Here is a 223431-nt window from a genome sequence, read left to right on the forward strand (position 1 = left end):
GGTCTCGCGCTCGGTGTCGCACTCGACCAGGTTCTCGGTGATCCGCGCAGTTCGGCCCACCCCGTCGCCCTGTTCGGACGGGCGGCGGCGAAGCTGGAGGAGTCGTCGTACGGCGACACGAGGTGGCGTGGGGTGGTCCATGTCGGGATCTGCGTCGGGGGCGCGGCCGCCCTGGGCGTGCTGACCCAGAGGAGCGGCGACCGGGCCGTCCGCACGGCGGTGACGGCGTTCGCCACGTGGGCCGTGCTCGGCGGCACGACGCTCGCCCGCGAAGGCGTGCACATGGCCGAGGCCCTGGAGCAGGACGATCTCCGGCGGGCCCGGGCCAGGCTCCCCCACCTGTGCGGCCGCGATCCCGCGGAGCTGGAGGCGCCCGAGCTGGCCAGGGCGACGGTGGAGTCGCTGGCGGAGAACACCTCCGACGCCGTGGTCGCCCCGCTGTTCTGGGGCGCGGTGGCGGGCGTGCCGGGGCTGCTGGCCTACCGGGCGGTCAACACGCTGGACGCCATGATCGGCCACCGCTCCCCCCGCTACGAACGGTTCGGCTGGGCCGCGGCCCGGCTCGACGACGTGGCTAACTACGTGCCGGCCCGCGTGACGGGACTGCTGACGGCGGCGCTGGCCGACGACCCCGTCCGGGCGCTGCGGACGCTGCGGCGGGACGGCCACCGCCACCCCAGCCCGAACGCGGGCAGGTGCGAGGCCGCCTTCGCCGGCGCGCTCGGCGTCACCCTCGGCGGCACGAACGTGTACGGCGGCAGGACGGAACACCGCCCCACGATGGGCGACGGCCCCAAGCCGGGCGTCAAGGACATCCGGCGCGCCGCCCGGCTCACCCGCGCGGTCGGAATGGCGGCGGCTGGGCTGGCCGTGCTCACCGCATGGGGCCTGCGCCGCCGCCGTTCCGGATAATCGCGGTAATCAGCTAAATGGCGGTTAACTCATTATCCGGTTGAGATTGATCGCCAGCCAGATGACGAATGCGGCGACGGCGGTGACGGCGACCAGGCCCTTCACCGCGTTGTGCGCGGTCTCCCGCCGCACCGTCACCTGCCGCTGCGTCTGCTTCCAGACCTGCCTGAGCATGATCATGTTCTGGAAGCGGCGTCCGAGCGCGAACAGGGCCAGCCCGATGAGGACGAACAGAATGACACGACCATCGGCAGGTTCCACGACACGGCCCCCTTTTCGGTCTTGAAGAAGAAGCGTGCCCCCGCACATTTGGTTACTCACGATACTCGTCTGGCAGCTGTTTGTTGATTAATTTATCAGGTCGAGATCCACCACGATGGGAGCGTGATCCGAGGGGCCTTTCCCCTTGCGCGCCTCGCGGTCGACGTACGCCGCCCGCACGCGTTCCGCGACGTCGGCGCTGGCGTAGACCAGGTCGATCCGCATGCCCTTGTTCTGGTGGAACATCCCGGCCCGGTAGTCCCAGTACGTGTACGGGTGCGGCCCCTTCATCGGCGTCGGCACCACGTCGCGCAGGCCGAGGTCGAGCAGCTCGGCGAGCGCGCGGCGTTCGGCGGGGGTGACGTGCGTGGAACCGGCGAACAGCGCGGGATCCCAGACGTCGGCGTCGGTCGGCGCCACGTTGTAGTCGCCGCAGGCCACCAGCGGCGAGCCGGCCTCCTCGGCCAGCGCGTCCCGCAGCGCGGCGAACCACTCCAGCTTGTAGGCGTAGTGCGGCGAGCCGACCGCGCGGCCGTTCGGGGCGTACAGGGACCAGACCCGCAGGCCGCCGCAGGTCGCGCCGAGCGCGCGGGCCTCGGGACGGGCGGCGCCCACCCCGTCGAGCTCGGCGAAGCCCGGTTCGCCGGGGAAACTCGGCGTCACCTCCTCCAGCCCGACCCTCGACAAGACCGCGACGCCGTTCCACCGGCCGTCGCCGTGGGCGGCGGCGGCGTAGCCGAGCTCGCCCACCTCCGCCACGGGGAACGACTCCGCGGGACACTTCGTCTCCTGCAGGCAGACGATGTCGGGCTCGGTCGCGGCCAGCCAGTCGAGCAGGCGCGGCAGCCGTGCCTTGACCGAGTTCACGTTCCAGGTCGCCAGGCGCATCCTCCCAGCCTGCCACGGCCGGTCCCGGCGTCCGGAGTCAGACCGCCTTCATCAGGACGGCCGAGACGTCCCGCAGGAAGCCGCCCGTGCCCGCGTCGAGCGCGGCCTTGGCCTGGCGCACGGCGTCGAGGACGTTCCCCGCCGCGCTCGGCGAGTCCTCCACCACCATCCGCAGCTCGACCTCCAGCGGGGAGCCGCCGAACCCCTCGCCCTCCAGCCGGATGAAGGCGATCTTGCGGTCGTCGAGGAAGGGCAGGTACTGGGCGCCGACGTGGGTGGCGGTGCCGGCGCCGGACGCCTTGGTGGCCCGCTTGCCGGCCATCCTGGCCGGGTCCTGGAGGTTGACGAAGTCCATGTTGCCCCCGGCCAGGAGCTGGTGTCCGTCGCGCAGCCGCACCCCGCTCGCGGTCAGGGCGTCGACCAGCGCCCGGTGCACGAGCGTGGCGCCGAAGGAGCTCTTCAGGTCGTCGCCGAGCAGCGGCAGCCCGGCCGCGGCGAAGCGGTCGCGCCAGCGTTCGGAGCGGGCGAGCACGGCGGGCATGCAGTTGACGAACGCGCAGCCGGCCTCGATCGCGGCCTCGGCGTACAGCTCGGCGGCGCGCTGGGCGCCGGTGGGCAGGAAGTTCACCACCACCTGGGAGCCGGTCGCGCGCAGGTGGGCGGCCACGTCGGCGACGGTCGCGGCGCCGCTCGGCTCGACCAGCCCGGCCGAGCCCGCGCCCACGCCGTCGGCCAGGATGCCCTCGCGCACCGGCACGTCCAGGCAGGGCACGTCGGCGAAGCGGCGGGAGTTGTTCGGCCGCGCCCAGATCGCCTGCGACAGGTCCAGGCCGAGCTTGGCCCGGCCGACGTCGAAGGCGGCGGTGAATCGCACGTCGGAGACGGCGTATCCGGCGCACACGGGGTTGAGCAGGCCGGGCGCCTCGCCGTCGCGGTAGTACTCGACGCCCTGCACGAGGGACGACACGCAGTTGCCCACGCCGACGAGGGCGACGTTCACGGTTGTCATGCCGGAGTTCATATCAGCCCGGTCCGGCGGGCGACGGCGGCGGCCTCCACGCGCGAGGCGGCGCCCAGCTTGGCCATGATGTTCGACACGTGCACGCCGGAGGTCCTGGCCGAGATGAACAGCCGCTCGGCGATCTGCCGGTTGCTCAGGCCCTCGGCGACCAGGCCGAGCACCTCCAGCTCGCGGGCCGACAGCCCCGGCGTCGCCGACAGCGTCACCCGGGCGGTGGCCGCCGCCGCCTCCGCCTGCCGCCGCAGCGGCTCCGCGCCGAGCGCGGCGGCGATGGCCAGGGCCTCGCGCAGCGGCTCGCGGGCCCGCGCCGGGTCCCGCTCGGCCGCGCCGACCAGCGCCCGCCCCAGCCCGTACGGCTGCCCCACGGCCCGCCAGGCGGCCACCGCGTCCGCCCACGAGCCGCCGAGCTCGGCCTCGAACGTGGCCCGGTACGCCTCCTGCAGCCGCCCGACGGTGGGCAGGCCCGGCGGCGCGGCGCGGACCCGTCCGATGCGGGCCGCGAGGGCCAGCAGCGGCCAGGCGTAGCGGCGGCTGCGGGTCAGGTCGTGCTCGGCCAGCACGTGGTCGACCAGCCGGCGCGCCCGGTCCAGGTCTCCCCCGGCCTCGGCCAGGCGGCCTTCGAGCAGGTCGGGCTCCAGGCAGGAGTCGTAGCCGCGGGAGCGTCCGCGCATGAGCGGCCTGGCCTGCGCGAGCAGCGCGCCGGCCGTGGACAGCGAGCCCTCCTGCACCGCGACCGTGCCGAGCACAAGCAGGATCCAGGCGCGGTAGATCGGCGGCGGGTCGAGCGCGAGCGCGGGGGCGGCGACCTCGCGGGCCTCCTTCCAGCGGCCCAGCGAGGCGAGCGGCTCGGCCAGGTTGGCGGCCAGGTGGGCGCCGCGCGAGCGGGCCAGGCCCAGCCGGGCGGCCTCGGCGATGCCGCGCCGCGCGACCGCCTCGGCCCTGGCGTGCTCGCCGGCGGCCTCCAGCGCGTCGGCCTCGCCGGCGTAGGAGACGAGCAGCGTGTCGTCGTCGGGCGCGCTGATCCGGGCGCGGGCGTACAGGGCGGAGGCGGTGGCGAGGTCGTCGTCGAGCGCGGCGAGCGCGGCCAGGGTGACCAGGGATCTGGCGTCGCCCAGCGCGTACGCCTCCTCGGCGCGGGCGCGGGCCTCCTCGTCCTGGCCGTGCCAGGCCAGCGTGCAGGCCAGGGCGCCGAGCAGCCGGGACTCGCGGGGGGCCAGCCGGACGGCCTCGCGCAGGTCGTCCAGGCCCTCCTCGCCGTGCAGGTCGCGGATGGCGACGCGCAGCTCCAGCAGGTGGGCCGCGCGCAGCGGGTCGGCGACCTCGGCGAGCGCCCGGCCGGCCAGGTCGTCGGCGCGGTGGGCGTCGCCGGCGCGCAGGGCGTCCCTGGCGGCGTCTTCGAGCACCTGGGCGTGGTCCTGGCCGTCCGCGTGCGCCCACAGCTCCAGCACCAGGTCCCATCTGCGGGCCCGCCAGGCGGCCTCGAAGGCGCGCGGCCCGTCGCCCGCGGCGAGCCAGTGGTCGGCGGCCAGCTCGGGCTGGGCGGGGGCGCAGCGGGCGTGCAGGCGGCGGCGTTCGCCGGGGAGCAGGTCGTCGTAGACGGCCTCGCGGATGAGCGCGTGCCTGAAGACGTAGGCGTCGCCGTCCACGAGCAGCAGGCGGGCCCGGACGACCGGCCGCAGCGCCTCGTCGAGCGCGAGGTCGTCGAGCCCGGCGACCTGGCGCAGCACCTCGTGGGGCGTCCTGCGCCCGGCCACGGCGGCGATCCGCAGCACGTCGAGACCGGGCCCCGGCAGCTTCTCGGCCCCGGCGAGCAGCAGCTCGCGCAGCGAGGCGGGGGTCGTGTCGCCCGCCTCGGCCAGCGCCTCGGCGAACAGCGGGTTGCCCTCGCTGCGCGCCACGATCGCGTCGACGTCGTCGCGGCCGAGCAGGCGGGCCACCTCGTCGCGGCCGAGCGGCGGCACCCTGACCACCTCGGCGCCGGGCAGCCGCAGCGGCTCGCGCGAGGTCGCGACGACCATCGCGCCCGGCCGCGTCAGGTTGCGCAGCAGGTACGCCAGCAGGTCGCGGGCGGCCTGGTCGGCCCAGTGCAGATCCTCCAGCACGATCACCAGCGGACGGCGCTCGGCGGCCCGCTCGACCAGCAGCAGCACCTCCTCGAACAGCCGGGCGCGGCCCAGGTCGGGCGTGTCGTCCAGCTCCCCCAGCTCGGGCAGCAGGCAGGCCAGGCCCTTGCGCCCGCCGCCCGGCACGAGCCCGGCGCCGTACTCCCTGACCAGGCGGCGCAGCACGGGCACGAACGGCGCGTACGCCGGCCCGCCCGGATCGGCCCCGCCCTCGGCCACCAGCGCGTCCGCCCCGCCGGCGAACCGCGCGACCAGCCTGGACTTGCCGATCCCGGCCTCGCCCACGACCAGCACCGCACTCGGGGTACGGGCCCACGCGGCGGCCAGCCGGCCCAGTTCGGCCTCACGTCCCACGAACACACCCCTCATTATGAAGAGGCGGCTACGCATCATGCCCGATCCCGCCCAGAACGGGATTTGTCATCGTCGATGGCGTGATGACGCGTTCGTTAAGCCTGATGATGGCCGCCTCGGTGACCGGGATGCTCGGTTTCTTCCTGTTGTTCTCCACGGTCCCCCTGTACGCGGCGACCGGCGGCTCCGGCGCGTCCGGCGCGGGCCTGGCCACCGGCGCGATGATGCTGTCCACGGTGCTCGCCGAGCTGGCCGTCCCCTGGCTGCTGTCGCGGCACGGCTACCGCGCGGCGATGGCGCTCGGCCTGGTCCTGCTCGGCCTGCCCGCCCTGCTGCTGCCGCTGTCGGCGGAGCTGCCCTTGGTGCTGGCCGTGTCCCTGCTGCGCGGCGCGGGCCTCGGCGTGCTCGTGGTCGCCGGCACCGCGCTCACCGCCGACCTGGTGCCCGCCGAGCGCCGCGGCGAGGGGCTCGGCCTGTACGGCCTGGCCGTCGGCGTGCCCTCGGTCGCCGGCCTGCCGCTTGGCCTGTGGGCGGCCGACGTGCTCGGGTTCGCGCCCGTACTCGTGGTCGCCGGGCTGCTGCCCCTGGCCGGGCTCGTGGCGGTGACCGGCCTGCCCGCCGGCCGGCCCGTCACGGCCGGCGCGGGCGGGCGGACGGGCGGGCTGGCCGCGCCGATGCTGGTCTTCGCCTCGGTCACGGTCTCCGTCGGCGTGCTGGTGACGTTCCTGCCGCTGGCGGGCTCGCCGGGACTGGCCTCGGCGGCCCTGCTCGCCCAGTCGCTCGCCACGCCGGCGGCCCGCTGGTGGGCGGGCCGGTTCGGCGACCGCCACGGCCCGGCCAGGCTGCTCGTGCCGGGCCTGCTCGCCGCCGCCGCGGGCACCGCGCTGCAGGCGTGGACGACCACTCCCGTGCCGGTCGTGGCCGGGATGGCGCTGTTCGGGGCGGGGTTCGGGGTGCTGCAGAACGCGACGCTGACGGTGATGCTCCAGCGCGGCGAGCCGGCCCGTTTCAGCGCCCTGTGGAACCTGGCCTACGACGCCGGGATGGGCGTGGGCGCGACGGGGTTCGGGCTGGTGCTCGGGCACACCGGCTACCGGCTGGGGTTCGTGCTGGTGGCCGCGCTCGTCGTGGTGACGATCCCGCTGGCCAGGGTCAGGCCCGCGTACGCGGCACTCCCACGGTGATCTCGCGGCCGAGACGGCGGCCCATCAGCAGCTCCAGGTCGTCGCCGCTCCAGAACCTGCCCGGGTCGTACCAGTTGGGACGCCGCCCGCCGGGCAGCAGGCCCATCTCCTCGTAGGTGACGGCCACGACCTCCGCGCAGTACGCGCTCTCCAGCGTGGCCTCCTTCCTGGCCCGCCGCGGGACCCGGCCCCTGGCCCAGCGGGCGGCCAGCCGGGCGGTGGACGGGAACGGGGTGCCGTCGAGCCGGGCGACCACGCGCAGCGCGGCGTCCTCCATCTCGGGGGTGGCCTGCGGTTCGAGCTGGCGCAGCCAGGGACGCTGGCCGTAGCGGTCGGCCCAGACGGTGACCGCGTCGCGCAGGTCGTGCAGCTGGACGCCGCGCTGGTGGCTGCCCGCCCACAGGTCGAGCAGCGACCTGCCCAGCTCGGCGTGCCACATCATGGGCGGCAGGTCCTCGATCACGATCGCCATGCCCACGTGGTTGACCGGGCTGTTGGTCATCGTCTGGATGGCCCGGTCGGGCACGGACCTGCCGCGGAAGATCCACAGATCGCCGGTCCTGGTCACCTTGACGGCCTCGTCGAGAGTCAGCACATCGCTAGCCTAGGCACATGCGCTGGTGGAAGATGCTCGGTCTGGCGGGAATCGCGGGAGTCGCGGCCACGGGGGTGGTGATCGCGCGCGCCGAACGCAGGCGGCGGGCGTACACGCCCGAGGAGATCAGGACGCGGCTGCGTGCGCGCGTCGAGGCGGCGGCGGAGGCGGAGGCGGCTCAGCCGGACGGGCGCAGTTCGTAGGCGAAGACCACGTCGGGGTAGGCCGGGTTGTCGTCGTACCCCTGGACGCCGCCCAGGTAGGCCCTCTGGTACCGCACCACCCAGGGCAGCGCCGCGGCGGCCCGCACGTCGAGCACGCGTCCGGTGGCCTGCTCGTACGCCGCCTGCGCGGCCTCCTTGTCGGTCACGCTCAGCTCGGGAAGCCCTTCGAGCAGCTCGTCCAGGGTCCTGTCGCGCAGGTAGGCCAGGTTGAACACCGGCGGCTCGCCGCCGCGGAAAACGTTGCCGAACCACGAGTAGCCGTCGGCGTAGTCGGGCCACCAGTACATGACCAAGATGTCCTGGCCGCGTTTCCTGCCCTGCTGCCACTGGGCGTTCCAGGGCATGGCGCGGGCGTCGAGCGTGACGTTCAGCGGCTTCAGCTCCGCCGCCAGGCTGGTGGCCAGCAGCCGCTGGTCGTGGTCGCCCTGCGCGTAGGTGAGCCGCAGCCGCAGCGGCCGGCCCGCGGGTCCGTACCCGGCGCGGCCCAGCAGGGCCGCCGCGCCGGGCAGGTCCTGCCGGGGCGCGCGGCCGGCGACGTGGCCGGTCAGCCCTTCGGGGACGATGCCGCTGGCCGGCGCGACCGCGCCCCTGAGCGCCCTGACCAGGCCGCGGTAGTCGACGGCCTTCTGCACCGCGCGGCGCACCCGCACGTCCTTCATCGGGCCGCTCGCGGTGTTGAACAGCAGCAGGGCCGTCTGGTACGAGTCCCGCTCGCTGGTGCGCACCCCGGGCGTGACCGCGGCCCTGGCGAACAGCCGGGGGCTGAGCCGGTCCACGAAGCTCACCTCGCCGCGGGCCAGCATCCGCCACGCGCGGTCGGGGTCGGGCACGACGCGGTACTTGACCGTGCTGTAGTGCGGCTTGTCCCATCCGCCCCAGTACTTGGGGTACGCCTTGAGCGTCAGCTCCTCCTCCTGGCCCGGACGCCAGGCCGCCACCGTGTACGGCCCCGACCCGGCGTCCCGGCCCGCGCCGAGCCATGAGCGCAGGTCGGGCGCCGCCTGCGTGTCGTAGATGTAGGCCGCGTACCCGGAGGAGGCCACCAGATCGAGCGGCACGGCGTACTTCAGGGCGAAGGTGACCGTGCTCGCGTCCTCGGCCTTGACGGAGGAGACGGCGTCCCAGATGTAGGACGCGCCCGCGCCGGTCTTCATCGTGCGCTCGATCGACGCCTTGACCGCCGCGGCGTCCACCGGCCGGCCGGTGTGGAAGGTCGCGCCCTGGCGCAGCGTGAACGTCCAGGTGCGGCCGTCGGGCGTCGAGCGCCAGGAGGTGGCCAGGCGGGGGGCCGACTTCTTGGTGAAGGGGTTCCAGAGGGTCAGGGTCTCGTAGACGTTCTGGAAGGCGATGAGCTCGTTGGAGTAGGAGCTCGCGGGGTCCCAGTCGGAGATGACGTCCAGGTTCTGCGCGTACACGAAGACCGACTCGGCGGCGGGGGGCCGGGGGACCTCCGTGGGCCCGGAACAGGCCGACAGAAGCGCCAGCGCGGCGGCCGCTGCGAGACGACGGCGCAACGCATCTCCCTCTGTAACCGATTTGGGGGAAACCTACTGCAAGATCACGGACAGATGTCCAAAAGTCCCGAAAAATTGGGCAATTGGGTGATCGAATTGCTATCCTCTGGGCTTGTCCCGTCCGGGGTTGCCAGCAGGGGACCGACCGGAGTGAGGTGCCATGGGTCGCAGCCGGACGATCCGCATGAAGATCATCGGACTACTACTCGTGCCCCTGACCTCCATGGTCGTGTTGTGGGGCGTGATCACCGCCGTCACCGTCGGCGAGAGCCTGGAGCTGCGTCAGTACAAGACACTCTGGACGAACCTCCGCCATCCGGCGTACAAGTTGATCAGCGAGCTCCAGCACGAGCGTCTCTCCTCGGCCAAGCTGCTGCGCCGGGCCGCCTCCCCGAAGGACGTGGCCGACCAGCGCACCCGCACCGACGCCGCCAGGGACGAGTTCAGAAAGCTCTCCAGCAACTCCAAGGACCGATCGGAAGAGATCCGTACGCAGGTGGACGCGGTGTACACGCAGCTCGGCAGGCTCGACGCGATCCGGGGTGAGATCGACGACGGCCTGTCCGACCGTCTGCTCGCCGGCGAGGCGTACAACACCGTGATCGACTCCCTCTACGGCCTGCACCGGCGCGTCGCGCTCATCGACGACATCCCGATCTACGAGCAGTCCCGCGTGATCATCGAGCTGGGCTACGCCAAGGAGCTGCTGACCAGGGAGCAGGCCATCGCGCTCGGCCCGGTCACGCCGTCGGAACGCCGGCAGTTCACCCAGATCGTCGGCAACCGGCGCTTCCTCATCGACCAGGGGCTCGGCGAGCTGGACCCGAGCCTGCGCGACACCCAGGTCTCCCTCGTCACCTCCCCCGTCTACCAGCGCATGCGGCTGATGGAGGACCGGATCATCGCCGGCGCCATGCCGCCGCGCGGCTGGCTGAGCACCACCGAGTCGATCTCCAAGACGTACGCGGAGTCGCTCATGCGGGCCAGCACGCTGCTCAACTCGCGCGCCGACCCCGTGGCCGACCAGGTGCTGTCGCGGGCGTTCATCCTGGCCGGCACGTGTTTCCTGCTGGTCATCGTGTCGATCGTGTTCTCGCTGCGGATGGGCAACCGGCTGTCGAAGGAGCTGGGCGCGCTCCGGCTCGCCGCGCTGGAGGTGGCCCAGGAGCGGCTGCCGCACGTGGTGGCCAAGCTGCGCAAGGGCGAGAGGGTGGAGATGCCGGAGTTGTCGGTGGCCACCAGCACGGTCGAGATCGGCGACGTCGGTCAGGCCTTCTCCACCGTCCAGCAGACCGCCGTCGAGGCCGCGATCGGCCAGGCCCAGCTCAGCGAGGGCGTCGGGCACGTCTTCCGCAACCTCGCCAGGCGTTCCCAGGCCCTGCTGCACCGCCAGCGCATCCAGCTGGAGGACATGCAGCACCGCGCCACCGACCCCGAGGCCCTGGACGACCTGTTCCGCCTCGACCACCTGACCACCCGCATGCGCCGTCACGCCGAGGGCCTGATCATCCTGTCCGGCGCCACCCCGGGCCGCGGCTGGAGCAAGCCGGTGCCGCTGCTCGACGTGGCCCGCGGCGCGACGGCCGAGGTGGAGGACTACCGCCGGGTCACCGTCGAGCCGATGTCCGGCCAGCGCCTGGCCGGGCCGGTGGTCGGCGACGTGATCCACCTGGTCGCCGAGCTCATCGAGAACGCGACCGTCTACTCGCCGCCGCACACGCAGGTCATCGTGCGCGGCGAGGAGACCGCCCGCGGCTTCGCCTTCGAGGTCGAGGACCGCGGGCTCGGGCTGAGCGCCCAGGAGCTGGCCGAACTCAACGAGCGGCTGGCCAGCCCACCCGAGTTCGACCTGGCCGACAGCGACAAGCTGGGGCTTTTCGTCGTCTCCCGCCTGGCCGCCAGGCACGACATCCGCGTGACGCTACGCGGTTCACCATATGGAGGGACCACCGCGATCGTGTTGATCCCGGCTGAGCACGTCGCCGATCCGGAACCGGAGGCCGACGTGAAGGAGCCCGCCCGTCCTGTGATGCGGGTGGTGCCAAGTGAGTGACGAGCGCTGGCTGGACGAGGACGCCGGTCCGATCGTCCCGGCCTACCTGCTGACCAGGGGCCGTACGGTGCCCGCGAGCGAGGCCATCGACCTCATCGCGGTCATCGTCACCGCCGGCGGGCTGACGCCCCCGGTGGGGCTCGGGCCCGAGCACCTGATCATCATGCAGAAGTGCACCAAGCCGACCCGGCTGGTGGACGTGGCCGCCGAGCTGAACCTGCCCATCGGCGTGGTCCGGGTGCTGGTCGGCGACCTGCACGCGCGGCAGCTCGTCCAGGTCGAGCTGCCGCCCCCCGCGCCGGACGCCAAGGTGCTGCTGGAAGTGATCAGTGGGCTGAAGGCGCTGTGACGGCCCGGCTGTTCAGCATTCCGTAGACGGTGGCGAACACCGCCGCGACCAGCCCGGCCGCCGCGGCGGTGCCGAACACCCACTGGAAGCCCAGGACGCCGGGCCGCGCGGCCAGGATCGCGGCGATGGCCGCGCCCGCCACGCTGCCCCCCACGATGCGCACCAGCGCGTTGACGCCCGCGGCCAGCGCGGTCCTGGACGGCTCGACGTGCTCGACGGCCATCGTGCCCAGCGCGGCGTAGCCGATGCCGAGGCCGATGCCCATGAGGGACGAGGCCACGTACAGGGTGGCCGGGCTGCCGTGCTCGAACGCCAGCCACGCCCCCGCGAGCCCGGTCACGCCCGCGCCCGTCGCCACCATGAACGAGGCGGCGAACCGGCGCATGATCCGCCCCGCGAACAGCGAGATGACCAGCATGAACAGGGTGCTCGGCAGCAGGAACAGCCCGACCTGGAGGGTGGAGGCGCCGAAGCCGAAGCCGGTCGCCTTCGGAACCTGGGCGAACTGCGACATGCCGGTCAGCATCGTGAAGAACGAGAAGCCGAGCAGCATCGAGGAGACCGTCGCACCGATCGTGCCCCTGTGCACCAGCATCGACATCTCGACCAGCGGCTCGGCCACCCTGCGCTCGACCAGCACCCACACCACGGCCAGCACGGCGGCCGCGGCGAACAGGCCGAGCACGCCGGGCGACGTCCAGCCCCACGAGCCGCCCTCGCTGATCGCCAGCAGCAGCGCGACCAGCCAGGCGGTCAGCAGCGCGGCCCCGGCGAGGTCGGGACGGCCCTTGCCGGCCGGCGCCACGTCCCGCACGAGGAAGGCCAGGATCACGACGGCCACCGCCGAGATCCCGCCGGTGATCCAGAACACCAGGTGGTAGTCACCGGCGGCCAGCCCGGCCAGGATCATGCCGCCGCCGCTGCCGAACCCCATCGTCGCGCTCAGCACGCCGATGCCGGTCGCGAGCTGCTGCCTGGGCAGCAGGTCGCGGACCACGCCGATCGACAACGGGACCAGCGCGGACACCGCCCCTTGCAGGATCCGGGCGATGATCAACCAGGTCAGCGACGTGGCCATCGCCGCCATGACCGAGCCCACCACCAGCAGGCCCAGCGCGCCGAGGATCATCGGGCGCCGGCCGTACATGTCGCCGAAGCGCGACAGCAGCGGCGTGGAGACCGCGGCGACCAGCAGGCTGATGGTGAGCGTCCAGCTCACGGCCGAGAGCGAGGCGTGCAGCTCCCGCTGCAGCACGGGAAGCAACGGGACCACCGCGGTGTTCTGGAGGGCGGCGATGGAGGCCGCGAACGCCAGGGAGACCACCGTGGGCCAGGGATTGCGCATCGACGTCTCACGCGCCGCGGGTGCGACGGCTGTCGCCATGTCGGCTCCTTTAGATAACTTGGGTAAGTAACCGAGCAACGATGATACATACGTAAGTTAGGTAAGCAAACAGATGGGCGAAGATCTCAACAGGACGGTGTCGGCCTTCCGGCGGCTGGTCGTCACGCTCAACCGCGCCAAGACCCACGAATGGCTCACCGAGGCGGCCGGCATCCGGCTCGACCGGCCCGACGTGCAGATCATCGTCTACCTGCTCGACGCGGGCGAGCCCCGCAGGATCGGCATGATCGCCGAGGGGCTGCAGGTCGAGAGCCCGCACGTGACCAGGCACGTCGCGGCCCTTGAGCAGCGCGGGCTGGTCGAGCGCGTACGCGACCCCGACGACCGGCGGGCCTGGCGCATCGCGCTCACCGAGGAGGGGGCCGAGGTGGCGAGCAGGTGCCGCCGGGTCACCACCGAGTGGTTCGAGGAGGTGCTGTCCGACTGGCCGGAGACCGAGCGGGCCGAGCTGTCCAGGCTGATGACCAAGCTGTCGGACGACTTCTGCGAGCGCATGCGCGCCCGGTACACCTGAGAAAACGCGTTGCGGGGCCGGGGGCGCGGGCGGCATGCTCGTGCCCATGGTCATCCAGCTGGTCATCCAGCTCGTCATCCGGCGAACGCGCATGCCGCACCCGTCCGGGGGCTCCCGCCGTTGAACCGGCGGCCCCCGGCCCGTTCCAGACGGGTGGGGGCGCTGGTGTGCCCGGCGGTTTCATAAGCCGCGCCAGGCGGGTTCGATCCCCGCACCCGTCACCACCTTGCTGGTAGAGATGGGCCATGCGGATTTCGGTGGCGGCGGACAGCACTGACGGGGTGGCCGGGCGCATCGTGGCCGAGCTGCGCGGGCGGGGTCACGAGGTGCTGACCCACGGCGCACTCGACGACGGCGAGCGCGACGACTGGGCCTGGGCCTGCGAACTGGCCGCCAGAGACGTCGCGGAGGGCCGGGCCGACCAGGCGGTGGTCTGCTGCTGGACGGGCACGGGCGCCTCCATCGCGGCCAACAAGGTGCCCGGCGTGCGGGCCGCGCTCTGCGCCGACGCCTACACCGCCGACGGGGCGCGCAGGTGGAACGACGCCAACGTGCTGGCCCTCAGCCTCCGCCTGACCTCCGACGTCGTGCTCGGCGAGATCCTCGACGCCTGGTTCGGCGGGCGGGCCAGCACCGATCCGGCCGACGTGGCCAACGTGGCGCACCTCGCGGAGATCTAGGCTCTGCGGCATGGACAACTTACGGTGCACGCATTGCGGCGCGGAGGGGCTCGAACCCGGGTTCGTCGCGGACCAGGGTGAGCACTCTCGGGGGTACGCCCGCTGGGTCGAAGGGGCGCTGTCACGCGGGATCTTCGGCGGCGCGCGGCTGATGGGCCGTCCCAAGTGGGAGATCGACGCCTACCGCTGCCGCTCCTGCCACCACCTCGAACTGTTCGCCACCCGCCCCGATTAGCATGTTGCGCCGCCGCGGGCGGCTCACGACCCTCACGTCCGAGGCACGGAAAACGTCGGTGCCGCCCTCTAGGGTGCTGGGCATGACCGACGTGCTGATCCGCGGCGGCCGGCCCTGGGGGCTCGCGTCCCCCGCCGACCTGCTCGTCCGCGACGGCCGCATCTACCGGGTGAGCCCGTCCCTCGACGCGCCCGGCGCCCTCGTCCTCGACGTGTCCGGCCAGCTCGTCCTGCCCGGTCTCGTCGACGCCCACTGCCACCTCGACAAGACGCTCTACGGCGGCCCCTGGGTCCCCCACTCGGCCGACGACTCGCTGGCCGGCCGCATCGCCAACGACCTGGGCCGCCGCGCCGAGCTGGGGGTGCCGAGCGCCGAGCGCGCCGCCGCGCTGCTGGCCCGGATGAGCGAGGCGGGCACCACCCACGTGCGCACCCACACCGACATCGACCCGTCCGTGGGCCTGCGGGGCGTGGAGGCCGTGCGCGAGGCCGCCGCCCGCTCCCCCGTCCACGTGCAGCAGGTCGCCTTCCCGCAACACGGCGTGCTCACCAACCCCGGCACCGCCGACCTGCTGGCCGAGGCGCTCCGAGGTGGCGTCGAGGCGATCGGCGGCCTCGACCCGGCCGGCGTCGACCGCGATCCCGTGCGCCACCTCGACCTGATCTTCGGCCTGGCCGACCGGTTCGGCGCGCGCATCGACATCCACCTCCACGACGGCGGCTCGCTGGGCGGCTGGGAGCTGGAGCTGATCACCGAGCGCACCAAGGCGCTGGGGCTCGGCGGCCGGGTCACGGTCAGCCACGCGTACGCGCTGGGCGAGCTCGGCGAGGCCGTCCAGGACCGCCTGATCCAGGGCTTCGTCGACGCGGGCGTGGCCATCGCCACCGCCGCCGTCTACAGCTACCCGGTGCCGCCGGTGAAGAAGCTGCGCGCCGCGGGCGTCACCGTCGCCTGCGGCCACGACGGCGTCCGCGACCTGTGGGGCCCCTACGGCTCTGGCGACATGCTGGAGCGCGCGATGCACCTCGCCTACCGCAGCGCGTTCCGCCGCGACGAGGACATCGAGCTCGCCCTGGAGGCCGCGACCGTGGGCGGCGCTCTGGCCCTCGGGCTGCCCGGTTACGGCCTGGCTCCGGGCGACCGGGCCGACCTCGTCGTGGTGCCCGCGAGCGGCCCCGGAGAGGCCGTGGTCGTTCACCCTCGGCGCACTCTGGTCATGAAAGACGGCGTCGTCCTGCACAATTGACCGGCGGGACCATCGAAAGGCAGGCAAGTGCTCTCTATTCACCAGCGGATCGCGGCAGAGCTCGGCGTGCGCGACGGGCAGGTGCAGGCGGCGGTCGATCTGCTCGACGGCGGCGCCACCGTGCCGTTCATCGCGCGCTACCGCAAGGAGGTCACCGGCGCCCTCGACGACGCGCAGCTCCGCACGCTCGAGGAACGGCTGCGCTACCTCCGCGAGCTCGACGAGCGCAGGGCGGCGATCCTGGAGTCGATCGAGTCTCAGGGCAAGCTCGACGACGAGCTGCGCGCGCAGATCATGGCGGCCGAGACCAAGGCCAGGCTCGAAGACATCTACCTGCCCTACAAGCCCAAGCGGCGCACCAAGGCGCAGATCGCCCGCGAGCTCGGCCTGGAGCCGCTGGCCGACAAGCTGCTCGGCGACCCGACGCTCCACCCGGCCACGGTCGCCGCGGAGTTCGTCACCGAGGGCGTGGCCGACGCCGGCGCGGCCCTCGAAGGGGCCAGGGCGATCCTGATCGAGCGGTTCGCCGAAGACGCCGACCTCATCGGCGACCTGCGCGAGCGGCTGTGGAGCCGCGGCCGGCTCGTGTCGAAGGTGCGCGAGGGCAAGCAGGAGGCGGGGGCCAAGTTCTCCGACTACTTCGACTTCACCGAGCCGTTCACCAAGCTGCCCTCCCACCGCGTCCTGGCGATGTTCAGGGGCGAGAAGGAGGAAGTGCTCAACGTCGCGCTGGAGCCCGACGAGACCGCCGACTACGAGCTGCGCATCGGCGCCCGGTTCGGCATCTCCGACAAGGGGCGTCCGGCCGACACGTGGCTGGCCGAGACCGTGCGCTGGGCCTGGCGCACCCGCATCCTCGTGCATCTCGGCATCGACCTGCGCATGCGCCTGTGGCAGGCCGCCGAGGACGAAGCGGTGCGCGTGTTCGCCGCCAACCTGCGCGACCTGCTGCTGGCCGCCCCGGCCGGCACCCGCGCGACCATGGGCCTCGACCCCGGCCTGCGCACCGGCGTGAAGGTGGCCGTGGTCGACGCCACGGGCAAGGTCGTCGAGACCGCCACCATCTACCCCCACGAGCCCAAGCGCCAGTGGGACCAGTCGCTGGCCGTGCTCGGCGCGCTGGCCCAGAAGCACGGCGTCGAGCTCATCGCCATCGGCAACGGCACCGCCTCGCGCGAGACCGACAAGCTGGCCGGCGACCTGGTCAAGCTCATGCCGTCGATCACCAAGATCGTGGTGTCGGAGGCGGGCGCCTCGGTCTACTCGGCCTCGGCCTACGCCTCCCAGGAGCTGCCCGACCTCGACGTGTCGCTGCGCGGCGCGGTCTCCATCGCGCGCCGGCTGCAGGACCCGCTCGCCGAGCTGGTCAAGATCGACCCCAAGTCGATCGGCGTCGGCCAGTACCAGCATGACCTGGCCGAGTCCAAGCTCTCCCGCTCGCTCGACGCCGTCGTCGAAGACTGCGTCAACGCGGTCGGGGTCGACGTCAACACGGCGTCCGCGCCGCTGCTCACGCGGGTGTCGGGCATCGGCGCGACGCTGGCCGAGGGCATCGTGCGCCACCGCGACGCCAACGGCCCGTTCCGCACCCGCACGGCGCTGAAGGACGTCTCGCGGCTCGGGCCCAAGGCGTTCGAGCAGTGCGCCGGCTTCCTGCGCATCCCGGGCGGCGACGACCCGCTCGACGCCTCCAGCGTGCACCCGGAGGCCTACCCGGTGGTCCGGCGCATCCTGAGCTCGGTCCAGACCGACCTCAAGTCGCTGATCGGCAACACCTCGGCCCTGCACACCATCCGGCCGCAGGACTTCACCGACGACACCTTCGGCCTGCCGACCGTCACCGACATCCTGCGCGAGCTGGAGAAGCCGGGGCGCGACCCGCGTCCTGCGTTCAAGACGGCGGCCTTCAAGGAGGGCGTGGAGAAGATCTCCGACCTGGTGGCCGGGATGATCCTGGAGGGCGTGGTCACCAACGTGGCCGCCTTCGGCGCGTTCGTCGACATCGGCGTCCACCAGGACGGCCTGGTCCACGTGTCGGCCATGTCCCGCACCTTCGTCAAAGACCCGCGCGACGTGGTCAAGCCGGGCGACATCGTGCGCGTCAAGGTCCTTGAGGTGGACATCCCGCGCAAGCGCATCTCCCTGACCCTCCGCCTGGAGGACGACGTCACCCAGCCGTCCTCGGAGGGCCGCCCGCCCCGCAAGTCGGGCGCCCGCTCGGACGGCTCCCGCACCGAGCCCCGCCGCGACGGCTCCGCTCGCGACGGCTCCGCCCCCCGTGGCGAGGGCGGCCGCGACGGCGGCTCCCGCGGCGACGGCCGCGACGGCGGCCGGGGTGACGGTGCTCGCGGCGGTGGCGGTCGTGACGGCGGCCGTGGTCAGGGCGGTCGTGGTGACGGCGGTCGTGGCCAGGGCCGCGGCGACGGTCAGCGCGGCGGACAGCGCCGCCAGGACCGTCCGGCTCCCATGGGCGCGATGGCCGAAGCCCTCCGCAAGGCCGGCCTCGGCGGCGACAACCGCTGACCCCACCCCCTGACGGCGGGCCGGCCCACAACCGGCCCACCGTCAGGGGCACCCCTTGCCGCCAGCCCACTGTCCAAGCCGGCCCAGCCAACGCCCCCTCCGGCCGCCTCGGGCAGCAGCCCACCGAGCCCCCGAATCACCGGCCCACTGATCAGGCCGCCCTCACGAGGCCGACCGTTCAGGCCGATTCAGCCGCCGCCCCATGGTTCAAGCCGGCCCAGTCACCGGCCCTCCGAGCAGGCCGCCTCGGGCAGCAGCCCACCACAGCCCCACCCGAGCCACCAGCCCACCGATCAGGCCGCCTCGGGCAGCAGCTCACCACCAGCCCACCGCTGAGACTGCCCCGAGGGGCCAGGGGTGCCGCCACCAGCCGCCGAGCGTTCAGGCTGGCCCGGGCGCCGATTCGCCGTTCAAGCCGGCTCAGCCACCCACTGGGCGGGGGGTTCTCGGTGGGGGCGATACCGTCGGAGGGTGAGGACAACTGTGTTTTCCATGGCGGTCGGCCAAGCCCGCGACCTGCTTCGCTGGCGCTCGCCGCTGCGGACCGAGCTCTGGGCGGCCCGGCTCACCGCCGCTCTGGAGCCCGATGAGGTGGGGCCGTTCCTGCGCGAGCTGGCCGAGGACGGCAGCGCTGAGTCGCGTCTCACCCTCGCCGCCCTGGCCGCGGTCGACAGGACCGGATGGCCTTGGACGGAATCCTCTCCGGAATCCAAGGAGGGAGCGGAAGCGGGGTCCGAGGCGCGGTCGGGGGCGGGGGTGATGCGGGTCCTGGGGGTGGAGGTTCCCGGGACGACGGAGGCCGACCTCGGGCTGCCCGGCTGGGTGCGCCGCATGGGGCAGGTGACCTGCGAAGGAGCCTGGTACGGCAAGGCCGACCCGTACGGCGAGCAGACCCTGGCCGTCCTGTCCTTCAGGTACGCGAACGGCAAGGAGCCGCACATCCTCGTCGTCGGCATCGACCAGCCCAACGGCGGCCTCGCGGTGGACGCCGTCGTCGAGGAGGTCACGTTCCTCGACGACCTGGGCCTGAGCCCGGCCGAGCCGGGGGTGGTGGCCGGGCGGGTGCTGGACGCGTTCGAGCTGGGCGACCGGATCATGGGGGCCCAGGTGGCCGACACGCTGCCCGCCGTCCGTCCGCTGGCCATCGCGCGGGCCCTGGCCGTCCCCGGGCTCGTACGGCAGGCGCCCGACGGCACGATGGCCGACTTCCACGATCTGCCCGACGTGCCCGGGGCGCGGGAGGCGTTCGAGAAGTTGGCGGAGTTCGTGGGCGAGCGTCCGCTTTGGTGGAGTCCGGCGCGGGTGAGCCAGTTCCTGACGTCGTGGCTGCCGAGGGAGGCCATCCTGTCGGACCCGGCGGTGGCGGCGATGCCGGAGGTGGTCCGGGCGTGGAGCCGTTTCAACGGCGCCCACCCCGCCGTACTGCACCAGATCGACGTGGACGCCCCGCGCCTGCCCGCCCTGATGGCCGACGAGTCCCTGGCAGGGCTCGGCAAACGCATCGCCCGCCAGCAGCTGTGAGCTCCTCCTAGGGGCGTGGGGGCGGGATGTGGGTGGATCGAGGTGGGGGTGGGGGCGGCTATGCTGCGCAGTGACGTTTAGCGGTGCCCCACTTGGGCGTTTCGAGGGAGACTTGCGCGATGTACAAGGAGTTCGCTGTCGAGGCCGTCATGTGGCTCGTCCCGGTTGCGGTGCTGATCGGGGTCGCGCTCCTCGTCACCGCCTGACCCAAGACCCGAGGAGAACGGGGGCCGAGCACGCGCTCGGCCCCCGTCCGCCGTCCGCCGTCCGGGGCCGACCGGGTGACCGCGCCACGACGCCCGCTGTCCGGGGGCGGCGAATGAAGAGGCGAGCCAAGAGTGGCGGGGGCCGGAACGTCATGAGGCCCAGGCCAGGAGGGATCTGGACTGGCGGAGGCGTTTCAGTGCCTGCTTCTCCAGCTGCCTGATGCGTTCCCTGGTGAGCCCGAGGCGGTCCGCGATCTCGCCGTAGCTCTCCGCCTTCTGCCCGCTGAGGCCGTACCGGAGTTTGATGACGACCGCCTCGCGCGGCGGCAGCGACGTGACCACGTCCCGGACGTCGGCGCTCATGGCGCGGCTTTCGGCGATCTCCTGCACCCCGGCCCCGTCCTCGTCGGCGATCATGTCGGCGACGCGGCTCTCGCCGGACTCGCCGACCGGCAGGTCCAGGCTGACCACCTCCTGGCCGAGCCTGCGTAACGCGGCGACCTGGCCGGCGGTGAGCGCCGCCGATGCGGCGAGCTCGCCGTCCGTCGGCTCGCGGCCCAGGTCGGCGGCGAGCCGCCGCTCGGCCCTGAGCAGCCGCGACAGGTCCTCGGCCACGTGGATGGGCAGCCGTACGGTGCGGCTCCTGTCGTGGATGCCGCGTTCGATCGCCTGACGGATCCACCACGTCCCGTACGTCGAGAACTTGTACCCGCGGGTGTAGTCGAACTTCTCCACGGCCCTGATCAGCCCGAGGTTGCCCTCCTGGATGACGTCGAGCAGCGGCAGCCCGCGGAAGGCGTACCGCCTGGCGGCGGCGACGACCAGGCGGAGGTTGGACCTGATCAGCGTGTCCTTGGCCCGCCGCCCGTCGCGGGCGACGGCTTCGAGCTCCGGGGTCGCGGCGCCGCGCTCGATCAGGTGGCTCGCGTACAGTCCTGCCTCGATCCGCCGGGCGAGGTCGACTTCGTCCGCGGCGGAGAGCAGGGGGTTCTTTCCGATCTGCGCCAGGTACATGCCGAGCAGATCGGGCTCTGCGGCCGACATGCACCGGCAACTACCCGGTGAACGGCGGCGAATTCCCGGCTTCGTTGAGTTCGGCGATGGCCAGCTCGGCCGTGCTGCGGATGTCGAAGAACTTGTCCAGCGCGGTGATCGCGAACAGGTGCTTGCACCGGCCGTTCAGACCGGACAGCAGCAGCTTGCCGCCGGAGGCGGTGACGGCCTTGTGCAGGTAGACCAGCACGGACAGGCCGGAGGAGTCGCAGACGCTGACGGCCTGCATGTCGATGACGAGGAGCGGCGGCTGGGTGAGGTCGAGCGCCTTGGTGACCCGGTCGCGCACCTCGGCCGCGGACCCGAAGTCGAAATCCCCGGTCAGCCGTGCGATGACGCAGGGGCCCTGGAGTCCGAGGCTGATCGACAAAGCCTGCTCCGAAGTCACCCAGCTCCACCTACCCGCGTTGTTTCCCACTTGTCGTCACTTCTCGACCACTTTACGAGAAGTAGCGCCTCGGGTTGAACACCAGCATCTGTTCGATCTGGTCGTCGGTGACACCAGAGCCGAGCAGTGCGGCCAGAACGTCATCGTGAATGTGATCGTAGCGCCAGTTCGGCGCGAGCGTGTTTCTGGCCTCGTCCCATGCGCCGCCGAAGTAGTCCATGAAGCAGGCGGTGTCGTGGCTGAGGACCATGCGGTCGGCGTATCCGCGCCGGCACAGGGCCGCGATCGTGGCCACGCGCTGCTCGGTCGAGTTGTAGACGTCGAGCCCGAACCGGTCCATGCCCAGCGTCGCGCCGGTGTCGGCCAGGCGCATCAGGTAGTCGAGGTCGTTGCTGTCACCCGCGTGCCCGACGACCACTTTCTCCAGGTTCACCCCTTCCTTGGCGAACAGGTCCAGCGCGAGCAGCCCGCTCTGGGTGAAGGCGTTCGTGTGGACGGTGATCGGCGCCCCGGTCAGGACGTGGGCCCGCGCGACGGCCCGGCAGATGCGCTCGACGCCGGGCGTCAGCCCCTTGTGCTCCACCACGCACTTCAGCAGCGCGGCCTTCACCCCGGTGTCGGCGATGCCCTCGGTGAGGTCGCGGACGAAGTCGTCGACCATCGGGTCGGGCATGTCGAGGAACAGGCCGGGCCCGCGGTGCTCGTACTGGTGGGGCAGTTCCTCGAAGACGTACAGGCCGGTGGCGACGACGATGTTCAGGCCGGGCACCTCGGCGGCCACCCGCTGGATGCGCGGGATGTGGCGGCCGAGGCCCCACACCGTCGGGTCGACGATCGTCCGCACGCCCTTGGCCGCCACCGCGCCGAGTTTGGCGACGGCGTCGGCGACCCGGAACTCCTCGTCCCACCAGGCGCCCTTGCCGTAGTTGTCCACGTGCTCGGCGGCCACGACGAACACGTGCTCGTGCATCAGCGTCTGGCCGAGCCGTTCGACGTCGATCGGGCCCCGGACGGTCTCGACGGCGGGCATGGGACCTCCATACCAACTGGTCAGCAAGTGCGCCCAACGTAGGCCGCCCCTGCCGCACCGTCAATCGTCCACGGCGAAGCCCGATCGGCGCGTCGGCACATGTCCGGATTCACCGGGCCAGGCGCGGGAACAGGGGCTCCGGCCGCGGCAGCCGCTCCCCCGACACCGCCGCCGCCACCCGCGCCGCCGCCGTCGGCAGGAACGGCTCCAGCTCGACGGCCAGCGTCCGGCACGCCCCCACCAGCACGCCCAGCGACGCCTCCCGCTCGCCGGCGGCCTGCTGCCACGGCCGGACGCGTTCGACGTACCTGTTCGCCTCCTCCACCAGCCGCCACACCGCTCCGGCGGCCCGGCGGAAGTCGAAGTCCCGCAGCGCGCCGTGCACGTCGCCCGGCCCGAACTCCTCGCGCACCTCCGGCACGTTGCCGTCCAGGAACCGGTGGACCATCGTGGACACCCGGTTGACCAGGTTGCCCACGCCGTTGGCCAGGTCCTCGTCGGCCCTGGCGATCAGGCGTTCCTCGGTGAAGTCGGCGTCGCCCACGCGCGGCATCTCGCGCAGCAGCCACCACCGCACCGCGTCCACGCCGTACGCGTCCACCAGGGCCACCGGATCGACGGCGGTCCCGGACGACTTGCTGATCTTGCGGCCGTGCACGGTGAGGTAGTCGTGCACGAAGATCTGCGACGGCGGCGGCTCGCCCGCGGCCAGCAGCATCGCCGGCCAGTAGACGGCGTGGAAGCGGATCACCCCCTTCCCGACCAGGTGCACCTTGTCCGGCTCGCGCACCCACCAGCGCTCGTGCTCCTCCCCCTCCAGGGCGGTGACGTAGTTGGCGAGGGCGTCCCACCACACGTACACGACCTGGCTGGGATCCCCCGGCACGGGGATGCCCCAGCCGCGGGCGCGCGCCGCCGACCGCGAGACGCTGATGTCGGCCAGCCCCGCCTCGACGGACGCCAGCACCTCGTTGCGCCGGGCGGCCGGCTCGATGCGCAGGCCGCCGCCGCGGATGAGGTCGAGCAGGGCGTCCTGGTAGCGGGAGAGCCGGAAGAACCAGTTCCGCTCCGAGACCGTCTGCAGGGGCGCCTCGTGACCTTCCGCGCAGGGCCCCTCGGGGTAGAACTGCTCGCAGCCGACGCAGTAGAGCCCCTCGTAGTGCCGCTGGTAGAGGTCGCCTTCGACGGCCTTCCAGATGCGTTCGACCCCGGCGCGGTGTGCGGGGTGGCTGCTCGTCCTGACGAACGCGTCGAAGGACAGGTCGAGCGGTTCGCGCAGCCCTTCGAACGCGGCCGCGTTGCGGTCCACGAACTCCCGCACCGGCAGTCCTTCGGCCTCGGCCGCAAGCACGTTCTTCAGCGAGTTGTCGTCGGTCCCGGTCTGGAACCGCACGGGTTCGCCGCGCCGCCGGTGGTGCCTGGCCAGCACGTCCGCCTGGACGAGCTCCAGCGCGTGCCCGAGGTGCGGGCGGGCGTTGACGTAGGGGATGGTCGTCGTGACGTACATCGGTCGCCTCCCGGAAAGGGGCCCCGACACGACGAGAGGCCCCGGGTCGCAGGGCCTCAACAGGACGTCGTCGGTGAAACCCCCTACGGGGTCATCATCACCGCGCTGATCGTCATGTTCGGCATCGTACCCGGCGTCAGGCCAGCCCGGCCAGCTTGTAGAGCACCAGCGACCCGGCCACCGCCACGTTGAGGCTGGCCCCGGTGCCGATCATCGGGATCTCGACCACGGCGTCGAGCAGGTCGAGCGCCTCGCCGGGGATGCCGGTGGCCTCGTGGCCGAGCACGACGACGGTCGGCTCGCGGGCCATGGGCAGGTCGGCCAGCCTGATGGCGTTCTCGGCCAGCTCGACGCCCAGCACGCGCTCGGGCCGGGAGGCCAGCCAGGGCAGCGGATCGACCCAGTGGACGCATGCTCCGAACCGGAGGGTGTTCCCCCTGGCCAGCGCCTCGGGCACCCAGGGCAGGCGGGGCACGGCCAGGCACGCGCCGGCCGCGTCGCAGGTGCGCAGCAGGGTGCCGAGGTTGACGCCGTGCATGGGCCACAAAGGGGCGACGGTGAGGTGGCCGAGGCATCGGGGCCGCCTGCGCCGCCGCTGGGCCTGGAGCTCTCTGCGGGTGCGCACCCGGATGCCGCTCATGCGGCCGGGCGGAGGTTCCTTACGCGGACGTTCACGGGGAAGGGCGCTTTCGTCGGCACGCCCGGGCCATCGTCGAGAGGAATCACGCCCAGTCTACGCCCGGAAGCCGCTCGCGCGGCGGCGTACGGCCCAGGCGGCCAGCCCCACGGCGAAGACGGCCACCCCCGCGAGCACGGAGGCGAGCGGCAGCGTGAACGCCAGCACCAGGCACAGCACCAGCCCGAGCACCGGCACGGCCTTGACCGGCGCGCCCTCGGCCCGCGTGAGGGTCAGCGCGCTGGCGTTGGCGATCGCGTAGTAGACCAGCACCCCGAACGAGGAGAAACCGATCGCGCCGCGCAGGTCGGCCACCAGCAGCAGCACGACCACCGCGGCCCCGACCGCCGCCTCGGCCCGGCGCGGGACCCGCCGCTCCGGGTCGACCGCGGCCAGCACGCCCGGCAAATCACGCTCCCTGGCCATCGCGAGCACGGTACGGGAGACGCCGAGCAGCAGCGCGAGCAGCGCCCCGAGCGAGGCCACCGCCGCCCCCGCCCCCACGACCGGCACCAGCCACTGCGCCCCCGCCCGGCGCACGACGTCGGCCAGCGGCGCGGCGGACCCGGCCAGCCCGGACGCCCCGAGCGTGCGCAGGGCGGCCACCGCCACCAGCGTGTAGACGACGAGCGTGACGCCGAGGGCGATGCCGATCGCCCGCGGGATGGCACGGGCCGGATCGCGCACCTCCTCCCCCAGCGTGGCGATCCTGGCGTATCCGGCGAACGCGAAGAACAGCAGCCCGGCTCCCTGGAGCACGCCCCACGGGCCCGAACCGGGCAGCTCCGCGCCCGGCATTCCGGGCGGCCGCTCCCCCGCCAGCCCGGCGACGATCACCGCGGCCAGCACGGCGAGCACGAGCACGACGATCACCCGGGCGACCGCGGCCGAACGCTGGACGCCGAACAGGTTGAGCAGCGTGAGCGCGACGACCGCCGCGACGGCCAGCGGCCGGGCCGCGCCCGGGGCGACGTACGAGCCGAAGGTGAGCGCCATCGCGGCGCACGAGGCCGTCTTGCCGACGGTGAAGCCCCAGCCCGCCAGGTAGCCCCACAGCGGGCCGAGCCGCCGCCGGCCGTAGACGTAGGTGCCGCCGGACTCGGGATGGAGGGCGGCCAGGCGGGCCGAGGAGGTGGCGTTGCAGTAGGCCACGACGGCGGCGAGCGCGAGGGCGGCGAGCAGTGAGCCGCCCGCCGCGGCGGCGGCCGGGGCGAAGGCGGCGAACACGCCCGCGCCGATCATCGCGCTCAGCCCGACGACGACCGCGTCGCCGGTGCCCAGCCGCCGCGCCAGGCCCTCGGCCATGCCGCCCCCTCTTCCGGCCCGCACCTTGATCGGGTCACCGGTCAGGAGATCCCGCGGCCCCCACTCTGCCGCACGCCACCGACATTCTCGCCGCCGGGTCGGTCAGGAGGTCGCCTCGGGGCCCGGGACCACCAGCACGGGACGCCGGGCGTGGTGCAGGACGCGGTCCGAGGTGCTGCCGAGCAGCAGCGATCGCACGCCGCCCAGTCCCCGCGTGCCGGTGACGATGAGGGTGGCGTCGATCTCGTCGGCGACGTCCACGATGGTCGACCACACCGCCACCGAGTCCAGGTCGCACCGCGGCGTCGCGTCGAGGCCGGCCTCGCGGGCCAGTTCGGCGCCGTGCCCGGCCAGCTCGGTCATCGCCTGGCCGATCGCCTCGTCCTCGGCCGCGGTGTTGTCGAGGGTCATCATGAGCCCGGCCGAGGCGCGGGCGGAGGTCATCGCCAGCCGCTCCCAGACGGTCAGCACGACGGCGGACCTGTCCTGCACGGCCCGTCCGGCGAACTCGATGGCGGCCTTGGAGTCGTCCGAACCGTCGTAGGCGATCAAAATGGTCATCTTCACAGCTCCTTGGGCGAGGTCAGAGCCCTCCCTCTTTCCAGGAGCGGACCGTTCTCACGCGAAAAGGGGCGGGAAGATCATCCCGCCCCTCGCGAACCGGTCAGGCGTCACGCCAGCACGGCCGACACCCGCCGCGCCGCCGGCCTGAGCATCGACAGTCCCGCCAGCGCCAGCACCCCGATCTCGGTCACGACCACCACGCGCTGGGTCAGGCCCGCCGGGATGTCGTCGTTGCTCAAGGGGATGCCGAACATGCGCACCACGTACGGGACCACGACCAGCAACAGCGCCCCGAGGGCCACGCCGCTCAGCACGCGCATCGCTCTGGCGTACCGGATCCTGGCCTTGGCCAGGAGGAACCCCGCGGCGGGCATCACCAGGAAGGCGGCGAAGGCGGCGTAGCGGTGGATGCCTCCGGACAACGAGAGCGGCACCCCCGGACGGTCGGTCGGGAAGGCCCCGATCAGGAACATGCTCGCCCCCCACGCCACCAGCAGCGCGACGACCCAGCGGTTGGCGCCGGAGCGGCGCAGCGCCTCGGCGATCAGCCCGGACCCCACGGCGAACAGCGTCAGCGAGGCCGGCAGCAGCCATCCGGACGCCTGGAAGGCGTACTCGCTGATGACGCTGTGCAACGGGTCGAGGCCCGCCTCGGCGTGCAAGGTGAGCATCGCGCCGGCTCCGGTGCCGATGGCCGTGAATCCGCTGACAAGCAATCCCCTCATGGCTTAAAGCTCGCGTAAGGCGGCCTTGACCGACATCGGAGATAAGCCCCCAGCGGGCCCTGATCCGTCCCCTAATACCTTGGTCGGCAGAGTCCGGGGGCGGGCCCGTGACCTGCGGAGAGACGACCCTGGGTAGGGCCTGCCTCCTCAGGGTGGGTGCAGTCGGCGGCACCCCCGATTTGACTTGGAGTGCACTCTAAGGGTGACCCTGGAGACATGACGATCCAAGAGGCCGCCCAGCGTTCGGGTCTCAGCGCCCACACCTTGCGCTACTACGAGCGCATCGGGCTCATCCACTCGGTCGGCCGCAACGTCAGCGGGCATCGGGACTACGTGGAGGCGGATCTCCGGTGGCTGGACTTCCTCACCAAGCTGCGGACCACCGGCATGCCCATCGCCGACATGTGCCGCTACGCGGAGCTGCGCCGGATGGGCGAGCACACCTCCGCCGAGCGGCTGGCCATGCTGGAGCTGCACCGTGAGCGCGTCCGGGCCAGGATCGCCGAGCTGGGCGCGGACATGGTCGTCCTCGACCACAAGATCGACAACTATCGGGAGCGGATGTGAAGACGCGCGTTCTGGGGACCGGCGGCCCGCAGGTGTCGGCCCTCGGCCTGGGCTGCATGGGCATGTCGGAGTTCTACGGCCAAGGCGACGAGAAGGAGTCGATCGCCGTCATCCACCGCGCCCTCGACCTTGGCATGAATTTTCTGGACACAGCCGACATGTATGGACGCGGCCACAACGAGGAGCTGGTCGGCCGCGCCGTCAAGGGCCACCGCGACGAGGTCGTCCTGGCGACCAAGTTCGGCATCAACCGCCACGACGGCGCCCGCACGGTCGAGAACAGCCCCGAGTACATCAGGGCGGCCTGCGACGCCTCGCTCCGGGGGCTCGGCGTCGACCACATCGACGTCTACTACATGCACCGCCGCAACCCCGACGTGCCGATCGAGGAGTCGGTCGGCGCCATGGCCGAGCTGGTCCAGCAGGGCAAGGTGGGCCATCTCGGGCTGTCGGAGGTGAGCGCGGACACGCTGCGCAGGGCCGCCGCCGTGCACCCGATCGCCGCGCTGCAGAGCGAGTACTCGCTGTTCACCCGGGGTCTGGAGGCCGAGATCCGGCCCGCGGCCAGGGAACTGGGCACCGCGCTGGTGGCGTACTCGCCGATCAGCCGCGGCCTGCTCGGCGGCGCGCTGCCGAGCGCCGACCAGCTCCCCGACGACGACTTCCGCAAGCACCTGCCCCGCATGTCCGGCGAGCACGCCGAGCACAACGCCCGCCTGGTCGAGCGGGTGCGCGAGATCGCCAGGGCGGCCGGGATCACCCCCGCCCAGCTCGCGCTGGCCTGGCTGCTGGCCCAGGGCGACGACGTGGTGCCGATCCCCGGCACGAAACGCCTGGCGTACCTGGAGGAGAACGCCGCCGCGGCCGACGTCACGCTGACCGCCGAGCAGCTCGACGCCCTGGCCAGGGCGGTGCCCGCGGACGCCGTCCGGGGCGCCCGCTACCCGAACATGTCGGAGGTCGAGCGCTAGGCCGCCCGCCTGGTCGCGCCGGTCACGACCACCAGCGCGACCAGGACGATCGCCGTCAGCGGGATCGGCGCCGGCGTCAGCGCCGACAGCAGCACGAGCACGGCCGCGCCCAGGAAGGCCGCGCTGTCGGCGGGGCCGTAGCGGTGGGGTCGCACGTGCAGCAGCCAGACCATCGACAGGAACACCGCGACGGGCACCGACACGGCCAGCGCCGCGCCCGTGGCGGACAGGTGCGACGTGCCCGACGCGTGGTCGATGCTCACCTCGACCCCGGCGCTGAACGCCCCGACCGCCGCGAAGATCGCGTAGTGGCCGTACCCCCAGAGGAGGGCGTGCCTGGTGGAGTCGAGGATCTCGGCGGTCGGCGGGTCGAAGTAGAGCCACCACATGGCGAAGGCGATCACCAGCGCGCCCAGGGCCAGCACGATCAGCTCGGGCCGCAGGCCCGCGGTGCGCGCCTCGGCCTGGAAGGCGACCGTGGCGGCCAGCACGTTCTCGCCCATCATGATGATCGTGAACAGGCCGTACCGCTCGGCGATGTGGTGCGGGTGCCAGGCGGTCGGGCTGCCCCGCTCGGCCCACACGGGCACCGCGAGCTCCAGCAGCACGCCGAACGCGAACGCCGCCAGGTACCACTCCCCCGGCACGACCAGCAGCGGGATCCAGCCGACCTGCGCGACGCAGATGCCGGCGGCGTACCGCACGGCCGTCCGCCGGCCCGGACGGTCGCCGCAGGCCGCCCGCAGCCAGTGGGCGGCCATGGCCAGGCGCATGATGACGTACCCGGCGTAGACCACGCGGAAGTCGTGCTCCTGGAACGCCCTGGGCACCCCGGCGGCCAGCACCAGCACGCCCGCCATCTGGGCGAGCGTGGTCACCCGGAACAGCCAGTCGTCGTTGTCGTAGGCGGAGGCGAACCAGGTGTAGTTCATCCACGCCCACCAGATGGCGAAGAACGTCGTCAGGTAGCCGAGGACGCCCTCGGCCAGGTGGCCTTCGCTGAGCGCGTGGTGGAGCTGGGAGCCGGCGAACGAGACCGCGACGACGAAGCACAGGTCGAAGAAGAGTTCCAGGTTGGTGGCGACGCGATGGGACTCGCCCGCGTCGCGCGCCCGCATGGGCCGTAGCCGGATCATCCTCCGATGTCTACACCAGGGAGGCCGGCAGGTCGAAGTAGGCCCGGACCGCGGTCGCGCCGGGGCGGCTGTGGACGCGTACGAGGTCGGCGAGCAGGTTGACGATGAGCAGGCCGCGCGAGCCGGAGCGGCGTGCCTCGACGGGCAGGCGCCCGGCCAGCGGATCGGTGATGTGACCGCCGTCGGCGACCTCGCAGACCAGCCGCGCGTCCTCGATCCAGACCCTGATCAGGCCGGCGCCGCCGCCGTAGTCGAGGCTGTTGGCGCCGAGTTCGGCCACCACGAGCCGGATGTCGTCGAGCCGGTCGTCCGCGAAGCCCGCCGCCGCGGCCTGGCCGGCCGCCAGGGTGCGGGCCGAGGCCAGGTTGGTGTGGTCGAAGCGCAGCGAGACGCACGCGGCCGGCTCGGCGAGCGGCTGGTTGTGCCGGGCGACGACCTCGTCGGGCGCGTAGCTGGAGCTGGCCCGCTCGCCGGAGGCGTCGCGCAGCACCGGGTGGGTGCGCTCGGCCTCGCGCAGCACCTCGGGCGTCAGCCCCGCCAGGTCGTACGGGCACAGGATCGTGACGCGCCGCCCCGCGAACGACAGGTTGATCAGCGCCTCGTGCTGGGCGCAGGCCGGGTACTCGGTCGCCGAGCGGCCGGGCCAGATCGGCTCGCCGATGATCCGCACGTGCTCGCCGGGATGCCGGTCGGCGACGGCCCGCAGCACGGCCGGGATGATCCGCCCCGGGTTGCGGCCCGCCACGCCCATGTCGAGCATGGTCACCCGGGACGCGTCGGCGCCCAGCCCGGCCTCGATCTTGGCCAGGTTCGCGGCGGGCACGGCCACCGCCACGGGCTCCCCGGCGGCCAGCCCCTCGCGCACGAAAGCCGTGGTGGCAGCCACATATTCCGGGTCACCTCGGTAGAAGAGGGCCGGATGCACGAAAGGGTCCGCCGACATCAGGCACACGGTACCTCCGCATGAGGACTCTTAGACAATCAAATGGGTATTTACAGGGCGTGAAGCGACTTCAGCTCGTGCGCAGGCCCCCGCGGGGGCGCCGGTACTCCCACCTCGATCTGCGAACCCCTTCCGGGCGACGCCTCCCGTTCTGACCGCCGCGAACCTATGCTCGGGACATGTCGGAAATGCACATGCGGGTCTCCGACGAGGACCGGGAGCGCGCGGCGGAGCGGCTCCAGCACGCCTTCGCCGAGGGCCGCCTGACGCGTCCCGAGCTGGAGGACCGGCTCGGGCTGGCGCTCACCGCCAGGACCTACGGCGACCTGCTCGGCCTGATCACCGATCTGCCCGCCCCGGCGCCCCCGGCCGACGACGTGGTCGAGCTGGAGTCCAAGAGCGGGCACGTGCGCCGTTCGGGTGACTGGGCCGTCCCGCGGCGGCTGCGGATCTCCTCCAAGTACGGCGGCGTCGACCTCGACCTGTCCCGGGCCGTCATCCCCCACCCCGTCGTCGACCTCGAACTCGACCTCACGTACGGCTCCGCCAGGATCACCGTGCCCGAGGGCGCCGTGGTGAACGTGGACGCCTTCCGTACCGACTGGGGTCAGACCGTCGTCGGCGACGTGCCGGGCAGGCGGCGGCCCGGCGTCCTCTACCTGGTGGTCGGCGGCCGGGCCAACTACGGCGGCCTGCGGGTGCGCTATCCGCGCAGGCGCTGGTTCACCCACTGATGGAAGGCCGAGATGTGGTGCTCGCTCGGCACCAGCACGCCGCCCGCCCGGTAGGCGCGTGACCCCATGCCGGGCTGGGTCCGCTCGCAGGCGTCGAAGTCCTGCTCGTTGACCCGGTGGAACAGCTCCACCGACGGCGTCAGGTCGGCCCCGGAGGCCACCACGTCGGGGTGGTAGAGCCAGTCGCACTCGACCACCGTGCGGTCGGCGGCCATGGGGAACATCCGGTGCAGGATCACGTGGTCGGGCACCAGGTTGACGAACACCTGCGGCTTGACGGTGATCGCGTAGTAGCGGCGGTCCTGCTCCGGCGTCACGTCGGGGAGCCGGCCGAAGCCCGCGCCGCCGTCCACGGTGAAGCCCTCGACGCGCTCGGCGAACTCGGCGCCGTGGCCCACGTAGTACTGGGCGGCGTACCCGCCGGCGAACTCGGGCAGCACGGCCACCAGCTCGGGGTGGATCGTGGCGCAGTGGTAGCACTCCATGAAGTTCTCGACGACCAGCTTCCAGTTGGCCTTGACGTCGTAGACCACGCGGCGGCCCAGGGCCAGCCGGTCGACGTGGTAGTTCTCGATGGCGGCCGGGTCGCCCAGGCGTTCGGTGGCCGCGGAGGTGACGGTGTCCTCGAAGGACGGCGGCTCGTCGGCCAGGCAGACCCAGGCGTAGCCGAGCCATTCGCGCAGGCTCACCGGGACCAGGCCGTACTCGACGCGGTCGATGTCGGGCATCTTCGCCAGGTTGGGGGCGGCGGCCAGCCTGCCGTCCAGGTCGTAGGACCAGGCGTGGTAGGCGCACCTGATCGTCCTTCTGACCTCGCCCCGCTCCTCCACGCACAGCCGCGCGCCGCGGTGGCGGCAGACGTTGAGGAAGGCGCGCAGCAGCCCGTCGCGCCCGCGCACCACGAGCACGCTCTCCGTGCCCACCTGGACGGTCCGGAACGCGCCCGGTTTCGGCAGGTCGCCGGCGCGCACGGCGCAGAACCACATGCTCTCGAAGATCTTGGCCTGTTCCTCGGCGAACAGGTCGGGGTCGGTGTAGGAGCGGCCGGGAAGCGTGGAGATCAAGCTCGACGTGGTGGTCAACCGACACCCCTTGTTGCGTATTACGCACCGAGTTGCTCTATATGCGACATCGTCCGGCGGCCTTCACGAGGCTGTCAAGAGGTAGGTGCTGAACCTGCGCAGCGACGCCGTGTGCATCCGGGTCGCCATCCAGTCGGGGACCAGGCCCGCGAACGAGCGCTGCCGGTTGGTCACCTCCGTACCGGCGATCACGGCGGGACGCCGCGCGATCCGCGCCCTGGCCCGCTCGTACGCGCGCAGGTCGCCGCCGGCCGAGCGGGTCAGCAGCCAGGCGTCCTCCAGGGCCTGGTTGGCGCCCTGGGCCATGGTGGGCGGCATGGTGTGGGCCGCGTCCCCGGCCAGCGTGGTCGGGCCCCTGCCCCAGACCCGGGGGATCACCTGCCGGTGGTGCGGGAAGAAGCCGACGTCCTCCATCGTCTCCAGCACCGCGGGCACCGGGTCGGCCCAGCCGCCGAACCGTTCGCGCAGCCGCGGCACGACGTCGGGGTCGTCCTGCCAGAACGGCCCCCCGGGCGACGCCTGGACGTCGAACCACCACAACAACCGGCCCGCGCCCGCCGGGATCAGCCCGCACAGCTCCCGCCGTCCGGCGATCATCACGGCCCGGCGGGAGCGCGTCAACGAGGTCGGCGCGGTGGTGAAGCCCTGCCAGGTGACCCAGCCGCTCAACGCGGCCGGATCCGTGCCCCACAGGGCGCGGCGCACCGCCGACCTGCGGCCGTCGGCCCCTACCAGCAGGTCGCCGCGCACGGTGCGGCCGCCGGCCAGCCGCGCCTGCGCCCGTTCCGGCTCGGCGTGCTCGACGCCCGCGCCGTAGACGACGGGCAGGCCCGCCGACAGCGCCTCGACCAGCTCGCGCCGGCCCACGTGCACGCACGGACGCCCGTAGCGCCGCTCGGCCGCGGTGAGATCGACGGTGACCAGCCGGCGGCCGTCGTCGGCCCACGACTCCATGGTCTCCAGCCGCCATCCCAGGCCCGCGTACCCGACGCCGAGCTCGTCGAGGATGGCCGTGCTGCCGGGCCAGAGCGTCACCGACCCGCCCGCCGTGCGCAGCTCGGGCGCCTGCTCGTACACCTCGACGTCGTGACCCGCGTTGAGCAGCCCGCGCGCCGCCGCGAGCCCCGCCACCCCGGCGCCCGCCACGATTACCCTCATAGAAGCCCCACTTTAAGAGACTGCAAGTATCAGATACTGGGAGTATCACAATGTCCGCGCGCGGCCGCAAGCCCGATCCCACGGTCGACCACCGCATCAGGCAGGCCGCCACCGAGCTGCTGCTCTCCCACGGCCTCGACTTCACCATGGACGACGTCGCCAATGCGGCAGGCGTGGGAAGGGCGAGCGTGTTCCGGCGCTACGCCACCAAACGCGACATGCTGCTCGAATCCATCGGCGGGCTCATGGACACGCACGTCGCCGTCCCAGACACCGGCTCACTCGAAGGCGACCTGCGCGTGGTGGTCTCCGACACCCTCGCCCTGTGGCGGCACCCCGGCGTCGCCCGCCTGACCAGGCAGATGTACGGCGAGGCCGGCCGCGACCCCGCCGTGGCCGAGATCGTCCGCACCGGCATGCGCACCCGGATGCGGCGCTCGCGGGTCGTCTACGAGCGCGCGATCGAGCGCGGCGAGCTGTCCCCGGACGCCGATTTGGAGCTCCTCACGGACCTGTTCGCCGGCCTGGTGACCTACCGCGGGCTGCTCGACCTGCCCATCCCCGACGCCGAAGAGGTCGTCCACGTGCTGTTGCGCGGTTTTACGCCCACCTGACGGCCGGAATGTTAGCGGCGTGCAAGCGGAGATCAACCGGAGATCGCTAATGTCCTCCTCGTACGGAAAACCAACGAAGGGCACCAAAAATGACTCCCCCTCGCCGACTCGCCCTCGCAGTCGCGACGATCTCCCTTGCCGCTCTGTCCACCGCCTGCGGTGTCGGCCAGGCCGTTGACTGCAACACCGCCGTCAACGAGCTCTCGAAGATCACCACCGAGTGGAGCGGCGCCATCACGAAGAACGCCACGGACGCCGCGGCGGTCGGGGACGCCTCCAAGGCCGCCGCCGCCAAGACCAAGGAGCTCGCCGGCAAGTACGACGGCGACGTCGCGGCCGCCCTGAACGACTTCGCCGCCGGTTTCGAGAGCCTGCAGAGCGGCGACATCAGCAAGACGACCGAGTTCAGCGGCAAGATGAGCGGCTTCACCTCGAAGATCACCGCCGCCTGCTCCTGACCGGTCCGCGGTCGCCGCACCGCCTGCGGGGGGCAGGCCGGCGCGGTGACCGCCTCATCCGATCCCCCGGCACGGGGTACGGACAGGACCGGATGATCCCCTTACGCTTGCTGCCGTGACCGACGAAACGGTGATCGCACGGCCTCCGGCAAGCACCGCACTCCCCGCCAGAGTGCTCTTCCGCCACCGCGTGCGGGTCGGCGCGATCGCGCTGCTCGCCGCGGTGGCGTACGCCGTTCTCGGGCTGGTCAAGCTGGCCACCTTCCGGGCGACCACGTTCGACCTGGTGATCGTGGACCAGGCGGTGCGCAACTACGCCCGCTTCCGGCCGCCGTACGTGCCGGTGCTCGGCGTCTTCCACGAGCGCGGCACGGAGTACCTCCAGCTCGCCGACCACTTCTCCCCGATCTACGCGCTGCTCGCGCCCTTCTACTGGGTGCACGACGGGCCCGAGTCGCTGATCGTGGCCCAGGCGCTGCTGTTCGCGGGGGCGATCCCGTTCCTGTGGCTGTTCACCCGCCGCGTGCTGGGCGTCGGGCCCGCCTATCTGGTCGCCGTGGCGTACGCGCTGTCGTGGCCGATCGCCCAGGCCGTCGCCTTCGACGCGCACGAGGTGATGTTCGTCCCGCTGCTCACCGCGATCATGATCGAGCGCTACCACGCCGGACGCGTGCTGCCGGCGTTCCTGGCGACGCTCGGGCTGCTGCTCGTCAAGGAGGACATGGGGCTCCTGGTGATCGGGGCGGGGCTGTACCTGTTCGTCGTCGGCGACCGCCTGCGCGGCGTCGTGTGCGCGCTGGTCGGCGCGGGGGCCGTCGTGCTCATCCGGGGCCTGCTGATCACCTCGTTCGGCGGCGACAGCAAAGACTTCTGGGCCTACGGCCACCTCGGCCCCGACGCGCCCGCCGCGCTGCTGGCCATGCTGCGCGACCCGCTCGCCGCCCTGCTGCTGCCCTTCAGCGACGAGGCCAAGGTCGACACCCTGTTCCTGCTGGCCTGGCCGACGTTGCTGCTGTGCCTGCTGTCGCCGCTGTCGCTGGCGGCGCTGCCGCACGTGCTCGAACGCCTGCTGTCCGACCGTCCCCAGTGGTGGCAGGCCGACTTCCAGTACAGCGCGTTCACCGTGGTGATCCTCTTCTGCGCCGGCGTGGACGGCCTGGCCAGGCTGCTGCGCTGGACCGGCCGCGCCGACCGGCAGGGGCTCAAGCTGGCCTGGGCGGCCGCGGCCTGCGCCGTCGCCCTCACCCTGGTGCCCAGGTTCGCGCTCGACCAGCTCTACCATCCCGCCTTCTACAAGGAGGACAAGGCCGCCGCGGCGGCCGAGGCGGTGAGCAGGGTGCCCTCGGGGGTGACGGTCGAGGCGGTCAACTCCGTGGGCCCGGCGCTGTCCTCGCGCACCACCGTCCTGCTGTGGAGCGCGGCCCCGCGCGGCGCGCCGTGGATCGTGGCCGACACCGCCCGCTGGGAGTTCCCCTTCGGCTCCGCCGACGACCAGCGCAACCGGGTCGAGCAGCTCCAGACCGAGGGGTACACGAAGGTATTCGAACGCGACGGGTACGTCGTTCTCCGACGGAACTGACCGCATCGGCCCGATGCCGCACAATGTCGGCATGAAGATGATCGTGCTCACCGGCGCAGCCGGCATGGTGGGCGGTGCCGTACGCGAGCGGCTCCGCCGGTCCGCCACCAGGCTCGTCCTGGCCGACCGGGCGCCCATGGAGGCCGGGCCGGGCGAGGAGGCCGTCCGCACCGACCTGTCGGACCTGGCCGGGACCGTGGCGCTGGTCAAGGGCGCCGACGCGATCGTGCACCTGGCCGGGGTGCCCGACGAGGCGCCCCTGCCGGACCTGCTCGACGGCAACGTGCTGACCACCCACCGCGTGCTGGAGGCGGCCCGGGTGGCCGGCGTGCCGCGCGTGGTGCTGGCCAGCAGCAACCGCCTGACCGGCATGTACCCGGCCACCGCCACGATCTCCCCCGACCTGCCGCCGCGCCCCGACGGCCTGTACGGCGTCAGCAAGGCCGCCGTCGAGGCCCTCGGCCACCTGTACGCCGACAAGTTCGGCCTCGAAGTGGTCTGCCTGCGCATCGGCAGCCTGGAGCCCGAGCCCAAGGACGTCCGCCACCTGGCGACCTGGCTGAGCCCGCGCGACTGCGCCGGGTTCGTGCACGCCGCCGTCACCACGCCCGGCCTGCGCTTCCTGGCCGCCTACGCCGTCTCGGCCAACACCCGCCGCTTCTGGCAGCTCTCCCCCGAGCTCGGCTACGAGCCCGAGGACGACGCCGAGTCGTACGCCAACCGCGTCACCGGCACGCCGGGCGCCTTCTTCACCGACGGCGTCCCGCAGGGCGGCGACTTCGCCGCGCCGGAGTACACGCTGCGCAGGGGCGGCCTGGCCTAACGCGCGATCGCCTGCTCGTAGGCCCGGTCGAACCCCTCCAGCACCCCGGCCCACGAGCCCGCGACGGGCGGCGTCGAGCGGTTGTGGGCGGCGATCTCCCGGCGCAGCCCCGCGTCGGAGCACAGCCGCGCCACCGCCCCGGCCAGGTCGCCCAGGGTGCGGCCGAGCAGCCCCTCGGTGCCGTCCTTGACGAAGTCGGCGACGCCGCTCTGGGCCCTGGCCACCACCGGCACGCCGGCCGCCCGCGCCTCCAGCGCCGCGAGGCCGAACGACTCCCTGGGCGCCGGGGCCACGAAGACGTCGGCCGACTCCAGCAGCTTGGCGATCTGCTCCCGCGAGTAGCGGCCCGGCAGCGACACCCAGCCGGTCATGCCGTGCTCGGCCAGGAAACGTTCCATGCGGACGCGCGCGGGGCCGTCGCCGACGATCGTGGCGCGCATCGGGATCGAGGCGGGCACCCGCGCCCGCGCGGCCCGCAGCAGCCTGAGCAGCCGTACGGGCTGCTTGCGCGGCGCCAGCCGGCCGACGGCCACCACGTGCACCTCCGCCCGCCCGGCCGGCATGCCGGGGGCGGGCGCCCAGCCCGACAGGTCGAGGCCGTTGGAGACCACCCGCACCGGCACGCCGGGCCCGGCCACCGCCCTGATCGGCGCCGCCGCCGCGGTGCTCACCGTGGTGGCCACCAGCCCCCAGCGCTGCCAGCCGAACGCCAGCCTCAGCAGCCGGTAGAGCCCCCGCGTGACCGGGTCCCACATGCTGTGCACGGTGACCACGCACGGCACCCCCGCCCGCCGCGCCGCCCGCACCCCCATCCAGGCGAACGGCGAGACCGCGCCGGTGTGCACGTGCACCACGTCGGGCCGGACGACGGAGATGCCCCGAGTGAGATGCCCCACTCCGAACGGATGGACCGGCAGGTCGAACGGCATCCTGGCGACGACCCTGCGCACGCCCGGCAGCGCCTCGCCCCTGGTCGCCGTGGCCACGACCACGTCGTGCCCGGCCTCGCGCTGCGCCCGCACCAGGTCGGCCACCTGGACCTCGATCCCCCCGAGTCGCGGCAGGTAACAGTCACTCACGTGAAAGATCCGCACCCCTCCCAGACTAATCTGGGCGTGTGCCTCCACGTACCGCGGTCTTCTTCCACGCCCATCCCGACGACGAGGCTCTGCTCACGGCGGGCACCATGGCGATGCTCGCGGCCGAGGGCCACCGCGTGGTGCTCGTGGTCGCGACCGCCGGCGAGCGCGGCCTGGCCGAGATCGGCCCCGGCGAGGAGCTGCGCGAGACCAGGCTCAAGGAACTCTACGAGTCGGCCGCGCTGCTCGGCTGCGCCCGCGTCGAGTGCCTGGGCTACGGCGACTCCGGGCTCAGCCCCAAGGGCGGCGTCGCCGAGGAGCGGCCCGACAACGCCTTCATCGACGCCGACACCGAGGCGGCGGCCAGGGCCCTCGCGGCGATCCTGGAGGAGGAGAAGGCCGACCTGCTGTCGATCTACGACCCGGCCGGCGGCTACGGGCACCCCGACCACGTGCAGGTCCACCGGGTGGGCAAGCGGGCGGCGCAGATCGCGGGCACGCCGATCGTCCTGGAGGCGACGGTCAACCGCGACCCGCTGGTGCGGCTGCTGCGCATGGCGGGCCGGGTGTACAAGTTCCCGCCGGAGTTCGACGTGCGCACGTTCGAGAGCGCGTACTCGGCGAGCGACACGATCACCCACCGGGTCAACGTCCGCCGCTACGCCCGGCAGAAGCGCGCCTCCATGGAGGCGCACGCCTCCCAGGCCAGCGGCGGCGACAGCGACCGCACCCTCGCCGTCATGCTGAAGGTCCCCGGCCCGCTCTACCGCCTGGTCTTCGGCACCGAGTGGTTCGTACGCCGCGACCTGCCGCCCGGCACTCGCCTCACTCACCCTTTCGACCCATGGCCGAAGTAGCACCTGAGGGTGACGTGCCGGCTCCGGCGACCCGTCAGACTGGTGGGCGATGAAGAACAAGCCGCTCCAGATCGCCCTGTCCGTCCTGTCGCTCGGGCTGGCCGTGCTGCTCGTGGTCTACCTGCCGCAGATCGTGCGCGCGCTCACCGGCAAGCCGGTCTCCTGGCGTGAGATCGGCGCGGTCTTCGGGGCGCTCAGCTTCGGCCAGATCGCGCTGATGACGGCCCTGTGGCTGCTGAGCCTGCTGGCGTACACGTTCGTGCTGACCAACTCGCTGCCGGGGCTGAACAACCTCCAGGGCCTGACGCTCAACGCGGCCGGCAGCGCGGTCAGCAACCTGCTGCCGTTCGGCGGCGCGGTCGGGGTGGCGCTGTCGTTCGCCATGACCAGGGGCTGGGGCTTCGCCAACCGGCCCATCGTGGTGATGACGCTGGTCAGCGGCATCTGGAACACGTTGTTCAGGTTCATCCTGCCGGCCGTGGGCATCATCGCGCTGCTCATGGCGGGCGAGGTGCTCGACCCGACGTTCGTCAAGGCGGGCTGGACGGGCGCGATCTCCATCCTGGTGCTCTGCCTGGTCGTGGCCGTCGCCCTCTACTGGGACCGCGCCGCCGCCGTACTCGGCCGGGCGCTCGACGGGCTCACCCGGCTGCTGCGCCTGAAGGTGCACGCCTCCGAGGCCTTCCACCGGCTGCGCGCCGACACCGCGGAGATCGTCCGCACGCGCGCGCTCGGCCTGTCGCTCGGCATGGTGTTCTTCCTGGGCTTCCAGTGGGCGATCATGGCGGCCTGCATGACGGCCACCGGCGCCTGGCCGGGCCTGGCCCAGTCGATCGCGGTCTTCGCGCTGTCCCGCGTGCTCACCAGCGCCGTGGTCACGCCCAGCGGGGCCGGGATCATGGAGAGCGGGGTCGCCGCGCTGCTGATCACGTTCGGCGTGCCGGGCACTCCGGCCGTCGCGACAGCACTACTTTTCGGCTTCTGGACTTACACTATCGAGATCCCGTTCGGCGGTCTCGCGCTCGGCGCGTGGGCGCTCCTGCGCAGGCGCAACGGCCGGAACGCCGCCGCGGAACCCCCGTCCGCGATCTCGAAGGCCCCGCAGTGACAATCCCAAAGCCATCAAAGACCTTGTGCGCCCTTCGGAAGCCCGCATAGCGTGGCGGCTGACATGGTGGCGTTCCGGGTTCTGGGGCCAGTCGAGGCGTACGAACACGACGACGAACTCGACCTCGGCGGGTTGCGGCAGCGGGCCGTCCTCGCCCGACTTCTCGTGGCCAGAGGTCAGGTCGTGCCGGTTGACACGCTTCTTTACGACCTGTGGGACGACGACGCCGCCAAGGGCGCCCAGTCGGGCCTGCAGGTCTACATCTCCCGCCTGCGCAGGGTGCTCGAACCGGGCCGGCCGCGCGGCGGCCCCAACCGCCTGCTGGTGACCGTCGCCTCCGGCTACGCGCTGCGCGTGGCCGCCGAGCAGGTCGACGCGCTGCGCTTCGAGCAGCTGGTCAGGGCGGCGGGCGAGCACCTCGAAGAGGGCGACCCGCAGTCCGCCCGCGGCCGCCTGGAGAAGGCGCTCGGGCTGTGGCGCGGCACTCCCTACTCCGACTTCGCCGACCAGCCCTGGGCCGAGGCCGAGGTCAACCGGCTGGCCGAGCTGCGCCTGGTGGCCCGCGAACGGCACGCCGACACCGGCCTGCGGCTGGCCCTGCACGCCGAGACCGTCCCCGACCTGGAGGCGCTGACCACCGAGCACCCGCTGCGCGAGGAGGGCTGGCGGCTGCTGGCGCTGGGCCTCTACCGCTGCGGCAGGCAGGGCGACGCGCTGGCCGCGCTGCGCAGGGCCAGGAACATGCTGGCCGACGAGCTGGGCATCGACCCCGGGCCCGCGCTGCGCAAGCTGGAGTCCGACATCCTGGCCCAGGCCCCCGAGCTGGAGCTGGCCGCGCCGCCGCGTCCCGCCCGGCCCGCCCCGGTCACCGACACCTGGCCGCCCCGGCCGGCCGCCGCGCACGTCGAGCCGCCGCCGCTGGAGCCCGAGCCGTTCGTCGGCCGCGACGCCGAGCTGGCCAGGCTGACCACGGCCGCCTCGCGCACCGGCCGCTTCCAGGTCGCGATCGTGACCGGCGTGGCGGGCGCGGGCAAGACCACGCTGCTGCGCCAGCTCGACGGCAGGCTAGGCGCCGACGGCTGGATCACCGCCTCCGGCGCCTGCCCCGACTCCAGCGCCACCCCGCCGGGCTGGGCCTGGGTCGAGATCCTGCGCTCGCTGATCGGCACGACCGGCGCCGGCGAGTACGCCCAGCTCCTGGCCCCCCTGCTCGACGACACCGCCCCCGACCCCGACGAGGACGAGGTCTCGGGCGGCTTCCGCCTGCACCGCGCGGTCGGCGGCTACCTCGCCGGCGTGGCCCGCCGGGCGCCGGTGCTGCTCACGCTGGAGGACCTCCACTGGGCCGACGACCAGACGCTGGCCCTGCTGCGCGCGCTGCCGAGCCTGCTGGCCACCAGCCGCGTCCTGCTGGTCGTGACGTGCCGGGAGAGCGAGCTGGACGACCGCCAGTCCGACGTGCTGGCCGCCCTGGCCCGGCTTGAGCCGCTGCGCGTGGGCCTGTCCGGCCTCGACCCCAAGGCCGTGGCCGAGCTGGTCAAGGCCACCTGCGTGCGCGAGATCGACGAGGACGCGGTCGAGTCCATCGTCGAGCGCACCGGCGGCAACCCGTTCTTCGTGCGCGAGACCGTCCGGCTGCTCGACGCCGAGGGCGCGGCCGACCGGGCCAGCGCCACGCAGGTGCTCTCGCGCGTGCCCTCGGGCGTGCGCGACGTGCTGCGGCGGCGCATCTCGCGGCTGCCCGCCGGCGCCCAGCAGATCCTGCTCCAGGCCGCGGTGATCGGCCGCGACGTCGACCTCGACGTGCTGGTCACGGTCGCCGGCGACGAAGACGCGGTGATCGAGGCGGTCGAGGCCGCGCTGCTGGCCGGGCTGGTGACCGAGCCGGGCCCGGGGCTGCTGCGCTTCGACCACGACCTGGTGCGCGACACGATCTACTCCGACGCCTCCCGCCTGCGCCGCACCCGTCTCCATGCCGCGGTCGCCGCGGTGATCGAGCAGCGCACGTCCTCCGACGTGGCGGCGCTGGCCCACCACTACTTCCTGGCCGACGCGGCCGAGAAGGCCGTCCACTACGCGGGGCTGGCGGCCGAGCAGGCCGAGCGGCGCTTCGCCCACCGCGAGGCGGCCACCCTGTGGGAGCAGGCCATCGCGGCCTTCGACCGCGGCGGCCCGCGCAAGGACGACAAGGGCCGCGAGTCCGAGCCGGAGCGTGCCAAGGAGCGGCTGCGGCTGATGCTCAGGCAGATCAAGGCGCTGGCGTTGTGCGGCGACATGACGGCGGCCAGGCTGCTGCGCCGCCAGGCCATGGACGCCGCGCTGCCGCTCGGCGACCTGGAGATCACCGCGAAGGTGGCCGCGTCGCTGGCGGTGCCGCACAAGGGCATGGCCCGCGACTTCACCCGTACCGCGTGGGAGATCGTCGACGTCACCGAGAAGGCGCTCATCGAGCTGCCCGCGGGCGAGCAGCGCCTGCGGGCGAGCCTGCTCACCACGCTGGCGCTGGAGCTGGAGGGCTCCTCCGCGCCCGAGCGCGGGCGGCAGGCGTCGCTGGAGGCGCTGGAGCTGGCCCGGCAGAGCGGCGACCCGACGCTGATCGCGGCGGCGCTGAGCGGCCGGCTGCGCCAGTCCTACGACATCCCGGCGGTCGACACCCGCGAGGGCATCGGCAGGGAGCTGCTGGAGGTCGCCCAGCGCTCGGGCCAGATGGCCACGCAGGCCCTGGCCCACCTGGTGCTGCTGGAGTGCGCGGCGGCCAGGGGCGAGTTCGCGGTCGCCGACGAGCACGCCGCCGCCGCCGACCGCCTGGCCAAGCAGTACGACCTGTCGGCCCCCGCCGCCGTCGTCGTCTGGTACGCCGGCCAGCGCCTGATGATCGCCGGCGACTACGCGGGCGCCGAACGCACCTACCGCGAGGCCGCCCGGATGACCGCGCGGGCCGGCATGCTCGAAGGCCGCCAGGACCTCCCGCTGATCACCGCGTTCTGCCTGCACCTGGTCGACGGCCGGGCGGCCGAGACCGTCGAGCTGCTGGCCCCGGCCCACCAGCGCGGCGCCAAGTGGACGCTCGACGCCTACGCCCTCGCCCTGGCCTCGGCGGGGCACCTCAACGACGCCAGGGCCGTGGCCGCCACCCGCCCGCCCGTCCGGCCCGACTTCCTCTACGAGCTGGTGATGACCTGGCGGGCCCTGGCGGGCATGCTGCTCGACGACCGCGAGCGCATGGTCGACTGCTACGACAAGCTCAAGCCGTTCGCCGACCGGGTGGCCGGCGCGGGCACGGGCGTCGTGGCGTTGTGGCCGGTGGCGCTGACCCTGGGCGACCTGGCCATCCGGCTGGGCCAGCCCGACGCGGCCCGCGAGCACTACGAGAAGGCTCTTGAGGTGGCCCAGCGGGTGGGCGTGCCGCGCTGGGTGGAGGCGGCGCGCCGCTCGGTCAGCAGCTCACCTGGAAACGCTCGCTCCTGACGGTCCCGCCGGGCCGGGCGATCAGCTCGACCCGGTACCACCCGGCGTTGCCGGAGATCTGCGGCTGCCACTCCACGTTCCGGCTGCCGCCGGCGAACCCGGAGTGGTCCGCCAGGTAGGTGCGCCACGTCCCGGTCGCCGGGCTCCAGCGCGACAGCCGCCAGCGGTACAGGACCGTCGTGCCGGGCCGCGGGTTGACCAGCAGGCCGCGGGCCAGGAACGACTTGCCGCAGCCGGGGGCGCCGTCGGTCAGGGCGCTGAGGGCGATCTCGCCCGTCCGGGCGGGGGCGCTCTGCCGGGCCGGGGCGGTGATGGGCAGCTCGCGGGCCGAGAGGGTGACGGTCCGCACCGGCTCGGCGGCCGATCCGGCGCTGCTGTAGGCGGAGAAGCCGACGTAGGCGCTGGTGAAGGCGAGCGCGGCCACGAAGAGCTTGACCGCGTTGGCGGTACCGCCGGCCAGGACCACCGCACTTCTCGACGACATGATCAACACCCCTTTTGCTCAGTTCAGGTATAGGGCGAGATGGTTGAGGGGTGGTTGTCGGCTACTTGCAGCCGGTGGCCCGGCCTTGCAAGCTGATGTGGCGGAACGCCTCTTCCTTGACTAAGGTAAGGCTGACCTAAGGCGTTGGAGTGGGGGTGAGCGGGCTCATGTGGCATGCGGCTGCCGCCCTCCCCGATCCCACCCGGCCGTTCTGGTTGGGGCTGCCGTACTGGCTGGTGGGGGCCGTCCTCATCCTCGCGCTGTTCGGCGCGTTCCAGGTCTACTACTGGGTCGGCCGCAAGCTCGGCGAGAAGCTCTACGAGTCCAAGGTCGGCGTGCGGCTCGGCCGCGAGCGCATCGCGCGGATCGAGGGCGTCGTCGAGAAGTGGGGCGCGCTGGCCGTCTACGGCTGCTTCTGGGTGCCCATGCTGCGGCACACGCTGCCATGGGTGGCGGGCGCGCTGCGGGTGTCCTATCCCTGGTACGTGGTGGCGAGCGCGCTCGGCTGCCTGACCTGGGCGCCCATCTGGTGGTTCGGGCTCACGGCGCTGGTGTGGGGCTGGCTGCAGCTGGCCGCCCGCTCGCCCGTCAGCGCGCTGGTCCTGCTGCTCGCGGTCGCGGCCGGCGTGGCCTGGTTCTTCGTCCGCCGCCGGCGCAAGGCCCTGGCCTCGTCCTAGATCGCGGCTCTGGTCTGGTCGTCGATGGCCGCCTCGGGAGCGTTCCTGCGCACGGTCTCGATGCCGTTGACGCAGGCGGCCTTGCTCGGATAGCCCTCGCCCACGGCCAGCGTCTGGCCGTTGTTCGCGACGAGCGCGAAACGGAACGCGCCCCGCTCGTCCTGACTGATGATGAACCTGCCTGCCACGGCCTCGTCTCCCCGCAGATGTCGGATCTATCAAGCATTTACCCCCAACTGAGGGCCACTTACGGCCGAGTTTCGCAAACCAACCCTTGATCTCCTGCGAACATGTCTGGCATGCGTATTGGGGGTTTCATCGGCTCTGCCGTACTCGCGTTGGTTGTGGGGATCTCTTACCCGGCGTCCGCCGCACGGGCCGCCGACGTCCCGACCGTGAAGGCGGGGGCGGCATATGTAGTGGACTCGGACGGAACGATCCACTTCGCGAAGCGGGAGACCCGGCGGGTGCCGGTCGCCAGCCTGGTCAAGGTGATGACGGCCTACGTCGTCCTGCGCGAGGGACGACTGAACGAGCCGATCACCGTCACCGCCGCCGACACGAAGCACGCGACCAGCAACGGCGCGACCACGGCCGGCCTGCGGAAGGGCGAGCGCCTCACGGCCAGGGACCTGCTGTACGGCCTCATGCTCCCCTCGGGCGCCGACGCCGCCAACGCCCTGGCCAGGAAGTACGGGCCGGGCAAGACCGCGTTCGTGGCCAAGATGAACCGGGCCGCCCGCTCGCTCGGCCTCGGCGACACCCGCTACACCAACCCCGACGGACTGCCCACGCCGGGCAACGGCGGCTACTCGACCGCCGTGGACCAGGTCACGCTGGCGCAGCGGGCGATGGCCGACCCGGTTTTCCGCACGGTGGTGGGCAGCAAGGTGTACAAGGTCGCCAAGTCGGCCCTGCACGGGGCGCACACCTGGCGCAACTCCAACAAGCTGCTCGGCCGCTCGGCGGACGTCGTGGGCGTGAAGACCGGCTACACCAACGCGGCGCAGTACTGCCTGCTGTTCGCGGGCGACCGCGGCGGCAGGCGGGTGTTCGGCGTCCTGCTGCACGACGGGGACGAGCGCCGCTTCAGCACCGCCGAGCAACTGCTGGACTTCGCGGGCGAGCAGATCGCCGGCGGCTGACCGCCGTAGGCGGGCCGGAGGTGAGCCGGCGGCTGACCCGCGGGAGCCGGACGGAGGTCAGCCGAAGGTGAGCCGGCCCGCCGCGGACAGCGTGCCCAGGCCGCCGGTCGCGCAGGCCAGGAGGCCCATGGCGGGCGTGATCGTGCCGCGGACGCGCTCGCGGTCCAGCGGCCCCGACACGACCGTGCCGGTCAGGAAGCTGTCGGCCGGGCTCTGGGTGGCCGGCCGGTCGGCCCGCGTACGCACCTCCGAGGTGCCGACCGGCCGCCCGTCGAGGCCGAACCAGGTGATGCGGGCGGTGCCGTGGACCTGCCGGGCGCTCGCGCACGAGGCCCGGCCGACGCTCTTCAGGGTGACCCAGCCCGAGCGCAGGTAGGGGGCCGAGCCGTCGCCCGACAGGCAGCCGGTGAGCTGGAGGTTGCCGCGGGCCGACACCGGCTTCGCGGTCAGGCCGATGCGCGGGCTGAAGGTCAGCGGCCGGCCGGCCGGGGAGCTGACGGCACAGGTCAGAGCACTGCGGTCGGCGGCGGCCGCCCGCGGATGCGCGGTCGCCGCCGGACGGACGGCCGTTCCCGCACGCGGGATCGGCCGTGCGGGCGGGGTGGTGAATGCGTGCGGGGTCGTGAATGCGGGGGCCGCGACCGCGGCCGCGATGATCCAGGTCGGCTTCACAGGACCTCCGTCGGTCGCTCTCGGTGATCGGCGGATCACATCTTGCCGCATCCCCTCATGATTGAGGCCGCCGATCTCGGGTACCGGCTCGTCGCAACCGACGCCACCCAGGCCGATTTCGGCCGCCGGAAGCCGACCCACGGTCGATTCACGCAGATAGGGTGGTGAATGTACCCCTCCGCAATAAGGAAGATCATGGCGGAATTCATCGAAGTCCGCACGACGATCGAAGGCCATGAGCAGGCCGCCGCGCTCGCGCACACGATCCTGCTCGCGGGGCTGGCCACCTCGATCGACATCGCGGAAGTCCCGGCCGCGGAGGCCGGGGTCTCCTGGCAGCTCACCCTCATCACACCACGCGAACAGGCCGCCGAACTGGCGGCGCACATCGGCGCGAACGGCGGTACCGGCACCGTCGAGGCCCAGCCGGTGCTGCACGACGTCGACGCCTACCCCGACTGGCTCACCGAGGACACCGACCGCCCCTGACCGGCTACTCCGGCGGCCGCTCCCAGTCCCAGCGCGGCACCTCGCGCAACGGGTGGAGCTGGTCGTCGGTCTCGGCATGGGAGTTCTGCAACGCCACCTGCGTGCCGAACTCCACGTGCGAGCGGAGCGAGGCCCGGAACGGCTCGTCGCCGGGCAGCCCGGCCGCGTCGGCGGCCTCCATGTACAGCTCGACGAACCGCCGCCGCTGGGCCTCCTCGATGCCCAGCCCGCGGTGCGCCTCGATGAGCAGCGGGAAGCCGCCCATCTCCGCCGAGAACGTGTCGGGGCCGCCGAACGTCTCGACGGTGAAGGCGGTCAGGTTGTCCACGTGGCTCGCCTTGCCCTCGCCGAAGAGCGGCTGGAGCAGCGGGTCGGCCAGCAGGCTGCGGTAGAAGATCTCGATGAAGCGGCGTAAGCCTTCTTCGCCGCCGGCGTGCTCGAACAGGGTCTGCATGATTACAGGGTTACCCGCCTGCTCGAAGCGCCACCAGACCCATTCGCGCGCCAATACGGTCAGCGCGCGGCGGCCGAGCGCATCAGCCCGTGGCAGGCGATCGCCGCCGCGGCCACCACGTTGAGCGAGTCGACGCCGGCGTCCATCGCGGCCGGGCTCATGGGGATGCACACCGCGTGGTCGGCCTCGTGCAGCCAGTGGGAGGACAGGCCGTCGCCCTCGGCGCCGAGCAGCAGCGCCACCCGGTCGCCCATCGGGACCCGGTCGAGGGGGACCGCGCTCTGGTCGGGGGTCAGCGCCAGGGTCTGGAACCCGGCCGCCCGCAGTTCGCCGAGGCCGGTGTACCAGTCGTCGAGCCGCGCGTACGGGATCGAGAAGACCGCGCCCATGGAGACCTTCACCGCCCGGCGGTAGAGCGGGTCGGCGCAGCGCGGCGAGAGCAGGACGCCGTCGACGCCGAGCGCGGCCGCGCAGCGGAAGATCGCGCCGACGTTGGAGTGGTCGACCAGGTCCTCCAGGACCAGCAGCCGGCGGGCGCCGCCCTTGATCAGGTTCTCGGCCGTGGGCAGCGGCAGGCGTCGCATGGAGGCCAGCGCGCCGCGGTGGATCTGGAAGCCCGCGATGCCGGCCATCAGCTCGTCGCTCACCTCGTAGACGGTGGCGTCGCCGATGACGTCGGACAGCGACTCGTACCAGCGCCGGGTGGTCAGGACCGAGCGGATGGGGTAGCCGGCGGCGATGGCCCGCCTGATCACCTTCTCCCCCTCGGCGAGGAACAGGCCGCGCTCCGCCTCCAGGCTCTTGCGCAGCTCGACGTCCCGCAGCCGGGTGTAGTCGGCGATTCGGGGGTCGTCGGCGTCGAACACGTAGTCAGGCACCTTCCGATACTGCCATGCGCCGCCTGACCTGCCAGACGATCGCGTAGCAGGCCAGGACGGCCGAGAGCCCGATCACGGTGCCCGCGCCCGTCTTGGTGAGCACGCTCCGGAAGCCGAACGCGGGGTTGGGCTCGTCCACCAGCGGCCACACGAGGGCGCCGGCGACCGTGCCGAGCGCGCAGGCGGCCAGCACGGCCCACCGCACGGCGGGCGCGAGCCGCAGACGGCCCGGCACGCCGGCCGCCTCGGTGCGGGACAACGCGCGCCAGGCCCACCACACGACCACGGCCAGCCCGACGGCCGACGAGGTGTACTGCAGCACGCTGAAGAGCCTGGTCGTGCCGAAGACGGGGGTGTCGGGCCAGGCGCCCCAGCGGGCGGAGGCGTAGGAGTGGGTGAAGGAGTCCCAGAACAGGTGGGTGGCCGAGCCGATCACGCCGCCGGCCACCACCGGCAGGATCCTGAGCCGGCCCGGCCGCAGGAGCGCCGCCGCCGGGCCGGCCAGGGACGGCGGCAGCAGCGAGATCAGCGGATCGCGCAGCACGAGGTGGAACAGCGGCAGGAGCAGCAGCACCGCGGCCAGGTCGAGGGTGAGCACGCCCTGCCAGGAGTGCCAGTCGCCGTAGACCGGCAGGAACGGCAGGAAGATCGGCAGGTCGGGGACCATCGCCCCGAGCGCGAGCGCCCCCGGATCGGCGAACCGCCGCGCCCGCCTGGAGGCCACCAGAGGCAGCACGGCGGCGATGTGACTGGGCGTGAACGGCACGATCCCTCCCCCGGACGCGATCACCGCCATTATCCGGTGAATCTTGAACATCCTTTGCCGCACAGGGCTTAAGGTCGCTCTGAGTCATGGGTACGTTACGTAACGCTGTCGACGGCCGGATAGCCGGAGTTCGGGGGTTCATGGTGTCTGACCAGCGGATTCATGAGCATCCGGCCGCGACGGCCGACTGGCTGCGGGCCGCCCGCGCCGCGCGGGCGCTGTCGGTGGCCACGCTCGCCTGGCTGGCCGTGGAGAGCACGCTGGGCCTGGCCGCCGGGCTGTCGGCGCACTCCGTCGCGCTGATCGGGTGGGGGCTGTCGGCCTTCGCCGAGGCCGGGGCGAGCCTGATCGTGGTGTGGCGCTTCACCGGCGCCCGCACGCTCTCGCCGCACGCCGAGACCACCGCCAGGCGGGCGGTGGCGGTGAGCTTCTGGCTGCTCGCGCCCTACCTCGTCGGGCACGTCGCGCACGACCTCGACGCCGGCCACCGGGCCGCGCCGACCGTGCTCGGCATCGTGGTCACGACGGTCAGCCTGGTCAGCATGCCCGCGCTGGGGCTGGTCAAGCGGCGGCTGGGGGCGCGGCTGGCGTCGGCGGCGACGTCCGGCGAGGGCACCCAGAACCTGATCTGCGCCGGCATGGCGGCCGGCGTGCTGGCCGGTCTGTGGCTGAACACGCTGGGCTGGTGGTGGGCGGATCCGGCCATGGCGGTGGCTCTCGCGGCGGTCGCGGTGCGTGAGGGAGCGCGCGCCTGGCGCGGTCACGCCTGCTGCCATTGACCGCGACTCTCCGTAATAGGCGCACCAAAAGAGCGGTTTTGCCACACAGAGCCCACCGAGTAGTGTTCCCGGAGTATTGCGGAGCAACTCCCGCTAGGGTCTCCGGAAGGTCTCAACACACCTAAGAGGACATCGTGGGGCGACACCGGACAGACGAGCTTGACGACGGCTACCGAGCCCAGGAACCACCCTCCCGCAGACGGTCGGTCAGCGGGCGTGGCAGGGTGCTCGTACCGCTGGCCGGGGCCGTCGCGCTGGCCGTGCTCCTCGGTGTCGCGGCGTTCGTGATCTTCAATCGGGAGCACGACTGCTCGGCCGGCAAGCTGCCGCTGCGCGTCGTGGCCACCCCCGACATCCATCCCGCGCTCAACAAGATCGCCGCCAACTACACCAAGGCCCTGCACTCGATCGACAGCAAGTGCGTCGAGGTCACCGTGACCAGGGAGGCGGCGGCCAAGACCGCGAACGGGCTGGCCGCCGGCAAGTCCGGCGCGGACGTGTGGGTGGCCGACTCCAGCCTGCTGGTGGGCAACCTCCGCAACTCCCCCGCGGGCTCGGCGCTGCCGGAGCCGGCCGGCTCGGTCGCCCTGTCGCCCGTCGTGCTGGCCGCGGCCAAGTCCGCCGCGGCGAAGCTGTCCGGCAGCCTGACGCCGAGCTGGGCGGGCATGATCGCGGCGGCCAACGTGGCCAACCCCGACGGCCCCGGCAGGAAGGTCCGGGTGCTGGCGCTCGACCCGCAGAAGAACTCCGCCGGACTGGCCGCGCTGCTGGCCGCCGCCACCTCGGCCAAGGAGGCCGGGCAGAACAAGGCGCTGGTCGGCGCGCTGAAGGAGATCTCCGGTCAGCTCGCCTCCGACCCGGCGGCGCTGCTGGCCAGCCTGACGGTGAAGTCGGGCAGCAAGGTGCCGGTCGGCGTCGCCTCCGAGCAGGCCGTCTACGCCCACAACGCCAAGAAGCCCGAGGCCCCGGTGGTCGCCCTCTATCCCAAGGAGGGCACGCTCAGCCTCGACTACCCGATCACGATCGTCACCAAGGACCCGGCGGTCCAGAAGGCGGCCGCGGACTTCAGGCAGGACCTCGGCACGGACGCGGCCAAGAAGATCCTGCGCGACGCGGGCTTCCGCAGCCCCGACGGCAAGGCCGGCGAGGGACTGACGAAGGAGAAGGGGTTCGTCCCCGACAAGCCGGAGGCGCTGCCGAAGCCCGACGCCAAGAGCGTGGCCTCGATGGTGCAGACCTGGTCGCGGCTGAACCTCGGCACCCGACTGCTCACCCTGCTCGACGTCTCCGGCACGATGGCGCTGCCCGTCCCCGGCACGAACATGACCCGCATGCAGGCCATCAACAAGATCGCCATGGAGGGGCTGGGGCTGTTCCCGGCCGACTCCGAGCTGGGCCTGTGGACGTTCTCCACGCACATGGACGGACAGGGCAAGGACTGGCAGGAACTCGTCTCCGTCGGCCCGCTCGCCGAGTCCACCAACGGCGTGCTCCGCAAGCAGGCGCTGGTCCGGCAGTTCGGGCAGATCCAGGCCAAGGCCACCGGCGACACCGGCCTGAACGACACCATCAAGGCCGCCTACGGCGAGCTGACGAAGACGTACCAGGAAGACAAGATCAACACCCTGCTGATCCTCACGGACGGCGCGGGCAACGACGACCCCGACGGCGGCGTCTCGAACGCCCAGATCCTGCAGTACCTCAAGAAGACCTACAACCCGAAGCGGCCGATCAGCATCCTGCTCATCGCCTTCGGGCCGGAGGCCGAGGCGGGCAGGAAGCAGATGGACACGCTGGCCAAGACGACCGGCGGCGAGGCCTACATCGCCAAGGACGTGCTCCAGGTCCGCGACTTCTTCCTCCAGGGCATGGAACGCCGCCTCTGCGCCCCCGACTGCGACGGCTGAGCCACTCCCGTCACACGGATCACGACGTCATGCCGGTTGGGCATGACCGCGGCCGCGCCGGTCAACCTGGCCGATCGAGGCGGCGTCCTCTCCCGCGTGGGGGCCTGAGCGCCCGTTCCACCCGCGGGGAGGGGAATCCGTGCCTGGATGGCCGACGGTCGGCCGCGCCGACGATCAGGAACTGGTCGCCGCTCTGCGGCGGGCCGACACCGACGCTCCCGCCGCCCTGTACGACTCCTACGGCGAACGGCTCTACGACTACGCCCTCTCGCTGATCGGCGACCGGGACTCGGCCGCCGACGCCGCGCACGACGCCCTGGTGACCGCGCAGGGCTGCGTGGACCGGCTGAAGGAGGCCGGCCGCCTGCGCGCCTGGGTGTACGCGCTGGCCAGGTTCCAGGTCCGGGCCAGGATGGCCCACCGCGGCACGCCCGCCGGGGGCCTGCCACAGGCGCCTGGGGAGCCCGACTCCGAGCTGGCCGGGCTGGTCCGCGAGACGCTGGGCGAGCTGAGCGGGAACGAGCGCGAGATCGTCCTGCTGTCGCTGCGGCACGGCCTGACGCCGGTCGAGGTCGCCTCGGTGCTGGGGCTGACCTCCCGCCAGGCGGCCACCCGGCTGGGCCGGGCCCGCGACCAGCTGGAGAACGCGGCCGCGGCGGTCGTCCTGGCGAAGACGGGCCGGGCGCACTGCCCGGACCTGTCGGCGATGGTGGACTCCTGGGAGGGGCCGCTCACGCCGTTGCTGCGGCGGCGGCTGTCGGGGCACATCGCCGGGTGCGAGGTGTGCACCGAGGGCAAGCACCGGCAGGTTGCGGCGTCGCGCCTGCTTGACCTCGTGCCGGTCGAGTTCCCGCCGCTCTCGCTGCGCCGCCGGGTGGTGGACACCTGCGTCGATCCCGGGCGCGACCAGACCAGGACGCTGATCACCGACCGCGGCGACAACTTCGACCGGACCGGCTTCCCGGTGGCCGCCGAACGGCGCTCGCGCCGCCGCCGTCCGCGCCGTCTGGGGCCGGTGGTGCTGGCCGGGGCGTGCGTGCTGGCCGCGACCGGGGCGGTGGTCGTGATGAACGGCGGCGACGCCGCGCAGACCGCGCTCACCGTGACGCCCACGCCTGCGCTCTCCCCCTCCTCCGAGCTCACGCCGGAGCCGGCGCCGGAGGAGGAGGACGTGACGCCCGAGCCCGCGCCGAGCGCCGACGCGCCGGAGGCGTCCCCGTCCGCCACGCCGACGGTCCGGCGGCCCGCCCGGCGGCCCAGCGGCGGGCCGGCCGCGCCCACGGTGAGCCGCCGCAGGCCCGCGCCGGTCGCCCGGCTCGGCACGACGTGCCCCGCCTCGATCGCGGGCGCCGCCAAGATCGGGCTGCGCGCCCGCAACGCCGCGGTCTCCTGGGTGGCGACCGCGTCACAGGGCCTCGACGTCTTCCCCGCCAGCGGTTCGGTCAAGGCGGGCGGCTCGGTGTCGATCTGGGTGACCGTCGTGGACCCGAGCGCCGGCGGCCGCGGCCGCGTCTCGTTCACCTCGAACGGCGGCGCCGCCAGTTGCTCGCTGGCCTGGAACGCCGACCGCACACCGGAGTCCGATCCTCCCTCGGATCCGCCCACGCCCACCGCCGAGCCGTCCGAGGCGCCGAGCGAGGGACAGACCTCGAATGTGGACGCCGCGCCACAAGGGTGACGAACAGCTCCCCTGGAAGAGTGGACATAACGGGATAAACAGGACCCTGGCTCGAACATCATAGGCCACATAGGGCATTCTGGTTAGCTTGGGGAACACGTCCGGAAACCCGGAGTCACCACGTCCTGTGGCGGAAGTCACAGAGAAACTTCGCCATGCCGGTGAACCTCGACGGCTCACCAAGCGTCGGCATTGACGTGCCCGGACCAGGATTGGTCCCATGAAAATCGATCAACCATGTCTTGACCGGAAAGAGCAGGAGAGAAACAGGAGATGTTCAAGCACCGCAGAGCGCTGGCATGGCTGCTGGCGCTCGCCTGCATAGCGGGGGCCGTGGTCGCGCTGTTCGACCTCGACACCCCGCTGCGCCCGTTCTTGATCTCCCTGTTCCTCATGGTGGTGCCGGGGGCGGCGGTGGTGGGACTGTTGCGCGATCGTGACCCCCTTGCCGCACTATCAGTAGGAGCCGCGGCCAGCCTCGTCCTGAACGTGCTCCTCGCCGAAGCCATGCTGCTGTTCAACGCATGGTCGCCCAGAGCCGGCGTGGCGACGGTCGCCGTGCTCGGCGGGTTCATGTACGTGCTTCGCGTGTTGTACCGGGGGAAGAACATGCAGACCGAACAGGGGGCCAGGGCAAGGTGAACATCCAGGTAGTGCGCCCGAGAGACCTCGGCGACTCCGAACGCGCCCGATGGCGCGAGCTCCAGAAGGCCGACCCGAGCCTGGACAACCCGTTCCTCTCCGTCGAGTTCGCCGTGGCGATGGACCGCTTGCGTGACTACGTGAGGGTGGCGGTCATCTCCGACGGCAACCGCATCGCCGGGTTCTTCCCGTACGAGCGGCACAGCTTCGGCATCGGCAAGCCGCTCGGCGGCTTCCTCACCACCTGCCACGGCCTGATCGCCGTCCCCGACCTGCACCTCGACGCCAAGCAGCTGCTGCGCGCCTGCAAGCTCAGCGTGTTCGACTTCGACCACCTGGTCGCCGGCCAGCCGACGTTCGCCCCGTACGAGGCCGACGTGCGCCCGGCCCCCGTGATGGATTTCACCTCCGGCTTCGACTCCTGGCTGGAGCAGGTCAAGGCCAACTCCCCGAAGAACCTCAAGACCGTCCGCTACAAGGAGCGCAAGTTCGGCCGGGAGCAGGGCGGGCTGCGCTTCGAGTGGAACGCCACCGACCCCGAGGTCCTGCGCACGCTGCTGGCCTGGAAGTCCGACCAGTACCGGCGCACCGGCCGGGTCGACCGGTTCGCCCAGCCCTGGATCGTCGAACTCATCGACATGATGCATGCCGAGAAGTCATCGGACTTCTCCGGCATCCTCACCATGCTTTATGCCGGGGACGTGCCTGTTGCCGGGCATTTCGGTCTCCGTACGGCCACGACGCTTGTAGGGTGGTTCCCCGCCTACGACACCGAGTACGCCCGTTACTCGCCCGGCATCGTTCACCATCTGCAGATGGCCGAGGCCGCCGCGAACGACGGGATGCACATGGTCGACATGGGCAAGGGCGGCAAAGAGTACAAAGACTGGCTCAAGAGCGGGGTCCTGTACGTTGCCGAGGGCCGCATCTCACGACCGTCCGCGACAGCGGCCGTCCACTGGATGGGCCGAACTCCTTTCAACAAAGCTCGAACAATCGTGTTGGATCGACCGTCTCTTTATAAGGCGGCCGACCGCGTCCTCAAGGGCTTTGGTCGGGTGCGCACCTCGATGCAGCAGCAGCAGGAGTCACCCAATGTAGTCAAGGAACCAACGGGAGCCGGCTGAACGCTCCCGGCACCACCCCCTGGCACCACCCCCCGGCACCAGCACACACCCTCACTCCACAGGACCCAACAATGCACCGCTCGTCGGCTCCGTCATTCCCGCAGCACCCGGGGATGACTCCGTGCGGTGAGCAGGGCCGGGTCCCGGAAGGATATCCCTCGCCATGAGTCCCGAGATCACCAAGCACAACGGCAAGGTCCAGAAGTCGCCCTTGCGTTCCATGCCGCCCCCGTCGAGCTTCACGCCCGTCACCCCTCACCTGGCCATTTCCCCCACGGTGAGCGTGGTCGTCCCGGCGATGAACGAGGCCGAGAACCTGCCGCACGTCTTCGCGACGATCCCCCAGTGGGTCGACGAGATCGTGCTCGTCGACGGCAACTCCGTCGACGACACGGTCGAGGTCGCCAAGCGCCTGCGGCCCAACGTGAAGATCGTCACGCAGACCGGCAAGGGCAAGGGCGACGCCCTGTCCGCCGGCTTCGCCGCGTGCACCAGCGACATCATCGTCATGATCGACGCCGACGGCTCGACGGACGGCCGCGAGATCATCTCGTTCGTGGGCGCCCTCGTGACCGGGGCCGACTTCGTCAAGGGCTCGCGCTACGCGGCCGGCGGCGGCAGCGACGACCTGACGCTCAACCGGCGCCTGGGCAACAAGGTCCTCACCGGCATCGTCAACGTGATGTACAAGACGAACTACACCGACCTGTGCTACGGCTACAACGCGTTCTGGGCGCGTCACCTCGACGTGCTCGACCTCGACTGCGACGGCTTCGAGGTCGAGACCCTGATGAACGTGCGGGCGGCCAAGGCCGGGCTGAAGGTGCACGAGGTGCCCAGCCACGAGCGCAACCGCATTCACGGCGAGAGCAACCTGCGTGCCGTACGAGATGGCTTCCGTGTGCTCAAGACGATCCTGAAGGAGTGGCGCCGCCAGCCCTCCGCCCCTCAGCCTGAGCCCACCGCCACTCCCGCCGCTGACCGAGGCGTCGCGTAAGAGGAACCGTTGTGAACACGTCTGTTGTCATCTGCGTCTACACAGAAGAGCGCTGGGAGGACATCAGGCAGGCAGTCGAGTCGGTCGAGAACCAGAGCCGCCCGGCACACGAGCTGATCCTGGTGGTCGACCACAATCCGGACCTGCACCTGAAGCTCAAGCGCGCCTATCCACAGGCCATCGTGGTGGAGAACACGCACGAGCAGGGGCTGTCCGGCGGCAAGAACACCGGCGTGGCCACGGCCACCGGTGAGATCGTCGCGTTTCTCGACGACGACGCGGTCGCCGACGCGGGGTGGCTGGAGGCTTTGGAGGAGGGCTTCCAGGAATCCGGTGTGGTGGGCGTGGGCGGGCGTACCGACCCCTTGTGGGCGTCGAAGCGCCGGCCCCGCTGGTTCCCGTACGAGTTCGACTGGACGGTCGGGTGCACGTACCGCGGCATGCCCGCGGTACGCGCGCCGATCCGCAACGTCATGGGCGGCAACGCCGCCTTCCTGCGCGAGGTCGTCGCCGAGGTCGGCGGCTTCCACAGCGGCATCGGCCGCAGCGTGCAGGGCCGCAAGTCGCGCCCGCTGGGCTGCGAGGAGACCGAGTTCTGCATCAGGCTGAGCCAGCGCAAGCCGGGCTCGGTCATGCTGTTCGAGCCCCGCGCGGTCATCGGGCACAAGGTGTCCAGACAGCGCGAGGGCTTCGCCTACTTCAGGTCCAGGTGCTACGCGGAGGGCCTGTCGAAGGCCCTGGTCACGCGGGAGGTCGGCACTCAGGACGGCCTGGCCAGCGAGCGCGCCCACGCCATGAAGACGCTGCCGCTCGGCGCGCTGCGCGGCGTGGGCGACGCCCTGCGCGGCGACCTGTCCGGGCTCGGCCGGGCCGCCGCGATCGTCGTCGGCCTGGCCTGGACGACCTGGGGTTACGTGGTTGGCACGGCACGGCTGAAGGTGGCACGCTCATGATCCGCATTCCGATCCTGATGTACCACTCGGTCAGCGACAGCCCCAACGACGAGACGCGGCCGCACGCCGTGCGGCCCTCCGACCTGGCCGAGCAGCTCGCCTACCTGTCGGAGAGCGGGTTCACCCCGCTCACGCTGGGCGACCTGGTGGCCGCGCTGAACAAGATCGACGGCCGTACGGTGCCGGCGAAGCCGATCGTCCTGACCTTCGACGACGGCTACGCCGACTTCCACAGCCAGGCGCTGCCCCTGCTCGACCGCTACAACTTCCCGGCCACGGTCTTCCTGACCAGCGGCTGGGTGGCCGACGCCGGCAAGGACGCCGCGGGCCGTCCGCTCGACGACATGCTGTCGTGGGGCCAGGCCCGCGAGGCCGCCCAGAACGGCATCGAGATCGGCGGCCACAGCCACAGCCACCCGCAGCTCGACCAGCTCCGCACCGACGACCTGCGGCAGGAGCTGCGCAGGAACAAGGGCCTGCTGGAGGAGAAGATCGGCGCGCCGGTCGCCACCATGGCCTACCCCTATGGCTACTCCAGCGCCCGGGTCCGCCACGAGGTGCGCAAGGCCGGCTACTTCGCCGCCTGCGCCGTGAGCAACACCATCGCGGCCGACCGCCACGACATGCTCGCCATCCCCCGGCTGACGGTCGGCAAGCCGACGACCATCAGCATGTTCAAGCGCGCCGTCGAAGGCAACGCCGTACCTCTCATCTACCTGCGCGAACGCATCCTCACCAAGGGGTACGCGGTCGTCCGGCGGACGAGGTACGGGCTGCAGCGGGTGCGCGGAAATGTCTAGCCTGCGGGAAAAGATCGTCCGCGACCTCAGCAATCCGCTCTTCCGCCAGGGTTACGCCCTGATGGCCAACACGGTCGTCACGGGCACCCTCGGCATGGGCTACTGGCTGCTCGCGGCGCACTTCTACACCCCCGAGGAGTTCGGTCGCGGCCAGGCGGTGATCACCGCGATGCGGCTGTTCGCGTCGCTGACCGCGCTCGGCTTCGTGGGCGCGCTGGCCCGCTTCCTGCCGGTGGCCGGGCGGCGCACGCCCGAGCTCATCCTGCGCGGCTACGGCCTGGCCGCCGCCACCGGCGGGGTCGCGGCGCTCGGCTTCCTGCTGACGCTGCCGCTGTGGGGGAAGACGTACTCGGTGCTGGCCGGGTTCGGGCCGGGGCTGTTCTTCCTGGCCTCGGTGCTGGTGTGGGCCGTCTTCACGCTCCAGGACGTCGTGCTCACCGGGTTGCGCAAGGCCACCTGGGTGCCGGTCAACAACCTGGTGTTCGGCCTGGTCAAGATGGGCCTGCTGGTCGCGCTGGCCGGCGCGCTGCCCGACGGCGGGATCTTCGTCTCGTGGATGATCCCCACCGCCCTCGCGCTGATCCCGGTCAACTGGCTGATCTTCGGCGTCGTCGTGCCCCGGCACGTCAAGAGCCTCGGCACCGCCCACGAGCCGCCCGGCCTGCGGCAGATCGGCCGGTTCCTGGCCGGTGACTTCCCCGGCACCCTGTCGATCCTGGCGATCGTCTACCTGGTGCCCGTGGTGGTGGCGACCAAGGTGGGCGAGGCCACGTTCGGGCGCTTCTCGATGGCCCACACGCTGGCCAGCATGATCGAGCTGCTGGCCATGAACATGGCGGTGTCGCTGACGGTCGAGGGGTCGTTCGACCGTTCCAAACTGGCCCTGAACTGCCGGCGGGCGCTGCGGCGCGGCTTCATGATCGTGACTCCGATCATCGCGGTGGCGATCATCGGGGCGCCGCTGATCCTGACGGTCTTCGGCGCCGAGTTCGCCGACGAGGGGTCCACGCTGCTGCGGCTGATGGCGCTGGCCGTGCTGCCGCGGGTGCTGATCGAGGTGTACCTGAGCGCGTTGCGGGCGCAGAGCCAGGCGCGCACGCTGGCGATCGTGCAGATCGGGCTGGCGGTGCTGGTGCTGGTGTCCACGGTGGCCCTTTTCCCGCACTTCGGGGTGAACGCGGTGGGTTACGGGCTGCTCTTCAGCGAGCTGCTGGTGGCACTTCTGATCATCGGAAATCTACGCAAAATACTCAATTTTGGTGAAACTGGGCAGCCGACTGTCACTCAGGGGTCGTCCGGGGCCGCATGATGGTCAACGTGAGGCAACGGGACGGCGATGGCATGACTAAGGGGAAGACCGGCTCCTCCGACGTTCGCAAGGACGCCGGGGAGGAGACAGAGACGCCCTTCGATCCGGAGGCCACGGGCGTGATCCCGCGGCTGACGTTCGACGACGGCCAAGGGGGCTCTCCGGCGTCCCCGCCGGCGTCCGACGAGGATGAGCCGGCGGCGTCCGACTCCCCCGCGGAGGTGAACGCCGAGACGACGACGGCCTTCCGCATCCCCGGAACCCTGCACATCGGCCACCCTCCCACGACTGACGAGCCCGCTCCCGGGCCTGCGCAGGCGTTCGCGGAGCGTGACGGCGCGGCCCAGCCCAAGACGGCGGGGCCCAACGCGTTCACCGCCAGGGCGCCCCACGCCCCGGCCGAGCCGTCCGGCGCCGAGGGGGCCGCGACTTCGGACGCGAAGAGCTCACCGACCGCCGGGACCATGCCGATGCCCACGGCGGAGCCTCCCCCGGCTCCCGCCGCCGACGCCGCCAAGGGCGGCTCCGCCACGACTGCCGACAACGGCGACAGCTCCTCGAAGAGCTCCGCGACACCCCAAGGTGCGGGAAGCGGCCCGAAGGGCTCCGGCTCGGCCGGATCGGGCGCCGCGGGCTCGGCCGGGTCGCCCGCGCCGGGGGCCGCTCGTTCCGGGGCCTCCTCCGACGCGGGCGGCGCCTCGCCGGACGGGGAGGCGGGCGCCGGCCGTACCGGGGTCGCCGACGCGGGGAACGCGGGCGCACCCGGCGGCGCGGACGCCGCCCGTGCTGCCGGTGCCGGCGCTGTCGTTGACGGCGAGGGTGACGCTGACGGCAGGACCGTTGCCTTCAGGGCGCCTGCTGCCCGGACGGCCGATGCCGGTGCCGTTGCGGCCTCCGGGGTCGGGGCTCCGGTGGTCGAGCGGCCCCCGGCGGCTCCCGGTGACGGGCAGGTCGTGGGCGGCCCGCGAGGCGGCGAAGGCGCGCCCGTGGCCGCGGGGCAGAAGGGCCGCACCGCCGGCGGGCGGGTCGGGGCGCTGATCGCCAGCGCGCCCAAGTGGCTGCCCGTCGTCCTCGTGCTTGAGGGCCTGCTCATGTACATCCTCGCCCTGCGCGTGCCCCCGGGCCCGCTGCGGGGTGTGGACCCGGACAACATCAACGGCCTGGGCCTGATCTCGGCGCTGCCGGCGACCGCGTTCATCGCCATCCTGATCATGATCGTGTCGTTCTTCGTCACGGTCGCCCAGAGCACCGACCGCAAGTTCCTGCTGCTGTTCCAGATCGCCGCCATCACGTTCGCCCTGCACGGCGCGGGCGCCCTGGTGGCCACCGAGCCGCGCTTCCCCACGGCGTACATCCACGCCGGTTTCGTGGAGTTCATCTCCAGGACGGGCGAGACGGCGATCAGCATCGACGCCCGCATGGGCTGGCCGGGCTTCTTCGCGTTGTTCGCCTTCGTCACCAAGGCCGCCGGCATCACCGACATGACGACGATCCTGCAGTGGACGCCGCTCCTGTCGAACCTGCTCTACCTGCTCCCGTTCGTCCTGATCCTGCGCCAGGTGGTGGCGACGACGCGGGCCCGCTGGTTCGCGGCGCTGCTGTTCATCCTCGTGCAGTGGATCGGACAGGACTACTTCTCGCCGCAGGGGTTCACCTTCGCCCTGTATCTGGCGTTCGTGGCGATCCTGTTGCGCTGGTTCGGACGGGTGGAGCCGCGCACCAAGCCGATCCCGCCCAAGGGGCTGCGCAAGCTGCTGGGCAAGCTCGACGCGATGACGCCCGGCGAGATCGTGAACACCGGCACCTACCGGGCCGACAAGCTGCTGATGCTGCTGATGTTGCTGGCGTTGTTCTTCGCGTCGGTGGCCTCGCACCAGATCACGCCGTTCATGATGATGGGCGTGGTGACGGCCTTCCTGATCTTCAAGCGGACCTCGCTGACGTGGGCGCTGCCGTTCTTCCTCGGTCTCGTGACGCTGGCGTGGATCAGCTACATGACGGTCGGGTTCTGGGCGGGCCAGATCGACGCGATCTTCGGCGGCCTGGGCAAGATCCTGCAGAACATCGGCAGCGCCACCTCCGACCGCGTCGAGGGCAGCGACCCGGCGCACGCGCTGGTGTTGCAGGCGCGGCTCGGCATCCTCGGGGTGATCCTGTCGCTGGCGGCGGCCGGGCTGTTCCGGCGGCTGCGCCGCGGGGTGTTCGACCGGTCCGCGCTGATCCTGCTGTGCGTGCCGGTGCTGGCGCTGGGGCTGCAGAGCTACGGCGGCGAGATCGGGCTGCGCATCTACATGTTCGCGCTGCCCGGCTCCTGCCTGCTGGCCGCCTACGCCTTCTTCCCGAACCTGCCGGCCGACAGCGCGGACGTGCGCGAGGAGACCGTGCCGCTGCGCAGGCGGAACGTGCGCTTCAACCCCGAGCTGACCAGGAAGATCTCGGTTGTGCTCGCGGCCTGCTTCGCGGTGCTGTTCGCCTTCGCGTTCCTGCTGGCCCGCTACGGCAACGAGAAGTTCGAACGGGTCACCACCGGCGAGGTCGCCGCCCTGCACTACGTCTACGACCACGACAAGCCGAGCGCCAAGGTGCTCTACCTGGTGCCCAAGGAGGGCCCGGAGGTCACGCCGACCCTGCCGTGGGGCGAGCGGGACGTCGAGCTGGTCAACTTCGGCGTCCAGGCGCTGGTGCACAAGGACCCGACGCAGATCGCCGACGCGGTGGCCAAGCTGAAGGAGCAGCCGCGCAACTCGTACCTGATGGTGAGCCGCGGGCAGGTCAGCTACCTGCAGCTCAACGAGGGCTTCCCGGAGGACTGGGGGCAGCGGTTCCGGGCCGCCCTGGACGCCTCGCCCGACCTGAAGAAGGTCTTCTCCAACGACGACGCCGCGCTCTACACCTGGAAGAAGTTCGTGAAGGGCACGGAGATCCCCGATCCCAACCCCTACAAGGGACGTGGCGACCCCACCTCGCCGTGGACGCCCGTCGGCATCGGGGCGCTGGTCGTGACGTGGGTGGCGCTGTTCGGCTACGAGGTCCTCGGGCTGAACGGGCCGAACCGGGCACGACGGGCGCGCAGAGGGCTGATGTTCCTGGCCATCCCGTCGTTCTTGATCTCAATAGCAGTGATCGTGGAGAGATTTATCCACATCGCACTAAATAACTGAATTCACAGGAAACGCTAAGGTTTTGCGGGATGATGTAGGCCTGATGAGGACACAGGAGACACTTCCCGCCATGCCCGATGCACGACTCGCGGCCGCGAGGATCACTTCTGTGGACGCCCTGCGCGGCTTCTCGCTGCTGGGGATCCTCGTCGTCAACATCGCCTTCCTGGCCTCCGGTTACCGGATGGCCGGGATGGCGGAACCCGGCTTCGACTCCTCCCTCGACTGGGTCGTGCGCTGGCTCGTGACGCTGTTCATGGAGAACAAGTTCTACCTGCTGTTCTCCTTCCTGTTCGGCTACAGCTTCACGCTCCAGCTCGACTCGGCCGTCCGGCAGGGGCGGGCGTTCGTGCCGATGTTCCTGCGCCGCCTGGGCGGGCTGCTGCTGATCGGCCTGGCCCACGCGGTGCTGCTGTTCCCCGGCGACATCCTGACCACGTACGCGTTCGTCGGGATCGCGCTGCTGGTGCTGCGCCGGGTCGGCCCCAAGACCGCGATCGTGCTGGCCGGGCTGCTGACCCTGGTGCTCGCGTTCGGGTTCCTGATGCTGGCCCTGCTGGCGATGGTCGGCCTGGACGCGTCCGGCACGGTCGCCGAGGGCACCGCCGAGGCCGCCAGGTCCGACACCGCCCTCGGCGGGGTGTTCTGGCAGATCATCTCCGAGCACATGCGCAAGCTGTCGCTGATCGTCCTGCTGCGGGTGCTGTTCCAGGGGCCGGCGGTGCTGGCCGCGTGCCTGATCGGGCTGGCGGTCGGCAAGCTGGGCGTGCTGCGGAACCTGTCGGCGCACAAGGTGGCGCTGCGCAGGCTCCAGTGGACCGGGTTCACGGTCGGGCTGGCCGGCGCCTTCGTCTACACGCAGTCGGCGTGGAACGGCACGGTGAACAAGTTCCTGGGCGAGGCGATCGACCTGGTGACCGCGCCGCTGCTGGCCGCCGCGTACGCGGCCACGTTCCTGCGGGTGCTGCCGTACCTGCCGCGGGTGGGCCGGGCCCTGGCCGCCCCCGGCCGGATGGCCCTGTCGAACTACCTGGGCCAGTCGCTGATCTGTTCGCTGATCTTCACCGGTTACGGCCTGGCCCTGGTGGACCGGGTCAGCCCCGCCGTCGAGGTGCTGATGGCGCTGGCCATCTTCACCGTCCAGGTGCTCTACAGCCATTGGTGGCTCAAGGGACACCGGTACGGGCCGGTGGAGTGGGTGCTGCGCTTCCTGACGTACTGGCGCAGGCCCACGGGCCAGCGGCGCAAGGCTCCTGACTCCGCGCAGACCGTCTGAAATCTTCTGCCCAAAGACCTCTCGGGCGAGGTACGCTCTCATGTGTAAGGAAAATCTTTCACGTGACGGGAAATCATGACCGATGCCGGGCCGACCGGTGACGAGCTGGTCGAGATGCTGGCGGCGCTGGGCAACCCCCTGCGGGTGCGCATCGTCGCGACCCTGGCCGCCGGCCGCGACTATGTGAGCCACCTGGCCCGCGAGATCGGCGTCAGCCGTCCGCTCCTCCACATGCACCTGCGGCGGCTGGAAGCGGCCGGCCTGATCGTCGGCACGCTGGAGCTCTCCGAGGACGGCAAGGCCATGAAGTACTACGAAGTCACCGACTTCGACGTCCACCTCACCGCAGCGGCGCTGGCCGAGGCGGCCAAGACCCTCACCGCGCCCGACCCGGAGCCCAAGGAGCGCCCCTGATGCCCACCGCCTGGCCCGAGGTGATCTTCATCCTCGGCGTGCTGCTCGTGACCGGCTTCCTGATCTGCCTGGTCATCGTCGGCCTCTTCGACTTCCGCAAGGCGAAGCTGGAGGCCCTGCAGAAGGACGACCTGCGCCGGCTCGTGCAGAGATTCGAGCAGCTCGCCGAGAACACCCTTGACGCCCAGCAGCGCTCGGCCGCCGACCTGGCCGAGCTGCGCGCCCGCACGGCGTCGATCGAGCAGATCCTCAGAACCGTCGAGTAGGAGCGTGCCATGAAGGCCATCCGTTACGCCGCCTACGGGCCGCCCGAGGCCGTCGTCGAACTGCGTGAGGTCGATCCGCCGCCGGTCGGCGACGACGACGTGCTGGTCCGGGTGCGGGCCGCGGCCGTCAACCCGGGCGACTGGCACTTCGTGCGCGGTCTGCCGTACGTGATGCGGGCCGTCTCCGGGCTGCGCCGCCCCACGTTCGACGGGCTCGGCATGGACCTGGCCGGGCAGGTCGAGGCGACCGGCCGCAACGTCACCCGGCTGAAGCCCGGCGACGAGGTGTTCGGCCACTTCCGGGGCGCCTTCGCCGAGTACGTCGCCGTCCCCCAGGACAAGGTGCTGCTGGAGAAGCCGGCCGGTTCGACGTACCAGCAGGCGGCGGCCGTGCCGCTGGCGGCGCTGACCGCCTACGAGGCGCTGGCCACCAGAGGCGAGGTCAAACCGGGGCAGAAGGTCCTGGTCGTCGGCGCGGCGGGCGGGGTGGGGACGTTCGCGGTGCAGATCGCCAAGGCGCTGGGCGCCGAGGTGACCGGCGTGTGCAGCGGCGGGAAGGCCGAGCTCGTCGCGTCCCTGGGGGCCGACGAGGTCATCGACTACACCCGGCAGGACTTCGCCCGGCATCCCGGCCGGTACGACGTCATCCTCGACAACGTCGGCGACCGGCGTCTCGCGGACTACCGGCGGGCCCTCACCCCCACCGGCGCCTACGTCCCCAACGGGGGCTCCGGCGGCGGGTCGCTGCTCGGGCCGGCCGGGCGCATTCTGCGCGTGCTCGTGACCAAGCCGTTCGTCCGGCAGCGCCTGGTCAACTTCGTCACGGCCGCGGACCGGGACACGCTGGCCGCCGTGCGCGGGCTCATCGAGGCGGGCCAGGTCGTCCCGGTCGTCAGCCGGACGTACCGGCTGGACCAGGTGCCCGAGGCCATCGCCCACGTCGAGCAGGGTCACGCCACGGGCAAGGTCGTCGTCACCCTCTAGGCGCCCCCAGGCGGCGCTGGGCGGAGCGGAGCATGGCCCGGACGACGATCGGGTGCACGAGACGCACCGGCCAGAAGTAGAGCCGGCCGCGCCGGCCCTTCAGCCGGACGGTGGTCGTGACCCGCACGAGCCGGGCCTCGCGATCGACCCCCACCCCGCAGCGGAAGTCCAGGTGCCGGTCGTCGGCCACGATCAGCGCCTCCTCCCCCTCGACCCGGGCGACCCGGAAGACGTCGCGCGGCGCGCGCGGGATGCCAACCAGCGGCACGACCGCCTGGCGCAACCACAGGGCCGCGGCGATCCAGCGGGGCATCGACGCGACCGAGAAGACGGCCTTGGCCCAGGCCCGCGGATCGGCGGTCGCGCGCGGCGGCAGCACGCCGACGACCACGTCGGCGTAGTCGGGCGCGGGCATGTCGTCCAGGGCGGACGACCAGTAGACGGGTGATCTCATGACGCCTCCATACGGTGCCGTATGGTGAGGACTATACGGTACCGTATGGCGAATGGCGCAAGGGGGCCGGATCACGGCGGAACAGTGGGTGGACGCGGCGTACGCGCGGTTCACCAAGATCGGGCTGGACTCGGTGCGGGTCGAGGCCGTCGCCCGCGACCTCGGCACCACCAAGGGCTCCTTCTACTGGCACCACGCCGACCGCGGCGCGCTCGTCCGGGCGGTCATGGAACGCTGGGAGGCCGAGGAGACCGAGCACATCATCGCGGCCGCCTCCGCCGAGGCCGAGCCACGCGCCCGGCTGCGCGCCCTGTTCGGCACGGTCGCGGCCCGCGCGGGCCGGCGCGGCGGCGAGAGCCGCCTCTACCTCGACGCCGAACGCGAGGGCGTCGCCGACATCGTCACCCGGGTCACCCGCCGCCGCGTCGACTTCGTCGCCGGGCTCCTGGCGGGGCTGGGCTTCGACGAGGAGGAGGCGGAACGGCGGGCGCTGCTCGCGCTGGCGGTGGTGCTCGGCCTCCAGCAGCTCGAACGCGGCACGCGGCCACACATCCCGCTCGACCAGGCGCTCCTCACCGAGACCGCCTTCACGATGGCCGTCACGCCGCCACCCGCCCAGGGCGGGTGAGGGCCGATCGCGGACGCCAGTCAGGGCCGCCGCTGGGCGGTCCGGGCGGGTTGCCTGTTGTCAGGCGTCTGGGCCGTTGCGCTGGAGTTCCAGGAAGTCCTGGTCGCAGCTCAGGCGGTAGCCGTCGGGGGTGCGGAAGTGTTCCTGGAGGTAGGCGGCGACCTCGTCCATGGCGGGCGGCTGCGACAACGGGACGACGTTCAGCATGAACTGCGCGACCGCCAGGGCGGTTTCCAGGTCGGGCATGGTCACCGAGGCCGGGTCGGTGCTGATGCCGATCTCCCACTCGGTGCCCGCGGTGGCGGCGAAGGCGCGCCCGAGGGCGTCCAGGTCGTAGCGGTGGCCGGTGAAGCGGCGCAGCAGGCGCATGCAGTCGCTGTCGGGGTTCTGCATGACGACCACGGTGAAGCCGCCCTCGGCCGTCCAGGAGGCCAGCCTCTGGAGCTGGCGCAGCCAGGACTGCTGCGGCAGGTAGTACAGGACGTGCGCGCACAACACCAGGTCGGCGGTCTCCTCCGGGTCGGCGGTGGCGATGTCCTGACCGAGGATCGTGGCCTCGGGACACCGGCGGGCCAGCTCCGCCCGCAGGTGCTCGTTCGGCTCGATGGCGATCGTCCGGTCGAACCTGGGGGCCAGCCACGCGGTGGTCTCGCCCGTCCCCGCACCGGCGTCGATGAACGTACGGCGGTGGGGCAGCCGTCCCACGACCCGGGCCAGCTCTTCGCGGGCCCGGATCTTCTGGTCGGTGTGGGCCAGGAAGGTGGCGAAGGCGGCGTCGTAGGCCGCGCTCATCGGGTCGAGGATGTGCACGATGGGCGGCTCGGCGTTGCTGTCGGTCATCACGGTCCCCGGCGTCACAAGTCGGTCACTTTCAGCTTATGGAGCACCACTCTACGTTCATGGGCGTCCGGATCGGTGAAGCGGTGGACCGTGCCGGGCGGCTGCCCCGGGGACGGGTCCTGGAGGCGTTGAGCCGGGGGTGGTTGGGAGGGCGGGCCTGGGTGCGGGATCGGGTGTCGGGAGTCGCCGGGGGGGGGCGGGGCAGGCTTGGGGGAGGTCGGTGGAGGTGGGTGAGGCGGATGCCAGGGGCTCGTGTGGGTGTTCGACGGGGAGGTGGCGGTGCTGCGGTGTCGGTGCGGGAGGCCGGCGGCGAGCTTCAGGAGCCGGGGCGCGGGCGGCACGCGGTCCTTCGCCGGTGACCGAGCAGCGACGCAGCAACCGGGGGTTCTGGAGGCGTCCTTCCAGGGACGCCGAAGGCGCCTTTCAGGGGATGCCGAAGACGCCTTCCAGAGGTGGCAACCATCAGCGCCGGAGGCGCCCCCACCAGGGCGGGCTCCAGCAGGCCCACCCGGTAACCAGGCAACGGGCTGGGTGGGCCATGGGCGCCGAAGGCGCCGGGCTTGCTAACCCCAAGCGCCGGAGGCGCCCCCACCTGGGTGGGCTCCAGCAGGCCCACCCGGTAACCAGGCAACGGGCTGGGCGGGCTAGGGGCGCCGAAGGCGCCGGGCTTGCAAACCCCAAGCGCCGCAGGCGCCGGTGCCGTCAGGCGCCGCCTCTTCCCGCCCACTTGATCTCGTACGCCCCCAGCGTCACCGCCTTGCCGTCCACCGTGGCCGTCACCTCCCGGTCGGACGTGTTCACCATGACGACCTGCTGCTCCTGCGCCAGCACCTGCACCTTCGGGTCGGACGACGTCACCGCGCTGTCGAGCCGCGCCCCCGCCGGGAACCACCGGGTGAACCCGCTCAGCAGCCCCGCCATCGGCATCTCGTCCCCCCGCCCGGGCGCCCAGAGGCAGCCGTCGCACTGGCCCGTCCCCTTCACCTGCGGGTTCCAGTACAGGGCGGTGGTGACGCCGCTCCTGGCGAACTCCATCATCGCCGCCGCCTGCACGGCCGTGCGCCGCTCCTCGCTCCAGCCCGAGTTCTCCGGCTCGACGTACCATTCGGCCCACCAGACGGGCAGGTCGTCGCTCTTCTCCCGCAGCCACTTCGTGATCGCGCCGAACTTGCCGAGCGCGCCGAAGTCGTCGGGGACGTTCCCCTTGTCGGTCGTCATCGAGGCGCCGTCCACGACGATGAAGTCGGCGCCCTTCTTGTGCTCGATCCAGTACTCGATGGCGTCGAGCGCCCGCTGGTCGACGGTCCCCCACGGGCCCTTCAGCTCGGACGGCCCGCCGCCCGAGCCGCTCTCGATCGGCATGTACGGCCCGCCCACCTTGATCTGCGGGTCGACCTTCTTCAACGCCGTGTAGACCTTGTTGTAGAGCTGGGTGTACCCCTCGGCGTCCCAGCGGTTGGTGGAGGGGTCCCAGAAGCCCTTGAACTCGTTCCACACCATGTAGTACTTGACGGTCGGGTACTGCCGGGCCACCCGCGCGGCCAGCTTGGCGTAGTCGTCGAAGTGCTCCGGCTTGGGGGCGACGGTGTGGTTCTTGCTCCAGTCGGTACGTCCGGGCTGCCCGCCCTTCATCCAGTCGGGCGCGCAGCACAGGGTGATCACCGGCACCGCCCGCGACGACGCCATGAACGTCAGCCGCCGGTCGAGGTCGCGGAAGCTGAACTGGCCGGGGCTCGGCTCGGGGTTGCCCACGCCCCAGCCCATGATGTGCTGGTTCTGCAGCATCGGCACCCGTCCGAGCAGGCCCCTGGCCTGTTCGACGACCGGGCGCGGCTCGGTCTCGGTGCTGTATTGCGTGTGCGTGACGCCCCACCGGGGCCAGTCGTGGAGCACGGGCGGCTGTTCGAGCCGCGGCGGCGCCTGGGTGGGCCCGACCTCGGCCACCTCGCCGCCCCTGAAGCCCTCACGGGAGCTCGACCGCGTGCCGGCGTAGACCATGATGCCGACGACGAGCACGACCGCGAGGACGCCGGCCCCCAGGGCGATCGGCCATGGCGACCGTTTGCGCGCGTGTCTGCCCTCGGTGGGAATCACGGAACGCTCCTTACCATCACGCAACGTACAAGGGCCAGGCAGTGCCCGGCCCTTATGACGGTAATCGTTCCGCTTGCAGCAGACTTGCTGTCAATCGGAAGCGGGTGGGCGCTGACCGCCCGCGGGCCCGGGAACCCCCGAGTAACGGTACGGCACCGGCTGCCTGCCCGGCTGCACGACGAGCAGGGTGCCCGGCGTCTCGGTGTAGAAGGCGGACTCGACGGCGGCGGCGACGTCCTCGGCCGTGAGCAGCGGGAATCCGGCGTCGACGAACATCTCCCGCGCGGCGGCCACCAGCGGAGTGTCGGTGAATCCGGGGCAGACGGCGTTGATCCGGATGTTCTGCTGGGACAGCGGCTCGGCCAGCGCCCGGACCAGGCCGACGACGGCGTGCTTGGTCATGGTGTAGATCGGGTCGCCGGAGAAGGCCACCAGCCCGGCCAGCGAGGACGTGGCCACGATCGCGCCGCCGCCCGACCTGGCCAGCAGCGGCACACTGGCGCGCACGCCGAAGACGACGCCGTCCACGTTCACGCCGACGATCGCGCGGTATCGCTCCAGGTCGAAGTTCGCCAGGTCGACGCCTCCGGAGATGCCGGCGTTGAGGTGCACCAGGTCGAGGCGGCCGTACCGCTGCTCGGCGAGCGCGACGGCCTCCAGGGAGGCTTCCTCGGTGCTGACGTCGGCGGCCAGCCACGCGCCCTCGACCTCCTTGGCCACCCGCTCGACGCCCTCGCCGTCGCGGTCGACGAGTACGCACTTCGCGCCGCCCGACGACAGCCGCCGGGCCACCGCGGCGCCGATGCCGCTGGCCGCTCCGGTGATGAGTGCAACTGTGCTCATGGGGCTCCTTGCGGGGTCAGGGGCGGGGTCAGGGCTGGTCGAGCATGCGATGGGCGCGGGAGATCAGCGTCGGCACGGCCGCGCCGATGCGGTCGAACCCCTCCCCCACGGTCTTACCCTGCTTGAAGCGGGCGTGGATGCCCTCCACGATCACCGCCAGCTTGAAGTTGCCGAAGGCCACGTAGAACCCGAGGTCCGAGATGTCGCGGCCGGAGACCTTCCCGTAGTGGGCGGCGAACTCGGCGGCGTTCATGAACCCCGGCGCCACCGTCACGTCGCCGGACACGGGGATGCGGGCCCGTTCGTCGTCCCCGCGGTCGTGCCAGTACGTCAGCGTGAGCCCCAGGTCGGCCAGCGGGTCGCCGAGCGTGGACATCTCCCAGTCGACCACGGCCATGATCTCGATCTCGGCCGGCGGCGGCGCCAGGCGCACCAGGGTGTTGTCCAGCCGGTAGTCGCCGTGCACCAGGGTGCTGTCGGACGCGGCGGGCAGCCGCTCGCGCAGCCGCCGTACGAGGCTGTCGTAGTCGGGCAGGTCGGCGGTCTTCGACCGTTCCCACTGCTGGCACCACCGGTCGAGCTGCCGGGCCAGGTACCCCTCCGGACGGCCGAAGTCGCCGAGCCCCACCTCGCGGTAGTCCACGGCGTGGATGGCGGCCAGCACCTCGGCCAGCCGCTCCGACAGCCGCCGCGTCTGGGCGGGCGTCGGCTGCCCCAGCTCGTCCTTGGTCTGGACGGCGGCGCCGGGCACGTACCCCATGACATAGAACGGCGCCCCGACCACCTCCTCGTCGGCGCAGAAGGCGACGGGCTCGGGCACCGGGACGGGCGTCGGCGCCAGCGCCGAGATGACCCGCCACTCCCGCCGCATGTCGTGGGCGGTGGGCAGCACGTGACCCAGCGGCGGCCTGCGCAGCACCAGCCGGCGCTCGCGCGCCTCCACCAGGTAGGTCAGGTTCGACCTGCCTCCGGAGATCAGCGAGACGGACAGCGGCTCCCCGGCGTCCGGCACGTTCCTGCCCAGCCACGAGACCAGCCGCGGCCAGTCGATCCCTGGTACGGTCATGGACACACATTAGAACGCCACTCGGTCCTGAATGCCAGCTGAGAGTTGCATAACAGTAGGCCCGGCACATCCCAGGCATGGACGCCCATCCTTTAACCTGGCCCTACACCTCTGACCGCATGCTGGTCAGGTTGTGGTAAGCCGACAGTAGGAGCCCATGCGCGTCACCGTTGCCCACCCTCGCGATCTGGGACAGCCCGAGCTCAGCCGATGGCGCGCCCTGCAGGAGTCCGACGCCGCCTTCGACAACCCCTTCCTGTCCCCGGAGTTCACGGTCACGGTGGGCGAACTCCGCGACCTGGTCCGGGTGGCCGTCCTGTACGACGGGCCGGACATCGTCGGCTTCTTCCCCTTCGAACGCCATCCGCTGGGCATCGGCAAGCCGGTCGCCGCGGGGCTGACCGACGCGCAGGGCCTGGTTCACGCCAAGGGCCTCGACCTCGACCCGCGCCGGTTGATCAAGGACTGCGGGCTGTCGGTCTACGAGTACGACCACCTGGTCTCCGGCCAGCCGCTGCTCGACGGGCGGTACACCACGCACCCCTCGCCGATCATCGACCTGCGCGACGGCTGGGGCCCCTACACCGAGACGTTGCGCGCCCGGTCCGGCAAGACGTACAAGTCGACCCTGGCCAAGTCCCGCAAGCTGCAGCGCGAGTCGGGGCCGCTGCGCCACGACTACGCGATCACCGAAACCGGGCCGCTGCACACGCTGCTCGGCTGGAAGACCGACCAGTACCGGCGTACCGGGCGCACCGACCGGTTCTCCCAGCGGTGGATCGTCGAGCTGGTCGAGCGGCTGCTCGCCACCCGGTCCGACAGCTTCGCCGGCGTCCTCGACATGGTCTACGTCGACGACGTGCCGGTGGCCGGGCACTTCGGGGTGCGCACCCGCACGACGCTGGCCGGCTGGTTCCCGGCCTACGACACCGCCTACGCCAAGTACTCCCCCGGGCTCATCCACCACCTGGCGATGGCCGAGGCGGCCGCCGCGTCGGGCGTCCAGGTGATCGACATGGGCCGGGGCGAGAAGGAGTACAAGGAGAAGCTCAAGAACGGCGAGCTGGAGGTGGCCGAGGGCCGCGTGGCCAGGGCCGGAGTGGCGGCCGGGGTCCACTGGATGATGCGGGTGCCGGTGCGCAAGACGCGCGCCACGGTGATGGCCAATCCGCTGCTGCTCAAGACCGCGGACAAAGCGTTGAAAACTTTCGGGCGACTGCGTACCGTCCTACAAGGGTGAGACTCATCGCGGAGCGCACCGGGCGGCACTGCCTGTGGCTCCCATCCAACCGCCTCGGCCTCTACCTCGCGCTGCGCCACTGGTGCCTGCCGGGTCAGCGGCTGCTCATGTCGCCGGTCTCGGCCGACGAGATCCTCTTCCTCGTGCTGGCGGCCGGTCTGCGCCCGGTGATCGCGCCGCTGTCCCCGCGTGACGGCAACATCGACGTCTCCCGGGTCGACCTGTCCACGGTGGACGCCGTCCTGACGACGAACCTGTACGGCCTGCCCGACCAGGTGTCCGCCTTCACGGGAAAGATCCTGATCGAGGACGTGGCGCACGCCCTGGAGACCACTTCCGGCGGACGCCCGCTGGGCACGTTCGGGCAGGCGGGGGTCTTCAGCCTGTCCAAACATCCGGGCGCGGGCTCGGGCGGCGTGCTCGCGGTGAGCGACCGCGCCGACCTCGAAGCGCTCGAACGCGCCCGTGACGAGCTGCTCGTCCCCGGCGCGCTGCGCACCGACCTGTTCAGCGTGGCCACCTCCATGGCCCGGCAGGCGGCGCTCAGGCTCGACCTCGTCCGTCCGGCGCTCGCGCTCATGCGGGCCCTCGGCATGCAGGAGGAGCGCGAGGGCTACCGCATCGCCCTGGAGCCCGACGCGCTGGAGCTGGCGCTCAAGCAGGTGCCCGCGCTGCCGCCGTTCGACCCGTGGGTACGCGCCGACCTGGCGGCCTACCGCGCCCGGCGGGGCCGGCTGGTCCGCTGGTACCAGTCCAGGCGCCTGGCCAAGGTGCCCGGCGAGCGGGCGCGGCGGCTGGCCGGGATCGCCCGGCTGGCCGAGCTGCCCACGGTGGCGCCCGCCGTGCCGGCCAACCTGGACCAGCCGCTGTTCCGCGTCCCGCTGCTGGTGCGCGACAGGGACGCGGCCGTCGCCGAGCTGGAGCGCCGCGGGGTGGCCACCGGCTACCTGTACGACCCGCCGTACGACGAGTACGCCCTCGGCTTCACCGACGCCTCGCCGGACCCGGGCCCGGCGCGCTGGTGGGCCCGGCACGTGCTGCCCGTGGACCCGCTGTACGCGGCCCGCTCGCTGCCCGTCCTGCGCGGTCTGGAGCCGCCTACGCGGGGTCCGCGCGAAGCAGTCTGAGGAACGCGCGCAGCCCGGTGATGATCTCCTGGTTGTCGTTGAGGCCGTCCACGGTCTCCTCGAAGCGGCGGGCCATCAGCGTGATCCGGCGGTCCAGGTCGTGGTCGGCCCGTTCCAGGCCGGCCCTGGTGGCCGCGAGCTCGCCGCCGATCTCCCCGGCCTGCCGGGTGAGCCGCTCGGCGGCGGCGGACAGCGCCTCGACCTGGTCGCGCAGCGCGATCACGTCGAGGCGCGGGTAGCGGACCTCGCGTCCCAGCGTCCTGACCCGCTCGCGCAGGTGCCCGACGTAGGCCCCGGCCGGGCGGAACGCGGTGGCCAGCAGGTAGAACCCGGCGAAGTAGTAGCCGATCTGCCGCCCGGAGAAGAACGTGACCACCGCGACCACGACGGCCGAGACCACGTGCCCGGCGACCGCGAGGACGAGCATGCGGCGGGCGATCGTCCTGGCCTCCTCCTCGCCGCGGGCCGGGACGTCGATGCCGGCCTCGCGGGAGACCGCGATGTCGCGCACCACCTGCCGGGCGGCGAAGGACAGGTTCCACGGGAAGGTCAGCAGGACGACCAGCCAGACCAGGCAGATCGCGCCCAGGCCCAGCGACAGGAGGGTGGACAGGGGCACGCCCGCGTACAGGACGAGCCACGCGGTGACCGCCGTGACGATCAGCGAGGCCGGCAGGAGCCAGGGTTTCATGACCGTCACCCTGCGGGCGGCGGCCCGGCGGGCGCCAGCGCTCAGATACTCAATCCGGTCTGAGCATCCCGGATCAGCCCGGCCAGCACCGCGCAGCCGCGCCGGACGTCCCTGAGCGAGGCCGAGCCGTAGCCGAGGACCAGGCCGTGCAGGCGGGCGCGGTCGTGGTGGTGCCGGTCGGCGGGGTCGAGCAGCACGCCGCGTTCCCTGGCCCGCTCCACGACCTCCTGGACGTCGCCCGCCGGCAGCTCGGCCAGCACGTGCAGCCCGGCGGTGTCGCCGCGCAGGCGGCAGACCGGGCCGAGGATCTCCACGACGGCGGCCCGGCGGCGGGCGTACTCCAGGCGCATCCTGCGCAGATGGCGGTCGAGGTCGCCGCGTTCCAGCAGGGTGGCGACGGCCTGCTGGACCGGTCCGCTGGTGCGGTCGGAGACCGCGCCCCGGAGGGCGGCGATCCGGCTCACCAGGTCGGGCGTGCCGACCAGCCAGCCGACGCCGACGTCGGGGGCCAGGGTCTTGGACAGCGAGCCCAGCAGCACCACGCGGGTGGGGTCGAGGCCGTAGAGGGCGGGCAGGGGGGCGACGTCGTAGCGGAACTCGGCGTCGTAGTCGTCCTCGACGATCGTGGCGCCGGTGCTCCTGGCCCAGGACAGCAGGCGTTCCCGGCGCGGGATCGGCAGCCGGCCGCCCAGCGGGTACTGGTGGGCCGGGGTGGTGTAGAGGACGCGCAGGTCGCGGGGCAGGTCGTCGACGATCACGCCGTCCTCGTCCACCGGGCAGGGCACGACCTCGGCGCCCCTGGCCGCGAACACCGTGCGGGCCACGTGGTAGCCCGGGTCCTCGACGCCCGCCCGTCCGCCGCCGGCCAGCAGGGCCAGCGCGCACAGGTCGAGCCCGTTGCCGGTGCCCCTGGTGACCAGCACGTTCTCGGGGCCGACGGCCATGCCCCTGGCCCTGCGCAGGTGGTCGGCGAGCAGCTCGCGCAGGCGCGGCAGGCCGTGCAGGTCGGGCGAGTCGCCGGGCGGCAGCTCGCCGGCCCTGCGCCAGGCCCGCTTCCAGGCGGCCCGGTCGTAGTCGCGCACCCAGGGGTCCCCGGGGCGCAGGTCGATCCACTCGCCCTCGGGACGGCGGGCGGGCGGCGCCGGCTCGTACGGGCTCTCGCGCGGCGGGACGTGCGACTCCATGGCCGCCACGAACGTGCCGGACCCGTGGCGCCCCTCCAGCCAGCCCTCGGCGTAGAGCTGCTGGTACGCCTCGGTGACGACCGTCCGGCTCACCTTGAGCTGGTCGGCCAGCGCCCGCGTGGACGGCAGCCGCTCGCCCGGCGCGAGCGCGCCGCCCATCATGGCGTGCCGCAGCCAGCCGGCGAGCTGGGTGGTCAGCGGGACGGCCGAGTCACGGGACAGGGATACCGGCAGGTCAATGTGGGTGCGCACGAAAGTGGTCTCTAGGAAGGGTCGGTTAGTGGCCCTACAGGATAGGTCCACTTCGCGATTAGCGTCGAATCATGCTCTCCTCCACCCCGCGCACGGCTCTCGGCCGAGAGAAGCACCGCGGCAGCACCGACCGGAACGATCTCTACGACGTGCTCGACAGCGGGCTCGTCTGCCACCTCGGCGTGGTGGCCGACGGCCATCCCATGGTCGTGCCCACCGGCTACGGACGGATCGGCGACACGCTCTACCTGCACGGCTCCACCGGCGCGCGCTCGCTGCGGGCCGGCGACGGCGCCGAGGTCTGCGTCACGGTCACCCACCTGGACGGCATCGTGCTGGCCCGCTCGGTCTTCAACCACTCCGTCAACTACCGTTCGGCGATCGTCTACGGCCGGGCCCGGCTGGTGAGCGACCCCGACGAGCGGCTGGCGGCCCTGCGGGCGCTCACCGAGCAGCTCGCCCCCGGCCAGTGGGACTACGTCCGGCCGCCCACGCGCAAGGAGCTGGCCGCCACCGCCGTGCTGGCCCTGTCGCTGGCCGAGGCGTCGGTCAAGATCCGCAGCGGGGCGCCGGAGGACGAGGAGGAGGACTACGCGCTGCCGGTCTGGGCCGGGGTGCATCCGCTGGTCACGACCTGGGGCGAACCGCAACCGGATCCGGCACTTCCAGAAGGTATCGATATACCGGTTCACATCCTCCGTCGGGAGTAGTTCCATGAATCCGGAACCACCTGGCAAACCCGACTCCTTGATCACGCGTCTCATCAGGTGGGCCGGCTCCTGATGGGAGAGGGCGATGGAGTGGAGTGCTCCCGGTTACACGGAGATCAGACAGCTCGGCGCGGGCGCGAGCGGGCGCGTCGTGCTGGGCGTGCACGACGAGACGGGCGTGAAGGTCGCGATCAAGTACCTCTCCGAGGCGCTGCTGCGCGACCCCGCCGCCCTGTCCCGCTTCCAGGCCGAGGCGCGGGTGCTGACCTCGCTGCGCGACCCGAACATCGCCACGATGTGGGAGTACATCCAGGAGCCGAACGGCGCCTGCATCGTGATGGAGCTGGTCAACGGCGTCTCGCTGCGCGCCCTGCTGCGTGAGAACGGCACGACCGAGCCCGAGGCGGCGCTGGTCGTGCTGAAGGGCTCGCTGCTGGGCCTGGCCAGGGCCCACGCGTCCGGGGTCGTGCACAAGGACTACAAGCCCGAGAACGTGCTCGTCCGCGACGACGGGATGAGCAAGCTCGTGGACTTCGGCGTCGCGGTGCCGCAGGGCACGGCCACGCATCCGGAGGGGACGCCGCCGTACATGGCGCCGGAGTTGTGGGCCGGCCGGCCCGCCTCGCCGGCGACCGACGTGTACGCGGCCACCGCGGTCTTCTTCGAGTGCCTGACCGGGCACCGGCCGTACCGGTCCACCGAGCCCAGCGTGCTCGGCTACCAGCACGTGCACGCGCCGGTGCCCTTCCACGACGCGCCCGAGCCGGTCCAGGAGCTCGTCCGGCGCGGCCTGGCCAAGGAGCCGCGGGACCGGCCGCCGAGCGCCCTGGCCTTCGTCGAGGAGCTGGAGGCCACGGCGCGGGCCGCGTACGGCGAGGACTGGGAGGAGCGGGGCAGACGGCGCCTGGCCGCGCTGGTCGCCCTGCTCGCGCTGCTCCTGCCGGCCCCGCCCCAGCCCACCCCCGAGGTCACCACGTCCCTGGCCAGGACGGTCTTCCGCGGCCTGCGGTCCAACGCGGTGCGGGTGGGCATGGGCACCGCCCTGGTGGCGGTGGTGACGGTGGCGGTGGTGGTCGCGCTCGCCGCCCGGCGGCAGCCTGCCGAGCAGCCGGTCGGCGCGGCCGCCGCGGTGCCGCCGGCCACGACGGAGGCGGTGACCGCGCCGCCGAGCACGGCCGAGGCCGTGCTCGCGCCGCCGAGCACGCCCGGGGCGACGCCGCGGACCTCTCCCGAGGGGCCGCCGTCGCCGGCGTCCTCGCCCGAGCTGCTGCCGCCGCCGACGACCTCCAGGCCGCCCGTCACCACCCGGGCGCCGCGCACTCCGACGGCCGGGCCCACGAGGAAGCCGACCAGGACCGCCACGCCGAAGCCGCCGGTGACGCCCACCCGGACGCCGACGCCGTCCCCCACACCGACGCCCACGCCGACGCCCAAGCCGACCCCCACCCCGACGCCGACGCCCGTCGCGACCGTTCTCGGGGTGAGCGTGGGTGACGTCACGGTCGACGGCGACGGCCTCGCGCGCGCCTCCGTCACCGTCCGGACCGCCGGGGGCTCCCCCGTCACCGCCACCGGGACGTGGACCGCGCCGGGCGGCGAGGGCCACGTCCAGCGCCTGCGGCTGAGCGGCGCGACGTCCTACACCCGCGCCTTCACCTGGGACCTCGGCGAACGGCCGTGCGGCGGGACCGTCACGCTGACCGTCGTCACCTCCCCCGCCGCGCCGGGCGGCGCCCGGTCCTCCTCGGCGCCGGTGCCGGCCTGCCCGACGCGGGTGAACGGGCTGTTCGTCTCGCTGGCGATGCCCGACGCGCCGGGGCTGACCGCGCGCGCCCGGGTCGCCGTGACCGCCGACGGCACCGGCGAGCTCCCGGTCGAGGCCGCGTTCGCGGTGGACGGCGAGACCGTCGGCGCCCGTACGGCGAGCCTGTCCGGCCGGACCTCCTACTCCCGCGTCTTCACCCACGCCTTCCGCGTGCGCCCCTGCGGCTCCACCCTGTCGGTACGGGTCCGCGCCGCCGACCGCGTCCGGACCGCCCGGGTCGAGGTCACCTGCCCGCCCGCCGTGCGACGGGTCTCGATCGTCAGGGCCGGGCCGGGCGAGGGCGGCCTGGTGGCGACCGTCTCGGTGGTCACCGCCGACGACCGGCCGGTGACGCTGGACGTGGGGTTCCTGCTCGGCGGCGAGCCGGCCGGCTCGGAGCGGCTCACGCTGTCCGGCGACACCGCGTACACCAGGACGGTGAGCCGGGCGCTCAGGACCGTCCCGTGCGGCACCACCTGGACCGTCACGGCGTCCACGACGCCGGAGGCGGCCGGCGGCCCGGACCGGGCGAGCGGAAAAACCCCAGAATGCCCCAGAGAGACACCCAAGCCCGAAGAAACCCCAAAACCACAGGAAACGCCCAAACCGCAGGAATCCCCGCAATCCGATAAGCCCGGCACGGTGGACTAACCTCGCAAATTTGGCCATATCGGCATATCGGTGGTGGGAAAGCCCTTCCCTCTGGTTAAGCTACGCAGCGTTTGATGCGGGTGGGGGCCCGAATGACTCCAGAGGAGACCGTTTATGTACGGCGAAGGGCAGTGGGGGGTCCCCGGCTACACCGAAGTCCGGGAACTGGGCAGCGGTGCCGCCGGCCGGGTGGTCCTTGCCACGCGTGACCACGACGGCGTGGAAGTCGCCATCAAATACCTGAACGACGAGCTCAGGTCCGACATGGGCTTCGTGGCCAGGTTCCGGCACGAGGCCCGGCTGCTCGGCACCCTGCAGAGCTCGCACCACGCGCGCCTGATCGACTACGTCGAGTCGGGGCAGGGCGCGGCGATCGTCATGGAGCTGGTCAACGGCGTCTCGCTGCGCGAGATCCTGCGCTCCGAGGGGCCGACCGGGGCCGAGGCGGCGCTGGTCGTGCTCAAGGGCTCGCTCCAGGGGCTGGCCGCCGCGCACGCGATCGGCGTCGTCCACCGCGACTTCAAGCCCGAGAACGTGATGGTCCAGGGCGACGGGGTCAGCAAGCTGGTGGACTTCGGCATCGCGGTCCGGGCCGGCGAGGGGGCCAGCGCCGCGGGCACGCCGCCGTACATGGCGCCCGAGCAGTGGGCGGGCGGGGCCGCCGGGCCGGCGACCGACGTCTACGCCGCCACGGTCGTGTTCTTCGAGTGCCTGACCGGCACCCGGCCCTTCCGTGCGTCCAACATCGCCGCGCTCGCCCGTCAGCACCAGAGCGCGCCGCCGCCCGTCGAAGAAGTGCCCACGGCGCTCCAGAGCCTGGTCGAACGCGGCCTGGCCAAGCAGCCGGGCGAACGGCCGCCGTCCGCCGAGGCGTTCCTGACCGAGCTGGAGGCCATCGCGGCCGAGGCGTACGGCGCCGACTGGGAGGAGCGCGGACGCCGCCGCCTGGCCGCGCTCGCCGGCCTGCTGATCCTGCTGTTCCCGAGCCCCCTGCACGATGCCGCCGAGACGCACACCGCGCTCACCGAGACCCGCTTCCCCGACCCCGCCCGCCTGCTGAGCAAGCTCTCGGCCAAGATCGCGATCGGCGCGGTCGCCGTGGGCGTGGTGGTGGCCGTGGGCGTGATCCTGGTCAACTCCTCCTCCGACGAGCCGGTGCTGCGGGCCCAGACGAGCGAGGTCACGCCCAGCGCGACCGACCCGGTGATCGACGAGGAGCCCACGGAGGAGGAGCCGACCGCGACGCCCGAGGAGACCACGCCGGAGCCGGACCCGACGCCGACCTCCGCGGACCCGGCCGTCTCGACCCCGCCGCCCGTCCTGCCGACGGCGACGGCGGCGGCGACGGCCTCGCCGTCCAGGACGCCCACGCCGACACCGACGCGGAAGCCGACCAGACGGCCGGTCAGGACGCCGAAGCCGACCCCGACCGACTCCCCCGAGCCGGACATCACCGGCAAGAACAGCACGACCAGCGACGGCAGCAAGCCCACCTCGGCCGCTCCCACGCCCACCCAGACCTCCGCCCCGCCCACCAGGACGCCGCCGACCAGGACGCCCCCGAGCAGCCCGCCGCCTTCGGAGACGGAGGAGCCCAGTCCGACCGGGACGCCGAGCGGCGGCGAGGGCGGCGGCACCCAGACGCCCACCCTGGACACGGTGGGCAAGGCGCAGGCCGGACTCCTCGCGCTCGGCCTGATGACGTCCGGCGCGGTTCCGGTCACACTTGCGGTGAAACGTCGCATGACAGGACGCCACAGAAAGCAGCGCTAGACGCGCCGGGGGGCAAGGGGGATGGACAACCACAGGAACGGTATCGCCGGATTCCGGCTGACCGAGCACACGTGGATGACCGAGCTCGGCAACTGGATCGACGCCATCTCGCCGGACGGCCGCAGGGCCGGGGCGCTGCTGTTCGACCCGCGGGTCATCGGCCTGCCCGGCGTCCGGGAGCGCGTGGTGAACACGGTCATGACCGACCAGCACCTCGTGCTGGGCGGCATGGGCGGGCTGATCCCGGTGGCCGACGTGGTCGCGGCGGGCGACCAGGTGTGGCTGCTCACCGCGCAGGCGGTCAGCCCCACGCTGGCCGACCTGCTCGCCGGCGCGCCCGTCGATCCGGCGGGGGCGGCGTCGGTGCTGACGGAGACCGCGCAGACGCTGCTCGCGCTGCACGCCGCCGGGGTCACGCACGGCTCGGTCCACCCGGGCACGGTGGTGATCACCGCCGAGGGGGCCGCGCTGCTGTCGGAGCGCGGCTTGTCCGACGCGATCCGCGGCCAGGTCTCGCCGCGTGAGCGGGACGCGGCGGGCTGGGCGTCGCTGGCCCGCGGGCTGGCCGCGTCCTTTACGCAGACCGCGCCGCGGGCCGCCGGCCTGTTCGAACGGGCCGCCGGCACGGCCACCACGCTCGGCCTCGAACCGGCCCGCGCCATGCTGAGCCAGGAACGCGCGGCGCTGCCCGGCGGCCTGATCAGCCGGGACGCGCTGGCGCGGGCGGCGCGCGGCCGGTCGGCGTTCGCGCAGCCGCCGTCGTTCGCCGCGCAGCCGCCGCCGGCGCCCCAGGACGAGGGCGACATCGTCACGCTGCTGCACGTGCCGGCGTCGGGGTCGCCGCCGCGCCTGCAGTTCGGCCCGGGGGTGGGCGGCCCGGGAGCCGGTGCCGGCACCGTGCGGCAGCCCGAGACGACGGCCGAACGCATCTGGCGCGAGGGACGCGACGGCGCCGCGACCGTCCACCGGCCGGAGAAGCGGTCCCAGGGCCGGGTGGCCAAGGTGTCGCGACGACGGCGGCGGCGCACGATCCTGTCCACGGCGCTCTTCGCGGTCGTCATGGCGGGCGCGATCGTGGCCTGGTTCAGGCTGACAGACGCCCCCGAGCTGGCGGTGCGGTCGATCGACGTGGTGGCGCCGAAGAAGACGCTGGGCTGCGACGGCGCGATCGTCCTGACCGGGACGGTGGTCACCAACGGCGGCGTGGGCGAGATCCGCTACGAGTGGCGCAAGAACCTGGACAAGGAGGTCGTCAAGGGCAGCCTGCGCACGAGCGCCGACAAGACGTCCTACTCGGTGCCGCTGCGCTGGACGTTGTCGGGCAAGAGCAACGTCAAGGCCACGGCCACGCTGAAGGTGCTGTCGCCGGGCCCGGCGCGTACCGACAAGGCGAGCTTCACCTACAAGTGCTGACCTTCCCTGAATGCGCAACAAAGCGGTTCTTACTAATCTGACGGGCATGACCACGCAGACCCCCGCGGGCTGGTACCCCGACCCGTACGGAGAGCCGCAGCTCCGCTGGTGGGACGGCAACCAATGGACGGACGCCACCCACGCGCAGGAGCGGCAGCCTCAGCCGCAGCAGCCGTCCTCCGGGCCGCAGCCGGGCCCGGGGCCGGGCCCGGGGCCGCAGCCCCAGTCGTCCCCCGACTGGTCGGCCACCCCGGCGAACCCCACGCTCCAGTACGGCCGGCCCTCCGCCGGCCAGCCGCCCTACGGGCCGCCCGCCGACCAGCAGCCCACGCAGGGTCAGCCCCCCTACGGCGGTCAGCCCGCCCAGGGCCTGCCCGCCTACGGGCAGCCCACCCGCCAGCTGCCCGCCTTCGGCCAGCAGCCTGCGCAGCAGCCCACGCAGCAGCCCACACAGCAGCCCACACAGTGGGCCGGCGGTCCGCTGCCCGGCCCCGGCCAGGCGCCGCCGCCCAAGCAGGGCAACCCGCTGCCGTGGGTGTTCGGCGGCCTGGCCGCGCTGGTCGTGGTCGCGCTGATCGTGGTCGCCGGGATCTTCTTCCTCAACCGGGGCGGCGGCACCCCGGTCGCCTCGCCCACCACCGAGGAGCCGCAGCCCTTCCCGACGGCCGAACCGCCCTCCGCCGGGCCGCCGACCGAGCTCCCCCCGCAGGGCGGCGAGCTGCCGCAGCCCAAGGACGGCCGCATCACCGACTCGCGGAGCGGCCTGTCCTACCAGGCGCCCGACGGCTGGAAGGTGCCCGCGTACGGCGACGTCAACGGCGCCGACCCCTCCCAGCAGATGTGGACGAGCGGCGTGCAGGCCAGCTCGCAGGAGAACTACGAGGGCGACAAGGACTGGATCGGCAACGCCTACGCCGGCCCGCTGGCCGCGCTCATCCCCTACACCGGCGCAGCGGCGCTGGAGGACACCGCCAAGGCGCTGTTCATGCAGTTCAGCACCCAGTTCTACGAGCCGCAGCACACGACCAAGCTCATCGAGAACAAGGCCACGAAGATCGGCGACCATGACGCGTGGGTCATGCAGTTCCAGCTCGACTTCACCGCCGTCGCGGAGAAGAACGGCTACAAGTGGAAGAAGGAGAACGCCGCGATCGTGCTCATGGACCGCGGGGCCGGGCAGCGTCCGACGTTGTTGTACATCTCCGTTCCCGACAATCTGGGCACGGACGTGGTGGCGAAGGTTCTCGGCTCGCTCAAGCCCGCGTAAGCGGGGGCACTAGGCTGGTGGGGTAACAAGCGGGCGGATTGCTCCGAGCCGCTGGGCGAGGAGATCGAATGAGTGACGTGCTGGTCTGGATCGACTGCGAGATGACCGGGCTCGACCTGGGGCGCGACGCGCTGGTCGAGGTGGCCTGTGTCATCACCGACAGCGAGCTCAATCAGCTCGACGAAGGCGTCGACGTGGTCATCAAGCCGCCGCCGAAGTCGCTGGAGCAGATGTCGCAGGTGGTGCGCGAGATGCACACCGCCTCGGGCCTGCTGCCCGAGCTGCCGGGCGGCGTCACGCTGGCCGAGGCGGAGTCGCTCGTGCTCGACTACATCCGGCGGCACGTGCCGGAGCCGAAGAAGGCGCCGCTGTGCGGCAACTCGATCGGCACCGACCGCACGTTCATCGCCAGGGACATGCCCGGGGTCGACGCCTGGCTCCACTACCGCATGGTCGACGTGTCGTCGATCAAGGAGCTGGTGCGCCGCTGGTACCCGCGGGTCTACTTCGCGGCCCCCGAGAAGCAGGGCGGACACCGCGCGCTCGCCGACATCAAGGAGAGCATCAGGGAGCTGCGCTACTACCGCGCGGCGATCTTCGTGGCGCAGCCCGGCCCCGACTCGGCGACTGCCCGGCAACTCGCCGAGCGGGTCAGCGGCTAATTGGATGGCGTAAAGACTCCCGAACCCCGCTACACTTTTCCTGTGCCGTCACGGAGCGGGCGGCCATGGTGGGTGTAGCTCAGTTGGCAGAGCGCCAGGTTGTGGTCCTGGATGTCGAGGGTTCAAGTCCCTTCACTCACCCCAAGCACACAGCCGGTCCCTCGGGACCGGCTGTTGTCGTTTTCTCCCGACAACGCCCCCAAATCGGGACAATGCGAGTTATGCTCGCTGTCTACCGCTAACGCCGGAAGCACGGGGGCCATCGGCGATCAGACCGTCTGCGCGCCCCCGGAGGCCGGATGAGAGTCGACGACGCAGCGTTCGACAGCGTGATCACGTCCTTGAGCAAACGCGAGGCCGAGGTCATGGATCTGATCGCCTCGGGCCGGTCCAACGGCCAGATCGCCCAATGCCTGTTCCTCAGCGAGAAGACCGTGAAGAACCACGTCAACCGGATCTACGCCAAGCTCGGCGTCGACTCCCGGGTCACGGCCATCGGACTGTGGTTGTCGCTCAGGAAGGACGGCTCCTGACCCGGCGGGGGTTCAGCCGGTCGTGATCCGGCGGCCGGTCAGGCGGGTGGGCCTGATCTTCAGGTAGTGCTGGCGCCGCCCGCCGGCCCACGGCTCGACGCCCGTGCTCGCTGCCTCGGCCCGCTCGTCCTCGGTCGTGACGTGGTGCAGCGAGCCGTGGACGAGCACGCTCCAGCCGCCCCGCGTCAGCTCCTCTATGCGATCGACCTCGAACGCGACCTTGTACTCGACGTCCTCCACACCCGTGCTCAGGTCCTCGTCGGTGCTGCCGCCCGCCGCGGTGCGGAACACGATCGCCCCGTCCGACATCCGGAAGTTCACCGGCAGCACGGTCAGGCCGTAGCGGCCCTCGAAGGCGATCCGGCCCACTCCCCCGGGCCGCAGCAGGCGCAGGCACTCCTCCTCCGCCAGCGGCACCAGCGTGGGGTGCGCCGAGGCCGGCCCCGCGCCGGCGGGCTCGGTCACCTCCCCGAGCAGGCCCTCCACGGTGGTCTCCAGCGCCTCGGCCAGGCGGGCCAGGGCCTCGCGCACCGAGATGCCGGACTGGTCCTCCAGATAGGCGACGTAGCCGACCGCCACGCCGGACCTGTCGGCCAGCTCCTGCCGGCTCAGGTTCAGCGATTCGCGACGTTCGGCTATCCGGCGGCCCAGGCGTTCCATCGTGGTCACTTGCTCAGACATACCGGTGCCCTACCCCGGATCTCCCCACTTCCCGGTGGTGTCTACGGCAGAAATGGTTTAACCGATGCTCTGGGTGCCATATGGACCATGGAACGCAATCCGGGAAGGGACGTGGTCATGGTGCGGAGAGCGCGCGTCGTCGTCGTGGGGGCGGGCTTCGCCGGCCTGGCCGCGACGCGGGAACTGGCCAAGGGCGGCGCCCTGGTCACGCTCGTGGACCGGAACCCCTACTCGACCTTCCAGCCCCTGCTCTACCAGGTGGCCACGGCGGGGATGGGCACGTCCGACGTCTCCTACCCGATCCGTACGTTCGCCGCGAAGTGGCCGAACGTCCGCGCCCACCGGGCCGCGCTGAGCAAGGTGCACCCGGACGACCGGCGGGTGGAGTTCGCCGACGGCTCCACCCTCGACTACGACTACCTGGTGATCGCCACCGGCGTCACCACCAACTGGGTCCACGTGACCGGCGCCGAGGAGAACGCGCTGCCGATCTACTCGCTGCGCGACGCGGCCGACCTGCGGCGGCATCTCCAGCACTGCCTGGAGGACACCGCGGCGGGCCGGCGCGAGAGCGCCCACGTCGTGGTGGTGGGCGGCGGCGCGACCGGCGTGGAGACCGCGGGCACGCTGGCCGAGCTGCGCCGCCGTACGGTGCCGCTGACGCATCCCGAGATCCGGCCCGACCAGACGAGCGTCACCCTGGTCGAGCGGTTCGACTACGTGCTGGCGCCGTACAAGCCGCGGCTGCGGGACGCGGCGGCCGAGGCGCTGCGCAGGAGGGGCGTCCGGATGCGCCTGGGAGCCACGGTGGCGGGCGTCCAGCCGGACGCCGTCATCCTGGAGGACGGGACGCGCCTGCCGAGCGACGTGACCGTCTGGGCCCTCGGCGTCACCGCGCCCAAGGAGGTGACCGACTGGGGGCTGCCGCAGGGCAAGGGCGGCCGGATCACGCTCACCGACGCGCTCAACGTGCCCGGCCATCCGGAGATCTTCGTGGCCGGCGACCTGGCCGGGCAGCCGGACCCGCTGCCCCAGCTCGCCCAGCCGGCCATCCAGATGGGCAAGCACGTGGGCAGGCAGATCCTGGCCGCGGCGCACGGACGGCCGCTCAGCCGCTTCTCCTACCGCGACCCCGGGATCATGGCCACGGTCGGCAAGGCCGAGGCGGTGCTGCAGCTGCGCAACGGGCTGACCATGCGCGGCCTGCCCGCCTGGCTGGCCTGGATCTTCGTGCACGTGGCGTACCTGCTGGGCGGGCGCAACCGGGTCAGCGTGCTGCTGAACTTCTTCTGGCGCTACGGCGGTCCGCGCCGCAGCGCCACCAGCATCGCCTCGACCGAGTGAGTGAGCACCGAGTGAGCGGCGCTCAGAGCGCGGCCGACAGCGCGCCCAGGCCGTGTTCGAGGTCGGCCTCGGGGATGTTCAGCGCCGGGCGCAGGCGGACGGACCGGGGCCCGCAGGGCAGCGCCAGCACGCCGTGCTCCTCCCTGAGCCGGGTCACGTAGCCGTCCCTGGCGGCCTGGTCGGGCAGGTCGAAGGCGCACATCAGGCCCCTGCCGCGCACGCCCGAGACCGTGTCGGGGTGCTCAGCCTCCAGCTTGGTGAGCCGTTCGAGCAGGACGCCGCCGAGCCGGCCGGCCCGCGCGATCAGGCCGTCGCGCTCGATGATCTCCAGCAGGCCGCGGCTGCGGACCATGTCCACCAGGCCGCCGCCCCAGGTGGAGTTGATCCGGCCGCTGAGCTGGAAGACGTTGTCGGCCACCAGGTCGACCCTGCGGCCGGCCATGATCCCGCCGACCTGCACCTTCTTGGCGAAGGCCACCACGTCGGGGGCCAGGCCGAGCTGCTGGTAGGCCCAGGGCGTGCCGGTGGTGCCGCCGCCGGTCTGAACCTCGTCCAGGACGAACAGGGCGTCGTGCTCGTGGCACAGGGCCTGCATGGCGCGCAGGAACTCGCCGCGCATGTGGTTGTCGCCGCCCTCGCCCTGGATCGGCTCGGCGATGAAGCAGGCGATGTCGTGGGGGTGACGTTCGAAGGCCGCCCTGGCCTGGGCCAGCGCGCGTTCCTCGGCGGCCTCGACGTCGCCGAGGTGGATGGCCGGCACGTCGATGCGCGGCCAGTCGAACTTGGGGAAGCGGTCGGTCTTGCCCGGCTCGGTGTTGGTCAGGCTCAGCGTGTAGCCGCTGCGGCCGTGGAAGGCGCGGGTCAGGTGCATGACCTTGGTGCCCAGGTCGCGGGGGCGGCCGGCGGCCTCGTTGCGCCGGCTCTTCCAGTCGAAGGCGGTCTTGAGCGCGTTCTCCACGGCCAGGGCGCCGCCCTCGACGAAGAACAGGTGGGGCAGCTCCGGGTCGCCGAGCACGCGGACGAACGTGTCGACGAAGTCGGCCAGGTGCTCGGTGTAGATGTCGGGGTTGGCGGGCTTGTTCCGGGCGACCTGGCCGAGCAGTGCGGCGAAGTCGGGGTCGAAGGGCGGGTTCACACCGAGCGGGGCGGACGCGAAGAAGGTGTAGAAGTCCAGGTAGCGGCGGCCGTTGCGGGCGTCCACCAACCAGGAGCCGCGGCTGAGTTCGAGATCGAGGACGAGACGGTAGCCATCGACGAGCAGGTGACGGGCAAGGCGGGTGTGTACGTCCATGCCTTCTCCAATGTCGTGAGACAGGCCGGAGGTTCCATACAGGGAACCCGGTCGTATCCGTAAAATTTACGGTATTCCTGCCCCGCGAGTGAACTTCTTCAAACGAAGTGACAGCACAATCATCGCGATTCCATACAGGATCGCGAAAATGCCGATCAGCCAGACGAGGCTCAGCATTCCGGCGCCGGGCCAGATGATGAGCAGCACACCGAAGATCACCGACAGGATGCCGGCGATGATGAACATCCACTCGTTCTCGATGGACTTGCGCAGCCGCACGCCCGCCACGATCTCGGAGATTCCGGAGACGATGGCCCAGAAGGCGATGAGGTAGAGCAGCGCGAGCGAGGTGATCCCGGGCCAGGCGAAGGCCATGATGCCGGCCACGATGCCGACGATGCCGGAGAAGATCAGCCAGGCCCGTGACCGGGCGCCGTGCCGGAAGGCGGCGAAGAGCTCGAAGACGCCGGAGACGATGGCGTACGCACCGAAGAAGATCACCAGCACCAGCAGAGTGATCCCCGGCCAGATCAACGCCAGGACACCGAAGATGATCGCGGCGATGCCGCGGACGAGCAGCAGCCACCACGAACGCGAAAGTTCCTGCATACTGGTCTGCTTTCCGTGATTCATGCGAAAAGAGACCAGCACCGGGTCAAATGTCAACCTACATGTGGGAATAGACCACGATCGACACCGCGATGTACTGCACCAGGTACGCGGCGATCGTGCAGGCGTGGAAGACCTCGTGGAAGCCGAACCAGCGCGGCGACGGATCGGGACGGCGCAGCCCGTAGACGATCGCGCCCGCCGAGTAGAAGAGCCCGCCCACGGCCACCAGCACGACGGCGGCCACCCCGGCCCCTTCGAGCAGCTGCGGCATCACGAAGATCGCCGTCCAGCCCAGCGCCAGGTACAGGACGGTGTAGAGCCAGCGCGGCGCGTTCATCCAGCACACCCGGAACAGCACCCCGGCCAGCGCGCCGCCCCACACCACCGACAGCACGGCGACCCTGGCCGCGCCGTCGAGGGCGAGCAGCCCGAACGGCGTGTACGTGCCCGCGATGATCAGGTAGATGTTGGCGTGGTCGAACCTGCGCAGCACCTCGGCCAGGCGCGGCCCCAGCGTGCCCCGGTGATAGGTCGCCGAGATGCCGAACAGCAGCCCCGAGGTGATCGCGTAGACGCCGGCCGCCAGCCGGGCCTGCAGGGTCGGGCCGAGCGCCACGAGCACGAACCCGGCCACCAGCGTCACCGGCAGCGCCCCGGTGTGCAACCAGCCACGCAGCCTCGGCTTCACGGTGATGGTCGTCATGTAACCTACGGTACCGTAGGTTACGGATTGAGCTGAAGTGCCGAAGGTCACAGGCCGTTCAGGAAGCGCACGGCGATCGGCACCGCGGCCGAGCGGCCCGATCCGCCGTTCCTGACGAACACGCAGAAGGCCAGGTCGCCCCGGTAGCCGATGAACCAGCCGTGCGACGTCTGGTCCTGCACCTCGGCGGTGCCCGTCTTGCCCGCCACGCCCTCCGGCAGGCCGGCCTGGCTCGCCGTCCCGTGGTCCACGACGGCGGCCATCATCTCCCGCAACGCCCCGACCACGCCCTCGTCCAGCTTGACGTCGGGGAACGGCTCGCCGTCCACGCGGCGCACGTCGTCCTCCGACAGCAGGCGGGGTGAGCGCCACGTGCCGCTCTGCACGGCGGCGGCCACGGTGGCCATGCACAGCGGGGTGGCCACCACCGTGCCCTGGCCGATCACGTCCAGGGAGAACATGTCCGTGTCGTCGGTCTGCTGCATCGTGCCGCACCGGCCGCCCACGCCGGTTGCCATCGGCCGGTCGAACCCCCAGCGGGCGGCGGTCCTGCGCAGGTCCTCCATGGACAGCCGGCTGGTGGCCTGCTCGACGAACGTGGTGTTGCAGGAGTAGGCGTAGGCGTCGGCGAAGGTCACGGTGCCCCGGTCCACGTCGCCGTCGTTGCTGATCGCCGCCGCGAAGTCCGGCGCGTACGAGGCCGGGCAGCCCATCTCGTCGCCCGTGGCGACCCCCTTCTCCAGCAGCGCGGCGGCGACGATCGTCTTGAACGTGGAGCCGGGCGGGAAGGCGTCGCGCACCGCGCTGAAGTTGTCCTCCAGCCGGTCGGCCAGGGCCAGGATCTCGCCCGTGCTCGGCCTGAGCACCACGATCGAGGAGTTCGCCACGCCGTCCAGGGCCCGCGCGGCGGCGGCCTGGACCGGCTGCGACAGGGTGGTGCGCTCGACGTTCGCCTTCGGCAGGCGGGTCAGCAGCGTCTTGTCGGGCCGTCCCGGCATCCGCGACACCAGCTCCAGCCCGTGGTTGGCCTTGGCGAACTCGGGCTTGAGCGGATCGAGGTAGGCGTCGGCGTAGCTGTCGTTGGGGATCTTGGCGCCCTCGCTGGTCACCAGCTCGGCCGCGGGCGCCTCGACCTCCTCCACCTCCAGCGTGCCGCCGTCCTTGAGCAGCGGGTGCAGCGTCTCGGGCGTCCACAGCACCCGCCAGGCCCGGTCGCGCACGCCCAGCCGCAGCGTGCTCTCGAACGGCCACGGCCCGAGGTCCGTCAGCTCCCGGACGCCCGTGAAGCGCACCTCGGCCGACTCCTCCCCCGTGCCGCGCACCGGCCCCGGGGTGAGCCGGATCGACTCGACGTGCAGGTTCTGCGACAGGTCGCGGTGCCGGTCGAAGAAGTCGGCCGGCGGCCGGTCGACCAGCAGGGCCATGCCCGCGACGTCCCCCTTCCGCCAGGCGTCGAAGTAGGCGGCGGCGGTCTTCGCGGCGCTGCCCTTGACCTGCCCGGCGGCCAGAACGGCGAAGGCGCCCGCCCCCAAAACCGCGACAACCGCGATGACGAGCACAATCAGCCTCTTGCGTCGCATACGGTTCTCCCAGGGAGGGATCAGCGTGGCACGTGGACAGCGGGAACCGATGCCTGGCCGTTATCCGGTGACGTTCGGCGAGGTCGAGCTTCTCCGGGACCTGGACAGGCAGGACGGCTGGGTGCTGTCCAAGGATGGCGTACCTCAGTCGTACGTTGACCTACAAGACCCGACATTTCTGGATTTCGAGTACGTCAGGCTCATGGCCGACGTCATCGACCTCCTGCCGGAGGGGCCGCTGAGCTGCGTCCACGTCGGGGGCGGCGCGTGCACGATCCCGCGTTACGTCGCGGCCACCCGCCCCGGCTCCCGGCACATCGTGATCGAGCCCGACGGCCTGCTGGTCAACCTGGTCCGCGAGCAGCTCGACCTGCGCTCGGTCCCCCGGCTGAAGGTCATCGTGGCCGGCGGCCGCGAGGGCACGGCCAAGGTGTGGGACGACTCGGCCGACCTGGTCGTGCTCGACGCGTTCACCGGCGCCACGATGCCGGTGGAGCTGGCCACCGCGGAGTACATGGGCGACCTGGCCCGCGTGCTGCGCCCCGACGGCACGCTGCTGATCAACATGGCCGACGGCAAGGGCCTGGCGTTCGCCAAGCGGCTGCTGGCCACGGTGTGCGACGCGTTCCGGCACGTGGCGCTGCTGGCCGAGCCGGGGATCATGCGGGGCCGCCGGTTCGGCAACCTGATCGTCGCGGCCTCGCGCACGGAGCTGCCGCTCGACCTGCTGTCCCGGCGCGCGGCCGGCGGCCTCACCCAGGCGCGCTGCGTGCACGGCGAGACGCTGAAGAACTTCATCGGCGGCGCCTACCCCATCAAGGACGGCGACGCCGTGCTCGCCCCGGTCCCGCCCCCGGCCGTGTTCGGCTGAGTCAGCGGTCGGAAGGGCCCAGGTAGGCCAGCACGGCGGCCACCCTCCGGTGCACGTCGCCGCTGTTCTCCAGACCCAGCTTGGTGAAGATGGCGTTCACGTTCTTCTCCACCGACGAGATCGACAGGTGCAGGGCGCGGGCGATGCCGGCGTTGGAGCGGCCGTGGGCCATCTCGCGCAGCACGTCCCGCTCCCTCGGGGTCAGCGACTCCCCCTGCCCGCGCACCTCGCGCCTGGCCAGCAGGCCCTCGACCACCTTGGGGTCGATGACCGAGCCGCCCCCGGCGACCGCCCGGATCGCGCCGAGCAGCTCGTCGAGGTCGCCCACGCGGTCCTTCAGCAGGTAGGCGAACCCGGCCGTCCCGTGCTTGAACAGCTCGAAGGCGAACAGGGCGTCGGAGAACTGCGACAGCACCACCACGCCGGTGCCGGGATGGCCGGCCCTGATGCGGTGGGCCGCGTCGATGCCCTCGAAGCCCGGCCGCCACTCGCCGCCGGGCATGCGGATGTCGGTGACGACGACCTGCGGCTCCAGCCGGCGCACGGCGTCCAGCAGCTCGTCGGCGTCGCCGACCGCGCCGACGACGGTCACCTCGCCGGACAGTTCGAGCAGCTGCCGGGTGCCCTCGCGCACCAGGTAGTGGTCGTCGGCGACGACCGTGCGGACGGGCTCAGGCATCGGCCGGCACCCAGGCGTGCATGCGCGTCCCCTTTCCGGGCTCGCTGTGGAGTTCCATGCCGCCGCCCAGCGCGTCCAGGCGGTCGGCGAGCGTGGCCAGGCCGCGGCGGGCGGCGGTGGCCGGGTCGAAGCCCCTGCCGTCGTCGGCGACGGTGGCCCGTACCCGGCCCGGCGCCAGGGTCAGGCGTACCTCGATCCGGGCGGCGGCGGCGTGCTTGAGCGCGTTGGCGACGGCCTCGCTCACGGTGAAGTACATCGCGCCCTCGACCTCGTCGGCGAACCGGCGGGCCCGCAGCCCGGGGTCGGCGGTGACGGTCGTGGGCACGGGCAGCCCGGAGCAGCGTTCCTCGACGGCCTCCACCAGGCCGCCCTGGCTGAGGGCCGACGGGTGGATGCCGGCGGCCAGCTCGCGCAGGTCGGTGAGCGTCTGGCGGGCCTGCTCGCGCAGGCGGGCCAGCGCGTCGGGGCCGGCGCCGGTGACGCGGGCCAGCTCCAGCCCGGCGATGAGCGCGACGAGCTGCTGCTGCACGCCGTCGTGGATGTTGCGCTCGATCCGCCGCCGCTCGGCCTCCTGGGCGTTGACCAGGCGGACGACCAGCCCGGCGCTCTGGATGGCCAGCCCGGCGGGCACGGCCAGGGCCTCCAGGAGGCGCCGGTCCTCCCGGTCGTACCGGCCGGCGCGGCGGGGGCCGAGCTCGATGCGTCCGAGGCCGCCGCGCACCGGCACGGTCAGCGCCGTCCCGCCCTCCTCCTCGCCCGCGGCCACCCGGGTGCCGTCGGCCAGCGTCACGGCCGCCCACCTGGCCTCCAGCCCGTCGCGGACGGCGGCGGCGAGCCTGCCGAGCTGCTCGACCGGCTCTGGCGTGGCCGCCAGCGCGGTGCCGAGGCCGGACAGCACCTCGTCCACGGTGGGCCGCAGGTCGAAGATCAGGTGCAGGCGGGAGCCCCGCAGGCCGAGCCGGATGTCGAGCAGCCGGTGCCGCACGATCCCCACCAGGACGGCGACCGGCAGCGCCGTCATCACCGCGAGCAGGCCGACCACCGCGGCGCCCCACAACCGCGCGTCCAGCAGGAACAGCAGCAGCACGCCCGCGAGGAGCTGGACGGCGGTGCCGGCGACCATCCAGGCGTACTGTCCGCGCTCGGCCGGCTCGCTGCGCCACCAGCGGACCACCAGCCCGGCGAGGACGACGACGGCCGTCAGGAAGACGAGGAACTGGCCCAGCGCGCCGGCCAGGGCCGCCCAGACCGACCCGGCCGTCAGCTCGCGCGGCAGCTCGCCCGGCCGGGCCGGATCGACGCCGAACAGCCCGTTTCCCACCGTGTGCATGGCGATCGCGACCCCGCCGATCCACGCCACGGGCCGCCAGCGGCGGGACGGCAGACGGCCGTCGGGGAAGAGCAGCGGGACGAAGATCCAGGTCAGGCCGTAGAACGTGGCATAGAGCACGGACAGCCAGACGACGACCGGCCCGCTGTAGTGGAACCTGACGGCCAGGCCGGTGCCCAGCGCGCCGAGCCCGAAGCAGGCGGCCGCGGCCAGGAACAGCCAGCCGTACCGCAGGTCGGGGCGGCGGACGGTGAGCAGCCAGCCCAGCGCGGGCAGCACCAGGCCGAGCACGCCGAAGGCCCACTCCTGCGGCGGCGCGGGCAGCCCGGACCCCAGCAGCGCACCCGCCAGGGCGCCCCCGGCCCCGATGGTCGCCAGCGACCCGGCGAGCAGCCTGGAACTCATGAACCACCATCGTCAAGGGGAACCGAATGGGCGTCTATGAGGTTAACCGCACATTCGGTACGGACACCCTCACCTGCGAGGACGGCGGCGCATATGGTGGGCGCGGGCCCGGCCGCGGCTGTTGGCTGGGCACATGTCTCACTACAGGTTCCCCGCACTGGCCGCCGCCGTCATGGCCGTGGCGGTCACGGCCTGCGCGACGCAGCCCGTGCCCGCCCTGGCCACCGTCACCGGGTCCGTCACCGCCACCGCCACGCCGAGCGCCGCGGTCGAGATCCCCGACACCCCCGTCGGCCGGCAGCTCCGCTGGCTGCTGGAGGCGGTCACCCGGCTGCCCGTCGGCGACGCCGAGCTGGCCGGGCACTTCGCGCCGAGCTTCCTCGACCACATCCCGCCGGCGCAGCTCAACCAGGCGCTGGCCGTGTTCGAGGACATGCGGCTGGACCGGCTGGACCAGGCCCAGGAGCGGACGTTGTCGGCGACCGTCACGGCGGCCGACAAGGCGTTCACCCTCGCGCTCGGGGTGGACGGCACCGGGAAGGTCGACTACATCCAGTTCACCGGCGTCGCGCCGGCCAGCTGGCCGGAGCTGGACCAGCGGCTGCGCCAGGCCGCGCCGCGGGCCGGCTTCCTGGCCGCCGAGCTGACCGGCGACGGCCGCTGCCGCCCGGTCCACGCGGTGGCCGCCGAGAAGACCTTCCCGCTCGGCTCGATGTTCAAGCTGTACGTGCTGGGCGCGGTGGCCGAGCGCATCAGGAGCGGCGCGTTCGGCTGGGACACCGAGCTGACGATCAGGCCCGAGCTGAAGAGCCTGCCGAGCGGCGAGCTGCAGAACCGCCCGGACAACAGCAAGGTGACGGTGCTGGAGGCGGCCCGGCTGATGATCTCCATCAGCGACAACACCGCCACCGACCTGCTGATCCACCAGGCCGGTCGCAAGGCGGTCGAGCGGGTCGTGCGCTCGTGGGGCGGCGACCGGCGCAACGTGCCGTTCCTGACGACCCGGGAGCTGTTCGTGCTCAAGGGCGCCGACTACCCCCGGCACGCCGAGCGGTACCTGTCGCTCGGCACGTCGGCGCGCCGCGGCTACCTGGCCGCGGTCGTGGACAAGGTGCCGCTGTCGAAGGTGCGGCCGTGGGCCGAGCCGCGCGACCTGGACCGGCTGGAGTGGTTCGCCACGCCCGCCCAGGTCTGCCGCGCCTACGGCGGGCTGGCCCGGCTGAAGGACCCCCGCGTCGGCGAGGTGTTGTCGATCACCGACGCGGGGCTGCGGCTGGACAGGAACCAGTGGCCCGTCGTGTGGCACAAGGGCGGCTCGGAGCCGGGCCTGCTGGCCATGAGCTTCCTCGCCCGTACGGCCGCCGGCCGGACGTACGTGGTGTCCACGACGGCCGTGAACCCCGACGCCCCTTTGCAGCAGGGTCCGGTGGCCCAGGAGCTGCTGGTGCTGACGCGGGGGGCGTTCGCGCTGGTCAAGAACTCATAGGGCGGCGTGGGCGAGGTCGACGAACAGGGCCGAGGACCAGCCGAAGCCGGTCGTGGCGCGGCCCGCCCGCCGTCCCGTGAGGGGGTTCCAGTACTCGTACAGGCCGCCGCCGTCGCGCACCATGGCCAGGGTGCGGGCGGCCAGCTCGGCGGCGACGTCCGGGTGGCCCGAGCGGCGCAGGCCGTCGATCAGCAGGTAGTTGACGTTCAGCCAGACCGGGCCGCGCCACATGGCGTCGGGGTCGAAGCGCGGGTCGTCGAAGGCCACCGTGGGGACCGGCCGCTCGCCCCAGAAGGCGGGCGAGGTCAGGTCCTGGACCAGCCGGTCGGCGATCCCGGCCGGGAGGCGGCCGGTGAGCAGCGGCATGAGGTCGAGCGGCGTGCGCACGTCGGCGTCGGCCGCGCCGGCGACCTTGGTGACGAAGCGGCGGCCGTTCCAGCGGCGTTCGACCATGCGGTCCACGAGCGCCTGGGCCCTGGCCCGCCACTCGCCGGCGTCCTTGCCGAGCGCGGCGGCGATGTCGCCCAGGCGGTCGTACTGGAGGGCCAGGTAGGAGTTGAGGTCCGGGGGCTCGGCGCGCGGGCCGCCGTCCCAGATGGGGCTGTCGTCCAGGCCCGAGGAGTACGGGTGCAGGTACTCGGCCAGGCCGTCGCCGTCCGGGTCGGAGTGGGCGAACCACCACTGCTGCGACCTGACCAGCGGCTCGTAGACCTCGGCCAGGAAGCCCGGGTCGGGGTCCACCTCGTGGATCTTCCACACCGCCCAGGCGGTCAGCGGCGGCTTGGTGACGGGCACGACGTGCCGGATCGGCTCGCCGCCGACGTGCTGGGCCAGCCGGGCCAGGTCGGAGCGGGGCAGGTCGGTGGTCTCGGCGAGCACGCCGTGGTCGTGCACCACGTCGGGGATCAGGCCGTCGGGACGCTGGTTGTCGAGCAGGATGCGGATCTGCTCCCTGGCCAGGGCGGGGTCGGCGTGCCGCAGGGCGATGGCGTGGAAGTAGGAGTCCCAGTTCCACAGGCCGACGTAGCCGTACTTGGAGGGGACGAGGGATTCCCTGCCCTGGATGCGCACCAGGTTGACGGCCAGCGTCCACCAGGCCTGCTCGGCGCGTTCGCGCAGCTCGCCGGGGACGGCGGGCATCCGGGCGAACCAGGCGGCCCAGCGTTCGGCGGCCTGCGCCAGCACCTTCGCGCCGTCGGTGACGGTCCGCTCGCCGGCGAGGGTGACGCAGCCGTCCACGGCGGTCTCGCCGCCGTCCCAGACGGCCCTGGCGCCCTCGCCGACCGCGACGAGGGTGTCGGGGTCGGCGAAGGCCAGGGTCAGGTCACCGTCGAACTCCACCCGGTGGGGCAGGGCCCGGCGTACGCGCAGTTCCCGGGAGCCGGCGTAGAACCGCAGGCCGGCGCGGACGGTCGTGTCGTCCAGCCGGGTCTCGTAGAGCGCCTCGGCGACGCGCAGCGAGCCGTCGTCGGCCGCCATGACGAGCAGCCGCGAGCCGCGCTCGGTGAAAGGACGTTCGCGCAGGTCCAGCACTTACTTTCCTCCCAGGCCGGAGGCGGCCATCGAGTTGATGATCTTCCGCTGCCCGATCAGGAACGCGATCAGCGTCGGCACCACGGCGATCGCCGAGGCCGCCAGGATCTGCCCGTAGTCGGTCGCGCCGTGCTGCTGGGCGAACTGGCTGAGCAGCAGCGGGACGGTGGCCAGCTCCGGCGTGTTCAGGAAGATCAGCGGGAACAGGAACGAGTTCCAGGACGCCAGGAACACGATGATGCCGAGCGCGCCGAGACCGGGCCGGATGTTGGGCAGGACGATGCTCCAGAAGCACCGCCACCGGCCCGCGCCGTCGATCCTGGCCGCCTCCTCCAGCTCGATCGGCACCGCCCTGATGAACTGGCGCAGCAGGAACACCGCGAACGGGTTCGCGATCGTCGGGACGATCAGCGACAGGTGCGAGTCGATCCAGCCGAACCTGGCCAGCATCAGGTAGAGCGGCACGATCGTCACCTGTGACGGCACCATCTGCGTGGCCAGGAACAGCACGAACAGCACGCCCGAGCCCCTGAACCTGATCCGGGCGAAGGCGTAGGCGGCCATGGCCGAGGTGAGCAGGGTGAGCACCACGTTGAGGGCGGCGATGTAGAAGCTGTTCCAGTACGCCAGCCCGAACGGCATGGTCGAGAGCGCGTCCGGATAGTTCTGCCAGGTCCAGGGGTCGGGCAGCCAGGCCGTCGGGTCGTTGATCATCTGCCGCACGCCCTTGGCGGAGGTGAGCAACATCCACACGAACGGGAACAGCATCAGCAGCCCGCCGACCGTGAGCGCGGCGTGCAGACCGATCTGCCGTGATCTCATGCGTACCGCCTCACGAGTCGTAGTGGACGAAGCGCTTCTGCGCGGCGAACTGGACCAGCGTCACGAGCAGCGTCAGCACCAGCAGGATCAGGGCGGCCGCGCTGCTCGGCCCGAACTCGAACTTCTTGAAGCCGAGATCGAAGATGTGGTACACGATCGTGCGCGCGCCCTCGTTGTCCTTCGGGTCCACCAGCACGTAGATCTGGTCGAACGCCTGGAACGAGCTGATCACCGCGACCACGGTGGAGAAGAAGATCGTGGGCGACAGCAGCGGCAGCGTGACCGACCGGAAGATCCGGAACGAGCTCGCGCCGTCGATCCGGGCGGCCTCGACGACCTGTGGCGGGATGGTCTGCAGCCCGGCCATGAAGATCACCACGTTGAGGCCGAGCGAGGACCAGATCGTCACCACGGCGATCGCCACGACGACCCAGCCGGGGTCGAGCAGCCAGTCGGGTCCGCTGACGCCGAACCAGCGCTGGAGCGAGGTGTTCAGCACGCCGTTCTCGTCGCCGGCCAGGATGACCTGCCACATCAGGGCGACGGCCACCGAGCTGGTGACGACCGGCATGAAGTACACGACCCGGTAGACGTTGCTGCCCTTGATGCTGTTCAGGGCGACCGCGATCAGCACCGCCAGGGCGAGTCCGAAGGGCACGGTCAGCAGCGCCAGCTTGACCGTGTTCCACACCGCGCGGCCGAACAGCGGATCGGTGAGCTGGGCGGCGAAGTTGGACAGCCCGGCCCACGACTTCTCGCCGAGCCCGTCCCAGTTCATGAAGGCCAGCACCACGGCGAACCCGAGCGGGATCACCAGGAACACCACCAGCGCGCCGACCTGCGGCGCGAGGAAGATCGCGGCCCACCAGCCGTCGCGGTCGCGCAGCTTCTTGGCGGGCCGCGCGGCGGTCTTGCCGCGCGGCCCGGCGAGCACGGCCATCCGCTAGCCCAGCTTGCCGTCGACGAGGGTCTGCAGCTCGGTCATGCCCTGCTCGAAGCCGACCTTGCCCTGCCAGACCTTCATCAGGTGCTCGTTGATCGAGGCGGTCAGGCCGGGCACCGAGACCTCTTCGCCGTAGTTCGCGAAGCCGGTGTCCCGCACGTCGAGGAACGTCTGGGCGTGCGCGGGGTAGTTGCCGGCCAGCACGACCTGCTCGGCGCCCTTGATCGAGGGCACCGCGCCGCCGTCCTTGAGCCGCATGAGCTGGCCCTCCTTGCTGACGAACTCCGTCAGGAAGGTGAAGGCCTCCTTGGGCTGCTTGGTGCCCTTGTTGAGCGACAGGTAGGAGGCCGCCACGGCGCCGGGCATCGGCTCGCCGGTCTCGGACGGGAACGGGACGATGTCGTAGGAGTCCAGGTCGCCGCCCTTCTTGATGGTGTCGATCACCCAGCGGCCGCCGGCGTAGAAGCCGACCTTGTGCTTCATGAACTGGGTGCCCGCGGTGTTGCTGGCGGGCAGCAGGTCCGCGCTCAGGAACGTCTTGTCCTGGTAGCCCTTGGCCAGGGTCTCCAGCGCCTTGCGGGACTTGGGGTCGGTGGTGGCGACGAACTTGCCGCCGTCCCAGACCTTGCCGCCGAAGCCGCTGACCACCGAGTACGTGGATCCGTACCAGTTCCAGAAGATGGACCCGCCCATGCCCGCGGCCTTGAGCTTGGCGTTCATGTCCAGGTACTTGGCCATGGTCCACTGCTTGGACGCGTTGAGGGCGGCCGGGTCCTCGGTGATGCCGGCGGCCTTCAGTGCCTTCTTGTCGTACCAGAGGACCTCGGGGTTGGTGTCGTTCGGGACGCCGTAGATCTTGCCGTCCTTCTTGGCGCCGCCGTACACGCCCTCGAAGAAGTCCTCGGGCTTGCTCTTGGAGTCCGGGCCCGCGAGCTGGTCGTTGAGCGGCGAGACGACACCGGCGGAGACGAACTTGCCGATGTTGTCGTCGCCCACGAAGAACACGTCGGGAGCCGTGCCGCTGGTGAGCTGGGCGAGCAGTTTGGGGTGGTAGTCCTCGTACTTGGCGACGGACTCCAGCTTGAGCTTGATGTTGGGGTGACGCTGCTCGAAGTCCTTGGTGAAGGACTCGTAGAGCTTGACGTCCTCCGCCGATCCCCACGTGGACCAGCGGATGGTGACCTGCCCTGCGGCGGCGTTCCCGCTCACGCCTGGAACGTTCCCTCCACCGCCGCTGCAGGCGGTGGCGGCGGTGGCGAGCAGACCCAGTACGGCCAGCGCACGCTTCATGATGGGCTCCTTCGGGGGGTGGTGCTGTTGGGGCTACGCGAGCCCGCCGCCGTCGACGACGAGAGCGGAACCGGTGACGTAACTGGCGGCGTCGCTCGCCAGGAAGAGGACGGCCTGGGCGATCTCCTCGGGGCTGCCCGAGCGGCCCATCGGCCGGTCGGCGGCGTCGGCCTCGAAGGCGGCCCAGTCCTCGTTGAGCTGACGGGCCTCGTCCCGCAGCATCGGGGTGTTCGTGTCGCCGGGGTTGACGGAGTTCACCCGGATCCCGGCCTTGGCGTGGTCGATCGCCAGCGCCCTGGTCATGTTGACGACGGCCGCCTTGGAGGCGCAGTAGGAGATCGCGTTCCCGCCGCCCTTGAGGCCCCAGCCCGAGCCCGTGTTGACGATCGAGCCGCCCTCGGTCATGAGCGGGATGGCGTGCTTGCACATCAGGAACACCGAGCGCACGTTGACCGCCATCACCCGGTCCCACTCGTCGGCGTCGAGGTCGAGCGCGGTGGTGCGGCGGATGATGCCCGCGTTGTTGAACAGGACGTGCAGGCCGCCGTAGGTGTCCACGGCCGTGCGGGTGATGCGCCGGCAGTCCTCCTCCGCGGACACGTCCCCCTGGACGGCCACCGCGGCCGCCCCCGTCCGCGTGATCTCCTTGGCCGTCGCCTCGGCCCCGGCGCCGTCGATGTCGGCGACGACGACCTGGGCGCCCGCCTCGGCGAAGAGCAACGCCGTCGCCCGGCCGATGCCGGAGGCACCGCCGGTGACGATCGCGACCTTGCCATCGAGCCTGTTCATCCGTAGAACTCCTCACTTGCCGCACAAATGCGATAAATCGTGCTTTCGCGGTATCCGGTGATCACCCGTACGTGCCCGGCCAGCTTCCGGTCCAGTTCCTGGTCCCCGCTGTCGGCCAGCAGCGGCCGTCCGCCGAGCCCGGCCAGCTTCTGCTGGGTGGCCAGCACGAGCAGCCGGTCGCCGGACCCGTCAGCGAGCACCTCGTCGAGCACCCGCGGCGAGACCTGCTGGTTGCCGCGGCCGAGCACGAAGCCCTGGCCGCCGATCACCGACAGCACGATGACCGTCTCCCGGCCGCGTACCAGCTCGAACAGCTCCCCCTCGGTCACGTCGGCGGCCACCAGGTCGGCGCCACCACCCGCGCGGGCCTCGACCACGTCCACGCCGAGCAGCGTGGTGGCGAGCCCGAGCTCCCTGCCCACGGCCGCCGTGGTGGCGCCGGGACCGAGCACGTAGCGCGCCCCCGGCCGCAGCCGGGCCGCGACCTCCCGGGCGATGCTCTCGACCGTGGCCGGAGCCGCGTCCGAGGAGCCCGCCTTGCGTCCCGACAGGGCCGCGCGGCCTGCCGGGACGCGCAGGCTACCGTAGAGCCGGGGGCTGACGAGCCCGCGGCGGTAGCGCTCCTCGTCCAGGTCCACCACCTCGGCCTCGGCGCTCTCCGGCCGGGCCAGGAAGTCGGCGGCCACGAACCCCGCGGTGGCCGGGCTGAGCGCGAAGCATCCCGAGTACACCTTGACCCCGGCCGGGATCCCGAGCACGGGCGGCGCCTGGCCGCCCAGCTCCCGCACGGCGTCGAGCACGTCGCGCGCCGTGCCGTCGCCGCCGGCGAACAGCAGCAGGTCCACGCCGGCGAGCGCGGCGACGGCCGCCCGGGTGTCGGCGGCCGTGCTCACGTCGGCGGTCGTGTCCTGGACGCCGGAGGGCGCCAGCTCGTACGGGACCGCGGCGGCGCGGGCGCTGTCCTCGCCCATCGCCCCCGCCACGGTCACCAGCCGGGCCCCGGGACGGCGGGCGAGCAGCGTGGCGACGGCCTGCGCGGCCCGCCGCCCGGCCTTGGGCTCGGCGCCCTTGGCCAGGGCCGCGCGCTGCACGTCGGCGCCGTCGCTGCCCTTGAGCCCCACGGACCCGCCCAGCCCGGCGACCGGGTTGACGACCAGCCCGATCACGCCGTTCCCTCCGGACGTCATGGCTCAGCCGCCCGCGGCCAGGTGCTTGCGCACGTACGCCCGCCAGGTCGGCGCCCACTGCTTGGGGTCGTCGAGCGGCGTCGGGTCGATCTTGTGGATCGTCTGGTTGTACGGCGCGCCCTTGACGAACTCCGGATCCCGCCGCGCCTCCGAGGCGACGTGCTCCAGGATCGCCGCGTACTCGTCCAGGTCCTCCCGCGAGTACGACTCCGTCGGCTCCAGCGTGAACGGCTCCGGCACCAGGTACGGGTGGTGGCTGGTCCAGTAGTGGACGCCGAAGTCGGCGGCGCGCACGCCGATCTCCTCCGAGTGCACCCCCGTCTCCTCCGACAGCTCCTGCCAGGAGTAGCGGACCTGCTCGATCCGGCGCTGGTTCCACGGCGCCGAGGCCCCGGGGATCTGCAGCACCTTGTGCATCAGGTAGTTGTTGTTCAGCGCCGATGTCTCGGCCACCTCGCGCAGCCCCTTCGCGCCCAGGGTCATGATCCAGGCGTAGGCGCGCACGATGTTCGGGGTGACGCCGAGGAACGGCCGGATCTTGCCGACGCTCTGCGCGGGCGTCTCCAGGCCGTAGGAGTCGCCGTCGAAGGAGACGACCGGGCCGGGCAGGAACGGCTCCAGCTCCGGCGAGACGCCGCAGGCGCCGGCCGCCGGGCCGCCGCAGGCGTGCGGCGTGGAGAACGTCTTGTGCAGGTTGAAGTGGCACAGGTCGAACCCGGCGTCGCGGGCCCTGGTGATGCCGAGGATGCCGTTGGCGTTGGCCTGGTCGTAGCAGGCCAGGCCGCCGGCCTCGTGCACCAGGTCCACGAACTCCTTGATCCGGGAGTTGTAGATGCCGGTGTCCTCGGGATTGGTGATCATCAGGGCGGCCGTGCGCGGGCCGACGGCGGCGCGCAGCGCCTCGATGTCGGGCAGGCCGTTGGCGTCCGGCATGAGGGTGATGACCTCGTACCCGGCGACCTTGGCGCAGGCCGCGTTCGAGGGGTGCGAGAACATCGTGGTGATGACCTGGTCCCGGTGGCCCTCGCCGCGGGCGGCGTGGTAGGCCCTGATCATGGCGATGTTGGCGTAGATGGCCGCCGAGCCCGAGCCGGGCTGGAGGGACACCCGCGACATGCCGGAGATCTCGGCCAGCATGCGCTCCAGCCGCCAGTAGATCTCCAGCACGCCCTGCACGGTGTTCTCGTGCTGCAGCGGGTGCAGCTCGGCGATCGCGTTGGCGAACTGGTCGTTGACCTTCGGGCTGTACTTCATCGTGCAGGTGCCCTGGCCGATGTCGATGTTGAGGTCGACGCCCAGGTTCTCCTGCGACAGCCGCAGGTAGTGCCGCACCACGTGCGGCTGCGCCATCTCGGGCAGCTTCGGCGGGGTGGCCCGGCCGACGCCCTCGGGCAGCTCGACCTTCGGCGCGCCCGGCTCGGGCACGGCGATGCCGCGGCGGCCCGGGCTGGACAGCTCGAAGATGATCGGCTCGTCCCAGCGTGCCTGGTGGAAGCGGCGCAGCGGCGGCTTGGGCGCCACCGGCAGTTCCGCGAAGGACTCGGCTCCGTGCCCGCTCATGCCTGCACAACCTCCTGTACGGCTGCCGCGAGCCGGTCGATGTCGTCGATGGTGTGGCGTTCGGTCACGCAGACCAGCACCGTGCGCTCGTCCAGCGGGACGCCGCCGTAGATGCCGCGCTCGCGCAGCGCGGCGAGCAGCGACGCGGAGTCGGCCACCTCGATCGCGAACTCGCGGAAGTGCACCGAGCCCGCGTGCCGGACGGTGACCGACCGGCCCAGGGCGTCCATCGCGTACCGGGTGCGGGCCAGGACGGTCTCGCCGAGCTCCTTCATGCCCTGCGGGCCCATGAGCGCGAGGTAGACCCCGGCCGTGATGCCCCACAGGGCCGCGGCGGTGCCCACCCATTCCTTGCCCTCTTCGCGCAGGGCGAAGGAGGTGCGGTCGTAGAAGACGTCGCCGAAGCCGTACTCGCCGGGGACCTTCGTCGGGGCGATGCCGAACAGGCGCGAGGGGAACTCGGCGACCAGCGGCTCGTGGTCCTGGGTGGCGATGTAGCCGGCGTGGCCGCCGCCGTAGTTCTGGTGGATGCCGAGCGACTGGATGTCGCCGCAGACGATGTCGGCGCCGTAGGAGGCGGGCGGGGCCAGCACGCCCAGGGAGATGGGGTCGGCGCTGACGACCAGCAGCGCGCCGGCGGCGTGCGCGTGGTCGGCCAGCTCCCGGCCACGGGTCTCGACGACGCCGTAGACGTTCGGGGTCTCCAGGTACAGGGCGGCGTAGGAGTCGTCCAGCGCGACCTCGCCGATCTGCCCGTCCTCGGCCACCGGGGCCAGCTCGATGGTGATGTCGGGGGCCAGGTAGTCACGCAGCTTGCTCAGCTTGTCGGCGCCGATCGCCCCGGTGACCAGCACCTTCGACCGCTTGGTGTAGCGGCAGGCCATGCGCAGCGCGGTGCCGGAGGCCTGGAAGCCGTCGTAGGTGGGGACGTTGACGACGTCCATCTCCAGCAGCTCGCCCATCATGCTGACGTACTCGAACAGGGCCTGGAAGCGGCCGTGGTCCTCGTACGGCTCGCCCGCGTACGCGGTCAGGAACTCGCTCCTGGAGTTGACCTCGTCGCAGACGGCGGGCACGTGGTGCGGGTAGCAGCCGTGGCCGAGGAAGCTGAGCGCCTCCTCGGTGTCGGTGGTCCGGGCGAACAGCCCCTTCATGTGGCGCACCAGGTCGCGCTCGGCGGTGAACGGCGCCGGCAGGTCGAGGGGCCGGTCGAGCCGCAGCTCCGCGGGGATGTCGGCGTAGAACTCATCGACGCTCGACGCGCCGACCGCCGCGAGCATCTCGGCGCGTACGCCCGGCTCGGCGTTGGGTATGTACGGGTGCGTCACTTCTCTCCTTCGATCCTGAGCACGACGGCGTCGCGCGGGGCCAGCTCGATGCCGCCCCGCAGTTCGGCCCCGGTGAGCAGGTCCGTCCCGGGGTGCGGGAGCGTGACCGGCTGCGAGGCGGTGGTGTGGTTGAGCAGGAACAGGTGGCCGCCCCTCCTGACGGCCTCCACGCCCTGCGGCACGTCGATGCGGTCGATGCCGGCCAGCAGCGGCTCCAGCACCGGCGTCACGTCGTCGAGCAGGCAGCCGACGTAGGTGGCGGTGCCCTTGCGGGTGACGGCGGGCAGGCCGTCCAGGTCGCCGCCCTCGAACAGGGCGACGGGCTCGGCGCCCGCCAGCCTGATCCACTCGGCCCAGGTGCGGGCGTCGCCGAGGCCGGTCCGCTGGACGTCCCCGTCGGCGAGCGGCCAGAACTCCTCCACGGCGATGCCGAGCAGGCCGGCCAGCGGGCCGGGCGCGCCGCCGTCGTGCACCTGGTCGCTCTCGTCCACGACGCCGCTGAACGGGCCCACGACGAGCCGGCCCTGGTACGCCTCCAGCGCCTTGGCCTGCTCGGCGGTGCACATGTACAGGTTCGGGGCGATGACCAGCTCGTACGGCGACAGGTCCCGGCCGGGCGGCACGAGGTCGACCGCGATGCCCCTGGCGTGCAGCGGGGCGTACCAGGCGAGCAGCAGCTCCTTGAGCCTGAGCCGGTTGGACGGCATGGACTCGGGCGCCTCCAGGGCCCACCAGCTCGGCCAGTCGAGCACCAGCGCGACCTGGGCGCGGGTGTCACTGCCCGCGACCTCCGACAACCGCCGCAGGTCGGCGCCGAGCGCCAGGGTGTCCCGCCAGCCGCGGGTACGCGTCCCGCCGTGCGGCAGCATCGCCGAGTGGAACTTCTCGGGGCCGTACTTGGCCTGCCGCCACTGGAAGAACATCACGCCGTCGGAGCCGTGGGCGAGCGCCTGGAGGCTGTGCAGGCGCATCATGCCGGGCGGCTTGGGGACGTTCACCTCGCGCCAGGACACCGCCGACGGCGCGGACTCCAGCAGCAGCCAGGGCCCCTGCCGCAGCGAGCGCATGAGGTCATAGCTGAGCGCCACCTGCACGTGCGAGGTCGGGTCGGCCGGGTCGGGGTAGGCGTCGTCGCTCACCAGGTCCTCGGCCGCGGCCCACTTCCAGTAGTCGAGGCCGTGCAGGATGCTCATGAAGTTCGTGGTGACCGGGACGTCCGGCGTGATCGCGCGCAGCGCCGCCTTCTCGGCCAGGAACAGCTCCAGGAGGGCGTCGCTGCAGAAGCGCCGCCAGTCGAGCAGCTGGGCGGGGTTGACCGGGCCCGGGGCCGTTCTGGGCGGCTCGACCTGACCGAAGGACGTGTAGTGCTGGCCCCAGCAGGAGGTGCCCCAGGCGGCGTTGAGGCCGCCGACGGTCGCGTACCGCTCTTCCAGCCAGCGGCGGAAGTGGGCGGCGGACTCGGGGCAGAAGCACTCCAGTGTGTGGTCGGCGTACTCGTTGCCGATGTGCCACATGGCCAGCGCCGGGTGGTCGCCGTAGCGCTCGGCCATCGCGGTGGCCATCCGTACGGCGTGCTCGCGGTAGACCGGCGAGCTCGGGCAGTAGCCCTGCCGGGAGCCGAACTCCAGCCGCACGCCGTCGGCGTTGACCGGCAGCATCTCGGGGTGCTCGCGCACCAGCCACGGCGGCGGCGTCGCGGTCGCGGTGGCCAGGTCGGCGGCGATGCCGTGCTCGTGCAGCAGGTCGATGACCCGGTCGAGCCACCCGAAGTCGTAGACCCCGCGCTCGGGCTCCAGGCGCGACCAGGAGAACACCGCGACGGTCGCCATGTTGACCCCGGCCTCGGCCATGAGCCGCGCGTCCTCGGCCCACACCTCCTCCGGCCACTGCTCGGGGTTGTAGTCCCCGCCGAACAGCAGCCCCGGTATCCGGGTCAGCCCCACTCGAACTCCTCGATCATGCAATGTAATATTTTGTATGCCGAATTCATAGTGCAGTATTTTGCATCACGTCAAGGGTTAAGATTCGGTTGTCCTGAACGAGAGGGAGTCCCCCATGCCGATCGAGCGGCGACCGTTGCGTGAGCAGATCAGGGAAGAGCTGCTGAGCCGGCTCGACCGGGGCGACTTCGCCGCCGGCACCGACATCAACGAGGCCTCCCTCGCCGCCGACCTGGGCGTCAGCCGCACCCCCCTGCGCGAGGCGCTGATCACGCTGGCGGGCGAGGGCGTGCTGGAGAGCAACCAGGGGCGCGGTTTCCGGTTCGCCCCGGTGAGCCGGCGCGAGTTCCGCGAGCTGTGCGAGATCGTGGCCGCCCTGGAGTCGCTGGCCCTCGACTGCTCCGACCCGGCCCACCTGCGCTCGATCGCCCCCGACCTGCTCAAGCTGGCCCAGGACTTCCCCGACAACGTGGCCGAGCAGCAGGTCATCGAGCGCCACGACGACGAGTGGCACGACCTGCTGCTGAGCGGCTGCCGCAACGAGCGCCTGCTCGACCTCATCACCAGCGTCAAGGCCGGCATGCGCCGCTACGCGCACCTGATCGCCGGTGACGACGCGCCCCTGGAGCGCGAGGCCGCCGAGCACCGCCGCATCGCCGAGTTCCTGCTGGCCGACGAGCCGGCCAAGGCCGTCCAGGCGCTGCGCGACAACTGGATCAACGGCATGGAACGGATGATGTCCCGCATCCCGTGATCCGGCGGAATAGTTGAAATCTCAACTTGGTTGCATGGGGCAGATCCCGCTGGAAGGAGCGCGACATGCCCGCCGTAACCGTTGAGAACCCGCTCACCCTCCCCCGCGTGCCCGCGCCCGTGGCGGGGGTCCCCGAGCGGAAGGTGCTCGCCGTCGAGACCGCGCCCAGCGGGTTCGAGGGCGAGGGCTTCCCCGTGCGCCGCGCCCTGGCGGCGATCAAGCTCGAATACCTCGACCCGTTCGTGATGATGGACCAGATGGGCGAGATCGACTACGCCGCCGGCGAGCCCAAGGGCACGCCCTGGCACCCGCACCGCGGCTTCGAGACCGTCACGTACATGATCGACGGCGTCATGGAGCACCTCGACTCCAACGGCGGCGGCGGCACGATCAGCAACGGCGACACCCAGTGGATGACGGCCGCCTCCGGCATCCTGCACAAGGAGGCGCCGCCGGAGTGGCTCGTGCAGAAGGGCGGGCTGTTCCACGGCATCCAGCTCTGGGTCAACCTGCCGGGCGCCAAGAAGATGATCGCGCCGAAGTACCAGGACATCGGGCGGTCCAGCGTCGCGCTGCTGAGCAGCCACGACGGCGGCGCGCTGGTCCGGCTGATCGCCGGCGAGCTGGCCGGGAGCACCGGTCCGGGCAGCACGCAGACGCCGATCACGCTGCTGCACGCCACCATCACCCCGGGCGCGCGGCTGACCCTGCCCTGGCGCAGGGACTACAACGCCCTGGTGTACGCCCTCTCCGGCCGCGGCACGGTCGGCGCCGAGCGGCGTCCGCTGAACAGCGGGCAGCTCGCGGTCTTCGACGGCTTCGGCAACCGGCCGGGCCTGACCACCCTGGGCGAGACCATCACGATCGAGGCCAAGGACACGCTCGACGTGATCGTGCTGGGCGGCGAGCCGATCGGTGAGCCGGTGGCCCACCACGGACCGTTCGTCATGAACACCCGCGCCGAGCTGGTCCAGGCGTTCGAGGACTTCCAGGCGGGCCGCCTCGGCACGATCCCGGCCGAGCACGCCCACTCCTGACCGTCCTGCCGTGCAGGCCCGTGCGTTCCGCACGGGCCTTCGCTTTTTCTGGTAGACATTCATTGTGAAGGGCGTACATAAATTTGACCAGGAGCCGGACGGCTCCCTCTTCGACCCGCGTGCCAGGGCGGCCATGAGCGAGTTCGCCGGCGGCGGCGACACCGCGGCCCTTGAGGCGGCCGCCGCCGTGCGGACGGCGTACCAGGCGGTCGAGCGCATGCGCGCGCACGGCAGCGAGGGCCGCGGGCTCAGCTCGGGCGCGATGGACGTCCTGCTGCGCCTCGGCGCGGCGGGCGCCGGCGACGGCATCAGCATCGGCGACCTGGCCCAGGCCGCCGGGGTCAGCTCGCGCAACGTGACCGGCCTGGTGGACACCCTGGAGCGCGACGGCCTGGCACGGCGGGTCCAGGACAGCCGCGACCGGCGCTCGGTGCTGGCCGTGATCACCGACGAGGGCCGGGCGTGGATCGAGGCGTTCCGCACGCCGTCGCAGATGGCGATGCGGGCGATGTTCCAGGGCTTCTCGGCCGCCGACCTGACCGCGCTGCGGCACCTGTGCCTGCGGCTGGCCGACAACCAGCAGCGGCTCGCGGCACACCTGGAGGGGCGATGACGGGCACCCGCGAGGCGGTCAGGGCCTACCACGAGGCCAGGCTCCGCGGCGACGTGCCGGCACGCAGCGCACGGCCGAGCACTTCAAGCTCGGCCCGGACGGGCGGATCCGGACCATCATGTTGATCTTCGACGCCGCGCCCTGGCCGCCGATGGCTGCGGCGATCAGGTGAGCGGCAGGGCGGCGGCGGTCTGGCGCCAGATCCTGCCGTCCCTGACGAGCAGCGTCCCGAACGTCGTGACCCGGTTCCCGCCCACGGTCATGACCGCGTTGTAGAAGATCACGTCGTCCTCGACGCGCAGCGACGTGATCTCCTCCACCCGCGGCCCGGCCGCCAGGTAGGCGGCGAACAGCTCGCGGATCTCCGCGGCGCCCCTGGCCGCCCGGTCGAACCGGACGACCACCGCCTCGTCGTGGTACTGGGCGAGCAGCGCCGCCAGGTCGCCGTCGGCGATGGCGGCGAGCTGGCGGTCGAACACTTCCCGGGTCATTTGCTGGGTCGATTCCTGGGTCGTCGGTTCCTGGGTCACGGTGTGCCTTCCGGGGAGGGGCGCAGCAGGTCGTAGCCCACCTGCGCGGCGCCGTACAACAGCAGGAGCGGGAGCGCCGCCGCGACGGGCAGCGCGGAGGAGGCGAGGGCGAGCACGGCGGCGGCCAGCCGGGCGGCCCCCGCCCGGCGGTCGGCCGAGCACAGGTGCTGAAGGCCGAGCACGGCGAAGACCACGGCGGCCGGCACCCCGACGGCCCAGCTCGCCCCCGACGGGTGCATGATCGCGTGCTCGATCCCGATGCCGAACGCCACCAGGCCCATCGACAGCGGCAGGTGCGAGTACACCCACACCTGCCCGGCCAGCTTGGTGCGCAGCACGACGGACTCGTCGACGTGGTCGAAGTACAGCCACCAGAAGGCCATCGCGATGGCCACCCCGGCCAGCGCGACCAGCAGCACGGACAGCGTGACCTCGTGCCCCTTGAGCCCGGTGACCACGGCGGCGACCACCTCGCCGAGCACGATCACGACGAACAGCCCGAACCGCTCCGGCAGATGCTCGCTCTGCGGCGGGAGCCGGCTCTGGTGGCCGCGGCTGAGCAGCGGGGTGGCCAGGTCGATCACCAGCGCCACGGCCCACAAGGCGTACCGCTGCGGCGGATCGACGGCGAGGGAGGCCAGCCAGATGACCGCGGCGACGCCGAACCCGGCCGCGTACCGCACGGTCAGCGGCCTGGCCTCCGGGACGTGCCGGCCGGCTCGGAGATAGGCGACGATCAGCAGGATCCGGGCCGCGGCGTAGGAGATCGCGAACAGGGCCGAACGTTGCTCGATGTCGCTGACGCTGGCCGCCATCGTGGCCACGGCCAGGATCTGCGGCAGCGCGAGCAGGCGGTGGCTGACGTCGTCGGTGTCGAACCGGTTGGCGTAGAAGACGTAACCCGCCCACGACCACCAGACCGGCACGAACAGGCCGACGAAGGTGAGGACGCGACCGGCGTCGGCCCCGCCGGCGAGCACGTCGGCCAGCTCGGCGACCGCGACGACGAAGACGAGGTCGTAGAGTAGCTCCAGCCAGGTGGCCCGGCGGTGCACCTGCTCGAACAACCGTAAACGGGGCGGCTGCCACTGGCGGCTAGTCAACGCGGGACCTCCACAATATGTAATTGTGTAATTATGCACGCCTTTCGGCTAGTGCAGCGTCAGGCAGGCCACCCGAGGGCCCGCCTCGCCCGCGTGGGCGCCGCTCTTCTTCGTGGCCTTGGCATGGATGACCAGCGACTTCGGCAGGGCGGCCGGGTCGAGGCTCCACGGATGACGGGCCGTCGAACGGCCCGCGCCCGACCCGTCGGTGGTGACGTCGAGCCAGATCTCGCTGGCCGGGTCGGCGTGGCCGGGGTTGTGCTGGTAGTGGCCGCCCGCGTCGTCGGGGTCGGCGCCGCAGGGCGCGGTGTGCAGGTGGGCGCCGTAGTGGTGGCGGGGCAGGAAGCCCTCCACGACCAGCGAGGTGCGGGTCTCGCCGCCGGTGGACTCGGCCGTGAGGCTGGCCTGCGCGCCCTCGGGGGCCAGGCGGCGGTCGTAGGCGATCGCCGCGGTGTCGCCGGAGGTGAACTCACCGCCGCCGCTCAGCTCCGGCACGCCGGGCGGGCTCGGCTTGGTGACCTCCTGCAGCGGCGCCGGCGGCCCGGCGCAGGCGGCGGCCGTGAACAGGACGAGCAGAAGTGCGGGCACGCGCATGAGGGACCCCCCGGGTGTCTGGCGGAAGGCCCCTCACTCTAATGAGTAGCCGCACGGCTACACGCCGTGTTCGGCGAAACTCACTTCAGCGCCCCCGAGCTGAGCCCGGACTGGATCTGCCGCTGGAAGATGATGTAGACCACCATCACCGGCAGGATCGTCATGCTCAGCGCCGCGAACAGGCCCGGCCAGTCCGCCTCGTAGCCGGCCCTGGTGGAGATCCTGGCGATGCCGAGCGTGAGCGGCCACTTGTCCGGCGCGCCGCCCATGAGCGCCAGGGGCAGCAGGTACTGGTTCCACTGCCCCAGCACGTTGAAGATCGTGATGCTGACCAGGCCGGGCTTGGCCATCGGCACCATGATCTGGAAGAACGTCCTGGTGTGCGAGGCGCCGTCGATCAGCGCCGCCTCGGCGACCGCCTCGGGCAGGGTGCGGAAGAACGCGGCCAGGAAGAAGATCGTGAAGGGCAGCGAGTACGCGATGTAGACGATGATCAGGCCGATGTGCGAGTCGAGCAGCCCGAACTGCTTGACGACGAAGAACAGCGGCCCGAGCGCCAGGAAGATGGGGAAGGCGAGCCCGGCGACGAAGTAGTAGTAGATCAGCTTGCCGCCGGGGAACTTGTAGCGGGCCAGCACGTACGCCGCCATCGAGCCGAACAACATCGTGCCCGCCGTGCCGAAGAACACGACGATGACCGTGTTGAGCATGTACTGCCCGACGTGCGCCTTGTCCCAGGCCCGGCCCCAGGCGTCCAGCCGCAGCGCCCCCGGCAGCTGGAGCGGGTCGCCGAAGATCTCGGTGTTGCTCTTGAACGAGGCCAGGAACGTCCACAACAGCGGCAGGATGATCAGCAGGGCCCAGACGGCCAGGGCGACATGGGAGAGCCCGCTCAGCACGCCGGGCCGCGGCCTGCCCGCTCCACGCGAAGCCATCAGAGCTCAACCCTTTCACGCCTGGTCGTGCGGAGCGTCAGCACGGCGAACGTCACGGTCAGGAAGAACAGCACCACGCCCATCGCCGAGGCGTAGCCGACCTTGTGGTAGTCGAAGGCGGTCTTGTAGATGGTGATGGGCAGGATCGTGGTGGCCCCGTCGGGCTCGCCCCGGTCGCCCGCCAGCACCTGGATCAGCGCGAAGCCGTCGAAGGCGGCGATCCCCAGGTAGATCCAGCCGACCTGGAGGGTGTCGCGCAGCAGCGGCAGCGTGATGGAGAAGAACAGCCGCACGCGGCCGGCCCCGTCGATCGAGGCGGCCTCGAAGTAGTCCTTGGGGATGGCGGCCATGCCCGCGGAGAACAGCACCACGTAGAAGCCGACCGCCTGCCAGACCATCACCGCGATGATCGACCAGAGCGCGAGGCCCGGCTCGGTGAGCCAGCCGATCGGCTCGGACAGCCCGAGCCTGGCCAGCGTGCCGTTGATCACGCCGTCCTCGTCGGGACGGTAGATGGCCTGGAACAGCACGCCGACCACGGCCACGGCGAGAACCTGGGGGAAGAAGAACACCACCCGGTAGAAATTCGACCCCCACACCCCGCGCATTCCCGCGCCGCGGGTGCCGCCGCCGAGATTCAGCAGGAACGACAGGAACAAGGCGATGACGATCGTCAGGAGCGGCAGCACCAGCAGGAGAATTCCGTGATTGCGCAGGGCCTGCCAGAAATTGTCGTCCTCGAACAACCGGCCGAAATTGTCCAGCCCCACGTATCGGACGACCGAGCTGACGCCGTTCCAGCTCGTCAGCGAGAGCTGGAAAGCCTGCACATATGGGCTGATCACGAAGACCGTGTAAAGCGTGACCGGGACGGCCAGGAACCCGATGACGAATCCGTACTTGCGCAACCGCTCCATGTGCTCAGGCGCTCCGCGTCTGCTTGGTGACGGAGTCGTCCTTCTTGACGTCGTCGGCCTTCTTCTGCATGCGCTCGCAGAACTCGTCGGGGGTGATACGGCCGGACATCAGGACATTGGTCTGCTCCCAGCCGTAGTCGAACAGCTCCTTGTACCAGCCCTCGAACCGGGCGTCGGTGATGATGTTCTCGCCGGCCGCCTCCTGCGCCTTGGCGGCGCTGACCAGGCCGGGCGGGAACTCGGAGCTGTCGGCGGCGCCGGTCACCACCGTGAGGTTGTTGGTCTTCTTGGTGAAGCCCGCCGCGCCCTCCTTCGACAACATGATCCGCAGGTACTCCAGGCCGCCCTGCGGGTTCTTGCCCTTCGCCGCGACGACGAAGTTCTCGCCCACGCCGACCTGGATCGCGCCGTACGGCATCTTGTCGGAGGCGGTGACGTCGGGGATGGGGGCCAGGGCGTACTCGAAGTCGAGCGGGATGTCCTTGGTCATCTCGTTCTCGAGCCAGGAGCCGCACGGGTAGAACAGCACCTTGTTCTGCAACTGCTTGACCTGGGTCTGGGTGTGGTCGAGGCCCAGGTACGCCTTGTCGCCGTACTTCTGCTGGACGTCCAGCCAGGCGGTGACCGCCTGCTTGACCGCCTCGCTCTTCCAGGCGTTGTCGACGAGGTTGTCGATGTCGATGATGACCTGGTTGCCGCCGATCTTGGCAGCCGTGTAGAGGACGTTCCAGAGCTGGTAGTACGGGCCCTTCTTGCCGGGATAGGCGAAGAGCGCGATGCCTTCCTTCTTGGCCGTCTCGCCGAGCGCGGTGAACTCGGCCCAGGTCTTCGGCACGCTCCAGCCCCTGGCGGCGAACAGCTTGGCGTTGTACCACAGCGCCCGGTGGGAGACGGTGTAGTTGAGCACCAGGTCCTTGCCGTCGAGCTTGCCGTTCTGCAGCACGAGCGGCGTGATCGTGTCGCGGACCTTCTTGGACGGGTCGTCGAAGGAGGGCGCGTCGTAGAGCGGGGTCAGGTCGGTCAGGTGGCCCTCGGCGGCCAGCGCGGCCAGGTCGAGCGCCTCCGGGCCGGAGTTGTTGATCACGTCGGGCATGTCGTTGCCGACGATGCGCGGCCGGAGCTGGGTGCCGATCTGCTGGGTGGCGGTGTGCTTGACCGTGACGCCGGCGTGGGCCTTCTTGTACAGCTCTTCGTGCAGGTCCTTGGCGTAGGAGTCGCCGTAGCCGCCGCTGAAGATGACCACTTCGAGCGGCTTCTTGACGTCGACGCCGAAGGGGTTCTTGGGGTCCGCCGACGCCGCGATCGACGTGGCGGGCGCCGCCGAGGGCTGGTCACCGCCACCGCCGCTGGTCGCGCAGGCGCTCAGCAGGCTCGCGCCGGGCCCGGCCACGAGCGCGGTCAGGCCGATGCGGCGGAGCAGCTGACGCCGAGTGATCTCGCCCGGGTGGGTCATGGGGGGCTCCCGAAGAGGATTCAGTTAGGAAAGTTTCCTAAACGTTTGCCCGAACGTACGAACGCCCGCCGACACGCGTCAAGGGGGCGCAATCGAGACGTGACCTTGCCGTGATCCCTTGCCTAGAACGACGTTCTAGAAGCAGGGTGGGTCACATGATTATCGAGTACGCGGACCGGGTGTGGCGCGGCGAGTCTGACGACAGCATCGTGGACACCGGCATGGAGGGCAAGGGCGTCCAGACCGTGACGGAAGGCGTGGGCTGGTGGGCCGGGTTCGGCAACGCGATCGCCTTCGAGACCGAGGGCGAGCTGCTGCTCTTCGACACCGGCGGGCCGTGGGCCGCCGCCCGCCTGCACGAGGACGTCCGGCGCTGGTCCCGGGCGCCGCTGACCACCGCGTTCTACTCACACGGGCACATCGACCACGTCTTCGGCACGGGACCGTTCGAGGAGTCGGGCCCTCGGGCCACGGTTTACGCCCATCAGGCGGTGATCGATCGGTTCGACCGCTACCTGCTGACAAATGGTTACAACACGGTGATCAACCAGCGGCAGTTCCAGAACACCCGCCTGCGCTGGCCCGCCGACTACCGGCGGCCCGACGTCACCTACACCGACGCGCTGACCGTACGGCGCGGCGGGCTGACCTTCGACCTGCTGCACGCCAAGGGCGAGACCGACGACGCCACCGTCGGCTACGTGCGCGAGCACCGGCTGCTGCTGCCCGGCGACCTGTTCATCTGGGTGACCCCCAACTGCGGCAACCCCCAGAAGGTGCAGCGCTACCCGCGCGAGTGGGTGCACGCGCTGCGCCGGATGGCGGGCCTCGACGCCGAGATCATGCTGCCCAGCCACGGCGCGCCGATCTTCGGCGCCGACCGCGTGCGGCAGGCGCTGCTGGAGACGGCCGAATGGCTGGAGTCGATCATCACGCAGACGCTCGACCTGCTCAACGCGGGCGCCAGGCTCGACGAGATCGTGCATTCGGTGAAACCTTCCGAGCGCCATTCCGACCGGCCCTATCTGCGAGCCCGCTATGACGAACCGGAATTCGTCGTACGCAATCTCTGGCGCCTTTACGGCGGCTGGTACGACGGCAATCCGGCCAATCTCAAACCGGCCCCCGAAGCGGTGCTGGCCAAATCCGTGGCGGAACTCGCGGGCGGGCCGCACGCGCTCGCCGACGCGGCAGTCGAAGCCCTTTCCGAGGGCGACGAGCGGCTCGCCGGACATCTCGCGGAAATGGCCGCGCTGGCCGCTCCTGACGATGCGGGTGTGCATCGGGTCAGGGCCCGGGTTTTCGCCGCCCGGGCGGCCGGTGAACAGTCATTGATGGCGAAGGGCATTTTCGCGTGGGCGGCCGCGGAATCCGCGGCCCGGACGGACGGGGGAACCCCGGCACCTCCCGAAGACGCTTAGGCGCCTGCGGGGCCGGTGCCGGGGTTCGCGGACTCAGGGACCGGTCCAGCCGTCCTGTGGCCGGTCGGCCCGCGGAAGGGAGTCCTTGGGGACGTCGGCGGAGGCCACGGCGGTCACCTGGACCGTGTCCGAGGCGACCTTGATCACGCTGTCGACGATCCAGCCGTCCTTGACGTGCTCCGCGGCCACGTCGTAACCGCTGCCGCTGCCGTCGGGGTTCGACCACATCACCACGTACTCGATCTTGAGGCCGCGGCGCGACAGCTCGGCCCGGGCGTGCGAGACGGGCTTGCCCACGAGCTTGACGCCCTCCACCCCGTCGGCGGCCAAGCCCACCGTGCTCGGCGCCATCGCGGCATACCGCTCGCCGGGCTCGGCCGGGCGGCCGATGCCGATGACGACCTTGCCCTTGTACCCGGTCGGCATGGAGATCGTCCCGCACCAGACCGACGCGCAACTCTCGGCGCTGCGAACGGTCACGCCGGTGCCCGGCGGGAAGTTCCCGGGGGTGGCGGGGCCGAACAGCATGCCCGCGTACTCGGGCGCGACCGGGATCTTCTTCACCGTGGCGTCCAGGCCGACGGCCCTGAACGCCTCGGTGTAGGCCGCCGCCTCCGCCTCGGGGTCGGTGATGACGACGTCGATGTAGTCGTCGCCGGTCTTGACGGTGACGGCGGCGTTGGCGTACTCGGTGACCGGGCCGAAGATCGGCAGCGTGACGGCGAGCACCGCGGCCAGCCCGGCCGCCACCGCCCCCAGCAGGAACATCTTGCGCGGCGCCCTGCGGCGCGGGCGCGCGACGGGCCCGCCCTCCTCCGCGGTGATCGGCTCGGACGTGATCGACTTCATGAGCGCCCGCGCCCCCGCGCCGGACGCCTGCCCGGCGGGCACGCCCGCCAGTTCCTCGTCGCGCACCCGGGCGAGATCGGCGATGTTCACAACGAGCTCCTTGCCGCGCCTGCGCGCGGGATCGGCGACGTTCACAACGGACTCCTTGTCACGCCCGCTCGCGGGATCGGCGGCGTCCGCAACGGGCTCCCTGTCGTGCCCGCTCGCTGGATCGAGGATGTTCACAGCGGGCTCCCTTCGAGGGCGACGGCCTGGGTGCGCTCGACCCCGGCCTCGGCCAGGCGGCGGGCGAAGCGCCGGCGGGCCCGGTACAGGCGGACCCGTACGGCGTTGCGGGTGATGCCGAGGGCGGTGGCGATCTGGCCCGTGTCCAGCTTCTCCCAGGCGACCAGGGCGAGCAGTTCCCGGTCGTCGTCGGAGAGCGTCTTGAACGCCCGGGCCAGCGGCGACAGGTCCTCGACGGACGGCCCGGCGACCACGGGCGCGGCGGCCAGTTCCGCGCGTAACGCCTCGGTGCGCCGCTCGTGGCGGCGCTCACCGCGCCGGTGGTTGGCCAGCACCTTCCTGGCCACGCCGTACAGCCAGAGCCGGGCCTCCTCCCCGCCCGGCACCTCCTCGATGCGCCGCCACGCGATCATGAACGTCTCGGCCACCACGTCGGCCGCGTCGTCGGGGTCGGGGCAGCGGCGCAGCGCGTAGCCGAGCAGGGGTCTGTAGGAGAACGCATAGATCTCCTCGAACCGGCTCTCGGGATCGGCTCCCATCCGGTCTCCTTACGTGAGCATCAACAACACTCACCCCATGTCCGGATTTTTGGCAGCATTACAGCTCTTGGCGGGAGGAGTCGGTTTTGACGGTGAATCGCATCGTAGGCGTCGGCGTGCTGCTCACGGACCCGGACGGGCGCGTGCTGCTCGGCGAGCGGGTCAAGGCGGGCGAGCCGCTGTCGTGGTGCCTGCCCGGCGGGGCGGTGGAGCCGGGCGAGACCTTCGAGGCGGCGGCCGTCCGCGAACTGGCCGAGGAGACCGGCATCCGCGACGCCGGACCGCCGGTCGTCACCGGCGTGGCCCTGGACCACCCGGAGGGAGCCGTACGGGTGACGGCGGCGGTCACCATGCTCCGGGGCGCCGACGCTCCGGCGGTGACCGAGCCGCACGTCTTCCGCTCATGGCAGTGGTTCCCCTACGACGGGCTGCCGTCCCCGCTGTTCCCGGCGACCGCCCTCGTCCTGGCCCTCCCCGCCTCCGGCTCTGGCGACGGCTCCGGCTCCGGGCTCTACAGGATCACGCCGCCGCCCGTCGCCCGGCCGTGATCCCGGTCGTCAGGAGAAGACCTGCTGGAGAGATCGGCCGGCGTTCGCGCGGACGGTCCAGGCCACGAGGTGGTCGACCTCGGTACAGGCATCGATCCGCTCACGGACGTCGTCCGGCACCTCGATCCCCCGCTCGGTCAGCAGGCACTTGAGCACACATTTCATGCCCGCCAGCCGAGCGCGATCCTCGTATTCCTCCTTGTAGTTCTCTCCGTAGCCCTCCTTGTAACCCGCCATGAAGGCCAGCAAGCCGAGCATCCATTCGGGCGCCCAGTCAGCCACCGTGCGGCGCTGCTTGTACGCCTCGCGAACGGAAGGGCGGAACACCGGCCAGTTGATGGACGTCATGGTCTCCTCTCGAACGCCGATTGCCGTGAACCAGCAGACAGGACGATCAGAACCTGGACCGGGTGCACCTGAGTACCCGGCGCCAAGTGCGTCAGCCGTCCGAATCGTCGAACAGGTCGCGGGCGGACTGAACACTGCTCGCGCGAACGGTCCAGTGCATGAGCAGGTCGACGTCGGTACAGGCATCGACGCGCGCGCGAACGTCCTCGGGGACATCGAGTCCACGCGCGTCCAGCAGATACAGCACGATTCTCCGTGCGGTCTCGTGACTGCCCTCCGCGTGGCCCATTGCGTGGCCCACTGCGTGGCCCCTGCCGAAGTGTTGGTGGGCGAAGCGGCTGTGGCCCGCCCAGTCGGTGGACGCCATGATCTCCTCCAAGATGCGTTTGACCTCGGGTGCGCACATACTGCATGCGTATTCACTGTACTTCGGAGCGTGATCGCCGACGGTTTCCGCCAGCGCCGTCGTGAACGCCTCGATGACCTTCCGCTCACGCCCGTGAATCATGACGGACATGACCGCGAGTTCGAGGTGGGCGGCGGCCTCTTGGGGGTCGGTGATCGCCGGTATGTCGTCCGGGCCCAGCACGTACGCCTGGAGGCGGTAGCCGGTAAGCCCGGTGTCGATCGGCTGGGAGTAGTAGGCGGCCGCTCCCCGGTCTGGACAGACGACCAGGACTGTCACGTCGCAGCGCAGCATCAGCCACTGCGCGGCGGCGTAACGGGCCAGGTGCCGGGGGTCTTTGGACTTGTCCTGCTGGATCTCCACGATGATGGCGTGCGCGGGGCTCTGAGGCGGGCCAAGCACGATGCCGAGGTCCGGCTCGATGTCGTCGGAAGGCCGGGTGTTGAACAGGCGGTCCTCCTGCCGGACCAGCGAGGTGGAGGGCAGGTCGACGCCCATCAGGTCACGCAGGATCTCCACCGCCACTTGAGGCCGGTCGGCGAACATCTGTCTGAGAGCGTCATGTCGGGGGGACGGCATGACACTTATTGTCACACGGCGAGCGCGTAGTGTGACCATCGTCCAGAGAGGAGCGCTCGTCCCGGGGCTGCGAGCCGGATGCGACGCTGCTGGGGGTGGGGAAGCGCGGGGCCGAACGGGCGCCATGGGAGCGCTCGAGAGGTCAGAGAGCCGTTCGCAGCGGGACTCCCGAGGCTCACCTCTGGTGACCCACCATGAGAGCCGAAAGCGCCGTTCGGGGCGGGGTTCCGCAGGCCCACCCGGTGACCGGGCGAACGGGTGGGCCGTTCGGGTGAGGGTCAGCTGAAGTGGGTGCGGGTTTCGGTGAAGGCCTGGTCGGTGGCTTCCAGGGCGCGGGCCACGTCCTGCTCCGTCAGGGCCGCCGACATGAACCAGTTGTGCCACGGGTGCAGGTACACCCCGTGCCGCAGGCAGGCGTCACTCCAGTACAGGGCCGTAGACAGGTCGGCGTCGCCGTCGAAGCTGAGCCACGGGATGGTCACCGGGCCGGTCTGGTTCACGACGAAGCCGTGGGACTTGGCCTGGGCGTACAGGCCCTCCCTGAGCTGGGTGCCGGCGCGTTCCATGGCGGCGATGCCGTCCGTGTCGCGCAGGGTCTCGATGGTGGCCTTGGCGGCGGCCATCGCCACGGCCGAGAACCAGAAGGAGCCGGTCGTGTAGAGCGTCTGGGCGGCGCCGCGCAGGGCGTCGGTGCCGGTGACGGCGGCGATCGGGTAGCCGTTGGCCATGGCCTTGGACCAGGCGGTCAGGTCGGGACGCACCCCGTACGGCTCCCACGAGCCCCGCAGGTCGATCCGGAACCCGGCCCGCACGTCGTCGATCACCAGGGCCGCCCCGATGCGGTCGGCCAGGGCGCGGGCGCCGCGCGCGAAGGCGGGCTCGACCAGCTCCTGGTCCTCGAAGGAGTCGTGCTTGAAGGGGGTGCAGATGATCGCCGCGACATCGCCCTCGACGGTGGCGGCGGCGGCCTCCAGGGACTCCAGCGAGTTGTAGGTGAACTCGACCAGGTCGGCGCGCTCGTTCGGGGTGGTGCCGGCGGTCGAGGGCGTGCACCAGGGGTCGGCGCCGTGGTACGCGCCGTGCGCCATCAGCACCTTCGTGCGTCCGGTGGCGGCGCGGGCGACCATGAGCGCCTGGGTGGTGGCGTCGGTGCCGTTCTTGGAGAACATCGCCCAGTCGGCGCTCGGCACGGTGTCGACCAGCAGCTCGGCCAGCTCGACCATGATCGGCCCGGGGCCGTTGAGGCAGTCGCCGAGCGCGAGCTGCCGGGCGGCGGCCTCCTCCACGCGCGGGTGCCGGTGCCCGAGCACGACCGGTCCCCAGCTGCACATGAGGTCGATGTACTCGCGGCCGTCCACGTCCCACTGGCGGCAGCCCTCGCCGCGCTGGAAGAACTGGGGGTAGCCGGGGGCGAAGATGGCCGCGTTGAGGTGCCCGTACATGCCGCCGGGGACGACCTTCAGCGCGCGCTCGCGGAGTTCGGCGTCAGTCATGCGAGAGTCCTTAGGGTGGATTCGAGGTCGGTGAGGCCGGCGTCGGAGCCGAGCCCGGTGGCCACGCGGGCCGCCGCGGCGGTGCCCCAGCGGGCGGCCTCGACGACGTCGCGGCCGTGCAGCAGGCCGGTCAGGAAGCCGGCGCAGTACGCGTCGCCGCACCCGGTCGTGTCGGCGACCTCCGTCTCCAGCGCCGGCACCCGCTCGGGCCCGCCGCCGGAGGTCAGCACGAGGCTGCCGGCCGCGCCGAGGGTGACCAGCACGCCCTTCGGGCCGTCGGCGAGCAGGGTCGCGGCGGCGGTGGCCACGTCGGGGTCGCCGGTCATGAGCAGCGCCTGCGACTCGTTGGGCAGCACGTAGTCCACGTGGGGCAGGAACGCGCGGGCCATCGCCAGCAGGTCGGGCAGCTCCGACAGCAGGTCCATCGTGACGATCGTGCCGGCCGCGCGCACCTCGTCGAGGAGGGCGAAGAAGGCGGGGTCGCCCAGGCCGAAGGTGACGTCCATGCCGCCCAGGTGGATCGCCCGGGCGCGGCGCAGGACGTCGGGGTCCAGGTCGGCGAGGGTGACGCCGAGGTTGGCGCCGGGCACGTGGAAGCTGGGCCGGCCGCCGTCGGGGCGGATGGGCAGGATCGAGGCGGCGGTCTGCTCGCCGGCCCTGCGGACCAGGCGGGAGGCGTCCACACCGCGTTTGGTGAGGACGGCCAGCAGGAAGTCGCCGAGCTCGTCGTCCCCGATCGCGCCCATGGTGATCACGTCGTTGCCGAGTTTGACCAGGTCCACGGCCGTTCCGGCGGCGGCGCCGGCGGCGGTGAGGCGGATCTGCTCGACGAGTACGGTGTCCTGGCCCTCGGGGATGCGCTCGACGGGCCTGGCGAGGATGTCGACGATGTGCACGCCGACCGTGGCGACGGTCATGGACTAAATAGACAGACGTCCGAATAAAAAGTCAATATGGTGGGAGTCGCCGCGAGAAGAGGGGGATCCCGATGCCGAAGATCGTCGATCACGATGAGCGCAGGGCCGAGGTCCTGTCGGCGGCCCGCAGGGTGATCGTCAGGGACGGCATCGACGCCGCCACCACCAGGGCCATCGCCAAGGAGGCCGGCTACTCCAACGGCGTGCTCGCGCACTACTTCGCCGACAAGGACGAGATCCTGCTGTCGGCGCTGAGCCAGTCGCACCAGCGCATCAGGGAGCGGCTGACGCGCAAGGTCGAGGGCGTCACCGGCCTGGCCGCCCTGCGCGAGCTGCTGCTGGACAACCTGCCGCTGGACGCCGAGCGCACCCAGGAGAGCCGGCTGGAGGTCAGCTTCTGGAGCCGCAGCCTGGCCTCGGAACGGCTGGCGGAGGTCCAGCGGGCCGAGGCCGACGAGCTGCGCGCCGCCGTACGGGAGCTGCTGGGCCAGGCCCGCGCGGCCGGCGAGGTGCGCGCGGACGGCAGCCTCGACGACCTCGCCGAGCACCTGCTCGCCCTGGTCGACGGCCTCAGCCTGCACCTGCTCCTCTACCCGGGCCGGCTCACCCGCGTCGACCTGGAACGGCTCATGCTCCAGGCGCTCGACCGCCTCTGACAACGGCAGGCGCTGGAAGTATTTCGGACGACCGACTACTCTGCCCACCCATGAGCCTCCGCGAGCAGTTGTGCGAGTACGGCAGGCGCGCCGTCGAGCTGGGCCTGGTCATCGGCACCTCGGGCAACCTGAGCGTGCGCCGGGGCGACCAGGTGGCGGTCACCCCGTCCGGCGTGGCGCTCGACCGGCTGACCCCGGAGGCGTGCCCGATCGTGGACCTGGAGGGTCACCTGGTCGAGGGCGAGCTGCAGCCGTCGTCGGAGACCCCCATGCACCTGGCCGTCTACCAGGCGACGGGCACCCAGGCGATCGTGCACACGCATTCGGTGTTCGGGACGGTCGTGGCCACGACGATGACCGAGCTGCCGCCAATCCACTACAACGCGCTGCTGCTGGGTGGCGTGGTCAAGGTGGCGGAGTACGCGACCTACGGCACGCCCGAGCTGGCCGCCAACGTGCGGGCGGCGCTGGCGGGCAAGCAGGCCGCCCTGATGGCCAACCACGGCGGGGTGACCATCGGGGCGACGATGGAGCAGGCGTTCGAGGCCACCCGCCTGCTGGAGTGGCTGTGCGAGGTCTACGTGCGCGGGCTGGCCGTGGGCAGGCCGGCGGTCCTGAGCGACGAGCAGCTCGCCGCCGTCGTGGACCGCGCGGCCAACCCGCCGGCGTTCCCGCGCCGCCCGAGCTAGCCCGGGGAGCGCGATCGGGCCGGTCAGGCCAGGGCGGCCTGTTCGGCCAGGCCCAGCGGCAGGCCGCCGGAGCCGGCGATCCGGTCGTGGAACTCGCGCAGCGACCCGGTGAACGACTCCCGGATGCGGTCGATCTCGATGGCCCCCGTCAGGTACGACGGCGCCTGCGTCGGCCAGGCGCAGTAGCGGTTCACCTCGCCCCGGGCGGTGCCGGGCGACAGCGACGCCTTGGTGGCCATGAACGTCTCGGCCTCCTCGATCGACATGTCCTCGCAGTGCAGCGCGGTGTCCACGATGATCCGGGCGGCGCGGAAGAGGCGGAAGTCCAGGTGGGCCAGCTCGGTGGCGGGAGTGTCGAAGTAGCCCTGCTCGTGCAGCACCTTCTCGACGTACAGGGCCCAGCCCTCGGTGAAGTACGGCGTCCTGAAGACCTTGCGGACCGTACGCGGGTTGTCCGCCATGTACGACAGGTGCCAGTGATGCCCGGGATAGGCCTCGTGCACGGCGATCGAGGGCATCTGGGCGCGCGCGTTGGTGCGCAGGCGCTGGCGTACCTGCTCCTCGGTGAAGTCGTCGGGGGTGTAGGGGACGAAGAAGATGCCCGTGCGCGAGCTGCTGAGCGGCGGCGGCGCCAGGTAGTGGGCGACGTACAGCACCGGGCGGGCGTACTCGGCCGAGGGCAGGACCTCGCACTCCTCCCCCTCGGGGAAGGTGACCAGCCCGCGCTCGCGGACGAACTCGCGGGCCCGCCGGGTCTCGGCCTCGTACTCGGCCCGCATGTCCGCCAAGGTCGGCGGGTGGTCGTCCATGAGGGACTCCATGGCGGCCCGCCAGTCCTCGGCGCCGGTCATGCCGAGGGCGACCCGGCGCATCCGGGCGTCCAGGTCGGCCCAGGCGGCCCTGCCCTTCTGGTGCAGCTCGGCGGCGCCGTACGTGAGCATCTCGCGCTCGCGCAGCAGGGTGGAGTAGAGCTTCTCCCCCATCCGCCAGGTGCCGCCGCACTGGAAGCCTTCGAGGAAGGACACCAGCGCGTCGAACGCGTCGGCGGCGGGTCCGGCGGCCTCGGCCAGCCGGGCGCGCAGCGTCTCGTCGCCGACCATCGCGGGGAGCGTGCGGGTGAGGAAGTTGCGGCCCGTACGGGCCTGGTTGAGCCCGCGCGTGACCAGCAGCGGCGCGGCGAGGTCGGGGTCCAGGTTGGCCTGGCACGCGGCCAGCACGCCGGGCACCTCGGCCAGGCGGGAGATCGCGGCGGCGACCAGTTCGGGCTCCGGCTTGAGCCGCTGCTGGAAGGCGTTGAACAGCGACCCGAAGACGGCCGAGAGGTACAGGCCCGGGTTGCGCCGCCACTCGGGCCAGGATTCGAGCGCGACAGAGCCCCTCAGCTGGGACAGGACCAGGTCCCTGTCGATGGCGTCGTCGAGCGAGTCGGCCGGGGCGTCGGAGAGGCGGTCGATCCAGCGGAGCTCTTCCCGGGCTCTGTTCTCCCAGGCGGAGGCGGTGAAATCGCCGAGGGTGTGGTCGTAGCCGTCGGCTCCCAATTGGCTGGCGACGACGGGACGGTCGGAAAAGTACCAGTTGAGAAACTCGTCCACCTACGCACCATATCCTGACGTTCATGCCCCTGCAGATCACTGGCGCGCTAGGCGACCCCGACCTCATCCGGCTCCCCTGGGACGTCCCGCTGGCCGACTGGCCCAAGCATCATCTGGTCGATCTGCCGCGCGGCATCTCCCGCCACGTCGTGCGGTTCGCCCGGCTCTCCGGCAAGGTCTACGCGATCAAGGAGATCAGCGAGCGGTACGCCAGGCGCGAGTACCAGCTCCTGTGGGACCTGGCCAGGCTGGACGCCCCGGCCGTCGAGCCCGTGGCGTACGTGACCGGCCGCGACGAGGGCCTGGACGCCGCGCTGATCACCCGGCACCTGCAGTTCTCGCTCCCCTACCGGGCCGTGATGTCCGGCACCCTGCGCCCCGACACGCTCACCCGCCTGCTCGACGCGCTCGCCGTGCTGCTGGTGCGCCTGCACCTGAACGGCTTCTACTGGGGCGACTGCTCGCTGTCCAACACGCTCTTTCGCCGGGACGCCGGCGCCTTCGCCGCCTACCTGGTGGACGCCGAGACCGGCGAGATGCACCCGATGATCAGCGAGGGCCAGCGGCTGACCGACATCGACGTCGCCCACACCAACATCTTCGGCGAGATGCTCGACCTGGAGGCCGGCGGGCTGCTGCACCCGTCGATCGACCCCATGGAGACCGCCGAGGACATCGTCACCCGCTACCACCGCCTGTGGGCCGAGATCACCGACAGCGAGATCATCGACGAGGTCGACTGGCACCGCGTGGAGCAGCGCATCCGCCGCCTGAACCTGCTCGGCTTCGACGTCGCCGAGATGATGGTGCGGCGCAAGGTCGGCACCGGCCGCCTGATCGTCCGGCCGAAGGTGGTGGACGCCGGCCACCACCAGCGCCGGCTGATCAGGCTGACCGGGCTCGACGTGGAGGAGAACCAGGCGCGGCGGCTGCTCAACGACCTGGACGGCTACCGGGTCGCCAAGGGCCTGCGCCACGAGGACGAGGCCATCGTCGCCCACCGCTGGCTCGCCGAGGTGTTCCACCCGACGGTCGACGGCATCCCCGCCGAGCTGCGCGGCAAGCTGGAGCCCGCGCAGCTCTTCCACGAGATACTCGACCACCGCTGGTACCTGTCGGAGGCGGCGGGCGGCGACGTCGGGCTGGCCACGGCGGTGAAGTCGTACGTGGACAACGTGCTGGTGCACAAGCCCGACGAGAAGGCGCTGCTGCCCGACGACCCGGACGAGGACGATCAGTAGGCGACCGTGATGCGGGTGCGCGGGTGGGCGTGCTCCTCCAGCTCGTCGGCGATCGCCACCGCGTAGTCCTCGGCGGTGATGAAGCTGCGGCCGTCGGCGTCGGTGAGCAGGTCGTCGCGGCCGATCCGGTAGACGCCGGTGCGCTCGCCGGGCGCGATCTCGGCGGCCGGCGAGACGTAGGTCCAGTCGAGGTCGGTCACCTCCCGGTAGAGCGCGAGCGCGGCCCGCGCGGCCCTGGCCTCCTTCTTGTAGATCTCCGGGAAGCCGGGCGTGTCGACCAGGTCGACGTCCGGGCCGGCCTTGAGGCTGCCCGCGCCGCCCACGACCAGCACCCGGCTCACCCCGGCGGCGCGCAGGCCGTCGATGAGGGCGCGGTTGGCGGCCAGGAACGGCGGCTCGGGCTCGGTGCCGTCACGCGGCGGGGCGATGGCGCAGACGACCGCGTCGTAGCCCTCGGCGAGCGTGGCGGCGTCGTGGATGTCGCCCTTGACGGGACCGCGGCGGCTGACACCGGTGACGTCGTGGCCGCGGTCGGTGAGTTCGGTGACGATGCGCTGACCGATCATTCCGGTCGCGCCGAACACGAGGATCTTCATGTGCAGCACAGTATCCAATGGATACTGGTTACTTCATCGTGCTATAAGTACCTTATGGATACCGGTGATGCCTTCGACCCGAACTGCCCGACCCGGCTGGTCCTCGACCGGATCGGCGACAAGTGGTCGGTGCTGGTGCTGCTCAGCCTCAGCGACGGGCCGATGCGCTTCACCGTGCTGCGCGGGCGGATCGGCGGGGTGACGCCGAAGGTGCTCACGCAGACGTTGCGGGCCATGGAGCTGGACGGGCTGATCACCCGCGAGGTCTTCGCCGAGGTGCCGCCGCGGGTGGAGTACGCGCTGACCGACCTCGGCCGCTCGCTGCACGCGCCGATCTCGGTGGTCGCGCGGTGGGCCGAGGACAACGTGCACGAAATTCTCCGCCATCGTGAAAAAATCTCGTGAATTGATCATATTTCCGCACGAGTGATGATTTTCTTCGTCCTGGCCGTATAAAAACGTATCCCTCGGTAAATCGCCTGCCTTCTGGTCTCTTGTGGCCCCCTACGCTTTCCCCGTCCCACGACGGAGGGAGGCTCGCGGTGCTGGGAGTGGACACCTGCCTGGCGGAGGTCATGTCGATACCGGGCGCGCTCGACGCCATGCTGGTCGACGGCACGAGCGGCATGGCGGTCGCCTTCAGCAGCGCGTCCGGCGTGGACGCCGACAGGTCCGCCGCGGCGCTGACCGAGGCGCTGCGCGCCACCACCGACGGGCTGACCCGGACGTGTCCCGGCGAGATCGTGCGCATCGACGACATGCTCGTCACCACCGACCGGGGGCACCACCTGCTCCGGCTGCTGGAGACGGTCTTCGAGGGGCCGCTGGTCATCTACGTCCGTCTCGACCCGGAACGGTCGAACCTGGCCCTGGCCCGGTACCGCCTGCGGGCCATCTCCGACCTGCTGACCACCTGAGCCATGGCCGCGCTCGACTCACTCCTCGCCGGACTCGCCCGCGAACGCGCGACGGGGGCGCTCCGCGTGGGCCGGAACGGCACGATCTACCTGTCGGACGGGCGCGTGACGTACATGGAGTGCGCCCAGACGCCGGGCGTCGAGCGGCTGTTCGCGGCCAGGGGGCGGGTGCCGGAGCCGGCCCTGCGCGCCCTGCAGGCCGACGGCGGCCGCGCCCGGCTGCTCCAGGACGGCCCGGTCACCCTGGCCGAGCTGCAGTACGCCGTGCTCGGCGTGGTCCAGGACGCCGCCTTCTTCCTGCTGCCGGTGACCGGCGTGCGGCCGAAGTTCCGGCCCGGCGAGGAGCACTGGCTGGGCGGGCAGTGGTTCTTCGACGTCCAGGAGCTGGTGCGGGAGTCCGCCCGCCGCCGGGAGCAGCTGGCCGGCATCTGGCCCTCGCCGGAGGTGGACACCCAGCCCGTGCGGCCGGTCCCGCGCCTGCCCGGCCACGGGGTGGCGCTCAGCCAGGTGCAGTGGGAGGTCGTCGTACGGGCCGACCACAAGGCGACCCCGCTGGAGCTGGCCCGGCAGCTGGGCCGGTCGGGCTACTCGGTGCTGCTGGCCGTCAGGAGGCTGGCCGCCGCCGGTCTCCTCGTCCCGCCGGACCCGGTACGGCCCGCGCAACGCCGTCCGGACGACGGGGAGGCGCTGCCCAAGCGGGTGCCGGGCGCGGTGGCCGGCGCGGTGGCCGGCGCGGTGGCCGGCGCGGTGGCCGTTCCCGCCGGGAACGGGCGGGCGGGGGCCGCCGGGCCGGTGCCGACGGGCGACCCGACCGATCTGACGCTGCTGCTGCGGCTGAAGAAGGCGCTGGAGGAGATGCCGTGAGGTTTCCCTCACGACGCAGGAGGAGGCCACCCGTGGAGCTACGGCAAGAGGTCCTGGCGGAGATGGAGCTCCTGCGCGGCCGCACGCCGGACGTCACCGGCAGCGTCGCGTGCACCGTCGACGGCCTGCGGATCGCCTGCGACCTGCAAGGAGACACCGGCGAGCAGGTGGCGGCGCTGTCGGCGGCGCTGCTCGCGATGAGCGGCCGGATGCTGACCATGGCGGGCCGCGGGACGTTCGAGGAGACCCTCGTGTCCGGCACCGCCGGGTTCGTGGCCTTCTACGCCGCGGGCCCCACGATCGTCCTCACGGTTCTGGCGGGACCCGGCGCCAACGTCGGGCTCCTCCGGCTGGAGGGCAGGAAGACGGCGGCCTCCGTGGCCGCCGTGGCACGCAAGCACTGACCATCCCCACCGAAGCGGAGGAAAGCATGGCAGGCATGGACGTCTCCCTCAAAGAGATGATGAGCATCGACGGCACGATCGGGGCGGCGATCGTCGACCACGGCAGCGGCATGGCGCTCGGCACGCTCGGCGGCTCGAAGGAGCTGGACCTGCAGGTCGCGGCGGCGGGCAACACCGAGGTCATCAAGGCCAAACTGCGCACGATGGACTCGCTGGGCCTCAAGGACGGCATCGAGGACATCCTGATCACGCTGACCGCCCAGTACCACATCATCCGCCCGCTGACCGGCCGCAGCGGCAAGGGCCTGTTCCTCTACCTCGCCCTCGACCGCAACCGGGCCAACCTGGCCCTGGCCCGGCACATGCTCAAGGTCATCGAGGAGAAGCTGGAGCTCTGACCGGCCCGCGCGGCAAGGCTCCGCGGCGGGTCACGTAGCGGGTCACGTGGCGGGTCACGCGGCGGGCTCGGGCCGGGCGGGCGTCGCGGAGCCGGTGAGGGCGGTGATCTCGGCGACGATCGCGGGCCACAGGGCGCGGGGCAGGTCGTGGCCCATGCCGGGGTAGGTGACCAGGCGGGCGCCCGGGATGGCGGCGGCCGTGGCCCGGCCGCCGGCGAGCGGCACGAGCTGGTCGTCCTCGCCGTGGATGACCAGCGCGGGCACCTTCAGCCCGCCCAGCGCGGACGTGCGGTCGCCGGAGGCCATGATGGCGGCGAGCTGGCGGGCCGTGCCGGCCGGGTCGTGGCAGCGGTCGAAGGCGAGCCCGGCCAGCCTGGTGACGCGTTCGCGGTCCAGCTCCCAGCCGGGGGACCCGAGCACGGCCCAGGTCGTCAGCGCGCCGGCGACGACCCCCTCGCGGTCGGTCGCGGGCTTGGCGAAGAGCACCGCGGCGGCCGCATCGGTCGGCGGGGCCGCCTGCGGGCTGGGCGTGGACATGATCGAGGTCAGGCTCAGCACGCGGGCGGGGTGCCGGATGGCCAGCGCCTGGGCGATCATCCCGCCCATCGAGGCGCCGACGACGTGCGCGGCGGGCAGGCCCAGGACGTCCATGAGCCCGGCGCTGTCGTCGGCCAGGTCGTCCAGCACGTACGGCGAGGGCGCACCCCATGCGGGCACGCCCTCGTCGTGGAGATGGGTGGACAGGCCCGCGTCGCGGTTGTCGAACCTGACGACGTGGTGGCCCTGCTCGGCCAGGAGTCCGCAGAACTCGTCGTCCCAGTGGATGAGCTGGGCGCCGAGCCCCATGATGAGCAGCAGGGGCCTGCCCGCGGGTGAGCCGAAGCTCTCGTAGGCTATCTCGATGCCGTTGGCGGCTGCGCGCTGGATCACAGCGACCAGAATGTCATTCTGGTCGCGAGGCGTAAAGAGCGGTCTGTCCGGGGATCAGTCGTTGAGGAGCTTGCGCAGGCGCTCGCCGCCGAGCACCACGCCGCCGCCGGCCAGCACGAGCACGCCGGCCATGACGGTGCCGCCCATCGCGACGGTCTTCCCGACCTGGCCGCCGGCGGAACCGGCCGCGTCGTCGGCGGGCTTGTCGGCCAGCACCTTGGGGGGCTCGGCCGGGTTGTCGTCGTACCTGCCCCACGCGCCGGTGGAGAAGGCCACGGGGTAGTTCTTCTTGCCCTTGCCGTCGCCCCACTTGGTGATGACGTAGTCGATCTTGATGTGGCCCTGGCCGCCGTTGCCGTCCACGCCGAGCGTGTCGGGGTTGAAGGTGCCGCCGGTCAGCTCGGCGAAGGTCTTGGCGTCGAGGTCGAGCATGACGCCACGGCTGGAGGGCTCGCCGGGGCCGCGGTCGCCCACGAAGAACGGCATCTTCTTGCCGTTGTAGGTCACGTAACCCTCGGTCATGAGGGGCCAGCTCGGGCTGGCGGCCAGGCCCTTCTGCATGGGCTTGCCGCTGGCGGGCAGACCGGTGTCGCCGGCCCGGCCGGAGGAGTCGTCCCAGAAGTACGAGGCCTTCGTGGAACCCTTGAGCAGGATCTTCTGGTCGTCGCCGGTGTCGGCGTGGGCGCCGGTGGCGCAGATCGTCAGCGCGCCCATGGCGGACACGGACAGCAGGGCGAGAGAGCGCAGGCCAAATCGAGACATGAAGCAGTGAAGTCCTTCGCGAGGGGACAGGGGGAACGCGCGTGACTACGGTGCGTAACCGGGCAGAGCGCCGAAAAGGTGGTTACGCGGCGCGTGGGGGAAGTCAGGGAAGAGACCGCTCAGCAGGCGGTCGTCACTACACTGTCCGGGGGTACGACGAGGTGGTACATGCGTGAAGTCCTCTCCATCTCGCCTACCGGGTTAGCTGACGGGTTCGGGCGTGGAGATGCCCTACCGGCACATGGCCGGATTCACCCCAATGAGATGGGTCCCCGGTTCCCGACACGTCGGGATTCGGCGCCAGCTGTCGTCCCTCTCCTGGTAGGGACTACGCCACCAGCTGGTAATTGGTTAAGACCGTACCCAGAGATTCGGACAAATACAAACGAATCGTCATGAACCGGGTAAAGATCTACCTATCGAGGTAAAGAGAAAGGGGGCGCGGCATGCCGCACCCCCTGCTAAATCGGGCCTTTCAGCCGCCGCTCTTGCGCCTGAAGGATCTTTTACTCGCGGCCGGACCGTGCGCCCCGTGGATCTTCGACGGGTCCACGCCCCTGCCACCCGCGGCCGAGTCGGCCTGCTGCCCGCGCTTGCGTTCCAACGCCTCGCGGAACTTGCGCTTCATCTCGTCCTCGGGAGTCTCGCTGACTTCCGGCTCCGGTGTTTCCGCCATGAGGACCTCCTGGTTCTGGGGACATCCACAGCTTCGCACGACGTCGCTTACGACGCGAAACCGGCCTCCACTCTGTTTTCCGCCGCGGGCGCCTGCGCCAGCCGCCTGCCGGGCATCATGACCAGCGCGACCAGGGCGATCACCGCGCCCGCCACGCCCAGCGACGGGATGACCACGGCCGCCGCCGAGGCGTGCGCCGCCGCGAGCCCGTGGACGGGCGCGTCCGTGGTGATGACCGACGTGTACGCGGTGCCGGCCAGCGCCAGCGCCACCGAGCCGCCGATCTGCCGGAAGAAGGTGAGGTTGGCCGAGGCCGTGCCGATGTACCGCGGCGGGACGGCCTGCTGCACGGCCACGGTCAGCCCCGACAACATCGGCCCCATGCCGAGCCCGAGCAGCGCCATCCATCCGGCCAGCAGCAGGCCGTCGGTGCGCACGGTGAGGTTCAGGCAGAGCAGGCTGCCGGCCACCAGCAGGAACGGCGCCCCGACCAGCCACGGCTTGTACGTGCGCGTCCTGGACATCAGCGTGCCCATGAGCGCGCTGCCCGCCACCATGGCCAGCGTCATCGGGTAGATCCTCAGCCCGGACTCGGTGGCGCTGACGCCCAGCGCCTGCTGGAAGTAGCGCGGCAGGAACACCACGCCGGCGTACATGCAGAAGGCGGTGAAGAAGGAGGTCGCGTTGACCAGCGTGTACGTGCGGTCCCGGAACAGGTGCATCGGCATGACCGGGTTCGCCGCCCGCAGCTCGACCAGCACGAACGCGGCCAGCAGGACCAGCGCCAGCAGGATCGGCCCGGCCACGGACGGGGAGGTCCAGGAGTTGCCGTCCAGGCCCTTCTCGGTCAGGCCGAGCAGCAGGGCGCTGATGGCGACGCTGAACACCGCGATGCCCGCGTAGTCCGGCCGGCCCCCGCCGCCGGTGCCCGGACGGAACGGCAGCCGCAGCACCACGATCGCGATCAGCACGATCCCGAGCGGCACGTTCACGTAGAAGGCCCACCGCCAGCTCGCGTGGTCGGTGAACAACCCGCCCAGGAAGGGCCCGGCCAGGTACGTCAACGCCATCACGCCGCCGAGCGCGCCCTGCACGCGGGCGCCGTTGCGTCCGGGCGGGAACATCTCCATCACCAGGGCCAGCGACAGCGGCAACAACGCGCCCGCGCCCAGCCCCTGCACGGCGCGGAAGGCGATCAGCTGGGTCATGTCCTGGGCGAGCCCGCACAGCGCCGATCCGACGACGAACACCGACATCCCGACGAGCAGCAGCGGCTTCCTGCCGTGCTGGTCGGAGAGCCGGCCGTACAGCGGCACGGTCACGGTGGAGGTGAGCAGATAGGCCGTGACCACCCAGGTGTAGAGGCGGGTGCCGCCCAGCTCGCCGGTGATGCGGGGCAGCGCGGTGCCGACGATCGTCTGGTCGAGCATCGCCAGGAACATCCCGCCGAGCACCGCCAGCAACACCAGCCCGTTGCCCTTGGTCTTCATGTCATTCGTCACAGGTGAAGATTGATATGTAAGAGCTGACATGTCAAGCCTTCGCTATGCTGGCGGACATGTCCCTGCGGATCGCGCTCCTCGGCCTGCTCGCCACCAAAGGCCCGGCCAGCGGCTACGACCTGGCCAAGAAGTTCGAGCACTCGCTCAACCACGTCTGGCAGGCGGGGCACACGCAGATCTATCCGGAACTGGTCAAGATGGCCGCCGACGGCCTGGTGACGGTCGAGCACGAGGGCGCCCGGGGCCGCAAGATCTACGCCATCACCGCCGAGGGCCGCGCGCTGCTCACCGAGTGGCTGGTGGGCCACGACCCGTCGGCGACCGTGCGCAGCGAGACCGCCCTCCAGGCGTTCCTGCTGGCCCTGCTCGACACCGAGCAGGCCGCCGCCGTGGTCGAGCGCATCAAGGCCCACTTCCAGGCCCGCCTCGCGGTGCTCGACTGCCAGCCCGAGGGCCTGTTCGGCAAGTACGCGCTGTCCCTCGGCCTGCACCAGGCGCGCTCCGGCATCGCGTGGGCCGACGAGACCCTGGCCGCCCTGCGGCGCGAAGGGTAAAACGGAACTCTGCGGTTCCTGGTGTTGCGTTGGAGAAGCGCCGGATATACACCCAGGCATGATGCTCAACCTCCCAGTACGGCGATGAGCCTCCTGGGTCGTGACCTGGCGATCGACCTCGGCGCGGCCGGCACGAGGATCTACGCCAAGGGCAGGGGCATCGTGCTGGACGAGCCGTCGGTCGTCCTGCGCGACAGGCAGACGGGCAGGGTCGTCGGCTTCGGCGCCGAGGCCCTGGACGGCGCGGACGGCGCTGACGGCGCTGGCGGCACGGACGTCGAGACGTACTGGCCGATCAGCGACGGCCTGCCCCAGGACGGCGAGCTCGCCCGGCGCATGATCAGGCACTTCCTGCGCAAGGTGCACCGGCACCCCTTCCCCCGGCCGCGCCTGGTGATGGCCGTGCCCGACGAGTTCACCCCGATCGAGCGGGTGGCGCTGCGCGACGCCGGCTTCGAGGCGGAGGCCCGCGGGATCCTGCTGGTCAAACACGCGATCGCGGCCGCGCTCGGCGCGGGCCTGCCGGTCCGCGACGGCGCCGGGCACATGGTCGTCGACATCGGCCGGGACGCCGCCAGGGTGGCCGTGCTCTCCTGCGGGGCCGTGGTCGCCGCCGGAACCGTGCGCGGCGGCGGGAACGCCGTGACCCGCGCCGTCGCCCGCCTGGTCGAGGACGAGCACGGCCTGCTGGCCGACGAGCGGGAGGCCGAGTCGGCCAAGCTGCGCGCGACGCGGGAGCCGACCGGGAACGTGCTGATCCGCGGCAGGGACGCCGGCACCGGCGAGGAGCGCGCGGTGGCGCTGCCCGCGGCGCGGGTCCGCGAGGTGGCCGTCCAGTCGGCCGAGCACATCGTGCGGGCCGCCGAGTCCACCATGGAACGCTGCCCTCCCGAGCTCACCGCCGACCTGGGCGAGCGCGGGATGGTGCTGGTCGGCGGCGGCGCGCTGCTGCCCGGTCTGCGCCGGCGGCTGCAGGAGGGGCTGTCCATGCCGGTGCGGCGCGCGGAGCGGCCCAGCGACTCGGTGGCCCTGGGGCTCGGACGCTGCGTGGAGGACCTGGGGCTGATCGCCAAGCTGAGGCGCCGGTGAGCGACCTGTTCGACCTGGGGGTCTCCGTCGCCGACAAGACCGTCAGGACGATCGCCGTCTACGTGACGATCGCCGTGCTGCTCCGCATCGCCGGCAAACGCGGCATCGCGCAGCTCAACAACTTCGACTTCGTGGTCATGCTGCTGATGAGCAACGTCGTGCAGAACGCGATCATCGGCCCGGACAACTCGCTGGTCGGCGGCCTGGTGGGCGTGGTGATCCTGGTGGCGGTCAACTCGGTCGTGGTGCGGCTGGCGGCGACCGTGCCCTCGGTCGGCAGGGTGTTCGAGGGCACGCCGGTCGTCCTGGCCCGCGACGGGCACTTCATCCCCTCGGCGCTGCGCCGGATGGGCGTCCGGCAGGCCGACCTCAACGTGATGCTCCAGCTCCGGGGGGCCGAGAGCGTCGCCGACACCGACCTGGTACGCCTGGAGCCCGGCGGCTCGCTGCTGGTCCGCCTGCGCCCCGAGGAGGAGGACGCCGAACGCGGCGACCTGGAGGACCTGTGCCGGCGCCTCGACCGCATCGAACGCAAGCTGGACGGGCTGTCATCCGGCCCGTCCTGAGAATGCGCGGCCGGACGCCCTTTTGATATCGGCCATTAATATTGCGTTAATCCCGCTGCGCTCGGAATTGATCTCCGATATCGTCCCAACGTGCGCCTGGCTGGTCGCTCGGTCGTGTTGTCCGCGGTGCTTGTATGCGTCGCGGTCGCGGCAGCCTGTACCTCCGGCCGCCAGTCCTCCTTCGAGGAGGCGGCCAGGCAGCTCACCGCCGACACCGACACCCTGCTCACCAGCGCCGCGCTGCACGTGTCACCGGCCGGCCGCTCCGACGAGACCGAAGACCGCTCGTGCGTGCCGGGCCAGGTGCGCCGGCTCGTCCGGGCCGAGGGCGAGGCGTCCGACGCCCCCGACGGCCTGCTGCACACCCTCCAGGACATGGGCTACGACGAGATCGTCGAGGATCTCGACCTGCGTGACGAGACCCCTGTCGTCTCCGTCGTGCGCAACCCCCGGACGAACCTGACGTTCGAGCTCACCGTGCTCGACGGGCCGAACGTCAGGATCGTCGGCAGGACGACCTGCTACTCCCCCGCCCCCGAGTCCGCCCTGTCCTGACCCGGGGGCGCTGGTCTCAGGGCGCCGACAGCGCCTCCGTCGGCGACAGACGGGAGGCGCGCACGGCCGGGTAGAGCCCGGCCACCGCGCCGATGAGCAGCGTGGCCGCCAGGCCCCCGACGGTCGCCCACGCGGGCACCACGGCCGGCCACCCGCGGGAGAGGGCGTAGCCGACGGTGACGCCGGCCCCCAGCAGGATCCCGCCCGCGCCGCCCAGCGCGGACAGCAGCAGCGACTCGGCGAGGAACTGGGTGCGGATCTGGCCGCGCGTCGCGCCGAGCGAACGGCGCAGGCCGATCTCCGCGCGGCGCTCCAGCACCGAGATGACCATCGTGTTGGCCACGCCGACCCCGCCCACGAGCAGCGCCACCGCCCCGACACCGAGCAGCAGCCCGGCGAAGGCCTGGCTGGTCGCCTGCTTGGCGGCCAGCGCGTCGGACGGGCGGGAGACGTCCACCTCGTTGGCCGCCTCGGGGTTGGCCGTGCCGGCCAGCACCGACCGCACGTCCTCCAGCCTCGCCTCCTGGGAGCGGGTGTAGAGCGTGGTCGGATGCCCGTCGAAGTCCAGCCTGGACTCCGCGACCGGCCAGCCGACCAGGGCCGCGCTGTTCAGCTCCTCGGCCAGGGGCACCGGGTCGAGCAGCCCGACCACCGTGAACCGGATGCCGCCGATCACCACCTGCGTGTCCGGGGTGACCGTGCCGATGCCGAGCCGCTGGGCGGCGGCCGAGCCGAGCACGACGGCCGGGTAGCGTTCGGTGGCCGCGTTGAGCCAGGTGCCGCGGCGGACCGTCGCGCCCACCGTCGGCAGCAGGTCGAGGCGGGCGGCGATCGTGACCAGGCCGTTGGTCTGGGGCGTCGGGATCTCCTCGCTCCGGTAGACCTTGGCCTCGGGCACCTTGCCCGTGGACGAGACCGACTCCACCGGGCCGATGCGCTCGATCATCGCCTCGGCGTCCGTCGGCATCTGGGCCGCCTCGCCCATGAGCGTGGTGCCGGAGGAGACGGTGAGCAGGTTGGTGCCCAGCGCGGACAGCGTACGGTCCAGCTCGGCGCTGGAGGAGGACGAGATGCCCACCACGCCGATCATCGCGGCGATGCCGATCGCGATGCCCAATGCCGACAGGAACGCCCGCAGCGGGCGCGTACGCAGGCCGACCGCGCCCACGCGCATCACGTCGCGCGGGCGCATCCTGGCCGGGGAGAGCCGGGGACGCTCCAGGGTCGCCATCACGCCACCTCGGATTCGACGGGCTCGCGCACGTACCGGCCGCCGCCCTCGTCCCCGGCCCCGCGCCGCTCCGCACCGGATCCGGAGCCCGAGTCGGAGACGATTCGGCCGTCCCGCATGCTCACCTGGCGGGGGAGGCCGGCGGCGATCTCCCGGTCATGGGTGATGATCACGATGGTGGTGCCGCTCCCGTTCAGCTCGTGCAGCAGGTCCATCACGCCGGCGCCCGACACCGAGTCCAGCGCGCCGGTGGGCTCGTCGGCCAGCAGCAGCGGCGGGTCGCCGGCCACCGCCCTGGCGATGGCCACACGCTGCCGCTCACCGCCCGACAGCTCGTGCGGCTCGTGGTCGACGCGGTGCCCGAGGCCGACGCGGCGCAACGCCGTCCCGGCCCTGCGGCGGCGTTCGGCCGGCGGCAGGCCGGTGTAGATCAGGCCGTCGGCCACGTTGTCCAGGGCGCTGACCTTGGCGGCCAGGTGGAAGTGCTGGAAGACGAAGCCGATCGTGGTCGCGCGCAGGGCCGAGAGCTGGTTGTCCGACAGCTTGGAGACGTCGTAGCCGTCGATCTCGACGTGGCCCGCCGACGGGCGGTCGAGGGTGCCGACGATGTTGAGCATCGTGGACTTGCCCGAGCCCGACGGGCCGACGATGGCGACCAACTCGCCGTGCCGGACCTCTAGCGACACCGAGTCCAGCGCGGCCACCCCACCGGGATAGCTCCTGGACACACCGGTGAGCGCGATCATGGCCCGCCCCGTGACGGAGGTCCGCGCAGGGGGTGGGGTGGGGGTTTCGGGGGAGTTCGGGGTGGGGGTCATTTCGGGATTCCCACGGTCATGCCGTCGGTGAGCCCGTCGCCGGAGATCTCGACGCGGCCACCGGCGAACAACCCGGTCCGCACGGCGACGTACCGCGACCTGCCGCCCTCCACCACCTCCACGCCGAACCCGCCCTCCCGCAACGCGACCAGCGCCGACACCGGCACGGTCAGCACGCCCTTCCGCCGGTCGGCGGTGAACGTCACCTTCACCGCCGCCCGGTCCAGCCCCTTGGCGGCCTTGGCGTTCCCCAGCGAGACCTGCACCTCCAGGCGGGTCTCCGGGTCGGCGTTCTGCCCGTCACCGGGGTCGATGATCGTGGCCACCTCGGTGATCCGGCCGGTCACGTCCTTGCCGTCCGGCATCGTGACCGAGACCTTGGTGCCCTTCCTGGCCATCCGCTGGTCCTCGGCGGCCAGTTGGGCGGTGACGACCTTCTTCGTGCCCGTGTAGGTGAGGATCTTCTGGCCGGGGCCGGTGGGCTGGCCCTGCTCGGCCTCCAGGCTCTCCACCCGGACCTTGCCGGGGGCGAAGACGACCCGTCCCAGCTCCACCACGCCGGTCTCGTCGAGGCCGCGGTCCTCCTGCCACTCCCGCACCGCCCGGGCGGTGTCGTAGGTGTACTCGTCGTCCACGGTGAAGCCGTCGTAGCCGAGCTCGCGCAGGTTGCGCTCCAGGTTCTCGACGTCCTTGCCCTCGCTGCCGATCCGCAGGTCGCGGTAGGCGGGGGTGGTGCCGTACAGGAGCATGACCGGCTTGTTGTCCAGGCGGTACAGGGACCGGCCGCGGGTGATCCGGTCGCCGCTGTCCGGGAGCCAGGTGACGGTGCCGGCCTTCCTGGCCATGGCCGTGGTGACCGGGCCGTAGCCGAGCTCGCCGTCGGCGTCCCTGGTGTCGTTCAGCGTCTGGCGGGCGACCGGGGTGGTGGCCGGGGGCAGCGCGCCGGCCGACGCGGACGGGGTGGCGCCGCCGTCCAGCACCCCGCCGGGATTGACCGCCAGGACCGCCGCCCCCGCGACGGCGGCCACCCCGATGAGGGCGAGGACCGCCCGCCCGCCGCGGCGGCGGCGGGCGCGGGGGGAAGGGGCGTCCGGCTCGGCCTTTCCGTCGATGGTGGCCGTGCCCATCAAGAGCCCCCCTGTCCCCCGCCGATGTTCATCCGGCACTTCTCCTGCGCGGCCTTGAAGTCGGGGTCCTCGCCCACCTCGGGCGTGATGCGCACCATGCCGCCCTCGGGGTCGGGGAACGCCTCCACGCCGTTGTCCCGCATGCACTGCGCCTGCTTGCGCATGTCCTCGGCCTGCTTGGGGTCGCCGCCCTTGCCCAGGTTCATGCCCGCGGGCTGGAGCGCCTTGCAGGCGTCCATGGCCTTCTGGACCTTCTCCGGGCCGCCGGAGCTCTTGTCGAACTTCATCTGGAGCCGGCCGTCCGGGCCGGGGTCGGCGATGTCCAGGCCCTGTTCGCGCAGGCAGGTGGTGTACTTCACGGCCTGCGCGTTGCGGTCGGCGGTGGCCGTGGCGCCGGCCGTCGGCTTGGCGCCGGTGCCGGTCACCGACGCCACGTCCGATCCGCCTTCCTGGGCGCCGCACGCCGTCAGGAGCAGCGCGGCCGCGGCCAGCGCCATGAGGGATCGTCCTCGCATGAATGTTCTCCTCCATCGAAAGCCGGTGGCCTTACGAGGGGAGATGCAATACGCGGATGTGTTTCTCCAGCGTTTCCATCTCCGGCTTATCCGGATCAAATGCCACCCGCGCAAGAATCGAGCCGGAGGTACGGAATGCGGGTTCTGGTGGTGGAGGACGAGCGCGTGCTCGCCGGCGCGATCGCCGAATGGCTGCGCGACGAGACCCACGCGGTCGACCTCGCGCACGACGGCGCGGCGGCCCTGGAGCGGATCGCGGTCAACGACTACGACGTGGTCGTCCTGGACCGCGACCTGCCGCGCGTGCACGGCGACGACGTGTGCAGGGAGCTGGTCGCCTCCGAGTCCGACGCGCGGGTGCTGATGCTCACGGCCGCCGCCCAGCTCGACGACCGGGTCAGCGGGCTGTCCATCGGCGCCGACGACTACCTGTCCAAGCCGTTCGCCTTCCCCGAGCTGGCGGCGCGCGTCCTGGCGCTGGGACGGCGCTCGCGGCCGGCCACTCCCCCGGTGCTGCGCCGGGCCGGGATCACGCTCGACCCGGGGCGCAGGGAGGTGTTCAGGAACGGGCGGTTCGTGCCGCTGTCGAAGAAGGAGTTCGCCGTCCTGGCCGAGCTGATGCGGGCGCAGGGCACGGTCGTCTCGGCCGAGCACCTGCTGGAGAAGGCGTGGGACGAGCACGCCGACCCGTTCACCGGCGCGGTGCGGCTGACGATACTCAAGCTGCGCCGCAAGCTGGCCGACCCGCCGGTGGTGGAGACGGTGCCGGGAGTGGGGTACCGGATCGCATGAGACTGCCCCACCCCACCCTCAGGCTGCGCCTCACCCTCGTGTACGGCGCCCTGTTCCTGGTGGCGGGGCTGGCCCTGCTGGGCGTCACGTACCTGCTGTTCAACCAGCAGCTCACGGAGTCGTTCGAGAACCGGTTCCCGGTCAACAGCGCCATCCGCAAGAACATGATCTTTCTCAAGCAGGACGGCGTCGAGCTGTCCGGCCCCGCCGCCGTGGACTGGCTGCGCCAGCAGGAGCTGCGCCTGCGCGAGGCCGCCGTCGCCTCGCTGCTCACCCAGGGCGCCATCGCGCTCGTCGTCGTGTGCGGGACCGCCGTCGGGCTCGGCTGGGTGGTGGCCGGACGCGTCCTGGCCCCGCTGCACCTGGTGACCGAGACCGCGCGGCGGATCGCCGCCGCCCCCATGGCCGAACGCGGGCTGCACGAACGCATCGCGCTCGGCGGCCCCCCGGACGAGGTCAAGACGCTGGCCGACACGTTCGACACGATGGTGGAACGGCTCGACCACTCCTTCGACGGCCAGCGCAGGTTCGTCGCGAACGCCTCCCACGAGCTGCGCACGCCCCTGACGCTCAACCGGGCCCTGGTGGAGCTGGCGATGCACCGGCGTACCGCCTCCGACGACGTCAAGGAGCTGGGCGAGAGCCTGCTGCAGATCAACGCCCGCCACGAGCGGCTCATCTCGGGCCTGCTGCTGCTGGCCCGCTCCGAGCAGGAGATCACCGACCGCTCGCCGGTGGACCTCGCCGACATCGTCTCGCACGTGGTCGCCCAGACCGCCCGCGCCGCCGAGGAGGCGAACGTCGTCGTGAAGGAGGAGGCCGGGCCCGCGCCGACCGCGGGCGACGCGCTGCTGCTCGAACGCTTGGTGCACAACCTGGTCGAGAACGGCATCCGGCACAACCTGGGTGACGGCGGATGGGTCCGGGTGGTGAGCCGGACGGCGCCCGGCGGCCTGGCCGAGGTGGAGGTGACCAACAGCGGGCCCAGCGTGCCCCCGTACGACGTGCCGCTGCTGTTCAAGCCGTTCCACCGGCACGGCGCCGAACGGGTGGTCACCGGGATGAGCGCGGGGCTCGGGCTGTCGATCGTGCGCTCGGTGGCCGTCGCGCACGGAGGCGACGTGACGGCCCGCCCGCGCGAGGGCGGCGGCCTGGTCGTCACCGCCACCCTCCCGGCCGGCTGACCCGGCTACTGGTGGGCGGCCGTGCGCAGTGAGCGGTAGAGCAGGCGCGGGTCGCCCAGGTGGTGGCGGAGCAGCTTCTCCAGGCCGCCGATCGGGACCAGGTTCTGGGGGGCGCGCGGGTCCTTGTAGTCGACGCCGGCCAGCCCCGGCAGGGCCAGCGTGACGGCGTCGGCCAGCTCGACGACCTGCGCGGGGTCGAGCTCGGCGCCGGCCTCGCAGCGGGCGATCCCCGCCCACGGCGCCGTCGACTGGACCGGCAGCCGCAGGTACCAGGCGTGCCGGCGCCAGCTCGTGCCCATGAGGAACACCGGCGTGCGCTGCCCCGGCGTGAGCGCGGCCACCACGGCCGACTGCGGCTGCGGCAGGTACGCCGCGTGGTGCGTCTTGATGTAGCCGACCGTACGGGGCAGGTGGGTGCGCCCCCGCAGCGGGCCGTCCACCAGCAGCAGGTCGTCGCCCAGCGACCGGTGGCGGACCGCGAGGTCCACCTCCAGCTGGGTGACCTGGCGTTGCAGGGCGAGCGACAACTCCTCGAAGCTGGAGTCGGCGGCCTTGTTCGGCAGGTAGGAGGCGTGCGCGGTCTTGACCTCCGGCGCGTACGGCGAGGCCGAGATCAGCGTCCTGTTGACCTCGATCGCGGCCAGCTCGGCCCCCTCGCGCCCGCAGCGGACGATCCCGGCGGCGTAGGAGGCGGCGATCCCGGGGACGGGCATCGGCAGGTCGGGATCGTGCACCCACACGCGGGCGTCGATCCGGCGCACCCCGTCGGCGACCAGCAGCGTCTCGGGGGCGGCGGCGCCTGGGCCCGGCGTGACCGGCTTCCAGTCGGCGGCCGGCCGCTCGATGTCGAGGACCAGCTCGGCGCTGGTGGCGCCCAGCTCGGACAGGGCCTCGACGGCGATCGCGGCGGCGTAGCCCGGGTCCCAGGGGTCGACGGTGAAGCCCGGGGTCACGGCCCCACCTTGCGCACGTGCGAGCCCTTCGCGTCGCGCAGCACCTCGAAGCGCGCCGGCACCCGGTCGGCCAGCGCCGGGACGTGGGTGACGACGCCGATCATGCGCTCCTGACCGGCGGCCAGGCGTTCGAGGGTGGTCGCGACGGTGTCGAGGGTGGCCGGGTCGAGGGTGCCGAAGCCCTCGTCCAGGAAGATCGAGTCGAGCCCTCTGGCCACGGCCCCCGACAGCGCCAGGGCCAGGGACAACGCGGCCTGGAAGGTCTCGCCGCCGGACAGCGTGCGGGCGCTGCGCCGCAGGCCGGCCTCGCCGTGGTCGATGACCTCGATGTCGCCGGTGCGTTCGCCGAGCGCCAGCTCGTACTGGCCGTCGGACAGCTCCATCAGCGTCTCGGACGCCGCGGCGACCAGCACGGCCAGCGCCTCGGCGCACAACCACCGCTCGAAGGCGTTGGCCCGCAGGCGCAGCGCCAGCTCGTGGGCGACCTTGGCCTCGTGATCCTTCTCCGCGACGGCGGTCTCCAGCTCGGCGGCGCGCCTGCGTTCCTCGCGGACCCGTTCGAGGGCGCCGTCGGCCCGCGCGACCGCCCCGGCGACGGCCGCGCCGAGCTGGTCGGGAGTGGCGTTGCGCGGGACGGTGACGCCGTGCTCGGCCAGGCGTTCGGTCAGCCGGTGGCGTTCGGCGGCGAGCCGGGCGGTGGCCTGGGCGAGCTCCTGCTCGCGCTCGGCCAGGGCGGCGCGGGCGGCCTCGGCGGCCCGGTCGCGCCAGCCGAGCAGCTCGGTCCAGGCGCGGTGGAGGTCGTCGCGGGTGAGCGGCGGCGGGGCCTGGCCGGAGGGCGCGAGCACGAGCAGCCGGTCGCGAGTGGCCGCCAGGGTCTGCCAGGCGCTCTCGGCCTGCCGTTCGACCTGTTCGGCGGCGGTACGGGCGCGTTCGAGCTTCTTGCGCGCGTTGCGCGCGGCCGTACGGGCCTCGGTGGCCAGGGCCTCGGCCTTGGCGATGGCGGCCAGGCGGCCTTCGATCTCGTTGCGGTCGCCGGGGGCGGGCAGCGCGGCCAGCTCGGCGTCGAGCCTGCCCGACTGCGTGGCCAGCATCGACGCCGACGTCTCGGCCTTGGCCAGGGCCGCCCGGCCACGGGTCGCGTGGTCGCGGGCGGCTGCCAGGGCGCGGTCGGCGGCGCCGAGATCGGCGGGCCGGTCGTGGCGGGGCAGCTCGGTGAGCGGGCGCAGGCAGAGCGGGCACGGCTCCCCCACGGCCAGCCGGTGGCTCAGACCGGCCGCGGTGTGGGCGTCGCGCAGCCGTTCGCGCTCGTGCTCGGCGTCGGTCAGGGCGCATTCGGCGTCGGCGACCGCGGGGGTGAGGCGTTCCAGCGCCGTGGCGGCCTCGGCCGCCGCCTTGCGGGCGTCGGCGGCCTGGGCGGTGAGGCGCTCGCGGGCGTCGAGGGCGGCCAGCGCGGCCACCGGCTCGGCGCGGTCGCCGAGCGCGGCCAGCGCCTCGAACGCCTCGTGCTCGTCGGCCTCCACGGAGGCCGCCTCGGTCTCCAGCGCGGCGATCGCGTCGGCGGCCTCGCGGCGGGCCGAGGCCAGCGTCGGCACCGCGGGCGGCATGCGCAGCGCGGCCAGCGCCGACTGCCGCTCGGCCACGGACGCGCGCTCCTGCTCGGCCCGCCCGATGTCGGCCTCGCGGGAGCGCAGCAGGTCGAGGTCGGTGTCGATGGTGCCGGCCAGCCGCCGCAGCGCGGCCAGCCGGTCGGCCAGCTCGCGTTCGGCCTCGTCGGACGCGCCGGCCAGCTTGGCGAGCTGGTCGCGGGCGAAGGCGGCGGCGTTGCGCGCGGCCTCCTCGTCGCGGGCGGCCCGCTGCCTGATCAGCTCGTAGACGTCGGCGTCGAGCAGCTGCACCAGCAGGTCCTGGCGCTCGCGCGGCGCGGCGTGCAGGAACTCGGCGAACCGGCCCTGCGGCAGTACCACGCACTGGGTGAAGAACTTGTACTCCAGGCCGGTCACCCGCTGCACCTCGGGCGTGACGTTCTCGCCCTCGGCGAGCGGCTTCAGCACCATCTCGTACGCCGCGTCGAGCGGCGCCGCCGGGTCGAGCTCGTCGATCCTGGCCTCTTTGGTACGGACGGTGCCCTTGGCGTCGCGGACCAGGGAGCGCACCACGCCGTAGCGACGCCGGTCGCTCTCGAACACCAGCGCCACCTTGCCCGAGCTCGCCGACGGCGCCAGCGCGTGGGCGATGACGTTCTCCTTGCCCCAGCGCGGGACGGTGCCGTACAGGGCGAAGCAGATGGCGTCGATGATCGTGCTCTTGCCGGCGCCGGTCGGGCCGACCAGGGCGAAGTACTCGGTGTCGGAGAAGTCGACGGTGGCCGGCTCGCGGAAACTGCCGAAGTGGTCGAGGTGCAGCAGCAGGGGACGCATCAGCCGGTCACCTCGTCGTAGAGCCGGTCGAACAGGGCGGCGACCTGGTCGTCGTGGCGGCCGGTCGCGGTCAGGTACTCGCGGAACAGCTCGCGCGGGCTGCGCGCGGCCGACCCGGCCCGGCGCACCGCGGGCACCGGCCGGAACCGCTCGTCGAGGACGACGTCGACCGAGCCGGGCAGCAGGTCGCGCACCTGGTCGGACAGGCCGACGCGGGGCTTCTCCTCCACGATCACCTTGAGCCAGTCGTCGCCCGCCTCCAGGCCCTCCAGCTGCTCCAGCGTGCCGCGGACCGTGCGCAGCCGGCGCGCCGAGGCGAACGTCAGCTCGCGCACCACCGCGGGCCGCCCCGGCGTGACCTCCACCAGCAGTGCGCCCGGCGTGTTGCCCTCCTCGCCGAAGTCGACGGCCAGCGGCGAGCCGCTGTACCAGATCGGGCACGGGCCGGGGATCTGCTGCCTGCGGTGCAGGTGGCCGAGCGCGGCGTACTGGGTGGAGACCGGGAAGGCGTTGGACTCGAAGTAGTAGGAGAAGATCGACTGGGCCTCGCGCTCGCCGCCGCCGAACGCGCCGCCCGGCAGGGTGCCGTGCGTGGTGATCAGGTTGACGGTGTCGCTCTGGAAGCCCGCGGTCAGCGCGCCGACCAGCTCGGAGATGCGGGTGGCGTAGTCGCGGTTGTGGTCGGCGGTGGTGCCGGTGAGCACCTCCGCGGCGCGTACGACATAGCGGTGGGACAGGAACGGCAGCACGCCCAGCCGCACCGGCTCCCCCGAGCGCGCGGTGAAGGCCAGCGTGCCGCCCGCGTCGGGACGGCGGAAGACGCCCACCACGTGCATGCCGAGCTTGCCGAGCACCGGCCGGTAGACCTCGAAGAGCTGCGGGTTGTCGTGGTTGCCGGCCAGCACCACCACGTCACGGCCGTCGCCGCGCAGCGCCATGAGCGCGTTGAGCACCAGCGACTGCGCCTCCGGCGTCGGCGCGGAGGTGTCGAACAGGTCGCCGGCCACCACGACCGCGTCGACGTCGTGGGTGCGGGCCGCCGCGACCAGCTCGCGCAGCACGGCCCGGTGCTCGTCCATGCGGGAGCGGCCCTTGAGCACCTTGCCCACGTGCCAGTCCGCGGTGTGCAGGAATTTCACCGAGCTCCCTTCAGAACGGCGGAATGTCGTCTTCGACGCCCGGCAACCCCTGGAACGGGTCGGCCGACGGGCTGACCCGCGACGCCGCCTCGGCCGGCCGGGTCGCCCAGGCGGGGAACGGGAAGGCGACGGCCAGCGGCACCGGGATCTCCGGCTGGGCGACGAACATGGTGCCCGGTTTGGCGATCGTGGCGCGTTCCCTGACGGCCGGGGGCAGCCAGCCGTACTCGGAGCGGGCGGCCTCGGCCGGGTCGAGGCGGCCGGCGACGCGCACGGCGCTGTTGGAGACGATGCGGCGCTCGACCTCGGAGGCGGTCTGCTGGGCGCCGATGAGGATCACGCCGAGCGACCGGCCGCGCTCGGCCACGTCGAGCAGGATCTCCTTGATCGGCGAGTCGCCCTCGCGCGGCGCGTACTTGTTCAGCTCGTCGAGCACCACGAACAGCAGCGGCTTGGCCGTGCCCGAGGTCTCCTTGCGGTGGAACTCGCCGCGCAGCACGACGCCCACCACGAACCGCTGGGCGCGTTCGGGCAGGTTGTGCAGGTCGACGATGGTGACCTGGGCGTCGGACGTGCGCACCGAGTGGGCCCGGAAGAACGGCAGGTCGCCGCGGACGATCGGGGACAGCGGCTTGACCGCGCTGCGCAGCCTGCGCAGGAAGGCGTTGACCGTGCCGAGCGGGGTCTGGGCGCCGGTCCACTCGATGCGGGTGGCCTCGTCCTGCAGCTGGTCGGACAGCAGCTCGACCAGGTCGCCGAAGGTGCGGCAGGCGGTGCCCCTGATCATGACCGCGCCGCCGTCGCCGACCGGCTCGGCCCACGACTTCAGCCGGGCCGCCACCTGGCCCACCAGCAGGGAGTAGCCGGCGCGCTCGTCGTCGGCGTCGGCGAAGACGAACCGCAGCAGCTCCTCCTCGCACAGCTCGACCAGCGTCCAGTAGAACGAGCTGACGCCCTGGGTGCGGGCGGACACGTGCGGCACGCCGTTGGGGTCGCCGGGCCGCGGCGGCGCGAACACGTGCACGCTGCCGAACGGCTGGGCGGGCAGCCCGAGCCGGGCGTACGCGGCCCGCGCCTGGTCGTCGAGGCGCACGTTGTCGTGGTCGAGGAAGAGCAGGTCCTCGCCCTTGACGGAGAAGATCAGGGCCTTGGTGTTGGCCGACTCGGCGTCGAGCACGCCCGAGTTGAAGATCGAGTAGAGCAGGAACGTGGCGAAGGACGTCTTGGTGGCCACGCCGGAGACGCCGGAGATCGACACGTGCGCGCCGCGGGTGCCGTCGAGGAAGTCGAAGTTGACGTAGAGCGGCAGGCCGTCGCGGCCCATGCCCATGGGCACCCGGCGGTCCATCACGTCGAAGTAGAGCGCCTGGTCGCGGTCGCCGGCCCCGGCCAGGAAGACTCTGGCGCCCGGCAGCGGCGGCACGAACACCTCGGGCTCGACCCTGGTCACCCGCACCTCGGCCACCTCGACCACGGCGGCGGGCAGCGCGCCCTCGGCGATGAGGAACACGTCGGAGTCGTAGGCGGCGCCCTCGTGCCTGGCCTCGACCGTGGTCACCACGCCGGCGACCAGCACCGGGCCGTGGCCGGGCACGTCGCGCCTGGTGACCACGACGTCGTCGAGCTGGAGCACCTTGCCGGGCTCCAGGCCGACCCAGAACGACAGCGGCGAGGCGGCCTGGGTGCCCAGGACCCGGCCGACCGCCTCACCGGTCGCCATCGCCGCAGGAGACGCCTCGCGGCTCGCAGCCCCGTTGACCGTCACGAATCCCTCCACCACCAGACATGCCCTTCCAAAGGAGAGTAGTCGGGGGCCGGGGATGCGTCCGGCTCATTGCCGCCTTCGCCGCGCCGCGTCAGAGCGCGAAGGCCGCCTTGGTCCAGGCGAACTGGGCGTCGAGAACCTCGCCCAGCAGGCCGGCCAGCGTGGGGTCGGGCCGCTCGGCCGACTGCCTCGGCCCGATGCGGCCGCCCTCGGCGCTCCGCCCGGCCACCAGCAGCACCCGCGCGCCCTCCCGGTCGACCGCCAGGGCCGCGGCCGGCTCCCACGCGCCGTCCCGGTGCGCCGCGGCGGGCCTGCGCGGCCCCTCCCGGTGCGCCGGAGGTCGCCACGCGGCCTGGCCCTCCGCGGGCGCGAGGGCAGGCGCGGGGGCGACGACCACCATCGCGTCGACCCGCATCGCCGTCGCCACCCGCCGCCGGGACTCGTCGAAGGCCGTCTCGGGCGGCACGGGCTGGGCCCGCATCGACTCGGCCATCGTGCGCAGCAACGCGGGCAGGTCGAGCTCGCCCGCCGGCGGAGCCAGCTCGTACTGCAGGTAGCCGACCAGCGGGAACGGCGGATCGGGGAGGGTGTTGTAGCCGAGGAACAGCCTCGGCCATCCGGCCGACTCCGAGGGGCCGGTCAGCGCGCCGTGAGCCACCCGCCCCAGCTCGCCGCACCCGTGGTGGGGCAGGCCATTGACTGACCGCAACATCGCCATGCACGAATTGTTGCAGACCGATTACCTTCAGTTGCGCGTTCTCCACGAGAGCCCGGGGCCTCCGCCGTCCAGCGTGATCATCTTGATGGGAGCCATGGATACCACCCGGGTCCGACAGAACCGGCACAGAACCAGCTCCGCACAGCACGAGTTGTCCGGATGTGGACGGTCCGGTCAACCTGTCGCGTCCGTCCGCCGTCCCTTCTGTGTCACATCCGCCACAAAGGGAAACGTCGTGCGCCTGCCCCTGATCCTGCCCTTGGCCGTCCTGCTGTTCGCCACGCCCGCGCCCGAGAGCGGCACGGTGGCGGCGTACACGTGCAGGACCACCGGTACGAACGAGACGCAGACCGTCAAGATGGACATCAAGCTCACCGTGCCCGCCACGGCCCCCGTGGGCCGGCAGATGACCATCGGCTGGCGCGGCTCGTACGTCGAGGGCGCCGAGCTCCGCGCCCCCGCCACCGGCCTGGACGGCGAGGTCAACCTCTACGCCTACGCCGCCGTCAGCGGGATCGACCGGCTGACCTCGGTGACGGGCGTCGGCAGCCCCGGTCTGATCGTCCCCGGGGCGGTCATCCCCCTCCCCCGGGAGACGGTCGAGCTGCGGACCACGCCCCGGGACCCGGGAACGGGCACGGTCCGGCCCGCGTCGGTGAACTTCGGGCCGACCCCGCAGCGGCGCCTGATCGAGTGCGAACTCCAGGACAAGGACGCGCCGGCGTCGTACCCCCTGACCGTCACCGCCGCCGGCACCGCCCCGAGCCCGGACGCCCCGAGCACCCCGGACACCTCAGACACCCCGAACACCTCGGACACCTCGGACACCTCGGACACCTCGGCCTCGGAGGCCACGACCCCGGACGAGACCTCCGAGGACAGGCCCACCGCCACGCCGACGGGCGGCGCGAACACGGGCGGCGGGGGCGAGGCGGGCCCCGACGGGCGGGCGCTGGTGCTGGCCGGCTCGCTGGTCCTCGCCGCCGCCCTCACCGGCTTACGCCTGCGCCGCCCGTCCCGCCCGTAGACGATCCGCGCCCGGTACGTGACCCGCCCGTCCGGGCCGGGCCACGTGTCATGCGTGCAGGTACGTGCTCCTATGATCCGATGCGTGGCCAAGTACTTCGACGTGCACCCTGACAATCCCCAGCCTCGCCTGATCGGCCAGGTGGTCGAGTCCCTGCATGCCGACGGGCTGATCGCGTACCCGACGGACTCGTGCTACGCGCTGGGATGCCGGCTGGGCAACAAGGACGGCCTCGACCGGATCAGAGAGATCCGGCACCTCGGCAGCGATCATCACTTCACCCTGGTCTGCAAGGACTTCGCGCAGTTCGGTCAGTTCGTTCATGTGAGCAACGCGGTGTTCCGGCTGGTCAAGGCGGCGACTCCGGGCGGGTACACGTTCATCCTGCCGGCGACCAAGGAGGTGCCGCGGCGGTTGCTGCATCCCCGGAAGAAGACCGTCGGCGTCCGGATCCCCGATCACGTCGTCACCCAGGCGCTGCTGGCCGAGCTCGGCGAACCGCTGGTGTCGAGCACGCTGATCCTGCCCGGCGAGACCGAGCCCTCGACGCAGGGCTGGGAGATCAAGGAGAGCCTCGACCACATGGTGGACGCCGTCATCGATTCGGGGGAATGCGGCGCCACGCCGACGACCGTCGTGGACCTCTCGCAGGACGAGCCCGAGATCCTTCGCCGCGGCACCGGAGACCCGTCCCTCTTCGAATAGGCCCGCCCGGCCGGCCCCCCTTCGGGAGGCCGGCCGAGCCCGCTCTCACCCTGGACGGCCGGAAGCGCTGACCAGGGCGCTCTGCCCCGGTCCGACCTGCGTGACCACGGCGGGGGCGTCCGGGAAGCGGGCCTCCCAGCGGTAGGTGGTGGCGCTGGAGGTGTTGGTGAGCGTGGTGGCGGTCCTGCCGTCGTGCCGGACGGTGATCGTGCCGTCGCCCAAGGGGATGCCCGAGACCTCGGCCCAGGCGATGTCGTCGGGCAGGTGGGACAGCGTGGTCACGGCGTTCACGTCGGGTGTGACGCCGAGCAGGCCCTCGACGACCTGGCTGACGAGAGTGAAGGACACCTCCGGGTAGTCGCCGTTGAGGCCGCCCGCGACGTGCGGTTCCGCACGCCGGTCGAAGACATGCCGCATCCAGCGCCAGGCGGCCGCGTTCCTGTCGTGGCGGAAGAAGGTGTCGGGCAGGTACGTGTAGGCCTCGATGTTGCGGGGACGCTCGGGGCCGGCGGCTTGACCGTCGATGAAGTCCAGGTACGCCTCGTTGCGCGGACCCGGCTCGATGAGGTCCTTGAGCGGCATGAACCAGCTGTTCTCACAGCCCCATCCGGTGACGGGGGCGCCGTCCACGGTGTAGCCACGCACCAGGTCCGCGGGGTTCTCGCCGACGCTCCAGACCTCGTTGAAGTGCCGCCTCAGCTCGGCGGCCCGGCGGGCGAAGTCCTCGCCGTCCAGGCCGCGGGCCCGGCTCAGGGCGCTCATCGCCAGGTATGCCTGGTACCGGGAGCCGACGGCGTCCCCCGCCTCCGCCAGGTGTTCGCCGGCCAGCTCGTTGTAGCTGGCCACGCCCTGGAAGATGCCCCTTCCGGTGGCACGCGGCACGATCTCCGTCAGCGCGTTGCGGTAGTAGGACCACAGCACGGGATCCTCGACGTAGGCGCGGTCCCAGGTCCATCGGTAGGCGGCGCCGGCCTTCTCCACCAGCTCGTACACCGCGGGCAGCTCGCGGACGAAGGAGCCGGGGCCGCGGTAGTCGATGGACAGGTAGGAGCCGTCGAAGTTGAACGCCCACACCGGGTGGAAGCCGTGCTCGGGGGTGGCCGAGGCGGCGAAGCAGCGCAGCATGGTGAGGTTGGCCTCGGCCATGCCGAGCAGGTGCGCGCCGACGATCTGGTGGGCGAAGTCGCGGGCGTAGAAGCCGCTGCGGTGTGCGTAACCCGCCCAGTAGGAGGGCAGGTAGCGGCTCTGTCCCGTCCCCTCGGGCCGGTGCTCGTCGACGTCGACGGGGCCCTGCGAGCCGCCCTGGTGCCGCAGGCGCAGCGCCCTGGCCCGGGCCCACTCGAACATCGCGACCAGCTCGGAGCTGGCCGAGCCGATGCGCATCATGGGCCGATGCTGGGACGGATCACCAGCTCCCCGGGCAGCAGCAGCCCCGCCTGAGGGGTCGTGCCGTCCTCCACCGTCTGGATCAGACGGCCGATCAGCGCCCGCGCGATGCGCTGGAGCGGCAGCCGTACCGTCGTCAGGGCGGGATGGAGGAACGCGGTGAGGGGAAGGTCGTCGAAGGCGGCCAGGGCGAGATCGGCGCCGATCTCGACGCCCTCCTCCCTGGCCGCGGCGTAGACGCCGAGCGCGAGCCAGTCACCGGCGGCCACGACGGCCGTCGGGCGGTTGCGGCCGCGCAGCAGCTCACGGGTGACCGTGACGAGCTCCGCGGGCCCGTCGCCCGGCGCGGAGAACTCCTGCCCCACCAGGCCGTGCCTGCGGACGCCGGCGCGGAAGCCGTCTCTGCGGTCCTCCATCCACGGCTGCGCGCCGACGGAGGCCAGGAAGGCCACGCGCCGATGCCCCCTGGCGGCCAGCAGCCCGACCAGCTCGATGACCGCCTGAACGCTGTCGACGTCCACCCACGACTGCGGCTGGTCCGGCATCGTCCTGCCGAACGCGGCGAACGGGAAGCCCGCCGCGGTCAGGTGCGCGACTCTGGGGTCGTCACGCATCACGTCCGACAGCAGGAAGGCGTCCACGGTGCGGGCCGCGATCACCTCGTCCAGTGCCTGCTCCTGACTCTGGCCCGGGCGCGGCCGCAGCAGCAGGATCCGGTAGCCGACCTCACCGGCCGAGGCCACCACGGCCTCCAGGAACCCGCCCATCAGCGGGTTGGGGTTGGCGGGGTCGTCCACCGGCGTCGGGTAGGCGATTATGCGCCTGGTGCCCGACTTGAGGCTGCGCGCCGACTGGTCGGGCCGGTAGCCGAGCTCCTCGATCAGCCGGGTCACCCGTTCCAGCGTCTCCGGCTTGAGCCGCTGGGGGGCGTTGAGCGCGTTGGAGATCGTCTGGCGGGACACGCCCGCCGCGCGGGCGACGTCCTCGATGGTGATCCCACGGCGTGCCGCCACTCAGTCTCTCCTCACCGTCAGCAGGCCCCCCACGGGTACCTCGACCACGCTCGCGCCGGAGGTGAAGCGCAGCTCGCTCTCGCTCACGAGCCGCCCGCCACAGTCGCGGACCTCGGCCGTCGCGACACCCCGCCCGTACAGGACGACGCGGGTGTCGGGGGCGGCGTTGGCCACGAGCAGCTCCGCGGTCTCCGGCACGTCCACAGGCAGGGCAGCGTACCGGGCCACGACCTCGCTCTCCTCACTGTAGGCCCGCACCAGCGGGTACCCGTGCTCGACGCCGTGCGGTTCCAGCACGCCGAGCTGGAGCGTGGCCAGGTGGCGCCGGAAGACGCCCAGCCAGAACCGGATGGCGGCGAGCTGGTCGGGCCGCTGGGCCGCCAGGTCCACGGAGATCTGCGGCACCGAGAAGAGCACGTTGATCAGGTGTACCGCGACCTGCTCGGCGGGCTCGTCCGGATGCCAGAGGATCATGTCCGAGTGCACGGCCTGAGGCCCGGCGGTCAGCCGCAGGTCGATCGTCCGCTGCCGGTTCTCCTGCGGGCTGAGCGGGCAGTCCACCGCCCTGACCATGTTCGCGTACGGCCACAGCCCCGGGCTCGTGTACGGCTGGCGGTGCTCGACCAGCACGTCCGGCTTCGCCGCCCGGAGCCTGACGTCGAGCTCGTCCAGCAGCTCAGCCACCCCTTCGTCGGTGCCGAAACGGTCGACAAAGTCGATCTTCAGGCCGTCCGCGCCCCACTCCTCCACCGCTCGCGCCAGCTTGTCGACGAGGAACGCGCGCACCTCGGGGTGACGCGGGTCGAGGACGGCCGCGTCCATGTGGTCGAGGTAGCGCAGGAACTTCCCCGCGAAGCGCTCGAACGCGGCGTTGTGCTTGCCCACGAACGGCAGCGCGTACCACAGCAGGTAGGCCATGCCGTCGCTCTGGACCCGCTGGATGTGCTGCCGGATGTCGGGGATGTTGGGCTCCCAGTCGCCGCAGAAGGCGTACCCCCGCGACCGGTCGGCCGTCTGCCACCCGTCGTCCACGATCATCGTGGCGCAGCCCAGCTCCTTCGCCAGACGGGCCTGGAGCTCCACCGACTCCCGCGAGACCTCCTGGTGCATGCTGTACCAGGTCGAGTACACGGGCAGCCTGGCCTGACGCGGCGTGGGCGGCAGGTCGCGGCCCTCCTGCCACCATCCGGCGACCTCGCTCAGCGCCGCGGAGAACTGCCGATCCGACAGGTCCAGCCGGATCCGCAGCCCCTCGCCCTGCACGGTGAAGACGAACTCGCCGGTCTCCTCGATCACGCCGCCGGTGAAGCTGCCGGTCACCGAGGCCAGGGCCACCGTGCACAGGTTGGCCCCCGCCGTGCCGACGAGGCTGACGACGGGCGCGCCGGAGACCAGCCCGGCCGCCGTCGGAGAGCTCCAGATCGGCGGGATCCAGCGGGTGCCCGAGCCCGGCGTCCAGAAGGCCGCGGCGTTGACGCACGGCAGCTTCCACTGCGCCGCGGTCCCTTCGGGGGCGTCGATCAGCCAGACGTCCGGCGCGACCGGGGTGACCGTGACCGCCTCCGTGCCGGCTATCGCCACCTCGACCTCGCCCGCGCGGACGACGGTCGTCTCCCCGAGGGCGTGCGGCTCCCAGATCTGCATGGTCAACCTTTCGTGGCCCCGGCCAGCAGGCCGGAGATGAACTGTTTCTGAAGGATGAGGAAGAGGATCATCATGGGCAGCGCGGAGATCGCGGTGCCCACCATGACCTGGCCGAAGTCGGTCCTGGCCAGCCCCTGCAGGGTGGCCAGCGCGACCGGCAGGGTGAACATCTCAGGTGTGCGCAGCGCGATCAGCGGCCACAGGAAGTCGTTCCACGCGCCGAGGAACAGGAAGACCGCCAGAGCCGCGAGCGCGGGCCGCATGACCGGCACCACCACCCGCCACAGCACCCGGAGCTCCCCCGCCCCGTCCACGCGCGCCGCGTCGAGCAACTCGTCGGGCACGGCCTGCAGCGACTGCCGGATGAGGAAGATCCCGAACGGGACGGTCAGGTTCGGCAGGATGAGCGCCGGGAAGGTGTCGATCAGCCCGAGGTCGTTCATCATCTCGAAGATCGGGATGATGGTGACGCCGCCCGGGATCACCAGCGTCGACAGCAGCAGGACGAAGAAGGCGTTCCTGCCGCGGAACTCGAACTTGGCGAACGCGTAGCCCGCCAGCAACGCCACGACCAGCGCGATCGACGTCTGGACGGCCGCCACGAGCAGCGTGTTCCCCAGCACACGGAGCAGGCCGATGGACTCCTCCAGCTTCGCGGTGTTCGCTCCGAGCTGGTCGCCCGGCGAGAACGTGGGCGTGGCGCCGAAGATGTCGGCGTTGGCGTGCGTGGCCGCCATGGTCAGCCAGTAGAACGGGCCGACGCACAGGGCGAAGCACGCGGCGAGCGCGAAGGTCAGCAGCCAGCCCTTCATTTCCTGCCTCCGGTGAGCTTGAGCTGCACCAGCCCGAAGCCGGCCACGATCAGCGTGAGCGCGTAGGCGATCGCCGAGGCGTAACCGAAGTCGAAGTAGCGGAAGCCGTTCTGGTACAGGTAGAGGGAGATCGTCAGGGTGGAGTTGTCCGGGCCGCCGCCGGTGAGCACGAACGGCTCGTCGAACAGTTGCAGCGTGCCGATCGCCGACAGCACGATCGTCAGCAGCAGAATCGGCCGCAGTTGCGGGACGGTGATCGACCAGAAGCGGCGGACCGCTCCCGCGCCGTCGACCATCGCCGCCTCGTACAGCTCCTTCGCGATGCTCTGCAGCCCGGCCAGGTAGATCACCGCGTTGTAGCCGCAGTAATGCCAGGTCAGCGCGATGACGATGGCGATGCGCGCCCAGAAGGGGCTGCCCAGCCAGTCGATCGGGCTGACGCCGAAGAGGCCGAGCAGCCAGTTGAGCAGGCCGGAGTCCTTGCTGAGGATCACCGAGAACATCACGCCGTAGGCGACCAGGCCGGTCAGCGAGGGCATGAAGACGCCGAGCCGCCACAGGGCGCGCAACCGTACGAGCTTGGAGTTGAGGCCCAGCGCCAGCAGCAGCGCGAGGATCAGCATGATCGGGACCTGGACGACGAGGATCAGCGCGGTGTTCCACAACGACGTCCAGAACAGCGGGTCGTTCACCAGCCTGACGTAGTTGTCCAGTCCGGCGAACGAGCGCGCCGCCCCGGCGCCGGTCGTCAGGCTGATGTAGGCCGCCGCCAGGATCGGATAGGCCTTGAAGCAGACGAAGCCGAGCAGCGCGGGCAGCACCAGGAAGTACGGAACGTTTCTCCTGGTGAGCAGGCGGGCGGTCATCCCGCGAGCTTCCTGCCGGACTGCTGGGACAGCTGCTGGGCCGCCTGGCTCAGCGCGGCGGCCGGGTCGGCGCCCTTCAGCAGGACCTGGGTCTGCGCGTCACTGGCGATCTTCAGCGCGCGGGCGTAGTCGCCGGAGTAGTAGGTGGCGTCCGCGCCCTCGCCCAGCGCGTCCACGAAGGTCTTGAGCGCGGGCTGCCCGCCGTAGTAGTCCGTTTCGGCGGTGAACCGCGGGTCGGCGTAGGCGGCGTTCAGAGCGGGGAAGACCCCGCCGTCCTTGAACGCCTTGTTGATGACCTCGGGCCTGGTCAGCGCGTACTCAAGGAACTTGAACGCCTCCGCCTTGTGCGGGCTGGTGCCGGAGACCGACAGGTACGTGGAGTTGACGATCGCGGTGCGCTTGCCGCCCGGCACGACGGCCGGCGGCTGCATGACGCGCCAGAGTCCCTTCTGCTCCGGCCACATCTCGGGGATGTAGCCGACCGCCCAGGCCGCCCACGGCAGCACCGCCACCTTGCCCTCGCTGATCAGCTTCTTCCGTGTCCCCTCGCCGGAGGTGTCGGCGACGATCCCGGCGTCGTTCATCTTCTTGATCAGTGTCATCGCCTGCACGGCGGGCTCGGAGGAGAGCGTGACCTCTCCCTGGCGGTCGAAGTAGAAGGCGCCCTGCTGCTGCAGCAGCGACTGGAAGAGGTCCATGTCCACGCTGCCGGCCGCCGGCTTGTTCAGGCCGATCAGATAGGCGCCCGTCTTCTCCTTGAGCTTCTTGCCCGCCTCGATGGCGTCGTCCCAGGTCCTGATCGCCGCGGAGTCGATGCCTGCCTTGTCGAACAGGTCCGAACGGTAGAAGAACCCGACCGGGTTGACCTCCCACGGCATCGCGTACGCCTTGCCGTCCTTGCCGGTGACCGTCGGCCACAGCCCCTTGGCAAAGGCGCCCTTGTACGTGTCGGCGCCCAGCTCGCTCAGGTCCGCCAGCCCGCCGGGGAACTTCTCCATGTATCCGGGCAGGTAGTCGATGCCGATGTGCAGGACGTCCCCCAGGCCCTTGCCGCCCGCGGCCATCCCCACGGTGATCTTCTCCCAGATCGCGGGGTTCCCGACCACCTGGACGTCGACCTTGATGCCGGGGTTCGCCTGCTCGAAGTCCTTGGCCACCGAGGCCAGCCCGTCGGAGGCGGGCTTCCAGCTCCAGACCGTGATCTTCACCGGACCGGTGGACTTCTGGTCGCTCCCGCCCCCGCAGGCCGTGACGGCCAGAGCGAGAGTCGCGGCGACGACCATGACGGCAGGTCGGTTCATGACGATTCCTTTCTCGGGGGGTGCAGGGCGGCGGCCAGACGCTGTACGGCCTCGCCCGAGGTGGTGGCGTGGGGCGAGAGACGGATCCACTCGCCCCGCAGAGTCGTGGTGAGCCCGGCGGCGGCCAGCGCGGCATGGACGGCCGCCGGATCCCGGCCGGGCATCGTGAAGGAACCGATGCCGCTCCACTCCGCGCCGCCACGTCCGCCGCCACGTCCGGCGCCGGGCGGCGCCGGTCCGCCGGGGGGCGCGTCCAGCAGCACCCGCGCCCCGGCGGCGCGGGCCGTGTCGAGCAGCTCACCCAGCCGGTCGGCCGTCCTGCGGCCGATCTCCGCGACGCCGGCCTCCAGGACCAGCTCGATCGCGACGCCCAGGGCGGCGACGCCGGAGTAGTCGGGATTGGTCATCGTGTGCGCGGCCGCTCCCGCGAGCGGCGGCCGGGGCGCGGGCCCCGCCAGCGGGCCCTCGACCCCCGACCACCCGCCGAGCCCCGGCGCCATCAGCCCGGCGACGCGGTCGCGGGCCAGGAGGAGAGCCGCCCCCCATCCGGCCCGCAGCCACTTCTGCCCGCCGCAGACCAGCACGTCGGCGGCCTCCACCTCCAGCGGCACGGCGCCCAGCCCCTGGATCGCGTCCACGACCAGCACGCGTCCAGGACCGAGCACCTCCTTGAGCGCGCCCAGCGGCGCGGGGTAGCCGGTGAGCGCGTCGACCGCGCTGACCGCGAGTGCCCGCACCGACCCGTCCAGGTGCTCGGCCAGCCCCTGGGGGGTGAGGCGCATGTCGTCGATCCACCGCACCCGGAGCCCGCCGCGCCCCTCGAACCGCAGCCAGGGGTAGACGTTCGCGGGGAACTCACCCCGGGGCAGCAGCACCACGCCCTCTCCCGGCAGCGCGGCGGCGGCGGCGAACAGCCCGTGGCTGGTGGAGGAGACGAACGCCACTTCGTGCTCGGCCGCCCGCAGCAGCCGCGCCGCCGCCGAGCGCGTCCGCGCCGCCTGCTCCTCGAACCAGGCCAGCGGCATGTCGCCGACGCGGCGGTGGGCCGACTCGGCCAGGACCGCCGCGACCGCGCGGGAGAGCGGCCCCAGCCGGGCGAAGTCGAGGTAGCCGGACGGCTCCGCAAGAATTTGAACGTTCATATCCTCTGACGGCTCATCCAGGCATGACGAAGTGGGGGTGTGCTGCTGACCGGGGAAAACAGGGCTCAGCGATATGAACGTTCATATTACGCAGCTTCCTCATGGCCGCAAGCAAAGATTGCATAACGGGCCCGGGGGGAGGCGGGCGGCCCACACCTTCGGCCGCAGCCGCGGGAGAACGAGAAAACCCCAGCTCAGCATACTGAACTGGGGTTTTCGTGCGGTGCGCCGCCAGGGACTCGAACCCCGGACCCGCTGATTAAGAGTCAGCTGCTCTAACCAACTGAGCTAGCGGCGCTTGCAGAGAGGAATATACCGGTGATCCGCATGTTGGTCGAATCGACCTGGGTCGAGCTCCTGCCGCTAGAATAAAGTTCGGCCTGCAGACAGGGAGCATCGATGTTCGACTCGCCCGCCGACGTGACGGCGCGGCTCGCCGCCGTGGACTACCTCTCCGACGACGCCATCTCCACCTCGGTGTTCCTCGCCGCCGCGCTGGGCAAGCCGCTGCTCGTCGAGGGGCCCGCCGGCGTGGGCAAGACGCAGCTCGCCAAGGCCGTGGCCCAGGCGACGGGCGCCGAGCTGGTCCGCCTCCAGTGCTACGAAGGTCTCGACGAGGCCCGCGCCCTGTACGAGTGGAACTACAAGAAACAGCTGCTCCGCATCCAGGCCACCAGCGCCGACGACGACATCTTCACCGAGGAGTTCCTGCTCGAACGCCCGCTGCTGAAGGCGATCAGGTCGGCCGCCCCCACCGTGCTGCTCATCGACGAGACCGACAAGGCCGACGTCGAGGTCGAGGGCCTGCTGCTGGAGCTGCTGTCGGACTTCCAGGTCACCATCCCCGAGCTGGGCACGATCGCCGCCACCCGCAGGCCGTTCGTGCTGCTGACCTCCAACGCCACCCGCGAGCTGTCCGAGGCGCTCAAGCGGCGCTGCCTCTACCTGCACATCGAGTACCCGACGCCGGAGCGGGAGCGCGACATCGTGCTCGCGCAGGTGCCGACCATCCGCGCCGACCTGGCCGAGCAGCTCGCCAGGACGGTGGCCACCATGCGGGCGCTGGAGCTGAAGAAGGCGCCCTCGGTCGCCGAGACCGTCGACTGGGCCAACACGCTGCTGGCCCTCGGCCGCGAGGAGCTGGACGAGGCGACGGTGGCCGGGACGCTGGGCGTGGTGCTCAAGCACGCCTCCGACCAGACCCGGGCGATCAAGGAGCTGGGGCTGCCGGATGCCTGAGCGCGGATCGCTGGTGGACCGGCATGTCGGTTTCGTGCACGCGCTGCGCGAGGCGGGCCTGCCGGTGTCGCTGGCCGAGGGGCTCGACGCGGCCCGCGCGCTGCGGGTGATCGACCTGAGCGAGCGGGAGTCGCTGCGCGCCGCCTACGCGGCCACGCTGGTCAAGAAGCCGGCCTACCGTCCCGGCTTCGACGTGCTGTTCGACCTGTGGTTCCCGTCGTCCACGACCGGCATGTACGCCCCCCGCCCCGCCGAGGCCCGCCTGGACCCGCGCACGGCCCCCGTGGACGAGCTGCGCGAGCGCCTGGCGGAGCTGCTCACCGGCAGCACGGACGCCGAGCTGCGGGAGTTCGCCCAGGCCATGGTCGAGCGGTTCGGCCGCCAGCAGACCACCGGGCCCGGCCGCCAGAACTGGTTCTCCTACAGCGTCCTGCGCGCCCTGTCGCCCGAGACGCTGATGGCCCGCATCCTGCAGAACGTGCTGGCCGGGCAGGAACGCGGCGGGCTGGCCGAGAAGACCGTGCGGCAGCGCGTCAACGGCAACGTCCGGCGGTTCGAGGAGGCCGTGGCCACCGACGTGCGCCGGCGCATCGCCGAGGACTCGGGGATCGAGCGCATCGCCCGCTCGGCCGTGCGCCCGCCGCTCGACCAGATCGACTTCCTCCGCATCACCAGGGCCGACCTGGCCAGGCTGCGCAAGGAGGTCCATCCGCTGGCCAGGCGGCTGGCCGCGCGGCTGACGATCAAGCACAGGAAGGGGCGCAGGGGGCGGCTGGACTTCCGGCGCACCGTACGGGCCTCGCTGCAGAGCGGCGGCGTGCCGCTGACCACGCACTTCAAACCGCCCCGGCCACACAAGCCCGAGCTGGTCATCCTCTGCGACACCAGCGACTCGGTCTCGTCGTTCGCCCATTTCACGCTGCTGCTGACGTACGCGCTGCGGGAGCAGTTCACGAAGGTGCGGGCGTTCGGGTTCGTGGACCGGGTGGACGAGATCACCCGCTTCTTCGTGCCCGGCGCGGACGTCGTGGAGGCCATGACGCGGCTCGCGGACGAGGCCGACATGTCCCGCTTCGGACGCACGAACTACGGCCACGCCCTGGAGGGTTTCGCCGAGCGCCACGCCGACGCCATCGGCCCCAGGACCTCGCTGCTGATCCTCGGCGACGCCCGCTCCAACTACCAGCCGCCGGCCCTCGACGTGCTCAGGCGCCTGACGTCGGGGGCCCGCCACGCCTACTGGCTCAACCCCGAGCCCAGGCAGCAGTGGGACACCGGCGACTCGGTCGCGAGCGAGTACGGCACCGTGGTCGAGATGCACGAGTGCCGCAACGTCGCCCAGCTCACCGCGTTCATCGAGACGCTGGCCTGACGGCGGTCAGACCTTGTGCAGCTCCCTGGCCGCGGTGCGGGCCAGCAGCTCGACCTGCTCGTCGGTGAACACCACGCCGTCGACCGCCTTGATGCGCCTGGCCACCAGGCGCGGCTTGAGCAGCGTGAGCCCCTCGCCGACCACGACGCCGCCGCGCGGCAGCAGCCCGCAGTGGACGGCCAGCATGGGCGAGATCGTGACCTCGATCCCGGTCTCGCGGGTCAGCAGCTCGGCGAAGGCCTCGGCGGTGTCCACCAGCGGTTTGGCCCACTTGGTGCCGTACTTCTCGCTGAAGAACAGCCTGCCGTTGTAGCAGCCGATCTCGGTGTCGGGGCTCCAGGACTCGTTGTCGATGACCCAGATGCCGGTCGGGCCGATCACGAGGTGGTCGATGGAGGCCTGGTCGCGGATCGCGCGGCCGTCGAGCACCTGGTAGCCGCGCCGGGCGAGCTGCCTGCGCAGCAGCCGGCCGGTGATCAGCTCGCCGCGCCGGGCGCCGCGCCAGACGGCCGTCGCGCGGAAGGCGCGCCAGTCGATGTACCAGTCGACGGCGGCCACGAGACCCGCGGTGACGGCCCCCCAGAACAGCATGTACTCCGAGCCGAACCGCAGCGCGAGCAGGACGCCGGCCACCGCGCCCACGCCCGCCTTGACGTACCGGGACCGGCGCCGGTTGGGCGCGTCCTCACGCCAGAACTTCTCGTACCACCACTGCGGGGATGAGCCTGTGTACTTTTCGTCCTGCTGCACGTAGATAGAGCCACCGGGCACGGCAAACTCCCCGAATGAGTAGAAACCCTCAGGATCTGCCACTCCGAAGATCCCTCGCCGGCATAAGGCATACCCAAGCACGAACCAAGGTGAGCCTAAGGTGACGCAAATAAAACCTGCAAGACCGTCAACCGACCAGTCGGTATGCTAAGGCGGGTGACAAGGGGGACGATGTGAAGGAAGAACCCGTTCGGCAGCGGTTGCTCGCCGAGGCGACCCGGCTGTTCGCGGCACGTGGATTCGAGGGGACCTCGGTCCAGGAGATCGTCCAGGCGGCCGGCGTCACCAAGGGCGCCATGTACCACTATTTTGACTCAAAAGACGATCTGCTGCACGAGATCTACGCCCGCCTGCTCCGCATGCAGATGGACCGGCTGACGCGCATCGCCGACGGCCCCGGCCCGGTCCGCGAGCGGCTGCACCGGGCCGCGGCCGACGTCGTGGAGACGACGACCGCCAACCTCGACGACTCCAAGATCTTCTTCCGGTCGATGCACCTGCTCGCGACCGAGAAGCAGAAAACCGTGCGCGCCGAGCGCCGCCGCTACCACGAACGTTTCCGCGACCTGGTGGCCGAGGGGCAGCGCACGGGCGTGCTCAGCGCCCGGGTGCCCGCCGAGCTGGTGGTGGACTACTTCTTCGGCTCGGTGCACCACCTGGGCACCTGGTTCCACGCGGACGGGCCGCTGACCGGCGCCCAGGTGGGCAAGCACTTCGCCGACCTACTGCTGAACTCCCTCGGGGCCGGGGACGCCGGCGAGTGAGGCCAGCGCCTCCCGATGGTCGCCGGGCGTGCCGAGCGCGATCTCGGTGGCCTTGGCGCGCTTGAGATACAGATGCACGGGATGCTCCCAGGTCATCCCGATCCCGCCGTGGAGCTGCACCGCCTCCTCGGCGGCGTGCACCGCCACCCCCGCGTTCCACGACTGCGCCACCGCGACCGGGATGTCCCCGGGATCGGCGGCCGCGCCGCGGGCGGCGGCCCTGGCCCTGACCACGTCCAGCCAGAGGTCGGCCAGCCGGTGCTTGACCGCCTGGAACGAGCCGACCGGCCGGGCGAACTGGTGGCGCTCCTTGACGTAGGCGAGCGTCGTGTCCAGGCACCACTCGGCCACGCCGAACTGCTCGGAGGCCAGCAGCCCGGCCCCGAACCTCAGCACGCCGGCCAGGTCGCACGCACCGACGTCGCGCACCTCCGCCCCGGAGAGCGTGACGGTGGCGACCGGCCTGGTCAGGTCGAGCGAGGGCACGACCTCGACGGTGGCGCCCTCGACCTCGTACAGCCTGCCCTCGAAGGGGACGAGGAGCACGTCGGCCACGTCCGCGCCGGCCACCCCGGTGACGGCGCCGGACAGCCGCCCGCTCGCCAGCCGCAGCGACGACCCGCGCCCCGGCCGGTACGGCGAGGCCGCGAACGACACGACCAGCGCCGCCGTCCTGCGTCCTTCGGCCAGCTCGCCGAGCAGGGCGTCACCGGTGGGCAGCAGCGCCTTGGTGGCCAGCACCGCGCTGGTCAGGAACGGCACCGGCGCCACGGCCCGGCCCAGCTCCTCCAGCACGACGGCCACCTCGCTGGCCGACGCGCCCGCGCCGCCCAGCTCCTCGGGCACGAGGAGCCCGGCGACGCCGATCTCGCCCGCCAGCGTCTTCCACAGGTCAAGGTCGTAGGGCTGCGACTCGACGCGCCCGAGCACCGCGGCGGGCGGGCAGCGGTCGGCGAGCAGGCCGCGCACGGCGGCCCGCAGCTCCTCCTCGACCTCGGAGTAGAGCAGAGTCATCGCGGCAGGTCCTTCCAGGGCACGTCCTTGTCGACGCGGGGCTCGGAGGGCAGGCCGAGCACCCGTTCGGAGATGATGTTGCGCAGGATCTCGGACGTGCCGCCCTCGATCGAGTTGCCCTTGGCCCGCAGGTAGCGGTAGCCGGGGCCGCGGCCGTAGAAGTCGACGTCCTCCGAGCGGCGGAACGTCCAGTCGTCGTAGCCCAGGTCGCGGCGGAGCTCGACGTCGAAGCCGGACAGCGCCTGGTTGAGCTTGGCGAACGACAACTTCATGCCCGAGCCCTCGGGGCCGGGCTGGCCGGCGGCGAGCTGCTCGCGCAGCCGGGCCCCGGACAGGCGGGTGACCTCGGCCTCCACCCACAGCGCCAGCAGCCGCTGGTGCAGGTCGTGGGTGCGCAGCTCGGGGTTCGCGCGCCAGGCTTCCAGCACCGCGCCGACCATGCCGCCGCCGCGCCGCACGGGCGCGCCGCCGATCGCGACGCGCTCGTTCATCAGCGTGGTCTGCGCGACCCGCCAGCCGTCGCCGACCTCGCCCAGCCGCAGGTCGTCGGAGAGCCGCACGCCGGTCAGGAACACCTCGTTGAACTCGGCCTCGCCGGTGATCTGCCGCAGCGGCCGCACCTCGACGCCGGGGGCGTGCATGTCGCAGACGAAGTACGTCATGCCGCGGTGCTTGGGCACGTCCGGGTCGGTGCGGGTGACCAGGATCGCCCAGCGGGAGTGGTGGGCGCCCGACGTCCAGACCTTCTGGCCGTCGACCACCCACTCGTCGCCGTCCCGGACCGCGCGGGTGGCCAGCGTGGCCAGGTCGGAGCCGGCGCCGGGCTCGCTGAAGAGCTGGCACCAGATCTCCTCGCCGGTCCACAGCGGGCGCAGGAAGCGCCGTTTCTGCTCCGGCGTGCCGAACGCCAGGATCGTCGGCGCGGCCATGCCGAGACCGATGCCCTGGACGCCGCCGTTGATCTGCGGCGTGCCGGCCAGCTCGTGCTCGACCACCTGCTGCAGCTCCCTGGCCGCGCCGAGGCCGCCGAGCCCTCCGGGGAACCAGACCCAGGCCAGCCCGGCGTCGAACCTGGCCCGCAGGAACTCCAGCCGGTCCCCCGCGGGGTCGTGCTCGCCCAGGAACGCGCGCACGCGCTCCTTGATCTGCGCTTCGTTCACATGAACCTCTTCAGCTCGCGATAGGCCAGGGACCGCTTGTGCACCTCGTCGGGGCCGTCGGCCAGGCGCAGGGAGCGGGCGCCCGCCCAGAGCGCGGCCAGCGGGAAGTCCTGGGAGACGCCGCCCGCGCCGTGCACCTGGATGGCCTTGTCCAGGATCCATTCGACGGTGATCGGGGTGGAGATCTTGATGGCCTGGATCTCGGTGTGGGCGCCCTGGTTGCCCACGGTGTCCATGAGCCAGGCGGTCTTGAGCACGAGCAGGCGCAGCTGCTCGATCCTGATGCGGGACTCGGCGATCCAGTCCTGGACCACGCCCTGCTGGGCGACCGGCTTGCCGAACGCCGTCCTGGCCAGGGCCCGCTCGCACATCAGCTCGACCGCGCGCTCGGCCATGCCGATCAGGCGCATGCAGTGGTGGATGCGGCCGGGGCCGAGCCTGGCCTGCGCGATGGCGAAGCCGCCGCCCTCCTCGCCGATCAGATTCTCGGCCGGTACGCGCACGTCCTCGAAGATCACCTCGGCGTGGCCGCCGTGGTCGGCGTCGGTGTAGCCGAAGACGTGCATGCCGCGTTTGACGTGCAGCCCCGGGGTGTCGCGCGGCACCAGGACCATGCTCTGCTGCCGGTGCTTGGGCGCGTCGGGGTTCGTCTTGCCCATGACGACGAAGATCTTGCAGTTGGGGTTCATCGCGCCGGAGATGAACCACTTGCGGCCGTTGATGACGTACTCGCCGCCGTCGCGGACGATCGAGGTGGCGATGTTGGTGGCGTCGGAGGAGGCGACGTCGGGCTCGGTCATCGCGAACGCCGACCGGATCTCGCCGTCGAGCAGCGGGCGCAGCCACTCCTCGCGCTGCCACTGGCTGCCGAACATCGACAACACTTCCATGTTGCCGGTGTCGGGGGCGGCGCAGTTGGTGGCGGTGGGGGCGATGCTGGGGCTGCGGCCCATGATCTCGGCCAGCGGGGCGTACTGGAGGTTCGTCAGGCCGGCGCCGTGCGCGCCGGGCAGGAACAGGTTCCACAGGCCGCGCTTCCTCGCCTCGTCCTTGAGGTCGTCGAGCAGCGGTGGCGGGCTCCAGCCGGCGGCCGCGGCCTGCTCCTCGAAGGCGGGCTCGGCCGGATAGACGCATTCGTCCATGAAGCGGAGCAGGCGCTCGCGCAGGTCCTCGGTGACGGTGTCGAAGGCGAAGTCCATGCCGGTGAGCCTACCGACCGGCCGGTATGGATGTCGACAGGTGGTTCCCCGCAAAAAGGGCCAGGTGGCCGTCAACCTGCGACGGGACCGCCGCCTATCGTGGCGGCATGACCGCCAAGCTGCCCGCGCCCGTGGTGCTGGAGAACGACGTCGTGCGCCTCGAACCGCTCACCCTGGACCACGTCCCCGACCTGTTCGCCGCCGGCGGCGGGGACGACGAGCTGTGGCGCTGGCTGCCGATCGCCACCCCGCGCACCGAGGAGGACCTGGCCAGGGCGGCCCGCGCGCTCATCGGCGACGACCGGCACGTGCCGTTCGCGGTGATCCCCAAGGAGACCGGGCGGCCGGGCGGCTGGACGACCTACATCGACGTTCCCGGCTTCGACGAAAGCGTCGAGATCGGCTGGACCTGGTACGGCCGCGCCCACTGGCGCACCGCGGTGAACACCAACTGCAAGCTGCTGCTGCTCGACCACGCCTTCGGACTCGGATTCAACCGGGTCCTGCTCAAGACCGACGTGCTGAACCTGCGCTCCCAGGCCGCCATCCGGCGGATCGGCGGCGTGCACGAGGGAACCCTGCGCCGCCACCGGAGAAGGCCCGACGGCACCTGGCGCGACACGGTCTATTTCGGCATCCTCGAAGAGGAGTGGCCGGAGCACCGGGCTCGACTGAACCGCTGAACGGAAGGCGGCATCTAATCCCGCATGACTGATCGGCTGGGAGGCTACTGGCTCGGCGCCCGGCTCGACGGCGGCGGGCGGACCACCGTCCGCGAGGCCTACGACGAGTCGGGCGGTCGCCATGCCCTCCACCTGCCCGGACCGGGCGCGTACGCGACGGTCCCGGAGGTGCGCTCGGTGCACGCGGCGCGACTGGTGGAGGCGTGCCCGCAGGGCGATCCGCCGTATCTGGTCAGCGAGTACATCGAGGGGCCGACGCTGCGCCAGGTCGTCGAGCGGCACGGCCCCTTCGCCGGTGACGACCTCTACCGCCTGGCCGCCGCCACGGCCACCGCGCTGGCCGCGGTGCACGAGGCGGGGGCGGTGCACGGGTCGCTCACGCCCGACAAGATCATTTTAGGCGCCGAGGGGCCGCGCCTGGTCGGGCTGGGGCTGGCCGACGCCGAGGCCGGCCCGGCGGACGACGTCCGGGCGTGGGGGCGCGTCCTGCTGTTCGCCGCGTACGGGCTGACCGAGCGATTAGGCAACGGGGAGCGCCTCGACCGGCTGTTACGCGGCCTGGTCGCCGCCGCGCTCCACGACGACCCCGAGCGCCGCCCGGACGCCCGCCACCTGCTCATGTCCCTGCTCGACGCCCCGCAGTCCCAGCTCGGCCGCCTGCTGCCGCCGGAGCCCGTCGACGACCCGCCGCTCGGCGTCCGCGCCGAGGCCCTCTACCTCCAGCTCTGCCGGGCGGACCAGGATCTGGTGCCCGAGGTCTTCCTGCGCCTGGTCGGCCTCGACGAGTCCGGCGCCGACACCGTGGCCCCCGCCCTCCGCGACGACCTGGTCGCCGGACGCGCCCCCGACGAGGTGGCCGCGATCGACCGGGTGCTGGAGGCGTACGGGAAGGCCGGAATCCTGACGATCGGCGACCGGGGATCCCTCACGATCACGTACACGGCGCTGCTGCGGGCCTGGCCGCGCCTGCACGAATGGCTGGACGGCGAACGGGAGGGCCTGGCCGTGCACCGCGAGCTGGCCAGGGCGGCACGGGCCTGGGAGGCGGGCGGGCGCCGCGAGTCCGACCTCTTCCAGGGCGAACCCCTCGACCGGGCGATGGCGTGGGCGGCCGGCGGACGGCGGCGGGTCACCCTGAGCCCCGGCGAGCAGACCTTCCTGGACGAGGGCCTCGCGCGGGCCCGCGGCGGCGCGCGCAGGCGCCGGAGGCTCATGGTCGGGCTGCTGTCGGGCCTGTTGTCGGTCGCGCTGCTGGCGGCGCTGCTCGCGGTGTGGCAGCGCGGGGCCGCCGAAGGGCGGCTGGAGCAGGCGATGGCCAAGGTCGCCGCGTCGCGGGCCGAAGCGCTGCGGGTGGCCGATCCGGTGACCGCGCGCCGGCTGAGCCTGGCGGCCTGGCGGCTGGCCCAGGTGCCGCAGGCGCGGCGGGCGCTGACGGCGGCGGCCGCCGATCCGGCCGTGGACGTCTTCACCGACCCGTACGCCGGGCCGCGCTCGCTGTACGCGATCAGCGACGACGGCTCCCGGCTGGCCGCGCTGACCGACGACACCGTACGCGTCTACGACGTCCCCGGGCACCGGCGGATCGCCGAGACGGCCGGTCCCGAGCAGAGCGTGCGGGCGATGGCCTGGTCCCCCGACGGGCGCACGCTGGCCTTCGTCGGCGTGGACCGGTCGTACCTGTGGGACACCGCGTCGGGGCGGGGCGTGGGGCCGCCGTTCGGGAGGGGGCTGGGGGCGCCGGGCGAGCAGTCGGCGTGGTTCAGCCCGGGTGGGGGGCTGCTGTTCGCGGCGGCCCGGCAGTCGGGCGAGCGGTGGGCCTGGGACCTGCGGGCCCGCCGGGCGGCCTTCGTCGGCGAGTACGCGGTGGCCGGTCCCGGTGACCGGGTGGCGCTGACGTTCGACGGCCGGCGTTCGGCGATCAGGCGCGGTGACCGCGTCACGCCCGCGCCGTGGCTGGACCGGATGCCGTGGGAGTACACGACGTTCGCGCCGGACGGCGAGCGGGTGGCCATCGCCGAGGAGACCGGCATCCAGATCTACGACCTGGACGGCGTGCCCGTGCTCGGCACCCGGCTGCGCCCCTCCCCCGGCCACCTGCGCTTCAGCCCGGACGGGCGGCTGCTGGCCGGGACGGACAACGACCGGGTGCGGGTGTGGCGCGTCCCCGACCGCGTGCTGCTGGCCGAGCGTCAGGTGCCGGTGGGCGGCGCGGACCGGCCGCCGCGGGCGGTGCTGGCGGACGACGGGCGTACGGCCCGCGTGCTGGCCGCCGGCGGGACGGTGCTCACGCTGGACCTGGCCCGGTGGCCGGCGGCCGGCGACCCGGCGTCGGCGGTGTGCGCCCGGTACGGGGGCCTGTCGGCCGCCGACTGGGCCCGGCACCTGCCCGAGGTGCCCTACCGGGCGACCTGCCCCGGCTGACGACGGCAGACGGCAGCAGATGCCGCCCGATTCCGACTGATCACGGCGTTACGCGAATTTTTCTCGAATTCGTGGCGTGGATCGTGAACCAATCCCCTTGCCGGGCACGTAACCGTAGTCATACGGTCACCGTGAGCTGTTGGGCGACGAGAAGGAGAGTCCCCCCGTATGGGCAGGCATGAGGCACCCCCCAAGGACGAGTCGCCGGAGGCCGAGTCCGGCGCGGCCGACGGCCACCGGGAGCCTCGCGGCAAACACGCGAGGGACGGCGAGGACGCGGGCGGCGAGAAGTAGGCCGCCCGAGGCCACGCATGGCCGACACGGGCGCCGGCGGACCTATCCGCCGGCGCCCTCGTCACGCAGCATGCCGGTCAGCAGGTCGCGCAGCGCGAGGGTGAGCTCCTCCACGGTGGGCACGGAGCCCGCGCCCGCGATCGCGTCGAACATCAGCCCCTCCGCGAAGGCCACGAGCTGGCGGGCGTGGCGCACCGGGTCCTTCGAGCCCAGGGCGGCCAGCATGGCGGGCGCCGGGTCGCGGAAGTGGCGGCCCGCCCGGTTGTAGATCTCGCGCAGCTCCGGCCGCCTGGTGGCCTCCAGGGCCAGCTCGTAGCGGGCCAGGGTGCGCCTGCGGTCGTCGAGCTGCGCGCGCACCGCCTCGGCCAGCCGGGCGGGCAGGTCGTCGAGGGTGAGCGACACCGGCTCGTAGGCGATCGCCATGGCCTTCATCTCCAGCTCGGTGAGCCGGGACAGGGTCAGCTCCAGCAGGGCGGCCCGGGTGCGGGCCAGGTTGGAGGTGGATCCGGGCGGCAGCCCGGCCGCCTCGTCCACGGCGCGGTGGGTGAGGCCGCGCATGCCCCGCTCGGCCAGCAGGGTGATGGCCGTGTCGGCGACGGCGTCCGCTCGTTTCACGGACCGAATACTACAGGGGTAGTGCGAGCGAACTACAGGCGTAGTACGCTGACACTACAGACGTAGTAACCAAGGAGGCGTCATGCCCAAGGCTGTGGTGATCGGTGGCGGCATCGGAGGGCTGGCCTGCGGCGTGGCCCTGCGCCGCAAGGGGTGGGAGGTGAGCGTCCTGGAGCGGGCGGCCGCCGTCGAGCCCGTCGGATCGGGGCTGGCGGTCGCCGCCAACGCCCTCAAGGCGCTGGACACGCTGGGCTTGGGCGACCGGGTGCGCGAGCTGTCCACGGTGGAGGGGCCGCTCGGCGTGCGGCGGGCGGACGGCCGCTGGCTGACGCGTACCACCACCGATCACGCCGACGCCCGGTACGGGGACTCGGTGGTCGTCATGCTGCGGGCCACCCTCATGGACGTGCTCGCCGACGCCCTGGACCCGGGCGTCCTGCGGCTGGGCGTCACCGTGACGGGTGTTGACGCCGAGCGCGGGATCGTCCGCACGGACGCGGGCGAGATCGAGGCCGACCTCGTCGTGGGCGCCGACGGCATCCGCTCGGCGACCCGGCGGGCGCTCTTCCCCGGCCATCCGGGGCCGGTGTACTCGGGGGTGACGGCGTGGCGGGCGCTCGTCCCGCGGAACGGGCTGGAGATCCCCCGGTCGGAGAGCTGGGGCAGGGGGCTGGTGTTCGGCGTCCACCAGCTCACCGACGACCTGGTCTACCTGTACGCCACCGACCTGTCACCCGCCGGCGCCGCCCACGGGGACGAGCGGGAGGAGCTGCTGCGCAGGTTCGGCGGCTGGCACGAGCCGATCCCGGCGCTGCTGCGGGCCGCCGACCCGGCGCGGGTCATCCGCAACGACGTCCACTACCTGAAGACGCCGCTGCCCGCCCTGCACCGGGGCAAGGTGGCGCTGGTGGGTGACGCGGCCCACCCGATGACCCCGAACCTGGGGCAGGGCGCCTGCCAGGCGCTGGAGGACGCCGTGGTGCTCGCGCACGTGGCCGGCGGCGACCTGGCCGCCTACACCGCCGCGCGGCTGGCGCGCACGTCGGGGGTCGTGCGGCGGTCGATGACGATCTGCCGGGTCACCAAGCTGCGCAACCCGCTCGCGGTACGGCTGCGCGACCTGGCGGTGACCGTGGCGGGCCGGCTCAGCCCGGAGTTGATGCTGCGTTCGATGGACGACGTGCTGTCCTGGCGTCCGCCGGCGGCGGCGGTCACTGACCGGACGCGGGCCGCCGGCCGGTGACCGCGCCCTCGGACGCCGTCTCGGGCGCCTTGGGCGCCTTGGCCGCGGCCTCGGCGGCCACCGTGGCGGAGGTGAGCACCGGGGGCACGGGCGCGGGGGCCGGGGCCGGCTTGGAGTGGTCGGGGGTGAGGCGGCCGAGGGTGATCGTGCCGCCGATGGTCAGCGCCCCGGCCAGCAGGGCGGGGATGGCCGTGGACGGGCTCGTGGGCAGCGGTTCGCCGAGCAGGATCGCCCCCGCCAGCACCGACGTGATCGGGTCGATGACCTGGACGCCGGCGTAGGCGATGCCGAAGTAGCCGACCGCGTACGAGCGCTGGAGCAGCACCACCGCGCAGACCAGCAGCACCGGCACGGCCAGCGTGAACCAGTGGATCAGCCGCCCCCAGTCGCCCTCCAGCCCGCCGCCGACCACCCGCACGAACGTCGAGACGCTCGCCGTCACCACGCCGGCGCCCACCGACAGCAGCAGCGCCCGCGCGGGCCCGTGGAAGCGCCGCGCGAGCACCTGCGAGACCACCGCGATCGCCGCGATGACGCCCAGGAAGGCGAGCGCGGCGCCGCTGCTCAGCCGGGGCGTGACGTTGTGCTGCGGCACCAGCAGCATGAGCCAGAGCAGGCCCACGGCCACGGCGATCGAGCCGAGGATCTCCGCCCGGTAGGGCCTGCGCCCGTACATGAAGGCGGCCAGCGGCACCGCGAACACCAGGGTGGCCACGCTGATCGGCTGCACGGCCACCAGCGGCGCGAAGCTGAGCGCCACGGCGTGCAGGCACGCCCCGGCGAAGCCGATCACGCCGCCGATCCACCAGCGGGGGCGCCGGACCAGCTTGAGCGAGGCGCCCGCGGCCACGGCCTCGTACTGTTGGAGGGCGGCGCCGAGCGCGTATCCCAGCGCTCCGGCCAGCGCGATGAGCAGCCCGATCCAGGTCATCGGCGCCCACGCAGGGGCAGGGGTCCGTGCAGGAGCATTGCTCCAGCTTAAGAGCCGAGCGGAGCGCTACCATCATTCTTTAGGCTGATAATTCGCCCAATTGGGGCCGCCACCTGCACGAACTTGTGGCTGATCCTTGAGCCCCCGCAGGGGCGTCGCGGCCCCTACGATTGCTCGGGAACCACGCAGAACAGGTGGCCCTCCGGGTCCTGCAGCACGATCCAGCGCGTGCCCTCCTCGGTGACGCCCGGCTGGAACTCCGGCTTGACCGCCCCGAGCGCGATGTACTCCTCGACCGCCTTGTCCAGGTCGGGCACGCGGAAGTCGAGATGGAACTTCTTGTCGGCGCTGGGCCACTCGCCCGGCTTGTAACCGGGGACGCGGCCGAAGTAGATGTTCGTGGAGCCGTCGCCGATCGCCGCGTACTCCTCCTCCGAGTACTGGATCTCGAAGCCGGTCACCTCGTGGTAGAAGGCGGCCAGCTTCCGGGGGTCGTCGCAGTCGATGGTGAAGGCGATGAGCTTGGCTTTCGTCGTCATGTGTCCATGCTGGCAGGCGTACCTGTCATCTTCTGTCAGGTACGCCCGGCGGGTTCAGCCGCGACGCGTGGCGGCGGTCACCCGCTTGAGGATCCGGTCCCATTCCGTGCCGAACGGGTTGTCCTGCACCAGGTACGTCCAGGTGGCCGACGGGCGCTTGAGGTCGGGCTCGGGGGCCTCGAACGACTCCAGCGAGCGGCGTTCGACCTCGGCCTGCAGCGCCTTGTACTCGGCCACGGCCTCCCGCTGGAACTCGTCGACCGGGCTCATCCGGCCCAGCGCGCGCAGGTGGATGCCCTCGCGCAGGTCGTTGAGGAAGGCCAGGTGCTCGGTCCAGCAGGTGTCGATGGCGTGCAGGACGATCTGGCGGGCCGTCTCGTCCCTGGTGTCCTCGGGCAGCTCGGCCCAGCGCTCGGGGTCGGCCTCGGCCAGCGCCTTGGCGGCGGCGTCGCCGTGGAGGACCTTGTCGCGCCATTCGAGGATCAGCTCACGCTGGTGTTCGAGCAGGCGGGTGTAGCGCCAGGTGTTGCGGTGGATCTCCAGGTTGACGCCCTCGGCCACCCGCTGGGCGTGGCCCACGATGTACGCGCCGCGCCGGTGGCGCACCAGGCCGTCGGGGTCTGGGGCGGGCGGGCGCTCGTCGGGGACGAACTGGGTGATCAGGTCGTCGGTCATGCTGACGAAGAAGACCGAGCCGCCCGGGTCGCCCTGGCGGCCGGCCCGGCCGCGGAGCTGGTCGTCGAGGCGGCTGCTGGCGTGGCGGCCGGAGCCGATCACGTAGAGGCCGCCGAGCTCGGCCACGCCCTCGCCGAGCCGGATGTCGGTGCCGCGGCCGGCCATCTGGGTGGAGACGGTGATCGCGCCGCGCTCGCCCGCCCTGGAGATGATCGTGGCCTCTTCGGCGTCGTTCTTGGCGTTGAGGACGACCGGTTCCATGCCGCGGCGCTGCAGGAGCTTGGCGAGGTTCTCCGACTCGGCCACGTCGAGGGTGCCGATGAGGATCGGCCGGCCCGTCTCGTGCACCTCCTGGATCTCCTCGACCAGCGCGGCGTCCTTGTCGGGGACGGTCGGGTAGATGCGGTCGGGCTCGTCCTGCCGCACGCACGGCCGGTTGGACGGGATGACCGCGACCTTGAGGCCGTAGAACTCCCCGAGCTGCTCGTTGACCGCGACGGCGGTGCCCGTCATGCCGCAGATCTGCGGGTAGCGGCGGATCAGCCCCTGGACGGTGATCGAGTCGAGGATCTCGCCCTTCTCGCTCGGCGGCAGCGCCTCCTTGGCCTCCACGGCCGCCTGGAGACCGTCGGGCCAGCGCTGCAGCAGCGCGACCCGGCCGCGCGAGGGGTTGATCAGCTGCACCCTGCCGTCGCGCACGATGTAGTCGACGTCGCGGGCGAGCAGCGCGTGGGCGTGCAGGGCGAGGTTGAGCTCGATGAGGGTGCCGGGCTCGTGCTCGTCGTAGAGCTCGACGCCGAGGATGTTCTCGACGCTGTCGGCGCCCTTGGGGGTGAGGTAGACGTTGCGCGCCTGCTCGTCGATCTCGTAGTGGTAGCCGCGGACGAGCGTGCGCACCAGCGCCGCCATCTCCGGCACCGCGCTGCCGGGGTCGGCCGCGCCGGCCATCACCAGCGGCACCCTGGCCTCATCGACCAGCACGGAGTCGGCCTCGTCGATCAGCGCCACCTCGGGCGCGGGCACGATGATCTCGGCCGGGTCGGTGCGCAGCCGGTCGCGCAGCACGTCGAAGCCGATCTCGCTGACCGGCCCGTACGTGACGTCCTTGGCGTAGGCGGCGCGGCGCTCCTCCGGGGTGGAGTTCTGGTCGATCCAGCCCACGCTGACGCCGAGCGCCTCGTAGAGCGGGCCCATCCACTCGGCGTCGCGCCTGGCCAGGTAGTCGTTGACGGACATCACGTGGACGCGCTTGCCCTGCAACGCGTAGCCGGCGGCGGCCATGGCGCCCGACAGGGTCTTGCCCTCGCCGGTCGCCATCTCGGCCACCTTGCCGTCGAGCAGGGCGAGCGTGCCCAGCAACTGCACGTCGTACGGCCTGAGCCCGAGGGTGCGGTCGGCGGCCTCGCGCACGACGGCGCAGAACTCGGCCAGATCGTCCATGGCCGGCGTCGGCAGCTCGTCGAGCTTCCCGACGCGGCCGGCGCGCTCTTCGGCCGCCTGCACGATCTTCAGATAGGGGCTCAGGTTCACGCCGCCTGGACGATCCAGGAGGTTTCTGAATATTCCCTTTATCGAGGCCACAGTTCCTCCAACGCACGTTTCGCCGGCGCCGTTCCGTTATGCCGATATGAGAGAACGGAGCGACGATACGGCAAGCGTCGCCGTACCGGACCTTAACTCATCACGGGCCCTGGACCTCACATCTCCGTTTCCGCTTTCAGCGCGAGAACGGCGACCGCGGCGAGCAGGAGCGCGCACCCGCCCCAGGCGAGCGGCGTCAGCCGCTCGCCGAACAGCAGGACGCCGATCAGCGCCGCCCCGGCCGCCTCGCCCAGCGAGATGATCGAGACCGTGGTGGCCGGCAACGCGGTGAGCGCCCGGAAGAACAGGCCGTAGGCCAGGGCGGTGGGCACCGCGCCCAGGTAGACCAGCAGCGCCACCGACGACACGCTCAGCTCGGGCAGCACGCCCGCCGGCAGGGCGAAGGGCGCCAGGCAGGCCGCCCCGACCACGAAACCGCCGACCGCGGTGGCCTGCGGGTCGGCCGCCCTGTGGTGGCGGGAGAAGAGCGTCACGCCGGCGTACCCGGCGGCCGACAGCAGGGCGTACCCGATGCCGGACAGAGAGCGGGCCTGGACGACGGACTCCCAGGTGAGCAGCACGAGCCCGACCGGCGCGGCGGCCAGCGCGGCGCGGGCGACCGGGCCGAGCGGCTCGCGCAGCAGCAGCCGCCCGCCGAGGGCGGTGATGATCGGCGTGGCGCCCATGGTCACGACGGTCGCGACCGCGACGCCGGACCCGGCGATGGCCGCGAAGTACGCGGTCTGGTAGACGGCCATGCCGGCCCCGATCGGCAGGACGTGCCAGGTGAGCCGGCGCGGACGCGCCGCGCGGCGGGTGAGCGCGAGCAGGAAGGCGGCGCCGAGCAGGTAGCGCCAGAGCGAGACGCCGACGGGGCCGAGGTGGCCCGACTCGAACAGCAGCGCGCCGGCGGCGCCACCGGTGCCCCAGGCCGTGGCGGCCACGGAGACGTAGACGGCGCCACGGCGGGCGGAGACAGGGGTCATGACAGGAGTTCTCCGGATGGAGTGGTTGGAATGGGCCCGTATGCGGGCAGCAACCACCCCCGGATCGGTCAGACCCGGAGAATCCTCAAACGCCGCCGCCCGCTAGAGGGCCGGCGGCGGGGAGCAGACGAGGAATCGACGCGGCATGGGCGTCACCCTAGCCGCCGTCCGCGGCGAAAGCAGCCGGGTTTCACGGCTTGCGGGCCACGCCTCCCAGCAGCAGCTCTTCCCAGGGGGCCAGCGGGCCGGGCAGCCGCTCGTCGGGGTGCCATTCGGGGAAATGCACCACCCCGGGCTCGACCAGCACGAGCCCGTCGAAGTACGCCTCGATCGCCGCGCGCTCGCGGAAGTGGCCGGTGCCCATCGTGGCCTGGAGCAGCGCCTCCAGGGCCTTGGCCTTGGGGTTGCCGGAGGCGAGCATGTTGGAGACGGCCAGGTGGCTGCCGGGGGCGAGTTCAGCGACGTACCGCCGGACCAGGCCGTGGGGGTCGTCGGCGGCGGGGAACAGGTGCAGCAGCCCGATGGCCAGCAGGGCCGTGGGCTGGTCGAGGTCGATCAGGCGGCCCAGCTCGGGGTGGCCGAGCACGGCGTCGACGTCGCGGGCGTCGGCGGTGATCGCGGTGGCGTGGGGGTTGCCGCTCAGGATGGCGCGGGCGTGCGGCTCGACCATGGGGTCGATGTCCACGTAGACCACCCTGGTACGGGGGTCGGCGAACTGGGCGACCTCGTGCGTGTTCTCGATGGTCGGCAGCCCGGCGCCGAGGTCGATGATCTGCCTGATGCCCGCCTCGCGGACGAGGAAGTCGACGATCCGGCCGATGAAGGCCCGGTTGCACCAGACGAGGTCGACCACCTCGGGCACGGCATCCTTGAGCCGGCGCGCCACCGAGCGGTCGACGGAGAAGTTCTCCACGCCGCCGAGCAGGCAGTCGTGCACGCGGGCCACGCTGGGACGCGTGACGTCGACGCCCGGAGGGGCCCACTCCTGCGCCTCGCCGACGGTCATCCGGTCCCCTTCCAGTCCGTGACGCGGATCGTAGCCGCCGCCACCGACGCTTTGTTGGGGGTTTACCGGAGTCTGTCCGGGTAGCGGAAGTCTTGCCCGAGAAAAGACGGAAGAAGAGAGGAAGAGAGCCCGATGGAGCTCTGGAACTATCGTCCTGACGTCTATGACCGGGGTCAGAGTCTGGATCTCGTGGGGTACCACGTCCAGGCGACCGACGGGAAGATCGGGTCCGTCGACGAGGCGACGTACGAGGTCGGCGAGAGCTACATCATCGTCGACACCGGTCCCTGGATCTTCGGCAAGAAGGTCATGCTGCCGGCGCAGGTCGTCACGCGCATCGACCCTCAGGAGCGCAACGTGCACGTCGCGCGCACCAAGGCCGAGATCAAGGACGCGCCCGAGTTCGACGAGGGCAGGTACAAGGAGCCCGAGTACCGCACGCGGCTGGGTGACTACTACGGCCGCTACGGCGGGTGATCCTCGCAGTCTGCTCTAGAGGGAGGGCCGCGTCCGATCGGGGCGCGGCCCTCCGCCCGTTCCGGGCCGCCCTCCTCAGGGCTGCCGGGTCAGGGCCACCGGCTCTCGCCGCCGGCCACCACCGGCTCGCTCAGCACGCCCAGCCGCTCCAGCAGCGTCACGAACGTCGTCGCGTACGGCGAGTCGGCCACCACCGCCACCACCCGCGACCAGTCCACCTGCTCGCGCAGCGCCCGCACCTGGGCCAGCAGGGAGCCGTAGTCGCAGGCGTGCTCCGACAGCGGCAGCAGCCACGAGATGACCAGGTCGGTGGCCTCCAGCACGGGCACGATCACCGCCGACGCCTTCAACGGCTCGGCCCGGTCCAGCAGCTCCTCGGTGATCTCATGATCGGAGACCCGGAAGATCAGATCGACCAGCCGGCCCTCGTCGTACGCCTTGACCAGCCAGTCCTCCGGCGGTTTGGCGGTCTCGAAGCCCAGCCCGCGCAGGGCTTCCAGGGCGGCGGGCACGTCATGCTCGGTGAGGACGAAGTCCACGTCGTGCAAGGAGGGGGCGGCGCCTCTGGCGTAGGCCGCGCAGCCGCCGGCCAGCGCGAACTTCACCCCGGCGTCCTTCAGCCCGGAGCTCGCGCGCTTCAACGTGTCAAGGATGGCGTCAGTGACCGCATGACCATGGCTGCTCATGGTTCCGGGCTACCCTCACGATCGTCATGTAGACGTTGGGAACAGCCCAAGAGACCGCCCGGGGGACGGCGCGTAGAGGCAGGGGTTGAGGGTAGCGCCACACCCTATGACCGAGATGCTGGAGAAGACGGAACGGGCCTACGGCAACGGGCATGATCGTCCGCTGGGCGGCTACCTGGGCATCCTCGCCACGTACGGCGCAGGGGTGGCCGGGGCGGCGGCGGCCGCGGTGCTCACCAAGAGGAAGCTGCCCGAGCGGGTCGGCGTCCTCGACCTCGCGCTCATGGCGGCCTGCACGCACAAGGTCTCCCGGCGTCTGGCCAAGGACCCGGTCATGAGCCCCCTGCGGGCGCCCTTCACCAGGTACGAGGGCCAGGGCGGCCCGTCGGAGGTCCAGGAGGAGCCGCGCGGGCCGATGGGCGAGCTGCTGGCCTGCCCGTTCTGCCTGGCCCAGTGGGCGGCCACCGCGTACGCCGTCGGCCTGGTCTTCGCCCCCAGGGTGACCAGGCTCGTCGGCGCCACGATGACCGCGGTGGCCATCTCCGACTGGCTGCAGCTCGGGTACGCCAAGCTGATGAAGTCGGCCGGCTAGCGCACCCTCGGGTACGCAGAGCTGGTGAAGTCGGCCGGTCAGCGCACTCTGGGCAGCACCTCGCGTTCGTAGAAGTCGAAGAACGCGTCCTGGTCCGTGCCGATCTGGTTGACGTAGACCTCGTCGAAGCCCGCGTCCACGTACTCCTTGAGCACCCGCGCGTGGACCTCGGGGTCGGGGCCGACCGGGCTGCCGCCCACGGCCTCGTCCTCGGTGACCGACTCGGCGAGCTGCTCGAAGTGGCGCGGCAGCGGCAGGATCTGCGACGCCTCCCCCTTGATCCCCTGCGTGGGCCACAGGCGGTGGACGGTCTTGCGCGCGGTGGCCTCGTCGGCGGCGTAGCAGGCCTTGAGCCCGCCGAGCGCCGGTTTGCCCGCGCCGCCCGCCTCGCGGAACCGCGTGACCGACTCGGCGTCGGGCGCGGTGGAGATGTAGCCGTCGGCGAGCCGGCCGGCCAGCGTCGTGGACTTCTCGCCGAACCCCGACATCAGGATGGGCACCGGCTCGTCGGGGAGCGTGTAGAGCCGGGCGGTGTCCACGCGGTAGTGGGCGCCCCGGTGGGTCACCAGCCTGCCGGTGAACAACTCGCGCATCAGCCCGACGGCCTCTTCGAGCATCTCCAGCCGTTCGCTGAGCGGGGGCCAGCGCGACTCGACGACGTGCTCGTTCAGCGCCTCGCCGGTGCCCACGCCGAGCCGGAACCGTCCGCCGGTGAGCGCCCCGTGGTGGCGGCGGCCTGGGCGACGACGACCGGGTGCGTACGGATGAGGGGGCAGGTGACGGCTGTGGTGATGGGCAGGGAGGTCGCCTCGGCCAGCGCGCCGATCACGGACCAGACGAAGGGCGCCTGGCCCTGCTCGTCCAGCCAGGGGTGGAAGTGGTCGGAGATCCACAGAGCCTCGAAACCGGCGCGTTCCGCGGCTTTTGCCTGACGTACCAGTTCTTTGGGCCGGTGTTCCTCACACGACAAGAAATAGCCGAATGTCGTCATGAATCACCACCTGCCCGTTACGGCGGAGGAAAACATGTTACTGAGTCGCGCGTGGGGGCAGTTGCAGTCACATGGCTACTTTGCTTTGGATCATCGCCGTCATCCTCGTCATCTCCGGGATCTACGTGATTCTGGCCCGTCGCGACCTCCTCTGGGGGATCGTGCTCATCGTCCTCGGCTTCCTCGTGGGCCCGGGCGGGGTCAGCATCTTCAATGTGTAGGGCGCACGCCGCCCCGCACTCCGTCCGTGACAACCCGCTGGGCCGAACCTCGAGAACGGCCCAGCGGACCACCTAGTTTTGCCGAAATATCAGCACCACCGGCCCTCAATCCCGATTGATCGGGCATGGGGAGCGAGTGAGCAGATTTCCGCCGTTCAGCCGCTACGAGATGAACGCGGCTTCGGCACGGGTCCGTGAGCAACTTGTTCACGTACGCCGCCACCTGCGTACCCAGGCCATCCTCGACGAGGCCACGGCCCGCCTGGCCACCCGGCTCAACATCCGCCCAGGCGAGGCCGCCGAGCAACTCGCCAGGATGGCCCAGCACAGCGGTCTGGAGCTGATCGAGGTCGCCAAGGGCATCGAACGGCCGTCCGAGCAGGTGCTCGAACGGCCCGAGGTGCCCGAGTGGGTGCGCGGCATGCTGGCCGGCGTGCACGCCTCGGCCCTGTTCCTCACCCCCGTCCACGACGACGCGGGCCGGGTCGTCGACTTCCTCGTCATGGCCGCGAACACGCACGCCCGGACCCCCGCCGGACGCACGGCCGACGACCTGGCCGGACGCCGTCTGCTGTCGGTCAGCCCCGGCGTGGCCAGCTCGGGCCTGCTGGACGACTACATCGCCGTGTACGAGTCGGGCGAGTCCCTGCACCACATGCCGCTGGAGTTCGTCGAGGCCATGGACTACCGGCTGTGGCCGGCGACCCTGGCCGTGCGCGCCGCGCGCGTGGACGAGGGCCTGCTGGTGAGCTGGCGCATCCTCGACGACGAGGAGCTGCTGGTCTCCGGCTGGGAACGCGCCCAGCGCCTGGCCGAGCTGGGCTGGGGCGAGTGGAACCTGGCGACCGAGCGCACCCTGTGGACGCCGCAGATGTACGAGATGTTCGGCCGCGCCCGCGCCGACGGCCCGATGCCCCTGGAGGAGCTGCCCGCCGTGGTGGTCGCCGAGGACCTCCCGGTCATGGACGAGCAGATCCGCACGCTGCTGGAGTTCCGCGAGGCCGTGGAGAACGAGTTCCGCATCCAGCACCGGCACGGCGTACGCCACCTGTGCGTCTACAGCGAGCCGATCCTCGACGGGGACGGCGTGCCGGTCAAGGTCCGCTGCCTGGTCCAGGACGTCACCAAGAACCGGCGCAGGGAACGCGCGCTGGCCGTGGCGCACGAGCAGGCGACCAAGGAGAAGGAACGGGCCGAGCAGGAGCACCGGATCACCGTCCAGCTCCAGAACACGATCCTGCCGATCCGCCGGGGCCTCATCCAGGTGCCGGGGCTCGCCGTCGGCGTGCGCTACCTGCCCAGCGAGGACCTGGCCAGGCTGGGCGGCGACTGGTTCAAGGCCCGGCTGATCACCGACGGCCGGGTGCTGCTGGCCATCGGCGACGCCATGGGCCACGGCCTGACCGCCGCGAGCATCATGCTGCAGATGCGCTCGGGGCTGGCCGGCCTGGCCTACACCGGCGCTCCCGCCGGTCAGCTCGCCACCTGGCTGAACGACCTCATCGTGCACTCCAACGAGGACGTCACCGTCACCGGAACCGCGATCATCGGCCACTTCGACCCCGAGCGCCGCACGTTCGCCTGGACCAACGCCGGGCACCCCGCGCCCGTCCTCATCAGGGACGGGCGCGGGCAGGCCATCGACGGGGTCACCGGCACGCTGCTGGGGGCGTTCGACGCGGCCGAGTACGACATGACCGTCACCCAGCTCGAACCCGGCGACACCCTGCTCATGTACACCGACGGCGTCGTGGAGCGGCGCGGGCGGGACCTGGACGTCGGCATCGCCGCGCTCCTGCGGGCCTCGCGCTCGTGCGTGGGGGACGATCCCGAGCAGATGATCGACTGCCTGCTGCGCCGGCTCGGCGCCGACGAGTCCACCGACGACGTGTGCGTGATCGCCGCACGCGTGTTGTGACGCCCTCGGGGTCAGTCGTCGTAGTTGTTGCCCGGCTCCTCCAGGCAGTAGACGCCGTACGCCCTGCCGAGGACGGGCAGGGCGACGTTGCGCACCCGGATGCCGCCCGATGTCATGCCCTTCTCCGTGCCCTTGTGGGCGTGCCCGTGCAGGATCAGGTCGGCGCCCGCCGTGTCCACCGCCTCGGCCAGCAGGTAGCTGCCGAGGAAGGGGTAGATCTCCAGCGGCTCGCCCTCCAGCGTCTCCTTGATCGGTGAGTAGTGGGACAGCACCACGCGCTGGTCGGCCACGAGCTCCTTGAGCGCGACCTTCCACGCCTCGGCGATGTAGCGCGTGTGGGAGATGAAGTTCTTGATCTCGCGCTCGCCGAACTCGCTGGCGCTCTTGCCGGCGAACCCGCCGCCGAACCCCTTGCCGCCGACCACGCCCAGCTTCCGGTCACCACAGTGGATCACCGCGCCGTCGTCGTCGAGCACGATGACGCCGGCGTCGCGCAGCTCGGCGGCGATCTCGTACTGCAGGTCGGAGTGGTAGTCGTGGTTGCCCAGGACCGCCACGGTGGGGATCGGCAGGTCGCGCAGCTCGTCGGCCACCACCCGGCCCTCCTCCAGCGTGCCGTGCCGGGTGAGGTCTCCCGCGACCATGAACACGTCGGCACGTTCCTCGATGCCCTCAAGCCTGCGCCGGTACTGGCCTCTGACGTCCTCGCCCAGGTGGATGTCGCCCACCGCCGCTATTCGCAGGTCAGTCAAGATGCTCATCCTCCCCCAGCACCGAGACGTCGACCACGCGTATCTCGTTGTGCAGGTGCAGCTGGGGCGCGATCTCCCGCGCCACCTGGCCGAGCCTGTCGCGCTGCTCGGCTCCGCTCACCTGACCACGCAGGAACAGCTGGTCGCCGCGGACGTCGACCCTGATGCCCAGCTCGTTCGTGCGTCCGTCCTCGGCCAGCGCCTGTTGGACGCGGGCCGCGACGTACTGCGGAGCTTCCATCGCTTGCCTCCTTCTATTGTCGCCGCATGCCCGGGGATTAACGGCTCAAACGGCGCGAATAAGGTCTATAACGGCCTGTTCCACCGTCCCGTGGGTGGCGAGCTGCCCGTAATCGGCGTCCGCTCCGAGTTCGGTGAGGGCCGCGGCGATCGTCCTGTCCTGGTCGTACGCCTCCACCACCCGCGGGTCCACGTACGACGCCCGCGCCACGGTCGGCGTGTTGCCCAGATACTCGGCCACCTCCCGCATCACCCGGGTCACCGCCCGCTTCCTGGCGGTGCCGTTCCCCGGCGCGTGCTTGGAGACCGCCAGGCCCACGGCGGCCAGGACGGTCGCGTGCCAGGTGCGGAAGTCCTTGGCGGTGACCTCGCAGCCGACCAGTTCGCGCAGGTAGTCGTTGATCTCCTCGCTCCTGACGTCGCCCCAGCCGCCTTCCGGGCGGCGGTAGCGGAGCAGCTCGCCCTCCGCGCCGAGCGCCTTGAGCGAACGCAGCACCGTGCAGGCTCCGGGATCGGCCACCACGACCTCGCGGGAGATGTCCCCCTTGGCCTGGTAGGCGCAGGTCACGACGCCGTTGCTGCAGGTCACGTGGTCCATCCGCAGGGTGGCCAGGCCGTAGGTGTCGTAGCTCTCGCCGCCGATCCTGAAGAAGCCGACGTCCAGCAGGCGGGCGGCGGCGGCCAGCACCCGGTCCCGGGTCAGGCCGCGGCCCTTGAGACGGTCGTCCACGGCCTTGCGGAACGCGGGCAGGCGCTCTGCCACCTCCAGCACGTGGTCGAACTTCGCCTTGTCCTGCTGCTCGCGCCAGAGGTCGTGGTAGCGGTACTGCCTGCGTCCGGCCGCGTCCACGCCGACGGCCTGGAGGTGGCCGTACGGGGAGGGGCAGATCCACACGTCCTTCCACGCCGGGGGGATGACGAGCGACCTGATGCGCGCCAGCGTCGCCTTGTCGCGCACCGGCCGCCCGTCCGGTCCTTCGTAGCTGAACCCGCGCCCGCGGCGGCGCCGGACGATCCCCGGCTCACTCTGGTCACTGGGATGTAGCTCGGGCACGCAGGGCGGCTACCCAGCACGTTAGGCAACAAACAGGACGGGCAGGTGAGCGGCATGCCTGAGAACACGGATGACGGTAGATGGCACGAAGAGGGTGACCGGAAGGGCCACCCCATGGTGCCCGCCACACCGCGCGACGTGGTGCACATCAGGGTGGGGTCGTTCATTCTGGTGTTCCTCTTCGCGTTCACGGTGCTGGGACTCATAGCAGGCGCGCCGGTGATGGCAGGGATCGCGATCGTGCTGTTCATCATCACGATCGTCGACATCGCCCTGGCGATCCGGCGGCAGAAGGACCGAGACACGGGAGAGGCAGGCTGACAACCGACATGGCATCCCTTCGAGGACGCGTGGTAGTGGTGACGGGCGCGAGCGGCGGGGTCGGACGGGCGGTGGTGCGCGAGCTGGGCGCTCGCGGCGCGCGGGTGGCCCTGATCGCCCGCGGCACGGCGGGCCTGGGCGCGGCCGCCGTGGACGTGGGAACCGCGGGCGGGGACGCGAAGGTCTACGAGGCGGACGTGGCCGACTACGAGCAGGTGAAGGCGGCGGCGGAGCGCGTCGAGGCGGAGATGGGACCGATCTCGACCTGGATCAACACCGCCTTTTCCTCAGTCTTCGCCAAGTTCACCGATATTTCGCCAGATGAGTACGCTCGTACCACTTCGGTGACGTACCTCGGTTATGTGTGGGGCACCAAGGTCGCCCTCGACCTCATGGGCCCCCGCAACGCCGGGACCATCGTCCAGGTCGGCTCGGCCCTGAGCCATCGCGGCATCCCCCTCCAGTCGGCGTACTGCGGGGCCAAGCACGCCATCAAGGGCTTCACCGAGTCGCTGCGCACCGAGCTCCTGGCCGACCGGAGCGGCATCGACGTCACGCTGGTCCAGCTCCCCGCGGTCAACACCCCTCAGTTCGAGTGGGTGCTGTCCAAGCTGCGGCGGCACCCCCAGCCCGTCCCCCCGATCTACCAGCCGGAGGTCGCGGCGCGCGCCATCGTGTACGCCGCCGAGCACCCCGGACGCAAGGAATACTGGGTCGGCGCCAGCACCGCGGCCACCCTCATGGCGCAGCGCGTCGCCCCCGCCCTGGTGGACCGGTACCTCGCCAGGACCGGCATCCAGTCCCAGCAGACGGACGAGAAGCAGCCGAGCGGGGTGTCGAACCTCTGGGAGCCGGCCGACGAGGACAAGGACTACGGGGCGCACGGCACGTTCGACGGGCGCTCACATGGTCACAGCCCGCAGGTGTGGCTCTCCCAGCACCGACGGGCGGTGATGGTGGCGGCGGGGGGTGTGGCCGCGGCGGTCACGGTGGCGCGCCGGCTCGCCCGCTGACCGGGGGCCTTTCTCCGGCCCCCGCCCGGCACCTGGTTACCGGGTGGGCCGCGGGAGCCCACCCGGACGCTCGCCGCGCTCGCCATGGCCCCCGCCCGGCACCCGGTTACCGGGTGGGCAACGGGAGCCCCCCTGACCAGACGCGCAGCGAAGTGTCCTCTGCCGATGTACCGGCCATGCCCCTACCGCCTGACCTGGCAGCCGCCCCGAAGATCACCGGCTGGCAATGGCAGCGTCCTCCAACCACTGCGATCTTCAGAGTCGCAGCACTCGCTCCAGAGGGCCCGAGGATCAAGGCAGTTCGGCTCAGCGCCCCGGCAAGGCTCGCTCCAGCTCGATCAAAGCCAGCGCAGGCCCCTCCTCGAACTCGTGGTCGTGCGTCCTGCCGGTCTCGGTGAAGCCGTTCTTGGCGTAGAAGCGGCGGGCCTGGGCCGACTCCCGGATCGTCCACAGGTGCACGTCGTCGTACCCGGCGTCGCGTGCCGCGTCCAGGACGGCCGTCAGCAGAACGCCGGCGATGCCGCTGCCCCAGACGTCCGGATGGGCGAAGAAGGTATAGATCTCCGCGGAGCCGGGACGGGAGGTGGAGGCCCCGAACCGGGCGAAGGCCCCAGGCCGCTCGTTCAGGCGCGCCAGCAGGATCGGATCCCCGCCCTCGGCCAGGATGCCGTGCCACTTGCCGCGCCGCTCCTCGATCCCGGCCGCGGCGACCTTAGGCGCGCACAGCGGGCCGTGCGAGACACCCCAGGACAGGGCGTGGATCTCGCCGAGGACGTCCCCGTCGCCGGGTTGCGCGGGGTGGACCGTGATCACGTCAGGCATGCCTCAGACACTACTGTCAGCCACCATTGCCGACCCCGCCGGGGGACGAGACTTCGACCTGCCGGCCCGCATCACGCGAAGGCCGATTCATGCACCATCCGGGGACGTGACCCGCCCGCGAATCCGAGGAGCGCGCCGTCACGTCCTGCCCGCGCTCAACTGAGCACAACTGAGAAGTGGGTTTTGAACGACGTTTCTCAGTTGCTCTCAGTACGTCGCGCGTCCCTTACGGGAGGATCGCGGTGGCTTCGACCTCGACCAGGTGGTCCGGGACGGACAGGGCCGCGACGCCCAGGAGGGTCGCCGGTGGGGTCGCCGTCGTGTCCAGTTTCGCCTTCGCGCGGGAGATCCCGTCCAGGAGCGCGGGCATCTTGTCGGGGGTCCAGTCCACGACGTGGACGGTCAGTTTCGCCACGTCGTCGAACGACCCGCCGGCCCCGGCGACGGCGGTGGCGACGTTGAGGTAGCACTGTTCGACCTGCGCGGCGAGGTCGCCCGCGCCGACGATGGCGCCCTCGGCGTCCCAGGAGACCTGGCCGGCGACGAAGACCAGCCTCGTGCCCGAGGCGACCGCCGTCTGGTGGTAGACGTCGATCTCGGGCAGGCCCTCGGGGTTCAGCAGGGTGACGGGCATGGTGTGCGCCTCCTGACGGGGGCGGCCGGAACGTGCGTACGGCCACCCAAACTCTCTTGTGGTTACTGAGGAACTGTAGGAGAGTGAGCGCTGACGTGGAAGAACGCACTTTTCAGTGACTGGGGAACCTCATGGTGACCAAGCAGTTCAAGGGCTCGGACGGCGAGGCGGACCTGAGGCGGGCCGACTCCCTGGCGCGGGAGATCTTCACGGACGTCGCCAACAAGTGGGCGTTCCTGATCATCGAGGCCATCGGCGAGGGCACCCTGCGGTTCGGCGAGCTGCGCGACCAGGTCGAGGGCATCAGCCACAAGATGCTCACCCAGAACCTGCGCATGCTGGAGCGCAACGGGCTGGTCGAGCGGACTGTGTATCCGACCGTGCCGCCGCGGGTGGAGTACACGCTCACCGAGCCGGGACGGGCCCTGCGCGCGACAGTCGACGCCATGTGCGCGTGGACGCAGCGCCACCTCGGCGACATCGAGGCCGCCCGCCGCCGCTTCGACGCCTGACGCCGCCCGCGAACCACCCAGGCGAGGGAGGTTTCAACCGCCGGCAAATGGGGTCAGCTGACGTCAGACCCGAGTTAAGCGCCGCGCAGGGGGTAGGCGGCGTGAAACTCACGAGGAGGGTCTTGATGCCTGAACGCGATCTCCAGTACTTGACCGAACTGGCCGCGCAGCTGCGCGTCGACTCCGTGCGCGCCGCCGCGGCGGCCGGTTCCGGGCACCCCACCTCGTCCATGTCGGCCGCGGACCTGATGGCCGTGCTGTTCGCCTGCCACCTCAGGTACGACTTCGACCGCCCCGACAACCCCGGCAACGACCACCTGATCTTCTCCAAGGGCCACGCCTCCCCCCTTCTCTACTCGCTCTACAAGGCGGCGAAGGTCATCGACGACGAGGAGCTGCTGTCGTTCCGGCGCCGGGGCAGCCGACTGGAGGGGCACCCCACCCCCCGGCTGCCCTGGGTGGACGTCGCGACCGGCTCGCTCGGTCAGGGGCTGCCGGTGGGCGTGGGCGTGGCCATGGCGGGACGGCTGGAGCGGCTGCCGTACCGGGTGTGGGTGCTGTGCGGTGACAGTGAGCTGGCCGAGGGGTCCATCTGGGAGGCGGCCGAGCACGCCGGCGCCGAGGGGCTGGCCAACCTGGTCGTGATCGTGGACGTGAACCGGCTGGGGCAACGCGGCCCGACCCGGCACGGATGGGACACGGGGGCGTACGCGCGCCGGTTCGGCGCCTTCGGCTGGCACACGATCGAGATCGACGGCCACGACCCCGGCCAGATCGACTTCGCGCTGGGGGACGCCTGCAACACTCGCCGGCGTCCCACCGTGATCCTGGCCAAGACGCGCAAGGGCGAGGGGGTCGTCGAGGTCGAGAACCGGGAGGGCGCGCACGGCAAGGCGCTCAAGGATCCCGACAAGGCCATCGACGAGCTGGGCGGGCCGCGCAGCGTCCATGTGGACGTGCACCGGCCGGAGGGCGAGGCCGAGCCGTTCCACTTCGACCCGCGACAGGCGACGTTGCCGGAGTACGAGGTCGGCGCGAAGGCGGCGACCAGGGCGGCGTTCGGCGCGGCGCTGACGGCGCTCGGCGCGGCCCGCGGCGACGTGGTGGCGCTGGACGGCGAGGTGGCCGACTCGACCAAGACCGAGGAGTTCGGCCAGGCGTTCCCCGAGCGCTTCTTCGAGATGTACATCGCCGAGCAGCAGCTCGTGGCGGCGGCCGTCGGCCTGTCGGTGCGCGGCTGGACCCCGTACGCGGCCACCTTCGCGGCGTTCCTGACCAGGGCGCACGACTTCGTCAGGATGGCCGGGGTGAGCCAGGCGTCGATCCGGCTGGTCGGCTCGCACGCCGGCGTCTCGATCGGCGAGGACGGCCCCTCGCAGATGGGCCTGGAGGATCTGGCCATGATGCGGGCGGTGTACGGCAGCACGGTGCTGTACCCGTGCGACGCCAACCAGGCGGCGGCGCTGACCGTCGAGATGGCGGACGTGTCAGGGGTGTCCTACCTGCGCACCACCCGCGGCGAGACGCCGGTCATCTACCCGCCCGGCGAACGTTTCCCGGTGGGCGGCTCGCGGGTGCTGCGGCGCTCGCCCGACGACCGGGCCACGATCGTGGCGGCCGGGATCACGGTGCACGAGGCGCTGGCGGCGGCCGACGAGCTGACGGCGGCCGGCGTCCCGGTCGGCGTGATCGACCTGTACTCGGTCAAGCCGGTGGACGCGGCGGTGCTGGTGGAGGCCGCCACGACGACGGGCAACCTGATCACGGTCGAGGATCACCGTCTGGAGGGCGGTCTCGGCGACGCCGTGCTGGACGCCGTCAGCGAGCTCGGCCCGCGGGTGGTGAAGCTCGCCGTGACCGGGTTGCCCGGATCGGCGACGCCTGAGGAACAGCTCGCGGACGCCCGCATAGACCGCCACGCGATTGCCGAGGCGGTCAAGCGGTTGTTGTGAAGGAACTAGCGGGATTTCGCCGTGGCCTTCCTGTTGGCCTTCTTGATGGCGTCCACCAGCTCCTTCTTGGTCATCCTGGATCGGCCGCGCACCCCGAGCCTGGACGCCACGCCCTGCAAGTGCTCCTTGCTGGCGTTGGCGTCCACGCCCTCCTCGGTCCTGCCGGAGCGGTCGGTCGCGCCCTTGTCGGACGGTCCCTTCTGCCCCTTGGGCTCCCAGTGGTCTCCGACCTTCTCGAAGGAGTGCTTGAGTGCGGCGAACGCGGTCATGTGCGCGCGCCGCCCCTCTCCGTACTCCTTCACGGCGGAGTCGTGCGCCTTGATCCACGTGTTCTGTGCCTTCTTCGGCGAACGCTTGATGGTCGACGGCAGCTCGTCAACGGCTGGCATGTCGATTCACCTCCTACAGCGGCGGCTCGTCGTAGTGGCGGCGCTCCTCGTACACCGTGGTCCTGCGGGTCTCCGGCTCCTCGTAGATCTCGTGCCGGTGCACCGGCTCGTCGATCGGGCCGACCGCCCTGCGGGTGACGCTGATCCGGTAGATGCCGAACAGCAGCCCCGCCAGGCCACCGAGCATGAGGATGACGCCGACGACGTTGATGTCGAGACCGGCGAGGTCAAACTCGACGGCCCAGGTGAGGATCGCACCGAGCATGATGAGGATGATGCTTCCGGCGATGGTCATCAGATTTACCTCCTTGACACGAAGGAACCTCTATCCACATGTCGAAAAACAAACCAGTCGTGGTGATCGGGCTGATGGGATCGGGTAAGACGACCGCGGGCCGCCTCCTCGCCACAGCGCTGGGGATGCCGTTCACCGACAGCGACCCGTTCCTGGAGAAGGAACACGGCGGCACGGCGGCGCAGATCGCCGTCCGCGAGGGGGCCGAGGCGCTGCACCGGTACGAGGCCGAGCACGTGCTGGCGGCGCTGGCGGGCGAGCCGAAGGTGATCGCGGCGGCGGCCAGCACCGTGGAGGACCCCCGGGTGCGCGAGGCGCTGCGCGAGGCGTTCGTGGTCTGGGTGGACGCCGCCGACGCCGTCCTGGCCCGGCGCATGAGCTCGGGCGCGCACCGTCCCGAGTTCCAGCCGGCGGCGATGCGGGCCCGGCGCGAGGGCTACTTCCAGCAGGTGGCGGACCTGACGTGCGACGTCGGCGTGCTGACACCCGAGGAGGTGCGCGACGCGGCCCTGCGGAAAATGGGTTTGCCCGCCGATGAGCAGGACTGATACCCAGAGGGGATGTTCGCCGAGAAACCCACTTTGACGGGTGAGCGCGTCAGGTTGCTCCCGGTCGGCCCCGAGCACGTCGAGGGCCTGATCACGCTGATCAGCGATCCGGAGGTGCAACGGCTGACGGGCTCGCACGGCGAGGTCGACCACGCGGTGGCCCGCCAGTGGTACAGCACGAGGGGCGAGCACGCCGACCGGCTCGACCTGGCCATCATGGCCGGCGACGAGTACGTCGGCGAGGTCGTGCTCAACGAGCTCGACCGGCACAACCTGTCGTGCAACCTGCGGATCGCGCTGATCGGCGCCCGGGTCTTCGGCAGGGGCTACGGCACCGAGGCGATCGAGCTGGTGCTCGGCCACGCCTTCGCCGCCACGCCGCTGCACCGCGTCGGCCTCGGCGTCTTCACCTTCAACGACCGGGCGCGGCACGTCTACAAGAAGATCGGCTTCGTGGAGGAGGGCGTGCAGCGCGACACCCTGCTGTGGGAGGGCGAGTGGCACGACTCCGTGACGATGTCGGTGCTGCGGCCGGAGTGGCAGTCAAGATCCAGAAGCCTGGCATAATGATCATGACGCATGGGTCCCCCGAGGCGCGCGGGGGACCTGTGGTCGTTCACCGACAACCAACGGCCGGTCCGGCGCATCTAAGCATCAGTGACGATGCGCTTGGTGCCTGGTGATCCCGAGAGGCTGGGCGGCTTCTGGCTGGCCGCCCGGCTCGGCGCGGGCGCGCGCGGGGTGGTCTACGACGCCTACGACGACGAGGGCCGCCGCTACGCGGTGAAGGTGCCCCGGGTCGAGGTCGAGCCGGTCGCGCGGGTGAGCTGCCCGCACCTGGCGGAGGTGGTCGCGTCCGGGGTCGATCACGGCATCCCCTACGTGGTGAGCGAGTTCGTCGACGGGCCCGACCTGCGGCAGGCGGTCGAGCGGCACGGGCCGTACCGGGGCGCGGAGCTGGCGGCGCTGGCGGGCGCGCTGGCCGGGGCGCTCCGCGCGCTGCACGCGGCCGGGCTGACCCACCGCGACCTGCGGCCGGAGAGCGTGCTGCTGGCGGCGGGCGGCCCCAGAGTGATCGACATGGGGGTGGCGGTCGGCGGGTCGCTGGAGGCGACGTGCACGTACCTGGCCCCCGAGATCCTGACTGGCAGCGGCCACGAGACGGCGACGGACGTCTTCTCCTGGGGGGCCGTGGTGCTCTACGCGGCCACGGGCGGCGATCCGTTCTCCGGGCGGAGTCTCGGCGCGGTGCTGCACCGGCTGCTGACCGTCGATCCCGACCTGAGCGCCCTGCCCGACGGGCTGCGCGAGCTGGTCGGGCGGGCGCTGTCCAAAGATCCCGCCGCCCGCCCCGCGGCGGAGGAGCTGCTGGTCGAGGCCGACCCCGCCGCGTTGCGCCCGCCGGCGGGCGTGGCCGGGCACAGGTCGCTCGGCGAGCTGGCCGAGGGCGTCTACGCCGGGCTCACGCCGCGCCAGCAGGAGGCGGTGCCGGGCCTGCTGCTGCGCCTGATGGACGGCGACGATCCGCACGACGAGGGCGGCGTGCTGGCCCCGCTGATGGACGCCGGGCTGCTCGTACGCCGCAGCGTGCGGGTGCCGCCGACCGAGACCCCGGTCGGCAAGCTCGTGGCCGTGCGCGACGACCGGGTGGCGCCGGCCAGCGCCGCGCTCTACCGGGCCTGGCCACGCCTGCGCGGCTGGGTGGCCGACGAGCAGGACGGGCTGGCCGTCCACCGGGAGCTGCGCCTGGCGGCCGACCGGTGGTCGCGTCACCGGCGCGGGCACACGTACCTCTACCGGGGCGACCGGCTCGACACGGCGCTCGGCTGGGCCGCGGCCAAGCGCCGCCACCTGCGCCTCAGCCAGCTCGAACGCGACTTCATCGGCGCGAGCGTGGCCATGTCCAAGCAGCGCAGGCGGCTGCTGCGGCCCTCGATGGCGACCCTGGCCGCCGCCCTGGCCGTCGCGGTGTCGATGTCCGCCGTCTCGCTCAACGGCGAGCGGGAGCTGCGCGGACACCTCCTGGAGGCCAACGCGCGGGCCGTGGCCGCCCGCGCCGAGGCGCTGCGCTCCTCCGACCCGCGTACGGCGATGCGGCTGAGCGTGGCGGCCTGGCGGCTGTCGCCGGTGTTCGAGGCACGGGTGGCGTTGCAGGCCTCGCTGGCGCAGCCGGAGCTGGGCGTGTTCACCGATCCCGCGGCCGACGAGCGGGCCGGCTACCTGCTGCGCGGCGACGAGCTGGTCAGGTGGCGCGACCGCACGCTGACCGTCTGGGACGTGCGCAGCGGCCGGCAGCTCGCCGCGCACGCGCTCCCCGAGGGCAGCGCCGCGCTCAGCGACGACGGCCGGTACGCCGAGAGCCCCGGCGGCCAGCCCGTCGAGGTGGCCACCGGCCGGGCCCCCGCGACCGGGACGTACACGATCACCAGCGGCAACCGCACCCGGGTCTACCGGGGCGCCGAGGTGCTGCTCGACGTGCTCGACCGCCGGGTGGCGGTGTCCCGCGACGGGAGCCGGGCCGCGGTCTCCGACCTGGACGGGCGGGTCGAGCTCTGGTCGCTGCCCGGCCGGGCCAAGGAGCGGGAGTTCACCGTCCGGCCGCAGACCGGGCCGGACCGGTCGGCGCCGCCCCTGTCGTTCAGCCCCGACGGCCGCACGCTGGCCGTCGCGGGCCGCGACGGCGTGACCCTCCTCACGCCCGGCGCCGAGCCGCCGCGGGACGCCGCGACCGGCACCGCCGCCACCACGTTCGCGGCGGAGGCCGGCGACGCGGAGATGCCCGCGGACGGCTCCGCCGGCACGCCCGTGTTCAGCCCCGACGGCAGCCTGCTCGCCCTCCCCGGCCGGGACGAGGTGCGCCTGTGGAGCGTGGCCGACCGGCGGCTGGCCGGCGCCTACCGCTTCCGCGGCGACCAGCACGGCGACCTGGCCTTCTCCGCCGACGGCCGCACCCTGCGCTACCTGAGCGGCCTGGGCTCGGTCGTCTCGCTCGACGTCTCCGGGCTGCCCGCGCCCTCCTCCGGCGTCCGCACCGCCGCGCTGTCGAGCGACGGCCGGGTGGCGGCCAAGGACGTCGGGAACGCCATCAGGCTCACCGACGTGGTGGCGCGCAAGCCGCTGGCCGAGATCGCTGCCACCGGCGACGTGGCCTTCGACGCGACGGGCAGGCTGCTGGCCGTGGCGGGCGACCCGGTCACCGTCTGGGAGGCGTCGGGCGGCAGGAGGGTCACCGTCATCGACGCGGGCGGCGACGTGCCCGCCGTGGCCCTGTCCCCCGGCGGCGACACGCTGGCCACCGCGCGCGGCCGGCTGCTGGAGACCTGGGACGTGCGCTCCGGCCGCCGGATCAGGGCCTACGAGGGCGCGGGCGACCTGGCGATGGCCTTCAGCCCCGACGGCTCGACGCTCGCCTCCGGCACGAACCTGCTCGACCTGCGTACCGGCGAGGTCACCCCGCTGGCCCCGGCCGCCGCCCGGCCCACCGCGCTCGCCTTCTCCCCCGACGGCCGCACGCTGGCACTCGGGCTCGGCGGCGGACGCGTCGAGCTGTGGGACGTCCGCGGGCGCGAGCGGGCCGGCTCGGTCGAGACCGGCCCGGCCCCCGTACGCGACCTGCGCTTCTCCCCCGGCGGCGACCTGCTCGCGATCGACGCGGAACGCACCTCCCTGTGGGACGCCGGCACGCTGCGCGAGGTCGGCCAGGTCGGGTCGTGGGCCGAGGGCCTGGCCTTCAGCAAGGACGGCCGCAGGCTGCGCGGCGTGGCGGCGGACGGCAGCGTCCGCGAGAGCCCGGTGGACCCGGCGCTGACGGCGCAGGAGGTGTGCGCCCGCGCGGGCGGGCCGCTCAGCCAGGACGAGTGGAGCCGGCTGATCCCGGAGAGCGGCTACCAGGGCGGCTGCTGAGCCGGGCGGCCGGTCAGGAGGCGGGGTAGGTCTTGAGCACCCTGCCCTGGGGGTCGGCCACCAGGTAGCCGGTGCGGTAGGCGTCGCTGAGGTAGACGAGCAGCACCTGCCTGGTGCTGGTGAAGACGAAGTCGGGATCGACGATGAGGTAGCGCGCGGTGGGCTTGCGCACCCCGAGGACGCTGCGGGCCTTGTCGAGCAGGCGGGGCAGGGCGTCCCAGTTGTACTTGGCCAGGTCGACGACCGGGGTGCGGACGGTGGAGCCGGTGCCCTCGCGGGTGGCCCTGCCGTCGCGGTAGGCGTAGCGGTCGTAGACGGCCGGGTCGCCCTTCACGGGGGCCTCGGCGGAGATGTACGTCGGGTAGACGACCATCCGGACGACCTTGGTGCCGCCCATGACCGGCTTGAGCGCCTTGATCGCGGCGCGGATGCCATCGGCGGTGAGCAGGTTCTCCGGTTGCGGCTCCGGTTCCTCGCTCGCCTTCGGCTCCTCGACGTCGGCGGTCTCCACCGGGGTGACCTGCGGCGTGTTCGACTGGGTCGGCTCCGCCGCGCCGCGCACGCCGGGCAGCAGCGTGTAGACCAGCACGCCGGTCACCGCCAGCGCGCCCACGGAGGCCGTCACGGCGGCGATCGGCGAACGGCGGGCGCGGCGCGGCGCCATGGTGCCGGCCTGCGAGAACGACGGCTGCGGCCCCCAGGGCTGCGGCGCCCCGGGCGGCACGGTGGCCCCGGACGGCGGGCCGTGCTGGAGCGGCCCCGGCGACGAGGGGGCTTGCTGGAACGGGCCCGGCGACGAGGGGGCTTGCCGGCCCGGGCCCGGGGCGGGGGGCGGGTAGGCGGGCGGGGCCGAGCCGGGGTCGGCGGCGGCGGCGAGCATGCGGTCGAGGGTCTCGGCGTCGGGACGGCCGGCCGGGTCGCGGCGCAGCAGCGCGCCGAGCACGGGACCGAGCGGCCCGGCCCGCTCCGGCGGCGGCACCTCCTGGTTGAGCACGGCGGCCAAGGTCGCCAGCGTGGTGCTCCTGCGCAGCGGGTGGCGGCCCTCGACGGCCACGTACAGCAGCATGCCGAGCGACCACAGGTCGGAGGCGGGGTCGCCCTCGTGCCCGTTGATGCGCTCGGGCGCCATGTACTCGGGCGAGCCGATGAACGACCCGGTCGCCGTCAGGCTGGTCGACTCGCGCACGGCGGCGATGCCGAAGTCGGTGAGCACCGAGCGGCCGTCCTCGCGCAGCAGCACGTTGGCGGGCTTGACGTCGCGGTGCTGGATGCCGACGGCGTGCGCGGCGCGCAGCGCGGACAGCACCTCGCGGCCCAGCCGGGCGGTCTCCCAGGGCGTCATCGGCCCGCGCGCGAGGCGGTCGGCGAGCGAGCCGCCGGTGACCAGCTCCATGACGATCCACGGGTAGCCGTCGCCGCCCGGGTCGACGATGTGGTGGATGGTGGCGACGTGCGGATGGTTCAGCCGGGCCAGCGCGCGGGCCTCCCGCAGCACCCTGGCCCGCAGCTCGCGGGCGGCCTCGGGGTCGTGCTCCTCGAACGCGGGATCGGGCGGCCGGACCTCCTTCAGCGCGACCTCGCGGTGGAGGGCGGTGTCCCAGGCGCGCCACACCAGGCCCATGCCACCGCCGCCGAGCCTCTCGGTCAGCTCGAAGCGGTTGTCGATCACGCGTTTGTGCATGGGAAGCAGCGTAGGGCCGCCTCGTGGTCGCCGTCATCAGGGTGGTCGCGGCGGGGACGGGCGGGCTGGTTGGATGGGCGCCATGAACGCAGGCGATCACCAGCTCGGCATCTACCTGACGGGCATGCTCGAAGGCCGTACGCCGGAGCTGACCACCGATCTGTCGGCCCTGGAGGCCGCGGCCGGGCGGGTGCTCTCGCCCGAGGCGCTGGGCTACATCGTGCCGAGCGCGGGCAGCGGCTCGACCGCGCGGGCCAACCTGGAGGCGTTCCAGCGGCGCCGGATCGTGCCGCGGATGCTGCGCGGCGTCGCGCGGCAGCGTGACCTGTCGTGCGAGGTGCTGGGCACGCAGATGGCGGCGCCGGTGCTGGTGGCGCCCATGGGGGTGCAGACGCTGGCCCACGAGGAGGGCGAGCTCGCCACCGTGCGGGCCGCGGCCGCGGTGGGCGTCCCGTACGTGCACTCGACGGCCGCCGCCCACGACTTCGAGCAGGTGGCGGCGGCGGGCGGGGACGCGCCGCGCTGGTACCAGCTCTACTGCCCGACCGACCGGGACGTGTGCCTGAGCTTCCTGCGCCGGGCCAGGGCGACCGGCCACTCGGTGCTGGTGGTCACGCTGGACACGACGCTGCTCGGCTGGCGTCCGGCCGACCTCGACCGCGGCTACCTGCCGTTCCTGGCCGGCACGGGCATCGCCAACTACCTGAGCGACCCGAACTTCGCCGGGGTCGAGAACCCGGTCGCCCACTGGGCGGGCATGTTCCCGAACCCGGGCCTGAGCTGGGACGACCTGCCGTTCCTGCGCGACCACTGGGACGGCCCGATCGTGCTCAAGGGCATCATGAGCACCGAGGACGCGCGCCTGGCCGCCGAGCACGGCGTCGACGGGATCGTGGTGTCCAACCACGGCGGCCGCCAGGTCGACGGCGCCCTGGCCGCGCTCGACGCGCTGCCCGGCATCGCCGAGGCGGTCGGCGACCGGCTGACGGTGCTGTTCGACTCGGGCGTGCGCACCGGGGCCGACGTGGTCAAGGCGCTCGCGCTGGGCGCGCGGGCCGTGCTGGTCGGCCGTCCCGTGCTGTACGGGCTGGCGCTGGGCGGGCAGGCGGGCGTCGAGCACGTGCTGCGCTGCCTGCTGGGCGAGCTGGACATCACGCTCGCCCTGTCCGGCTACTCCGCGCCGGACGAGCTGGGCCCCGGCGCGCTCGCCTGAGTGCCCATCGAGGTCAGGAAGTGACCGCGATTACCCCTACCTTTGTCCCCATGGATCCCCTCATCTCCCAGCGCGCGCTCAACCGGGCCACGCTCGACCGGCAGCTGCTGCTGCGCCGCGGCGGCGGCAGCGTGCAGGAGGTCGTCGAACGGCTCGGCGGCCTCCAGGCCCAGACCCCCCACACCTGGTACGTCGGCCTGTGGAACCGCATCGAGGGGCTCAAGCCCGAGGACGTCTCCGGCCTGCTGGCCGGCCGGGAGCTGGTGCGGATCGCGTTGCAGCGCTCCACCATCCACCTGGTCACCGCCCGCGACTGCCTGGCCATGCGGCCGCTGCTGCAGGCCGTCACCGAGCGCATGACGCGTACGACGTTCGGCCGGCGGCTGGCGGGCGTCGACCTGGAGGAGCTGGCCGCGACCGGGCGGGCGCTGCTGGAGGAGCGGCCGATGACCTTCGCCGACCTCGGGCGGGCGCTGGCCGAGCGGTGGCCGGAGCACGACCAGCAGGCGCTCGGCCAGGGCGTGCGCTGGCTGCTGCCGCTGGTCCAGGTGCCGCCGCGCGGGTTGTGGGGCAGGAGCGGACCGGTCGCGCACACCACCGCCGAGTCGTGGCTGGGCCCGGCGGAGGTGCCGCCGATGACGCCCGCCGAGCTGGTCCGGCGCTACCTGGCCGCCTTCGGCCCGGCCTCGGTGCAGGACGCGCAGACGTGGTCGGGCCTGACCAGGCTGGGCGAGGTCGTCGAGTCCATGGACCTGGTCCGCTTCAGGGACGCCGCCGGCCGAACCCTGTACGACCTGCCGGAGGCCGTCCGGCCGGCCGAGGACGTCCCGGCCCCGGTGCGGCTGATGTACGACTTCGACAACCTGTTCCTGTCGCACGCCGACCGCTCGCGGGTGATCAGCGAGCGCGGCGCGGCCGTCATGCAGGGGTCGTTCATGGGCACGAACGTGATCCCCCGGATCATCCTGGTGGACGGCGTCACCGCCGGCGACTGGACGGTGACCAGGGCCAAGGGCGTCTCCACGCTGAACGTCCACCAGTGGACGCCGATCGCCGGGCTGGAGGAGGTCGAGCGGGAGGCGCGGCTGCTGCTGGAGTTCCTCGCCCCCGACGACAAGCACGACGTCTCAGTCCTTGACCGCCCCTCCAAGCCCTGACACGAGCCGCCGCTGCACCGCCACGAAGAAGATCAGCACCGGGATCGTCATCAGCGTCGAGGCCGCCATGATCCCGCCCCAGTCGTTCTCGTCGGGCTTGAAGAAGACGAGCAGCGCCGCGGGCAGGGTCTGGTTGTCCTTGGCCGAGACGATGAAGGTGCGCGCGAAGACGAAGTCGTTCCAGGTGGTGATGAAGGAGAACACGCTGGTCGCCACCAGGCCGGGCGCGACCAGCGGGAACAGGATGCGCCACAGCACGGTCGCGCGTCCGGCCCCGTCGATCATCGCCGCCTCCTCCAGCGCCTCCGGCACCCCGGCGACGAACCCGCGCAGCATCCAGATCGCGAACGGCAGCGTGAAGGCGAGCTGCACCACCACCAGCGAGGCCAGCGTGTTGAGCAGGCCCAGGTCCCGGACCACGAAGAACAGCGGGATCGTCAGCGCCTCGACCGGGACCATCTGCGCGACCAGGAACATGATCAGCACGGTCGTCCTGAACCGGAAGGCGAACCGGGTCACGGCCACCGCCGCGAGGAAGGCGACCCCGGCCGACAGCACGACCACGACGAGCGCCACGATCGCGCTGTTGAGCAGGTAGCGGGCGAAGTTCTCCCCGGTCAGCACCCGGACGAAGTTGTCCAGCGTCGGGTGCGACGTCCAGGGCCTGACCTCCAGCGACTGGATCTCCCCCGCGGGCTTGAGCGCCGACAGGACCATCCAGTAGAGCGGGAACGCGGTGAGCAGGGCGACCACCAGCGCGACCGCGTCGGGCAGAAGACGTCGTCGGTTCACAGGCGTTCCCCACTGCGCCGCAGCGCCCGGATGTAGAACAGGGTGATCACCAGCAGGATCAGCGTCATGACGACGGCGACGGCCGAGCCGAGTCCGTACTCGGAGGAGCCGAAGGCGATCTGGTAGGCGTAGACGTTGAGCACGGTGTTCTGCCCGGCCACGCCGCCGCCGTTGGTCATCACGTAGATCTGGGTGAAGAGCTTGAAGTCCCAGATGACCGACTGGATGACCACGATCGTGACCAGCGGCCGCAACATCGGCACGATGATCCGCCAGAACCCCTGCCAGGCCGAGGCGCCGTCGAGCGCGGCGGCCTCCAGCACCGAGGCGGGGACGGCCCGGATGCCCGCGTACAGGGTGATCATCACCAGCGGGAACGAGTGCCACACGACCGTCGCGCCGACCACGCCGAAGGTGACCCACCGGTCGTAGAACCAGTTGTACCCGTCGATCCCGAGCACCTGGTTGACGAGGCCGAGGTCGGCGTCGAACAGGAACATCCACACGGTGGAGCCGGTCATCGCGGGGGCCGCCCACGCGCCGAGCGCGGCCAGCGACAGGGCCGTCCTCGGCAGCGGCCCGGTCCTGGTCAGCAGCACGGCCAGGGCCGCGCCGACCGCCAGCGTCGCGACGACCAGCGCCGCGGCGAACCCCACGGTCTGCGCCAGCACCTCCCAGAACCGCCGGTCGCCGAGCAGCGCGGCGTAGTTGCCGAACCCGACGAACGTGCTCGGCTGCCCGCCGCTGACCTGCGCCTGCCGGTAGTCGAAGACCGACAGCAGGCCCAGCATGTAGACCGGATAGCCGAACATGGGGATCAGCACGGCCGCCGCGGGCAGCAGGTAGAGCCAGGGGCGCCCGCGGCGGACGCTCGTACCTCGGCTCACGAGCGGCCGAAGGCGGTCTTGACGGCCGCGGCCGCCTCGGTGGTGGCCTGCTCGACGGTGGACTGACCGGTCGCGACCTTCTGCAGCATCGTGGGGATGACCTTGCCGTTGTCGATCTTCACCCAGGCGGGGTCGATCGGCACGAACCGGGTGCCCTTGGCCACCGTGTCCAGGAACGGCTTGACGAACGGGTCCTTGGCCGCCAGCTCGTCGCGGGCCGAGGTGAGCGTCGGCAGGTTGCCCATCGCGTCGTACATCTTGGCCTGGTACGTCTTGCCGCCCAGCAGCTTGACGAAGTCCGCGGCCAGGGTGCGGTGACCGGCGTTCTTCAGCACGCCCAGGTTGTTGCCGCCGGCGAAGGCGGGCGCGATCGAGCCCTCGGCCGCGCCGGGCAGCGGGACGACGGCGTACTTGCCGGCGGCCGCGCCGGCGTCCACGGCCGAGCGGCTGAAGTTGCCGAGTATGCCCATCGCGGCCTTGCCGCCGGCGAACAGCTCGACCGTCTTGCCGCCGGTCAGCGAGACGCACGCCTGCGGCGGGCAGATCTCGTCGGTCAGCAGGTCCGTGTACGCCTTGACGCCCTTGCGCGACTGCGGCGAGTCGAGCGAGGTGATGTCGCCGACGGCGTCCCAGACGAAGGGCAGGGCCCCGAAGGTGTACTCGCCGCCGACGGCTATGCCGTACAGGTCGGGCTTCTTCCTGCGGATCGTGCGGGCGGCCTCGGTCAGGGCGCCGATGGACGTGGGCGGTTTCAGGCCGAGCTCGTCGAAGACGTCGGTGCGGTAGTAGAGGGCCCGGATGCCGATGAACCACGGCAGGCCGTACTGCTTGCCCTGGACGGAGGCCGACTTGACCAGGTCGGGGGTCAGGTCCAGGCCCTTCAGGTCGGCGGTGAGGTCGGCGAAGCCGCCGGCGGCGGCGTACTCGGCGAGGTCGGTGTTGCCGTACTCGGCGACGTCCGGGGAGCTGGCCGGGTCGTTGAAGGCGCCCTTGAACTTCTCGTGCCGGGCGGGGGTGGTGGGGATGTAGGTGACCTCGACCTTGACGTCCGCGTGCGCGGCGGTGAACTCCTTGATCGCCTCGTTGACGACCTTGTCCTTGGGGGCCCGGTTGGGCTCGTCGAACAGCCAGACGCGCAGCGTCCCCGTCCGCTCGTCGCCGCCGCCGGAGGCGGGAGCGGTCGAGGGCGCGCAGGCGGCCAGCGTGAGCAGGGCCGTTCCGGCCACGGCAAAGTAAAGAAACTTCACTATTACCTCCTGCGCAGACACTAGGAATTCGTCCTGGAGTCGAGAAGACCTGTCAGGAGATGTTGTGCAGTGCACAACAGGGTGCTGCATTTCGCGAAATTTCATCGAATATGGTGACTTGCGTGCCTGACCGCAACCAGTCCGCCTCCCTCCGGCGCGCCCTGGCCGTCCTGGACCACGTACGCGGCCACACCGGCCTGTCGCTCACCCAGCTCGCCGAGGCCGTGGGCCTGTCCAAGAGCACGGTGCTGCGGCTGACCGTCCCGCTCGTGGAGGCCAGGCTGCTCGAACGCGACCGCAGGACCGGGGCGTACCGGCTGGGGCACGGCACCCTCCAGCTCGGGCAGGCGTACCTGGCCACGCTGGACCTGCGCGCGGTCGCCGCCGAGGAGTCGCACCGGCTGATGAGCGAGGTGCGCGAGACCGTCCACCTGGTCGTCTACGACCACCCGCACGTCGTTTACATCGACAAGGTGGAGAACGAGACGAACGTGCGCATGGCCTCGCGCATCGGCAGCCGCGGCCCGGTGCACGCCACGGCGGTCGGCAAGGCGATCCTGGCCTGGCAGCCGGAGGAGGCGCTGGCCGGGCTGGCGCTCGACCCGATCACCAAGCACACCATCACCGACCCCGACCGGCTGCGCGCCGAACTCACCCACGTCCGGCGGCGCGGCTACGCGGTGGACGACCGCGAGAACGAGCCCGAGGTGCGCTGCGTCGCCGCGCCGATCTTCAACCACAACGACGCCGTCGTCGCCGCCGTCTCGGTCTCCGGGCTCACCTCGCGGATCACCGCCGCGCGGGTGCGGGAGCTCGGGCCGCTGGTGGCCGGGGCGGCGTCGCGGATCTCCAGAAAGCTGGGCAGGCCGACCACATGACCGAACTGGTGACCTTCGGCGAGACCATGGCGCTGTTCTCCGCCCGGCGTACCGGGCCGCTGCGCTTCGCCCGCGACTTCGACCTGGGCCTCGGCGGCGCCGAGTCGAACGTGGCGATCGGCGTGGCCCGGCTGGGCCACCGGGCGACGTGGGCCGGACGGGTGGGCGACGACGAGTTCGGCGACCTGATCCGGGCCACGCTCGCCGGCGAGGGCGTGGACGTGCGCGCGGTCACCGACCCGGACGCCCCCACCGGACTGATGATCAAGGGTCGGCGCACGGCCGACCTGGTGGACGTGCGGTACTACCGCAAGGACAGCGCCGGCTCCCGGCTGCGGCCGGCCGACCTCGATCCGGCGCTGATCTCCTCGGCCCGCGTGCTGCACGTCTCCGCGATCACCCCGGCGCTGTCGGCGTCGGCCCGGGAGACCGTGGCGCACGCGATCGCCGTGGCGCGGGCGGCCGGCGTGCTCGTCTCGCTCGACGTCAACTACCGGCGGGCCCTGTGGACGCCGGAGGAGGCGGGCGCCTGGCTGCGGGAGACGATCGGCGGCGTGGACGTGCTGTTCGCGACCGTGCCGGAGGGCCGCCTGGTCGCCGACGTCGACGACCCGGCGGAGCTGGCCAAGGCGCTGGCCTCGCTCGGGCCCTCGTACGTGCTGGTCAAGTCGGGGTCGGCGGGCGCGCTGGAGCTGTCCGGCGGGGTGCTGCGGCGGGCGCGGCCGTACCGGGTGACCGAGGTGGACCCCGTGGGCGCCGGGGACGCGTTCGCGGCCGGCTGGCTGGCGGACTGGCTGGCCGGGGCAGCGCCGGAACGGCGGCTGGACAGCGCCTGCGCGGCGGGCGCGTTCGCGGTGACCTCGCAGGGCGACTGGGAGAGCCTGCCCCGCCGGTCCGACCTGGGCCTGCTCGGCCGGACCGCCGACGACGTGAGCAGGTAGCCGCCCGAGGACGAGGTTTTGCCCGTTTTCGGCCCGTTCTTGAGGGCAGCCGGGGAAGATCTCGTCCGGGGAGAGGAACAGTGCGATGACAGACGTCTCCAGCAAGGGTCCGCAGTCGAACGACGAGCGCGAGGTGCTCACCAACCGACAAGGGCATCCCGTCTACGACAACCAGAACCAGCGGACGGTCGGCCCGCGCGGACCGGCGACGCTGGAGAACTACCAGTTCCTGGAGAAGATCAGTCACTTCGACCGCGAACGCATCCCCGAACGGGTCGTGCACGCCAGGGGCGCGCTGAGCTACGGCTACTTCGAGGCGTACGGCAAGATCGGCGACGAGCCGGTCAGCCGCTACACCAGGGCCAAGCTGTTCCAGGAGGCCGGCAAGCGCACCGACGTGGCGCTGCGCTTCTCCACCGTGATCGGCGGCCGCGACTCCGCCGAGACCGCCCGCGACCCGCGCGGGTTCGCGATCAAGTTCTACACCGAGGACGGCAACTGGGACCTGGTGGGCAACAACCTGGCCGTCTTCTTCATCAGGGACGCCATCAAGTTCCCCGACGTCATCCACTCGCTCAAGCCCGACCCGGTGACCTTCCGGCAGGACCCGAACCGCATCTTCGACTTCATGTCCCAGACGCCCGAGTCGATGCACATGCTGGTCAACCTGTTCAGCCCGCGCGGCATCCCCGCCGACTACCGGCACATGCAGGGATTCGGCGTGAACACCTACAAGTGGGTCAACCAGCAGGGCGAGACGTTCCTGGTCAAGTACCACTGGATGCCCAAGCAGGGCGTGCGCAGCATGACCGCGGCGGACGCGGCGGTCGTCCAGGCGGGCGACCTCGGGCACGCGACGAAGGACCTGCACGACGCCATCGAGCGCGGCGACTTCCCCGAGTGGGAGCTGCTGGTCCAGCTGATGAGCGACGAGGAGCACCCCGAGCTGGACTTCGACCCGCTCGACGACACCAAGGTGTGGCCGGAGAACGAGTTCCCGGCCAGGCCGGTCGGCCGGCTGGTGCTGAACCGCAACGTCGAGAACCAGTTCGCCGAGAACGAGCAGGCCGCCTTCGGCACCGGCGTCCTGGTGGACGGCCTCGACTTCTCCGACGACAAGATGCTGGTCGGCCGGACGTTCTCCTACAGCGACACCCAGCGCTACCGGGTCGGCCCGAACTACCTGCAGCTCCCGGTCAACCAGGCCAGGAACGCGCCCATCAGGACCAACCAGCGCGACGGCCAGATGGCGTACTTCGTCGACACCGGCGGCGAGGACCCGCACATCAACTACGAGCCCTCGCTGCGCGGCGGCCTGCGCGAGGCCGAGTACCCGACCCTCGACGAGGAGGGCCCGGTCATCAGCGGCCGGCTCATGCGCAGGCGCATCCCGCGGACCAACGACTACAAGCAGGCCGGCCAGCGCTACCTGCTCATGGAGCAGTGGGAGCGCGACGACCTGGTGCACAACTTCGTCGACGCGCTCAGCCAGTGCGACCGGCGCATCCAGGAGCGCATGGTCTGGCACTTCCTGCTCGTGGAGGACGACCTCGGCCTGCGCGTCGGCGAGGGCCTCGGCATCACCCCGGACGACGTCGCTCACCTGGAGCCGCTGGCGAGCCAGGACCTCACCGACGAGGACCGGGAGCGCCTGGTCAAGCTCGGGCGCAACGGCCCGCGCGACGTGGAGGGGCTGAAGATGACCCACTGCGTGCCGAACGAGCGGGCCGCCCACGCCGACGGCCTCTGAACGGCGGCTACAGCAGCCCGGCGGCGGCCAGCAGCTTGCCGATCCGGCCGGTCTCGTCGTCGTTCAGCGGGATCTGCGGCAGCGCGGTGAGCGGGCAGTCGATGACGCCCCGCAGGTGCAGGGCGGCCTTGAACGCGCCCAGCCCCGCCGAGCTGCCGCCCATGCGGCCCGCGCCGACCCGGACGATCTCGAACAGCCTGACCAGGCGTTCCTGCTCGGCCCTGGCCGCCTCCCAGTCGCCGCGGGTGGCGGCCCGGTACAGTTCGGCGTACCCGTGGGGGTCCACGTTGCCGAGGCCGGGCACGACGCCGTCGGCGCCCATCCACAGCGCGGAGTCCACGGTCACCTCCGACCCGGTGAGCACGCTGAACGGCGCCCGGCGGCCCAGAATGACCTGGCGCAGCCCGCCGTCGTCGCCGCTGGAGTCCTTGACCCCGGCGAGCGCGCCCTCGGCGGCCAGGTCGAGCAGCAGGTCGGCGCCCAGCTTGGTGTGCACGCTGACCGGCAGGTCGTAGGCGTAGACCGGCAGGCCGACGCGGGCGGCGATCGTCCGGAAGTGGGTGCGGATCTCCTCGGGATGGGTGCGCGTGTAGAACGGCGCGGTCGCCACCAGCCCGGACGCCCCCGCCGCCGCCGCGACGCGGGCGTGTTCGAGCACCCGCGGCGTGGTCATGTCGATCACCCCGGCCAGCACCGGCACCTGGCCGCCCACGTGCCCGACGACCGTGTCCAGCACCACCCGCCGCTGGGCGTCGGTCAGGTAGGCCACCTCCGAGGAGGAGCCGAGCACGAACAGCGCGTCCACCCCGCCCTCCAGCAGGTGGTCCACCAGCCGGGTCAGGGAGGCGGCGTCCACCTCGTGGCCGGGGGTGAAGGGGGTGCAGACCGGGGGGATCACGCCGGTCACCGTCGCGGCCCCGGCGACATCGGGATCTGTCATGAGTGCTCCTGGATCAGCTCTAGGTCGGTGGCTCCGGCCGCCACCGGGTGGTGGCAGTGGAAGAGGTGGTCGTCCCCGGCCCGCGTGGCGGCGGGCATCTCGGCCGCGCACAGGTCGTCGGCCCGCCAGCACCGGGTGCGGAACGGGCAGCCGCTCGGCGGCCTGGTGGCCGACGGCACCGCGCCGACCAGCGGGATCGGGGTGATGGGCGAGATCAGCCCGGGGGTGGCCGAGAACAGCGCCCGCGTGTACGGATGCCTGGCCCGCCCCGGCACCGACCGCGCGGGCGTCTGCTCGACGATCCTGCCCAGGTACATGGTGACCACGCGGTCGCTCATCCGGCGCACGGTCTGGATGTCGTGCGAGATGAACACCATCGCCAGCCCGAGCCGGTCCTTGAGGTCGAGCAGCAGGTTGAGGATCTGGGCGCGGACCGACACGTCCAGGGCGCTGGTGGGCTCGTCGGCGACGACCAGCCGCGGTTCGAGCGCGAGCGCCCTGGCCACGGCCACCCGCTGCCGCTGACCGCCGGAGAGCTGGCCGGGCAGCGCGCCGGCGACGCCGGCGGGCAGGCCGACCAGGTCCAGCAGCTCGCGCACGCGGGCCTCGCGCTCGCCGGGGGTGCCCCGGCGGTGCACGTCGAGCGGGTCGCGCAGGATCCGCCCGACCGGCAGCCGCCGGTTGAGCGCCGTGGACGGGTCCTGGAAGATCAGCCCGACGCCGCCGCCGACGAGCGCGCGCCGCTCGTCCTGCGTCAGCGTCCACAGGTCGCGGTCGTTCAGGCGCACGGTGCCCGAGGTCGGCCGCTGCAGCCCGACCAGCACCTTGGCCAGTGTGGACTTCCCGCAGCCCGACTCGCCGACGATCCCGACGGTCTCGCCGGGCGCGACGGTCAGCGAGGCGGCGGTCAGGGCGTGCACGCGGTCCCGCGCGAACAGCCCTCCCGAGCGGGCCTTGTGCACGACGTGCACGTTGTTCAGCTCAAGCACGTGTCTCACTCCCTGCGAGTTCGACCGCCGGGTGGTGGCAGGCCACCGCGTGCCGCCTGGCCTCTCCGGCCAGTACGGGGGTCTGCGTACGGCACACGCCGGTGGCCATCGGGCACCGGTCGGCGAACCTGCACCCGGCCGGGAAGTCGGCGGGCGCGGGCACCACGCCGGGGATCTGGGTCAGCCGCTCGGCCCCCGACTCCAGCGACAACACCGAGCCGAGCAGCCCCCGCGCGTAGTGGTGGGCGGGCTCGCCGACCAGGGCGGCGGTGGCGCCGGTCTCCACGATCTGGCCGCCGTACATGACGACGACGCGGTCGGTGACGTCGGCGACCAGGGCCAGGTCGTGCGAGACCAGGATCAGCGCGAACCCCAGCTCCTCGCGCAGCCGCAGCAGCAGCTCGATGACCTGCGCCTGGACGGTCACGTCGAGCGCGGTCGTCGGCTCGTCGGCGACGATCAGCTTGGGGTCGCGGGAGAGCGCCATCGCGATCAGCACCCGCTGCCGCTGGCCGCCCGACAGCTCGTGCGGGTAGGCGGACAGGGTGCGGCGGGCGTCGAGGCCGACGAGTTCCAGCAGCTCGGCCGGGGTGCGCCGGCCGCCCCTGCGGGTGAGCTGCCTGAGCTGGGCCCTGATGGTCATGGCCGGGTTGAGCGAGGACAGCGCGTCCTGGTAGATCATCGCCATCTCGTGGCCGAGCAGGCGGCGGCGGGCCCGGCGCGGCAGCGCGAGCAGCTCCTTCTGGTCGAAGCGCACGTGCCCGCCGACCCGGGCCTGGCGCGGTTGCAGGCCCATGACGGTCAGGGCGGTCAGCGACTTGCCGCAGCCGGACTCGCCGACCAGGCCGACGACCTCGCCGGGCCAGACCTCGAAGCCGACGCCGTCCACGATGTCCACGCCGGCCTCGAAGCCGATCCGCAGGCGTTCGACGCTGAGGATCGGCTGCCCTTCCGGCCGCGGGCGGGCGCGTCCGGCCAGCCGGCGGGCGGCCTCGGCCAGGCCGGGCAGCTCGACGACCTGGCCGGTGCCGGGGACGGCCTGCTCGTAGGCGTCGTCCTTCCTGGGGGCGGCCCTGCGTACCGGGGCGGCCCAGGCGTCGGAGATGCCCTCGGACAGGATGTTCAGGGCCAGCACGGTGACCAGGATCAGCAGGCCGGGGAAGACCGTGGCCCACCAGCCGCCGAGCAGCACCAGGTTCTTGCCGTCGGCGATGACGCTGCCCCACGACGGGTTCGGCGGCCGTACGCCGGCGCCGATGAACGACAGCGACGCCTCGAACACGATCGCGTCGGCCACCATCACCGTGCAGAACACCAGCACCGGCGCCGCGCAGTTGACCGCGACGTGCCTGAGCACGATGTACGACGTGCGCGCGCCGATGACGCGCTCGGCGGCCACGTAGTCCTCGCCGTACTGGGCGATCACGTTGGCCCGCACGACCCTGGCCACGGACGGCATGTAGAGGAAGGCCATGGCCATGACCAGCACCGGGATGCTGCCGCCGAACACCGCGACCAGCACGGCGGCCAGCGCGATGCCGGGGAAGGCCATGATCACGTCGAGCACGCGCATGACGGTCTCGTCCACCACCCGGCGGGAGGTGGCCGCGACCGCGCCGACGACCGCCCCGGCGACCAGGGCGAGGCCGGTGGCGCCGAGGCCGATGATGAGCGACCAGCGGGCGCCGTACAGGAGCCGGGACAGGATGTCGCGGTTGGCGCTGTCCAGGCCCATCCAGTGCGCGGCCGACGGGCCGCCGCCGGCGGCCTCCTGGAAGTACGGCGAGTGCGGCGCGATCAGCGGCGCGAACAGGGCGGCCAGCACGACCAGGACGACGACGGCGACCGCCGGCCACGACGCCGCGGGCAGCCGCCGGAGGGCGACGCCGGGCCTGGACAGGCGTTCGGTGAGTCCGCTTCTCATCAGGCGGCACTCCTCAGGCGGGGGTTGACCAGCAGGTAGAGGATGTCGACGACCAGGTTGACCACCATGAAGCCGATCGCGATGGTGAGCACGACGCCCTGCACCACGGCCGGGTCGCCGTCGCGCACCGCGTTGATCATGAGCTGGCCCATGCCGGGCAGGCCGTAGATCGTCTCGATGACCACCGTGCCGCCGATCAGGTAGCCGATGCGCAGGCCGAGCACCGTCAGCGGGTTGATCAGCGCGTTGCGCAGCACGTTGCGGCCGACCACGACGATCATCGGCAGGCCGCTGCCGATCGCGGTGCGCACGTAGTCCCGGTCCAGCTCCTCGACCATCGACGTGCGGATGATGCGGGTGAGCTGGGCGGCGATCGGCAGCGACAACGACAGCGCGGGCAGCGTCATCGACTGCAGCCAGCCGGTGAGGGAGTCGGCGGGGTTGATGTAGCCGCCGGTCGGGAACAGCCCCTGGCCGACCGCCAGCCACTGGATCATCAGCAGCGCCAGCCAGAACGCCGGAGCCGCCACGCCGACCAGCGACACGACCCGGATCGCCTGGTCGGGCCAGCGGTCTCGGAACAGCGCCGCGGTCACGCCGAACACCAGCGAGAGCACGATCGCCACGGCCAGGCCGAGGAACGTGAGCTGCAGGGTCAGCGGCAGCGCGGTCGTCACCGACTCGACGACCGGCTTCTTGGTGAGCACGCTGGTGCCCATGTCGCCCTGGGCGAGGTCGGCGACGAAGCGCACGTACCGCAGCGGCAGCGGGTCCAGCAGGCCGTTCTCCTCCTGGAAACGGTGGATCTGCTCCGCCGTGGGGTTCGCGCCCTGGAAGTAGGCGTACTCGGGCTTGACGCCCGAGAAGCGCATCACGACGAACACGAACGCGACCACGCCCAGGACCAGCGGGATCAGGATGAGGAGCCGCCGCAGCAGCATCCTGAGTACGAGCGTCATGTCCTCTTGGCCTGCAGCAGATTGATGCCGGGGTACGGCTGGGCGCGGATGCCGGAGAGCTTCTTCGGGTCCCAGGCGGTCATCAGCTCGTTGTGGACGACGGGATAGAGCACGGCCTGCTCGGCGACCAGGTCCAGATATTTGTGGATCTGCTCGCTCTTCTTGGCCTTGTCCGTCTCCTTGACGGCCGCGTCCATCATGGCGAACAGCTTCTCGGCGTCCTTGCTGCCGTCCCAGTGGCTGTACTTCATCCACAGGCCGCCGGGCACGTAGTTGTAGTGCAGGATCAGGTCGGCGTCCATGCCGAACTGGTTGGGGTTCGAGGCCGCCGCGACCACCTGGTAGTCCTGGAACTGGTCCATCTTGGTGAACAGCGCGGCCGTGTCCTGCGGCTCCAGCGTGGTCTTGATCCCGACCGCCTCCCAGGAGGCGGCGATGGTGGGCAGGCAGTCGACGATCCAGCTCACGTTGACGGCCATGAGGTTGACCGTCAGGTTCGTCACCCCCGCCTCCTTCAGCAGCGCCCTGGCCTTGTCGGGGTCGTGGTCGTAGACGACCGAGGCGCGCCGGTGGTCGGGGTGGCCCTCGTTGAGGAAGGAGCTGGAGGCCGTGCCGTGGCCCTTGAGCGCCACGTCGATCATCTTCTGCTTGTCGATGGCGTAGTGCAGCGCCTGGCGGACGCGTACGTCGTCGAAGGGCTTGGCGGCGGTGTTGAACATCAGGAACATGTGGTTCATGCCCTTGCCGCCCTCGACCGTGAGGCCCTGCTGCTTGAGCTGCTCGACGTTGGCGTACGGGATGTTGTCGGCGATCTGCGCCTCGGCCGAGCCGCCGGAGATCTTGGCCACCCGGGCGGAGGCGTCCACGATGGTCAGCCAGTTCATCTTCTTGACGGTGGCCGGGCGGGAGCCGTTGTAGCCGTCGAACGCCTCGAAGGAGGTGTTGGATTTGGGGTTGTGCGCCGTCTGCTTGTACGGCCCGGAGCCGACCGTCATGCCGCTCTTGGCCTTGTCCCACGCCCCCGGCTGGCTGAACACGTGCTTCGGCATGATCTTGGCGATGGTCAGCCGGGGCGCCGCGTCGGGGAAGGGGAACTTCAGGACCAGCTCCACGGTCCGGTCGTCCACCTTCTTCACCTCCTGGAGCCAGGGCTTGAAGAAGTTGCCGGTCAGCACGTTGTCGGAGCCGAGGATGCGCTCGAAGGTGAAGACCACGTCGTCGGCGGTGACCGGCTGCCCGTCGTGCCACTTGGCGCCCTCGCGCAGGGCGAACGTCCACGACGTGGCGTTCGCGTCGGCGGGCAGCGCCGTCGCCAGGGCCGGGTACGGCTCCCGGGTGATCGGGTCGGTGTCGAGCAGCCCTTCGTAGACGTGGATGATCCCGGCCATCGCGAACGCCGACGCGGTCTGCGTCGGGTCCCAGCTCTGGTCGTTGCCGTAGCCGATGACGGCGGTGATCAGGTCTTTGTTCGATCCGGCGCCGACCGAGCCGGTCGAGGCCGGGCCTCCGGAACAGGCGGAGAGGGTGGCCGCGATGAACGCCGCCGCACCCGTGGCCCCGCTGTAGCGCAGGAAGTCACGGCGGCTGAACTCAGAGCTCACGGATGCCTCCTGGGGGGAAAGGTAGAACGTAGGACATCCCATGTCCTATCTTGTGCGTAACGTGGACGCTAAACGCCAGAGCGTCTTGAGGTCAACAGAGGATTTCCGGAATGTTACCTACGACGAAAGGAAGCTTCATGGCCGCAGTCCCGCGTCCGGCACGTCCCAGCCGGGCCGTCGAGGCCCAGGAGGGCGTCAAAGACCTGATCGTCAGGCGCGGGCTGGTCGCGGGCGACCCGCTGCCCACGGAGTCGGAGCTCATGGAGGAGCTCCAGGTCAGCCGCAACTCCGTCCGGGAGGCGCTGAAGGCTCTGCAGGCCGTCGGCATCGTGGACATCCGCCATGGCTTCGGCATGTTCGTGGGCCGGATGTCGCTGTCCGGCCTGGTGGACGAGCTGGCCTTCCACAGCCGCATCACCCTGCAGAACGGCCGCAACCACCTGGCGCACCTCATCGAGATCCGCGAGATCCTGGAGAGCGGGCTCGTTCAGCGGCTCATCGACCTCGGCCCGGAGGCCGACCTCGCCCCGGTGGCCGACGTCATGGCCCGCATGGACCACGAGTCGCAGGTCGGCGAGGTCTCCCCCGAGACCGATCGGCTCTTCCACGACCTGCTCTACCGGCCGCTCGGCAACCCGCTGGTCAGCCAGCTCCTCGGCGCGTTCTGGGACGTCTACCACCAGCTCCGCGACCACCTCGGCGCCCCCGACGAGCCGCCCGGCGACGTGGCCAGGCGGCACCGCGACATCTACGCCGCGGTGCTGGCCGGTGACCGGGCCGCCGCGGTGTCGGCCGTGTACGCGCACTTCGACGGCGTGCGCAACCGGCTGGCCCGGCTGGGGAGTTAGTCCGGGTAGCGGGCCACGCGCCTGGCCCGGCTGGGCGGTCAGTCCGGGTAGCGGGCCACGCGCCTGGCCCACGGCCGCCGCCACTCCTCGTACCACTCGGCGAACCAGGGGTGGGGCGCGGCCAGCGGCACGATGTGGGCGACGGTCTCGTGGTAGTAGCGCTTCTGGAACCGCCAGTGGAGGCGCTGCAACTCCTGCACGTTGCTCACCCGGTCGGCCAGCTTCACCAGCACCGCCTGCGCCGGGGCCTTGGCCAGCGCGGCCAGGTGGTCGGCCTTCGCGCGCCCGGCGGGCCTGGTCACCCAGCGGACGAGCCCGGTCACCTCCGCGCCGAACCGCCGGGCCAGCTCCCGCTCGGTGCACGCGGTGTCCTCCAGCACGTCGTGCAGCACGATCGCGGTCAGCACGTCGGGGTCGCGCACCTGCGCCCCGGCCACCGCCACCTCCAGCGCCTCCAGCAGATGCTCCACGTACGGCCGCCCGGTGGAACGCTGCTGCACGCCGTGCTGCGTCCGGGCGAAGCGCACCGCCTCGCGCAACCCCGTGACGGTCTGCGACGGGAGCGCCTCTGCCAGGGGGCCGGCGGCCTGGCCCCACGACATCCAGCTCGTGAAGATCTTCATCGGGCTCCTCTCGACGTCCTAGGCTGAGAATATGACCGAGATCGCCGTTCCCGACGGCTCGTGGACGTTCAACGGAGAGATGCTGCGCGTCGTCCCTGGCGGCGACAAGGACGTCCACGAGCTCCGCAAGGTGCTCGGCGAGGTCGCCGTGCCGCTGGAGGCCATCGCGACGTGCGCGTTCGAGCCCGGCCGCAAGGGGGGTCAGCTCCGTCTGCGCCTGCGCTACGGCGCCGACCCCCTGTCCGACCTTGTCGCCGGATCGCTGGCCGCCCCCGCCGACCCGTACCGGCTGGCGGTGCCCAAGGAGCGCGCCGGCGCGGCCCAGTACTTCGCCGACGAGGTCCGCGACACCCTGGAGATCAACCAGACGCCCAGCGGCCCCTGCGAGCACTACCTGCTCCCCGGCCCCGCCATCCCCGTCTCGGCCACGGCGGGCGACGGCACCGCGATCTTCGACGGCGAGCGCGTCCGCCTGGAATGGACAGGTTTCGCCAGCACGGAGAAGGAACGGGCGGGCTCGCAGGAGTTCCCGCTGGCCGAGCTGGTGGGCGTGGAGTGGAAACCGCAGTCCGGCCTCGGCTACGGCACCCTCCGCTTCCGGCTCAAGGGCGACGGGCCCGGCGCGTCCCCGCAGAAGGACCCCCACTGCGTCTCCTGGGGCATCCAGCGCTTCGGCGGTGCGACCGCGCTGGTCGGGGCCGCGGTGCTGGCCCGGCTGCCGCGCGAGCAGCCCGAGGAGCTGGAGCCGGCGGCCGCCGCCGGCGACGCCCACGACGCGGTGCTGCGCCGCCTGGCCGAGCTGGGCGAGCTGCACCGGTCCGGGGTACTGACCGACGAGGAGTTCGCGGCGGCCAAACAGGCCATGATCCGCCGGCTTTGACCGGCGACCGGCCGTGACGGCTGACGGCCCGGAGGACGTGCCTCCGGGCCGCGGCCGGTCAGGCGGTCATCGGGTCAGCACCATCAGCGTGAAGAAGCCGGTGTACTGGCAGAAGTACGACAGGTAGGTGCCGTTCGCCTTGAGCTCCTTGCCCTTGGCGATGCACTTGGCCTCACTGCTGTAGTCGCCGTACTTGATCCAGGTGGAGGCGGCGACCGAGGCGGCCGAGGTGGTGGCGGAGGCGGCGGGCGCGGTCATCGCGGTGCACGTCGCGGCCAGGGCGACGGCCGCGACGGAGGTTGCGGCGGCGCGGGTGAGCTTGGACATGGACATCCCTTCGGGGGTCAGGGGTCATGGCGGAAAAACTAGATCATTTCCCGCCATCATGATCATAATCATCCGCGCGACGGCCCGCCGGAATTCGGCGGGCTTAATCGGCTTGGCCGGCGTCCGTCCCCTGTGGGACGGTTGAGCGGTGTCCGACCAGCTTCCCCGTACCGTTGACGAGGCCGTCGAGGCGGAGCGGAACGGCCGCCGGCCGCGCTACCTCTACTTCTGGGGCCACCGCCCGGCCCGCGACGGCGGCCCCGGCCGCGGCTGCCTGTCGCAGTGGTGGCCGGTCACCTTCACCGAGGGCGGCCACACCTTCGCCTCGGCCGAGCACTACATGATGGCCCACAAAGCGTGGCTGTTCGGCGACCACGACAGCGCCGCCCGCATTCTCCTGGCCGCGACCCCGGGCGAGGCCAAGAAGCTCGGCCGCACCGTGCGCGGCTTCGACGAGGCCGTGTGGGACGCCCACCGGCTCGACATCGTCACCCGGGCCTCGCTCGCCAAGTTCGGGGCGCACCCGGACCTGCGGGAGTTCCTGGTCGGCACCCGCGCGCACGTGCTGGTCGAGGCCAGCCCGCTGGACCTGGTCTGGGGCATCGGCCTGGCCGCCGACGACGAGCGCGCCGCGTCCGCGGCGACCTGGCGCGGGCTGAACCTGCTCGGTTTCGCCCTGATGGCGGCCCGCGACGAGCTGGACGCCTGATCAGGTCAGCACTTTTGTGATCTTCGCCAGGTCCAGCAGCCGGAACTCGGCGGGCTCGTGGCACCACACGTCCAGATCCGCGCCGCGCACCTCAGGGCCGCTGACGGTGAGCTCCTCGCCGTCGTGGACGATCCGGGCCGTGCCGTAGTACTGGAGCTCCATCGCCACCCGTTCGCGAGCCTTGGGCGACAGGGCGGTGGCGTACCGGGCGAAGAGGTCGCGCAGGCCGTGGCGGCCCGGCAGCGGCTCGCCGGCGGCGGCGAGCAGCCAGGCGGCGGCGCGTTCCGGGCTGAGGACCGCCTGCTCGCGGCCGGCCGGACGGGCCGGGGCCCGCCGGGGCGCGCGGCCGGTCACGGTGAGCGTCCCGTCGGCCTCGCGGGCGACCGGCGCGTACCCGGCCTCCCTGAGCAGGGCCAGGGTCTGCGCCGGGTCGAGCGCGCCGGCCAGGACGGTGGGCGCCAGCAGGCGCGGACGCAGCTTGGCCAGCCGGCGGTGCGCGGCCAGCTCGGCCAGCAGGGCCTCGTCGCCCACCACGCAGCAGCCCACCGGGACCACCTCGATCTCCCCGTGCCGCCGGGCGACGTCGTGGATCAGGTACGTCAGAGGCTGCGGCAGCGGGCCGGCGGCCACCTCCTCCAGGGCCGAGACGAGTTCGGCGGCGGTGTGACCGGCGTCCAGGGCGCGGCGCACCGAGGACGCGCCGAACCGCCACGAACCGCCGGGCTCGCGGTCGGCGGCCCGGTCGAGGACCTCCGTCAGGGCGGCGGCGGGCGGCCCGGTGACCACGGCGGTCAGGTCGGTCCCGAACAACGCCTGCCGCCGGGCGCCGGCCAGCAACCCGGCGGCGGCCTCGCCCACCCGCGGCCCGGACGGCGTCCGGAGGGCCAGGCCGGGCGGGCTGAGCGCGTCCGCGCCGAGCAGGCCCAGCAGCCTCGACTCGGCCAGCACGGCGAGCACGACCTCGCGGCAGCTCGCCCGCTGCAACAGCGGAAGGTGCCAGCTCGCGGCCGCCGCCACCTCCTCCGCGTCCGGCACGGCCGCCGCCTCCCCCGACGCCGTCGCGCCAGGGAGCAGCCCGAACACCACCTCCCGGATGACGCTGGACGGTGTCCCGGTCCCGGCGGGGGCCAGCGGGGTGCGGGGTTTGCCGTCGTACCGGCGGGTCGGGCTGATCGGCAGCCGCCACCACGCCTCGGCCAGCGCGGCGTAGCGGTCGGCCGGCGACAGGCGCAACCACGCGTCGTAAGCCCTGGTCGGCGAGACCCCGGCGGGCCGGGTCTCGGTCGCGCGCCGGGTGCGCACCTGCGTGACCGGATTGGCGGCCAGCAGGCCGGCGGCGTGCACGAGGTCGAGCAGCAGGCGCACCTCGTCCTCGGCGCAGCCCAGCCTGCCGGCCAGGCGGCGCACCTCCTTGACGCCGACGCCGCCGCCCTTCAGCTCGGGCAACGGCTGCGCCGCCGCGTCCTGCAGCAGGGCCGCGGCCCGGTCCAGGAGGCGGAGGGCGGCCACGGACGCCTCGTGCGCGACCAGGTCGGCGGCGACCGGCCGGGTACGGACCGCCGGCTGCTCGACCGGCAGGTCGATCCGGTGGTCAGGCCCGCGCAGCGCGAGCGCGACCTCCATGGGCATGACGTAGGTGCGCTCCCAGTCGACGCTCCAGACGAGACCGTGGTCGCGGGCCCACCGCGCCGGGGTCGCCGGCCGCCGCGGCTGGTTCCGGCCGCGCGGCGGGAACTCGTCGAGCACCCGCGCGGGCCCGCGTTCGAGGAAGTCGTCGAGCAGCTCGCGGGTGCCCGCCGGGGCACGGGCGACCAGCCGGGCCAGCCTGCCGGGATCGCGGAGGGCCGTGGTGATCGACTCGATCAGCGCCGCTTTGCGCGGCGTGCCCGTGCCGCCCAGCCGCCGGTGCACGTCGATCAGCTCGGCCACGGTGACGTGCGCGAGCAGCCCGGACAGGTCGGGGCCCAGCCCCAGGGGCGTCGGCAGCACCGCGGGCAACCCGGCGGCCAGGTGCAGCGCCCCGCCCGCGCCCCGCCGTACGAGCGCGACGCGTTCGAGCCGGTCGATCAGCCCGGGCAGGTCGGCGCCGGCGGCCACCAGGTCGGACAGCGGCCGGCCGCTGCGGGCCGCCACCAGGATCGCCTCCACCAGCAGCAGGCAGGGCAGCGGTGTCCGGGACAGCGCCAGGTGCACGGACTCCGGCGCGTCGAGCCGCTCGGCCAGCTCGGCCGGCCGCCGCGGCGGCACGGGCCGCAACACGTCGGGCCGCGCCGCCAGGAGCTCGGTCAGCCGCTCGTGCCCCAGCCCCGCCAGCCATTCCGGAAACGTCTCGTCCACCGACCGATTGTCGCAAGCCGCGGGGCGCGAAGGGGCCAGGAAAGCAGCGAAACCGCCTGGTGAACCAGGCGGTTTCGGTGTGGTGCGCCGCCAGGGACTCGAACCCCGGACCCGCTGATTAAGAGTCAGCTGCTCTAACCAACTGAGCTAGCGGCGCAACAGGGTTAACTGTATCAGCCGCCGGACGGTGCCCGCACATCAGCCGAGCCGCTCCCCCAGCCGCCCGTACGCCCCCAGGACCAGGTCCCAGAACCCCTTCACGTCCACGGACGTCGCCACCAGCGCGTTCGCCGGCCGTCCGCGCAGGTCGAAGTCGGTGACGGTCATCCCCCGCGTGTACGTCCCGGCGGTCTCCACGTTCACGACGGCCGGCACGCAGGTGAACAGCGACGGGTCCAGCACGTACGCCACGGCGCAGGCGTCGTGGATGGCCGGGCCACCCTCGGCCGTCACCACGCCGTAGAACTGCGCGGCGGGCACCAGCAGCTCCGACAGCCGGCCGAGCGGCCGCATGCGGTCGAGCACGTCGGCGGTGACCAGGGCGGACAGGGTCACGTCGAGGCCGAGCTGGCGGACCTGCCAGCCGGCCTCGAAGACGATCGCCGCGGCCTCGGGGTCGGCCAGCATGTTGAACTCGGCCGCCGGATTGTGGTTCCCCCGGGTGTACGAGCCGCCCATGATCACCAGCTCCCTGGCCCACTCCACGACGCGCGGCTCACGGCGTACGGCGAGGGCGATGTTGGTCAGCGGGCCCACCGCGACCAGCGTGATCTCGCCCGGGGCGGCACGCAGGGCGTCCACGATGAAGTCCACCGCGTGCCCTTCCGACAGGGGACGCACGGGGGCGGGCAGGACGACGTCGCCGAGACCGGTGTCGCCGTGCACGTGCCCGGCGCGGACCGTGCGGTGCAGCAGGGCGCCCGCGCTGCCGGGCGTGACCGGCACGTCGCCGAGGTCGAGGAACTCCCGGAGCGCCAGCGCGTTCGCGGTGGTCAGCTCCAGGTCGACGTTGCCGCCCACGGTGGTGACGCCCACGACGTCGAGGTCGGGGGAGCCGGCGGCGAGGGCCAGGGCGAGGGCGTCGTCGATGCCGGGGTCGCAGTCGATGAGAACTTTCTTCACACCACAGGACAATACGCATGGCCGATGGCAGGTGAGGCAGCGCCTGTTCCGGCTGCGGGCATGGATCGGGGCCGGGCAGTTCCCCCAAATCTGCCCGGCCCCGATCGGTGGCGGTCCAGGCCGACGTCTTCCCCCAAAAACGTCGGCGGTCCCGCACTCGCGGACCGCGGTCCCCCTCCGCGTCCGCATCGGTGAAGGTCTGTTGTGGCCTCTCGACCTGCTACAACGCTACCGAGACGAATGCAACGGTCGCGTCATAACGGGGTCGAATAAGCGTTTAATCCGACTAGGGAAGCTCCAATCGAACCTCTGTACCGTCCTGCAACGATCTGCTCACCGTGCAGTACTTGTCGTGCACCCGCCCGGCCACCGCCTTGAAGACCTCGTCGGCCGCCTCCGAGGGCAGCTCCACGTCGTAGGTGACCGTCACCGGCCCGAGCTTGTTCGGCTCGACCTTCTCCGACTCCACCGTCATGGCCAGGCGCACCAGCCGGTGCCCGCGCTTGGCCGTGAGCGGCTCGACGGTCACGATGTTGCAGCCGCCCACCGCCGCGAGCAGCAGCTCGACCGGGGTGAACACGCCCTCGTCGTCGCCGCCGCCGATCTTCACCTCGGCGCCGCGGGCGTTCGTGGCCCGGAAACCGCCGTCTTCTGTCCGCTCAACACGCACGTTAGCCATGTTTCAGACCTTACTCAGAAAGCTCTCATGTTCCTTCAGCATCGTCGTAGACATGGCTAGTGAGGTGAATGCGAGTCACGGTCCCATCCTCTTCTGGTGCGGGGTCGCGGTCGCCGAGTTCGGCGCCATCCAGCCGGGGTTCGGCTACCCCTGGCGGCCCACCGCCTACGCCGCCGCGGCGTTGCTCGTCGCGCTCGGCTTCGCCACCGTCAAGGCCGCCGACCTGCTCCGCACCGAGCAGGCCCGGCAGCGGCTGCGGCTCGGCGGCTACCTGGCCGGCGCGCTGCTGGTGGCCCACGAGCTGAGCTCCACCGCGTACGTGACGGAGCTCAGCCGGGTCGGCTCGCTGCTGCTGTACGCGATGGCGGCGGTCATGGCGGTCCGCAGCCACACGGTCGTCCCGCGGACCAGGGGCCGGGTGCTGATCGCGTCCGGCATGGACCCGGAGACCCTGCGCGCCCGGCTGGCCCGCGCGAGCACCACGACGGACACCGTGGCCGTCTACCGGGCCGAGCGCGCCACCAGCGAGCTGCGCGACCTGGAGAGCAGGTACGGTCTCATCCTCGTCACCGGCGCCGAGCACGACCCGCGGGCCAAGGAGCGCATCAGCGCCTCCGGACTCAGCCGCGAGATCCCCGACATCGCCGAGCGCGAGGTGGTCGTGGAGGGCCCGCGCCCGTTCACCCGGTACGTCGGCGGCGCGTTGTCACGCCTCGCGATCCCGAGGTCACAGGTCCATTTCAAACCAGGGCAAAAGGTTTAGCCCCACGTTACGGCCGACGTGAGAGCGTGGGCAGCGGACAAGGAGGCCAGGTGACGATTTTCCCCGGAAGCGCCCGTGTCGACACGGTCATGGGCATGCCCGTCAGCGTCGACATCCGCACGGCTCTGCCGGCCCGAGAGCTCACCCCCCTGCTCGACGACGCCTTCTCCTGGTTGCGCTGGGTGGCCGACACCTTCAGCCCGGCCAAGGAGGACAGCCAGATCTGGCGCCTGAACCACGGCCTGACCATCAGGCAGATCCCCGAGCTCGTCGAGGTCCTGCACCGCTGCGAGGAGCTGGGCGAGGCGACCGGCGGCTGGTTCGAGCACCGGATCAACGGCGTGATCGACCCGTCCGGCTACATCAAGGGCTGGGCCCTGGAACGCCTGTCGCGAGCCCTGTGCAACGCGGGCGCCGGCGACCACCGCATCAACGCGGGCGGCGACATCAGGGTGCGCGGCTCGGCCGCCCCGGGCAAGCCGTGGCGCGTCGGCATCCGCGACCCGCGCACCGACGTCGTCAGGAAGGCGCTGTTCGCCCACGACCTCGGCATCGCCACCTCGGGCGGCGCGGCCGTGGTGGACCCGCGCACCGGGGAACGGCAGCAGACGCTCGGCTCGGTCACCGTGATCGGCCCCGACCTCGGCGTGGCCGACGCCTACGCCACCGCCATGTACGCCATGGGCCCCACCCTGGCCAGGCGGTTCGCGACCGACCTGGCCGAGGCCGGCGCGTACGACACCATGATCGTGCTCCGGGACGGCCAGGAGGTCAGCACGCCGGGCATCTCGGGCATCGCCGCCGGGGCGCGCCTGGCCGGCTGAGCGCGGCTCAGGCGTCGGGGTGATCGCGCAGATACTCCAGGTAGATCGGCCGCAACGCCTCGCCCAGCTCACCCTCGCCCGCCGCGAGCGCATCGCTGAGCAGCGCGGACACCCGGCTGAGGTCGTTGGCGGTCTCACTCTCGTGACCGCTCGCGGCCTCGGCGGCCGGGATCACCTTCAGCAGGTTCCACAGGAAGCCCAAATCCCCATGGCGTACGGCGTACCGAACCGCTCGGTCGTGCAACTCCGCCGCGGGCAACGAATCAAGACCATTAGCGTCCATCCCGCTCCCTTTCCCGACATGAGTCACAGGTAACCGCCGCCACCGTGCGTGATCGACCGCCTTCGTCCGGTCGATGTATCGCGCCGGCGATCGCGAAGTGGGAGGATCAACCAGCGTGAGATTCATCATCAGAACCGTGGCCGCGGCCGCCGCCCTCTGGGTCGCCATCCAGCTCCTCGACGGCATCAAGATCACCGCCCCGGAGAACTCGGCCAAGTACTGGGGCGTCCTGCTCCTCGTGGCCCTGATCTTCGGTGTCGTCAACGCCATCGTGAAGCCGATCGTCAAGGCGCTGGGCTGCGCGGTCATCGTGCTGACCCTCGGGTTGTTCCTCCTCGTCATCAACGCGGCCATGCTGCTGCTGACGAGCTGGATCGCCGGCCAGTTCGACATCCCCTTCCACGTCGACAACTTCTACCCGGCCGCCTTCTGGGGCGCGATCATCATCAGCGTGGTCAGCTGGCTGCTCGGCCTGTTCATCCCCGACAACGACTGATCCCCTCCCCATGCAGCTCAACGGCGCCGGCCTGACCTGCGCCCAGGTGCACGAAGCCGCCCACGGCCGGGCCCGGGTCACGATCGGTCCCCTCGATCGGGCCCGGGCCTCGTGGGCCACCGCCCAGGGGCTGACCGGCCCCGTCTACGGCCGCAGCACGGGCGTGGGCGCCAACCGGGACGTCCGGCTCGACTCCCCCGGCCTCGACCTGCTGCGCAGCCACGCCTGCGGAGCGGGTCCCCTGGTGGCCGACGAGCGCGCGCGGGCCATGCTCGTCGTGCGGCTCAACCAGCTCATCGCGGGCGGCTCGGGCATCGACCCGGCCGTGCTGCCCGTCCTGGCCGAGGCGGTCGCGGGCGGGTTCACGCCGCCGGTCCGCACGTACGGCGCGATCGGCACCGGCGACCTGACCGCGCTCGCCACCACGGCCCTGTGCCTGCTGGGCGAGGTGCCCTGGCGGCGGGCCGGCGAGGAGACGGCCGGGCCGCGCTTCGCGCTCGCCTCCGGCGACGCGCTGCCCTTCATCAGCTCGGGCGCGGCCACGCTGGCCGACGCCGCGCTGGCCTGCCACCGGCTGGGCGCGCTGCTGGAGGCGGCCGTCGACGTGGCCGCCCTGTCCTTCACCGCGGTCGACGCCTCCGCCGAGCCGCTGGCCGCCGCCGTCCAGGAGGCCCGGCCGCATCCGGGCCAGTCGCGCGTGGCCGGACGCCTGCGCGGCCTGCTCACCCACGAGCTGGCCACCCGCGTCCAGGACCCGTACGGCTACCGCGCCTTCGCGCAGGTGCACGGCGCGGCCGTGGACGCGTTGGAGCGTGCCACCGCCACCGTCGAGACCGACCTGAACGCCGCCACCGAGAACCCGCTCATCACCGGCACCCTGGCCTGGCACAACGGCAACTTCCACTCGGCCCCGGTGGCCCTGGCCCTCGACGCGCTGCGCGCCGCGCTGGCCCAGACCGCCCAGCTCAGCACCGCCCGCCTGGCCACCCTCATGAACCCCGCCTACACCGGGCAGCTGCCCTTCCTGGCCGACCGGCCGGGCGCCTCCGGCCTGATGATCCTGGAGTACGTGGCCCAGGACGCCCTGGCCGAGCTGCGCCACCTCGCGGCCCCCGTGACGACCGGCACCGCGGTGATCTCGCTGGGCACCGAGGACCACGCCGGTTTCGCCACCCAGGCCGCCCGCCACGCGCTGCGCTGCCTCGAACCGCTGGAGATCGTGCTGGCCTGCGAGCGCGCCGCCGCCGTGCGGGCCCGCAAGGGGGCACGGCCCGACGGGCAGCTCACCGACGAGCTGGACGAGGCGCGGGCGGCGCTTGCGCGACCGAGCCGCGCTCCCTGAGCGTCGGCTCCTGGACCACCCGGCGGCGGCGGGTGCCGCCGTCGGCCGCGGCCGCGATGAGCCGCACCGCGGCCCTGACGATGCCGTCGATGTCCCAGTCGACGGTGGTCAGGCCGGGGGTGAGCAGCCCCGACATGGGATGGTCGTCGTAGCCCATGACCGACACGTCGCCCGGGATGGACAGGCCCAGCTCCTTGGCCGCGGCGTAGACGCCGTAGGCGATGGAGTCGGCGAAGCAGAAGACCGCGCCCGGCCTGGACGTGGAGAGGATCTCGTGGGCCGCCGAGGTGGCCGCCGCCAGGTCGTGGGGGGCCGTGACGACCTCGATGTCGAGCCCCAGCCGGTCGGCCTCGGCCAGGACGTGCACGTCGGCCGGACGGTCGGGGGTGCTGGCCTGGGTGGGCGTGAGCACCGCCACCCGGCGGTGACCGAGGCCGGCCAGGTGTTCCAGGGCCAGCGTGACGCCCCGGCGGTTGTCGAAGACGACCTCGCCCGCCGTGCCCGCCAGTGAGTCGCCGATCG

At 72.0% G+C, this 223431-nt stretch carries 219 protein-coding genes, 4 tRNA genes, 1 pseudogene and 1 riboswitch (2 of these 225 running past the window's edge); of the genes and pseudogenes, 104 read left to right on the forward strand and 120 right to left on the reverse strand.

The window, feature by feature from the left end; all coding sequences use genetic code 11:
* On the forward strand, positions 1-912 hold the 3' portion of the coding sequence (locus ABT158_RS07270) for a cobalamin biosynthesis protein (RefSeq protein WP_352351875.1). It extends 24 nt beyond the left edge of the window; the window shows 912 of its 936 coding nt (coding positions 25-936); its start codon lies off the left edge, out of view; the stop codon is at positions 910-912.
* A 24-nt stretch (positions 913-936) separates the two neighbouring features.
* On the opposite strand, the gene ABT158_RS07275 is transcribed toward ABT158_RS07270, so the two are convergent.
* The 4 genes from ABT158_RS07275 to ABT158_RS07290 form a co-directional block, all read right to left on the reverse strand.
* Positions 937-1173, reverse strand: coding sequence for a hypothetical protein (locus ABT158_RS07275; protein ID WP_352328020.1), 237 nt, complete (start codon positions 1171-1173; stop codon positions 937-939).
* A gap of 87 nt (positions 1174-1260) precedes the next feature.
* Positions 1261-2061, reverse strand: a complete 801-nt coding sequence (locus tag ABT158_RS07280; protein ID WP_352351877.1) for an exodeoxyribonuclease III — start codon at positions 2059-2061, stop codon at positions 1261-1263.
* 37 nt (positions 2062-2098) lie between these two features.
* Positions 2099-3070 (reverse strand): inositol-3-phosphate synthase, encoded by a 972-nt coding sequence (locus tag ABT158_RS07285; protein ID WP_352351879.1) that lies wholly within the window; start codon positions 3068-3070, stop codon positions 2099-2101.
* An 8-nt stretch (positions 3071-3078) separates the two neighbouring features.
* The gene (locus ABT158_RS07290) at positions 3079-5565 is read right to left on the reverse strand and encodes an ATP-binding protein (protein ID WP_352351881.1); all 2487 of its coding nucleotides are present in this window, start codon (positions 5563-5565) and stop codon (positions 3079-3081) included.
* Between the two features lie 77 nt (positions 5566-5642).
* Here ABT158_RS07290 and ABT158_RS07295 point away from each other — a divergent pair, with 77 nt between their 5' ends.
* Positions 5643-6743 carry an MFS transporter gene (locus ABT158_RS07295; RefSeq protein WP_352351883.1) on the forward strand — a complete coding sequence of 367 codons (1101 nt, stop codon included), beginning with the start codon at positions 5643-5645 and terminating at the stop codon, positions 6741-6743.
* Here the strand turns inward: ABT158_RS07295 and ABT158_RS07300 are convergent.
* Complete coding sequence (locus ABT158_RS07300) at positions 6712-7335, reverse strand: hypothetical protein (protein WP_352352347.1); 624 nt, start codon at positions 7333-7335, stop codon at positions 6712-6714. The genes ABT158_RS07295 and ABT158_RS07300 overlap by 32 nt on opposite strands.
* A gap of 20 nt (positions 7336-7355) precedes the next feature.
* On the opposite strand from ABT158_RS07300, the gene ABT158_RS07305 reads away from it, so the two are divergent.
* The gene (locus ABT158_RS07305; protein WP_352352353.1) at positions 7356-7541 is read left to right on the forward strand and encodes a hypothetical protein; all 186 of its coding nucleotides are present in this window, start codon (positions 7356-7358) and stop codon (positions 7539-7541) included.
* On the opposite strand, the gene ABT158_RS07310 is transcribed toward ABT158_RS07305, so the two are convergent.
* Positions 7517-9076 carry an ABC transporter substrate-binding protein gene (locus ABT158_RS07310; RefSeq protein WP_352351885.1) on the reverse strand — a complete coding sequence of 520 codons (1560 nt, stop codon included), beginning with the start codon at positions 9074-9076 and terminating at the stop codon, positions 7517-7519. The genes ABT158_RS07305 and ABT158_RS07310 overlap by 25 nt on opposite strands.
* Positions 9077-9236: 160 nt before the next feature.
* On the opposite strand from ABT158_RS07310, the gene ABT158_RS07315 reads away from it, so the two are divergent.
* A complete protein-coding gene (locus ABT158_RS07315; protein WP_352351887.1) occupies positions 9237-11129 on the forward strand; it encodes a sensor histidine kinase in 1893 nt (630 codons plus the stop codon).
* Entirely contained in the window at positions 11122-11478 is a 357-nt protein-coding gene (locus ABT158_RS07320; protein WP_352328721.1) for a DUF742 domain-containing protein, read from the forward strand. The genes ABT158_RS07315 and ABT158_RS07320 overlap by 8 nt, the downstream gene beginning before the upstream one ends.
* On the opposite strand, the gene ABT158_RS07325 is transcribed toward ABT158_RS07320, so the two are convergent.
* Complete coding sequence (locus tag ABT158_RS07325) at positions 11456-12862, reverse strand: MFS transporter (RefSeq protein WP_352351889.1); 1407 nt, start codon at positions 12860-12862, stop codon at positions 11456-11458. The genes ABT158_RS07320 and ABT158_RS07325 overlap by 23 nt on opposite strands.
* A 73-nt stretch (positions 12863-12935) precedes the next feature.
* Here ABT158_RS07325 and ABT158_RS07330 point away from each other — a divergent pair, with 73 nt between their 5' ends.
* The 7 genes from ABT158_RS07330 to ABT158_RS07360 all read left to right on the forward strand — a co-directional run bounded on the left by ABT158_RS07330 (position 12936) and on the right by ABT158_RS07360 (position 19602).
* Positions 12936-13397: a MarR family winged helix-turn-helix transcriptional regulator gene (locus ABT158_RS07330; RefSeq protein ID WP_352351891.1), complete on the forward strand. Its 462-nt coding sequence runs from the start codon at positions 12936-12938 to the stop codon at positions 13395-13397.
* A gap of 148 nt (positions 13398-13545) precedes the next feature.
* A tRNA-Met gene (locus ABT158_RS07335) sits at positions 13546-13621 on the forward strand.
* Positions 13622-13642: 21 nt separating this feature from the next.
* Positions 13643-14077: an RpiB/LacA/LacB family sugar-phosphate isomerase gene (locus ABT158_RS07340; protein WP_352351893.1), complete on the forward strand. Its 435-nt coding sequence runs from the start codon at positions 13643-13645 to the stop codon at positions 14075-14077.
* A 10-nt stretch (positions 14078-14087) separates the two neighbouring features.
* Positions 14088-14312 carry a hypothetical protein gene (locus tag ABT158_RS07345; RefSeq protein ID WP_352328727.1) on the forward strand — a complete coding sequence of 75 codons (225 nt, stop codon included), beginning with the start codon at positions 14088-14090 and terminating at the stop codon, positions 14310-14312.
* Positions 14313-14394: 82 nt separating this feature from the next.
* On the forward strand, positions 14395-15558 hold the full coding sequence (locus tag ABT158_RS07350; RefSeq protein WP_352351896.1) for an amidohydrolase: 1164 nt from the start codon (positions 14395-14397) through the stop codon (positions 15556-15558).
* A gap of 27 nt (positions 15559-15585) precedes the next feature.
* Entirely contained in the window at positions 15586-18081 is a 2496-nt protein-coding gene (locus tag ABT158_RS07355) for a Tex family protein (protein WP_352351898.1), read from the forward strand.
* Positions 18082-18573: 492 nt separating this feature from the next.
* Entirely contained in the window at positions 18574-19602 is a 1029-nt protein-coding gene (locus ABT158_RS07360) for a hypothetical protein (protein WP_352351900.1), read from the forward strand.
* Between the two features lie 356 nt (positions 19603-19958).
* On the opposite strand, the gene ABT158_RS07365 is transcribed toward ABT158_RS07360, so the two are convergent.
* From ABT158_RS07365 to ABT158_RS07400, 8 genes are all read right to left on the reverse strand, one after another.
* On the reverse strand, positions 19959-20852 hold the full coding sequence (locus tag ABT158_RS07365) for a sigma-70 family RNA polymerase sigma factor (protein ID WP_352351902.1): 894 nt from the start codon (positions 20850-20852) through the stop codon (positions 19959-19961).
* A gap of 10 nt (positions 20853-20862) precedes the next feature.
* Complete coding sequence (locus ABT158_RS07370) at positions 20863-21249, reverse strand: STAS domain-containing protein (protein WP_352327166.1); 387 nt, start codon at positions 21247-21249, stop codon at positions 20863-20865.
* A gap of 52 nt (positions 21250-21301) precedes the next feature.
* A complete protein-coding gene (locus ABT158_RS07375; protein WP_352351904.1) occupies positions 21302-22279 on the reverse strand; it encodes a phosphotriesterase family protein in 978 nt (325 codons plus the stop codon).
* A gap of 109 nt (positions 22280-22388) precedes the next feature.
* On the reverse strand, positions 22389-23786 hold the full coding sequence (gene metG, locus ABT158_RS07380; RefSeq protein WP_352351906.1) for a methionine--tRNA ligase: 1398 nt from the start codon (positions 23784-23786) through the stop codon (positions 22389-22391).
* A 136-nt stretch (positions 23787-23922) separates the two neighbouring features.
* Positions 23923-24426, reverse strand: a complete 504-nt coding sequence (locus tag ABT158_RS07385) for a TrmH family RNA methyltransferase (RefSeq protein ID WP_352351908.1) — start codon at positions 24424-24426, stop codon at positions 23923-23925.
* Between the two features lie 93 nt (positions 24427-24519).
* Positions 24520-25767 (reverse strand): APC family permease, encoded by a 1248-nt coding sequence (locus tag ABT158_RS07390; protein WP_352351910.1) that lies wholly within the window; start codon positions 25765-25767, stop codon positions 24520-24522.
* Positions 25768-25869: 102 nt separating this feature from the next.
* Entirely contained in the window at positions 25870-26328 is a 459-nt protein-coding gene (locus ABT158_RS07395) for a universal stress protein (RefSeq protein WP_352327171.1), read from the reverse strand.
* Between the two features lie 110 nt (positions 26329-26438).
* A complete protein-coding gene (locus tag ABT158_RS07400; RefSeq protein WP_352327172.1) occupies positions 26439-27056 on the reverse strand; it encodes a DUF998 domain-containing protein in 618 nt (205 codons plus the stop codon).
* 216 nt (positions 27057-27272) lie between these two features.
* Here ABT158_RS07400 and ABT158_RS07405 point away from each other — a divergent pair, with 216 nt between their 5' ends.
* A complete protein-coding gene (locus ABT158_RS07405; RefSeq protein WP_352351912.1) occupies positions 27273-27623 on the forward strand; it encodes a MerR family transcriptional regulator in 351 nt (116 codons plus the stop codon).
* Positions 27620-28594, forward strand: a complete 975-nt coding sequence (locus ABT158_RS07410; protein ID WP_352351914.1) for an aldo/keto reductase — start codon at positions 27620-27622, stop codon at positions 28592-28594. Before ABT158_RS07405 ends, ABT158_RS07410 begins: the two co-directional genes overlap by 4 nt.
* Here ABT158_RS07410 and ABT158_RS07415 read toward each other — a convergent pair.
* Both ABT158_RS07415 and ABT158_RS07420 read right to left on the reverse strand, forming a co-directional pair.
* The gene (locus ABT158_RS07415; protein WP_352351916.1) at positions 28591-29730 is read right to left on the reverse strand and encodes a low temperature requirement protein A; all 1140 of its coding nucleotides are present in this window, start codon (positions 29728-29730) and stop codon (positions 28591-28593) included. The two genes, ABT158_RS07410 and ABT158_RS07415, sit on opposite strands and share 4 nt — an antisense overlap.
* 10 nt (positions 29731-29740) lie before the next feature.
* Positions 29741-30673: an anti-sigma factor RsbA family regulatory protein gene (locus ABT158_RS07420; RefSeq protein ID WP_352351918.1), complete on the reverse strand. Its 933-nt coding sequence runs from the start codon at positions 30671-30673 to the stop codon at positions 29741-29743.
* 179 nt (positions 30674-30852) lie between these two features.
* On the opposite strand from ABT158_RS07420, the gene ABT158_RS07425 reads away from it, so the two are divergent.
* On the forward strand, positions 30853-31407 hold the full coding sequence (locus ABT158_RS07425) for a DUF1707 SHOCT-like domain-containing protein (RefSeq protein ID WP_352351920.1): 555 nt from the start codon (positions 30853-30855) through the stop codon (positions 31405-31407).
* Here ABT158_RS07425 and ABT158_RS07430 read toward each other — a convergent pair.
* The gene (locus tag ABT158_RS07430; protein ID WP_352351922.1) at positions 31377-32489 is read right to left on the reverse strand and encodes an aromatic ring-hydroxylating oxygenase subunit alpha; all 1113 of its coding nucleotides are present in this window, start codon (positions 32487-32489) and stop codon (positions 31377-31379) included. The genes ABT158_RS07425 and ABT158_RS07430 overlap by 31 nt on opposite strands.
* 63 nt (positions 32490-32552) lie before the next feature.
* Positions 32553-33647 (reverse strand): FAD-dependent oxidoreductase, encoded by a 1095-nt coding sequence (locus ABT158_RS07435; RefSeq protein ID WP_352351924.1) that lies wholly within the window; start codon positions 33645-33647, stop codon positions 32553-32555.
* Between the two features lie 50 nt (positions 33648-33697).
* Here ABT158_RS07435 and ABT158_RS07440 point away from each other — a divergent pair, with 50 nt between their 5' ends.
* The 4 genes from ABT158_RS07440 to ABT158_RS07455 all read left to right on the forward strand — a co-directional run bounded on the left by ABT158_RS07440 (position 33698) and on the right by ABT158_RS07455 (position 37121).
* Entirely contained in the window at positions 33698-34261 is a 564-nt protein-coding gene (locus ABT158_RS07440) for a TetR/AcrR family transcriptional regulator (RefSeq protein ID WP_352351926.1), read from the forward strand.
* 89 nt (positions 34262-34350) lie between these two features.
* The gene (locus ABT158_RS07445) at positions 34351-34719 is read left to right on the forward strand and encodes a DUF8711 family protein (RefSeq protein ID WP_352351928.1); all 369 of its coding nucleotides are present in this window, start codon (positions 34351-34353) and stop codon (positions 34717-34719) included.
* Between the two features lie 115 nt (positions 34720-34834).
* A complete protein-coding gene (locus ABT158_RS07450) occupies positions 34835-36298 on the forward strand; it encodes a DUF2079 domain-containing protein (protein ID WP_352351930.1) in 1464 nt (487 codons plus the stop codon).
* 31 nt (positions 36299-36329) lie between these two features.
* Positions 36330-37121, forward strand: a complete 792-nt coding sequence (locus ABT158_RS07455; protein ID WP_352351932.1) for an NAD-dependent epimerase/dehydratase family protein — start codon at positions 36330-36332, stop codon at positions 37119-37121.
* On the opposite strand, the gene ABT158_RS07460 is transcribed toward ABT158_RS07455, so the two are convergent.
* A complete protein-coding gene (locus ABT158_RS07460; protein ID WP_352351934.1) occupies positions 37118-38200 on the reverse strand; it encodes a glycosyltransferase in 1083 nt (360 codons plus the stop codon). The two genes, ABT158_RS07455 and ABT158_RS07460, sit on opposite strands and share 4 nt — an antisense overlap.
* A 38-nt stretch (positions 38201-38238) precedes the next feature.
* On the opposite strand from ABT158_RS07460, the gene ABT158_RS07465 reads away from it, so the two are divergent.
* From ABT158_RS07465 to ABT158_RS07475, 3 genes are all read left to right on the forward strand, one after another.
* On the forward strand, positions 38239-39057 hold the full coding sequence (locus tag ABT158_RS07465; protein ID WP_352351935.1) for a PIG-L deacetylase family protein: 819 nt from the start codon (positions 38239-38241) through the stop codon (positions 39055-39057).
* Between the two features lie 49 nt (positions 39058-39106).
* Positions 39107-40165 carry a lysylphosphatidylglycerol synthase domain-containing protein gene (locus tag ABT158_RS07470; protein WP_352351936.1) on the forward strand — a complete coding sequence of 353 codons (1059 nt, stop codon included), beginning with the start codon at positions 39107-39109 and terminating at the stop codon, positions 40163-40165.
* A 63-nt stretch (positions 40166-40228) separates the two neighbouring features.
* On the forward strand, positions 40229-43633 hold the full coding sequence (locus tag ABT158_RS07475; RefSeq protein WP_352351937.1) for an ATP-binding protein: 3405 nt from the start codon (positions 40229-40231) through the stop codon (positions 43631-43633).
* Here ABT158_RS07475 and ABT158_RS07480 read toward each other — a convergent pair.
* Entirely contained in the window at positions 43602-44117 is a 516-nt protein-coding gene (locus ABT158_RS07480) for a hypothetical protein (RefSeq protein ID WP_352351938.1), read from the reverse strand. The two genes, ABT158_RS07475 and ABT158_RS07480, sit on opposite strands and share 32 nt — an antisense overlap.
* Before the next feature lie 155 nt (positions 44118-44272).
* Here ABT158_RS07480 and ABT158_RS07485 point away from each other — a divergent pair, with 155 nt between their 5' ends.
* The gene (locus ABT158_RS07485; protein ID WP_352351939.1) at positions 44273-44794 is read left to right on the forward strand and encodes a DedA family protein; all 522 of its coding nucleotides are present in this window, start codon (positions 44273-44275) and stop codon (positions 44792-44794) included.
* Here the strand turns inward: ABT158_RS07485 and ABT158_RS07490 are convergent.
* Positions 44791-44982, reverse strand: a complete 192-nt coding sequence (locus ABT158_RS07490; protein ID WP_352351940.1) for a YegP family protein — start codon at positions 44980-44982, stop codon at positions 44791-44793. The two genes, ABT158_RS07485 and ABT158_RS07490, sit on opposite strands and share 4 nt — an antisense overlap.
* Positions 44983-45093: 111 nt before the next feature.
* Between ABT158_RS07490 and ABT158_RS07495 the strand changes: the two genes are divergently transcribed.
* Positions 45094-45939 carry a D-alanyl-D-alanine carboxypeptidase family protein gene (locus tag ABT158_RS07495; RefSeq protein ID WP_352351941.1) on the forward strand — a complete coding sequence of 282 codons (846 nt, stop codon included), beginning with the start codon at positions 45094-45096 and terminating at the stop codon, positions 45937-45939.
* Positions 45940-45996: 57 nt separating this feature from the next.
* Here the strand turns inward: ABT158_RS07495 and ABT158_RS07500 are convergent, their stop codons facing one another.
* On the reverse strand, positions 45997-46611 hold the full coding sequence (locus ABT158_RS07500; RefSeq protein WP_352351942.1) for a hypothetical protein: 615 nt from the start codon (positions 46609-46611) through the stop codon (positions 45997-45999).
* 195 nt (positions 46612-46806) lie between these two features.
* Between ABT158_RS07500 and ABT158_RS07505 the strand changes: the two genes are divergently transcribed.
* On the forward strand, positions 46807-47100 hold the full coding sequence (locus ABT158_RS07505) for a hypothetical protein (RefSeq protein ID WP_352351943.1): 294 nt from the start codon (positions 46807-46809) through the stop codon (positions 47098-47100).
* Positions 47101-47104: 4 nt separating this feature from the next.
* Here ABT158_RS07505 and ABT158_RS07510 read toward each other — a convergent pair whose 3' ends face one another.
* From ABT158_RS07510 to ABT158_RS07520, 3 genes are read right to left on the reverse strand one after another with little or no spacing between them, the layout of a single operon-like run.
* The gene (locus ABT158_RS07510) at positions 47105-47554 is read right to left on the reverse strand and encodes a group II truncated hemoglobin (protein WP_352327053.1); all 450 of its coding nucleotides are present in this window, start codon (positions 47552-47554) and stop codon (positions 47105-47107) included.
* A gap of 59 nt (positions 47555-47613) precedes the next feature.
* Positions 47614-48432 (reverse strand): TrmH family RNA methyltransferase, encoded by an 819-nt coding sequence (locus tag ABT158_RS07515; RefSeq protein WP_352351944.1) that lies wholly within the window; start codon positions 48430-48432, stop codon positions 47614-47616.
* Positions 48425-49198 carry a DUF4184 family protein gene (locus ABT158_RS07520; RefSeq protein ID WP_352351945.1) on the reverse strand — a complete coding sequence of 258 codons (774 nt, stop codon included), beginning with the start codon at positions 49196-49198 and terminating at the stop codon, positions 48425-48427. Before ABT158_RS07520 ends, ABT158_RS07515 begins: the two co-directional genes overlap by 8 nt.
* Before the next feature lie 140 nt (positions 49199-49338).
* Between ABT158_RS07520 and ABT158_RS07525 the strand changes: the two genes are divergently transcribed.
* The 14 genes from ABT158_RS07525 to ABT158_RS07590 all read left to right on the forward strand — a co-directional run bounded on the left by ABT158_RS07525 (position 49339) and on the right by ABT158_RS07590 (position 65491).
* The gene (locus tag ABT158_RS07525) at positions 49339-49977 is read left to right on the forward strand and encodes a cation diffusion facilitator family transporter (protein WP_352351946.1); all 639 of its coding nucleotides are present in this window, start codon (positions 49339-49341) and stop codon (positions 49975-49977) included.
* Positions 49978-50201: 224 nt separating this feature from the next.
* Positions 50202-51884 carry a substrate-binding domain-containing protein gene (locus ABT158_RS07530; RefSeq protein ID WP_352351947.1) on the forward strand — a complete coding sequence of 561 codons (1683 nt, stop codon included), beginning with the start codon at positions 50202-50204 and terminating at the stop codon, positions 51882-51884.
* Positions 51885-52023: 139 nt separating this feature from the next.
* Positions 52024-53562: an RNA polymerase sigma factor gene (locus ABT158_RS07535; RefSeq protein WP_352351948.1), complete on the forward strand. Its 1539-nt coding sequence runs from the start codon at positions 52024-52026 to the stop codon at positions 53560-53562.
* A 273-nt stretch (positions 53563-53835) separates the two neighbouring features.
* The gene (locus ABT158_RS07540) at positions 53836-54204 is read left to right on the forward strand and encodes a hypothetical protein (RefSeq protein WP_352351949.1); all 369 of its coding nucleotides are present in this window, start codon (positions 53836-53838) and stop codon (positions 54202-54204) included.
* Positions 54201-55331, forward strand: coding sequence for a GNAT family N-acetyltransferase (locus tag ABT158_RS07545; RefSeq protein WP_352351950.1), 1131 nt, complete (start codon positions 54201-54203; stop codon positions 55329-55331). Before ABT158_RS07540 ends, ABT158_RS07545 begins: the two co-directional genes overlap by 4 nt.
* A gap of 163 nt (positions 55332-55494) precedes the next feature.
* Positions 55495-56328, forward strand: coding sequence for a glycosyltransferase family 2 protein (locus tag ABT158_RS07550; RefSeq protein ID WP_352351951.1), 834 nt, complete (start codon positions 55495-55497; stop codon positions 56326-56328).
* An 11-nt stretch (positions 56329-56339) separates the two neighbouring features.
* The gene (locus tag ABT158_RS07555; RefSeq protein WP_352351952.1) at positions 56340-57281 is read left to right on the forward strand and encodes a glycosyltransferase family 2 protein; all 942 of its coding nucleotides are present in this window, start codon (positions 56340-56342) and stop codon (positions 57279-57281) included.
* Positions 57278-58081, forward strand: a complete 804-nt coding sequence (locus ABT158_RS07560) for a polysaccharide deacetylase family protein (RefSeq protein WP_352351953.1) — start codon at positions 57278-57280, stop codon at positions 58079-58081. The genes ABT158_RS07555 and ABT158_RS07560 overlap by 4 nt, the downstream gene beginning before the upstream one ends.
* Positions 58074-59390: a lipopolysaccharide biosynthesis protein gene (locus ABT158_RS07565; protein WP_352351954.1), complete on the forward strand. Its 1317-nt coding sequence runs from the start codon at positions 58074-58076 to the stop codon at positions 59388-59390. Before ABT158_RS07560 ends, ABT158_RS07565 begins: the two co-directional genes overlap by 8 nt.
* A gap of 32 nt (positions 59391-59422) precedes the next feature.
* The gene (locus ABT158_RS07570; protein ID WP_352351955.1) at positions 59423-62551 is read left to right on the forward strand and encodes a hypothetical protein; all 3129 of its coding nucleotides are present in this window, start codon (positions 59423-59425) and stop codon (positions 62549-62551) included.
* A 70-nt stretch (positions 62552-62621) separates the two neighbouring features.
* On the forward strand, positions 62622-63827 hold the full coding sequence (locus ABT158_RS07575; RefSeq protein WP_352351956.1) for a DUF418 domain-containing protein: 1206 nt from the start codon (positions 62622-62624) through the stop codon (positions 63825-63827).
* A gap of 75 nt (positions 63828-63902) precedes the next feature.
* The gene (locus ABT158_RS07580; RefSeq protein ID WP_352351957.1) at positions 63903-64241 is read left to right on the forward strand and encodes an ArsR/SmtB family transcription factor; all 339 of its coding nucleotides are present in this window, start codon (positions 63903-63905) and stop codon (positions 64239-64241) included.
* Positions 64241-64507: a hypothetical protein gene (locus ABT158_RS07585; RefSeq protein ID WP_352351958.1), complete on the forward strand. Its 267-nt coding sequence runs from the start codon at positions 64241-64243 to the stop codon at positions 64505-64507. Before ABT158_RS07580 ends, ABT158_RS07585 begins: the two co-directional genes overlap by 1 nt.
* A gap of 9 nt (positions 64508-64516) precedes the next feature.
* Complete coding sequence (locus ABT158_RS07590) at positions 64517-65491, forward strand: NAD(P)-dependent alcohol dehydrogenase (protein ID WP_352351959.1); 975 nt, start codon at positions 64517-64519, stop codon at positions 65489-65491.
* On the opposite strand, the gene ABT158_RS07595 is transcribed toward ABT158_RS07590, so the two are convergent.
* Positions 65481-65945 carry a DUF2867 domain-containing protein gene (locus ABT158_RS07595; protein ID WP_352351960.1) on the reverse strand — a complete coding sequence of 155 codons (465 nt, stop codon included), beginning with the start codon at positions 65943-65945 and terminating at the stop codon, positions 65481-65483. The genes ABT158_RS07590 and ABT158_RS07595 overlap by 11 nt on opposite strands.
* 52 nt (positions 65946-65997) lie before the next feature.
* Between ABT158_RS07595 and ABT158_RS07600 the strand changes: the two genes are divergently transcribed.
* Positions 65998-66573, forward strand: a complete 576-nt coding sequence (locus tag ABT158_RS07600) for a TetR/AcrR family transcriptional regulator (RefSeq protein WP_352351961.1) — start codon at positions 65998-66000, stop codon at positions 66571-66573.
* A gap of 60 nt (positions 66574-66633) precedes the next feature.
* On the opposite strand, the gene ABT158_RS07605 is transcribed toward ABT158_RS07600, so the two are convergent.
* The 4 genes from ABT158_RS07605 to ABT158_RS07620 all read right to left on the reverse strand — a co-directional run bounded on the left by ABT158_RS07605 (position 66634) and on the right by ABT158_RS07620 (position 71416).
* Complete coding sequence (locus ABT158_RS07605) at positions 66634-67413, reverse strand: class I SAM-dependent methyltransferase (RefSeq protein WP_352351962.1); 780 nt, start codon at positions 67411-67413, stop codon at positions 66634-66636.
* A gap of 702 nt (positions 67414-68115) precedes the next feature.
* Positions 68116-69507 carry a GH39 family glycosyl hydrolase gene (locus tag ABT158_RS07610; RefSeq protein ID WP_352351963.1) on the reverse strand — a complete coding sequence of 464 codons (1392 nt, stop codon included), beginning with the start codon at positions 69505-69507 and terminating at the stop codon, positions 68116-68118.
* Positions 69508-69597: 90 nt separating this feature from the next.
* Positions 69598-70350: an SDR family oxidoreductase gene (locus tag ABT158_RS07615; RefSeq protein ID WP_352351964.1), complete on the reverse strand. Its 753-nt coding sequence runs from the start codon at positions 70348-70350 to the stop codon at positions 69598-69600.
* Positions 70351-70378: 28 nt separating this feature from the next.
* The gene (locus tag ABT158_RS07620) at positions 70379-71416 is read right to left on the reverse strand and encodes a phosphotransferase family protein (RefSeq protein WP_352351965.1); all 1038 of its coding nucleotides are present in this window, start codon (positions 71414-71416) and stop codon (positions 70379-70381) included.
* 157 nt (positions 71417-71573) lie between these two features.
* Between ABT158_RS07620 and ABT158_RS07625 the strand changes: the two genes are divergently transcribed.
* Together ABT158_RS07625 and ABT158_RS07630 are read left to right on the forward strand one after the other, a co-directional pair.
* Complete coding sequence (locus ABT158_RS07625; protein ID WP_352351966.1) at positions 71574-72656, forward strand: GNAT family N-acetyltransferase; 1083 nt, start codon at positions 71574-71576, stop codon at positions 72654-72656.
* A complete protein-coding gene (locus ABT158_RS07630; protein ID WP_352351967.1) occupies positions 72653-73783 on the forward strand; it encodes a DegT/DnrJ/EryC1/StrS family aminotransferase in 1131 nt (376 codons plus the stop codon). Before ABT158_RS07625 ends, ABT158_RS07630 begins: the two co-directional genes overlap by 4 nt.
* Here the strand turns inward: ABT158_RS07630 and ABT158_RS07635 are convergent.
* Positions 73755-74474 carry a hypothetical protein gene (locus tag ABT158_RS07635; RefSeq protein ID WP_352351968.1) on the reverse strand — a complete coding sequence of 240 codons (720 nt, stop codon included), beginning with the start codon at positions 74472-74474 and terminating at the stop codon, positions 73755-73757. The two genes, ABT158_RS07630 and ABT158_RS07635, sit on opposite strands and share 29 nt — an antisense overlap.
* Positions 74475-74515: 41 nt before the next feature.
* Positions 74516-75910, reverse strand: a complete 1395-nt coding sequence (gene pdxR / locus ABT158_RS07640) for a MocR-like pyridoxine biosynthesis transcription factor PdxR (RefSeq protein WP_352351969.1) — start codon at positions 75908-75910, stop codon at positions 74516-74518.
* 71 nt (positions 75911-75981) lie between these two features.
* Here pdxR and ABT158_RS07645 point away from each other — a divergent pair, with 71 nt between their 5' ends.
* The 8 genes from ABT158_RS07645 to ABT158_RS07680 all read left to right on the forward strand — a co-directional run bounded on the left by ABT158_RS07645 (position 75982) and on the right by ABT158_RS07680 (position 84723).
* A complete protein-coding gene (locus ABT158_RS07645; RefSeq protein ID WP_352351970.1) occupies positions 75982-76620 on the forward strand; it encodes a pyridoxamine 5'-phosphate oxidase family protein in 639 nt (212 codons plus the stop codon).
* Between the two features lie 85 nt (positions 76621-76705).
* Positions 76706-79075 carry a serine/threonine-protein kinase gene (locus ABT158_RS07650; protein WP_352351971.1) on the forward strand — a complete coding sequence of 790 codons (2370 nt, stop codon included), beginning with the start codon at positions 76706-76708 and terminating at the stop codon, positions 79073-79075.
* 114 nt (positions 79076-79189) lie between these two features.
* Positions 79190-80848, forward strand: a complete 1659-nt coding sequence (locus ABT158_RS07655) for a serine/threonine-protein kinase (protein ID WP_352351972.1) — start codon at positions 79190-79192, stop codon at positions 80846-80848.
* A 21-nt stretch (positions 80849-80869) separates the two neighbouring features.
* Positions 80870-82261, forward strand: coding sequence for a protein kinase family protein (locus ABT158_RS07660; RefSeq protein WP_352351973.1), 1392 nt, complete (start codon positions 80870-80872; stop codon positions 82259-82261).
* Positions 82262-82307: 46 nt separating this feature from the next.
* On the forward strand, positions 82308-83528 hold the full coding sequence (locus ABT158_RS07665) for a DUF2510 domain-containing protein (RefSeq protein WP_352351974.1): 1221 nt from the start codon (positions 82308-82310) through the stop codon (positions 83526-83528).
* Between the two features lie 68 nt (positions 83529-83596).
* Entirely contained in the window at positions 83597-84190 is a 594-nt protein-coding gene (orn, locus tag ABT158_RS07670; protein ID WP_352351975.1) for an oligoribonuclease, read from the forward strand.
* A 68-nt stretch (positions 84191-84258) separates the two neighbouring features.
* A tRNA-His gene (locus ABT158_RS07675) sits at positions 84259-84334 on the forward strand.
* Between the two features lie 155 nt (positions 84335-84489).
* Entirely contained in the window at positions 84490-84723 is a 234-nt protein-coding gene (locus tag ABT158_RS07680; RefSeq protein ID WP_352351976.1) for a helix-turn-helix domain-containing protein, read from the forward strand.
* A gap of 12 nt (positions 84724-84735) precedes the next feature.
* On the opposite strand, the gene ABT158_RS07685 is transcribed toward ABT158_RS07680, so the two are convergent.
* Positions 84736-85404 (reverse strand): helix-turn-helix domain-containing protein, encoded by a 669-nt coding sequence (locus ABT158_RS07685; protein ID WP_352351977.1) that lies wholly within the window; start codon positions 85402-85404, stop codon positions 84736-84738.
* Positions 85405-85491: 87 nt separating this feature from the next.
* On the opposite strand from ABT158_RS07685, the gene ABT158_RS07690 reads away from it, so the two are divergent.
* A complete protein-coding gene (locus ABT158_RS07690) occupies positions 85492-86748 on the forward strand; it encodes an NAD(P)/FAD-dependent oxidoreductase (protein WP_352351978.1) in 1257 nt (418 codons plus the stop codon).
* Positions 86749-86770: 22 nt separating this feature from the next.
* Here the strand turns inward: ABT158_RS07690 and lat are convergent, their stop codons facing one another.
* From lat to ABT158_RS07710, 4 genes are all read right to left on the reverse strand, one after another.
* The gene (lat, locus tag ABT158_RS07695; RefSeq protein WP_352351979.1) at positions 86771-88039 is read right to left on the reverse strand and encodes an L-lysine 6-transaminase; all 1269 of its coding nucleotides are present in this window, start codon (positions 88037-88039) and stop codon (positions 86771-86773) included.
* A 66-nt stretch (positions 88040-88105) separates the two neighbouring features.
* Positions 88106-88690: an HdeD family acid-resistance protein gene (locus tag ABT158_RS07700; RefSeq protein ID WP_352351980.1), complete on the reverse strand. Its 585-nt coding sequence runs from the start codon at positions 88688-88690 to the stop codon at positions 88106-88108.
* A gap of 16 nt (positions 88691-88706) precedes the next feature.
* The gene (gene trhA, locus ABT158_RS07705) at positions 88707-89354 is read right to left on the reverse strand and encodes a PAQR family membrane homeostasis protein TrhA (protein ID WP_352351981.1); all 648 of its coding nucleotides are present in this window, start codon (positions 89352-89354) and stop codon (positions 88707-88709) included.
* Between the two features lie 47 nt (positions 89355-89401).
* Positions 89402-90934 (reverse strand): penicillin-binding transpeptidase domain-containing protein, encoded by a 1533-nt coding sequence (locus ABT158_RS07710; RefSeq protein ID WP_352351982.1) that lies wholly within the window; start codon positions 90932-90934, stop codon positions 89402-89404.
* 49 nt (positions 90935-90983) lie between these two features.
* On the opposite strand from ABT158_RS07710, the gene ABT158_RS07715 reads away from it, so the two are divergent.
* The gene (locus ABT158_RS07715; protein ID WP_352351983.1) at positions 90984-91805 is read left to right on the forward strand and encodes a spermidine synthase; all 822 of its coding nucleotides are present in this window, start codon (positions 90984-90986) and stop codon (positions 91803-91805) included.
* Between the two features lies 1 nt (position 91806).
* Here the strand turns inward: ABT158_RS07715 and ABT158_RS07720 are convergent, their stop codons facing one another.
* Positions 91807-92484, reverse strand: a complete 678-nt coding sequence (locus ABT158_RS07720; protein ID WP_352351984.1) for a response regulator transcription factor — start codon at positions 92482-92484, stop codon at positions 91807-91809.
* Positions 92477-94219 carry an ATP-binding protein gene (locus ABT158_RS07725; RefSeq protein ID WP_352351985.1) on the reverse strand — a complete coding sequence of 581 codons (1743 nt, stop codon included), beginning with the start codon at positions 94217-94219 and terminating at the stop codon, positions 92477-92479. Before ABT158_RS07725 ends, ABT158_RS07720 begins: the two co-directional genes overlap by 8 nt.
* 133 nt (positions 94220-94352) lie before the next feature.
* On the opposite strand from ABT158_RS07725, the gene ABT158_RS07730 reads away from it, so the two are divergent.
* Entirely contained in the window at positions 94353-95705 is a 1353-nt protein-coding gene (locus ABT158_RS07730; RefSeq protein WP_352351986.1) for a serine hydrolase, read from the forward strand.
* On the opposite strand, the gene ABT158_RS07735 is transcribed toward ABT158_RS07730, so the two are convergent.
* Genes ABT158_RS07735 through ABT158_RS07775 form a run of 9 tightly spaced genes read right to left on the reverse strand, consistent with a single transcriptional unit; the run spans position 95700 to position 107100 of the window.
* Positions 95700-97238, reverse strand: coding sequence for an amylo-alpha-1,6-glucosidase (locus ABT158_RS07735; RefSeq protein ID WP_352351987.1), 1539 nt, complete (start codon positions 97236-97238; stop codon positions 95700-95702). The genes ABT158_RS07730 and ABT158_RS07735 overlap by 6 nt on opposite strands.
* Positions 97239-98060: a carbohydrate ABC transporter permease gene (locus ABT158_RS07740; protein ID WP_352351988.1), complete on the reverse strand. Its 822-nt coding sequence runs from the start codon at positions 98058-98060 to the stop codon at positions 97239-97241.
* A gap of 10 nt (positions 98061-98070) precedes the next feature.
* On the reverse strand, positions 98071-99000 hold the full coding sequence (locus tag ABT158_RS07745; protein WP_352351989.1) for a carbohydrate ABC transporter permease: 930 nt from the start codon (positions 98998-99000) through the stop codon (positions 98071-98073).
* 3 nt (positions 99001-99003) lie between these two features.
* The gene (locus ABT158_RS07750; protein ID WP_352351990.1) at positions 99004-100293 is read right to left on the reverse strand and encodes an ABC transporter substrate-binding protein; all 1290 of its coding nucleotides are present in this window, start codon (positions 100291-100293) and stop codon (positions 99004-99006) included.
* Between the two features lie 33 nt (positions 100294-100326).
* On the reverse strand, positions 100327-101082 hold the full coding sequence (locus tag ABT158_RS07755) for an SDR family NAD(P)-dependent oxidoreductase (RefSeq protein ID WP_352326115.1): 756 nt from the start codon (positions 101080-101082) through the stop codon (positions 100327-100329).
* Positions 101079-102269 carry an ATP-NAD kinase family protein gene (locus tag ABT158_RS07760; protein WP_352351991.1) on the reverse strand — a complete coding sequence of 397 codons (1191 nt, stop codon included), beginning with the start codon at positions 102267-102269 and terminating at the stop codon, positions 101079-101081. The genes ABT158_RS07755 and ABT158_RS07760 overlap by 4 nt, the downstream gene beginning before the upstream one ends.
* Positions 102270-102272: 3 nt before the next feature.
* The gene (gcvPB, locus tag ABT158_RS07765; protein WP_352351992.1) at positions 102273-103829 is read right to left on the reverse strand and encodes an aminomethyl-transferring glycine dehydrogenase subunit GcvPB; all 1557 of its coding nucleotides are present in this window, start codon (positions 103827-103829) and stop codon (positions 102273-102275) included.
* Positions 103826-105157, reverse strand: a complete 1332-nt coding sequence (gene gcvPA / locus ABT158_RS07770) for an aminomethyl-transferring glycine dehydrogenase subunit GcvPA (protein WP_352351993.1) — start codon at positions 105155-105157, stop codon at positions 103826-103828. The genes gcvPB and gcvPA overlap by 4 nt, the downstream gene beginning before the upstream one ends.
* Positions 105154-107100: a beta-galactosidase gene (locus tag ABT158_RS07775; RefSeq protein ID WP_352351994.1), complete on the reverse strand. Its 1947-nt coding sequence runs from the start codon at positions 107098-107100 to the stop codon at positions 105154-105156. The genes gcvPA and ABT158_RS07775 overlap by 4 nt, the downstream gene beginning before the upstream one ends.
* Before the next feature lie 112 nt (positions 107101-107212).
* Between ABT158_RS07775 and ABT158_RS07780 the strand changes: the two genes are divergently transcribed.
* The 3 genes from ABT158_RS07780 to ABT158_RS07790 all read left to right on the forward strand — a co-directional run bounded on the left by ABT158_RS07780 (position 107213) and on the right by ABT158_RS07790 (position 109501).
* On the forward strand, positions 107213-107851 hold the full coding sequence (locus ABT158_RS07780) for a GntR family transcriptional regulator (RefSeq protein WP_352326109.1): 639 nt from the start codon (positions 107213-107215) through the stop codon (positions 107849-107851).
* 65 nt (positions 107852-107916) lie between these two features.
* Positions 107917-108888 (forward strand): pirin family protein, encoded by a 972-nt coding sequence (locus ABT158_RS07785; protein ID WP_352351995.1) that lies wholly within the window; start codon positions 107917-107919, stop codon positions 108886-108888.
* A gap of 64 nt (positions 108889-108952) precedes the next feature.
* Entirely contained in the window at positions 108953-109501 is a 549-nt protein-coding gene (locus ABT158_RS07790; protein WP_352351996.1) for a MarR family winged helix-turn-helix transcriptional regulator, read from the forward strand.
* Between the two features lie 164 nt (positions 109502-109665).
* Here the strand turns inward: ABT158_RS07790 and ABT158_RS07795 are convergent, their stop codons facing one another.
* The 6 genes from ABT158_RS07795 to ngcE form a co-directional block, all read right to left on the reverse strand.
* Complete coding sequence (locus tag ABT158_RS07795) at positions 109666-109992, reverse strand: nuclear transport factor 2 family protein (protein ID WP_352351997.1); 327 nt, start codon at positions 109990-109992, stop codon at positions 109666-109668.
* Between the two features lie 35 nt (positions 109993-110027).
* On the reverse strand, positions 110028-111098 hold the full coding sequence (locus ABT158_RS07800) for a low temperature requirement protein A (protein ID WP_352351998.1): 1071 nt from the start codon (positions 111096-111098) through the stop codon (positions 110028-110030).
* 84 nt (positions 111099-111182) lie between these two features.
* Positions 111183-111722: a superoxide dismutase family protein gene (locus ABT158_RS07805; RefSeq protein WP_352351999.1), complete on the reverse strand. Its 540-nt coding sequence runs from the start codon at positions 111720-111722 to the stop codon at positions 111183-111185.
* 86 nt (positions 111723-111808) lie between these two features.
* Complete coding sequence (locus ABT158_RS07810; RefSeq protein ID WP_352352000.1) at positions 111809-112663, reverse strand: carbohydrate ABC transporter permease; 855 nt, start codon at positions 112661-112663, stop codon at positions 111809-111811.
* A complete protein-coding gene (locus tag ABT158_RS07815) occupies positions 112663-113580 on the reverse strand; it encodes a carbohydrate ABC transporter permease (protein ID WP_352352001.1) in 918 nt (305 codons plus the stop codon). Before ABT158_RS07815 ends, ABT158_RS07810 begins: the two co-directional genes overlap by 1 nt.
* 4 nt (positions 113581-113584) lie before the next feature.
* Complete coding sequence (ngcE, locus tag ABT158_RS07820) at positions 113585-115033, reverse strand: N-acetylglucosamine/diacetylchitobiose ABC transporter substrate-binding protein (RefSeq protein ID WP_352352002.1); 1449 nt, start codon at positions 115031-115033, stop codon at positions 113585-113587.
* A gap of 209 nt (positions 115034-115242) precedes the next feature.
* On the opposite strand from ngcE, the gene ABT158_RS07825 reads away from it, so the two are divergent.
* Positions 115243-116454, forward strand: a complete 1212-nt coding sequence (locus ABT158_RS07825; RefSeq protein ID WP_352352003.1) for an alkyl sulfatase dimerization domain-containing protein — start codon at positions 115243-115245, stop codon at positions 116452-116454.
* A gap of 33 nt (positions 116455-116487) precedes the next feature.
* Here ABT158_RS07825 and ABT158_RS07830 read toward each other — a convergent pair whose 3' ends face one another.
* Positions 116488-117528, reverse strand: coding sequence for a hypothetical protein (locus tag ABT158_RS07830; RefSeq protein ID WP_352352004.1), 1041 nt, complete (start codon positions 117526-117528; stop codon positions 116488-116490).
* Positions 117525-118067, reverse strand: coding sequence for an RNA polymerase sigma factor (locus ABT158_RS07835; RefSeq protein ID WP_352352005.1), 543 nt, complete (start codon positions 118065-118067; stop codon positions 117525-117527). The genes ABT158_RS07830 and ABT158_RS07835 overlap by 4 nt, the downstream gene beginning before the upstream one ends.
* Before the next feature lie 92 nt (positions 118068-118159).
* Here ABT158_RS07835 and ABT158_RS07840 point away from each other — a divergent pair, with 92 nt between their 5' ends.
* The gene (locus ABT158_RS07840) at positions 118160-118615 is read left to right on the forward strand and encodes a nucleotide triphosphate diphosphatase NUDT15 (RefSeq protein WP_352352006.1); all 456 of its coding nucleotides are present in this window, start codon (positions 118160-118162) and stop codon (positions 118613-118615) included.
* 9 nt (positions 118616-118624) lie between these two features.
* On the opposite strand, the gene ABT158_RS07845 is transcribed toward ABT158_RS07840, so the two are convergent.
* From ABT158_RS07845 to ABT158_RS07860, 4 genes are all read right to left on the reverse strand, one after another.
* Positions 118625-118963, reverse strand: coding sequence for a hypothetical protein (locus ABT158_RS07845; RefSeq protein WP_352352007.1), 339 nt, complete (start codon positions 118961-118963; stop codon positions 118625-118627).
* Between the two features lie 91 nt (positions 118964-119054).
* Complete coding sequence (locus ABT158_RS07850) at positions 119055-119915, reverse strand: hypothetical protein (protein ID WP_352352008.1); 861 nt, start codon at positions 119913-119915, stop codon at positions 119055-119057.
* A 311-nt stretch (positions 119916-120226) separates the two neighbouring features.
* The gene (locus ABT158_RS07855; RefSeq protein ID WP_352352009.1) at positions 120227-121441 is read right to left on the reverse strand and encodes an aminotransferase class III-fold pyridoxal phosphate-dependent enzyme; all 1215 of its coding nucleotides are present in this window, start codon (positions 121439-121441) and stop codon (positions 120227-120229) included.
* Positions 121438-122358, reverse strand: coding sequence for a carbohydrate kinase family protein (locus ABT158_RS07860; RefSeq protein ID WP_352352010.1), 921 nt, complete (start codon positions 122356-122358; stop codon positions 121438-121440). The genes ABT158_RS07855 and ABT158_RS07860 overlap by 4 nt, the downstream gene beginning before the upstream one ends.
* Positions 122359-122429: 71 nt before the next feature.
* Between ABT158_RS07860 and ABT158_RS07865 the strand changes: the two genes are divergently transcribed.
* Together ABT158_RS07865 and ABT158_RS07870 are read left to right on the forward strand one after the other, a co-directional pair.
* Positions 122430-123014 carry a TetR/AcrR family transcriptional regulator gene (locus tag ABT158_RS07865; RefSeq protein ID WP_352352011.1) on the forward strand — a complete coding sequence of 195 codons (585 nt, stop codon included), beginning with the start codon at positions 122430-122432 and terminating at the stop codon, positions 123012-123014.
* Positions 123015-123064: 50 nt separating this feature from the next.
* Entirely contained in the window at positions 123065-123703 is a 639-nt protein-coding gene (locus ABT158_RS07870) for a class II aldolase/adducin family protein (protein ID WP_352352012.1), read from the forward strand.
* A gap of 23 nt (positions 123704-123726) precedes the next feature.
* On the opposite strand, the gene ABT158_RS07875 is transcribed toward ABT158_RS07870, so the two are convergent.
* Positions 123727-125295, reverse strand: a complete 1569-nt coding sequence (locus ABT158_RS07875; protein WP_352352013.1) for a DUF885 domain-containing protein — start codon at positions 125293-125295, stop codon at positions 123727-123729.
* A 23-nt stretch (positions 125296-125318) separates the two neighbouring features.
* Here ABT158_RS07875 and ABT158_RS07880 point away from each other — a divergent pair, with 23 nt between their 5' ends.
* Entirely contained in the window at positions 125319-126536 is a 1218-nt protein-coding gene (locus tag ABT158_RS07880) for a DUF4032 domain-containing protein (RefSeq protein ID WP_352352014.1), read from the forward strand.
* On the opposite strand, the gene ABT158_RS07885 is transcribed toward ABT158_RS07880, so the two are convergent.
* On the reverse strand, positions 126530-127132 hold the full coding sequence (locus ABT158_RS07885; protein ID WP_352352015.1) for an NAD(P)-dependent oxidoreductase: 603 nt from the start codon (positions 127130-127132) through the stop codon (positions 126530-126532). The genes ABT158_RS07880 and ABT158_RS07885 overlap by 7 nt on opposite strands.
* A 54-nt stretch (positions 127133-127186) precedes the next feature.
* On the opposite strand from ABT158_RS07885, the gene ABT158_RS07890 reads away from it, so the two are divergent.
* The 5 genes from ABT158_RS07890 (at position 127187) to ABT158_RS07910 (ending at position 129715) form a co-directional block, all read left to right on the forward strand.
* The gene (locus ABT158_RS07890) at positions 127187-127537 is read left to right on the forward strand and encodes a winged helix-turn-helix transcriptional regulator (RefSeq protein ID WP_352352016.1); all 351 of its coding nucleotides are present in this window, start codon (positions 127187-127189) and stop codon (positions 127535-127537) included.
* Positions 127538-127674: 137 nt separating this feature from the next.
* Entirely contained in the window at positions 127675-128049 is a 375-nt protein-coding gene (locus ABT158_RS07895) for a roadblock/LC7 domain-containing protein (protein ID WP_352352017.1), read from the forward strand.
* A gap of 3 nt (positions 128050-128052) precedes the next feature.
* Entirely contained in the window at positions 128053-128913 is an 861-nt protein-coding gene (locus ABT158_RS07900; protein WP_352352018.1) for a DUF4388 domain-containing protein, read from the forward strand.
* Between the two features lie 32 nt (positions 128914-128945).
* Entirely contained in the window at positions 128946-129317 is a 372-nt protein-coding gene (locus ABT158_RS07905) for a roadblock/LC7 domain-containing protein (protein WP_352323334.1), read from the forward strand.
* A gap of 26 nt (positions 129318-129343) precedes the next feature.
* Positions 129344-129715, forward strand: a complete 372-nt coding sequence (locus ABT158_RS07910) for a hypothetical protein (RefSeq protein ID WP_352352019.1) — start codon at positions 129344-129346, stop codon at positions 129713-129715.
* Between the two features lie 54 nt (positions 129716-129769).
* On the opposite strand, the gene ABT158_RS07915 is transcribed toward ABT158_RS07910, so the two are convergent.
* The 4 genes from ABT158_RS07915 to ABT158_RS07930 all read right to left on the reverse strand — a co-directional run bounded on the left by ABT158_RS07915 (position 129770) and on the right by ABT158_RS07930 (position 133585).
* Positions 129770-130645: an alpha/beta fold hydrolase gene (locus ABT158_RS07915; RefSeq protein WP_352352020.1), complete on the reverse strand. Its 876-nt coding sequence runs from the start codon at positions 130643-130645 to the stop codon at positions 129770-129772.
* 54 nt (positions 130646-130699) lie between these two features.
* Positions 130700-131407: a hypothetical protein gene (locus tag ABT158_RS51285; protein ID WP_502911491.1), complete on the reverse strand. Its 708-nt coding sequence runs from the start codon at positions 131405-131407 to the stop codon at positions 130700-130702.
* A gap of 175 nt (positions 131408-131582) precedes the next feature.
* Positions 131583-131717, reverse strand: a riboswitch (cyclic di-AMP (ydaO/yuaA leader).
* A gap of 165 nt (positions 131718-131882) precedes the next feature.
* On the reverse strand, positions 131883-132083 hold the full coding sequence (locus ABT158_RS07925; protein WP_352323331.1) for a DUF5302 domain-containing protein: 201 nt from the start codon (positions 132081-132083) through the stop codon (positions 131883-131885).
* Positions 132084-132130: 47 nt separating this feature from the next.
* Positions 132131-133585, reverse strand: coding sequence for an MDR family MFS transporter (locus ABT158_RS07930; RefSeq protein WP_352352021.1), 1455 nt, complete (start codon positions 133583-133585; stop codon positions 132131-132133).
* A 56-nt stretch (positions 133586-133641) separates the two neighbouring features.
* Between ABT158_RS07930 and ABT158_RS07935 the strand changes: the two genes are divergently transcribed.
* From ABT158_RS07935 to ABT158_RS07950, 4 genes are all read left to right on the forward strand, one after another.
* Positions 133642-134139, forward strand: a complete 498-nt coding sequence (locus ABT158_RS07935) for a PadR family transcriptional regulator (RefSeq protein WP_352352022.1) — start codon at positions 133642-133644, stop codon at positions 134137-134139.
* 84 nt (positions 134140-134223) lie between these two features.
* Positions 134224-135228, forward strand: a complete 1005-nt coding sequence (locus ABT158_RS07940) for a rod shape-determining protein (RefSeq protein ID WP_352352023.1) — start codon at positions 134224-134226, stop codon at positions 135226-135228.
* Positions 135225-135794, forward strand: coding sequence for a DUF421 domain-containing protein (locus ABT158_RS07945; protein WP_352352024.1), 570 nt, complete (start codon positions 135225-135227; stop codon positions 135792-135794). Before ABT158_RS07940 ends, ABT158_RS07945 begins: the two co-directional genes overlap by 4 nt.
* Before the next feature lie 90 nt (positions 135795-135884).
* Positions 135885-136349, forward strand: a complete 465-nt coding sequence (locus ABT158_RS07950; protein WP_352352025.1) for a hypothetical protein — start codon at positions 135885-135887, stop codon at positions 136347-136349.
* 16 nt (positions 136350-136365) lie between these two features.
* Here ABT158_RS07950 and ABT158_RS07955 read toward each other — a convergent pair whose 3' ends face one another.
* The 4 genes from ABT158_RS07955 to ABT158_RS07970 form a co-directional block, all read right to left on the reverse strand.
* A complete protein-coding gene (locus ABT158_RS07955; protein WP_352352026.1) occupies positions 136366-137580 on the reverse strand; it encodes an ABC transporter permease in 1215 nt (404 codons plus the stop codon).
* Positions 137580-138326: an ABC transporter ATP-binding protein gene (locus ABT158_RS07960; RefSeq protein WP_352352027.1), complete on the reverse strand. Its 747-nt coding sequence runs from the start codon at positions 138324-138326 to the stop codon at positions 137580-137582. Before ABT158_RS07960 ends, ABT158_RS07955 begins: the two co-directional genes overlap by 1 nt.
* Before the next feature lie 68 nt (positions 138327-138394).
* Positions 138395-139525: an efflux RND transporter periplasmic adaptor subunit gene (locus ABT158_RS07965; RefSeq protein WP_352352028.1), complete on the reverse strand. Its 1131-nt coding sequence runs from the start codon at positions 139523-139525 to the stop codon at positions 138395-138397.
* Positions 139525-140040: a hypothetical protein gene (locus ABT158_RS07970; RefSeq protein ID WP_352352029.1), complete on the reverse strand. Its 516-nt coding sequence runs from the start codon at positions 140038-140040 to the stop codon at positions 139525-139527. The genes ABT158_RS07965 and ABT158_RS07970 overlap by 1 nt, the downstream gene beginning before the upstream one ends.
* A gap of 135 nt (positions 140041-140175) precedes the next feature.
* Between ABT158_RS07970 and ABT158_RS07975 the strand changes: the two genes are divergently transcribed.
* Complete coding sequence (locus tag ABT158_RS07975) at positions 140176-140832, forward strand: response regulator transcription factor (RefSeq protein ID WP_352352030.1); 657 nt, start codon at positions 140176-140178, stop codon at positions 140830-140832.
* Positions 140829-142016, forward strand: a complete 1188-nt coding sequence (locus ABT158_RS07980) for a sensor histidine kinase (RefSeq protein WP_352352031.1) — start codon at positions 140829-140831, stop codon at positions 142014-142016. Before ABT158_RS07975 ends, ABT158_RS07980 begins: the two co-directional genes overlap by 4 nt.
* 5 nt (positions 142017-142021) lie before the next feature.
* On the opposite strand, the gene ABT158_RS07985 is transcribed toward ABT158_RS07980, so the two are convergent.
* From ABT158_RS07985 to ABT158_RS08005, 5 genes are all read right to left on the reverse strand, one after another.
* Positions 142022-142969 carry a hypothetical protein gene (locus ABT158_RS07985; protein WP_352352032.1) on the reverse strand — a complete coding sequence of 316 codons (948 nt, stop codon included), beginning with the start codon at positions 142967-142969 and terminating at the stop codon, positions 142022-142024.
* Positions 142966-145386: an AAA family ATPase gene (locus tag ABT158_RS07990; RefSeq protein ID WP_352352033.1), complete on the reverse strand. Its 2421-nt coding sequence runs from the start codon at positions 145384-145386 to the stop codon at positions 142966-142968. The genes ABT158_RS07985 and ABT158_RS07990 overlap by 4 nt, the downstream gene beginning before the upstream one ends.
* Positions 145386-146525, reverse strand: coding sequence for an exonuclease SbcCD subunit D (locus ABT158_RS07995; protein WP_352352034.1), 1140 nt, complete (start codon positions 146523-146525; stop codon positions 145386-145388). Before ABT158_RS07995 ends, ABT158_RS07990 begins: the two co-directional genes overlap by 1 nt.
* A 10-nt stretch (positions 146526-146535) precedes the next feature.
* The gene (locus ABT158_RS08000; RefSeq protein ID WP_352352035.1) at positions 146536-148245 is read right to left on the reverse strand and encodes an ATP-binding protein; all 1710 of its coding nucleotides are present in this window, start codon (positions 148243-148245) and stop codon (positions 146536-146538) included.
* Between the two features lie 136 nt (positions 148246-148381).
* A complete protein-coding gene (locus ABT158_RS08005; protein ID WP_352352036.1) occupies positions 148382-149008 on the reverse strand; it encodes a hypothetical protein in 627 nt (208 codons plus the stop codon).
* Between the two features lie 235 nt (positions 149009-149243).
* Between ABT158_RS08005 and ABT158_RS08010 the strand changes: the two genes are divergently transcribed.
* Entirely contained in the window at positions 149244-150035 is a 792-nt protein-coding gene (locus tag ABT158_RS08010) for a hypothetical protein (RefSeq protein WP_352352037.1), read from the forward strand.
* An 84-nt stretch (positions 150036-150119) separates the two neighbouring features.
* Positions 150120-150740 carry an L-threonylcarbamoyladenylate synthase gene (locus ABT158_RS08015; protein ID WP_452420345.1) on the forward strand — a complete coding sequence of 207 codons (621 nt, stop codon included), beginning with the start codon at positions 150120-150122 and terminating at the stop codon, positions 150738-150740.
* 45 nt (positions 150741-150785) lie between these two features.
* Here ABT158_RS08015 and ABT158_RS08020 read toward each other — a convergent pair whose 3' ends face one another.
* The 8 genes from ABT158_RS08020 to ABT158_RS08055 form a co-directional block, all read right to left on the reverse strand.
* A complete protein-coding gene (locus ABT158_RS08020; protein ID WP_352352039.1) occupies positions 150786-152126 on the reverse strand; it encodes a hypothetical protein in 1341 nt (446 codons plus the stop codon).
* A complete protein-coding gene (locus ABT158_RS08025; protein ID WP_352352040.1) occupies positions 152123-153139 on the reverse strand; it encodes a LacI family DNA-binding transcriptional regulator in 1017 nt (338 codons plus the stop codon). The genes ABT158_RS08020 and ABT158_RS08025 overlap by 4 nt, the downstream gene beginning before the upstream one ends.
* Positions 153140-154783: a glycoside hydrolase family 36 protein gene (locus tag ABT158_RS08030; protein ID WP_352352041.1), complete on the reverse strand. Its 1644-nt coding sequence runs from the start codon at positions 154781-154783 to the stop codon at positions 153140-153142.
* A gap of 2 nt (positions 154784-154785) precedes the next feature.
* Complete coding sequence (locus ABT158_RS08035) at positions 154786-155595, reverse strand: carbohydrate ABC transporter permease (protein ID WP_352352042.1); 810 nt, start codon at positions 155593-155595, stop codon at positions 154786-154788.
* Positions 155592-156461: a carbohydrate ABC transporter permease gene (locus ABT158_RS08040; RefSeq protein ID WP_352352043.1), complete on the reverse strand. Its 870-nt coding sequence runs from the start codon at positions 156459-156461 to the stop codon at positions 155592-155594. The genes ABT158_RS08035 and ABT158_RS08040 overlap by 4 nt, the downstream gene beginning before the upstream one ends.
* Positions 156458-157762: an ABC transporter substrate-binding protein gene (locus tag ABT158_RS08045; RefSeq protein ID WP_352352044.1), complete on the reverse strand. Its 1305-nt coding sequence runs from the start codon at positions 157760-157762 to the stop codon at positions 156458-156460. Before ABT158_RS08045 ends, ABT158_RS08040 begins: the two co-directional genes overlap by 4 nt.
* On the reverse strand, positions 157759-158904 hold the full coding sequence (locus tag ABT158_RS08050; RefSeq protein ID WP_352352045.1) for an aminotransferase class V-fold PLP-dependent enzyme: 1146 nt from the start codon (positions 158902-158904) through the stop codon (positions 157759-157761). The genes ABT158_RS08045 and ABT158_RS08050 overlap by 4 nt, the downstream gene beginning before the upstream one ends.
* Positions 158905-159128: 224 nt before the next feature.
* Positions 159129-159202 (reverse strand) — tRNA-Lys (locus tag ABT158_RS08055).
* 101 nt (positions 159203-159303) lie between these two features.
* On the opposite strand from ABT158_RS08055, the gene ABT158_RS08060 reads away from it, so the two are divergent.
* A complete protein-coding gene (locus ABT158_RS08060; RefSeq protein ID WP_352352046.1) occupies positions 159304-160143 on the forward strand; it encodes an AAA family ATPase in 840 nt (279 codons plus the stop codon).
* Positions 160136-161515 carry a vWA domain-containing protein gene (locus tag ABT158_RS08065; RefSeq protein ID WP_352352047.1) on the forward strand — a complete coding sequence of 460 codons (1380 nt, stop codon included), beginning with the start codon at positions 160136-160138 and terminating at the stop codon, positions 161513-161515. Before ABT158_RS08060 ends, ABT158_RS08065 begins: the two co-directional genes overlap by 8 nt.
* A 6-nt stretch (positions 161516-161521) precedes the next feature.
* Here the strand turns inward: ABT158_RS08065 and ABT158_RS08070 are convergent, their stop codons facing one another.
* A complete protein-coding gene (locus ABT158_RS08070) occupies positions 161522-162286 on the reverse strand; it encodes a nuclease-related domain-containing protein (protein ID WP_352352048.1) in 765 nt (254 codons plus the stop codon).
* A gap of 173 nt (positions 162287-162459) precedes the next feature.
* Here ABT158_RS08070 and ABT158_RS08075 point away from each other — a divergent pair, with 173 nt between their 5' ends.
* Positions 162460-163050: a TetR/AcrR family transcriptional regulator gene (locus ABT158_RS08075; protein ID WP_352352049.1), complete on the forward strand. Its 591-nt coding sequence runs from the start codon at positions 162460-162462 to the stop codon at positions 163048-163050.
* Here ABT158_RS08075 and ABT158_RS08080 read toward each other — a convergent pair.
* The 3 genes from ABT158_RS08080 to ABT158_RS08090 are packed head-to-tail and all read right to left on the reverse strand — an operon-like array spanning position 163009 to position 166423.
* Complete coding sequence (locus ABT158_RS08080; protein ID WP_352352050.1) at positions 163009-164064, reverse strand: acyl-CoA dehydrogenase family protein; 1056 nt, start codon at positions 164062-164064, stop codon at positions 163009-163011. The two genes, ABT158_RS08075 and ABT158_RS08080, sit on opposite strands and share 42 nt — an antisense overlap.
* Positions 164061-165224, reverse strand: coding sequence for an acyl-CoA dehydrogenase family protein (locus ABT158_RS08085; RefSeq protein WP_352352051.1), 1164 nt, complete (start codon positions 165222-165224; stop codon positions 164061-164063). Before ABT158_RS08085 ends, ABT158_RS08080 begins: the two co-directional genes overlap by 4 nt.
* Positions 165221-166423, reverse strand: coding sequence for an acyl-CoA dehydrogenase family protein (locus ABT158_RS08090; RefSeq protein WP_352352052.1), 1203 nt, complete (start codon positions 166421-166423; stop codon positions 165221-165223). Before ABT158_RS08090 ends, ABT158_RS08085 begins: the two co-directional genes overlap by 4 nt.
* Positions 166424-166530: 107 nt before the next feature.
* Between ABT158_RS08090 and ABT158_RS08095 the strand changes: the two genes are divergently transcribed.
* From ABT158_RS08095 to ABT158_RS08105, 3 genes are all read left to right on the forward strand, one after another.
* Positions 166531-167106 carry a GNAT family N-acetyltransferase gene (locus ABT158_RS08095; protein ID WP_352352053.1) on the forward strand — a complete coding sequence of 192 codons (576 nt, stop codon included), beginning with the start codon at positions 166531-166533 and terminating at the stop codon, positions 167104-167106.
* Between the two features lie 24 nt (positions 167107-167130).
* The gene (locus ABT158_RS08100) at positions 167131-169527 is read left to right on the forward strand and encodes an nSTAND1 domain-containing NTPase (RefSeq protein WP_352352054.1); all 2397 of its coding nucleotides are present in this window, start codon (positions 167131-167133) and stop codon (positions 169525-169527) included.
* 168 nt (positions 169528-169695) lie between these two features.
* Entirely contained in the window at positions 169696-169821 is a 126-nt protein-coding gene (locus ABT158_RS08105) for a hypothetical protein (protein WP_352352055.1), read from the forward strand.
* 42 nt (positions 169822-169863) lie between these two features.
* Here the strand turns inward: ABT158_RS08105 and ABT158_RS08110 are convergent, their stop codons facing one another.
* Complete coding sequence (locus tag ABT158_RS08110) at positions 169864-170436, reverse strand: TetR/AcrR family transcriptional regulator (protein WP_352352056.1); 573 nt, start codon at positions 170434-170436, stop codon at positions 169864-169866.
* Positions 170437-170518: 82 nt separating this feature from the next.
* Here ABT158_RS08110 and ABT158_RS08115 point away from each other — a divergent pair, with 82 nt between their 5' ends.
* Positions 170519-171679, forward strand: a complete 1161-nt coding sequence (locus tag ABT158_RS08115; protein WP_352352057.1) for an FAD-dependent monooxygenase — start codon at positions 170519-170521, stop codon at positions 171677-171679.
* Here ABT158_RS08115 and ABT158_RS08120 read toward each other — a convergent pair.
* From ABT158_RS08120 to ABT158_RS08140, 5 genes are all read right to left on the reverse strand, one after another.
* Positions 171648-172610, reverse strand: coding sequence for a DMT family transporter (locus tag ABT158_RS08120; RefSeq protein ID WP_352352058.1), 963 nt, complete (start codon positions 172608-172610; stop codon positions 171648-171650). The genes ABT158_RS08115 and ABT158_RS08120 overlap by 32 nt on opposite strands.
* 164 nt (positions 172611-172774) lie before the next feature.
* Positions 172775-173149, reverse strand: coding sequence for a VOC family protein (locus tag ABT158_RS08125; protein WP_352352059.1), 375 nt, complete (start codon positions 173147-173149; stop codon positions 172775-172777).
* A gap of 54 nt (positions 173150-173203) precedes the next feature.
* Complete coding sequence (gene secA2 / locus ABT158_RS08130) at positions 173204-175354, reverse strand: accessory Sec system translocase SecA2 (protein WP_352352060.1); 2151 nt, start codon at positions 175352-175354, stop codon at positions 173204-173206.
* Between the two features lie 167 nt (positions 175355-175521).
* Entirely contained in the window at positions 175522-176391 is an 870-nt protein-coding gene (locus ABT158_RS08135; RefSeq protein ID WP_352352061.1) for a DMT family transporter, read from the reverse strand.
* 190 nt (positions 176392-176581) lie between these two features.
* Positions 176582-177397, reverse strand: coding sequence for an SAM-dependent methyltransferase (locus ABT158_RS08140; protein ID WP_352352062.1), 816 nt, complete (start codon positions 177395-177397; stop codon positions 176582-176584).
* Between the two features lie 189 nt (positions 177398-177586).
* Between ABT158_RS08140 and ABT158_RS08145 the strand changes: the two genes are divergently transcribed.
* Positions 177587-177874, forward strand: coding sequence for a PRC-barrel domain containing protein (locus tag ABT158_RS08145; RefSeq protein WP_352352063.1), 288 nt, complete (start codon positions 177587-177589; stop codon positions 177872-177874).
* A gap of 89 nt (positions 177875-177963) precedes the next feature.
* Here the strand turns inward: ABT158_RS08145 and ABT158_RS08150 are convergent, their stop codons facing one another.
* On the reverse strand, positions 177964-178515 hold the full coding sequence (locus ABT158_RS08150; RefSeq protein ID WP_352352064.1) for a nucleotidyltransferase: 552 nt from the start codon (positions 178513-178515) through the stop codon (positions 177964-177966).
* 151 nt (positions 178516-178666) lie between these two features.
* Between ABT158_RS08150 and ABT158_RS08155 the strand changes: the two genes are divergently transcribed.
* Positions 178667-179152 carry a DUF1360 domain-containing protein gene (locus ABT158_RS08155; protein ID WP_352352065.1) on the forward strand — a complete coding sequence of 162 codons (486 nt, stop codon included), beginning with the start codon at positions 178667-178669 and terminating at the stop codon, positions 179150-179152.
* 38 nt (positions 179153-179190) lie between these two features.
* On the opposite strand, the pseudogene ABT158_RS08160 reads toward ABT158_RS08155, so the two are convergent.
* A pseudogene (locus tag ABT158_RS08160) lies at positions 179191-180143 on the reverse strand (TIGR03557 family F420-dependent LLM class oxidoreductase).
* A 71-nt stretch (positions 180144-180214) separates the two neighbouring features.
* Between ABT158_RS08160 and ABT158_RS08165 the strand changes: the two are divergent.
* Positions 180215-180364 (forward strand): GPGG-motif small membrane protein, encoded by a 150-nt coding sequence (locus tag ABT158_RS08165; RefSeq protein ID WP_165959640.1) that lies wholly within the window; start codon positions 180215-180217, stop codon positions 180362-180364.
* A gap of 136 nt (positions 180365-180500) precedes the next feature.
* Positions 180501-182282 (forward strand): PP2C family protein-serine/threonine phosphatase, encoded by a 1782-nt coding sequence (locus tag ABT158_RS08170; RefSeq protein WP_352352066.1) that lies wholly within the window; start codon positions 180501-180503, stop codon positions 182280-182282.
* 11 nt (positions 182283-182293) lie between these two features.
* On the opposite strand, the gene ABT158_RS08175 is transcribed toward ABT158_RS08170, so the two are convergent.
* Genes ABT158_RS08175 through ABT158_RS08185 form a run of 3 tightly spaced genes read right to left on the reverse strand, consistent with a single transcriptional unit; the run spans position 182294 to position 184328 of the window.
* Positions 182294-183034: a metallophosphoesterase family protein gene (locus ABT158_RS08175; protein ID WP_352352067.1), complete on the reverse strand. Its 741-nt coding sequence runs from the start codon at positions 183032-183034 to the stop codon at positions 182294-182296.
* The gene (locus ABT158_RS08180) at positions 183027-183275 is read right to left on the reverse strand and encodes a BON domain-containing protein (RefSeq protein WP_352352068.1); all 249 of its coding nucleotides are present in this window, start codon (positions 183273-183275) and stop codon (positions 183027-183029) included. Before ABT158_RS08180 ends, ABT158_RS08175 begins: the two co-directional genes overlap by 8 nt.
* A 45-nt stretch (positions 183276-183320) precedes the next feature.
* Positions 183321-184328, reverse strand: a complete 1008-nt coding sequence (locus ABT158_RS08185) for a DNA topoisomerase IB (RefSeq protein WP_352352069.1) — start codon at positions 184326-184328, stop codon at positions 183321-183323.
* Positions 184329-184382: 54 nt separating this feature from the next.
* On the opposite strand from ABT158_RS08185, the gene ABT158_RS08190 reads away from it, so the two are divergent.
* Together ABT158_RS08190 and ABT158_RS08195 are read left to right on the forward strand one after the other, a co-directional pair.
* A complete protein-coding gene (locus tag ABT158_RS08190; protein WP_352352070.1) occupies positions 184383-184649 on the forward strand; it encodes a DUF805 domain-containing protein in 267 nt (88 codons plus the stop codon).
* An 8-nt stretch (positions 184650-184657) separates the two neighbouring features.
* Complete coding sequence (locus ABT158_RS08195) at positions 184658-185662, forward strand: SDR family oxidoreductase (RefSeq protein WP_352352071.1); 1005 nt, start codon at positions 184658-184660, stop codon at positions 185660-185662.
* Positions 185663-185968: 306 nt separating this feature from the next.
* Here ABT158_RS08195 and ABT158_RS08200 read toward each other — a convergent pair whose 3' ends face one another.
* Entirely contained in the window at positions 185969-186484 is a 516-nt protein-coding gene (locus ABT158_RS08200; protein ID WP_352352072.1) for a GNAT family N-acetyltransferase, read from the reverse strand.
* A gap of 226 nt (positions 186485-186710) precedes the next feature.
* Entirely contained in the window at positions 186711-187118 is a 408-nt protein-coding gene (locus ABT158_RS08205) for a RidA family protein (protein ID WP_352352073.1), read from the reverse strand.
* Positions 187119-187249: 131 nt separating this feature from the next.
* On the opposite strand from ABT158_RS08205, the gene ABT158_RS08210 reads away from it, so the two are divergent.
* A complete protein-coding gene (locus ABT158_RS08210) occupies positions 187250-187630 on the forward strand; it encodes a winged helix-turn-helix transcriptional regulator (protein WP_352352074.1) in 381 nt (126 codons plus the stop codon).
* 125 nt (positions 187631-187755) lie between these two features.
* Positions 187756-189582: a transketolase gene (locus ABT158_RS08215; RefSeq protein WP_352352075.1), complete on the forward strand. Its 1827-nt coding sequence runs from the start codon at positions 187756-187758 to the stop codon at positions 189580-189582.
* Between the two features lie 5 nt (positions 189583-189587).
* On the opposite strand, the gene ABT158_RS08220 is transcribed toward ABT158_RS08215, so the two are convergent.
* The gene (locus tag ABT158_RS08220; RefSeq protein WP_352352076.1) at positions 189588-189971 is read right to left on the reverse strand and encodes a ChaB family protein; all 384 of its coding nucleotides are present in this window, start codon (positions 189969-189971) and stop codon (positions 189588-189590) included.
* A gap of 13 nt (positions 189972-189984) precedes the next feature.
* Positions 189985-190266 carry a hypothetical protein gene (locus ABT158_RS08225; RefSeq protein WP_352319513.1) on the reverse strand — a complete coding sequence of 94 codons (282 nt, stop codon included), beginning with the start codon at positions 190264-190266 and terminating at the stop codon, positions 189985-189987.
* Positions 190267-190304: 38 nt separating this feature from the next.
* Between ABT158_RS08225 and ABT158_RS08230 the strand changes: the two genes are divergently transcribed.
* From ABT158_RS08230 to ABT158_RS08240, 3 genes are all read left to right on the forward strand, one after another.
* The gene (locus ABT158_RS08230; protein WP_352352077.1) at positions 190305-190814 is read left to right on the forward strand and encodes a shikimate kinase; all 510 of its coding nucleotides are present in this window, start codon (positions 190305-190307) and stop codon (positions 190812-190814) included.
* A gap of 12 nt (positions 190815-190826) precedes the next feature.
* A complete protein-coding gene (locus tag ABT158_RS08235; RefSeq protein WP_352352078.1) occupies positions 190827-191381 on the forward strand; it encodes a GNAT family N-acetyltransferase in 555 nt (184 codons plus the stop codon).
* A gap of 105 nt (positions 191382-191486) precedes the next feature.
* The gene (locus tag ABT158_RS08240; protein WP_352352079.1) at positions 191487-194717 is read left to right on the forward strand and encodes a protein kinase domain-containing protein; all 3231 of its coding nucleotides are present in this window, start codon (positions 191487-191489) and stop codon (positions 194715-194717) included.
* A 13-nt stretch (positions 194718-194730) separates the two neighbouring features.
* Here the strand turns inward: ABT158_RS08240 and ABT158_RS08245 are convergent, their stop codons facing one another.
* Positions 194731-196398 carry a serine/threonine-protein kinase gene (locus tag ABT158_RS08245; protein WP_352352080.1) on the reverse strand — a complete coding sequence of 556 codons (1668 nt, stop codon included), beginning with the start codon at positions 196396-196398 and terminating at the stop codon, positions 194731-194733.
* 82 nt (positions 196399-196480) lie between these two features.
* Between ABT158_RS08245 and ABT158_RS08250 the strand changes: the two genes are divergently transcribed.
* Positions 196481-197611 carry an alpha-hydroxy-acid oxidizing protein gene (locus tag ABT158_RS08250; RefSeq protein ID WP_352352081.1) on the forward strand — a complete coding sequence of 377 codons (1131 nt, stop codon included), beginning with the start codon at positions 196481-196483 and terminating at the stop codon, positions 197609-197611.
* 50 nt (positions 197612-197661) lie between these two features.
* Complete coding sequence (locus ABT158_RS08255; protein WP_352352082.1) at positions 197662-198768, forward strand: winged helix DNA-binding domain-containing protein; 1107 nt, start codon at positions 197662-197664, stop codon at positions 198766-198768.
* Here ABT158_RS08255 and ABT158_RS08260 read toward each other — a convergent pair.
* The 3 genes from ABT158_RS08260 to ABT158_RS08270 are packed head-to-tail and all read right to left on the reverse strand — an operon-like array spanning position 198739 to position 201694.
* Complete coding sequence (locus ABT158_RS08260) at positions 198739-199560, reverse strand: carbohydrate ABC transporter permease (protein WP_352352083.1); 822 nt, start codon at positions 199558-199560, stop codon at positions 198739-198741. The two genes, ABT158_RS08255 and ABT158_RS08260, sit on opposite strands and share 30 nt — an antisense overlap.
* A complete protein-coding gene (locus tag ABT158_RS08265; RefSeq protein WP_352352084.1) occupies positions 199557-200447 on the reverse strand; it encodes a carbohydrate ABC transporter permease in 891 nt (296 codons plus the stop codon). Before ABT158_RS08265 ends, ABT158_RS08260 begins: the two co-directional genes overlap by 4 nt.
* Complete coding sequence (locus tag ABT158_RS08270; RefSeq protein ID WP_352352085.1) at positions 200444-201694, reverse strand: extracellular solute-binding protein; 1251 nt, start codon at positions 201692-201694, stop codon at positions 200444-200446. Before ABT158_RS08270 ends, ABT158_RS08265 begins: the two co-directional genes overlap by 4 nt.
* Before the next feature lie 122 nt (positions 201695-201816).
* Between ABT158_RS08270 and ABT158_RS08275 the strand changes: the two genes are divergently transcribed.
* The 3 genes from ABT158_RS08275 (at position 201817) to ABT158_RS08285 (ending at position 205263) form a co-directional block, all read left to right on the forward strand.
* Positions 201817-202572, forward strand: coding sequence for an IclR family transcriptional regulator (locus tag ABT158_RS08275; protein WP_352352086.1), 756 nt, complete (start codon positions 201817-201819; stop codon positions 202570-202572).
* A complete protein-coding gene (locus ABT158_RS08280; protein WP_352352087.1) occupies positions 202569-203513 on the forward strand; it encodes a sugar kinase in 945 nt (314 codons plus the stop codon). Before ABT158_RS08275 ends, ABT158_RS08280 begins: the two co-directional genes overlap by 4 nt.
* Before the next feature lie 85 nt (positions 203514-203598).
* Positions 203599-205263 carry a catalase gene (locus ABT158_RS08285; RefSeq protein ID WP_352352088.1) on the forward strand — a complete coding sequence of 555 codons (1665 nt, stop codon included), beginning with the start codon at positions 203599-203601 and terminating at the stop codon, positions 205261-205263.
* Between the two features lie 7 nt (positions 205264-205270).
* Here the strand turns inward: ABT158_RS08285 and ABT158_RS08290 are convergent, their stop codons facing one another.
* Genes ABT158_RS08290 through ABT158_RS08310 form a run of 5 tightly spaced genes read right to left on the reverse strand, consistent with a single transcriptional unit; the run spans position 205271 to position 211676 of the window.
* Entirely contained in the window at positions 205271-206203 is a 933-nt protein-coding gene (locus ABT158_RS08290) for a dihydrodipicolinate synthase family protein (RefSeq protein ID WP_352352089.1), read from the reverse strand.
* On the reverse strand, positions 206200-207192 hold the full coding sequence (locus tag ABT158_RS08295; RefSeq protein ID WP_352352090.1) for an oligopeptide/dipeptide ABC transporter ATP-binding protein: 993 nt from the start codon (positions 207190-207192) through the stop codon (positions 206200-206202). The genes ABT158_RS08290 and ABT158_RS08295 overlap by 4 nt, the downstream gene beginning before the upstream one ends.
* The gene (locus ABT158_RS08300) at positions 207185-209116 is read right to left on the reverse strand and encodes a dipeptide/oligopeptide/nickel ABC transporter permease/ATP-binding protein (protein WP_352352091.1); all 1932 of its coding nucleotides are present in this window, start codon (positions 209114-209116) and stop codon (positions 207185-207187) included. The genes ABT158_RS08295 and ABT158_RS08300 overlap by 8 nt, the downstream gene beginning before the upstream one ends.
* Complete coding sequence (locus tag ABT158_RS08305) at positions 209116-210075, reverse strand: ABC transporter permease (RefSeq protein ID WP_352352092.1); 960 nt, start codon at positions 210073-210075, stop codon at positions 209116-209118. The genes ABT158_RS08300 and ABT158_RS08305 overlap by 1 nt, the downstream gene beginning before the upstream one ends.
* Complete coding sequence (locus tag ABT158_RS08310; protein ID WP_352352093.1) at positions 210072-211676, reverse strand: ABC transporter substrate-binding protein; 1605 nt, start codon at positions 211674-211676, stop codon at positions 210072-210074. The genes ABT158_RS08305 and ABT158_RS08310 overlap by 4 nt, the downstream gene beginning before the upstream one ends.
* Positions 211677-211813: 137 nt before the next feature.
* Here ABT158_RS08310 and ABT158_RS08315 point away from each other — a divergent pair, with 137 nt between their 5' ends.
* Positions 211814-212524 (forward strand): FadR/GntR family transcriptional regulator, encoded by a 711-nt coding sequence (locus ABT158_RS08315; protein ID WP_352352094.1) that lies wholly within the window; start codon positions 211814-211816, stop codon positions 212522-212524.
* Positions 212525-212562: 38 nt separating this feature from the next.
* Here ABT158_RS08315 and ABT158_RS08320 read toward each other — a convergent pair whose 3' ends face one another.
* On the reverse strand, positions 212563-213147 hold the full coding sequence (locus ABT158_RS08320; protein WP_352352095.1) for an HD domain-containing protein: 585 nt from the start codon (positions 213145-213147) through the stop codon (positions 212563-212565).
* 31 nt (positions 213148-213178) lie between these two features.
* Between ABT158_RS08320 and ABT158_RS08325 the strand changes: the two genes are divergently transcribed.
* Positions 213179-214027 carry a DUF4429 domain-containing protein gene (locus tag ABT158_RS08325; RefSeq protein ID WP_352352096.1) on the forward strand — a complete coding sequence of 283 codons (849 nt, stop codon included), beginning with the start codon at positions 213179-213181 and terminating at the stop codon, positions 214025-214027.
* A 66-nt stretch (positions 214028-214093) separates the two neighbouring features.
* Here ABT158_RS08325 and ABT158_RS08330 read toward each other — a convergent pair whose 3' ends face one another.
* Complete coding sequence (locus tag ABT158_RS08330; protein ID WP_352352097.1) at positions 214094-214354, reverse strand: hypothetical protein; 261 nt, start codon at positions 214352-214354, stop codon at positions 214094-214096.
* Positions 214355-214502: 148 nt separating this feature from the next.
* On the opposite strand from ABT158_RS08330, the gene ybiA reads away from it, so the two are divergent.
* On the forward strand, positions 214503-215063 hold the full coding sequence (ybiA, locus tag ABT158_RS08335; RefSeq protein ID WP_352352098.1) for a riboflavin biosynthesis intermediates N-glycosidase: 561 nt from the start codon (positions 214503-214505) through the stop codon (positions 215061-215063).
* Here ybiA and ABT158_RS08340 read toward each other — a convergent pair whose 3' ends face one another.
* From ABT158_RS08340 to ABT158_RS08355, 4 genes are all read right to left on the reverse strand, one after another.
* Complete coding sequence (locus ABT158_RS08340; RefSeq protein ID WP_352352099.1) at positions 215064-217400, reverse strand: helicase-associated domain-containing protein; 2337 nt, start codon at positions 217398-217400, stop codon at positions 215064-215066. It abuts the gene before it with no gap.
* Between the two features lie 80 nt (positions 217401-217480).
* Positions 217481-217557 (reverse strand) — tRNA-Lys (locus tag ABT158_RS08345).
* A 41-nt stretch (positions 217558-217598) separates the two neighbouring features.
* On the reverse strand, positions 217599-218522 hold the full coding sequence (locus ABT158_RS08350) for a nucleoside hydrolase (protein ID WP_352352100.1): 924 nt from the start codon (positions 218520-218522) through the stop codon (positions 217599-217601).
* Positions 218523-218808: 286 nt separating this feature from the next.
* Positions 218809-219201: an OsmC family protein gene (locus ABT158_RS08355; RefSeq protein WP_352352101.1), complete on the reverse strand. Its 393-nt coding sequence runs from the start codon at positions 219199-219201 to the stop codon at positions 218809-218811.
* Positions 219202-219253: 52 nt separating this feature from the next.
* Between ABT158_RS08355 and ABT158_RS08360 the strand changes: the two genes are divergently transcribed.
* Together ABT158_RS08360 and ABT158_RS08365 are read left to right on the forward strand one after the other, a co-directional pair.
* Complete coding sequence (locus ABT158_RS08360; protein WP_352352102.1) at positions 219254-219964, forward strand: ferredoxin reductase domain-containing protein; 711 nt, start codon at positions 219254-219256, stop codon at positions 219962-219964.
* Between the two features lie 50 nt (positions 219965-220014).
* Complete coding sequence (locus tag ABT158_RS08365) at positions 220015-220788, forward strand: FAD:protein FMN transferase (RefSeq protein WP_352352103.1); 774 nt, start codon at positions 220015-220017, stop codon at positions 220786-220788.
* Positions 220789-220795: 7 nt separating this feature from the next.
* Here ABT158_RS08365 and ABT158_RS08370 read toward each other — a convergent pair whose 3' ends face one another.
* On the reverse strand, positions 220796-220990 hold the full coding sequence (locus tag ABT158_RS08370) for a hypothetical protein (protein WP_352352104.1): 195 nt from the start codon (positions 220988-220990) through the stop codon (positions 220796-220798).
* A gap of 196 nt (positions 220991-221186) precedes the next feature.
* On the opposite strand from ABT158_RS08370, the gene ABT158_RS08375 reads away from it, so the two are divergent.
* Together ABT158_RS08375 and ABT158_RS08380 are read left to right on the forward strand one after the other, a co-directional pair.
* A complete protein-coding gene (locus tag ABT158_RS08375) occupies positions 221187-221567 on the forward strand; it encodes a phage holin family protein (RefSeq protein ID WP_352319465.1) in 381 nt (126 codons plus the stop codon).
* Positions 221568-221577: 10 nt separating this feature from the next.
* Positions 221578-222909 carry an aromatic amino acid ammonia-lyase gene (locus ABT158_RS08380; RefSeq protein ID WP_352352105.1) on the forward strand — a complete coding sequence of 444 codons (1332 nt, stop codon included), beginning with the start codon at positions 221578-221580 and terminating at the stop codon, positions 222907-222909.
* On the opposite strand, the gene ABT158_RS08385 is transcribed toward ABT158_RS08380, so the two are convergent.
* Positions 222851-223431, reverse strand: partial view of a LacI family DNA-binding transcriptional regulator gene (locus ABT158_RS08385; RefSeq protein WP_352352106.1) — the 3' portion only. Its footprint extends 403 nt past the window's final position; the window shows 581 of its 984 coding nt (coding positions 404-984); its start codon lies off the right edge, out of view; its stop codon occupies positions 222851-222853. The two genes, ABT158_RS08380 and ABT158_RS08385, sit on opposite strands and share 59 nt — an antisense overlap.

The sequence above is a fragment of the Nonomuraea sp. NPDC001636 genome, assembly GCF_040298265.1.
In the GTDB taxonomy this organism is placed as follows: domain Bacteria; phylum Actinomycetota; class Actinomycetes; order Streptosporangiales; family Streptosporangiaceae; genus Nonomuraea.

Excerpts from the sequence above, each read along its gene's own strand:
- ABT158_RS07280 (WP_352351877.1), bottom strand. The coding sequence starts at position 2,061 with ATGCGCCTGGCGACCTGGAACGTGAACTCGGTCAAGGCACGGCTGCCG.
- ABT158_RS07285 (WP_352351879.1), bottom strand. The coding sequence starts at position 3,070 with ATGACAACCGTGAACGTCGCCCTCGTCGGCGTGGGCAACTGCGTGTCG.
- ABT158_RS07295 (WP_352351883.1), top strand. The coding sequence starts at position 5,643 with ATGACGCGTTCGTTAAGCCTGATGATGGCCGCCTCGGTGACCGGGATG.
- ABT158_RS07305 (WP_352352353.1), top strand. The coding sequence starts at position 7,356 with ATGCGCTGGTGGAAGATGCTCGGTCTGGCGGGAATCGCGGGAGTCGCG.
- ABT158_RS07315 (WP_352351887.1), top strand. The coding sequence starts at position 9,237 with ATGGGTCGCAGCCGGACGATCCGCATGAAGATCATCGGACTACTACTC.
- ABT158_RS07325 (WP_352351889.1), bottom strand. The coding sequence starts at position 12,862 with ATGGCGACAGCCGTCGCACCCGCGGCGCGTGAGACGTCGATGCGCAAT.
- ABT158_RS07330 (WP_352351891.1), top strand. The coding sequence starts at position 12,936 with ATGGGCGAAGATCTCAACAGGACGGTGTCGGCCTTCCGGCGGCTGGTC.
- ABT158_RS07340 (WP_352351893.1), top strand. The coding sequence starts at position 13,643 with ATGCGGATTTCGGTGGCGGCGGACAGCACTGACGGGGTGGCCGGGCGC.
- ABT158_RS07345 (WP_352328727.1), top strand. The coding sequence starts at position 14,088 with ATGGACAACTTACGGTGCACGCATTGCGGCGCGGAGGGGCTCGAACCC.
- ABT158_RS07350 (WP_352351896.1), top strand. The coding sequence starts at position 14,395 with ATGACCGACGTGCTGATCCGCGGCGGCCGGCCCTGGGGGCTCGCGTCC.
- ABT158_RS07360 (WP_352351900.1), top strand. The coding sequence starts at position 18,574 with ATGGCGGTCGGCCAAGCCCGCGACCTGCTTCGCTGGCGCTCGCCGCTG.
- ABT158_RS07365 (WP_352351902.1), bottom strand. The coding sequence starts at position 20,852 with ATGTCGGCCGCAGAGCCCGATCTGCTCGGCATGTACCTGGCGCAGATC.
- ABT158_RS07375 (WP_352351904.1), bottom strand. The coding sequence starts at position 22,279 with ATGCCCGCCGTCGAGACCGTCCGGGGCCCGATCGACGTCGAACGGCTC.
- metG (WP_352351906.1), bottom strand. The coding sequence starts at position 23,786 with ATGTACGTCACGACGACCATCCCCTACGTCAACGCCCGCCCGCACCTC.
- ABT158_RS07385 (WP_352351908.1), bottom strand. The coding sequence starts at position 24,426 with ATGAGCGGCATCCGGGTGCGCACCCGCAGAGAGCTCCAGGCCCAGCGG.
- ABT158_RS07390 (WP_352351910.1), bottom strand. The coding sequence starts at position 25,767 with ATGGCCGAGGGCCTGGCGCGGCGGCTGGGCACCGGCGACGCGGTCGTC.
- ABT158_RS07395 (WP_352327171.1), bottom strand. The coding sequence starts at position 26,328 with ATGACCATTTTGATCGCCTACGACGGTTCGGACGACTCCAAGGCCGCC.
- ABT158_RS07400 (WP_352327172.1), bottom strand. The coding sequence starts at position 27,056 with ATGAGGGGATTGCTTGTCAGCGGATTCACGGCCATCGGCACCGGAGCC.
- ABT158_RS07405 (WP_352351912.1), top strand. The coding sequence starts at position 27,273 with ATGACGATCCAAGAGGCCGCCCAGCGTTCGGGTCTCAGCGCCCACACC.
- ABT158_RS07415 (WP_352351916.1), bottom strand. The coding sequence starts at position 29,730 with ATGATCCGGCTACGGCCCATGCGGGCGCGCGACGCGGGCGAGTCCCAT.
- ABT158_RS07420 (WP_352351918.1), bottom strand. The coding sequence starts at position 30,673 with ATGTCGGCGGACCCTTTCGTGCATCCGGCCCTCTTCTACCGAGGTGAC.
- ABT158_RS07425 (WP_352351920.1), top strand. The coding sequence starts at position 30,853 with ATGTCGGAAATGCACATGCGGGTCTCCGACGAGGACCGGGAGCGCGCG.
- ABT158_RS07435 (WP_352351924.1), bottom strand. The coding sequence starts at position 33,647 with ATGAGGGTAATCGTGGCGGGCGCCGGGGTGGCGGGGCTCGCGGCGGCG.
- ABT158_RS07440 (WP_352351926.1), top strand. The coding sequence starts at position 33,698 with ATGTCCGCGCGCGGCCGCAAGCCCGATCCCACGGTCGACCACCGCATC.
- ABT158_RS07445 (WP_352351928.1), top strand. The coding sequence starts at position 34,351 with ATGACTCCCCCTCGCCGACTCGCCCTCGCAGTCGCGACGATCTCCCTT.
- ABT158_RS07455 (WP_352351932.1), top strand. The coding sequence starts at position 36,330 with ATGAAGATGATCGTGCTCACCGGCGCAGCCGGCATGGTGGGCGGTGCC.
- ABT158_RS07470 (WP_352351936.1), top strand. The coding sequence starts at position 39,107 with ATGAAGAACAAGCCGCTCCAGATCGCCCTGTCCGTCCTGTCGCTCGGG.
- ABT158_RS07475 (WP_352351937.1), top strand. The coding sequence starts at position 40,229 with ATGGTGGCGTTCCGGGTTCTGGGGCCAGTCGAGGCGTACGAACACGAC.
- ABT158_RS07480 (WP_352351938.1), bottom strand. The coding sequence starts at position 44,117 with ATGTCGTCGAGAAGTGCGGTGGTCCTGGCCGGCGGTACCGCCAACGCG.
- ABT158_RS07495 (WP_352351941.1), top strand. The coding sequence starts at position 45,094 with ATGCGTATTGGGGGTTTCATCGGCTCTGCCGTACTCGCGTTGGTTGTG.
- ABT158_RS07505 (WP_352351943.1), top strand. The coding sequence starts at position 46,807 with ATGGCGGAATTCATCGAAGTCCGCACGACGATCGAAGGCCATGAGCAG.
- ABT158_RS07510 (WP_352327053.1), bottom strand. The coding sequence starts at position 47,554 with ATGCAGACCCTGTTCGAGCACGCCGGCGGCGAAGAAGGCTTACGCCGC.
- ABT158_RS07525 (WP_352351946.1), top strand. The coding sequence starts at position 49,339 with ATGGTGTCTGACCAGCGGATTCATGAGCATCCGGCCGCGACGGCCGAC.
- ABT158_RS07540 (WP_352351949.1), top strand. The coding sequence starts at position 53,836 with ATGTTCAAGCACCGCAGAGCGCTGGCATGGCTGCTGGCGCTCGCCTGC.
- ABT158_RS07550 (WP_352351951.1), top strand. The coding sequence starts at position 55,495 with ATGAGTCCCGAGATCACCAAGCACAACGGCAAGGTCCAGAAGTCGCCC.
- ABT158_RS07560 (WP_352351953.1), top strand. The coding sequence starts at position 57,278 with ATGATCCGCATTCCGATCCTGATGTACCACTCGGTCAGCGACAGCCCC.
- ABT158_RS07565 (WP_352351954.1), top strand. The coding sequence starts at position 58,074 with ATGTCTAGCCTGCGGGAAAAGATCGTCCGCGACCTCAGCAATCCGCTC.
- ABT158_RS07570 (WP_352351955.1), top strand. The coding sequence starts at position 59,423 with ATGACTAAGGGGAAGACCGGCTCCTCCGACGTTCGCAAGGACGCCGGG.
- ABT158_RS07575 (WP_352351956.1), top strand. The coding sequence starts at position 62,622 with ATGCCCGATGCACGACTCGCGGCCGCGAGGATCACTTCTGTGGACGCC.
- ABT158_RS07580 (WP_352351957.1), top strand. The coding sequence starts at position 63,903 with ATGACCGATGCCGGGCCGACCGGTGACGAGCTGGTCGAGATGCTGGCG.
- ABT158_RS07585 (WP_352351958.1), top strand. The coding sequence starts at position 64,241 with ATGCCCACCGCCTGGCCCGAGGTGATCTTCATCCTCGGCGTGCTGCTC.
- ABT158_RS07590 (WP_352351959.1), top strand. The coding sequence starts at position 64,517 with ATGAAGGCCATCCGTTACGCCGCCTACGGGCCGCCCGAGGCCGTCGTC.
- ABT158_RS07595 (WP_352351960.1), bottom strand. The coding sequence starts at position 65,945 with ATGAGATCACCCGTCTACTGGTCGTCCGCCCTGGACGACATGCCCGCG.
- ABT158_RS07600 (WP_352351961.1), top strand. The coding sequence starts at position 65,998 with ATGGCGCAAGGGGGCCGGATCACGGCGGAACAGTGGGTGGACGCGGCG.
- ABT158_RS07605 (WP_352351962.1), bottom strand. The coding sequence starts at position 67,413 with ATGACCGACAGCAACGCCGAGCCGCCCATCGTGCACATCCTCGACCCG.
- ABT158_RS07615 (WP_352351964.1), bottom strand. The coding sequence starts at position 70,350 with ATGAGCACAGTTGCACTCATCACCGGAGCGGCCAGCGGCATCGGCGCC.
- ABT158_RS07620 (WP_352351965.1), bottom strand. The coding sequence starts at position 71,416 with ATGACCGTACCAGGGATCGACTGGCCGCGGCTGGTCTCGTGGCTGGGC.
- ABT158_RS07625 (WP_352351966.1), top strand. The coding sequence starts at position 71,574 with ATGCGCGTCACCGTTGCCCACCCTCGCGATCTGGGACAGCCCGAGCTC.
- ABT158_RS07635 (WP_352351968.1), bottom strand. The coding sequence starts at position 74,474 with ATGAAACCCTGGCTCCTGCCGGCCTCGCTGATCGTCACGGCGGTCACC.
- ABT158_RS07645 (WP_352351970.1), top strand. The coding sequence starts at position 75,982 with ATGCTCTCCTCCACCCCGCGCACGGCTCTCGGCCGAGAGAAGCACCGC.
- ABT158_RS07650 (WP_352351971.1), top strand. The coding sequence starts at position 76,706 with ATGGAGTGGAGTGCTCCCGGTTACACGGAGATCAGACAGCTCGGCGCG.
- ABT158_RS07655 (WP_352351972.1), top strand. The coding sequence starts at position 79,190 with ATGTACGGCGAAGGGCAGTGGGGGGTCCCCGGCTACACCGAAGTCCGG.
- ABT158_RS07660 (WP_352351973.1), top strand. The coding sequence starts at position 80,870 with ATGGACAACCACAGGAACGGTATCGCCGGATTCCGGCTGACCGAGCAC.
- ABT158_RS07665 (WP_352351974.1), top strand. The coding sequence starts at position 82,308 with ATGACCACGCAGACCCCCGCGGGCTGGTACCCCGACCCGTACGGAGAG.
- orn (WP_352351975.1), top strand. The coding sequence starts at position 83,597 with ATGAGTGACGTGCTGGTCTGGATCGACTGCGAGATGACCGGGCTCGAC.
- ABT158_RS07680 (WP_352351976.1), top strand. The coding sequence starts at position 84,490 with ATGAGAGTCGACGACGCAGCGTTCGACAGCGTGATCACGTCCTTGAGC.
- ABT158_RS07685 (WP_352351977.1), bottom strand. The coding sequence starts at position 85,404 with ATGTCTGAGCAAGTGACCACGATGGAACGCCTGGGCCGCCGGATAGCC.
- ABT158_RS07690 (WP_352351978.1), top strand. The coding sequence starts at position 85,492 with ATGGAACGCAATCCGGGAAGGGACGTGGTCATGGTGCGGAGAGCGCGC.
- lat (WP_352351979.1), bottom strand. The coding sequence starts at position 88,039 with ATGGACGTACACACCCGCCTTGCCCGTCACCTGCTCGTCGATGGCTAC.
- trhA (WP_352351981.1), bottom strand. The coding sequence starts at position 89,354 with ATGACGACCATCACCGTGAAGCCGAGGCTGCGTGGCTGGTTGCACACC.
- ABT158_RS07710 (WP_352351982.1), bottom strand. The coding sequence starts at position 90,934 with ATGCGACGCAAGAGGCTGATTGTGCTCGTCATCGCGGTTGTCGCGGTT.
- ABT158_RS07715 (WP_352351983.1), top strand. The coding sequence starts at position 90,984 with ATGCCTGGCCGTTATCCGGTGACGTTCGGCGAGGTCGAGCTTCTCCGG.
- ABT158_RS07720 (WP_352351984.1), bottom strand. The coding sequence starts at position 92,484 with ATGCCTGAGCCCGTCCGCACGGTCGTCGCCGACGACCACTACCTGGTG.
- ABT158_RS07725 (WP_352351985.1), bottom strand. The coding sequence starts at position 94,219 with ATGAGTTCCAGGCTGCTCGCCGGGTCGCTGGCGACCATCGGGGCCGGG.
- ABT158_RS07730 (WP_352351986.1), top strand. The coding sequence starts at position 94,353 with ATGTCTCACTACAGGTTCCCCGCACTGGCCGCCGCCGTCATGGCCGTG.
- ABT158_RS07740 (WP_352351988.1), bottom strand. The coding sequence starts at position 98,060 with ATGAGATCACGGCAGATCGGTCTGCACGCCGCGCTCACGGTCGGCGGG.
- ABT158_RS07745 (WP_352351989.1), bottom strand. The coding sequence starts at position 99,000 with ATGGCCGTGCTCGCCGGGCCGCGCGGCAAGACCGCCGCGCGGCCCGCC.
- ABT158_RS07750 (WP_352351990.1), bottom strand. The coding sequence starts at position 100,293 with ATGAAGCGTGCGCTGGCCGTACTGGGTCTGCTCGCCACCGCCGCCACC.
- ABT158_RS07755 (WP_352326115.1), bottom strand. The coding sequence starts at position 101,082 with ATGAACAGGCTCGATGGCAAGGTCGCGATCGTCACCGGCGGTGCCTCC.
- ABT158_RS07760 (WP_352351991.1), bottom strand. The coding sequence starts at position 102,269 with ATGACGTCCGGAGGGAACGGCGTGATCGGGCTGGTCGTCAACCCGGTC.
- gcvPB (WP_352351992.1), bottom strand. The coding sequence starts at position 103,829 with ATGAGCGGGCACGGAGCCGAGTCCTTCGCGGAACTGCCGGTGGCGCCC.
- ABT158_RS07780 (WP_352326109.1), top strand. The coding sequence starts at position 107,213 with ATGCCGATCGAGCGGCGACCGTTGCGTGAGCAGATCAGGGAAGAGCTG.
- ABT158_RS07785 (WP_352351995.1), top strand. The coding sequence starts at position 107,917 with ATGCCCGCCGTAACCGTTGAGAACCCGCTCACCCTCCCCCGCGTGCCC.
- ABT158_RS07795 (WP_352351997.1), bottom strand. The coding sequence starts at position 109,992 with ATGACCCGGGAAGTGTTCGACCGCCAGCTCGCCGCCATCGCCGACGGC.
- ABT158_RS07810 (WP_352352000.1), bottom strand. The coding sequence starts at position 112,663 with ATGGCTTCGCGTGGAGCGGGCAGGCCGCGGCCCGGCGTGCTGAGCGGG.
- ABT158_RS07815 (WP_352352001.1), bottom strand. The coding sequence starts at position 113,580 with ATGGAGCGGTTGCGCAAGTACGGATTCGTCATCGGGTTCCTGGCCGTC.
- ngcE (WP_352352002.1), bottom strand. The coding sequence starts at position 115,033 with ATGACCCACCCGGGCGAGATCACTCGGCGTCAGCTGCTCCGCCGCATC.
- ABT158_RS07835 (WP_352352005.1), bottom strand. The coding sequence starts at position 118,067 with ATGGGAGCCGATCCCGAGAGCCGGTTCGAGGAGATCTATGCGTTCTCC.
- ABT158_RS07845 (WP_352352007.1), bottom strand. The coding sequence starts at position 118,963 with ATGACGTCCATCAACTGGCCGGTGTTCCGCCCTTCCGTTCGCGAGGCG.
- ABT158_RS07850 (WP_352352008.1), bottom strand. The coding sequence starts at position 119,915 with ATGTTCGCCGACCGGCCTCAAGTGGCGGTGGAGATCCTGCGTGACCTG.
- ABT158_RS07855 (WP_352352009.1), bottom strand. The coding sequence starts at position 121,441 with ATGACTGACGCCGAACTCCGCGAGCGCGCGCTGAAGGTCGTCCCCGGC.
- ABT158_RS07860 (WP_352352010.1), bottom strand. The coding sequence starts at position 122,358 with ATGACCGTCGCCACGGTCGGCGTGCACATCGTCGACATCCTCGCCAGG.
- ABT158_RS07865 (WP_352352011.1), top strand. The coding sequence starts at position 122,430 with ATGCCGAAGATCGTCGATCACGATGAGCGCAGGGCCGAGGTCCTGTCG.
- ABT158_RS07870 (WP_352352012.1), top strand. The coding sequence starts at position 123,065 with ATGAGCCTCCGCGAGCAGTTGTGCGAGTACGGCAGGCGCGCCGTCGAG.
- ABT158_RS07880 (WP_352352014.1), top strand. The coding sequence starts at position 125,319 with ATGCCCCTGCAGATCACTGGCGCGCTAGGCGACCCCGACCTCATCCGG.
- ABT158_RS07885 (WP_352352015.1), bottom strand. The coding sequence starts at position 127,132 with ATGAAGATCCTCGTGTTCGGCGCGACCGGAATGATCGGTCAGCGCATC.
- ABT158_RS07890 (WP_352352016.1), top strand. The coding sequence starts at position 127,187 with ATGGATACCGGTGATGCCTTCGACCCGAACTGCCCGACCCGGCTGGTC.
- ABT158_RS07900 (WP_352352018.1), top strand. The coding sequence starts at position 128,053 with ATGGCCGCGCTCGACTCACTCCTCGCCGGACTCGCCCGCGAACGCGCG.
- ABT158_RS07910 (WP_352352019.1), top strand. The coding sequence starts at position 129,344 with ATGGCAGGCATGGACGTCTCCCTCAAAGAGATGATGAGCATCGACGGC.
- ABT158_RS51285 (WP_502911491.1), bottom strand. The coding sequence starts at position 131,407 with ATGTCTCGATTTGGCCTGCGCTCTCTCGCCCTGCTGTCCGTGTCCGCC.
- ABT158_RS07925 (WP_352323331.1), bottom strand. The coding sequence starts at position 132,083 with ATGGCGGAAACACCGGAGCCGGAAGTCAGCGAGACTCCCGAGGACGAG.
- ABT158_RS07935 (WP_352352022.1), top strand. The coding sequence starts at position 133,642 with ATGTCCCTGCGGATCGCGCTCCTCGGCCTGCTCGCCACCAAAGGCCCG.
- ABT158_RS07940 (WP_352352023.1), top strand. The coding sequence starts at position 134,224 with ATGAGCCTCCTGGGTCGTGACCTGGCGATCGACCTCGGCGCGGCCGGC.
- ABT158_RS07955 (WP_352352026.1), bottom strand. The coding sequence starts at position 137,580 with ATGGCGACCCTGGAGCGTCCCCGGCTCTCCCCGGCCAGGATGCGCCCG.
- ABT158_RS07960 (WP_352352027.1), bottom strand. The coding sequence starts at position 138,326 with ATGATCGCGCTCACCGGTGTGTCCAGGAGCTATCCCGGTGGGGTGGCC.
- ABT158_RS07965 (WP_352352028.1), bottom strand. The coding sequence starts at position 139,525 with ATGGGCACGGCCACCATCGACGGAAAGGCCGAGCCGGACGCCCCTTCC.
- ABT158_RS07970 (WP_352352029.1), bottom strand. The coding sequence starts at position 140,040 with ATGCGAGGACGATCCCTCATGGCGCTGGCCGCGGCCGCGCTGCTCCTG.
- ABT158_RS07975 (WP_352352030.1), top strand. The coding sequence starts at position 140,176 with ATGCGGGTTCTGGTGGTGGAGGACGAGCGCGTGCTCGCCGGCGCGATC.
- ABT158_RS07980 (WP_352352031.1), top strand. The coding sequence starts at position 140,829 with ATGAGACTGCCCCACCCCACCCTCAGGCTGCGCCTCACCCTCGTGTAC.
- ABT158_RS07990 (WP_352352033.1), bottom strand. The coding sequence starts at position 145,386 with ATGCGTCCCCTGCTGCTGCACCTCGACCACTTCGGCAGTTTCCGCGAG.
- ABT158_RS08000 (WP_352352035.1), bottom strand. The coding sequence starts at position 148,245 with ATGGCGACCGGTGAGGCGGTCGGCCGGGTCCTGGGCACCCAGGCCGCC.
- ABT158_RS08005 (WP_352352036.1), bottom strand. The coding sequence starts at position 149,008 with ATGGCGATGTTGCGGTCAGTCAATGGCCTGCCCCACCACGGGTGCGGC.
- ABT158_RS08020 (WP_352352039.1), bottom strand. The coding sequence starts at position 152,126 with ATGATGCGCATCGGCTCGGCCAGCTCCGAGCTGGTCGCGATGTTCGAG.
- ABT158_RS08030 (WP_352352041.1), bottom strand. The coding sequence starts at position 154,783 with ATGCAGATCTGGGAGCCGCACGCCCTCGGGGAGACGACCGTCGTCCGC.
- ABT158_RS08035 (WP_352352042.1), bottom strand. The coding sequence starts at position 155,595 with ATGAAGGGCTGGCTGCTGACCTTCGCGCTCGCCGCGTGCTTCGCCCTG.
- ABT158_RS08040 (WP_352352043.1), bottom strand. The coding sequence starts at position 156,461 with ATGACCGCCCGCCTGCTCACCAGGAGAAACGTTCCGTACTTCCTGGTG.
- ABT158_RS08045 (WP_352352044.1), bottom strand. The coding sequence starts at position 157,762 with ATGAACCGACCTGCCGTCATGGTCGTCGCCGCGACTCTCGCTCTGGCC.
- ABT158_RS08050 (WP_352352045.1), bottom strand. The coding sequence starts at position 158,904 with ATGAACGTTCAAATTCTTGCGGAGCCGTCCGGCTACCTCGACTTCGCC.
- ABT158_RS08060 (WP_352352046.1), top strand. The coding sequence starts at position 159,304 with ATGTTCGACTCGCCCGCCGACGTGACGGCGCGGCTCGCCGCCGTGGAC.
- ABT158_RS08065 (WP_352352047.1), top strand. The coding sequence starts at position 160,136 with ATGCCTGAGCGCGGATCGCTGGTGGACCGGCATGTCGGTTTCGTGCAC.
- ABT158_RS08080 (WP_352352050.1), bottom strand. The coding sequence starts at position 164,064 with ATGACTCTGCTCTACTCCGAGGTCGAGGAGGAGCTGCGGGCCGCCGTG.
- ABT158_RS08090 (WP_352352052.1), bottom strand. The coding sequence starts at position 166,423 with ATGGACTTCGCCTTCGACACCGTCACCGAGGACCTGCGCGAGCGCCTG.
- ABT158_RS08095 (WP_352352053.1), top strand. The coding sequence starts at position 166,531 with ATGACCGCCAAGCTGCCCGCGCCCGTGGTGCTGGAGAACGACGTCGTG.
- ABT158_RS08100 (WP_352352054.1), top strand. The coding sequence starts at position 167,131 with ATGACTGATCGGCTGGGAGGCTACTGGCTCGGCGCCCGGCTCGACGGC.
- ABT158_RS08105 (WP_352352055.1), top strand. The coding sequence starts at position 169,696 with ATGGGCAGGCATGAGGCACCCCCCAAGGACGAGTCGCCGGAGGCCGAG.
- ABT158_RS08115 (WP_352352057.1), top strand. The coding sequence starts at position 170,519 with ATGCCCAAGGCTGTGGTGATCGGTGGCGGCATCGGAGGGCTGGCCTGC.
- ABT158_RS08120 (WP_352352058.1), bottom strand. The coding sequence starts at position 172,610 with ATGACCTGGATCGGGCTGCTCATCGCGCTGGCCGGAGCGCTGGGATAC.
- ABT158_RS08125 (WP_352352059.1), bottom strand. The coding sequence starts at position 173,149 with ATGACGACGAAAGCCAAGCTCATCGCCTTCACCATCGACTGCGACGAC.
- ABT158_RS08135 (WP_352352061.1), bottom strand. The coding sequence starts at position 176,391 with ATGACCCCTGTCTCCGCCCGCCGTGGCGCCGTCTACGTCTCCGTGGCC.
- ABT158_RS08140 (WP_352352062.1), bottom strand. The coding sequence starts at position 177,397 with ATGACCGTCGGCGAGGCGCAGGAGTGGGCCCCTCCGGGCGTCGACGTC.
- ABT158_RS08155 (WP_352352065.1), top strand. The coding sequence starts at position 178,667 with ATGACCGAGATGCTGGAGAAGACGGAACGGGCCTACGGCAACGGGCAT.
- ABT158_RS08165 (WP_165959640.1), top strand. The coding sequence starts at position 180,215 with ATGGCTACTTTGCTTTGGATCATCGCCGTCATCCTCGTCATCTCCGGG.
- ABT158_RS08180 (WP_352352068.1), bottom strand. The coding sequence starts at position 183,275 with ATGGAAGCTCCGCAGTACGTCGCGGCCCGCGTCCAACAGGCGCTGGCC.
- ABT158_RS08190 (WP_352352070.1), top strand. The coding sequence starts at position 184,383 with ATGCCTGAGAACACGGATGACGGTAGATGGCACGAAGAGGGTGACCGG.
- ABT158_RS08195 (WP_352352071.1), top strand. The coding sequence starts at position 184,658 with ATGGCATCCCTTCGAGGACGCGTGGTAGTGGTGACGGGCGCGAGCGGC.
- ABT158_RS08200 (WP_352352072.1), bottom strand. The coding sequence starts at position 186,484 with ATGCCTGACGTGATCACGGTCCACCCCGCGCAACCCGGCGACGGGGAC.
- ABT158_RS08205 (WP_352352073.1), bottom strand. The coding sequence starts at position 187,118 with ATGCCCGTCACCCTGCTGAACCCCGAGGGCCTGCCCGAGATCGACGTC.
- ABT158_RS08210 (WP_352352074.1), top strand. The coding sequence starts at position 187,250 with ATGGTGACCAAGCAGTTCAAGGGCTCGGACGGCGAGGCGGACCTGAGG.
- ABT158_RS08215 (WP_352352075.1), top strand. The coding sequence starts at position 187,756 with ATGCCTGAACGCGATCTCCAGTACTTGACCGAACTGGCCGCGCAGCTG.
- ABT158_RS08220 (WP_352352076.1), bottom strand. The coding sequence starts at position 189,971 with ATGCCAGCCGTTGACGAGCTGCCGTCGACCATCAAGCGTTCGCCGAAG.
- ABT158_RS08225 (WP_352319513.1), bottom strand. The coding sequence starts at position 190,266 with ATGACCATCGCCGGAAGCATCATCCTCATCATGCTCGGTGCGATCCTC.
- ABT158_RS08230 (WP_352352077.1), top strand. The coding sequence starts at position 190,305 with ATGTCGAAAAACAAACCAGTCGTGGTGATCGGGCTGATGGGATCGGGT.
- ABT158_RS08235 (WP_352352078.1), top strand. The coding sequence starts at position 190,827 with ATGTTCGCCGAGAAACCCACTTTGACGGGTGAGCGCGTCAGGTTGCTC.
- ABT158_RS08245 (WP_352352080.1), bottom strand. The coding sequence starts at position 196,398 with ATGCACAAACGCGTGATCGACAACCGCTTCGAGCTGACCGAGAGGCTC.
- ABT158_RS08250 (WP_352352081.1), top strand. The coding sequence starts at position 196,481 with ATGAACGCAGGCGATCACCAGCTCGGCATCTACCTGACGGGCATGCTC.
- ABT158_RS08255 (WP_352352082.1), top strand. The coding sequence starts at position 197,662 with ATGGATCCCCTCATCTCCCAGCGCGCGCTCAACCGGGCCACGCTCGAC.
- ABT158_RS08280 (WP_352352087.1), top strand. The coding sequence starts at position 202,569 with ATGACCGAACTGGTGACCTTCGGCGAGACCATGGCGCTGTTCTCCGCC.
- ABT158_RS08285 (WP_352352088.1), top strand. The coding sequence starts at position 203,599 with ATGACAGACGTCTCCAGCAAGGGTCCGCAGTCGAACGACGAGCGCGAG.
- ABT158_RS08290 (WP_352352089.1), bottom strand. The coding sequence starts at position 206,203 with ATGACAGATCCCGATGTCGCCGGGGCCGCGACGGTGACCGGCGTGATC.
- ABT158_RS08300 (WP_352352091.1), bottom strand. The coding sequence starts at position 209,116 with ATGAGAAGCGGACTCACCGAACGCCTGTCCAGGCCCGGCGTCGCCCTC.
- ABT158_RS08305 (WP_352352092.1), bottom strand. The coding sequence starts at position 210,075 with ATGACGCTCGTACTCAGGATGCTGCTGCGGCGGCTCCTCATCCTGATC.
- ABT158_RS08315 (WP_352352094.1), top strand. The coding sequence starts at position 211,814 with ATGGCCGCAGTCCCGCGTCCGGCACGTCCCAGCCGGGCCGTCGAGGCC.
- ABT158_RS08320 (WP_352352095.1), bottom strand. The coding sequence starts at position 213,147 with ATGAAGATCTTCACGAGCTGGATGTCGTGGGGCCAGGCCGCCGGCCCC.
- ABT158_RS08325 (WP_352352096.1), top strand. The coding sequence starts at position 213,179 with ATGACCGAGATCGCCGTTCCCGACGGCTCGTGGACGTTCAACGGAGAG.
- ABT158_RS08330 (WP_352352097.1), bottom strand. The coding sequence starts at position 214,354 with ATGTCCAAGCTCACCCGCGCCGCCGCAACCTCCGTCGCGGCCGTCGCC.
- ABT158_RS08355 (WP_352352101.1), bottom strand. The coding sequence starts at position 219,201 with ATGGCTAACGTGCGTGTTGAGCGGACAGAAGACGGCGGTTTCCGGGCC.
- ABT158_RS08360 (WP_352352102.1), top strand. The coding sequence starts at position 219,254 with ATGGCTAGTGAGGTGAATGCGAGTCACGGTCCCATCCTCTTCTGGTGC.
- ABT158_RS08380 (WP_352352105.1), top strand. The coding sequence starts at position 221,578 with ATGCAGCTCAACGGCGCCGGCCTGACCTGCGCCCAGGTGCACGAAGCC.